158 protein-coding genes, 3 tRNA genes, 2 pseudogenes and 1 other annotated feature (1 of these 164 running past the window's edge) are annotated in these 168,612 nt (G+C 40.0%); of the genes and pseudogenes, 29 read left to right on the top strand and 134 right to left on the bottom strand.

Annotated elements, in window-relative coordinates:
- Nucleotides 1-221: 221 nt before the first annotated feature.
- The 7 genes from DWZ33_RS12235 to DWZ33_RS12205 all read right to left on the bottom strand — a co-directional run bounded on the left by DWZ33_RS12235 (nucleotide 222) and on the right by DWZ33_RS12205 (nucleotide 8,707).
- Nucleotides 222-1,157, bottom strand: a complete 936-nt coding sequence (locus DWZ33_RS12235) for a nucleotidyltransferase family protein (RefSeq protein ID WP_244925876.1) — start codon at nucleotides 1,155-1,157, stop codon at nucleotides 222-224.
- Between the two features lie 154 nt (nucleotides 1,158-1,311).
- Nucleotides 1,312-1,455, bottom strand: a complete 144-nt coding sequence (locus DWZ33_RS12230) for a hypothetical protein (RefSeq protein WP_118455006.1) — start codon at nucleotides 1,453-1,455, stop codon at nucleotides 1,312-1,314.
- A 119-nt stretch (nucleotides 1,456-1,574) separates the two neighbouring features.
- The gene (locus DWZ33_RS12225) at nucleotides 1,575-2,249 is read right to left on the bottom strand and encodes a manganese catalase family protein (RefSeq protein ID WP_118455005.1); all 675 of its coding nucleotides are present in this window, start codon (nucleotides 2,247-2,249) and stop codon (nucleotides 1,575-1,577) included.
- Between the two features lie 92 nt (nucleotides 2,250-2,341).
- Nucleotides 2,342-4,894: an ATP-dependent Clp protease ATP-binding subunit gene (locus DWZ33_RS12220; RefSeq protein ID WP_118455004.1), complete on the bottom strand. Its 2,553-nt coding sequence runs from the start codon at nucleotides 4,892-4,894 to the stop codon at nucleotides 2,342-2,344.
- 192 nt (nucleotides 4,895-5,086) lie between these two features.
- Nucleotides 5,087-5,659 carry a nitroreductase family protein gene (locus tag DWZ33_RS12215; protein WP_118455003.1) on the bottom strand — a complete coding sequence of 191 codons (573 nt, stop codon included), beginning with the start codon at nucleotides 5,657-5,659 and terminating at the stop codon, nucleotides 5,087-5,089.
- Nucleotides 5,660-5,781: 122 nt separating this feature from the next.
- Nucleotides 5,782-7,239, bottom strand: a complete 1,458-nt coding sequence (locus tag DWZ33_RS12210) for a hypothetical protein (RefSeq protein WP_118455002.1) — start codon at nucleotides 7,237-7,239, stop codon at nucleotides 5,782-5,784.
- A gap of 202 nt (nucleotides 7,240-7,441) precedes the next feature.
- Entirely contained in the window at nucleotides 7,442-8,707 is a 1,266-nt protein-coding gene (locus DWZ33_RS12205) for a cation:proton antiporter (RefSeq protein ID WP_022938263.1), read from the bottom strand.
- Between the two features lie 106 nt (nucleotides 8,708-8,813).
- On the opposite strand from DWZ33_RS12205, the gene DWZ33_RS12200 reads away from it, so the two are divergent.
- Nucleotides 8,814-9,704 carry a LysR family transcriptional regulator gene (locus DWZ33_RS12200; protein WP_022938264.1) on the top strand — a complete coding sequence of 297 codons (891 nt, stop codon included), beginning with the start codon at nucleotides 8,814-8,816 and terminating at the stop codon, nucleotides 9,702-9,704.
- Between the two features lie 17 nt (nucleotides 9,705-9,721).
- Here the strand turns inward: DWZ33_RS12200 and DWZ33_RS12195 are convergent, their stop codons facing one another.
- From DWZ33_RS12195 to DWZ33_RS12135, 13 genes are all read right to left on the bottom strand, one after another.
- Nucleotides 9,722-10,174 carry a DUF1307 domain-containing protein gene (locus DWZ33_RS12195; protein ID WP_022938265.1) on the bottom strand — a complete coding sequence of 151 codons (453 nt, stop codon included), beginning with the start codon at nucleotides 10,172-10,174 and terminating at the stop codon, nucleotides 9,722-9,724.
- Nucleotides 10,175-10,193: 19 nt separating this feature from the next.
- A complete protein-coding gene (locus DWZ33_RS12190; RefSeq protein ID WP_118455001.1) occupies nucleotides 10,194-11,153 on the bottom strand; it encodes a glycosyltransferase family 2 protein in 960 nt (319 codons plus the stop codon).
- Nucleotides 11,143-12,486 (bottom strand): O-antigen ligase family protein, encoded by a 1,344-nt coding sequence (locus DWZ33_RS12185; protein ID WP_118455000.1) that lies wholly within the window; start codon nucleotides 12,484-12,486, stop codon nucleotides 11,143-11,145. The genes DWZ33_RS12190 and DWZ33_RS12185 overlap by 11 nt, the downstream gene beginning before the upstream one ends.
- Nucleotides 12,487-12,572: 86 nt before the next feature.
- Nucleotides 12,573-15,278: a hypothetical protein gene (locus DWZ33_RS12180; protein ID WP_118454999.1), complete on the bottom strand. Its 2,706-nt coding sequence runs from the start codon at nucleotides 15,276-15,278 to the stop codon at nucleotides 12,573-12,575.
- 202 nt (nucleotides 15,279-15,480) lie between these two features.
- Nucleotides 15,481-16,653, bottom strand: coding sequence for a sugar transferase (locus DWZ33_RS12175; RefSeq protein WP_118454998.1), 1,173 nt, complete (start codon nucleotides 16,651-16,653; stop codon nucleotides 15,481-15,483).
- On the bottom strand, nucleotides 16,650-18,053 hold the full coding sequence (locus DWZ33_RS12170; RefSeq protein ID WP_118454997.1) for a hypothetical protein: 1,404 nt from the start codon (nucleotides 18,051-18,053) through the stop codon (nucleotides 16,650-16,652). The genes DWZ33_RS12175 and DWZ33_RS12170 overlap by 4 nt, the downstream gene beginning before the upstream one ends.
- Nucleotide 18,054: 1 nt before the next feature.
- Complete coding sequence (locus tag DWZ33_RS12165; RefSeq protein WP_118454996.1) at nucleotides 18,055-18,585, bottom strand: hypothetical protein; 531 nt, start codon at nucleotides 18,583-18,585, stop codon at nucleotides 18,055-18,057.
- Nucleotides 18,536-20,227, bottom strand: a complete 1,692-nt coding sequence (locus DWZ33_RS12160) for a hypothetical protein (protein WP_118454995.1) — start codon at nucleotides 20,225-20,227, stop codon at nucleotides 18,536-18,538. Before DWZ33_RS12160 ends, DWZ33_RS12165 begins: the two co-directional genes overlap by 50 nt.
- 5 nt (nucleotides 20,228-20,232) lie before the next feature.
- Complete coding sequence (locus DWZ33_RS12155) at nucleotides 20,233-20,832, bottom strand: DivIVA domain-containing protein (RefSeq protein WP_022938275.1); 600 nt, start codon at nucleotides 20,830-20,832, stop codon at nucleotides 20,233-20,235.
- 489 nt (nucleotides 20,833-21,321) lie between these two features.
- Nucleotides 21,322-21,861, bottom strand: a complete 540-nt coding sequence (locus tag DWZ33_RS12150) for a DUF1307 domain-containing protein (RefSeq protein WP_118454994.1) — start codon at nucleotides 21,859-21,861, stop codon at nucleotides 21,322-21,324.
- Nucleotides 21,862-22,010: 149 nt separating this feature from the next.
- Entirely contained in the window at nucleotides 22,011-22,655 is a 645-nt protein-coding gene (locus DWZ33_RS18305; RefSeq protein WP_118454993.1) for a carboxymuconolactone decarboxylase family protein, read from the bottom strand.
- Between the two features lie 8 nt (nucleotides 22,656-22,663).
- On the bottom strand, nucleotides 22,664-23,671 hold the full coding sequence (locus DWZ33_RS12140) for an aldo/keto reductase (protein ID WP_118454992.1): 1,008 nt from the start codon (nucleotides 23,669-23,671) through the stop codon (nucleotides 22,664-22,666).
- 45 nt (nucleotides 23,672-23,716) lie between these two features.
- Complete coding sequence (locus tag DWZ33_RS12135; protein ID WP_118454991.1) at nucleotides 23,717-25,576, bottom strand: beta-glucoside-specific PTS transporter subunit IIABC; 1,860 nt, start codon at nucleotides 25,574-25,576, stop codon at nucleotides 23,717-23,719.
- A 272-nt stretch (nucleotides 25,577-25,848) separates the two neighbouring features.
- On the opposite strand from DWZ33_RS12135, the gene DWZ33_RS12130 reads away from it, so the two are divergent.
- The 3 genes from DWZ33_RS12130 to DWZ33_RS12120 all read left to right on the top strand — a co-directional run bounded on the left by DWZ33_RS12130 (nucleotide 25,849) and on the right by DWZ33_RS12120 (nucleotide 30,357).
- Nucleotides 25,849-27,339: a glycoside hydrolase family 1 protein gene (locus DWZ33_RS12130; protein ID WP_118454990.1), complete on the top strand. Its 1,491-nt coding sequence runs from the start codon at nucleotides 25,849-25,851 to the stop codon at nucleotides 27,337-27,339.
- A gap of 56 nt (nucleotides 27,340-27,395) precedes the next feature.
- Complete coding sequence (locus tag DWZ33_RS12125; protein ID WP_118454989.1) at nucleotides 27,396-28,796, top strand: glycoside hydrolase family 1 protein; 1,401 nt, start codon at nucleotides 27,396-27,398, stop codon at nucleotides 28,794-28,796.
- Nucleotides 28,797-29,010: 214 nt separating this feature from the next.
- Nucleotides 29,011-30,357: an MATE family efflux transporter gene (locus tag DWZ33_RS12120; protein ID WP_118454988.1), complete on the top strand. Its 1,347-nt coding sequence runs from the start codon at nucleotides 29,011-29,013 to the stop codon at nucleotides 30,355-30,357.
- A gap of 26 nt (nucleotides 30,358-30,383) precedes the next feature.
- Here the strand turns inward: DWZ33_RS12120 and DWZ33_RS12115 are convergent, their stop codons facing one another.
- From DWZ33_RS12115 to mnmM, 8 genes and pseudogenes are all read right to left on the bottom strand, one after another.
- Entirely contained in the window at nucleotides 30,384-31,103 is a 720-nt protein-coding gene (locus DWZ33_RS12115) for a MurR/RpiR family transcriptional regulator (RefSeq protein ID WP_220452432.1), read from the bottom strand.
- Nucleotides 31,104-31,541: 438 nt separating this feature from the next.
- On the bottom strand, nucleotides 31,542-31,997 hold the full coding sequence (locus DWZ33_RS12110; protein ID WP_118454987.1) for a DUF1307 domain-containing protein: 456 nt from the start codon (nucleotides 31,995-31,997) through the stop codon (nucleotides 31,542-31,544).
- Nucleotides 31,998-32,116: 119 nt separating this feature from the next.
- Nucleotides 32,117-33,055, bottom strand: a complete 939-nt coding sequence (locus DWZ33_RS12105) for an ABC transporter ATP-binding protein (protein ID WP_022938284.1) — start codon at nucleotides 33,053-33,055, stop codon at nucleotides 32,117-32,119.
- A gap of 1 nt (nucleotide 33,056) precedes the next feature.
- Nucleotides 33,057-34,127 carry an ABC transporter ATP-binding protein gene (locus DWZ33_RS12100; protein ID WP_022938285.1) on the bottom strand — a complete coding sequence of 357 codons (1,071 nt, stop codon included), beginning with the start codon at nucleotides 34,125-34,127 and terminating at the stop codon, nucleotides 33,057-33,059.
- A 10-nt stretch (nucleotides 34,128-34,137) separates the two neighbouring features.
- A complete protein-coding gene (locus DWZ33_RS12095) occupies nucleotides 34,138-35,148 on the bottom strand; it encodes an ABC transporter permease (protein WP_118454986.1) in 1,011 nt (336 codons plus the stop codon).
- A complete protein-coding gene (locus DWZ33_RS12090) occupies nucleotides 35,141-36,082 on the bottom strand; it encodes an ABC transporter permease (RefSeq protein WP_022938287.1) in 942 nt (313 codons plus the stop codon). Before DWZ33_RS12090 ends, DWZ33_RS12095 begins: the two co-directional genes overlap by 8 nt.
- Nucleotides 36,083-36,155: 73 nt before the next feature.
- Nucleotides 36,156-37,793, bottom strand: a complete 1,638-nt coding sequence (locus tag DWZ33_RS12085) for a peptide ABC transporter substrate-binding protein (RefSeq protein WP_022938288.1) — start codon at nucleotides 37,791-37,793, stop codon at nucleotides 36,156-36,158.
- Nucleotides 37,794-38,149: 356 nt separating this feature from the next.
- Nucleotides 38,150-38,692: pseudogene (gene mnmM / locus DWZ33_RS12080) on the bottom strand (tRNA 5-(aminomethyl)-2-thiouridylate-methyltransferase MnmM); the annotation flags it as partial.
- Nucleotides 38,693-38,755: 63 nt separating this feature from the next.
- On the opposite strand from mnmM, the gene DWZ33_RS12075 reads away from it, so the two are divergent.
- From DWZ33_RS12075 to DWZ33_RS12065, 3 genes are all read left to right on the top strand, one after another.
- The gene (locus DWZ33_RS12075) at nucleotides 38,756-39,961 is read left to right on the top strand and encodes a CCA tRNA nucleotidyltransferase (protein ID WP_118454984.1); all 1,206 of its coding nucleotides are present in this window, start codon (nucleotides 38,756-38,758) and stop codon (nucleotides 39,959-39,961) included.
- Nucleotides 39,962-40,052: 91 nt separating this feature from the next.
- Complete coding sequence (locus tag DWZ33_RS12070) at nucleotides 40,053-40,712, top strand: DUF2178 domain-containing protein (RefSeq protein ID WP_244925875.1); 660 nt, start codon at nucleotides 40,053-40,055, stop codon at nucleotides 40,710-40,712.
- Between the two features lie 2 nt (nucleotides 40,713-40,714).
- The gene (locus DWZ33_RS12065; protein WP_118454983.1) at nucleotides 40,715-40,915 is read left to right on the top strand and encodes a helix-turn-helix transcriptional regulator; all 201 of its coding nucleotides are present in this window, start codon (nucleotides 40,715-40,717) and stop codon (nucleotides 40,913-40,915) included.
- 50 nt (nucleotides 40,916-40,965) lie between these two features.
- Here the strand turns inward: DWZ33_RS12065 and DWZ33_RS12060 are convergent, their stop codons facing one another.
- The 6 genes from DWZ33_RS12060 to DWZ33_RS12035 form a co-directional block, all read right to left on the bottom strand.
- Nucleotides 40,966-42,111 (bottom strand): iron-containing alcohol dehydrogenase, encoded by a 1,146-nt coding sequence (locus DWZ33_RS12060; protein ID WP_182425689.1) that lies wholly within the window; start codon nucleotides 42,109-42,111, stop codon nucleotides 40,966-40,968.
- On the bottom strand, nucleotides 42,098-42,823 hold the full coding sequence (locus DWZ33_RS12055; protein WP_118454981.1) for a ribulose-phosphate 3-epimerase: 726 nt from the start codon (nucleotides 42,821-42,823) through the stop codon (nucleotides 42,098-42,100). The genes DWZ33_RS12060 and DWZ33_RS12055 overlap by 14 nt, the downstream gene beginning before the upstream one ends.
- A gap of 17 nt (nucleotides 42,824-42,840) precedes the next feature.
- Nucleotides 42,841-43,338: a hypothetical protein gene (locus DWZ33_RS12050; protein ID WP_118454980.1), complete on the bottom strand. Its 498-nt coding sequence runs from the start codon at nucleotides 43,336-43,338 to the stop codon at nucleotides 42,841-42,843.
- A gap of 1 nt (nucleotide 43,339) precedes the next feature.
- On the bottom strand, nucleotides 43,340-44,989 hold the full coding sequence (locus tag DWZ33_RS12045; RefSeq protein ID WP_118454979.1) for a PTS transporter subunit EIIC: 1,650 nt from the start codon (nucleotides 44,987-44,989) through the stop codon (nucleotides 43,340-43,342).
- A 138-nt stretch (nucleotides 44,990-45,127) separates the two neighbouring features.
- Nucleotides 45,128-46,642 (bottom strand): BglG family transcription antiterminator, encoded by a 1,515-nt coding sequence (locus DWZ33_RS12040; RefSeq protein WP_118454978.1) that lies wholly within the window; start codon nucleotides 46,640-46,642, stop codon nucleotides 45,128-45,130.
- A gap of 146 nt (nucleotides 46,643-46,788) precedes the next feature.
- Nucleotides 46,789-47,256 carry an LURP-one-related/scramblase family protein gene (locus DWZ33_RS12035; RefSeq protein ID WP_022938293.1) on the bottom strand — a complete coding sequence of 156 codons (468 nt, stop codon included), beginning with the start codon at nucleotides 47,254-47,256 and terminating at the stop codon, nucleotides 46,789-46,791.
- A gap of 165 nt (nucleotides 47,257-47,421) precedes the next feature.
- Between DWZ33_RS12035 and gltX the strand changes: the two genes are divergently transcribed.
- Complete coding sequence (gltX, locus tag DWZ33_RS12030) at nucleotides 47,422-48,882, top strand: glutamate--tRNA ligase (protein WP_118454977.1); 1,461 nt, start codon at nucleotides 47,422-47,424, stop codon at nucleotides 48,880-48,882.
- 52 nt (nucleotides 48,883-48,934) lie between these two features.
- Here the strand turns inward: gltX and DWZ33_RS12025 are convergent, their stop codons facing one another.
- From DWZ33_RS12025 to DWZ33_RS12015, 3 genes are all read right to left on the bottom strand, one after another.
- Nucleotides 48,935-49,747: a pentapeptide repeat-containing protein gene (locus DWZ33_RS12025; RefSeq protein WP_118454976.1), complete on the bottom strand. Its 813-nt coding sequence runs from the start codon at nucleotides 49,745-49,747 to the stop codon at nucleotides 48,935-48,937.
- 4 nt (nucleotides 49,748-49,751) lie between these two features.
- Nucleotides 49,752-50,051, bottom strand: a complete 300-nt coding sequence (locus DWZ33_RS12020) for a hypothetical protein (protein ID WP_118454975.1) — start codon at nucleotides 50,049-50,051, stop codon at nucleotides 49,752-49,754.
- Nucleotides 50,052-50,141: 90 nt separating this feature from the next.
- Nucleotides 50,142-51,722 (bottom strand): hypothetical protein, encoded by a 1,581-nt coding sequence (locus DWZ33_RS12015; RefSeq protein WP_118454974.1) that lies wholly within the window; start codon nucleotides 51,720-51,722, stop codon nucleotides 50,142-50,144.
- Between the two features lie 148 nt (nucleotides 51,723-51,870).
- Here DWZ33_RS12015 and DWZ33_RS12010 point away from each other — a divergent pair, with 148 nt between their 5' ends.
- The gene (locus DWZ33_RS12010) at nucleotides 51,871-52,371 is read left to right on the top strand and encodes a DUF1836 domain-containing protein (RefSeq protein WP_022938298.1); all 501 of its coding nucleotides are present in this window, start codon (nucleotides 51,871-51,873) and stop codon (nucleotides 52,369-52,371) included.
- A 78-nt stretch (nucleotides 52,372-52,449) separates the two neighbouring features.
- On the opposite strand, the gene DWZ33_RS12005 is transcribed toward DWZ33_RS12010, so the two are convergent.
- The 29 genes and pseudogenes from DWZ33_RS12005 to DWZ33_RS18300 form a co-directional block, all read right to left on the bottom strand.
- Nucleotides 52,450-53,517 carry a PTS fructose transporter subunit IIC gene (locus DWZ33_RS12005; protein ID WP_022938299.1) on the bottom strand — a complete coding sequence of 356 codons (1,068 nt, stop codon included), beginning with the start codon at nucleotides 53,515-53,517 and terminating at the stop codon, nucleotides 52,450-52,452.
- Between the two features lie 12 nt (nucleotides 53,518-53,529).
- Complete coding sequence (locus DWZ33_RS12000; RefSeq protein WP_022938300.1) at nucleotides 53,530-53,844, bottom strand: PTS fructose transporter subunit IIB; 315 nt, start codon at nucleotides 53,842-53,844, stop codon at nucleotides 53,530-53,532.
- Nucleotides 53,845-54,306: a PTS sugar transporter subunit IIA gene (locus tag DWZ33_RS11995; RefSeq protein WP_022938301.1), complete on the bottom strand. Its 462-nt coding sequence runs from the start codon at nucleotides 54,304-54,306 to the stop codon at nucleotides 53,845-53,847.
- A complete protein-coding gene (locus DWZ33_RS11990) occupies nucleotides 54,299-56,011 on the bottom strand; it encodes a BglG family transcription antiterminator (RefSeq protein WP_118454973.1) in 1,713 nt (570 codons plus the stop codon). The genes DWZ33_RS11995 and DWZ33_RS11990 overlap by 8 nt, the downstream gene beginning before the upstream one ends.
- The gene (locus DWZ33_RS11985; RefSeq protein WP_182425687.1) at nucleotides 55,960-56,241 is read right to left on the bottom strand and encodes an HTH domain-containing protein; all 282 of its coding nucleotides are present in this window, start codon (nucleotides 56,239-56,241) and stop codon (nucleotides 55,960-55,962) included. The genes DWZ33_RS11990 and DWZ33_RS11985 overlap by 52 nt, the downstream gene beginning before the upstream one ends.
- A complete protein-coding gene (locus tag DWZ33_RS11980) occupies nucleotides 56,216-56,848 on the bottom strand; it encodes a bifunctional 4-hydroxy-2-oxoglutarate aldolase/2-dehydro-3-deoxy-phosphogluconate aldolase (RefSeq protein ID WP_026880938.1) in 633 nt (210 codons plus the stop codon). Before DWZ33_RS11980 ends, DWZ33_RS11985 begins: the two co-directional genes overlap by 26 nt.
- Before the next feature lie 51 nt (nucleotides 56,849-56,899).
- Entirely contained in the window at nucleotides 56,900-57,955 is a 1,056-nt protein-coding gene (locus DWZ33_RS11975) for a mannitol dehydrogenase family protein (protein WP_118454971.1), read from the bottom strand.
- Nucleotides 57,952-58,827: a sugar phosphate isomerase/epimerase family protein gene (locus DWZ33_RS11970; protein ID WP_118454970.1), complete on the bottom strand. Its 876-nt coding sequence runs from the start codon at nucleotides 58,825-58,827 to the stop codon at nucleotides 57,952-57,954. The genes DWZ33_RS11975 and DWZ33_RS11970 overlap by 4 nt, the downstream gene beginning before the upstream one ends.
- A 223-nt stretch (nucleotides 58,828-59,050) precedes the next feature.
- Nucleotides 59,051-60,037, bottom strand: coding sequence for a glycosyltransferase family 2 protein (locus tag DWZ33_RS11965; RefSeq protein WP_182425685.1), 987 nt, complete (start codon nucleotides 60,035-60,037; stop codon nucleotides 59,051-59,053).
- Nucleotides 60,038-60,297: 260 nt separating this feature from the next.
- Nucleotides 60,298-60,373, bottom strand: a tRNA-Glu gene (locus DWZ33_RS11960).
- A gap of 82 nt (nucleotides 60,374-60,455) precedes the next feature.
- Nucleotides 60,456-62,099, bottom strand: coding sequence for an ABC transporter permease (locus DWZ33_RS11955; RefSeq protein ID WP_022938307.1), 1,644 nt, complete (start codon nucleotides 62,097-62,099; stop codon nucleotides 60,456-60,458).
- Nucleotide 62,100: 1 nt separating this feature from the next.
- The gene (locus tag DWZ33_RS11950) at nucleotides 62,101-63,177 is read right to left on the bottom strand and encodes an ABC transporter ATP-binding protein (protein ID WP_022938308.1); all 1,077 of its coding nucleotides are present in this window, start codon (nucleotides 63,175-63,177) and stop codon (nucleotides 62,101-62,103) included.
- A gap of 15 nt (nucleotides 63,178-63,192) precedes the next feature.
- Complete coding sequence (locus DWZ33_RS11945; RefSeq protein WP_118454968.1) at nucleotides 63,193-64,248, bottom strand: ABC transporter substrate-binding protein; 1,056 nt, start codon at nucleotides 64,246-64,248, stop codon at nucleotides 63,193-63,195.
- 103 nt (nucleotides 64,249-64,351) lie between these two features.
- Complete coding sequence (locus DWZ33_RS11940) at nucleotides 64,352-65,128, bottom strand: response regulator transcription factor (protein WP_182425683.1); 777 nt, start codon at nucleotides 65,126-65,128, stop codon at nucleotides 64,352-64,354.
- Nucleotides 65,121-66,800 carry a sensor histidine kinase gene (locus tag DWZ33_RS11935; protein ID WP_118454966.1) on the bottom strand — a complete coding sequence of 560 codons (1,680 nt, stop codon included), beginning with the start codon at nucleotides 66,798-66,800 and terminating at the stop codon, nucleotides 65,121-65,123. The genes DWZ33_RS11940 and DWZ33_RS11935 overlap by 8 nt, the downstream gene beginning before the upstream one ends.
- Nucleotides 66,801-66,883: 83 nt before the next feature.
- The gene (locus DWZ33_RS11930) at nucleotides 66,884-67,420 is read right to left on the bottom strand and encodes a hypothetical protein (RefSeq protein ID WP_118454965.1); all 537 of its coding nucleotides are present in this window, start codon (nucleotides 67,418-67,420) and stop codon (nucleotides 66,884-66,886) included.
- Nucleotides 67,421-67,517: 97 nt separating this feature from the next.
- Nucleotides 67,518-67,991 (bottom strand): hypothetical protein, encoded by a 474-nt coding sequence (locus DWZ33_RS11925; RefSeq protein WP_147352889.1) that lies wholly within the window; start codon nucleotides 67,989-67,991, stop codon nucleotides 67,518-67,520.
- Entirely contained in the window at nucleotides 67,931-68,152 is a 222-nt protein-coding gene (locus tag DWZ33_RS11920; protein WP_118454963.1) for a hypothetical protein, read from the bottom strand. The genes DWZ33_RS11925 and DWZ33_RS11920 overlap by 61 nt, the downstream gene beginning before the upstream one ends.
- Before the next feature lie 57 nt (nucleotides 68,153-68,209).
- Entirely contained in the window at nucleotides 68,210-68,929 is a 720-nt protein-coding gene (locus tag DWZ33_RS11915) for a GntR family transcriptional regulator (RefSeq protein WP_022938317.1), read from the bottom strand.
- Nucleotides 68,930-69,080: 151 nt separating this feature from the next.
- Entirely contained in the window at nucleotides 69,081-69,500 is a 420-nt protein-coding gene (locus DWZ33_RS11910; RefSeq protein ID WP_118454962.1) for a PTS sugar transporter subunit IIA, read from the bottom strand.
- A complete protein-coding gene (locus tag DWZ33_RS11905; RefSeq protein ID WP_022938319.1) occupies nucleotides 69,497-70,315 on the bottom strand; it encodes a BtpA/SgcQ family protein in 819 nt (272 codons plus the stop codon). Before DWZ33_RS11905 ends, DWZ33_RS11910 begins: the two co-directional genes overlap by 4 nt.
- Nucleotides 70,309-71,238 (bottom strand): IF-2B domain-containing protein, encoded by a 930-nt coding sequence (locus tag DWZ33_RS11900; protein WP_118454961.1) that lies wholly within the window; start codon nucleotides 71,236-71,238, stop codon nucleotides 70,309-70,311. Before DWZ33_RS11900 ends, DWZ33_RS11905 begins: the two co-directional genes overlap by 7 nt.
- A 45-nt stretch (nucleotides 71,239-71,283) precedes the next feature.
- Entirely contained in the window at nucleotides 71,284-72,021 is a 738-nt protein-coding gene (locus DWZ33_RS11895) for an amidohydrolase family protein (RefSeq protein ID WP_022938321.1), read from the bottom strand.
- Between the two features lie 21 nt (nucleotides 72,022-72,042).
- Nucleotides 72,043-73,638 (bottom strand): PTS system mannose/fructose/sorbose family transporter subunit IID, encoded by a 1,596-nt coding sequence (locus DWZ33_RS11890; RefSeq protein WP_022938322.1) that lies wholly within the window; start codon nucleotides 73,636-73,638, stop codon nucleotides 72,043-72,045.
- A 28-nt stretch (nucleotides 73,639-73,666) separates the two neighbouring features.
- Nucleotides 73,667-74,161 (bottom strand): PTS sugar transporter subunit IIB, encoded by a 495-nt coding sequence (locus DWZ33_RS11885; RefSeq protein ID WP_118454960.1) that lies wholly within the window; start codon nucleotides 74,159-74,161, stop codon nucleotides 73,667-73,669.
- Nucleotides 74,151-74,903, bottom strand: a complete 753-nt coding sequence (locus DWZ33_RS11880; protein ID WP_022938324.1) for an amidohydrolase family protein — start codon at nucleotides 74,901-74,903, stop codon at nucleotides 74,151-74,153. The genes DWZ33_RS11885 and DWZ33_RS11880 overlap by 11 nt, the downstream gene beginning before the upstream one ends.
- A gap of 297 nt (nucleotides 74,904-75,200) precedes the next feature.
- Complete coding sequence (locus DWZ33_RS11875; protein WP_118454959.1) at nucleotides 75,201-76,061, bottom strand: YitT family protein; 861 nt, start codon at nucleotides 76,059-76,061, stop codon at nucleotides 75,201-75,203.
- A 105-nt stretch (nucleotides 76,062-76,166) separates the two neighbouring features.
- A complete protein-coding gene (locus DWZ33_RS11870) occupies nucleotides 76,167-76,853 on the bottom strand; it encodes a type 2 periplasmic-binding domain-containing protein (RefSeq protein ID WP_244925878.1) in 687 nt (228 codons plus the stop codon).
- A gap of 39 nt (nucleotides 76,854-76,892) precedes the next feature.
- Nucleotides 76,893-77,066: pseudogene (locus tag DWZ33_RS18300) on the bottom strand (LysR family transcriptional regulator); the annotation flags it as partial.
- Nucleotides 77,067-77,189: 123 nt separating this feature from the next.
- Here DWZ33_RS18300 and DWZ33_RS11865 point away from each other — a divergent pair.
- Nucleotides 77,190-78,347, top strand: a complete 1,158-nt coding sequence (locus DWZ33_RS11865) for a M20 metallopeptidase family protein (protein WP_118454957.1) — start codon at nucleotides 77,190-77,192, stop codon at nucleotides 78,345-78,347.
- A 153-nt stretch (nucleotides 78,348-78,500) separates the two neighbouring features.
- Here DWZ33_RS11865 and dnaJ read toward each other — a convergent pair whose 3' ends face one another.
- The 12 genes from dnaJ to DWZ33_RS18285 all read right to left on the bottom strand — a co-directional run bounded on the left by dnaJ (nucleotide 78,501) and on the right by DWZ33_RS18285 (nucleotide 93,698).
- A complete protein-coding gene (gene dnaJ, locus DWZ33_RS11860) occupies nucleotides 78,501-79,607 on the bottom strand; it encodes a molecular chaperone DnaJ (RefSeq protein ID WP_022938330.1) in 1,107 nt (368 codons plus the stop codon).
- A 78-nt stretch (nucleotides 79,608-79,685) separates the two neighbouring features.
- Complete coding sequence (gene dnaK / locus DWZ33_RS11855; RefSeq protein WP_022938331.1) at nucleotides 79,686-81,494, bottom strand: molecular chaperone DnaK; 1,809 nt, start codon at nucleotides 81,492-81,494, stop codon at nucleotides 79,686-79,688.
- A 14-nt stretch (nucleotides 81,495-81,508) separates the two neighbouring features.
- The gene (gene grpE / locus DWZ33_RS11850) at nucleotides 81,509-82,141 is read right to left on the bottom strand and encodes a nucleotide exchange factor GrpE (RefSeq protein WP_022938332.1); all 633 of its coding nucleotides are present in this window, start codon (nucleotides 82,139-82,141) and stop codon (nucleotides 81,509-81,511) included.
- A 10-nt stretch (nucleotides 82,142-82,151) separates the two neighbouring features.
- Nucleotides 82,152-83,171 carry a heat-inducible transcriptional repressor HrcA gene (hrcA, locus tag DWZ33_RS11845; protein ID WP_022938333.1) on the bottom strand — a complete coding sequence of 340 codons (1,020 nt, stop codon included), beginning with the start codon at nucleotides 83,169-83,171 and terminating at the stop codon, nucleotides 82,152-82,154.
- 153 nt (nucleotides 83,172-83,324) lie between these two features.
- Complete coding sequence (locus DWZ33_RS18430) at nucleotides 83,325-84,143, bottom strand: prepilin-type N-terminal cleavage/methylation domain-containing protein (protein ID WP_182425681.1); 819 nt, start codon at nucleotides 84,141-84,143, stop codon at nucleotides 83,325-83,327.
- Nucleotides 84,144-84,248: 105 nt separating this feature from the next.
- Nucleotides 84,249-85,628 (bottom strand): M24 family metallopeptidase, encoded by a 1,380-nt coding sequence (locus tag DWZ33_RS11835; protein ID WP_118454956.1) that lies wholly within the window; start codon nucleotides 85,626-85,628, stop codon nucleotides 84,249-84,251.
- A 20-nt stretch (nucleotides 85,629-85,648) separates the two neighbouring features.
- Nucleotides 85,649-86,914, bottom strand: a complete 1,266-nt coding sequence (locus DWZ33_RS11830; RefSeq protein ID WP_118454955.1) for a hypothetical protein — start codon at nucleotides 86,912-86,914, stop codon at nucleotides 85,649-85,651.
- Nucleotides 86,915-86,932: 18 nt separating this feature from the next.
- The gene (locus DWZ33_RS11825) at nucleotides 86,933-88,786 is read right to left on the bottom strand and encodes a glucose PTS transporter subunit IIA (protein WP_022938337.1); all 1,854 of its coding nucleotides are present in this window, start codon (nucleotides 88,784-88,786) and stop codon (nucleotides 86,933-86,935) included.
- 11 nt (nucleotides 88,787-88,797) lie between these two features.
- The gene (locus DWZ33_RS11820) at nucleotides 88,798-90,234 is read right to left on the bottom strand and encodes a glycoside hydrolase family 1 protein (RefSeq protein ID WP_118454954.1); all 1,437 of its coding nucleotides are present in this window, start codon (nucleotides 90,232-90,234) and stop codon (nucleotides 88,798-88,800) included.
- A 174-nt stretch (nucleotides 90,235-90,408) separates the two neighbouring features.
- Nucleotides 90,409-91,851, bottom strand: coding sequence for a M81 family metallopeptidase (locus DWZ33_RS11815; RefSeq protein WP_118454953.1), 1,443 nt, complete (start codon nucleotides 91,849-91,851; stop codon nucleotides 90,409-90,411).
- Nucleotides 91,852-91,961: 110 nt separating this feature from the next.
- Nucleotides 91,962-92,762, bottom strand: coding sequence for a MurR/RpiR family transcriptional regulator (locus DWZ33_RS11810; protein ID WP_022938340.1), 801 nt, complete (start codon nucleotides 92,760-92,762; stop codon nucleotides 91,962-91,964).
- Nucleotides 92,763-92,831: 69 nt separating this feature from the next.
- Complete coding sequence (locus tag DWZ33_RS18285; RefSeq protein WP_118454952.1) at nucleotides 92,832-93,698, bottom strand: prepilin-type N-terminal cleavage/methylation domain-containing protein; 867 nt, start codon at nucleotides 93,696-93,698, stop codon at nucleotides 92,832-92,834.
- A 247-nt stretch (nucleotides 93,699-93,945) separates the two neighbouring features.
- Between DWZ33_RS18285 and pgeF the strand changes: the two genes are divergently transcribed.
- Together pgeF and DWZ33_RS11795 are read left to right on the top strand one after the other, a co-directional pair.
- Nucleotides 93,946-94,722: a peptidoglycan editing factor PgeF gene (gene pgeF / locus DWZ33_RS11800; RefSeq protein WP_118454951.1), complete on the top strand. Its 777-nt coding sequence runs from the start codon at nucleotides 93,946-93,948 to the stop codon at nucleotides 94,720-94,722.
- Nucleotides 94,723-95,220 carry a flavin reductase family protein gene (locus DWZ33_RS11795; protein ID WP_118454950.1) on the top strand — a complete coding sequence of 166 codons (498 nt, stop codon included), beginning with the start codon at nucleotides 94,723-94,725 and terminating at the stop codon, nucleotides 95,218-95,220.
- Between the two features lie 98 nt (nucleotides 95,221-95,318).
- Here the strand turns inward: DWZ33_RS11795 and DWZ33_RS11790 are convergent, their stop codons facing one another.
- Nucleotides 95,319-96,158, bottom strand: a complete 840-nt coding sequence (locus DWZ33_RS11790) for a membrane lipoprotein lipid attachment site-containing protein (RefSeq protein WP_220452431.1) — start codon at nucleotides 96,156-96,158, stop codon at nucleotides 95,319-95,321.
- Between the two features lie 187 nt (nucleotides 96,159-96,345).
- On the bottom strand, nucleotides 96,346-97,056 hold the full coding sequence (gene deoD, locus DWZ33_RS11785) for a purine-nucleoside phosphorylase (protein WP_118454948.1): 711 nt from the start codon (nucleotides 97,054-97,056) through the stop codon (nucleotides 96,346-96,348).
- Between the two features lie 121 nt (nucleotides 97,057-97,177).
- On the opposite strand from deoD, the gene pepF reads away from it, so the two are divergent.
- Both pepF and DWZ33_RS11775 read left to right on the top strand, forming a co-directional pair.
- Entirely contained in the window at nucleotides 97,178-98,944 is a 1,767-nt protein-coding gene (gene pepF, locus DWZ33_RS11780) for an oligoendopeptidase F (protein WP_118454947.1), read from the top strand.
- Nucleotides 98,941-99,378, top strand: a complete 438-nt coding sequence (locus tag DWZ33_RS11775; RefSeq protein WP_118454946.1) for an HD domain-containing protein — start codon at nucleotides 98,941-98,943, stop codon at nucleotides 99,376-99,378. Before pepF ends, DWZ33_RS11775 begins: the two co-directional genes overlap by 4 nt.
- Nucleotides 99,379-99,645: 267 nt before the next feature.
- Here the strand turns inward: DWZ33_RS11775 and DWZ33_RS11770 are convergent, their stop codons facing one another.
- The 8 genes from DWZ33_RS11770 to DWZ33_RS11735 all read right to left on the bottom strand — a co-directional run bounded on the left by DWZ33_RS11770 (nucleotide 99,646) and on the right by DWZ33_RS11735 (nucleotide 107,169).
- Nucleotides 99,646-100,407 (bottom strand): EFR1 family ferrodoxin, encoded by a 762-nt coding sequence (locus DWZ33_RS11770; RefSeq protein ID WP_338067200.1) that lies wholly within the window; start codon nucleotides 100,405-100,407, stop codon nucleotides 99,646-99,648.
- A complete protein-coding gene (locus DWZ33_RS11765) occupies nucleotides 100,404-100,775 on the bottom strand; it encodes an ArsR/SmtB family transcription factor (RefSeq protein WP_022938348.1) in 372 nt (123 codons plus the stop codon). Before DWZ33_RS11765 ends, DWZ33_RS11770 begins: the two co-directional genes overlap by 4 nt.
- Nucleotides 100,776-100,785: 10 nt before the next feature.
- Nucleotides 100,786-101,553 (bottom strand): nitroreductase family protein, encoded by a 768-nt coding sequence (locus DWZ33_RS11760; protein WP_118454944.1) that lies wholly within the window; start codon nucleotides 101,551-101,553, stop codon nucleotides 100,786-100,788.
- A gap of 136 nt (nucleotides 101,554-101,689) precedes the next feature.
- Entirely contained in the window at nucleotides 101,690-102,832 is a 1,143-nt protein-coding gene (locus tag DWZ33_RS11755) for an ATP-binding protein (RefSeq protein ID WP_118454943.1), read from the bottom strand.
- Between the two features lie 45 nt (nucleotides 102,833-102,877).
- A complete protein-coding gene (locus DWZ33_RS11750; RefSeq protein ID WP_118454942.1) occupies nucleotides 102,878-104,413 on the bottom strand; it encodes a UDP-N-acetylmuramoyl-tripeptide--D-alanyl-D-alanine ligase in 1,536 nt (511 codons plus the stop codon).
- On the bottom strand, nucleotides 104,410-105,111 hold the full coding sequence (locus DWZ33_RS11745) for an alpha/beta fold hydrolase (RefSeq protein ID WP_118454941.1): 702 nt from the start codon (nucleotides 105,109-105,111) through the stop codon (nucleotides 104,410-104,412). The genes DWZ33_RS11750 and DWZ33_RS11745 overlap by 4 nt, the downstream gene beginning before the upstream one ends.
- Nucleotides 105,112-105,163: 52 nt before the next feature.
- Nucleotides 105,164-106,510, bottom strand: a complete 1,347-nt coding sequence (locus DWZ33_RS11740; RefSeq protein WP_118454940.1) for a HAMP domain-containing sensor histidine kinase — start codon at nucleotides 106,508-106,510, stop codon at nucleotides 105,164-105,166.
- Nucleotides 106,510-107,169 carry a response regulator transcription factor gene (locus DWZ33_RS11735; RefSeq protein ID WP_022938354.1) on the bottom strand — a complete coding sequence of 220 codons (660 nt, stop codon included), beginning with the start codon at nucleotides 107,167-107,169 and terminating at the stop codon, nucleotides 106,510-106,512. The genes DWZ33_RS11740 and DWZ33_RS11735 overlap by 1 nt, the downstream gene beginning before the upstream one ends.
- A gap of 201 nt (nucleotides 107,170-107,370) precedes the next feature.
- Here DWZ33_RS11735 and DWZ33_RS11730 point away from each other — a divergent pair, with 201 nt between their 5' ends.
- Nucleotides 107,371-107,691 carry a type II toxin-antitoxin system Phd/YefM family antitoxin gene (locus DWZ33_RS11730; RefSeq protein WP_220452430.1) on the top strand — a complete coding sequence of 107 codons (321 nt, stop codon included), beginning with the start codon at nucleotides 107,371-107,373 and terminating at the stop codon, nucleotides 107,689-107,691.
- Nucleotides 107,688-108,017 (top strand): type II toxin-antitoxin system RelE family toxin, encoded by a 330-nt coding sequence (locus DWZ33_RS11725; protein ID WP_118454938.1) that lies wholly within the window; start codon nucleotides 107,688-107,690, stop codon nucleotides 108,015-108,017. The genes DWZ33_RS11730 and DWZ33_RS11725 overlap by 4 nt, the downstream gene beginning before the upstream one ends.
- Nucleotides 108,018-108,336: 319 nt before the next feature.
- On the opposite strand, the gene glmM is transcribed toward DWZ33_RS11725, so the two are convergent.
- From glmM to DWZ33_RS11690, 6 genes are all read right to left on the bottom strand, one after another.
- The gene (gene glmM / locus DWZ33_RS11720; RefSeq protein WP_118454937.1) at nucleotides 108,337-109,674 is read right to left on the bottom strand and encodes a phosphoglucosamine mutase; all 1,338 of its coding nucleotides are present in this window, start codon (nucleotides 109,672-109,674) and stop codon (nucleotides 108,337-108,339) included.
- 23 nt (nucleotides 109,675-109,697) lie between these two features.
- A complete protein-coding gene (locus DWZ33_RS11715; protein ID WP_022938358.1) occupies nucleotides 109,698-111,080 on the bottom strand; it encodes a CdaR family protein in 1,383 nt (460 codons plus the stop codon).
- A gap of 2 nt (nucleotides 111,081-111,082) precedes the next feature.
- Entirely contained in the window at nucleotides 111,083-112,135 is a 1,053-nt protein-coding gene (cdaA, locus tag DWZ33_RS11710; protein WP_118454936.1) for a diadenylate cyclase CdaA, read from the bottom strand.
- Nucleotides 112,136-112,193: 58 nt separating this feature from the next.
- Nucleotides 112,194-112,955 carry an HAD-IIB family hydrolase gene (locus DWZ33_RS11705; protein ID WP_182425679.1) on the bottom strand — a complete coding sequence of 254 codons (762 nt, stop codon included), beginning with the start codon at nucleotides 112,953-112,955 and terminating at the stop codon, nucleotides 112,194-112,196.
- A 105-nt stretch (nucleotides 112,956-113,060) separates the two neighbouring features.
- Nucleotides 113,061-113,354 carry a hypothetical protein gene (locus DWZ33_RS11700; RefSeq protein WP_022938361.1) on the bottom strand — a complete coding sequence of 98 codons (294 nt, stop codon included), beginning with the start codon at nucleotides 113,352-113,354 and terminating at the stop codon, nucleotides 113,061-113,063.
- 841 nt (nucleotides 113,355-114,195) lie between these two features.
- Nucleotides 114,196-116,760 carry an N-acetylmuramoyl-L-alanine amidase family protein gene (locus tag DWZ33_RS11690; RefSeq protein WP_118454934.1) on the bottom strand — a complete coding sequence of 855 codons (2,565 nt, stop codon included), beginning with the start codon at nucleotides 116,758-116,760 and terminating at the stop codon, nucleotides 114,196-114,198.
- A 381-nt stretch (nucleotides 116,761-117,141) separates the two neighbouring features.
- Between DWZ33_RS11690 and DWZ33_RS11685 the strand changes: the two genes are divergently transcribed.
- Nucleotides 117,142-117,651, top strand: coding sequence for a helix-turn-helix domain-containing protein (locus DWZ33_RS11685; RefSeq protein ID WP_118454933.1), 510 nt, complete (start codon nucleotides 117,142-117,144; stop codon nucleotides 117,649-117,651).
- A gap of 60 nt (nucleotides 117,652-117,711) precedes the next feature.
- Here DWZ33_RS11685 and DWZ33_RS11680 read toward each other — a convergent pair whose 3' ends face one another.
- The 8 genes from DWZ33_RS11680 to DWZ33_RS11645 form a co-directional block, all read right to left on the bottom strand.
- Nucleotides 117,712-118,824 carry an anti-sigma factor domain-containing protein gene (locus tag DWZ33_RS11680; RefSeq protein WP_118454932.1) on the bottom strand — a complete coding sequence of 371 codons (1,113 nt, stop codon included), beginning with the start codon at nucleotides 118,822-118,824 and terminating at the stop codon, nucleotides 117,712-117,714.
- 14 nt (nucleotides 118,825-118,838) lie between these two features.
- Nucleotides 118,839-119,543, bottom strand: coding sequence for a hypothetical protein (locus DWZ33_RS11675; RefSeq protein WP_022938366.1), 705 nt, complete (start codon nucleotides 119,541-119,543; stop codon nucleotides 118,839-118,841).
- A gap of 53 nt (nucleotides 119,544-119,596) precedes the next feature.
- Nucleotides 119,597-120,115, bottom strand: coding sequence for a nucleoside-triphosphatase (locus DWZ33_RS11670; protein WP_182425677.1), 519 nt, complete (start codon nucleotides 120,113-120,115; stop codon nucleotides 119,597-119,599).
- Nucleotides 120,108-120,995, bottom strand: a complete 888-nt coding sequence (gene mobB / locus DWZ33_RS11665; protein ID WP_118454930.1) for a molybdopterin-guanine dinucleotide biosynthesis protein B — start codon at nucleotides 120,993-120,995, stop codon at nucleotides 120,108-120,110. The genes DWZ33_RS11670 and mobB overlap by 8 nt, the downstream gene beginning before the upstream one ends.
- Nucleotides 120,992-121,309: a hypothetical protein gene (locus tag DWZ33_RS11660; protein ID WP_118454929.1), complete on the bottom strand. Its 318-nt coding sequence runs from the start codon at nucleotides 121,307-121,309 to the stop codon at nucleotides 120,992-120,994. The genes mobB and DWZ33_RS11660 overlap by 4 nt, the downstream gene beginning before the upstream one ends.
- Complete coding sequence (locus DWZ33_RS11655) at nucleotides 121,302-122,054, bottom strand: alkaline phosphatase family protein (protein ID WP_182425675.1); 753 nt, start codon at nucleotides 122,052-122,054, stop codon at nucleotides 121,302-121,304. The genes DWZ33_RS11660 and DWZ33_RS11655 overlap by 8 nt, the downstream gene beginning before the upstream one ends.
- A gap of 87 nt (nucleotides 122,055-122,141) precedes the next feature.
- Nucleotides 122,142-123,209 (bottom strand): iron-containing alcohol dehydrogenase family protein, encoded by a 1,068-nt coding sequence (locus tag DWZ33_RS11650; RefSeq protein ID WP_118454927.1) that lies wholly within the window; start codon nucleotides 123,207-123,209, stop codon nucleotides 122,142-122,144.
- A gap of 17 nt (nucleotides 123,210-123,226) precedes the next feature.
- Nucleotides 123,227-124,231 (bottom strand): bile acid:sodium symporter family protein, encoded by a 1,005-nt coding sequence (locus DWZ33_RS11645; protein WP_118454926.1) that lies wholly within the window; start codon nucleotides 124,229-124,231, stop codon nucleotides 123,227-123,229.
- Nucleotides 124,232-124,270: 39 nt separating this feature from the next.
- Nucleotides 124,271-124,523, bottom strand: a binding site (T-box leader).
- A gap of 152 nt (nucleotides 124,524-124,675) precedes the next feature.
- On the opposite strand from DWZ33_RS11645, the gene DWZ33_RS11640 reads away from it, so the two are divergent.
- Nucleotides 124,676-124,750: transfer RNA gene (locus DWZ33_RS11640), tRNA-Thr, on the top strand.
- Nucleotides 124,751-124,823: 73 nt separating this feature from the next.
- On the opposite strand, the gene DWZ33_RS11635 is transcribed toward DWZ33_RS11640, so the two are convergent.
- The 12 genes from DWZ33_RS11635 to DWZ33_RS11580 form a co-directional block, all read right to left on the bottom strand.
- Nucleotides 124,824-126,854: a serine hydrolase domain-containing protein gene (locus DWZ33_RS11635; protein WP_022938373.1), complete on the bottom strand. Its 2,031-nt coding sequence runs from the start codon at nucleotides 126,852-126,854 to the stop codon at nucleotides 124,824-124,826.
- A gap of 171 nt (nucleotides 126,855-127,025) precedes the next feature.
- The gene (locus DWZ33_RS11630; protein ID WP_118454925.1) at nucleotides 127,026-127,742 is read right to left on the bottom strand and encodes a glucosamine-6-phosphate deaminase; all 717 of its coding nucleotides are present in this window, start codon (nucleotides 127,740-127,742) and stop codon (nucleotides 127,026-127,028) included.
- A complete protein-coding gene (locus tag DWZ33_RS11625) occupies nucleotides 127,739-129,205 on the bottom strand; it encodes a glycoside hydrolase family 1 protein (RefSeq protein ID WP_118454924.1) in 1,467 nt (488 codons plus the stop codon). Before DWZ33_RS11625 ends, DWZ33_RS11630 begins: the two co-directional genes overlap by 4 nt.
- A gap of 19 nt (nucleotides 129,206-129,224) precedes the next feature.
- A complete protein-coding gene (locus DWZ33_RS11620; protein ID WP_118454923.1) occupies nucleotides 129,225-130,610 on the bottom strand; it encodes a PTS transporter subunit EIIC in 1,386 nt (461 codons plus the stop codon).
- 147 nt (nucleotides 130,611-130,757) lie between these two features.
- On the bottom strand, nucleotides 130,758-131,594 hold the full coding sequence (locus DWZ33_RS11615) for a PRD domain-containing protein (RefSeq protein ID WP_118454922.1): 837 nt from the start codon (nucleotides 131,592-131,594) through the stop codon (nucleotides 130,758-130,760).
- Nucleotides 131,595-131,616: 22 nt separating this feature from the next.
- The gene (locus DWZ33_RS11610; RefSeq protein ID WP_118454921.1) at nucleotides 131,617-132,102 is read right to left on the bottom strand and encodes a PTS sugar transporter subunit IIA; all 486 of its coding nucleotides are present in this window, start codon (nucleotides 132,100-132,102) and stop codon (nucleotides 131,617-131,619) included.
- Nucleotides 132,103-132,318: 216 nt separating this feature from the next.
- Complete coding sequence (locus DWZ33_RS11605) at nucleotides 132,319-132,936, bottom strand: TetR/AcrR family transcriptional regulator (protein ID WP_022938379.1); 618 nt, start codon at nucleotides 132,934-132,936, stop codon at nucleotides 132,319-132,321.
- 11 nt (nucleotides 132,937-132,947) lie between these two features.
- A complete protein-coding gene (locus DWZ33_RS11600; protein WP_022938380.1) occupies nucleotides 132,948-134,210 on the bottom strand; it encodes an ABC transporter permease in 1,263 nt (420 codons plus the stop codon).
- Nucleotides 134,201-134,914: an ABC transporter ATP-binding protein gene (locus DWZ33_RS11595; RefSeq protein WP_022938381.1), complete on the bottom strand. Its 714-nt coding sequence runs from the start codon at nucleotides 134,912-134,914 to the stop codon at nucleotides 134,201-134,203. The genes DWZ33_RS11600 and DWZ33_RS11595 overlap by 10 nt, the downstream gene beginning before the upstream one ends.
- Nucleotides 134,915-134,917: 3 nt before the next feature.
- Nucleotides 134,918-136,552, bottom strand: coding sequence for an efflux RND transporter periplasmic adaptor subunit (locus DWZ33_RS11590; RefSeq protein WP_182425673.1), 1,635 nt, complete (start codon nucleotides 136,550-136,552; stop codon nucleotides 134,918-134,920).
- A 272-nt stretch (nucleotides 136,553-136,824) separates the two neighbouring features.
- Nucleotides 136,825-137,061 carry a hypothetical protein gene (locus tag DWZ33_RS11585; RefSeq protein WP_220452429.1) on the bottom strand — a complete coding sequence of 79 codons (237 nt, stop codon included), beginning with the start codon at nucleotides 137,059-137,061 and terminating at the stop codon, nucleotides 136,825-136,827.
- 1 nt (nucleotide 137,062) lies between these two features.
- Nucleotides 137,063-137,764 carry a galactosamine-6-phosphate isomerase gene (locus DWZ33_RS11580; protein WP_022938384.1) on the bottom strand — a complete coding sequence of 234 codons (702 nt, stop codon included), beginning with the start codon at nucleotides 137,762-137,764 and terminating at the stop codon, nucleotides 137,063-137,065.
- 143 nt (nucleotides 137,765-137,907) lie between these two features.
- Here DWZ33_RS11580 and DWZ33_RS11575 point away from each other — a divergent pair, with 143 nt between their 5' ends.
- A complete protein-coding gene (locus tag DWZ33_RS11575; RefSeq protein WP_118454919.1) occupies nucleotides 137,908-139,995 on the top strand; it encodes a GGDEF domain-containing protein in 2,088 nt (695 codons plus the stop codon).
- Between the two features lie 466 nt (nucleotides 139,996-140,461).
- On the opposite strand, the gene DWZ33_RS11570 is transcribed toward DWZ33_RS11575, so the two are convergent.
- The 3 genes from DWZ33_RS11570 to DWZ33_RS11560 form a co-directional block, all read right to left on the bottom strand.
- Entirely contained in the window at nucleotides 140,462-144,994 is a 4,533-nt protein-coding gene (locus DWZ33_RS11570) for a hypothetical protein (RefSeq protein WP_118454918.1), read from the bottom strand.
- 149 nt (nucleotides 144,995-145,143) lie between these two features.
- Nucleotides 145,144-145,713 carry a Maf family protein gene (locus DWZ33_RS11565; protein ID WP_022938387.1) on the bottom strand — a complete coding sequence of 190 codons (570 nt, stop codon included), beginning with the start codon at nucleotides 145,711-145,713 and terminating at the stop codon, nucleotides 145,144-145,146.
- 62 nt (nucleotides 145,714-145,775) lie between these two features.
- Nucleotides 145,776-146,495: a TIGR01906 family membrane protein gene (locus DWZ33_RS11560; protein ID WP_118454917.1), complete on the bottom strand. Its 720-nt coding sequence runs from the start codon at nucleotides 146,493-146,495 to the stop codon at nucleotides 145,776-145,778.
- 232 nt (nucleotides 146,496-146,727) lie between these two features.
- Here DWZ33_RS11560 and DWZ33_RS11555 point away from each other — a divergent pair.
- Nucleotides 146,728-146,803, top strand: a tRNA-Lys gene (locus DWZ33_RS11555).
- A 92-nt stretch (nucleotides 146,804-146,895) separates the two neighbouring features.
- Here the strand turns inward: DWZ33_RS11555 and DWZ33_RS11550 are convergent.
- The 3 genes from DWZ33_RS11550 to DWZ33_RS11540 form a co-directional block, all read right to left on the bottom strand.
- Nucleotides 146,896-148,047: a DUF349 domain-containing protein gene (locus tag DWZ33_RS11550; RefSeq protein WP_022938389.1), complete on the bottom strand. Its 1,152-nt coding sequence runs from the start codon at nucleotides 148,045-148,047 to the stop codon at nucleotides 146,896-146,898.
- A gap of 234 nt (nucleotides 148,048-148,281) precedes the next feature.
- A complete protein-coding gene (locus DWZ33_RS11545) occupies nucleotides 148,282-148,998 on the bottom strand; it encodes a rhodanese-like domain-containing protein (RefSeq protein WP_118454916.1) in 717 nt (238 codons plus the stop codon).
- A gap of 22 nt (nucleotides 148,999-149,020) precedes the next feature.
- Nucleotides 149,021-149,770: a hypothetical protein gene (locus DWZ33_RS11540; protein WP_118454915.1), complete on the bottom strand. Its 750-nt coding sequence runs from the start codon at nucleotides 149,768-149,770 to the stop codon at nucleotides 149,021-149,023.
- 157 nt (nucleotides 149,771-149,927) lie between these two features.
- Between DWZ33_RS11540 and DWZ33_RS11535 the strand changes: the two genes are divergently transcribed.
- On the top strand, nucleotides 149,928-151,082 hold the full coding sequence (locus DWZ33_RS11535; protein WP_182425671.1) for an FAD:protein FMN transferase: 1,155 nt from the start codon (nucleotides 149,928-149,930) through the stop codon (nucleotides 151,080-151,082).
- Between the two features lies 1 nt (nucleotide 151,083).
- The gene (locus DWZ33_RS11530) at nucleotides 151,084-151,779 is read left to right on the top strand and encodes a hypothetical protein (protein ID WP_118454913.1); all 696 of its coding nucleotides are present in this window, start codon (nucleotides 151,084-151,086) and stop codon (nucleotides 151,777-151,779) included.
- 92 nt (nucleotides 151,780-151,871) lie between these two features.
- On the opposite strand, the gene DWZ33_RS11525 is transcribed toward DWZ33_RS11530, so the two are convergent.
- The 3 genes from DWZ33_RS11525 to DWZ33_RS11515 all read right to left on the bottom strand — a co-directional run bounded on the left by DWZ33_RS11525 (nucleotide 151,872) and on the right by DWZ33_RS11515 (nucleotide 154,474).
- Nucleotides 151,872-152,060, bottom strand: a complete 189-nt coding sequence (locus DWZ33_RS11525) for a hypothetical protein (protein WP_022938394.1) — start codon at nucleotides 152,058-152,060, stop codon at nucleotides 151,872-151,874.
- A 70-nt stretch (nucleotides 152,061-152,130) separates the two neighbouring features.
- A complete protein-coding gene (locus DWZ33_RS11520) occupies nucleotides 152,131-153,255 on the bottom strand; it encodes an Mbeg1-like protein (RefSeq protein ID WP_118454912.1) in 1,125 nt (374 codons plus the stop codon).
- Nucleotides 153,242-154,474 (bottom strand): hypothetical protein, encoded by a 1,233-nt coding sequence (locus tag DWZ33_RS11515; protein WP_118454911.1) that lies wholly within the window; start codon nucleotides 154,472-154,474, stop codon nucleotides 153,242-153,244. Before DWZ33_RS11515 ends, DWZ33_RS11520 begins: the two co-directional genes overlap by 14 nt.
- 68 nt (nucleotides 154,475-154,542) lie before the next feature.
- Between DWZ33_RS11515 and DWZ33_RS11510 the strand changes: the two genes are divergently transcribed.
- The 4 genes from DWZ33_RS11510 to DWZ33_RS11495 all read left to right on the top strand — a co-directional run bounded on the left by DWZ33_RS11510 (nucleotide 154,543) and on the right by DWZ33_RS11495 (nucleotide 156,728).
- The gene (locus DWZ33_RS11510; RefSeq protein WP_118454910.1) at nucleotides 154,543-155,430 is read left to right on the top strand and encodes a hypothetical protein; all 888 of its coding nucleotides are present in this window, start codon (nucleotides 154,543-154,545) and stop codon (nucleotides 155,428-155,430) included.
- Nucleotides 155,431-155,487: 57 nt separating this feature from the next.
- Nucleotides 155,488-155,958 carry a divergent PAP2 family protein gene (locus tag DWZ33_RS11505; RefSeq protein ID WP_022938398.1) on the top strand — a complete coding sequence of 157 codons (471 nt, stop codon included), beginning with the start codon at nucleotides 155,488-155,490 and terminating at the stop codon, nucleotides 155,956-155,958.
- A 14-nt stretch (nucleotides 155,959-155,972) separates the two neighbouring features.
- Nucleotides 155,973-156,212, top strand: coding sequence for a NifU family protein (locus DWZ33_RS11500; protein WP_022938399.1), 240 nt, complete (start codon nucleotides 155,973-155,975; stop codon nucleotides 156,210-156,212).
- A 114-nt stretch (nucleotides 156,213-156,326) separates the two neighbouring features.
- Complete coding sequence (locus DWZ33_RS11495; protein WP_118454909.1) at nucleotides 156,327-156,728, top strand: DUF3592 domain-containing protein; 402 nt, start codon at nucleotides 156,327-156,329, stop codon at nucleotides 156,726-156,728.
- A 62-nt stretch (nucleotides 156,729-156,790) separates the two neighbouring features.
- Here DWZ33_RS11495 and yunB read toward each other — a convergent pair whose 3' ends face one another.
- The 8 genes from yunB to sufC form a co-directional block, all read right to left on the bottom strand.
- Entirely contained in the window at nucleotides 156,791-157,465 is a 675-nt protein-coding gene (gene yunB, locus DWZ33_RS11490) for a sporulation protein YunB (RefSeq protein WP_118454908.1), read from the bottom strand.
- Nucleotides 157,428-157,730 (bottom strand): DUF1805 domain-containing protein, encoded by a 303-nt coding sequence (locus DWZ33_RS11485; RefSeq protein WP_022938402.1) that lies wholly within the window; start codon nucleotides 157,728-157,730, stop codon nucleotides 157,428-157,430. The genes yunB and DWZ33_RS11485 overlap by 38 nt, the downstream gene beginning before the upstream one ends.
- Nucleotides 157,731-157,798: 68 nt before the next feature.
- Nucleotides 157,799-158,344 (bottom strand): 5-formyltetrahydrofolate cyclo-ligase, encoded by a 546-nt coding sequence (locus DWZ33_RS11480; RefSeq protein ID WP_118454907.1) that lies wholly within the window; start codon nucleotides 158,342-158,344, stop codon nucleotides 157,799-157,801.
- The gene (gene sufB, locus DWZ33_RS11475) at nucleotides 158,337-159,737 is read right to left on the bottom strand and encodes a Fe-S cluster assembly protein SufB (protein ID WP_022938404.1); all 1,401 of its coding nucleotides are present in this window, start codon (nucleotides 159,735-159,737) and stop codon (nucleotides 158,337-158,339) included. Before sufB ends, DWZ33_RS11480 begins: the two co-directional genes overlap by 8 nt.
- Complete coding sequence (gene sufU, locus DWZ33_RS11470; protein WP_118454906.1) at nucleotides 159,737-160,180, bottom strand: Fe-S cluster assembly sulfur transfer protein SufU; 444 nt, start codon at nucleotides 160,178-160,180, stop codon at nucleotides 159,737-159,739. Before sufU ends, sufB begins: the two co-directional genes overlap by 1 nt.
- Before the next feature lie 14 nt (nucleotides 160,181-160,194).
- Complete coding sequence (locus DWZ33_RS11465) at nucleotides 160,195-161,427, bottom strand: aminotransferase class V-fold PLP-dependent enzyme (protein WP_022938406.1); 1,233 nt, start codon at nucleotides 161,425-161,427, stop codon at nucleotides 160,195-160,197.
- Nucleotides 161,415-162,212: a SufB/SufD family protein gene (locus DWZ33_RS11460; protein WP_022938407.1), complete on the bottom strand. Its 798-nt coding sequence runs from the start codon at nucleotides 162,210-162,212 to the stop codon at nucleotides 161,415-161,417. Before DWZ33_RS11460 ends, DWZ33_RS11465 begins: the two co-directional genes overlap by 13 nt.
- Before the next feature lies 1 nt (nucleotide 162,213).
- On the bottom strand, nucleotides 162,214-163,044 hold the full coding sequence (gene sufC, locus DWZ33_RS11455; RefSeq protein ID WP_022938408.1) for a Fe-S cluster assembly ATPase SufC: 831 nt from the start codon (nucleotides 163,042-163,044) through the stop codon (nucleotides 162,214-162,216).
- A 299-nt stretch (nucleotides 163,045-163,343) separates the two neighbouring features.
- Between sufC and DWZ33_RS11450 the strand changes: the two genes are divergently transcribed.
- The 3 genes from DWZ33_RS11450 (at nucleotide 163,344) to DWZ33_RS11440 (ending at nucleotide 166,712) form a co-directional block, all read left to right on the top strand.
- The gene (locus DWZ33_RS11450) at nucleotides 163,344-164,339 is read left to right on the top strand and encodes a peptidylprolyl isomerase (protein ID WP_022938409.1); all 996 of its coding nucleotides are present in this window, start codon (nucleotides 163,344-163,346) and stop codon (nucleotides 164,337-164,339) included.
- Nucleotides 164,340-164,349: 10 nt separating this feature from the next.
- Nucleotides 164,350-165,225, top strand: a complete 876-nt coding sequence (locus tag DWZ33_RS11445) for a peptidylprolyl isomerase (RefSeq protein WP_022938410.1) — start codon at nucleotides 164,350-164,352, stop codon at nucleotides 165,223-165,225.
- 119 nt (nucleotides 165,226-165,344) lie between these two features.
- On the top strand, nucleotides 165,345-166,712 hold the full coding sequence (locus tag DWZ33_RS11440; protein ID WP_118454905.1) for a sodium-dependent transporter: 1,368 nt from the start codon (nucleotides 165,345-165,347) through the stop codon (nucleotides 166,710-166,712).
- A 21-nt stretch (nucleotides 166,713-166,733) separates the two neighbouring features.
- On the opposite strand, the gene DWZ33_RS11435 is transcribed toward DWZ33_RS11440, so the two are convergent.
- From DWZ33_RS11435 to DWZ33_RS11425, 3 genes are all read right to left on the bottom strand, one after another.
- Complete coding sequence (locus DWZ33_RS11435; RefSeq protein WP_118454904.1) at nucleotides 166,734-167,537, bottom strand: TraX family protein; 804 nt, start codon at nucleotides 167,535-167,537, stop codon at nucleotides 166,734-166,736.
- A 79-nt stretch (nucleotides 167,538-167,616) separates the two neighbouring features.
- The gene (locus DWZ33_RS11430) at nucleotides 167,617-168,117 is read right to left on the bottom strand and encodes a hypothetical protein (protein ID WP_118454903.1); all 501 of its coding nucleotides are present in this window, start codon (nucleotides 168,115-168,117) and stop codon (nucleotides 167,617-167,619) included.
- A gap of 19 nt (nucleotides 168,118-168,136) precedes the next feature.
- Nucleotides 168,137-168,612, bottom strand: the 3' portion of a protein-coding gene (locus DWZ33_RS11425) for a chromate transporter (RefSeq protein ID WP_118454902.1). Its footprint extends 82 nt past the window's final position; 476 of the gene's 558 nt are visible here — the last part of the coding sequence; its start codon lies off the right edge, out of view; its stop codon occupies nucleotides 168,137-168,139.

The raw sequence follows: 168,612 nt of genomic DNA, 5'->3' as shown, positions 1-168,612 counted from the left end.
AGATTCGATTGATACAAAGGAAACTAGGTGATGCTTAGGTTGAATTTAATGATTAAATAGATTGTTTTTTGTTACTCATAGTATACCATATTCACAAGATGATTTCATCTGTTTTTTGTAATTTTTTAGATACCTTTTCATGATGAGATATTAAACCTTTGATGCTTGAAAATGCAATTTCCTATAATACAAAAAAACTACCGCATTTGCGATAGTTTAGATTATTTCCAAAGCGGCTGTGGGTAGCGGCCCTGATCAATCAGTGATCGGATACCGGCTTTAACCCCTTCCTTGTCTTCCTGATAAGTAACGCCATACCATTTGTCGCGGCTTGACATCATGACTACATCAGCGGCTTCTTCTCGAAGCAGTTCACCAACGACATTAGGAATATACATCTCACTCTTCAAAGGATTGGCAGGTACAGCATCAGCCATGAAGGCATCAAAACGATGCTCGATTTCCTCAATGATATCTGGTGTAAAGGCCCACATATTCATTGATACAAGCGTATCCTCCGGCAGTGTATGCCATTCATTATCCAGATAGTATTCAATCTTATCATTGCGTTTTTCAATTCTGGTACGCTCAACAACATTCACCAGCTTGCCGTCCTTAACCACACATTGACCACGGGCAACACTGCCGTTTTCAGTAATCGTATTGCGCAGCAGATAGCCAACCATGCCATAATGATGGCTTTTAGCTTCATTATTTAAGAATGCATATAGATCTTTAAAACAGGACTGCCCATAATAATCATCCGCATTAATAACCGCAAAAGGGCCGTCTAATACCTCTTTGCAGCACCAAAGCGCATGGGCGGTTCCCCACGGTTTCACGCGGCCGGCAGGAACCTCATAATCTTTTGGTAAATGATGAAGATCCTGGAATACATATTCCACTTCAACATGAGCTGCCAGCTTATTGCCGATTGCTTCTTTGAAGTCAGCTTCAATTTCTTTTTTAATGATAAAAACAACTCGGTCAAAGCCTGCCTGAATTGCATCATAAACGGATAATTCTAAAATAATTTCACCATTAGGACCAATGGGATCAATTTGTTTCAGCCCGCCGTACCGGCTGCCCATACCAGCTGCTAATACAACTAACGTAGTTTTACTCATCCTATCAATTGCATGAGAGTTCGATCTCATACAGCTCCTTTCTAAATCTCTGTCTTTAGTTTATCGTGAACCGTACAGAATGTAAAGGCTAAAAATCGAATGTGAAGATTAAGAAATGTTTATTTCCTTATAGTATATGAAGACAGCCGGCGGATCTTTCATACCTAGTATAAAGTTTTTATAATTAAGCCTTAAAAAGCGGACTGATATAAAACCCCTCTGCATTGATTAAGCAGCCATCGATCCATTGATTCTTGACCATTTTGCCGTCACTGCCAAGATAGTACCAGCGGCCATTGCTTGATGCCAGCCAGCAGCTGACACGCATCTTACCCTCTTCGTCAAGATAATACCGATCCCTCAGGTAAATTTTCCAGTCACAGCATATCAAAAGGAAGCATTACTTTCATTTATACAATGAATTTAACACTTCCTTATTTCATTTATTTATCTTTTCTTCTTGCGATCAATCTTAACTGCTTCTGGATCTGGGTCATCAAAGTAACGGCCCGGTTTAGACAAATCAAAATATAAACGGCTGTCCTCACTCATACCGAAATTCTTATTGCTGCCATCATCAGTGATCTTATTTAACGCTTCACAGAATAGTGCGTTATGCGCTTCTTCACGTTCCAATAAGAACATAATTGTTTCCTTGACATATTTATCATCAATCTGACGATATAAGTATTCATACACGACCTTAGCACGCTGTTCACTGGCAATATCGGCCAATAAATCGGCGGCCAAATCACCCGTAACAGTTACATAATCAGCTGTCCATGGATTACCGCTTGAGTTGACCAAAGCAGGATTCAGACCATAGGTAACCATCGTTTCAATTTCTCCGACACCTACCTTTTTATAATCTACATCACCGCCGTTAAGCAGATTAATCGTTTCCGCTACCATTTCCATATGACTTAATTCTTCGGTACCAATATCCAAAAATAAATCTTTAAATACCGGATCATTGGCACGGAAGCTTTGAGATAAATACTGCATTGCCGCTTTCAGTTCACCATTACAGCCGCCTAACTGCTCCTGCATCAATACCGCATACTGTGGATTAGGTTTTTCTACTCTTACTTTATGTAATAACTTCTTCTCATGTTTAAACATAATTGTTCCTCACTTTCTATCAGTAGTATGGAGCAATTCATTAAAATCATGAAAAAAAGCAGATAAATATAGCTATTTATCCGCTCATATATTTAATGCTTGGCAGTAATCGTATAAGCGCCGTCCACACAGTCAATGACGCATGTTTCATCCTTATCAACTGCACCCTCGACAATCTTTCTGGCAATTAAAGTTTCAATATTTCTTTGAATATACCGCTTCATCGGACGAGCGCCATAAACTGGGTCAACACCCTGCGTTGCGATTTCCTTGTAAACGGCATCGGTAACCTCAAGATGAATATCCTTGGCAGCCAAACGCTGGGCAAGCTGATTCATGAACTTATGGGCAATCTTACTCATCATGTCATCATTTAACGCATTGAATACGACAATCTCATCGATACGATTAATAAATTCAGGTTTGAAGTAACGCTTTACTTCTTCCATGTATTTCTCATTTCGATGCTCCGCATCAAACGCGAATTGTGAACCAAGATTGCTTGTCATAATCAATAAAGTATTCTTGAAATCAACAGTTACACCTTTGGAATCCGTGATTCGTCCATCATCAAGAATCTGCAGCAGTACATTAAAGACATCCGGATGTGCCTTTTCAACCTCATCAAACAAAATGATTGAGTATGGATTGCGGCGAACTGCTTCCGTCAGCTGACCGCCTTCATCATAACCGACATATCCCGGAGGCGCGCCAATCAGACGGGCGACGCTGTGTTTCTCCATATATTCACTCATATCGATACGCACGATATGAGATTCACTGTCAAATAATTGTTCAGCTAAGGCTTTTGCTACCTCTGTCTTACCAACACCGGTAGGACCTAGGAACAAGAAACTGCCGATCGGCCGATTCTCATCCTGAATTTGTGCTTTTGAACGAATGATTGCATCACTGACTAATTCCAGTGCCTCATCCTGACCAACTACCCGCTGACGCAACGCATCTTCAAGATGCAGAAGCTTTGTCCGCTCACTCTCAACCAGTTTGCTGACTTCAACGCCGCTCCAACGTGATACGACCTTCGCAATCATTTCTTCATTTACGGTTTCCTGAATCAAGGCATCATTCTTAATTGCATCGCTGGCTTCCTGAATCTTCTTTTCCAAGGCTGGAATTGTTGAGTATTGAAGCTTTGCCGCTTCTTCATAACGAGCTTCATTCTGAGCCCGTTCAAGATCAAGCTTTGCTCGCTCTAATTCAACCTTATCCTGTTTGCTGGCTTCAAGATCACGTTTTTCATCCATCCATTTTGTATATAAAACATCTTTTTGCTGTTTCAATTCCTTTAATTCATTTTGAATTTCAACAAGACGTTCCTGAGCTTTTTTATCATTTTCCTGCTTTAATGCCGTCTCCTCAATTTCCAGCTGCATGATTTTACGCATTAATTCATCCAGCTCCTGCGGCATTGAATCCATTTCAACTCTTAACATTGCGCACGCTTCATCAACCAAGTCAATGGCCTTATCCGGCAGGAAGCGATCGGTGATATAACGATTGCTTAATACAGCGCTGGCTATGATTGCTTCATCAAGAATCTTAACACCGTGATAGCTTTCAAAACGATCCTTTAAACCTCGCAGAATAGAGATGGTATCTTCTACACTTGGTTCAGCAACCGTAACCTTTTGGAAACGGCGCTCCAAGGCAGCATCTTTTTCAATATATTTACGGTACTCATTAAAAGTAGTCGCACCGATACATCTTAATTCACCGCGGGCCAGCATTGGCTTCAGTAAGTTTGCGGCATCCATTGAGCCCTCCGTCTTACCGGCACCCACCAAGTTGTGAATCTCATCGATAAATAAGATAATACCGCCTTCAGCATTCTTAACTTCCTCAAGGACAGCTTTCAGACGCTCTTCAAATTCACCTCTATATTTAGCCCCGGCAATCAAGGCACCCATATCCAATTCAATCAGTTTCTTATCCTTTAATGATAAAGGTACATCACCCTTCATAATACGCCAGGCAATACCTTCGACAATGGCCGTTTTACCAACGCCAGGTTCACCAATCAAAACCGGGTTATTCTTTGTTTTGCGTGATAAAATCTGAATCACACGGCGGATTTCTTCATCACGGCCAATTACCGGATCAATCTTTCCATCCTGCACATCCTTAACGAGATCACGTCCGTATTTAGCCAATGCTTCAATGTTGTTTTCACTTGTTTGTGTATCCATTTTCTTCCCCCCTCTGCGTGTAATTTCTTCATTCTCCAACTGTGAAAGATTAATTCTAAGCTCTTTCACCAGCTGTTTGGATATCGTTGATCGATTTCTTAATAAGGCAAAGAAGAAGCTGGCTGTACTCATATAGCTTTCCTGATGAGCCTCACTCCATTTCTCCGCTTCCATAATACTCTCATTGACCGTACTGCTGATGCGCGGTTCAGAACTGTCACTGACCGCCGCTACCCGCAGCATTTCATTGTCAATTATATTTAATGCCTGCTGCTTATTGATATTGACACGTTTAAACAAACCATCAAGCACATCATTCTCAAAAATCGCTTTTAAACATTCGACAGTATCTATCATCGGATGTTTATAGGATTTTGCGATATTGATGGCATTCATGAGTATTGTTTGTAAACTTTCTGAACATTGATTGAAATCCATAATATCGTCCTCCTTTTTAGCACTCTATCTAATCGATTGCTAATAGTAGTATAACACATATTTTAGCACTGTCAACATTTAAGTGCTAAAAAGTTTAACTTTTTTAATTTCACTTTGGCAAAAAGTACAAATTACGCGTTATTCAAAACATATAAAAAGGAAACCCTTTTAAAGATTTCCTGCTCACAAAATTTATCTGCGAATCAACACCCTTTGATTAATATCTTCCTTAGGCTTAGCCATTGCTTCAGTACCAATGCCGCCAAATGGCATCTGCGCGATCAGCTTATATTGCTTAGGCAAAGCAAACAGTTCATGAACCTGCTCATCGATGATTGGATTGTAATGCTGCAAAGAGGCGCCAATACCTAATTCACGCAGACCGCTCCAAAGGCTGAGCTGCAGCATTCCGCTGGCTTGATTCGCCCAAACTGGGAAATTATCAGCATATAAAGGAAATTGCTGCTGCATTGTCTCAATGACCTGCTGATCGTAAAAATACAGGATCGTACCGGCACCAGCTTTGAAGCTGTCAATCTTTTCCCTGCTGATTTTACCATTAAATGCTTCATATATCATATCCCATAATTGATCATGCTGTTCATTGAGCGCCACAACAATAATGGAGCTTTTCATGTTATATGCATCGGGTACCAATTCAGTGATTTCTTTAATCTGTTCAATGATTGTTTCTTCACTGACAGGCAGTATTTTATTTATATGATAATAGCTTCGGCGCTGTTTTAATGATTCTGTGATATTCATAAGATCCTCCTTTTGGCATGAGCCTTCATGTATCTTCATTATGTTCCCTATATTTATAAACAACAAGGCAAATGCTCATTAAAGAGAAAAAATCAGCGGCTAGGATGCGCTGATTCATTGATTTAATTTGCCTGCGTCGTTTTCAGTTCACAACCGCCCCATTCCACGACTGTAAAGCCATGACGGATAAATGGTTCGACTGCCATTTCTTCTACATCAATTGGCTCATTCAATGCTTGATAAACCATGAATATCCGTAAAACACTATCAGGCTCTGGATCAATAGTCAAACGGGCATGATCAGTGTAGTCTGCCTGCTGAAAAGTAATCAAGTTATACGCGTTGTCAGCAAGCTGCGGCAGCCAGTATACGATAAATTCATTATACTCCTTGGGCAGCAGTCCCATTTGACTTAATACGTTCTGCAGAAACTCTGCACTGTCCTCACCCTTAACCACAAAGCCCTTTGACATATCATATTCATTATGATCAAACCCTTCCCAGAACAGATAAGAATATTCATGATCATCTACAAGAAGCGTACCGTCGGGATTGGCAATCCCCTGCCAGCCATCCTTATAAGCCGGGTATGTCGTGGTTAACTGGCCGTCATAATCAATGGATACCTTAAAGTTAACCGGCACCTGCGGGTAGAGATAAATAACCGGCTTCATAGCGGCTCCCCTGTTATCACTGCTGCGGCATTCCAGCCACATTGCCGTGATTTCCACCATGCCGTCATTGTCCTCAATTAAATGCCGCTGATCGTATTCGACAACAACCTCATCACCAAGCATATAATCTTCATTACGCGCCTCACTAATCAATTCATCACTTGGCAAATTGACCTTAAACATAGTCTTCATGGCAAAGCCTGAAACATTATTGCGCAGGGTGCCGATAAAATAATTATCACTGATTTCTGTAATTCGGATATGTGCCGTTTGATAAGGGGTTGCTTGAACATCGATTGGAGCAGCTGTGGTAGTTACGATTTCATCCATCGCATTATAAACATCAATCATCAGGTAATAATGGGCTGATACCAGTTCGGGATAATCCTCTGCCATGATCTCTCCGTCCAACTGTCCATTGAAAGCAACTCGCTCATTTTGATCGTCAACGGCATTAATACGTTTGCCGCCGCTAGCCACTAAATAAGGCTTACCAGCATACAAATCGGCTGCCTTTTGTTGTGATGAAAGTGTGTAATTCAACCCAATCTGCCCCTCAAAATAAAGTGTATCATCAACTGTCTTCAGCTGTAACGGTTGTTTTCCCTTGTTTTCAATCACATCATCCTTACGCAGCGTGTAATATCTCGCGTTCTTTGCCAAAGGGGCATTGCTGGTTATTGTCAGCCAATCATTGATTTCATACTGTGAGCCATCTTCAACCGTAACCTGAAGCAAGTGGCCGCCATTCATCACCAGCTGCAATTTATTCTGGTTTACTTGGGCGATAACCCCGCTGATTTCTGTTTGTTCCTGATTGATGATTTCCTCTTGAACCGGCTCATTCAAGGCAGGTTTGCAGCCAGCAATAATTAATGATAATAGAAGCAATGCTGATTTTCTCATAGGACACCTCCGTTCATGGTCTTCATTTTCCTATCCTCATCATAGCATACAATAACGATTATTTATAGAGACAGAATTATAAATAAGCAGATGTCCTATGCTGCATAAAATGAAATCCTTGATGTTCCGGTAAAAAAAGCACGCCCTTTTCTTAGTGAATTGGGTGTGCTTATTAAGGGCTTTTCACAGCTCCTTTTATTGATTAAGATTTATGCGGTACACTTTTTGGCAATACAATATTCTTATGCATATCCGCTTCTTTCTCACTGCCTGGTATCGAATGTGACAGGTGAAGTGAAAGCTTAGCACAGGCAGGTCCAACCATTTCATAGAGAACACTGCTTGACAGAATAATGGTTGTCAGTAAGGTTCCATATTGAGGCGGCAGCAGACGCTGTCCTAATGCAGCAAGCCCAATTGAGACACCAGCCTGCGGTATCAGAGCCAAGCCCAGATAGTTGGTAATGCTTGGTTCCGCTTGAGTAAGCTTGCCGCCAAGGTAGGAGCCGATATACTTACCAACAATTCTGATAAAGAAATACGCTACGCCAATAATTCCCGCATCTTTTAATGAACTCAGATTCAGGCGCATGCCGCTGCAGACAAAGAATAATGTCAGAATCGGCGGTGTGAAGTTATTCAGCTGATCAAAAAGCCGTTGATTCTTAGAGAAGTTTATATAGCTTGCCCCCAGACACATACAGCATAACAGCGGTGATACATTAATAGCCGTACAGATACCGCTTAAAGTCAAAATAACAATAACCGACAGAATTAATGTAGAATCTTCACTGCGCTCCTCAGTTATGATTCGTTTCAATACATACCCGCCGACGATGCCTAAACCGACAGCCGCCAGATTCAGCAGCACCGGCTCAATAACCACCGATGCTGAGAAGACACCCGTATCCATCGCTTGTACCACAGCCATGCACGCACTGAAGGTTAATAGTGCGACAGCATCATCAAGTGCCGTTACCTGTAAGATCATATTCACAAAGTTTCCTTTTGCCTTATATTGACGGATTGTCATAATGGTAGATGCCGGTGCGGTTGCACATCCGATAGCACCCAATAATAAAGAAAAAGGAAGTGAAAGATGAAAAATAAAATACATTACCAAGGTAACAATAATTGCCGCCCCAAGTGCTTCCATAATTGTGATAATCACCATTTGCCGGCCATTGGAACGCAAAATCTTAAGATTAAAGAAACGCCCTGCCTGAAATGCAATAAAGGCCAACGCAATATCCGTTATCACATCAAAGCGTGCTACGGTTTCTGATGAAATCAGCTGCAGAACCGATGGGCCAATCAGAATACCAGCCAGCAGATACCCAGTCACATAAGGAAGATGGAGCTTCTTACTCAATCGGCTCATCAGATATCCGGCAGACAGCAGCAAGGCCACCTCAAGAATCAGATTTGATTGAATCGCAGCATTCGCAGCCAATAGAAATTGATTCATTTTATCCCTCCTTACACAATTGATTATATGTCCCAAAAGTGATAAAATCTAATTATAATATTTATTAGGCTTATCAAAAATATTTATATTGAAAGAAGGCGCATCTATGATTGATCCTAAAGTAATGACACTGCTGGCATTAGCTGAAAATTGCAGCTATACCAAAACCGCTAAAAAAATGGCACTCACTCAGCCAGCGGTAACCCATCAAATTAAGCTGCTGGAAGAAGACTATAAAATAAAATTATTCCGCCGCGATAAGAAAAAACTGGTCCTTACGCCGGAAGGTGAGGTTCTGGTTAAATATGCCCGGCGAATGAGCGCGCTGAACGACAACTGCCGGCAGGCAATTGAAGATACCCGGATGTCAGTACACAGCCTAAATATCGGTATGACACCGACTGCTGAAGAAACCATCGTACCTCATGTTGTTGCCCGCTACTGTAATATGCACAATGATATTCACTTCAATGTAACTACAGATGCTATAAATAATATTTATGATAAGTTAAAAAATTATGAATTAGATTTAGCTATTGTGGAGGGAAATCTTTTCAATCCTAAATTTACCTCGGTACTTTTAGATACCGATTACCTGTGCGTAGCTGTTTCAAAGGAGCATCCAATCGCAAAAAGTAAACGAAAAAGCATCTCTTTACAGGAATTAAAGAAAGAAAATTTTATTTTGCGTTCACGCAGTGCAGGTACCCGGCAGCTTTTTGAGAACCAGTTAGTCTCTCACTATGAGCATATTAAAAATTTTAATATCATATTGGAGCTGGACAATGTCACGACGATTAAAGAACTCGTTGCCTCTAATTTTGGTATTACGATTATTGCTCACAGCGCTTGTACCCGTGAAATAGCTAAAGGAACATTGGTAACACTGCAGATTGAAAACATGAATCTGACCCGTGAAATCAATATGGTATATCATAAGGATTTCAAACATCTGGATATGCTTGATGATCTTAAAAATCTCTATGAATCAAAATAAAAGAGCGCGAGCTCTTTTTATTCATTTTCTGTGCATTCAAGACCCATTTCACGATTCATGGCTAAAGTTTCCTTGATGCCGATTTGGGTTGTTGTTTCATCAGCATTGCGGACAATGCCGATAGCAGACAGTTCTTCAATCGATGCCGCTGTAAAATCAATATATAATGTCTCAATAAAGAATTGATCATCAATCTCATAGCTATATTCTATTCCCTTAACAGTGCGATAAATAGCTGCCGCTACTTCTGCCGTAGCCGTTAATTCATCAGCGCTTACCGCACTCATATCCAACTGGACAACATTCACATTCTTCTGCGTTTTCACATAATTATCATCATGTTCAAAAATAGTTGTGACCGCCGCGCCGCCGGCATTCATCGTACAGACGCTTTCCTGAAGCTCATTGACCGACGCTGACTGACAGCCGCAAAGCAGTAAAATCATTAACCCTATACTAATTTTCTTCATCGCGTATCTCCTCTGATGCTTATACTTTTTTGCTTAATAAATATCGATTTAATAATCGGCAGGCACGCTCATAACCAAGCAACGCAACCAACCGCCGGCAGCATTTTGCCTTTTTATCTGACGCATAATTTAATATATCTTTTGCGCTGGCAGTCTGTTTTTGACCTTCATCACTCAGATAAGGAACAAACTCCAACAATGAGGCATATTGAAAAGCAAGAAATGCATCCACAGCTTTTTCACTCCCTACTTCATGATCATGAATACAGCGCAGCACTACTGTCTTAAAATCATCAGCGATGCGTTCATAGCGTTGAGTAATTGTATTGCTGTGCTGACGGTAGCAATGCAAAACATGCGGGCATAATGCGATTTGGGGATTTAAACGCATCAGCTTCACATTCCACTCAATATCCTCACAATAAGTATTCGCTTCAAACCATAATTCACCATCAATCAATAAACTTCTTTTCAACACCCGGTTCCATGCACAGCCAAGTGGATAATTGTATCGAATCATTTCATTAAACAGCTGATTTTGAGGGGTGTCAGCATTAAGCAGACGCTTTAATACATGCGGTGTCCGATTGAACCAATGGCTGATATCCTTCTTTGATTCAAAGAAAATCACATCCTTTTGATCCTTCAAATACTTGTTCAGACAGCTGAATACCTGCTCATCCGCCAGCCAGTCATCACTGTCTAAAAATAAGATATACGATCCTCTTGATGCTTTTAAGCCATTGTTGCGCGCCACTGACAAGCCTTGATTCTTTTGATGAAGCACATGTACAAATGGAGAATCTGATGCATATTGATCACAGAGCAGTGAGCTGCCATCCGTTGATCCGTCATCCACAAGTATAACCTCATAATCAAAACAAGCTTGCTGATGCAGTACACTTTGCATACATGCCGGCAGATACTGCTTGGTATTATAAACCGGAATGATAATACTCAGTAAAGGTTCAGTCCGCATAGTTTCTCATTTTTGACTCATTCAATTGCTGTCCCGTGCCCAAACCAAGCAGTATCCATAAAAGATGCGCACTCAGCATATAGCTGATTCCGAAGAAAGCCTGAACTAAATAGCCGCAAACGGCAAAAAGACAAGCGGCGCTAACCCAGGTTGCCTGTTTGCTAATAAAGCGCTGAAGAATGTTTTTCAAACAAGTGCCATAGATACTCAAAAGACACAGCAGCATCGGCAGACCCATGGTTAAAAGAACTTCAAGATATTCGTTGTGCGCCTTATCATAATACTGAGCATTATTTAATGGATAAACAGAATGATAAAGCAATCCAAATGTATCAGGGCCGCTGCCTAACAGCCATGTTTGTGGAATAAAATTTAATGCGTTCTTCCACACCAGATAGCGGCCTGAGCCAGATTTTTCACTGATTGTCTCGCCCAAAAGCGGCCCCAAACCATCCTGAAGCTGCTGTATAAAACGCTGCATCAACGGGTGATTTGTCACAAGCATAATAAGCAGTACAAGAAGTATGGCAGCCGTTCCTAAAATCGTCAGCTGACCTGAATCCATGCACCAATGGGGACGCCGCTTCCATTCCTTAAGCATGACTGTTATCATCAGTAAAAAAACAACACATAATCCCAAAAGGCCGCCCATTGCTTTCGTCATTAAAACAATAGTTATGGAAAACATAAGACTGCCTAAGAAAAACAATTCTTGCCGCCAGTTTTGAGCCATTATAAAGCCAGCCGCGCCGATACCGCTCAGCATTACCATATTAGCTGCCAGAAAATTGGCATTGCCGCATAAACCGGGCACCAATTTTACCTCACGGTACAGCTCACTGTAATATGTCAGTCTTGGCATGATTTCAAAATATTGAATGATTGTATAGATACCGTTGATTAAACCAGCTCCCAGCATCGCATACAACACCCAGCGGCGATGCTTTTCCTCACAAAGACTTAAACTGCTAAGCAATAGTGTAAAGTAACAGCACCATGTTGTGAACCCTTCATAACGGCTTGGTTTACCTTGAAAAGAAAAGCTTTGATTCAATGAATTCAGTGCTGACAGAAAGATCAAACTAATCCCAATCAGCAAAAGTATCAATAATAGCTTTTGCTTAAACCGCATAACCCCCTGGGTCAGTTTAATCAATGTAATAAAAAGCAAGGCAGCGCTGAATAAATCAAGTACAACTGGAAAATATTCACCGCGCATTAAGATCTGCCGGAATATAACGCTGATGGGCATCATAAAGATTAATGCAATCAGCAAATAAGTGCCGCCCAGCTCACAAAATCGATAGATAAGGTTTCGGTCTTTTTCTTTCACAATAGCCTCCTGCTTTCATCAAAACGCCTGAAAACTTCAGACGCTTTGATGAAAAGGCAAATTTTCTTGCCTTTTCAATTAATTGCTTATTCTATAATCATTACAGTATCTGCAGCGCCGTGGTATGTATTTCCGTTATAGATTACACTGCCATTGCTGCCAGCATTAAGCTGTAATGTTCCACTGCCGGTAAATGTACCTTCAATGGTTAATACAGCACCGTTATTCAGCTGTAATACATTTGCATCATTCAGCACATCAGCCGTCACAGTTTCTGAACTGTTGATTGGATAGACTTCTGACAAGTCGGCAGCTTTCAGATAGTCAGCAACTGAGCCAAGATAAACAAGCTTCACATTATCTCCCTGTAAACCTGTTGTGCTGAGATCAGCGATTGCATTGCCTGTGCTGTCTTTCCATACTAAACCATTAGCTTTTAATGTTTCAGCACCGCTGATCAGCATCTTCGTGCTGTCCAAAACAGTACCTGCACTGCCTATAACTCTGAATTCAGGATGCAGCGTTAATTTACCTAATGTATTTTCATTGCTGACAGTTATTGTATTGCCATTTGCATTCAATTCACCAAATAAGGTCATGGTCATATTATCAGCGACAGTTATTGTTTTATTAGCTATCAATTTCACATCGCCAACCTCAACATCACTATCAACCGCATATGTTGTACTAGTATCATCATTCAAATATGCTGTCAGCTTAGTACTGTCAGTGCTGGCAGTCTGTGAAGTTACAGTTACAGTGATTGAACCAATCTGAGCATTGCTTAAATTGCCATTTGGTGCGCCGCCCATAACCAGATAGAAATTCTGGCTGTCACTGCCGCCGCCGGCACTTGATAAGGCCAGATAAGTGCCTGCCGCGTAAGATGCTTTGCCAGCGTAATCTTTTTCATTACTTCCGGTCTTATCAGCACCCGCTTCCTTATAGAATGCACCTGAATAATTCTTATCCAGCTGTAAATTCAGCTTTGCATTTACCGATGCATTTGATTTATTAATAACATTAATCAGATTGTTTGTATTATCATTACCATTCCAGCCTAATTCATTGCCTTGTGATGGGACTGTTTCACCTTTTTCAGCATCATAGCTGCCGCGGTCATAAACAAACTCCATATCACCCCAGTTGAGCTCAACCTTATAGCTGATATCACCGGCAGTTGTCAAATAGATAGGAATCTCAATGCTGTTGGTAGCCGCACCATCTGAGAAACGTTTCCAAGCCGAAGCGACTACGCCGCCTACTGATGAAGTAAAGGTTTCTGTTTTGGCAACAACTGGTTCTGCTGGAGTAGAGAATAATTTAGCCTTTGAGCCTGGCTCTGCTGTATAATTCACACTCATTGTCTCTAAAGGATTGGCGAGTCCGCTCAGATCCTTACCCCGCAGTGAACCGGCAGCTCCTGTATAGCTTTCATCCGCACCTACTTGGATGTTATAAGTTGTTGAATCAACAGTGATCGAATTATATCCAGAACCTGAAATAGCGCTGACTAGAGATAATTCATAGTTAGTTAATAAGCCTTTTAATGAACCGGAATATCCGTGAGTATCATTCAGCAAATCTAATTTAAATAACTGCTGAGCATTCTTATATGCTTCTAATCCATCATAAACAGGATAGCTTGATGTATCGACATCGGCATAATACAAGTTATAGGCTCCCCTTACACTTGAATTTTTTATTGATGATGTAGTCAGACCATCTAATTTGCTTTGATTCGGAATTGGCTCACCTGTAATCCCAGCTATCCCGCTGATTAATGCATATCGGCGCATAACGCCATCATTAAGTTTGACAGACGGAGTGCTCTGAAGTCCAGCGTATCGGTGACCGCTATCCGATGCCAATAACAAATCAACATTGATATTCATTGCTGCATTACTAATGGTTCCGCGATTGATTGCGGTCAGACCATAATAGAAAGGCATACTTGATAAAATTGTCACATTTCCATCTGCACTGACATTTGAAACAGTGCCATGATTTTCCATTATCAAGCCAAAACCCGTCGCACTGCCTCTGTAGTAGTCGGTTAAGTAAGACTCCATTGGTATTAAATTTGTGCTTACGAATTTATCAATAATCTGTACATTAATATCCCTGAATGTAACATTCTTAAATTCACCATCATTATTCAACATAAAATAATTCTCACCTAAGAAATATCCGCCCACATTCTTAGATGCGTTATAGCCACTTAAGTTTGAAATACCCCAGTCATCAGTACCATCTTTATCACCGCTATATGTACGCTGAATAGTTAAGTTGCTGATTATTTTATCATTACCATTAAAATTTCCTTTAAAGTCTACAATATTACTGCCTGTCGAAGGGGCATAAAAATAATCAGAAGTTTGAGGACTTGAACCGGGAAAAGTTGCTGTATATGTCGCTTGAGTAGTACCACTATATATAGCTATACCACCTATACCAACCCACTGCTTGCCAGCTAAATCAATATCGTTCATTAATTTGATTGTCGCATCTCCAACTTCAGCAGTACCATAATTTACACCATCCACAGTTACTCCACCGGTCATTAAATATGACACGAAGCCTAATCCGGTAGCTGTCATAACCTGAATTTCAGATACCACATGACTACTGCTGTCTTCTACAAATCGGTAATCTTTTCCCTTTTCCGCTGACTTACCCGCCTCAAACCAAGTTTCAGCCGTTGCGGCTGCCTGTACCTGTGTTGGGAAAACAGCTAATATCATTGCTAATGCAATAAAAAACGCGCCAAGTTTTTCTATTAACTTTTTCATTTAATTCTCCTTTCAATCTCGCTTTTTTCTAATTCCATACTGTAATGCTTAATTTTTATCGTTTCGCCCCCTCCTTTGCTTTTCCGTCAAAAAGCCTGAAATTCAGACTTTTAAACAGAAAAGCAAAAATTTACTCACTGCGATGCTTCTCAAAAATTACCATAACGGTTTTCATTAAGATCAACAGATCCAGCATCAGCGTCTATTTCTGGATATAATACAAATCAAAAGCAAGCTTACTTTCAATATCACTGCTGTACCTTCCCATTACCTGCGCATAGCCTGTCAGTCCCGCTTTCACACTTGTACGATATGAAAATTCTGGTAATCGCTTGATAATCTCATCGGCTAATTCCGGACGTTCTGGACGCGGCCCAACTAAACTCATCTCACCTTTTAACACATTCATCAGCTGCGGCAATTCATCGATTCTTAGTCTCCGCAAAATTCTGCCCACCTTGGTGACACGCTGATCCTCAGCATCACTTATTCGCGCGATGCCGTCGGCCTCTGCATTAACCCTCATACTGCGCAGTTTAATTACCTCAAAGCAGTGATTTCCCTGCCCATAGCGGCGCTGACGGTAAAAGATCGGCCCGCCGTCCTCAAGATGGATGCACAATGCCGCGATTCCCATCAATGGCGAAGTAATAATCAGAAGCAGCATGGAGATAACAATATCCATCACACGTTTAGAGAGCAAAACCTTCCTTTTTTGCTGATGACTCATTAATAAATCACTGACAACTACCGTATCGCCGCTCAGCAGCACATCTTTGATTTCACAGCGTTCATACCATTCCCTGCCTAGTTCAAAACAAAGCTGATTTAATCGATAACGTTCTGCCGTACTGATTTTTTCAACAAGCAGTCCATCTACAGCTTTCAGCCTTTCCGCGTCAACTGCTTCTGATGACAGTTTATCTACAATCTTAAAACGATCTGCACGTGCTCTAAACTCATAAAGCGCTAACCCAGACTCACCAACATGAATCAATGTTTTACAGCCATGCCGATTTTGATAATAATGATCCACCGCTTTGCTCCAGACCAGTGCCCATATCAGCTGCGCACCGATTAAAAGCAGCAGCGGCAGCAGATTCATAAAACGATAGGCAATCAATGATATTTCTAAATAAAGCACCGGCGCACTGATTAAGCTGCTTAAGCTATGTATAAATAAGATTTCATCACGGCTTTTCTCCGCTATCTGATAACCGCCATTGATTATCTTAAAGACTTCAAGTTCAAGCAGTGCCAGCATGATGATTACCACATTACCCCAAAAGTAATAATAAATGGTTTCACCATAACCAAATTCCCAAAATATCGTGATAAAGATCAGCTGTGCCAATAAGTCAATCCAACCGCTCATCGAATCTCAATGCCTACCGGCAGCTGGCTGTTCAGCAATGCCTTTTCCTGACTTTCACTGTCATAAAACACTAATTCAATAATTCCCTTATAAGTACCCGGCGGCAAATCGGTGCCGTCCTGTAAAGCATTCAGCGTCAATGTCTCAAGTCTTGAACCAGCCGGTACCCGTCCGGAAACAGCTAAATCCTGACGGTATGTTTCAGGATCATATTCCCCTAATACTTCAAGGCGTTTTTGATCAAGAAAGGTTCGATGATTGACACCTAGCTTATCAATCAGCTCCTGATCACTGATTGTCAGCTTCACAACAATATCTTGGGTAGAATTACCGGGATTGTAGAAAGCCAGCTCGCCGATCCCGTCGGTAAAGACAATCAGCCGATTAAATTCAAATGCCGCTGTATTACCATTCTGGGGCTTAAGGCCATCATGAATTGCCTGTACATTTCCATCAACCGGAACCGATGGATAAGGGATACCCAGCTTCAGCAGCAACAGCAGCAGCGGGATAAGAAACAGCAGCAAAAACCATGGCCTTTTATGTTCATGAATCAATCCCACCGCATAATTTTTAATCAGAATCCCATCACGGTTCTTCCCAACCAGTCCGCCGGCGTACTTTTTAGCTTCAATGCGGATGGCACTGCCGCAGCAGCTGATGATGCCGCCTTCCATCATCCCAGCGATGCCGCCGCTGTATTCGGCCCCCTGTATCATACCGTCAACAGTGAGATTAACGATCTTCGCATCCTTAAGACAGCCAAATAAACCGCCGTATTTTCGTTTCCCTTTGATTTTAAAATTGGTAATGCTGTGATTGCTGCCATCAAATATACCCTTGAAAGGAAGCGCGTCATCTTCCCCAATCGGTATGAGTTTCTTGCCTTGAAAATCAAGATCAGCGGTAAGCCGGCAGGCCGCATATTGATATTGGCGGTTGCCCCGATTCACCCCATCCGCAAAGGCTGTAAAACCTTCAATGCTGTCAATTTCAATCCATTCATCAGCATCGCCGCTTTCAATGTGAAATGCATCTTCCTTGAATCGACGCGGCACTTCATCACGGTTCCATGTCCGCTCATAGTCCCAGGGCAGGTTTTGAATTGATTCAGAATCTAAAGCCAGCTCACTGTCCGCAAATTCCTTTTTCTTTTTTTTACGGTCATCAATATAGAAGATATGTTCCATGATGCCTTCATTTTTAGCTGCAAAGCCGGCCATGATTTTTCCCCGCTTTGAATCTGTTTGACACCAGCTGTTATAAATCTCACCATAGTTACAGCCAATAAAACCGCCGCTGCTTTGTCCGCCGCTAAGCTTCACCATGGCATAGCAATCTTTAATATAACTGTTGCTGAGACCAGCCAGACCACCCATAAGACATATCTTTTTCTTCATCTTATTCCTCCAATGCATCAATCCAAGATGTTTTCACACGCAGCACGCCGGCAGAATAATGGGTGCCCTGTTCATAAGCCAAAACCTCGACGCGAAACTGTTTTTCAAGTGCTTTGACCTTAATTCCAGCCAGCATCTCTCCCGGTGAAAGCAAGCCGCTTTTAGCTTTTATTTGACCCTCTGGATCAAGAATCACTAACTGAATATCAACCTTACTTTCTGGCTGATTCATTAAATAAATCATCAATTCATCCTGTTCATATACCGGGGAAATACAAAAGCCTGTCACATAGTCTTCATTTACTTCATAGATTTGATAATGCATGCGCTCATCAAGCATGGATGGATCAATCAATGCCTGTGCTTTGGACTCATGGCGCGGCAGCAGGAAGCCATCCCATCGATATACCGCCAGCAGCATCATGAGCAGAAGCAGCAAGCAGCTTACCGCAATCTGAAAGCGGCGCTTTTTATACTGCGCATTACTGCGGCTGCTCGTCAGCTGTTTCATTTGTGTCATTGGCTTTGACATCCGCTTCTTCCTTTCGATAAATCAGCTTGACAGCCGGTGTGCCAGCCGTGGTTTCTTCACCCTGCAAATCAATAAACCGATAAGCATTCAAGTCCTGATGACTGCCTGCCATCAGTGAACTATCTTCATCACATTCCGCCAAAACATCACCATCCAACGCATCAACCGCCTGAAACTGATCAAAGCATAACGTACCGCCGCCGCTGACACGATAAATATTTCCATTCATTTCATGCTCGCCGCTTAAAATCAAAGTCTCTCCTTTTTCAATCGTAAGATCAAATGCTTCAGCTGGTTCGTTTAAATTCTGCGGCTCATTTTCCATCGATGTCACAGTTAAGCTTAAAGAACCGATTTGTTTCTGTTGCTTATACTGATCAAGATCCGGACTTCCTGAAAGTACAACATAGAGGTCAAGCTGAGTCGGAAGATTGCTGATGGCCGCGATCAGTTCTTCCTCATATGCCGCTAATTCACACATATCATAATCATATTCATCACTGCCATCACTTTTACTGCCGGCAGTTTTATAAACATCACCCTTAATATTTCCATCATCAAGCTGCAGCTCATGGGTGATCATAACCGGAAATAATGAATAATTATTAACCCGGATATGATTGTTTAAATTATCGTTGCCCTGCCATGACATACGATCACCATCATAGCTGTAACTCAAATCGCCCCATTCTATCTGCACCTGATATTTGTCTGATTCCGCATAAAGGAAGGGACTGGCCGGCAGATAATAATACAGAATTTGCTGATTTAAAAATTCAGCGTGCTGGTCAATATTGGCAAATTCAATCCACGCTGTCTGCGGCAGCTTATTCCCCTCCCGTGTTATTAAGGTCAGCACATCGCCCGTATTCGTCATGAATCGTGAATTCTGTGCATTCATTTCAGCATCACCAATCAAATCAATCATTGTATAAGCCTGCTCATCCGCACTTTGAGAATAAATCTGAATACCGGCTTCTGATCCGGCAAAAAAGGCATAAGAGCTGACTGCAAGAAAGGGTGCAGACATTGAAGAGGCAGCTTTAACGCTTAACATGCCCGCATGTTCACTCTCACTGATTAGCTGAAACGATGAACAGTGCAGCGGTGTAAAGTTACTATTCTCATCAATGACGATTGTCAGCTGATGGCCATTAAGATCGATACTTAAAAATTCAGTGTCAGCATTTGGCAGATCAGCGGCATTTACTAAGACATCACTCAGCAGTGTCAAGCGAATGTCTTTTTCCTGTATCAGACATTCCCGAAAGCCTAAAGCGTCCTCGACCTCACACACCCCGTTTGTATCGGGCAATGATGGTTCTGCATTGGTATCTGAAGGCTCAGCAGGCAGCGGATCTTTTTCAATAATATCTGATGAACTGTCACTGTCACTTGCGGTATCATCTGGCAGAATATCTCCTGCTGTTGATTCATTCAAATCTTCACCTTGACCCGACTCTTGATAATCGCTGTCCTCATCGGCTGATTCATGATCAGCACTCTCCCCCTCATCTTCAAGAACCTCATTGCCTGTATCCTTCCATTCTTCAATTTCTAAGAAAGAATGCATTGGCACTGAAGAAAGCAGGCAGAAGATAAGTAATACAAGCTTCCCCTTTCCAATAATGGCAGCAAACATGCTGATTAACTCCTGCGCTGTGCATTGATGCTTTTAATTAAATCGTCAACATTCGTCTCTGACTGCTTTGAAACAGGGATTTCATTACAGACGGTTTGCATTGGTAGATCCTCTGCATCAATGATTGTTTCCTGTATCGGGGTTTGTTCCTTAATGGCGGCTTCTTTCTTGATTGTCTGCGGATATAGCTGTTTCACTTTTTCAACAGCGGCATTGATACTGCTTTCTAAAGGAATCTCCCGCAGTATTTTGGTTGAATAAAGCATATACATTTCTTGTGAATTCTCTATGGTTTTACGCATCTTTTCAGCCGTATGCAAAAGATCGATAAAATTAGTACGCATTTCCTGAATTAAGTCTGCCTTTACCTGTTCCGCTTCAGCCCGTATCATTTTGCTGTCAGCCTCTGCCTTAGCAAGAATCTCAGCCGCCCGCTGCTCTGCTTCATGGATAATCTGATCACTGCGGTTTTGTGCATTCAGCATTAAACGGCTGATTGCCAGATGTTCATTTTGATATTGGGTGTCCAGCTCATTGAGATATTGATCTACCTCAGTTTTTGAATAACCATTGAATACTGTTTTAAATTTCACTGTTTTATCCATTGTTCACCCCTCTGCAATCTAAAAAGATTGATTTTTCTATAAAAAAGCAGGAATGATGAAACTTGGGAAAAACATCATTCCTGTATCGGCGGAAGCTATATTTTCCTGCTTCCATAATTGTAAACATCCCAGTTTTTCATATATTGTCTTAAAAGGTATACTTTATAAGACAGATAAAAACAGGCTTAATAAATGACTGAATAAACAAAATTCGGTCATAAAATGAATAAAATCGTAATAAATTATTTACAAATAATGTAAAAAAGATTACAATTACAGTGTCTCATAAAGTATACTTTTTGACACGGTTAATCTTATCGTGATTTTTATCATACAAGAAACGATCGTTCATAAGCAATTTACAACAAATCGGGTTGGCCGTCACAAGCCTTAAAAGCAACACAAAAAAGGAAGCATTAATTCAGATTGCAAAGGATTGCAATGAATTAAGACTTCCTTTTCTTAATTTATTTATTATGCTAGTTTTAGTTATTCAGCGTCTTTACATTCAATACCGTTTTGGTTGTTTAATTCAAGTGTTTCTTTGATTCCGATATAATCTGCTTCACCTGCTTCTACAATACCCGCAGATTGTAAATCAGTAATTGATGCAGCTGTGAAATCAATCGTTGTTGTTTCTACAAATGTATCATCATCTTTGAATTCATAGCTATACGTTACACCTTCAATAGCGCTGTATGTTTCATTGGCATTCGCTGCCGCTTCTTCGATTTGTTCCTTATTCAATCCTGCTTTTGATAATACAATCGTATTTGTATTTACTTGTCTCAGAACCTTGACACCATCATGCTCAAAAGTTGTCTCTACGCTGACACCCTCTTGATTTAAAGCGCAGACGGTCTTTTTAACCGCCTCTTGTTCAGGCTTTGTATCCGGCGTTGTTGACGGCTCATTGGTTGGCTGTTCAGGTTCATTGACCGGTTCTTCTGGTTTATTTGTCGGCGTTGGAGCTGACGTACATCCCACAAGACATAATGCTGTCAAACAGCTTAATAATAGTTTTTTCATTTTCTTCTCCTCTTATTTTGTTAATTATTTATCATTATATCATAGATCTTATTGATACCGAGAATAATAATTGCACTTGATTCATTTGTATTCTGAATATATACTAAAAAACTAATTTCCTAATTGGATATTAGAAAATTAGTTCTAATTTATTTTAGAGTGATTTCATTTATGCAAGAAATTGCATTTAACGTTTTGGGAAATCCAATATATGGAAGACAAACTGTAATAGCATCTATAAGATCGTCACGCGTATTACCCACATTTAAATTACCTTTAACATGTGACTTTAATTGGTTTTCACATCCCCCTAAAGAACTTAAAATGCAAAATGTTAATAATTCTCTTTCTTTTAAATTGAGTCCTTCCCGAGTATAAAAATCTCCAAAACAATATGAACATAAATAATGTTGAATATGTTTTAAATCTTCAAGTGCATTATCTATATTTTTATTTGTTGCTTCAAAACCAAAAATTTCACATCTTTTTTCTTTTCCTTCTTTGAAACGTTGTTCAATTGACTTTTTTGTACATTCATCTTCAAAATCAAATAGTTTCATCGCCTTTCTTACTTTTATACTACCAATATAGGGCGTACATTGCAGTAATGCTTCCTTGACTCTTTTTCTATCTCCTATAATTAGTGACTTAGTTAATTCTAGAATTTCATCTTCTGCTTCTAATACACAGAAACACACTGTACGAATAATTACTTTCATATCTTCAGACAATTTTCCATGTAAATTAACTTCTTGATCAACAAAATTATTTATTATATTATTAAATTCTTCCATAAATACACCTATTTTTTTAAAAAACCTTTCTGTCTTGCAGCATATCTCTCTCCTACATTAGGATACTTGTCAAGAATTGCATTAATATCTTTTAAATGTCTTTCACTCAAATGTATATCTATAGATTTAACATTTTCTTCTAAGTAAATCCTTCTTTTTGTCCCCGGAATTGGAATAATATTATCCTGTTGAGCCAAAACCCATGCAATAGCCAATTGTGAAACTGTTGCATTAAAGTTTTCCTTTGCATATAAATCTAATTCATTAGCTAAATTTTCATTATTGATACGATGCTCTCCATTATATCTTGGAATATTATATCGAAAATCCGTAGGTTGTAGGTGTTGCATATGCTTTTTATTTGTGATTAATCCTCTACCAAGTGGAGCAAATGGCACAAAGACAGCATTGATTTCTTTTGTTCTTTGCAAAATTCCATTTTTTTCTACTGTTCTCTCCACTAATGAGTATTCACTTTGTACTGCAGAAATAGGATGAATTTTATGCGCACGATTTAAATCATCTAAGGTACATTCGCTTATACCAAGATATTTGACTTTCCCTTGCTCTACAAATTTAGCCATAGCCTCGATTGAGTCTTCAACGGGGACATTAGGATCTACTCGATGTAAATACAATAAGTCAATACATTCTACACCTAGTCTATCAAGACAAGCACTCACTGCCTTCTTTATATGTTCTGGCCTACCATCAAGATAATTTCCCTGACGAGCAACACCATCATCTGTATCATTGCCAGAACGAAAACCCACTTTCGTTGCAATAAATACTCGATTACGATTTTCTGTTAATACTTTTGAAATTAATTTTTCATTATCACCATTACCATATATATCAGATGTATCCCAAAAATCAATTCCTAATTCTAAAGATCTTTGTAAAGTTTTAATGCTTTCTTCATCATTTCTTTCTCCATATGAAGCACTCATCCCCATACAGCCAAGTCCTATAGCAGATACCATGATTCCAGTATTAGCGAATTCCCTTTTTTCCATCATTTCACCTCTTTCATCTGCATAAATTCATTAAAGTAAAACATCTTATGCCTCTACAAAAAGTAATGGATCATTTAACGAAACTGATTTGCTGTTGATTACTTTAACTAGATGGTAGTCATTACTATTGGTAATAACAATAGGAATTTGTGTACAAAAGTTTTCTTTTTTCAATTGTTCTAAATCAAATGTAATTAATATTTGGCCCGCTTTTACTTCATCCCCCTGTTTTACATGTGCTTCAAAATATTTTCCGTTTAATTCTACCGTGTTTAAGCCAACATGAATTAACACTTCAACACCTTCTTCTGAAATAATGCCAATAGCATGCTTGGTTGGAAATAATGAAACTACTTTCCCATCAAATGGTGCTACTACGGTTCCTTCCAGCGGTTCTATAGCAATTCCTTTTCCTAATGCTCCTGATGAAAACGCTTCATCTTTCACTTCATTCAATGGAATAATGTTTCCAACAGCCGGCGTTACAATTTGTTTATTAACTCTTGAATCATTCACTGTTACGTCAATGGGTGAATGACTTTTTTTTTCATATTTTTTTGCAAGAACAAACGTACAGATAGCAGCCACCACAATTGTAATAATCAATGCAATAAGAATGTTGTAGAAATTGCCCATACTATCTCCACCAATATACATAACAACTGCTGGAAGCCCGCTTGATCCAGTTGCAAATCGGTGAGTATGTGTTAAACCAGCATATAATCCACCACAAGCACTACCTATTAACCCTGCAATCAAAGGATATTTTTTAGGAACATTAATACCATATAATGCCGGTTCAGTAACTCCCATTAAACCTGTTACCCCAGCAGAAGTCCCAATCTGACGTACACTATTATCTTTTGATAATATTCCAGCGACTAAAGCAGCTGTTCCTTGCGCAACATTCGCACAAACAACTGCCGGTCCAAAAATCGCATCATATCCCATTTGTGCCATTTGCATTGTACCTAAAGGAGCTAATCCATGATGTAATCCAAAAATAACCAATAATGGATATACACCGGCCAGCAGCATCGCCTCTAACCAGCCAACATTTTCACTTAACCATGTGAAAATGAATGTAAAGACAGTCCCGACATAATCACCTAATGGACCAATAATGGATAAGGCTAATATACTCATGACTAAGAACAAAATCATTGGTGCAAAGACTAAGCGAATAGAATTAGGAATAATTTTATTTAGAAATTTTTCAACAGGTGCCTGAACCAAAATCACCAATACGATTGGAATACATGATCCTGTATATTTCACTAAATATAGCGGGATAAGTCCAAAGATAGTGACTGCTTCTTTAGCTGCAACTAATCCTGACCAAGTAGCATGGCACATGACACCAGCTGTAACGACTGCTAAAATAGGATTGCATTTTAATTTCTGTGCTGTTGTGTAAGCTAATAACATTGGCATAAATGCAAATGTCGCGTCACCAATCATATTGATAATGATATATGTTTGAGAAGCCTTATCTACTAAATTGAAAGCAATCAATAAGGCAAGTAAGGCTTTGATCATTCCAGCGCCTGCTAATGCCGGCACAATTGGTGAGAAGATACCAGAAATGAAATCAGCCACAATATCTAACACTTTTCTTTTATTAACAGTTGTTACAGTGTTTACTGTATCATTGTTATCAATATATTTAATAACTTCTTCATATACTTCTGCCACATGCATACCAATGACAATTTGGAACATGCCGCCATTTAATAAAACCTTTGATACACCTTCAAGTTTTTCAATCGCTTCTTTATTTGCTTTTGAATCATTTACTAATCTAAAACGAAGTCTTGTTTGACAGTGATGTAATGAATCAATATTTTCATTACCACCAACAAGTTTAACAATTTCTTGAGCTAATGCGTTATATTTCTTACTCATTCAATTTTCCTCCTGAATTAATTTAATAATCTGTTCTTTACGGCCAATAAAGATATCGAATCAACTTCCCCTGATTGGTTTGCTTGATTACGAACACAGATTATCATTTTAATTTTTGCCTTTCAAGCGGTTTCCATGTTTTTTTCAAAGATAAAACAGTGTTTCACAAAAACGCTTTCATTTACTGTTTTTCATGAAATATCACGAAATGCACAAATTAAAATCTTTATTATACTGTTTTTGTAAGCTAATATCCTAAGGAGGAAATAATAATGGAAAGCAAATTCCCAAAAGAATTTTTATGGGGTGGTGCTACTGCCGCCAATCAAATTGAAGGTGCCTGGAATATTGATGGCAAAGGACTATCCACTGCTGATGTTCATAAGTTTAAAGACATTACTGATAAATCACAGTTGAATAAAGTACATGAAAATTGTGATGTAACAGATGAGCAAATTCAGGAAGCATTAAATACCGATGATACAGAGTATTACCCAAAAAGACATGGCATTGATTATTACCATAAATATAAAGATGATATTGCAATGTTTGCCGAAATGGGTTTTAAAATTTATCGATTCTCTATTGCTTGGAGCCGTATCTATCCTAATGGTGATGACAAGCAGCCAAACGAAAAAGGATTACAATTTTATGAAGATGTTATTCATGAATGCATAAAGCATAATATTGAACCATTAATCACATTATCACACTATGAACCTCCTTTGACATTCTGTACAAAATATAATGGATGGTATAGTCGTGAATCGATTGAATTTTTTAGCACATATGTAAAAACTTTAATTGATCGTTTTAAAGGGAAAGTAAAATACTGGGTTACATTTAATGAAATTGATAGTATTATTCGTCATCCTTTCATGACCGGCGGATTAATTGAATCTCGATTCAAACCAGAAGACTTTGAAGAAGTGATGTATCAAGCTATGCATCATCAATTCGTTGCTAGTGCAAAAGCTATCGAGATTATTCACCAAGAAGATCCTAAAGCAAAAGTAGGTTGTATGATTACTAAATTAACTTATTATCCATTCTCATGCAAACCATGTGATGTTTTAGAAACTCAGAAACGAATGAGAAAAGTATATTGTTTCTCAGACACTCAGGTTTTTGGTGAATATCCAAAATATTTATTAAAAGCATACGAAAACAAGGGTTTCCATATCAAAATGACTGATGAAGATCTAGCTATCATGAAAAAAAACCCTGTTGATTTTGTATCCTTCTCTTACTACCAAACTTCATGTGTCGCTGCCAATCCTAACGGTTTAGAAACAACTGCCGGCAACACAACAATTGGTATTAAAAATCCTCATTTGAAGACTAGTGAATGGGGATGGCAAATTGATCCAACCGGTTTAAGAATTGCTTTAGTGGATTTATATGATCGATACCGCAAACCATTATTCATTGCTGAAAATGGGTTAGGTGCTATTGATACAGTTGAAGCTGATGGGAGTATTCAAGATGATTACCGTATTGAATATATGAAGCAGCACTTAAAAGCCGTCGGTCAAGCAATTCATGAAGATGGTGTTGAAGTAATGGGTTATACAGTTTGGGGACCTATTGATTTACTTTCAAATTCATTATCACAAATTTCTAAGCGCTACGGCATGATTTACGTAGATTTAGATGACCATGGTCATGGCACTTATACTCGTAAAAAGAAGAAATCATTTGATTGGTATAAAAAAGTGATTGAAACTAATGGCGCTTCTTTATTTGATGAAGAAGAGCGATAGTTTCACTGTGACAAAAATTCTGAAGAGTTCATTTATTGAAAGTGAAGGTATCAAATATGTTCTATAAAAACTGTAAACCATTTCCGAACAATTTTCTATGGGGAGCCTCTACGTCTGCTTATCAAGTAGAAGGTGCCTATGATGAAGATGGAAAAGGATTTTCTATTCAAGATCTTCATCATCCTAAAGACATCGCAGATTTTAAAGTAGCCAGCGATCATTATCATCACATGAAAGAAGATGTTAAGCTAATGGCTGAATTAGGTCTGAGAGCATATCGGTTTTCTATTTCTTGGGTTCGTATTCTGCCTAAAGGTGAAGGGGAGGTTAATGAAAAAGGAATTGCATTTTACAATGAATTAATTGATGAATTAATTGCTCATGGCATTGAGCCTATTGTAACAATGTATCATTTTGATTTGCCGCTGGCTTTACATGAAAAAGGGGGATGGAATAATCGGGATACCATTAAAGCTTTTGAAGTTTACGCAGAGATTCTGTTTAAAGCCTATGGTGACCGTGTAAAATATTGGCTAACTATCAATGAGCAGAACGTCATGATTAATCATCCTAATGCGATGAATCCAGGTAAAAACCCTTCAAAAAAGGAGCTATATCAACAGTGTCATAACATGTTTGTTGCATCCGCAAAAGCCATTAAGCTATGTCATCAACTTGTACCTAATGGTAAAATTGGTCCTGCACCTAATATCACTGCAATCTATCCTGAAAAATGCAATCCTGCCGATGTAATTGCTTCCGATAACTGGGAAAGTCTTCGTTGCTGGTTATATTTAGATATGGCTGTATATGGTCGATATCATTCATTGGTTTGGTCATATTTAGAAGAAAAAGGATATACTCCTAAAATTGAAGAAGGAGAAATGGAAATTTTAGCTGAAGCAAAACCGGACTTCTTAGGAGTTAATTATTATGCAACGGCAACTGTAGCTGCTGCTAAAAATGATGGTAACGACTGTCAGCCGCGTAATGGTGATCAACAAGTGATGATAGGTGAAGAAGGCGTATATCGTGCCGCTCAAAATGATTATTTAGAAATTACTGAATTTGGCTGGATGATAGATTCTATCGGCCTAAGAGTTACATTACGCAGAATTTACGATCGTTACCATCTGCCCATTCTTATAACAGAGAACGGATTAGGAGCTAAGGATGAATTGACCAGTAATGGTGCCATTCATGATGAATATCGTATTGATTATTTAACGCGACATTTCCATCAAGCACAATTAGCAATCACAGATGGTGTCGATTTAATTGGCTACTGTCCTTGGTCATTTATTGATTTAGTTAGCACTCATCAAGGTTATAGAAAACGATACGGCTTTGTGTATGTTGAGCGGGATGAAAAAGACTTAAAACGACTAAAACGTATAAAAAAAGATTCATTTTACTGGTATCAAAACATTATTAAGCAAAATGGTATAGAAGAATAGTGAAATCAAAAGAACTGGCAAGTGAATACATAGTATTTTCCAGTTCTTTTCTACTATCTTTGATTTAATTTCAGTAAAGTGAAATCGTATGCTTGAAAAGCATATTGAGTGATACGCAATAAGCATTTTACATGATGTAATATATTTTATATAATTGCAAGCAAATCCAAGCAACGATGGAATAATGATAATAAAATAGAAAAGGAATGATAATATGGAACATACTTTAAATAGAAGATTTACAAACAGACAATTAAGTATCATGATTATACCATTATTTCTTGAACAGCTACTCGTTATGTTAGTTGGTTTAGCAGATACTTTTGTCATAAGTTTTGTTGGCGAAGCTGCTGTTTCAGGCGTATCTTTGGTAAATTCATTTAATACCATCTTTATTTTTTTGTTCACCGCTCTTGCCTCAGGCGGGGCAATAGTCGTAAGTCAATACATAGGAAAAAAATGGTTAAATGAAGCCAATGAAGCTATTAGCCAATTATTAATGATATCCATTGTTTTCTCTTTAGCAATATCTATTCTCATTTTACCTTTTGGTAAGCCATTGTTGAATTTGATTTTTGGAAGTGTTGAACCTGATGTAATGCAAGCATGTATCACCTACCTAAAAATATCTGTTTATTCATATCCGGCTTTAGCTATATATAATGCTGGAGCCTCTTTATATCGTAGTATTGGAAAAACCAACACAACTATGATTATTTCAATCATTTCAAATATCATCAACGTTATTGGGAACTTAATTGGTGTCTTTATCTTAAATGCTGGAGTAGCCGGTGTCGCTTATCCTTCACTAATTGCCCGTGTATTTTCTGCACTTGTTATTACCATTTTATGCTTTAAAGAACATGATGGAGTCCGTTACATCATGAAATATATTTGCAAATGGAACCAAACCATGTTAAATAGAATGCTGCGAATTGCAATTCCCAATGGGATTGAAAGTGGAATCTTCCAATTTGTGAAAGTAGCCCTAAGCAGTGTCGTGGCATTGTTTGGCACTTATCAAATTGCTGCTAATGGGATTGCTCAAAGCATTTGGAGTGTCGCCTCATTAGTCAGTGTTACAATGGGACCTATATTCATTACCGTCATTGGTCAATGCATGGGACTAAGGGATATTGAGCAGGCAAAATATTATTTCAAGAAATTAACATGGATTGCCATCACTTTCTCATTTGCATGGAATGCGCTTATCTTTATCACTACACCTTTTATTGTCAATGTATTCTCAGTAAGTAAAGAAGCCAAACATTTAATTATTTGGCTTGTTCTCATTCATAATTTATTTAATGCCTTCGCATTTCCATTGGCTGATCCTTTTGGTAAAGGATTGCGTGCAGCTGGTGATGTTAAATATACAACCGTTGTTTCACTTATCACAACGATTGGTGTAAGATTAGTTTTTTCCATTTTATTTAGTATTGTTTTTCAGTGGGGTGTTATCGGCATTGCCTGTGCAATGTGTTTCGACTGGAGTGTACGTGCCCTTTTGTTTTATAAACGTTACCAATCAGAAAAATGGCAATATTTCAATGTCATTTAAATCAATTATAAACTTTCAAAATTCCTTTATTTATTCTCTTGCTCATCATAATACTGAATTTCTTCTTTCATTTCATTTATAGATGCTCTTCTATTTTTTTCCAGTGCAATAGAATTATTAATTTTGTGATTATAATTTTGCATGTAATTTTGAGAAAAACAATATGCAAATAAAATATTCAAAATAAAATTAATAGATTCTTCTGTAGCAAACCCAGATATTTTAGTGAATAATCGTTCATGAGTTGATATCGTTAAAACACAGCGGATATTTTCACGAATATAATTATTGCCGCCGCTGGTGATTCCTACCAATTTTACATTGTTTTCTTTTAATGCTTTGATGTATCTCATAGGTTCACGATTCTCATTATTTCCAGAATAAGAAATTAAAACAGCACAGTCTTTTTCAGTCAAAGAGTTCGCAATCATCCCTGATTCACCCATATTCGCAATATAGACTAAATGTCCTATGGATTCCATTTTACGCTTAAACAATTCCCCTAAAATATTATTAGGACTTATACCAAAAACAACTATATGCCTAGAAGAAAGCAACATATGACCCGCCTCTTCAACTGTAGCACTTTCCATTAATTCTGCTGTATCTTTTAGACTTTCAATTTGCAAATGACATATTTTATGAATTATTTCATCTGCATTATCTACTTGTAAAAAGGGCATGTTAGGGTCTATTTCAGAAAAATGGGTTTCTTGATAATGGCATTCACTTAAAAAATCTTTCATTAATTCAGTCCAACCGGTGAAACCTAGATTCTGAGAAAATCTTACAAGGGTAGGCTTAGAGGTGAATGTTAAATCAGCAATTTGTTGCATGGAGTAGTTTTTAACATGGCTGCGTTCATTAATAGAAATTCTGCAATATTTTTTCGAGCATCTGTATATTGTATAGATAACTCTTCAATTTTTTGAAATATATACATTCAAACACCTACTTTCACATCTTCGTAGTGTATATTATAACATGGAAATACTATTCCCTATATTATAAAAAAGCGAATTTGAAAAGCTTTTACGCCTTCTTCAAATTCGCTTTTTCTCATTTTTAGGGATGAATTTTTCATTTTTCGTTAGTAATTTTTCTGATTTTTTTGAATGTCACCCTAAACTATCTGAATACCTTTTGCTTATCCTAACTTGCAAGATTTATTTCTCACGTTTTGTTTATTCAGCGTCTTTACATTCAATACCGTTTTGGTTGTTTAATTCAAGTGTTTCTTTGATTCCAATATAATCTGCTTCACCAGCTTCTACAATACCCGCTGATTGTAAATCAGCAATTGATGCAGCTGTGAAATCAATTGTTGTTGTTTCTACAAATGTATCATCATCTTTGAATTCATAGGTATAAGTCATGCCTTCAATAGCGCCGTATGCTTCATTAGCAGTCTTCGCTGCGGCTTCAATCATTTCCTTTGTCATGCCTGATTCTGAAATCGTAATTGTATTGGTATTGGTTTGCTTCATTACTTTAGTACCGTCATGTTCAAAAACAGTATTTACAATAACACCAGAATCTTCCAACGTACATACGGTTTTCTTTAATTCCTCTTCCTTTGGTGTAGATGAACATCCCACTAAGCATAATGCCGCTAAGCAGCTCAATAATAGTTTCTTCATTTCTTTCTCCTTTTAGATCTCATTCTGTGATTCCTCATTATTATACCATATTCTTATTCACGTGTTTTCCGAATTTTGCCAACCATTTGACGTTTTGCGCAAGAAAAGCAGAAATCATATCAGATTTCCGCCTTTTTACTCCATGCTTCAAGCTCTTCATCAGTAGCAAGCACATAATGCTCACCACCCAGATAATGCTGAGTCCCTAAGTTATAATCAATGCCGCTGGTCGCATAGTCATAAGCCAATGCGATTCTTTTCTTCTCAACATGCGGATTTGCATGCGGAATTGCCGACAGCAGACTCTTGGTATATGGGTGAATCGGATTGTTGAAGATTTCTTCCGTCGTCCCAGTTTCCACTAAATGTCCCAGATGCAGTACACCGATACGGTCAGAGATATATTTAACCATTGATAAATCATGGGCAATAAACAAATAAGCTGTATTTGTCTGCTTCTGAATTTCTTTCATTAGATTGACAACCTGTGCCTGAATGGATACATCCAGCGCGGAAATTGCTTCATCAGCAATAATCAGTTCAGGATCCATAATCAACGCACGGGCAATACCGATACGCTGACGCTGACCGCCGGAGAATTGATGCGGATAACGCATCGCATGCTCATGCGATAAGCCTACAAGTTCAAGAATCTTATAAACCTTTTCTTCACGTTCTTTTTCATCCTTGCAGAGATGATGGATATCCAGCCCTTCCGCAATAATATCAATAACCTTCTTGCGCGGATTCAGACAGGCCATCGGATCTTGGAAAATCATCTGCATCTTCGTGCGCAGATGCTTCACCTGATGCTGGCTCAGTTTGCCTGAAATATCAACGCCTTCAAAGGTAATCGTACCGGATGTAGGTTCGTATAGGCGGATAATTGAACGGCCGGTGGTTGACTTACCCGAACCGGATTCACCTACTAAACCATAGGTTTCGCCCGGATAGATCACAAATGAAATGCCGTCTACCGCTTTAACCGAATATTTCTTATTTACCTTAAAATGTTGTTTCAAGTCTTTAACTTCAAGTAAAGGAGTTCTTTCTTCCATCTTATTCATCCTCCTTCAGCATGTTATCGATACGATGACGCAAAGTCAGCGGCATCTCAACCTTAGGTGCATCTTCATGAAGCAGCCATGAAGATACACGATGCTTGCCGCCGACGTTGAACATTGGCGGTTCAAGCCTAAAGTCGATATTTAGAGCGTATTCATTACGAACCGCAAAGGCATCGCCTTCTACCTTGTTGAGCAAGTTAGGAGGGGTTCCCGGTATTGTATACAGAACTTCCTCATTGGTATTGACATCCGGCATTGAAGACAGCAGACCCCACGTATACGGATGACGAGGATCATAGAAAATCTCATCAACACTGCCCTTTTCAATGATTTTTCCTGCATACATAACTGCAACATAGTCAGCGACCTTCGCAACTACGCCTAAATCATGAGTAATATAAATAACCGATATATTCTTCTTCGCTTGGATTTCCTTGATCAATTCAAGAATTTTTGCCTGAATCGTCACATCCAGCGCCGTTGTTGGTTCATCACAAATCAAGATATCAGGATCACATGCCAAAGCGATGGCAATTACCACACGCTGCCGCATACCGCCGGACAGCTGGTGCGGATAATTCTTCATCCGCTTCTCAGGATCAGTAATCCCTACTTCTTCAAGCAGTTCTACGGCTTTTTTGTAAGCCTCTGCCTTGGAAACCTTATAATGATACATCATGCCTTCCATGATTTGTTTGCCGATCGTCATTGTTGGATTTAATGATGTCATCGGATCCTGGAAAACCATGGCAATATGCTTCCCGCAGATTTTATGCTGCATCTCCCTATTCGACAGCTTTAAAAGATCCTGTGAAACCTTTTCGCCATTTTCATCAGTATAATTAAAAATAATACTGCCGTCATTCACAAAGCCATTACCGCTGAGAATGCCCATGATTGCTTTTACCGTTACTGATTTACCAGAGCCGGATTCACCTACGATGGCAATTGTTTCGCCACGGAATAAGTCAAGACGGACACCGCGGATCGCATTAACGATACCATTGCTGGTTTTAAATGATATTGCCAGATCACGGATTGATAATACTCTTTCTTTTTCCATCTTCACTCACCTACATTTCCTTCATGGTCGGATCGAGCGCCTCTTTCAGACCATCTGCCAGCAAGTTGAAGCTAAGCATCAATACTGCCAATACAACTGCGGGAATCAAGGTCATAAACGGCGCAACCGTAAATGACTTAAAGCCATCAGAAATTAAAACACCCAGCGATACATTCGGAGCCGGAATACCCAGACCGATAAATGACAATGTTGTTTCCATAAAGATAGCATTAGGAATCGAGAACATTGACATGATAATCAATTGACCAATGATATTCGGCAGAATATCCTTAAAGATAATTCTGAGATTGCCGGCGCCCAAAGTTTTTGAAGCCAGAACATATTCCTGCTCCTTCAGTTTCAGCATCTGCGCACGCGCGACACGGCTCATGCCGATCCAGCCAGTCAGAATCAATACAAATAAAATCGGCACAATACCAGGTTTTAAAACAATCAGCATTAAGGTTGCGATAACTAGGGTAGGAATTGAATTGATAATTTCAACGATACGCTGCATTACCATATCCACCTTACCGCCAAAATAACCTGAAATTAAACCATAAGTCATACCGATGATCATATCAACAGCAACTGCCGCTGCCGCAATGATCAATGATACACGGGTACCGCTCCAAGTTCTCAGCCATAAATCACGGCCAAGCTCATCAGTACCAAATAAATAGTAAATACCTTCAACACCTTTTTTGGCATAGACATCGACACCTCTTGACATACCGTTAAAGATTCCTAAACGCTCAAGGCCAGGTATCTTTGGCGGCAGACTTTGATGAGCGACGTTAACACCGTTAATCGTATATTCTGAAAGCATCGGTGCCAGTACAGCCAGTAAAATGATAATCACTATACAAACCAGACCGACCAATGCGCCTTTATTTTCCTTTAAACGTGCAGCCACGTCTTTCCAGAAAGATTGATTTTCATAAACTTTATCGATGTAAAGATCCTTGCGGTGTGCCAGCTGAAAATCATCTTTAAGGAATACTGTATCTTGATTACTCATTGGTACCTCCTTTTACTAAGCGAATCCGCGGATCAATTACACCATATAATAAATCGACAGCAAACATTACAACTACATACAGCAAGCTGTAAATAAATGCGCATGCCATAACTACATTATAATCATTAGCCTGAATTCCCATTGTCAGCAGCTGACCGATACCTGGAATTGAAAACATTTTTTCAATAACCAATGAGCCGGTCATAACGCCTACAATCAGAGGTGCCATAACGGTGATTACCGGAATCAGCGTATTGCGCAGCGCATGACGGAAAATCAGAATCGGACGAGACAGCCCCTTTGATTGCGCAAGCAGCATATATTCACTGCCTAAGACATCAACCATTTCACTGCGGGTAAAGCGGGCAATCTGCGCGATTGAGAACAATGAGAGCGCGATGGTCGGCATAATACTGGAAACAAAAGGTTTCTGCAGCATAAAGATCGACGGCAGCCAATTCAAGGTCTTCGAGAACAATAAGATAAATAACATGGCAAACAGAAAGTTAGGTATTGAAACGCCTAATACCGCAAAGACAGATGTCAAGGTGTCAATCCAAGTATTTTTCTTTAAGGCTGATACAATACCAAGCACGATGCCTACTGGAACGCCGACAATAATTGCCTGCAAACCAAGACGGATCGATACCCATAAACGAGCATCCAGCATCTGAGAAATCGGCATATTCTTCTGAATCGAATAGCTGACACCCAAATCGCCCCGAAGCATCATCACCACATAATCTACAAAACGCACCAGGAATGGCCGATTCAAACCGTATTTAGTTTCAATGATCAAACGCTGGGCATCAGTCAGCTTTTCATCATTGAATGGTGTACCAGGCATGAATTCAAGCATCAAATACAAGACAAACAAAATAACCAAAAGGGTGACAGCCGATATAGCGACACGTTTTAGTACATATTTTGTCATTTTACCCCTCCTTTTCGTATGATTAAAAATAAAACAGCACAGTGCGAGAGCACTGTACTGTTAGAACTGCTTTCTACTCTCTTGTAAGATTCTTATAAATTGTAGGAACGCCTACTGAGTGGAATTCAAATCCGGATACGCCTGATTTGATCATAACGGCAGAACCAGTCTGATAAACCGGCAGGATGACTGCTTCATCCATAACGATCTTCTCAGCTTGTTTCAATGCTTCCCAGCGAGCGTCTAAATCAGAAGTAAGCTCACCCTTAGTCGCATTTTCAATCAACGCGTCATATTCAGCATTTGACCAATGGCCATAGTTGTAAGAAGCACCAGTAATCCACATATCAAGATAAGTCATTGGGTCAGCATAGTCAGGACCCCAGCGAGTTAAACCAATTTCGTAAGTGCCGTTTTGCATAGCCTGCAGACGTGCTTTCTTAGGCTGCTGCTTCAGATTCAAAGTAACACCCGGCAGCGTCGTTTCGATTTCAGACTTAACAAATTCAGCTACTTTCTTACTTGATTCAGTATCTTCAAATAACAATTCATATTCAAACGTATCTTTGCCTAATTCTTTCTTAGCGGCTTCAAAATATTCAAGAGCTTTAGCCTTATCAACATTCAGATAAGTATCCGTTGTATCACGGAAATCTTTGCCGTCCGGACCGACTGCCAATTTTACAGGAATTGCGAAATTAGCTGCAATCGAACCATCTTTTAACACATTTTCAGCAATCTGTTCTTTGTCATAAGCATAAGCAAAGGCAAGACGCAGGTTCTGATTTTCTAAACCGGCAACATCTTCATTTGGAGACATATACCATAAGTAACCACCTAATGTAATCGTATATTCAGGAGAATCTTTATACTGTTCAACCATTTCACCAGTCAGCTTAACATAATCAACTGTACCCTGTTCAAAGGCTACCATTGCAGATTGTGCGTCTTTGATGACCTGGAAGTTTAAATTATCAATTTTAACATTAGCAGCATCGTAATAGGTTTCATTTTTAACCATTTCATAATTAGCGCCCTGATTCCAAGCAGTCATCTTGAATGGGCCGTTAGCTAATAATGCATCTGGAGTCAATGCGTATTGATCACCAAATTGATTATAGAAATCTTCACGAATCGGATAGAATGATGGGAAAGCCATCAATTGATTAAAGAAAGGAACCGGATATTCAAGTTCAACCTTTAATGTTTTGTCATCAACAGCGCTGACACCTAATTCAGTCGTTGCCATTTCGCCATTAGTAACAGCAGAAGCGTTTTTAATACCCGCAACACCGATCATATAAGCATACTCAGAAGCGGTTGCCGGATCAGCTAAACGACGCCATGCAAATACGAAGTCATTCGCTGTAACTGGATTTCCGTCAGACCAGTTCGCATCGCGCAGAGTGAACGTATAAGTCAATCCGTCTTCACTTACCTGTTCATCAGAAGCGATAGCTAAAACCGCGTTGCCGTCAGCATCTAATGTATAGAGACCTTCAATTGTTGCAGCAATTGCTTCAAATGAAGTACCATCAGTCGCAAGGCATGTATCCATTGAGGAAAGTTCTACATCATTGGCAACCGTTACTGTCTTGGCACCGTCTGCAGTTCCTCCATTTCCACCGTTATCTCCATTACCGCCGCCACCGCAACCGGCAACCAGCGCTAACGTAAGAAATCCGGTAAGAAGCATTTTAAGCTTTTTCATAGTATTTCCTCCCTAACTTGTCCAAGCATGCAAGATACTTGATTGATGTTAGTATAAACCCTCTTTTCACACATTGTCAAGAAAAATTTCATTTTATTTTCATATGAAATGAAATATTTTACAATATCATTTCATATTTAACATCATTGTAAGAAAGCTTGATTTCATAAGCTATTTGCACATTAGTTAAATTTTGTTAGTTTTATATAGCATACATGTGTATCTATATTACGGACATACCGATATAATTTCATGCTATGAATGACTTGCTGAAAGTGTAGTTTTTGGAATTTTATGTGAATGATGAAAAGTCTAGCTTTCATACAGAAAAATAAAAAGTCCGCATTTCACGGACATTAATGCTTATCGATCAGCAGCAGATACGGTGCCTGACATCGGTTCGTTAATTGTATTCTGGTCACATCATAAATCTTAGCAGGTAATTTTTCACAATAGCTTTCAATTTCCGCACTTTCCGCAAGACCATGCGCAAAGCCTGGATATAATACAAGGATGATCCGGCCGCCGGTCAGAAGTCTTGGCAGCATCTGATCAAGGGCGCTGATGACCTCAAGCGCCTGTGTCGTTATGGCTTTATCACCATGTGGAAGATAGCCAAGATTAAAGATTCCGGCCTTAAACTGATCAACCGTATCCGCCGCTTTCGCATGTGAGGCAAGAATCAATTCTGCGCTTAGATTTCTTTCAGAGAGCGCCTGCTTGGTCAGCTTGATTGCTTCCATTTGAATATCAAAGCCAAATACATGCTGACAATGAACGGCTAGAAAGCATGTGTCAAATCCCTGCCCGCATGTAAAATCAACGGCTGTATCTGTTTCATTTAATACTTCACTCAAAAAGTCATGCGCTAAATCAACGATTTTCTTCATAGAGACACCCTCATTTCTTCGATAAGTATATCATAAAATGTTATAATAGAAACATTGAAAGGAGTGTTTCAGATGATTGAATTTACACTTGAGCCAGCATTATTAGAAATCTATGAGCAGCTGATACAACACGGCTATGAAGCTTATTTTGTCGGTGGCTGTGTTCGTGATGCATTAATGAAGCAGGTTCCTCATGATTATGATATAACCACCTCAGCACTCCCGAAGCAAGCTATGAGCTGCTTTGACAATCGCTTTAAAATCATTCCAACCGGACTGAAGCATGGCACTATTACCGTTCATTATCAACACCATGCGGTTGAGATTACAACCTTCCGCGCACAGGAAGTCTATGCAAATCATCGTTCGCCTGCCTCTTTAAATTTCACCCGCTCACTCAGCGAAGATTTAAAACGCCGTGATTTCACAATCAATGCCATGGCTTATGCGCCTGAAACTGGTTTAATTGATGAGCATCATGGCTTTGAAGATTTAAAAGCAGGCTTGATTCGCTGTGTCGGTGATCCAATCACACGCTTTCAAGAAGACGCGCTGCGCATTCTTCGCTGTGTACGTTTTGCCCATCGTTTTAATTTTGCTATTGAAGATAAGACACATCAGGCATTGATTGCCCAGCGTTCAGATCTGCATTATATATCTATTGAGCGGATTACGAGTGAATTTTTCAGTATGCTTACAGACGGCAATCCCGACTTATTAAAAATGCTCATCAGTCTTCAGCTGCTTGAAGAACTGCTGCCGGAAATGAATGGCTTAAACGATGATGAATTAAATTTGATCAATACACAGCTAAACACTCTGCCAAATTCATTGCCGCTTAAGCTTGCCGCATTGCTGTCACCTATCAATGAAGCTGAAGCTATATTAATGCGATGGAAGGTCAGCCGTCAATTAAGAGATTATGTACTTATGCTGCTTGATGCATTGCATACACCAATAGATAGTCCATACGCATTTAGAAAATGCCTCTATGATCATCATAATAATATAGCATGGATGAACGATCTGCTGATCCTGCGGCAAGCCTTCTTTCATGAAGATCACAAAGCCGCATTAACGCATCTGCGCCAGCTGAATCAAAATGACTTGATTGACCGTCAAAAACTGGCGGTTGATGGCAATGATTGTCAGCAGCTTGGTTTACAGGGTAAAGCGATCCGTGAATGCCTTGATCAATTAATCGACGCTGTTTTAAGCGAGGAAGTAAAAAACAATCGTGAAGATCTGATTAAATATATCGAAATAAGAAAAAAGTGATTTATTTGTATCTTTTACTTGTCAAGAGTGCCGATAAGTGATATATTTGTCTTATAAAGTGATAAATAGTTCACAGAAGGAGTCATTGTCAGTGAATAAATCTAAAATTAAAGGCTTAACCATAGCTGGTATTCTAATTGTTGTTTTAATGCTTTTGTCGGTTGGTTATGATTTGTTTTATAATGCTGGCCGCATCGTTTATCCAATGGATGCTTCAGCTTATGTTTTTCAGCTCAGCGATCTGCCGCTTTTAGCCTCGATCCTGCTGCTTCTCATTTATATCTGTGTGGTTATCATTATTCTGCTTAAAGCGAGCCTTAACCGCCAGAAAGCTTTACCGGCGCAAAATAAAACGCGAAAAATCAGTCCTAAGTTAGGTTATCTTGGTTTCCTTGGCTTTTTAGGTTTTGCCGGCATTTGGACTTATCAGATTGATGCTTCGATATTTCCTTTCTGCTTTTTTGTTTTCTTTGGCTTTTTCAGCTTTTTCCTGGAAGGTAAAATGTCGGACACATTGATTGATGAACGTTTTCAGCAAAACGCTCAAGCCGCCCAGCTAAAGGCATTAAAAATTGGTTTCACGATCATATTCCTTGCGGTTATCATCGTCTCTCAGGGACGCTTCATTCATAATCTTGACATGATTGCCATCATTCTGACCATCACGCTTTCTTTAGATATCGCCCTTACTTTATTTTTATGTGAGTATTTTCTGTACCGTCTGGATCATGACGAGCAATTATCGGAGTAAGTATGTCTGAATTTATTTGTAACTTAAAAAAATATCGGGTGCTGAAGGATCTGACTCAGGAACAGCTGGCAGAATTAGTAGGCGTGCGCCGCGAAACAATCATGCGGCTTGAAAAGGCGCAGTATAACCCCTCTCTAAAACTGGCGGTGGATATATCAAGAATTGTGGAAGCGCCCATTGAGGAAATCTTCATTTTCGAATAAGCATTCCATATTTACAAAAAGCATCTGAGATTTTCAGATGCTTTTTGTTGTTAAATGCATTCATTTTTCAGAATAGCCAAACATTCAGCCTGCTTATCTTGAGCAATAAATCCATCAAGTACCCTTAATTCCTGATCTGTTGGTTTAAAGGAGGAGATACGCAGATCAAGATCAATAGATTTCATGAATTCATGCAGTATCCGCATGCCTTCTGCAAGATCATCATTTTCACAAAAGCGATGATCGATACGGTGAAGCAATTTAAAAAGAAAGTCATGATATCGCTGATCTGTATAATACAGTTTCACAAAAGCAGGGAATGATATTGCAAGTGATTGACCATGATTTACGGTTGGTATCGCACTGGTTATCATCTCGCCAAAATGATGCGGTAAACCACCGCCGGCATTTGCTAAACATATTCCAGCCATCGTATCAGCTACCGCTAAATTAATCCTGCCCTCAATTGTTGGATGATGCCTCATAGCAGGCAAAGTATCAATGATCATACCCAAAGCATTCTCCGCTAGTGGCATTGCAACTGGCGAAAGACTATTTTTCATCGCAGATTCGCTGAGATGGCAAAAGGCGTCAAATGCAGTGCTGGCAGTCAATGAATAAGGGAGACTTTGCATTAATTCTGGATCGACAATCGCTTCATCAGGGAAAAATTCTCGTCTGTGAATGCCATGTTTTAAATTATTAGCTGCTGAAACCACTGCGCACTGCGTAACCTGCGAACCCGTTCCCGAGGTTGTGGGAACAGCAATCAGCGGTAAGGCATCAGGATTCTTTGAAGAAAAAACAAATGGGCTTTGCTTTATCATCAATTCGTTCCAATCTGCAATACCTGCCTTAGCACAATAAGCGATAATCTTAGCAGTATCAATAGCTGAACCGCCGCCTAGAGCAATGATTGCTTCAACGTTATTCTCGTGTGCCAGTTTGATTGCTTCATCAATCATTGGCATAACAGGGTTAGGGGTTACTTTTTGAAAGTTTACCAAATCATAACCAGCTTGGGTCATTAACTGTTTGACACGGTCAAACATTGGCTTTAAAGCCATGTTTTCATAAGGAGTCACAAGCAAAAATTTTCTGCCATAAAAAGAAGCAATTTCAGGCAATTCATTTAGCTGACCGCAGCCAAAATGTATTCGCGTTGGCTGGTAATGGTAAAAATTATTCAATACCATATTTTTCAGCTGCCTTATCAATTGCCTGTCTAATTTTTTGAACACCTTGCGTAATTCCTTCGGGTTCCTCATAAAGTGCTCTTGAGAAAATGAGTACATCAGGATTACAGGCAACTATTTCCTCAAGATTATAAGCCTTCATTCCGCCATCAACAGCTAATTCACAGGCAGGATTCTTTTCATCGATCAGCTTTCTTGCCCTGCAAATCAAATCTGTAACACTGCGCCGCCACGGCCACGAATAAGTTTCATTAGGCAGCGGTTTACCAGCCCCATGAGTCACAATATGTAAACGATCAATGTCATAAATTGATTCTTCAAGAAAACATAGCGGTGTATAACATCCGATTGTTAAACCAATCTTCATCTGTTTCTCATGGCACCAGTTAATAATATACGCTAATGGTGCGCCGATAAAATTCTCAGCTGGCAGCACTAACATTGAACAGCCTGCGGCTGCAATTTTATCAATAAAGATTTTATCGCAGTCTCTCGTATATAAATGACATTCAATTGGTTTATCAGTGACTGAACGTACTGCCCGAATAATCTGATGACCACCCATCAGCTGCAGATTACGCAAATCATACATATCCGCAGCATCCGAATGGCAATAGTCGGCGCCGGCATCCAATGCTTCTTTCATATTAGCGCAAACATTACCATAATCAAAGAAACCAGCCATACCAGCGGCAATTTTAATATGTTTCATATGTAACACTCCTTTCATCAACAATTCACATTATAAATTGAAAGATACAAAATACTTTCCAACAGCAGACACATCACTAATCCTGCCAATAACCCCAGCTTATCACGCTTTGCTAACCGCCGCTTCCAACTATCCGCCAAATGTATACTGCGCCAGTTAAAATATCTGAATATTGCCCATAGTGAGGCTGCTGCCGCTGGATAATTTAACAACAGCAAATTAATGACTGTCAGTATCATCAGATGCCAAAAACAGCTTTCAACATTTTGTTCATCCTTTAACGCCTTAACAACCAGATAGAAATAAGCCGCAATCACCAGCATCAGCATCGCAATCATAAAAAGAATATTCATCATTGGTTCAACACTTATCATTTCAAGAAAATTCACAGACCTCTGCAGCGCTATGAAATACAAACAGATAATATCCATTACGCCAATCATCAAGCTGAAATATTTAGCCATGTCAAGCATGACAAAGCGATCGGTTTTCAATAGTCTTTTAGCGTATTTCATCTTAAGAATTATTCATATTCAGTTTTTCTTTCACAGCTGCCGCCAAATTGGCGACTTTTGGTCCATAAATAATCTGATAAGCATTACCATTCTGCATTGTACCAATTGCTTCAAGCTGATCAACCCAATACTCTGGTTCCTTGACTGAAGCGGTATCCTTGACCGTGACCCTCAGCCGTGAAAAGCAATTTTCCAGTGTCTGAATGTTAGTTTCACCGCCAAATGCTTCAATAATTGCTGTAGCCAACGCTGAAACATCTTCTGTCTTGGTTTCCTTCGTATCTGCCTTCTTCAAACCAATACTTTCCTGATACTCTCGTTTGCTGTTCAAACGAATTTCCTTATTCGTCTCACGGCCAGGTGTTTTAAGATCAAATTTAACAATTGCCCATTTAAAGATAAAGTAATAAAGCGCAAAGAATAATGGAATCATCCAAATTAACGCCATAGCATGCATCTTCTGTGGCTGCAGCAGATTTGGAATCATAAACACTAGTGCAAAGCCCTGCAGGGCTACACCGCACGCTTCAGCTAATACCATTCCTAAGCCGCTAAGCGGCACATGAACAAGATAGAACAGCGCTGGGCTAGCCAGTAAAATCGTAAATTCAATAGGTTCAGTTATTCCTACAAAAGCAGCAGTGAATACAGCTGGTACTAATATTGCTGCAACTTTTTTTCGATTTTCTGGTTTAGCAGCTTGATACATAGCAAGAGCTGCGCCAGGAAAAGCCCCAAAGTTTTGTGGAAGCCGACCATTCGTCAAATTTCTGACTAAACATGAAGTAGCTGTCGGCGATCCTATTAGCGCATTCTCAATATTACGAATACCTGCATATTCAATACCATCCACAATCATTGTTCCGCCAAGATCTGTGTAAAGCAGTGGATTAGCAATCAGATGATGAATACCAAAAGGTAAAAGCGCTCGATTCAGCACTCCATATATAAAAGTACCAAACAAACCCGAATTACTGATATAAACGGATAAAGCTGTTAGTGCCCGATCCGCCATTGGCCATAAATAATAGCTGAGCGTACCGAAAACCACTGCGAATAATGGAATCAGCAATATTACAAACTTTGGTCCCTGAAAAAACTCAAACAGGTTTGGAAGCTTGATATCGCCCCATTTATTCATCGCCATACCTGCCGTTAAGCCACAAATAATAGAACTAAAAATACTCATATCATATGTATAAACACCTAATACACTCTTAAATAGCTTTGTATAAATAATTGCATCAGCTTCAAGATAGCCTAGATCATTAACTAAATGCTCAACATTTACTGTTTGAGCTGTAAAACCAGCCAATTCAGCGTTTTTACTAATTACTAGATTAAACGCCATAAACATAAACACACCGGCCAATGCAGCATAACCTTTATTTTTCTTAGCAATGCCAACTGATAAGCCAACCAAAAACCATAAAGGTAAATTAGACATAATCATCTGAGCAATTGACATAAAGAAATAGGCAATGCTGTAAGCCATTGTTCCCTTAGTAAATATGTAATTAACAAACGGACTCGCAAACCCCATTAAAATACCGCACACAACTAATATAATAATTGGCACCATAAGAGCACCGGCAAAATATTGGAAAATTCCTGTGATTTTGGTGAGGGTGTTGTTCTTTGTCTTTTCCATTCTGTTTCCCTTCCTTTTCAGTAAGTATGCGCATACCTTACACTTTCATTATAGGAGTGCTGACAACAAGAAAACAAGAAGGACTGCGTATCATCCAATTACTGAAAGTAACGGTAATTTTTTACGAAGTCCTTTCTTTTATTGATTTATTTTCACAAAATAGCGATGGATAATTTGACTGATATAGTTCAAATTCTCATAAGTAAAAGAGGGCGGCAGCAGCAGATATTCATCTGATGATAATTCACAAAGCGGCAGCGTTGACACAATCACATCACAGTCAAACTGTTTATAATCGTTGACCTTAAGTGGATTATATTGGAAGACACAGCTGACAACACCATCAGGAATATATTTATCAATCATATATAGCATATATTTCTGTTCAGCACTTCCACAATTGCAGACAAAAGCAATAGTAACTTTCGTTTTAACCTTTTCCGCATAGCCTGCTAGAAGCATAGTTAAACTGCAATGAAACTTTAAAACATATTTAAGCGGATAAACTGTCTGAATCATTTCATAGATTTCTTGCGCATAAAGAAAATAACGCGGAAAGTTTGCTTTTGTACGCGCACAAAAATCACTGGCAGTTGGTACAGCTTTTCTAACCTGATAAATGATTTCATTTTTTAATGCAGATTCAATATCTATTAATAAAGCATTCATTTCATCAGGATTTAATGGTATTCGTTTTGCTATGAATGTATTAATTTGCTGATGAAGTTCTAAACTGATCTGAATTTTTGCTTTTTGATCAGCAAGAATCTGCTTGTCATTATAAGTTTCACTGGCAAAAACAATACTGAATAAATAAAAAGCCTCTGCATCAGGCAAGTTAATCTTAAACAGTTTCATAACAATCTGCGCAAGTTCTCGCACATAGGTGGTTAATCCTGCTTTTTCTATCAAAGCAACATAACCATTAGGAAAACTGACTGTGTGCTTATTTAACAAACGCTGAATTGAAATATGCATCATTATAACAATTTGTTCAAGATCATATTTTAGAAATTCAAATCCATATAATTTCTGAATTTCCAGAATAAATTCATTATAAAGACTCTTATTATACACCTTTAGATATGTAGCAAGACAATCTTTCAAATGCAGAGGATCCGCATACTCCACTGACTGATTCTTAATAAATCGGTTAGTTTCATTATACCATTGAGCAATCGCAAGACGATGTCTTTTTTCACCGCAAATGATTTTTAGGCCACTGCTGCGAGTGCGTTCCAAACAGATATTGAGCGGCTGCAGCCAAGTCTCAACAGCTTCTAATGTTTTATATATTGTAGGCCGTGAAAGATGTAATTTGAACTCAAGGTATTTGACACGACAATTTTCTTCATTAAGCAGACAATGCAGAATATAATAAATGCGTTCTTGTTCAAAAAGAATTGGCTGATCATTTTTAATTTGAGCAGCAACAGCTGCCTTTAAACTAACCTCATCCTCAATGAGATAGCCAATTCCCTTTTTGACTCTGAGATGCAGCTGATTCTTAGCAGCAGCTTCCCGTACTTTCGGCATTGTGTTACTGATGGTTTTAACAGAAACATTACATTGCTTTGCTAGTTGAGCCCCTGTTAAGACAGTTTCACTTTGCAGAAGAATTTTAAACACCTGCAAATATAAATACTCAGACATATGAAAACCTCCTTCAATAATTCAGGGGTTTACTATTTCATATCATATCACTAATTGTTTCCTTTTGCATTTCCAGCTTATGGAAACTAATAGAGCATCAAGGCAATGAAAATTAATAAAGCTCCGAAATTCAACATTCAGAGCTTTTATTTGCCACAGTTAGCGGCATCGATGGCAAGTACCAGCAGTAAGCCATTAACTTCATCTTCTTCACGCATAATATCAAGCACATAGGTATCGCCCCATGCCAGCACCTTCTTATTAATATGCAGTATTGCCTCTTCACCATCATAAATATCATAATTCCAACCCAAATAATCACCTTCCACCTTCCATCCCATATATTCAACTTCATAATTATTTGAAAAAAAGGTAAAGTTCTTATAAATGGTTCCGATCACTTCGCCATTTATCTCTATCTCAAATTCCGGTAAAAAGGAAAGCACCTTTTGGTGAATCACACCCAATTCATTTCCTTCTTGATCATAGACATGAAGCTGATGCCCCCATGCGAAAATTTCCGCTTTTACATAATATTTAGGATTTTCATATTCATCATAAACATCATAGGTATCTGACCATGTAAATACCCTTTGTTTAATCAATAACCGCATTTTTATCACCTCTGATTACTTGATATTATAGCATTTAACCTAAGAAAATCAGCTAAGCTTACAAATGCGTCATATAAATATGAAAAGAATCATGGTTTTATCATAAAAAGGTTTGAAACATAATCAAAAGCAAAGTATAATAAGAACCGTGAAAGAGGGGTTAGGATGACAAAAGTAAGAACTCGTTTTGCGCCAAGTCCTACCGGTTATATGCATATCGGTAATTTGCGAACTGCTCTTTATGAATATTTAGTCGCAAAAAAAGAAGATGACGGCGTTTTTATTTTAAGAATTGAAGATACGGACCAAGGCCGTTTGGTTGAAGGTGCCACAGATATTATTTATGAAACATTAAAGCAATGCGGATTAAGTCATGATGAAGGACCGGATATCGGCGGAGAGTATGGACCTTATGTACAATCTGAACGGATGCGCTCAGGTATTTATAAGGAATATGCGATGAAGCTGGTTGAATTGGGCGGCGCACATGTCTGCTTCTGTAAAGAGGAAGATATTGAGGCTCAGCGTCAGGAAGTGATGGCTGCCGGTTTATCTTTTAAATATGATGATCCATGTAAACATTTAAGCAAGGAAGAAATTGATGCGCGTATCGCGGCTGGTGAAGCTTATGTAATTCGCCAAAACATTGATCCAGTGGGCACAACTTCATTTGAAGATGAGGTTTATGGTACCATTACGGTTGATAACGCAACCCTTGATGAAAGTATTTTGCTGAAATCAGATGGTTTCCCTACCTATAACTTTGCCAACATCATTGATGATCATATGATGGATATAACGCATGTAGTCCGCGGTAATGAATATCTTTCAAGCACACCGAAATATAACCTGATTTATCAGGCTTTCGATTGGAAGATTCCAACCTACATTCACTGTCCGCCAGTGATGAAAGATGAACAGCACAAGCTGTCAAAACGCAATGGCGATGCTTCATTCCAGGATCTTGTTGCGAAAGGTTATCTGCCGGAAGCGATTATCAATTACATCGCGCTGTTAGGCTGGGCACCAGAAAGTGAACAAGAGATTTACAGCCTAGAGGAATTAAAGAAAGCCTTCAACGTAAAACGCATCAATACCTCAGGAGCTATCTTTGATATTGAGAAGCTGACTTGGATGAATGGCATGTATCTGCGTAAGATGGAACTGGAAGAATTCTATGAACTAGTTCTGCCATATATTAATCAAGCGGTTAAAACTGAAAGCTATGATAAGAAAGAAATTGCGAAGATTCTTCAAACCCGTGTTTCAGTATTAAATGAAATACCGGAAATGATTGATTTCTTCGACAATTATCCTGTTTACAGCAATGAGTTGTATATCAACAAGAAAATGAAGACGAATGAGGAAATTTCACTGAATTCATTGATTGCCGCCAGAAAAGAGCTGGCAGGCTTAACTGAATGGTGTGAAACCTCAATTCATGATACATTGATGAATTTAGTACAGACCCTAGGAATCAAGAATGGTCAGCTGCTGTTCCCAGTACGTATTGCTGTATCAGGCAAACAAATGACACCGGGCGGTGCGATTGAAATTGCGGAAATTATCGGCAAGGAAGAAACTCTGCGCCGCATTGACGCATCCATTGCTCAATTACAAAAATAAAAGAAATCCTGCAAATCAGTTCAGCTGAAAATGCAGGATTTTTATTTTAAAATTAAACAGTCTCATTCAGCCATGCTGCAGGCATACTTAAATTAGCCGGCAGTTTTGTCTGCGCATTCCCTCTTGCCGCATTGATTTGCCCCTGAGTCAGAAAACAGCTATGACTAAGATCTGTACCTCTGATGTCAGTATCACGCAGATCAGCGCCTAAAAAATTCGTCATTGTTAACCTGCAGCCTCTTAAATCCGCCGCCATCAGCAGACACATGCTGTAATCATGACCGCTCAGATCAGCCTTTTTGAAATTTCTTCCCGGCGCGTCATGGCCTATAATATGCTTGCCGCAGGCTTGACAGCTGATCGAACCACACGCTTGCTTTAACCGCTGATTCACTCGATGCCGCAGTCTCTCAACATCACACGCCGCCAATTGAACCGCTGATTCATTTAATTCTTCCACAATCTCATTGATATATCCATCAATTTCTTTCATCAGCTTCAAATCCTTTAAAAGATCATTCGCCGCACTCAGATACCAGAGCATTTGATGCAGCTGCACAGCCTTGATAAAGACATCAAACATTAATGCTTTATCAGCTTGCCGCCAATCAGCACCTTTAAACACATGCTGAGTCACCCATTGTCCGGCACCAAAACAGTCATAAGCCATACAGCCTTTCATTTTTCGTGAACTCAATTCATCATGAATCTCACATTTAAAATCAGCACATAAGTGCTGACATGGCACCCCTGCCGCTTTATTCTGCGGGAAACCCTCGCTTTTCGCAAAATACAGGGCTGTACAGCAAAGCCCGCAGCATTTCGCACAGTCAATTTTAAATCGATCGCAACCATTATATTCCATATCTCTATTCCTTTTCTATCAACTGATATATAAACTTGTCAATCCATTCTCTAGGCGTGATAAAATAGATTGTCAGATTAAACAGGATTAAAATCAAAGGGTAGTAAGCGGGCCAGACAGTACGAAAATAGCTCAAGCATTTTATCAAAACTGAACTAATCAAAAGAATCAGCAGCAGCAAAGCAATCAAATTTATCTTTCGATAATGATACTGATATTGCTTATGACATGCCTCGCAGTCAGCCTGCTTGATGATTCGATTTACTTTTAATTGCTGATGACAATTGGGACAGCGCATCCGCATTTCCCCTTTCCACCTATGAATATTGTAACGTATAACAGATATAAATTGCAACGCAAGAAAAAACCAGGCATTAAAACCTGGTAAATTTCTTTATTGCGGCTTATGGAAAACAATCGCCCGGTCATAGACAATTTCATTATAGTCAGGGCCTACACCCGTAGCTTCTTCAATATAAGCACGGAAGGCAATCAGCATATCAGCACCGTCATCCAAGCCATAATATTTGCCATCCTCATTGCCTGTACTCTTTGGCACAATGGCACTGTATGGCTCATTGCCGTAGCGATCCAGCTTATAAACATAATAATTATCCGCGTCATGGCTGCCATTATTCAAATAAGCATCCGCTGAACCAATAAATTGATCATCATAAACACTGGTAACCCCATTCAGTTTCTCAACACCATACAATACCGCATTGGAATAAATTGCTTTATTTGTCTTAGTATGATTTACACCATAAATCACAACAAAATCCTCATCGCTGTTGAAGGTAAAATAATCGGTGCTTAAATAAGAAGTATCACGATTATCACCCTTGCCATTTAAAGTATTAAAAATTGAAGTAATGCCGTCAGGTACTGAAATATGCGGCATCAGCTCCGTATATGTGTACCCTTGAGCCGTATACTTATCAAGAATAGACTGACGGATCTGATCAAGATCTTTTGAAGCATAACCCAGCTGAGCTGCTTCATGTTCACCGGTTCCTCTTGATACAACCTTTAATGCCGGGATTTCCTCAACAGCATCCTTTACCTTAGGGGTAATACGATAAAGCGTTGATGTCTGTGCTAAGTTAGCCATATATTGCTTATTGGCTTCACTATCGGCAGGCTGTGATACACGACCTAAGATACCAAATGTATCAGCTCCCTTTTCAAGTCCGAGATTTAACGTTTGTGATGGAATTTCCAGTACATTGATGATCTCAGAAGGAATTCCGCTTTCAATCAGCAATGATTTCATTTCTTCATTCGTATTCTTGTCACCGCCCATAACGATTACAGCTTTGGAACCAAAAGCATCTGTTTTTTGATCAAGCAGCGCTGTTGAAGCGATATTGCGGTTATTCAGTTGATCACCGAGACTGCCGAAAATCACATTGTAATTGCCTGATTCTTCACTGCCTTTTACGGTTAAAGCATATTTATCATAGCTCAGATCCATTGTTGGGTCATTCGCGGTAAGCATCAAGTATGCACCGATTGAGAAGTATTTACATTCCTGCGGTAATTCAAGCATTAAGACGATAGCCTCATCCTCACGCAGCTTATAAGACCAGCCGACCGGCGCAAAATATGGATTAGCCGGGGCATTTTCAATTGCCGGATCATCAAATTTACCTGCTTCCTCATCCGCCCAGTTAAGCGCCGCGATCCCCTTGGCAGCATTCTGTTCCGGTGCCGGCGGCAGGAAGGCTACCTGATAGCTTGATCCCTGATTATTACCGAAGCAGGAAGTCAGCTGTCCCTTACTGGCAAGCTCAAGCGTGTCCACTTCTTTATACGTTCCTTCCTGAACATAGTAATTTTCTTCAAGACGAGCAGCAAAGCTATCCAGATTTACCGCTTTATCATTCAGCTTGTCTGAGGATATCCCAGTAATGTTAGAACATCCAGCCATAAGCAGCATCGCGCTCAGCGCTGCCGCGGTCATTTTCTTTTTCATAAAACGCTCCTTTCAATGTTCGACATATCTTTATCGAATGTCGAACATTAGATTATCACATTAAAGACATTTTGTAAACCCTGATTGTTGACGGAATCATAGTTGCATGCTACAATTTCCAAAACAGACATTAAAAGAGGTGAGTCCAATGAATCGTGAAGAAGCCATACAAGAAGCCCGTAATTTCCATTGCCCGCGCTACCATGAGCTGCCGGATATCGGTCTTTATCTGGAACAGGTCATCAACGTTGTGACTTCCGCGCTCACACCGATCAGCCTGCAGGGGAATGAGATTATCACCGGTGCGATGATCAGCAATTATATAAAAAATAATGCTCTGCCTTCACCCGTTAAAAAGAAATATTATCGCCAGCATCTTTGTTATATGATTGTTTTAGGTATTTTAAAACAAGTCTTTACGGTTCAGCAGATTGGCCAGTTCTTTCAAATCCAGCAAGAAACATATGATCTGCAGACAGCCTATGATTATTTCTGTACTGAGTTTGAAAATGCGTTAAGAGAAGCCTTTGATTTTACCGGTGAACCGCTGCCTTCACTGGAAACAAAACGCACGCAGCAAACGATTCTTGTCCGCGCGATGGTATTGGCTGCCGCTAACCGCGTCTATGTAGAAAAGGTTTATCTTTAATCATTTATAAAATTAAACACTGCACGCAGTGTTCTTTTATTATCCGAAACAAAAGCCAGCTTACGCTGACTTATTGTTTTAATTATTTGGTACTGCTTTTTCTTCTTTTTGTTCAATTGGTTTGCGCAGTAAGCCCATCATAACGGCTGCGACAATCGTTCCCACCACGATAGCTACAACAAAGCCGACTTTGCCATCGACCATCGGCAAGGTAATAAAGCTGCCATGCGGAACCGGTGAGGATACGCCAGTCAATGACGCGATGACCGCCGCGACAATACAGCCGGTGATCGTTGACGGCAGGATATGCTTCAAATCAGCAATTACAAATGGAATTGCTCCCTCGGTAATGCCCATGAAGCCCATGATACCCGCGGTCTTAGCCGCATTGCGGTCTGCCTGAGTCCATTTATTCTTAAACAATACTGTTGATAAGAAGATTGCCATTGGCGGAATACCCGGACATACACGATAAATACCGTTTGGCCCCATAACACCTTCCGCAATCAACGCAATAGTAAACATCGTCACTGTCTTAGTAATTGGACCACCCATATCAATCTCACAGATCGCACCGATAATGATTGCGAATAAAAGCTGATTGGTGCCGTTCATATTGGTCAGGAAATCCATCAAGATATTGATTAATTCACCCATTGGGTTAGCAATACAATATATATAGAAGATACCTAAAACAAATGTTGAAACAACCGGTACAATTAAAATCGGCATAATTGATTTAATCGCGTTGGGAACCTTCCAGCTCTTCATCCAGCGAACAAAATAACCCGCTAATATACCTAAAATCAAAGCACCCAGAAAACCTGTCTTAGCCCCTGTATCACCAATCGTATTATTGGCGATATACCCTAAAATAAAGCCTGGCACCAACCCTGGACGGCCGGCAATTGAATAAGCGATATAAGCGGCTAATACTGGAATCATCATAAATAAACCAGCCGCGCCAATAATTTTTAAGTTAGCCATAAATGAATTGGCAACGACAATACCGGTAGAGGTCGCATCACCGCCCAGCAATGAGAATGAGAACAGGATACCGCCGGCAACTACTAATGGCATCATGTATGATGTTCCTGTCAACAACGCTTTTTGAATATTTTTTAATTCTTTCTTTAACCCTTCCATAATGTTCTCCTTTTATTTTAGTCCATAATGCTCTAATGCTTTATCTAAAATCCGTTCAGGATATGAAATAGCTTCATCAACATTGCCATAATAAACGTTCTTCCCCTCGAAACGTTCTTCCTCCTCAATTTGAATGCTGACTGCTAAAATAATCATATCCGCACGGTCAATGTCCTCTTCACTTAGTTCATTTTCAATACCGATACTTCCCTGTGTTTCAATGTGATACTCATACCCGCGTCTTCTGCACTCAGCCTCTAATGACTCCTGTGCCATATAAGTATGAGCAATGCCTGTCGGACAAGCCGTAATACCAACTACAAACATTTAATTCAGCTCCTTTGCGATATCTTCGTTTATTTTTTCTAAATATTGAAATGCTTCATCATTATTTTTACAAGCCAACAGCTTTTCTCTGAATTCCTGCTTCATCAGATTTTTACTGATTTGAGAAATCAGCTTCAAATGAATCACATTTTTTCTGCTCTCCGGTACGCCGATCATAAACAGCAGATCAACTTCCTTTTGTTCATTTCCCCATAATATCGTATGTTTGGGTTTCATAAAGCCGACAAAAGCTTCGCGTACTGTGTCGCTCATACCATGCGGAATAGCTACGCCAAAACCGACAGCGGTAGAAAACTCTTCTTCACGATGATAGATGGCTTTTAAAAAGCTCTCTTCATCCTCTATAACCTGAAGCTGAACCGCCTGATGGACAAGCTTTTCAATCGCTTCACTCTGGCTGTCAACTTCTTCATCTACAAATACAAGTTCTTTTCTAATCATAATATTCCCCTATTCCTAACAGTACCTGAATCGTACGTTGATCAATATTCTGTCTGAATGCCTCTGCCAGCTCACGGCTTTTAATAAGGCAGTATAAGTCATCTAAGATTTTTTTACTGATTGTCAGATCATTTTCTGCGATATTGAAGAAAATAACGAGCTTGACGGTGTGATTTTTCCATTTTTTTGCTGTTTTAAGCAAATAGAAACTGATAATTGTTTTATTAACCAGCTTAATATCACCATGCGGCAGCGCAATCTGATAAATATTATCCGTAGAACCTACGGTTTCCCGGCTCAGCATGGATTGGGCATACCCTTCCTTTACATAACCGGCCTGCTTCAGCAATTCCGCCATGTTCATGATAATTTCTTCCTTGCTTTCAGCTTCACCTTCAATAATAAAATCAGGATGCAGATAGCGCTTTAAGGTGGATAATTTTAATTCACTGCGCTCATTTTTCGGCGGCTGAAGAATCTGCTGCTGATAGAAAGACATGATATTGCGCAGATCCTCATCCGTGATGACCGGTGATACGCGGACGACCGGTTTATGAATATCTTCTACATCAACAGTTGATACGATAAAATCAATGCTGTCTAAATTGCAGCGCAGCGCTTTAGAGGTAGAAGCTGTTTCAATCGCGTTAAAGGCCGGCAGTACCATGCGCAAACGGTTTAAAATCAGTTCTGAGGTTGCGATGCCCTGCGGACAGATCAGCAAGATGCGTTTAGTACGCTGCTGAAGATCGATAAAATTTTGGAAATGAATCACCAGAAAACCAACCTCATCCTCACTGATGTGAATATGCAAGGCATCGGCTTCACTTTCCAGTACGACCCAAGTAAGATTAAACAGCATCTCAAATTCTCTTTTAATTTGTTTCAGCAATTCATTTTTCAGCTTTAACCCTTTACGCAGACGAAAGGTCATCGCGTTGAGATGCAGCAGCAGATTATTCCGATATTCCTCATTATCTGAGAATTGAACATAGATCAGCATTTCCATTTTTTGCAGGATCTTTTCAAAAATTACCCGATCAGCTTCCATGATTTTCTCAAAATTATGAATCTGAATGCGGTCTGCAACCAGATATTCCACAAGAAATTGAGCATCGCCTTCACTGAATTCAACATTCAGCTGCTCGGTCAGCGTTGAGAGAAACTGCTTAGCGAGAATTTGATTCGGTAAAAAGCGAATGCGGTCATAGTCAAGCAGATTGTCTTCATCCTGAATATGCCGGCCGGCGGATGCAAAGCTGGCTAATACGATTAACACTGAGGAGATATTGGTCATATAATGTTCAGCGAGATTGATTTTCACATCCTGAATATAATCCGTCACTAAGGCAATTACCGCCTGAATGATTTGCATATCATAAAGCGCGCTGAGATGAGCCAGCTTTTCATGAAAGTCATTGCCGATCAGAAAGCCTTCATTTAATTGAATCAAGGCTTCACAGACACTGCGTTCATTGACCTCACCGCTGAGCGTGATTTCCTTGTGGCTGATATTAAACCGAAGCCCGCTTGGATTTTCCAGCAGCTGATTCATGGCAAGGATATCTTTGCGGATCGAGCTTTCAGATATGAAGAATTCATCACCAAAGGCATCCAGTGATACCTTGTTTTGCTTCAGCAGAATGCGGTAAACTAATTCCATCCGCCGGCTTTCAATGGAGAACAGATCCGTTTCTTCATCCATTTCTTCATTGATGGCTTTCCCCTTGAATACCTCAACCCCTGACCAGGGCTGCGCAGCAATGTATAACCGCGCTGATTGAGTTCAGGTTCAAGTAAATCAAGATAGGAATAAACCGTTCGCTTTGAAACATTCAGCTGACGGGCATATTGTTCCACCGTGCTTTTTTGCTGCTGACGCAGTAAAATATTCAGCAATTCCTTTTGTTTAGCTGACAGCATGGGTTTCTCCATCAAGCGCCGCTTCAAACCTGCGCAATGATGCAAGCAGTTTTTCATGATCACAGTTTATAATATCCTGTTTCTTAAAAATACCGCCTGCCGAGCCAACGTAATGATAGCCACTGTTTAATACTTCCTGTACATTTTCCGCATTAACACCGCCAACCGCTAATAATGGCAGATCACCTAATGGTTCCATCACCTTTTTCGCATAAGTCCAACTCAGCTCATTGGCGGGGAAAACCTTGACAAGATCGGCACCAAGCTGAAGCTGGGTATAAATTTCATGAGGTGTAAAGGCGGCGGGAATAGCGATTACATCATGAGCGTGGCATGTATCGATCATTGCTTTCGTATAGCCAACCGGGGATAGAACAAATTCTGCACCCGCGGCAATAGCTGCTTTTACTTCATCATGGGTAACGACTGTACCGGCACCGATATGCAGGCAATGCCCATATTCCTTGGTAATTCTGCTTATGATTTCCAACGCGTTTTCAGTATTTAAGGTTATTTCTACATTCTTTACTTTTGAACTCTGACATAAGGTATCACAGACTGCCTTTACCTGTTCATACGTATAACCTCTTAATATTGATATGACACATCCTTCCATCATCGACCCCTCCTTTCTGATTTCATTGTATCCTTGATCTCTGATTTTGAAAATTTATGCATTTGCAGGAGGCTGCTGCAAAATGAATGATTCATAATAAGCTTTAATTTTTACACATTCCTCATCGGTATAGCTAAACTGATTTAATAATGCGATGCCCTGATGCGTTTCCTCATAGAAATCATAGACACAGGCAGCGGCGATCGTTTCAAGCAGCACATCCCGTCCGCCATCATGCAATAATTGCAGCGGTTTGTATAAACGCTCATCACTTCCCAGCTTGCGGCTGACATTGCGCGCGTTGCGTGAAATGGGATCTTTTAAATAAGGATCAGAAAATTTAATCAGCGCGTTCTTCGCAAATTGCTGCTGTTCCGCTAAAGACAGCTGAAAATAATCGGCCAGCCGCTGATTCATTTCCGGCAGCAGCATCATCAGCTTTTCATGAATTTGCGCGTCATCAGCCGCCTCAGCGAGCCACTCATAATGTTTCAGATAGCCTAGATAACAAATAACCGCTGACAGACAATTATATGTGTACAGCTTGCGTTTCATTAATGAAGTAAAATCATCAATCCGCGTTATCCCCTTTAAAGGCAAGATCAAGCCGCTGTTTTGAATCGGCAGATAATCCAGATCCTGCGAAATCATATCCAGGCCCTCCGCATTTTCTGTTGTGGTAAATACGCCGGCATTCAAAAGCACACAATTATTTGCCGCTGCCTGATCCAAATGAACCAGCAGCTTTTCGCCCGCATTAACGGCATTTTCAAAGAACAGAATGATTAATGGAAATTCACGTTCTTTGATCCACTCATTAAGCTGTACAGCGATGTCGGCATAGTTGGAACAGTCGATAGAAATACATAAAATATCAGCAGCAATGAGTGCTTCATGCGCCTTTTCACTGCCAAAAACACAGCATTCCTCATAGTTAATTGTCAGTGTCGGCCGATCATTGAAAAAATGAATCTGATAACTGTTTTGTTTGTTGAGGGATTGAATCAAGGCTTCATCCTTATCACAAAAGCATAGGTTAACATCATGCAGAAAACGCGGAATAAACCCGCGCCCGCACTTGCCGGCACCAAGAATCATAACCCGCTTCATTGCAGCACCTGCATCAAGAAAGCATAGCTTTCAGCCTCAAGCTGCCACGCGTGGTCACGTTCCTTTTCACGGATTTCCACAGCAACGCTGATTTCACCCGTGAGATAGCGATCCATCAGTTTTTTAATCGCACGGGCACTCTTAAGCGTTAAAAAGCCCTCTTCACAAAAATTCAAATGATGATCACCATAAAGCGGTGATTGTTTATCGAGGATGGCATTCGCAAAGTGTACCCGGACGATATAGGGTGCCAACGCGGCAAAGGATGCTTCAAAATCATCTTCATTTAAAGCCATGTGGGCACTGTCCCAGCATAAACAAACCTGTTTATCCTCTATGGCTGATGCCGGCAGACGATGCATAAAGCTTAAGACTGTCTCAGTGGTGCCAAGAACATTGCATTTATGGGCAAACTGATCTAAGGGCTCAATAATCAGTTTGAATGGATAGGCCTTCATATTGATTTCATCAAGCAGTTCACTCACTGATTTCACAAAAGCGTCAATGCCTTCATTAAGCGTCGTCTCAATGCCGCCGCTGGCAATCCCCAGCCATGTGCATCGGCCAAGTGCCGCAAGCTGCATCATTTCCTTTACTTTTTCCACTGCTGAAAGCCGGTTTGACTCATTGACTGAAGACAAATTCAGACCAGCCCGCGACAGCTCTCCGGTAATCCAAAACGTCAGCTGTTCAGTTTTAAACACTTCATCACAGACAGCTCGCACTGATGCTTCCTTCATGATACGTGTTTCAATACTCGCATACCGTTTCAGTTCCCCTAAACGCTGATAAAGCTGACACAGATCCTGCTCATTATGAGTCAGCGGATCAAGTATATTAGATACTAATATTGATGGTTGATAAATAGGCATAAGGTTAAACCTCCTTCATAGTTTCATTTTATCAAAGCTGATGCATATAAGCCGATATTCTCTTTCAACAGCCTGTTGAAAAAAAGCTGTCTTAAATTTAGGCATACTCATTCTATCAACTGAGTGATTCATTATCAAATCATCAAGCAGACAAGTTACTGGTAATTCCAACCAAAAAAGGGAGGCCTTTTGCCCCCCGATAGTGTTATTCAAATAAATCAGATCATTGATAATTTCGAACCAGCCGATACATACGGCGCAGCAGCCATTCGATGGTATACAGCTGATGTTCAAGCAGCCAGCCCTGTAAGCGGACAAAAACTGAAGTATATGCTAAAAGCGGTTTTAATGCCGTTAGATCTTCATTCAGCTTATCCTTCATCCAATCCTTTTTCATTAACCGATAATAAAAGCCTTTGGCATCCAGTATATTCAAATTCATAGCTAAAATACTGCGATAGATTTCAGCAATATCCCTTTCCTTTAAGTGATAGAAAGGAAGCAGTGCATAAACCTCCTGACGCATCTGCTCAACATAAAGAAGACTATTGCTGCTTAAGGTTCTGGAAAGACTGCTGCCGCCCCAACAATAATGATAATAAGGCTGATTAATTACAAGTATCTGATCAACTGCCAGCAAATAATTCATATTAAACACCAGATCTTCACCGCAATGCAGCTCCTCTTTGAAACGCAGCTGTCTGTCCATGATGATTTGATGTTCATAAAGTTTGTTGCAAGGTGAATTTAACAGACTTTTACGGCTGAATACCGCTAATTCCGTTTTATCACATAGACTTACCGCCTGTTTTTCATCATAGACATGCACATAAGCTTTATTCTCGGTTTCTAAAACATAACCGCACATAACTAAAACCGTAGCCTTGACCTGTGCCATGAGAGCAGCTGTCATTTCCGCATCAATACAATCATCGGAATCAACAAAAAGCAAATAACGTCCGTTGGCCTCTTCAATGCCTTTATTCCGGGCAGCCGATACTCCCTGATGTTCAATTTGGAATAATTGAATGCGCTGATCCTTTTCCATATAGGTTTCACATACCGCTAAGGTCTGATCCGTGCTGCCATCATCAACAATAAGAATTTCCAAATCATGAAATGTCTGAGCGAGAATTGAATCCAGACAGCGGCCAATTTTATCTTCACGATTATAAACCGGTATGATAATACTTATAAGTCCGTGATCCATCTGCATTCCTCCTTTACCATTTCAGCAGCTAACAAACAACGACATTATATCAAAGAATTACGATTAAATGCAAAAATACGCCAATTAAGCTATTTTTATTTTGACATTGTTATAATGATAATTTGAATACAGACTCTAAAATGTACTCATTGAAGGACTAGAAACAAGCATTATAGCTTTCTTTTATTTTAAGGCATAAATTGGACATTGATAGCACTAAGCATAAAAAAAACGCCTATTTCTAGACGTTAATTAGCATATGGTGACTCGTACGGGGTTCGAACCCGTAAATGCTGCCTTGAGAGGGCAGTGTGTTAACCATTTCACCAACGAGCCGTACATATATTTTACTCCTATTCAGCATCAAATTCAAGAAAAAAAGCTCAACAATTCATAAAAATTGCTGAGCTTTACAATTCTATAATTGAACGCTCTTACCGCCTGAGAACTTATTGAATACCAATAAGGAAATAACTGTCAGTACCGTTAATACGGTTGACAAGGCGGCTGCCACACCATATTGACCGCGGATAACCGACGTATAGATAGATACTGTCAGTGTCTGCGTCTTTACAGAATATAGGATAATGGCTGTCGACAATTCAGAAATCATCGTTACCCATGAGAGAATCGCACCAGAGATAATACCGGCAGACATCATCGGCATCGTGATCTTGAAGAAAGTTTTTGCTTTATTGCTGCCTAAGCTTAATGCAGCTTCCTCAATACTCATTGGAATCTGCTGCAATATCGCAACGGAGGATCGAATCGTATAAGGCAGACGCCTGATAACAAGCGCGATAACCATGATCAGCATACCACCGGTAATCGGCCGTTTAAAGGCTGTAATCAACGCGATACCGATAACTGTTCCCGGCACGATATATGGCACCATGGAAATCGTATCAACAATACCGGTCAGCCAATTGCGGCGGCGTACTGCGATATATGCAATCAATACTGCCAGCAATACGATAATGATCAAAGCGACGATCGGTATAAATAATGTATTCCATACAGATCTGCCTAACGATGATGAGAAGATCTGCTTATACTGATCCAGTGAATAGCCTGGCTGTCTGACCATGCCCTTATAATTCATAAATGAAGTATAAATGACATAGACCTGCGGCATAACCGCAAAACCAACTACAAAATATGAGTAGAAATGCAGCCAGAAGCTCTTAAAACCATGAACTTCCTTTTCTTCAATCGGATGCAGTGAATTCATTGAGAATGACTTACGGTTAGAAAGCCAGCGCTGACCGAGGAAGAAAATGGTAGTAATTAAAATTGCGATAATCGACAAAGCACTTGCGAATGCTGAGTCACCGCCTACCTCAGAAATAAACTCATTGAACAGCAATACCGGGAATGTCAGCCAGCCCTCACCAATCAGCATCGGTGTACCGAAATCAGCGAAAGCCCTCATAAATACAAGCAATGAGGATGCCAGCAGAGTGGGCATAATCAATGGAATAATAATCTTGAAGAAGCGTCTGAAGCCTGTACAGCCCATATTCTCACTGGCCTCGATCAAGGAATTATCAACATTGGATAACGCGCCTTGAACATAGAGGAATACCAACGGATACAGCTGTAAGGTAAATACGAGCAGAATACCGCCGAAACCATAGATATCAGGTAATATAATACCTAAAGGTTTCAGAAGATTTGTGATAACGCCGCTGCGTCCCATCAGCAAAATCCATGAATAAGCACCGATAAATGGCGCTGACATAGAAGCGATAATGATCAGCATCTGCATTACTTTTTTACCTTTAATCTTATATTGAGTAAAAATATAAGCTAAAGGCGTACCAACGGCAATCGAAGTGAACGTTGCCGCAAAGGAAACCACGAAACTATTTTTTAAAGCATTGGTATAATAAGGTCTTGAAAAGAACTTGGCAAAGTGCTCCATCGTTAAGCCAGCAGCCCCAATAACCGCATCCTTAAACATATTCAGCAATGGATAAAGCAGGAAGATTGCATACAGGATCAAAATACCTAAGGTAATTCCGCCCCATAAGTCTAATTTAAACTTGTTGTTATTCTTCATATCATTCACTCAACAAGAGATTTCTTTCGCCATCCGCTGTGAATACGTTGATTTTTTCCTTATTTACACCTAAATACATTTCACTGCCTGGTTCATAATCATCTTCCATCGTACTTTCACGAACGATCTGTGCTTCGTCGCCCGTTTCCAGCTTGATAAAATATTGAGTATTTAAACCAAGATAAACAGAATCATTAACCACAGCTTTAAAGCCGCTGCCCTGTGCCTCATGTGAAAGCACAAACTCTTCCGGACGAATTGATACTTGAACACTTTGATCCGGCAGATCCTTTAAGCGATCCAGTTCAATCGTAAAGCCATTGCTGAAATGAATCACACCTGATTTCAATTCTGCCTTAATCAGATTCGTACGGCCGATAAAGGTTGCTACGAAAACATTAGCCGGACGATGATAGATATTCTTAGGCGTACCTACATGCTGAATAACACCATCTTTCATTACGGCGATGCGATCAGAGATAGCCATGGCTTCCTCCTGATCATGAGTTACATATACTGTTGTAATACCTACTTCACGCTGAATATTACGGATAACCACACGCATTTCCAAACGCAGCTTAGCGTCAAGATTACTTAATGGTTCATCCATCAGCAATACATCAGGTTTAATAACCAATGCACGGGCCAAAGCGACACGCTGCTGCTGACCGCCAGACAGACGTTCCGGCATACGATCCTGATATTCCATGATCTGCATGGCATTTAAGAACTTATCGGTTTCTGTCTTTAAAGTATCCTTGTCAGCTTTACGGTTCTTCAAACCAAACTCAACATTCTGACGAACGGTTAAATGCGGGAAGATCGCGTAATTTTGGAAAACCATACCAATATTACGCTTGCTTGGATCCATATCATTGATCAGCTTATCATTAAAATAAAAGCTACCGCCCTCAATTGAGTTGAATCCAGCAATCATTCTTAATAACGTTGTTTTACCACACCCTGATGGACCCAGTAAAGTAAATAGTTCACCATCCTTTATATCTAAAGATAAATCTTTAATAATGGTATTATCACCGTACTTTTTGACGGCATCCTTTATTCTAATTTCACTCATACTAAACCCTCTTCTTTACTTAGCTACTGAAGTATAAATATCTTTATATTTTTCAACAATTTCATCCTTATGAGAATTTACATATTCACGGTCTTCTTCAATACGCACGATTTCATCCATCGGTGTCATGAAATCAGCAACTTCAACTTCTTTCAATACCGGACGATTTGTCAATGTTGTACCATAAATATCCTGAACTTCTTTGCTAGTGATGAAGTCAACGAATAATTGAGCATTTTCCATATTCTTAGCATTCTTGATGATACCTGTTGTAGCTGGCAGATAAACTGAACCTTCTACCGGATAAACAATTTTAACAGGCGCACCGTCACGAACTAATGTAGCAGCTGGATCTTCATAAGTTAAAGCAACAACCATTTCACCATCTGCGACTGATTTATAAACTGCACTTGAACCTGATGAAATCTTACCATCAATGTTTGTGAATAATTCTTTTACATAATTCCAAGCGCCTTCATCTTCATAGCCGCCCATTGCTAATAACATATTGGTTAATTGCGCAAATGCTGAAGAAGAGCTGGCTGGATCTGCTGTAGCGATCTTACCTTTTAATTCAGGATTTAATAAATCAGCATAGCCTTCAATCTTGATGTCACCGATTAATTCAGTATTTACTAATAAGCATGAACCATCAAGCACATAGCTTGTTGTATAACCGGTTTCATTGGCATAGTCAGGAATGATTAAGCCTTCATTTTTAGACGTATAGTTTTCAAACAAATCAGCGTTTTGGATATATTGTGAATGCGCGCCGCCGAACAGAATATCCGCATATGGATCATCTTTTTCTGATTGCAGACGTTTAATCAATTCACCTGTACCTGCCTGAATCAATTCAACTTTGATATTGTATTTCTCTTCAAATAATGGAATCGTTGCATTAATCAGACCTTCTGAGTTTGGTGAGTAAACAACTAATTTACCGCCCGTTTCACTCGGTGTATCCTTATTTCCATCATCCTTTGGTGTATCTGTACCACCATTTGAAGAACATGCACCTAACGTAAGTGCCATTAACATACTTGTAAGCAATATAGTCAATTTTTTCATATTTGCCTACCTCCTTATATTCTTATTATATTAATTGTGATAACGCTTTCATATCCTAAAAAAAGACAAAAAAGGGTATTATTCACAACTAATACCCCATTTTTTACTTAAGTGCCTTCATAAATTCCTTGGGTGAACAGCCGATATATTTCTTAAATACAATTGTGAAATATTTATAATCTTTAAAGCCGCAGTCAGTCGCAATATCATAGACATAACGGCTTTCATCCTGCATCGCATCAATCGCCTTCTGAATCCGCACCTTATTGAGATAATCATTAAAGGTTGTTCCGCAGCCATCCTTAAAACGCTTATTCAATAATGTCTCAGAATAGCTGAATACCTCACTGAGTTCTTTCATCGTAATCTTATTCATATAGTTTTCCTGAATGTATTCTACCATCCGGTTAACCAGATCATCACTGCTGTCCAGCTGTACCTTTACATCAAGCACCTGAATTGAACGAATGGCTTCCTTGCTTTCAACCTGATGCTGATAATGCTTACGCATCTTCAGCTGTTCAATCGCATGCTGAATCGCTTTATCCATCTCATCCTGTTCAACAGGCTTGAGCAGATACTCGCTGACACCGTAACGAATTGCCTTCTGCGCATAATTGAAATCATTATACCCGGTCAGAATGATCACGCTGTAATCAAATTCCTCATAAGTTGCTTCAATCATTGCCAAGCCGCTGATAATCGGCATATTGATGTCAGTAATAACAATGTCCGGCTTCAATTCCTTGATTTTCTCAATGCCGTCTTCACCATTATCCGCTTCACCGGCAACAACACAGCCATTCTTTTCCCAATCGGTACTGAAAATAATCCCCTTGCGGATCAAATATTCATCTTCACATATTAATACCTTATACATTGTGATCATCTCCCCTGATTTGTATTCTAAGACTCACTCGGGTATACTTGCCGACCTCACTTTCTACAATTAAGGTGCTCTTTTCACCATAAGACAGATAGAGACGGCGGGCAATATTAAATAAGCCATAATGAGTGGTTTCATTCTTATCTGAACGCAGACGCTGATTTAAAGCCTGTACTTCCGCTGGACTCATACCGGCGCCGTTATCCTCAACAATCAGCAGCATGCCGTCCTCATCAACACTGCCATGAATCGTAATCAGCAGCTTTTTCGCATGCGCAAAACCATATTTAATACTGTTTTCAAGTATTGGCTGAAGCAAAAGCTTAGGTACAACCACCTCGCCGCATGAATCATCTACATTGATTTCATACTCAAAACGATCATTGAAACGATATTTCTGAATCTTCAAAAACATATATGTGTATTTTAAATCTTCACTGAAATAAACCTGATCTAAATCATTATTTATACTATAACGCAAAAGCGCTGTCATCTGAATGATTAAATCTGATGCGATGCGCTGATCCATCAGAATCGAATAACGGATCGTATCCAATGTATTATAGAGGAAATGCGGATTGAACTGAGCCTCAAGCTGTTTAATTTCTGACTGACGGCGGATATCCGCTAATTCACTGTTTTTCACATGCAAAGCATTAATCTCATCCACCATGGAATTAATATTCTCAGCTATCAGAATAAACTCATCCTCGCCTTCCAGCTTTACATGATGATGGACATCACTTTTAATCTTATCAATCTCACTGATCAGCTGATTGATTGCCACCGTATTTGACTTAGCAATCTGATTGGCAAACCGTTTCGCAATCAGAAACAATGTAATTCCCAAAAGCAGGATAATCAATATACCGATCCAAAGCTGTTCAAGCTGATTTTCCAAGCCGCTGAACGTAAAAATCGTAATATCATAAGCCTTTAGATAACGATGATTAACGATATATTCACGGCCGTTATTCGTATAATGAGTCAGCGAAGAATCAAGCTTAAAGCGATTGTAATTTTGAATGAAGCTCTTTTGTGAGCAGGCGATGATATTGCCGAAGCGATCTGTAATCACCCCGTCCACCTGTTCGCGGGTAATCGCGTAATTCCAGTCAGCGCCATCCATCAGAATAAAGAGATAACCGCTGATTTCAGTATTTTCCATGATTGGATAACACATGAGAAAACGCGAATAGGTTTCACCGCGGCTGTATACCGCTGATACGATTTCTTCAGGCAAAGCCTTATCAATGACAATCCCGAGAAAACTCATAAAATGCTTATTAAAGGCATCGGCAGGCATGGTAGAAAGCACTGGCTGGCGGTCTGAATTCAGTAAAATCAAATCCGCCTTAATTTCAAATTCAGAAGTCATCTGATAGAAATTATAAACAATATCCTGTTCCTTCTTAGTACCGTCAAGCACAGCCTGATAATCAAGTGTATTATTTGCAGAATAAAGATACTTGGCATAATCATGATAAGTCTTTGTGAACAAACTGCTTAAGGATTCGCTGAAAAGATCAGCTTTGCGCTGATTGAGTGAATAGGAATAAATGAAAAGTGAACCGGCAAAGGCCACAATTGCGATTAAAATCAGCAAAATAATTGATTTAAAAATATTATGCTGTAATTTAGCTCTAAAGCTTGTCTGTTTCTTCATATTCTTATTATACCTTTTTTATAAGCTATGTAAAATATACTTAAACATAAAATAAGACTGACAGCTGTCAGCCCTGTTCATTATTAACTTTCTAATTGAAATTGTTCAACCAGCTTTCTTGACCGATTGAAAGCAATTAAATATAAAACCGCAAATACTAAAGATACGATGATACAGATCAGTGACAGGATTGGAATAAAGAGTACAAGATAAGTCAATATTGTAAACATTGCCCGTACCTTCCACATATACATTAACCGTTCAGCTGCTAAATCTGTTTGGCGGTTTGTTTCCATTTCCTTAATACCATAGGTAATCATGTAAGTGCTGTAAAGATTGCCAGCCACGATAAGGCCATTGATTATCATCACTAATATCACACTGTTTGTATCGCCAAAGCCTAAAAAATCAGCGATATAAAACAGCAGTGAAATGATAGTCATGACGATTAAAGCCGGCTTTGCTTTCACAAAGCATTCACTTTCGCCGCGCAGTTCAGCAATCCCGGACAGCATCAGCAGATAGCCGACAAAATCAGGAATCAGTCCCAATTTGGAACTGCCAAAAGTTAAAGTAAAATTAAAAAATACAAACAGCATGCCCCAGAATATTTTTTTCATGTTCATCAACCTCGCATAATAATTATAAATTAATTATTAAATACCCACAAGAGATATTAAAGTTCATATTTTATCTATAAGCATTACAATTTGTGAACTATGGAGCGGCTTCTAAGTCGATTCCCAACTGGATGCCGTACATCAGAAACTCCCCATTCACATATATCTCCTGATAGAAGATTTCCGCATCCACGTAATAATACCCTACTATTTCTCTAGGCGTAGCGCTATTGGTGGAATAGACGATGACCACATGACCGGCCTTTGGGTGAGTGAATTTATATTTTATTCTTTCAAAAGCATAGACCGTTCCATCGTCCAATTTTCTGGCACCGTGTACATGTTCACTTGGCAAATCCACAAGCTGCGCTTCCATTTCTTCTCTGGTTAGTATTTCAAAGCTGGCCAGAAACTGTTCGTGTGCATATTTTCTTACGCCGATAACGAGCAGTATCATGATCAGCAAAACTGCCAATATTGCACATAGCCGCCGGATTTTCTTTTTCATGGCTATTTCCGATAGAAGAAAGCTTCTAAATGCGAAATAATCCCACAGCCAATCACAAACCATAAATCGCTTGGCTCAAAAAACGTAAAAATTAATATCAGTACAATGCCATCCACAACTGCCAGCAAAATTAAGTTTGCTTTTTTTGAAAGTTTCAGCATACAGCTTATAAATAATACAATAATATAAATGTCTTTAAGAAAACTATAAAAATATCGATTCATGGTATCCCCCTTATTCTATTTTTCAGTTATTTCCTGAACCCCCATCTCACATCATGACTACCGATGCAGCCGCACTACATACTTATAGCCGTTTGCCTTGTAGTAATTCTTTGAGTATTCAATCGGTATATTCATATTATTATAAGTAATTCGTTCACGGTAAAAAATCGGCTCGTCTTTATCCAAAAACATATCCTTGCGGATAGCGGGTGTTGACATGATTGCCTCAATCGTTTCTGAAGCCGATCCTAATTTTACCCCGCAGCTTTCATAAAAATCATAAAGAGAAGTTGTCGCGCCGAATTTTTCAGTATCAATCACAAAACCCAAGCGCTGAGTGATATATGTTTCAAAGATACCGGATATGCGGCCATTCAATAATTTTAATCGCTTTAAATAATAAACATCTTCATTTGGTTCTATCTGCAGAAAACCAGCTACGGAAACCGAAGCCTGCTGCACCTCACATTTTAAAATAATACTTGACGGTACATCGCCGCCGCGTTTCGCATCTTCAGAGAAACCGGTCAGCTCATACAAGTCAGAGTATTTTTTCTTGGGCAGAACCACGGCACCCTTCCCCTTGATTTTCTTGATATAACCATCATGTTCCATATCCGTCAGCGCCCGGCGTACCGTAATGCGGCTGACTTTATAAATATCCTGTAATTCTGATTCTGAAGGCAAATAACTTCCAACTCCATAGGTGGAGTCCTCAATTTTTTTAATTAATTCTTCATAAATTACCATATATAATGGTATCGTTTTATTTTCCATGATATTCCCTTCACCTCTCTATTATTTTAAAGGATACGTTCCCTTAATTCAACCAATCATTCGCCTTTCATGCCGATATTTTAGCTATTTAAGCGAGTTTTTCGATGAAGTGATCATAATTCATAAAGAAAAACGGGTAATTAAATACCCGTTATGCTTCTTCTGCCATTGCCTTGGCGTCAATCACCTGCATGCTTTCCTTTACACTGTCCAGCGCGTTGCTGAGGAACGCTTTAATATCGTCGCCATCAAAATATTCACGGCTGGTCAATATTTCCAGCAATAACGGCAGATTGGCACCGGTAAGCACATAACCGCCATGCTCCGCTGTATATTTTAATGATGCGTTAAAAGGCGTTGCCGCAAACATATCAACGAGGATGCAGAAAGGCATCTTCTGATCAATATAACGCTGAGCGGCAGCAGCAATTTTCTCACTTAATTCATCAACATCATCGCCATTCATGAAGCAGAAACTGTCAAAACAGCTTTGTTCACCGGCAATCATCTCTACCGCATTTCGCAGTCCCTTCGCAAAATCAGAATGCGTACATAAAATTACTCCAATCATAAGTTATCCTCTCTGTGTTCTTCACGCCATTGCTGGGCTTTTTTACAGCCATCAAGAAATTGTTTAGCCCTTGCTGGATCAATTGGATTGCGCATATCGCCATTTTTAATCCAGGTTGCAACCGAAACACCATCATAATATTTCAGCAATTCAAATACATTTTCTCCGGTCGCGCCGCCGCCTAAGAAGATCGGCACATCCGGCAGGGTCTTGCGTGTTTCTTTGATTAACGAAAGACTTTCCTCACTGTCTTTGCCGCTCATGAATAGGCCGTCCGCAAAGGCACTCTTAATTGTTGTTTTCGCAGCTTTTGGTTTTGGATCAGGACAGAGATAATTGGCATTAACCTCCTGAACATCTGCATAAACCGGTATCGATGATCCGATGCGCTTCTTAAAGGTTAAAATATCCGCGCATTGACCAAACATAAAGCCGCTTAAATCTATACTTACACCCGTATACAAATGCTCGACACGGACAAAATCAGCCTTCGTGGCTTCCGCAACCGCCAATGAAGCGATGCCGTCCCAATTAATCAGAATGCCTAAAACCTTATCCGGGAATTGCTCTTTCAGCTTGTTACCTAAAACGCTCATAAAAGCGATGGTTTCGGTGCGGGCATGCTGGGCGATCGGGCCGTCGTGCATGTTTTGAAGGATAAAACCATCAAAGCCTAATTCCGCAATCATACTGGCTTCCGCTAAAACTGTATCGATGATGCTGTCAAAGGACTGTCCATCATTCAAATAACTGCCCGGCATTGCCGGCGGCTGAATCATCACCAGAGCCAGCGGGAACTTTTTCTTATCTAACATGGCATCTCCTCCTTACAAATCATGGAAAACAGGTCACTGGTTTTCAGTATTCCCTTTTCGCATACATATGCTGTAATACATTCAGGGCGTACACCGACAAGTTCTATTGACTCAAAGGCAACCCGTTCTTTTAATTCTTCAGGCCACCGCTCCGCAAGTTCATTTTTCAGATCCTTGGTCAGCACTTCTTTATAAATGCCGTAGCGAGCACGGATATCCCCCTTGATCAGCGGTGTCAGCACATAATAAGGCACGTGTCTGAGCATACATAATTCAGCTAAAATATCAGAACCAATCGTATTAAATGCCGTACCGTCAGGATAGAAGGTTTCTGCGCCGATAAAGACAGCATCTACCTTATCCAATACTGACAGCATGGAAGCATCAGGAATAAAATGTACCGTATGACCAGCCTCAACGATTCCCTTAACAAAAGGATAACCGCCATTAATCACCCTGCTTTCAGGGATATAAACAACCAGTTTCTGATCCGCCTGACAGACAGCTTTTTCTACTGTACTTGAGTAATCAAAAATCATAATGCATGACATCTTTGCCATTAAGCGCTGGGTATACGTAAGCAACTTCTTCAAATCTTCTTCAGCCTCATTAAAATAGGCATCCCTGGCTGCTTTTACCCGCATTTCATAGGCAGTGCTGCCCGCTTCAATCTTCGCTTCAATCTTCGCCAGCGCCAAAACGATCGCGTAGCTGGACTTGCCGCGGGTTTCCTTAAAGAAATCACCGACGATTCTGATTTTTTCACTGGCTATGGCTTCATCATTCTCAGCAGCGATATCCACATACATCGCGGATATCATTTTAATGTGATTGCTGGCACCTAATGAGCGGCCCTCTACAATATCATCAAAAGCCTTTAAACAGCTTTTGGGAAGCAGTTCTCTAACCTCATTCTTCTCCATATATTTCTCCTTGATTCATGATTAGAATAGGAGAGCGCCGCTCCCCTATTTCAGTTTTAATAATTGCGCAGCATTTTGATAAAAGATTTTATCCATCGCAGCCGCAGACAGATTCAGCGAATTGAATTTCATAATTGATAAATTAGTAAAATTACTTGGATAATTTGATCCATAGAGGAATTTATCAACCGGTAATTCTTTAAACATCTTATGCAATGCCGGTACCTCCGTTTCATACGAAGTCTCAAGCATCAGATTTTCTGTGCCTGCTTCTTTGCATAAATCAACGGTTCCATACGTATAATCAGTGCCGCCCATATGCAGAATCACAAATTGTACCTTTGGATAACGATGGGTGTAATAAACCCATTGCTCTGGCATTGTGTAGAAACCCTGTCCGCAAAACAGCTTAACGATCAGTCCCTTTGCTTCACAGATTTCTAAGATTGGTTCAATGTTATAGGCAAATTTCTCTGGCCGATAACCATGTTCCAGCGAATTAAATTCAATCATTTTAATTTCATCAGCAGCCGCGATTCGTCTGACTTCCTCAACGGCATCATCAAGCTTAGGATTAATCACTGCGCAGCCAATCAATTTATCTGGATATTGGCGAACTAGCTCAATGATTTTGTCATTGGCCGCAGACATACTCGCGCCATAAAACGTAGACACAACTCTTTGATCAATCTTATTTTCTTCCATATCCTGAAGCAATCCAGTCACATCGTATTCTTTGGTGATCGGATCACGGTCAAGATGGGCATGAAAATCCAGCACCATATACCTACCTCCAATTTCTTATTATAAAATACCAACGAATACACCAACGATACCAAGCATGATTGTAAGTACCATCAGCAGGATAATGTTAACCTTTTTCTTATCGATCAGCCAATACATCAACAATGTATAAAGCAGCGGAATCAGATTCGGCATTAAGCCATCTAATACTTCCTGAAGAGCGATAACCGTATCACCCTGTGTATAGGAGATATTTAAAGTTACATAAACTAACGCAGAAATAAAGCCGCCGCAGACCGTAAATGCCGCGATACCTGCATATTTAGTCAGACGATCAAGCATACCGCCTTCCTGAAGATTTGCCACTAATGCTAAACCGCCTTCATAGCCTTTAAAAATACCGAAATAACGAACACCCATACCAACGATCGTCATTACCGCAAAGAACAGGATCGGGCCGATTGGGCTGATATAATTGCTGGCCGCTACCATTGAACAGGCAAGACCCGCCATAATCGGACGCAGTGTACCATGAATCAATGAATCACCGACACCGGCTAAAGGTCCCATCAATGCTACTTTAATTGCATTAATTGAATCAACATCGATATCGCCGACTTTAGCGTTGCGTTCTTCCATCGCACAGGAGATACCGATACAGAAGGATGCCATACGGCCTTCAGTTAAAAACAGTTCACAGTGACGCTGATAAGCCTTCGCGCGTTCTTCTTTATCATCATAAACCTTATCAAGAACCGGAATCATACCCTGTAAGAAGCCATCTGCTTCCTGACGGGTTGTACAGTTACCGCTCTCAATGGCCAATGCATATTTGAATGTACGCCACAAATCTTTCTTTTCGACAACACAATAGGATCGATCACCGTTTTCAGCTTCATAATCGCTAGCTTCAAATTCTTCATCCTGACTCTTTTTCTTATCCGCATAGAAATTCAAGCCTACACAGATAATCGCAATCAATGCGATACCAATCATATTGATGCCTAAATAAGAAGCAAACAGGAAACCAACTAAGAAATAAGGCCAAGAGCTTTTATCTTTAACTGAACCAAGCAGCAAGGCAACACCGACTGCACCCAGCAAACCGCCGCCGGCCGCGATACCATCAATCAGCCATGGCGGAATGATATCAATGAATGCCTGAACATAGCTGGCACCGAAATAGACACCAACAAAGGTTGGTACACCAAAGCAAATATATTCAATCACTGATGGAATAATCGAAGTCCATAAAATTACTTTCTTTGGATTAGCTTCAGCCGCGGCCTTATCGACCTGACGCTGAGTAATCTCATAAATTGTAGAATTTCTTGTCTGACGGAAAATCTGACCGACAAATGAAATTGGCAGTGCCGTTGCGATACCGACTTCAACACTTCCTGTCGCACATGCTAATGCAGTTGCCAAGCCGGCGCTGATTGTTTCATCAGGCGGAATAGCGGTACCTACGAAGATAACAGCTAAGAACATTAATTCTACCGCGCAGCCAACTTGTAAGCCCATGGTCAGATCACCGAATACTAAGCCTACTAATGGCCCGATTACGATCGGACGATATAGGAATGTATGCAGGAATGCTTTATCTAAGAAACCAAGCCAAACGATAATAGACGTTAATAATGCTTCTATAAACATGGTATTTCCTCCCTCGTCTAAATTTCAATTATCCTAATTTTTTATTAATCAATTCAATAGGGTCTTTCGCCTTCTCCTCAGGAATTGCCTTGACTTCCAACTTTATCCCCTTGCTGTCAAGACTGCGGATAGCTTCAACATCACCCGGTTCGACATAAATATAATCAAGCAGCTTTGTTCTGCCGACTTCTGATTTTGAATTTGAGATATTGCCGATAATAATGCGGTCAATCTTTAATCCCATTTCTACTAAAGCATTGGCTTCTTTAGGATTTCTGACCAGCATTAATACATTCGTATTACTCTGATCCTCATTGACCCGCTTCACGGCATCCTTCTTGCTTAATATTTCAAGCTTGATGCCTGATGGTACAGCGAATTTCAGAATCATCTGCTGAGTTTTATCACCAGCAGCCTTATCATCAACAACCATAATCATTTTAGCTGCCGCGTCTTTGATCCATTTGGTAACAATCTGACCATGAATCAGACGATCATCAATTCTGAAGACATTAATGTTCATTTTTACTTCCTCCCTTTATGGTCCATAACTGCTCCGCGTTTTTATAGAATACATCCTCAAGCTCAGCTTCCGTAAAGCCCATCTGATAAATTTTCTGAATTTCACATTCCACTGATTTATACGGCCAGTCTGTACCGAATACGATGCGTTTAGAACCAACACAATCCTTAACCTTTTTAAGCACATCCGCCTCATACACTACAGATGTTTCAAGATAAATATTAGGAATATCACGAACTGCTTCAATGACGCTGTACGCAAACTCGCGGCAGCCCATATGTGTGAATACAAACCTTAGATTGGGATGCTTTTTCGCATAGCGAATCCAGGCAAAGGGGGTACTTAAAGGGCTGGTACCGACATGGGTCTGAACATGAACGCCATATTGTTCGATGCGTGTGAGGACTTCCTCTAACTGCGGTGTATTATCTGCGTAATAGCCATTCTTCCAGGAATGAAATTTAACTGCCTTATATTTTCTTTCACCGAGGCATAAATCAATTTCCTGCAGCGCGTCCGGCGCTTTTGGATTAATGAAAGCATAGGGATAAATCCGATCGGGATATTGAAGATGAGCCTCATAAACTAAATCGTTTTGAATCCGGTTCACCGTGCCGGATAAACTGCTGATGCCAATCTTAGCAATTCCATAATGATCCATATCCTTGATCAGATCATCAGCGGAATTAAGATCCCCTGAACTTGTTTTTCCCATATGTCCGTGAATATCATACATGATCATGGTTATAACACCTCCTGTCTCTTGTTATAACTATATACTAACTTGTTATATCTAGTTTGTCAAGATATACTATCAAATTCATCGATCATTTTATATATTCATTGTAAAAACCTCCTGAATCACTACTATATATGGATAAATTAAGCGATTTATAACCCTTCAGCTATAAAATTCACGCATCTGATACTGAAATATGATTAAAAAAAAGACCACCCAACATAACAGCTGCCTTGATATGCCGCTGAATGTCAGGTGAATCGCCCATCTTATTATGACATGTTATATTTTCATCCCTGTTCAGAATCGTTTTTCATAATTACCGACAATTTCATTTCCCTCACTTAAGATGATAAAAGCGTTGGGATCTAATGCTAAAACACACTGCTTCAGCATGGGAACCTCATACTTAGAAAGGATGGTAATAAATACATCCGTCTCTTCATTCGTATATACACCCATACCCTGCCAGCTTGTAACACCGCGGCCCAGCTCAGTCAGTACCTTTTGCTTGACTTCTTGATGCTTGGTGATCACCATTGCCTTTACAATGATATTTTGGGTATGAATCTTATCCATCGCCAGCGCGAATACTACCGCATAGATAATGGAATAGATCGCGTTTGAAAAGGAAAAAGCAAAGGCGCAATAGGTGTAAACAAGAGCATTGATGACGATTGAAAGCCTGCCGACCGTAAAGGTTTTTGAACGCATCGCGAAAAAGACACCGAGAATATCCGCACCCGCTCCGCTGCCGCCGGCTTTCAGACATAAGCCTGTCCCATAACCGCCAATCAATCCGGCAATGATCATGCTGGTCAGCGGATCTTTGAGAATCGCTGTTTCAGGAATCGGCACAATGGAAAAAGTAATTGTCTGAACGATGATTGAAAGCAGCGTCAATACAAAGAACTTTTTAGAAATACTTTTATACGCGATTAAAAATAAAGGTATATTCAACAGAAAATTAATGATACCGGCAATATCAAAATTAAATTCAAGATGAAAGATTTCAATCAGCAGTGTTCTGATAATCTGCGCGATACCGATGATTCCGCCATTATATACATGCATTGGAACCACAAATATATTAACTGCCATTCCAAATAAAAAAGAACCAGCGATTACATATAAAAAATTAGACGTCCATTTACTCTGCATACCTTAACCTCCCGCAATGAGCTGCAACCTTGATATATTATAACATATATCACAAACATATTATATCATGTTGATAGAAGAATAAGAATATACAAATAAAACACATCAAAATTTATCAGAATCAGTAGTCTTGACTCGGACTGTATTTTTTAAAAACTCGATTAATTCAATTTCCTGCGCAGTAAAGGCAGTGCCAGACTGAAAAATAACACATATGTTCATTTTAAACTCATCATCAATTAACGGAATATAACAGAATTCCGGATTTTTCGAATCCGGTGTAAGGGTTAAAAGTGAAAAACACTTATTATTTTTCAGCGCCAAGAATAATTCATCTCTATTCTGTACTTTCAAAGAAATATTAAAATCATAGATTTGCCTAAGCTTAGATGCTTCCGGCAATGCTGTATAATAAGTTAAAGGATATGCAAGCATTTCACTGATTGAAATACGCCTTTTGCCAGCAAGAGGGTGCTTCCTGCCAACGATAACATATGTCTGTACAGATTCAAAAAGTTTGAAATACCGCAGCTTATATTGCTTTATTTTTTCTGCGAAGCTGATTAAATCTAATTGGTTGATTGGCAAGATTCCAATATGAACTCCCTGACTTATGACATCATTAATTATTTCAGCGGGTTCTGTTCGACGCAGCATGTTTGAAAACAGATATCCCTGTTCCTGAAATTTAAGAAATGCTTCAAGAATATATGATAAATAAATGAATGAAACAGAAATCGACTGTATACCGCACTTAGAAGATAAATCTTCTATTTTTTTATATTCAGTCATGATATTTCTTGCCGATTCAATAAACTTTTCGCCATTTTCAGTTAATTTAATGCCTTTAGGTGTCCTTAAAAAAATCACAAAGCCTAATTCTCGTTCACACCTTTTCACAATATTATTTAATGATGGCTGTGAAATGAACAGTTTTTGCGAAGCGCGATTAATTGAGCCGCATTGAGAAATAGTGATAAGTTGTTTTAAATGGTGAATCTCCATAAGTTGATTTCCTTTCAGTTATAATGTATATGTTATAACAGATATAAAATTATACTTCAAGACAAAAACACAAAAAAAGGATAAAGTAGAACTGACATTAAAGCCAAGAAAGAGAGTGAAATAATGTATTCTTCAATTTATACAGAAAGTAAAGAAATGTATGATGAACTAATAGAATGGCGCAGAGAATTGCATAAAACGCCTGAATTAGGACTTGAGCTTCCGCAAACTGTCTCTTTTGTGAAAAACAAGTTAACTGAACTTGGTATACCGTTTGAAACAAAAGTGAATGGTAATTGCATTGTCGGATATCTAGGTTCAGGTGAGAGATGTCTGCTGCTTAGAGCTGATATGGACGGTTTACCAATGTTTGAGGAAAGCCAACTATCCTATGCATCGCAAAATGGCAATATGCACGCTTGTGGTCATGATATCCATACAACTGCACTGTTAGGAGCCGCTAAGCTATTGAAAAAGCATGAGCAGGATTTAAAAGGTAAAATAAAACTATTGTTTCAGCCGGGCGAAGAAACATTTGAAGGCGCCAGAGCCGTAATCAAGGAAGGTATATTAGAAAATCCTAAAGTAGATGCGTCTTTCGCGGCTCATGTTGCTTCTACCCTTCCTGTCAAAACCATCGCTTACGGCACGCTGACAGCCACTTCTGTCTTTGGTTTTAAGATTACGATAACTGGTAAAGGCACACATGGCGCTATGCCGCAGAATGGTATAGACCCGATTAACGTTGGGGTTACTATTTATCAGGCATTACAAGAGCTCATTGCGAGAGAATGTGCCCCCAGTAAAGAAGTATCATTGACCATAGGACAATTCAATTCTGGAACAATGAATAATGTCATACCAGAAACAGCTGTCTTACAAGGAACATTGCGCACCTTTGACAGTGAAACTAAGCAATATTTAATCACACGAATCAAGGAAATTGTAAAGAATATCTCTAAAGCCTTTCGTGCAGAAAGTAAAATAGAAGTGTTGACGGATATACCTGTACTTTGTTGTGATGAAAAAAGAAATGAAGAAATTGTGAAAGCGTTGAATTTAATGAATGCGGAATTAAAAATTATATCCGGCTTACACACAACTGGATCTGATGATTTTGCTGTATATGCAAATGAAGTACCGGCTTCTTATTTTATGATTGGTGCCAAAGAGAATTCGAATACTATTTACGCGCATCATAATCCAAAAGTATGTTTCAATGAACAGGTTTTACCAATTGCCGCAGCTGTCTATGCATGTGCTGCATTGGATTGGAAATAGTTAATGAAAGAATCATAAATGATATCAGTTAAGTACAGAGGTTAGTCCTTTTATATGACCGTTTTAAAATAATATCCTATTTCTATCACACTGAATTAATTGTATTCTTTAAATAAACCAAAATAAAAACCTCAGCAATGCCGAGGTTTTTGTCTATTTCTTAAATGCTTTCTTAAACTTATCAAATGGTGATTCACTTGTCTTGCTGTTCTTTAGCTTTTCATAGTATTCTTTTTCTTCACGAGACAGCTTCGTTGGAATCTCCACTTTTACTTCTACATACTGATCGCCCTGACCGCCGCGGGGAGCTTTAACACCCTTACCGCGCAGACGGAATTGAGTACCATGCTGAGTACCGGCTGGAATCGTCAATTCAACATCACCATAAACGGTTGGCACATCAACAGTGCAGCCTAATGTCGCATCAACAGCGCTGATTGGCACCGAGATACGAATATCATTGCCGTCACGAACAAAATTAGGATGACGGTTTACATTGATTTCAATGTATAAGTCACCATTTGGACCACCGTTAGTACCCCGTTCGCCTTTATTGGCTACACGGATCTGCTGACCGGACTGAATCCCTGCCGGAATCTTGATTTCCAGCTTAACACGCTTATGCTCATAGCCGCGGCCATGGCATTTCGGACATTTATTCTTGATTTGCTTGCCTGTACCGTTACATTCCGGACAGATTGAGTTCGTCATGAAAACACCAAATGGGGTTCTCGACTGCTGCTGAATCTGACCTGTACCGTTACATCTTGAACATGACTGAATATCATCTTTGCTGCGCGCACCGCTGCCTAAACACTCACTGCACTGTTCATCCACTTCCAGCGTAATTTCTTCACTCTTGCCAAATACCGCGTCCATAAAATCAATCCGCATCTGCATGAAGCGGTCATTGCCTTTGCGCGGCCCTGTTGACTGACGGCGTGAAGATGTCCCACCGCCAAAGAAAGACCCAAAAATATCACTGAAATCATCAAAACCAGCGCCTGAGAAACCGCCGGCACCGCCGCCGAAGGCGCCGTCCATGCCCGCATGACCAAACTGATCATAATTTGCTTTCTTTTGAGGATCGCTTAATACCTCATAGGCTTCATTAATTTCCTTAAACTTTTCCTCGGCGCCTGCTTCTTTATTCACATCAGGATGATACTTCTTCGCCAGGGAACGGTATGCTTTTTTTATTTCAGCCTCACTTGCACCCTTACTGAGTCCAAGCACCTCATAATAATCTCTTTTTTCCATAGAATCACCCTTGACCTTTATTCACTCGTTAAACACGAAATTCTAGCAATGGCTAGAATTCGTGTTTCTATAAACTGTTTAGTTCTTTTCTTTAAAATCAGCATCTACAACGTTATCATCGTTGTTATTTGCAGAACCAGCGTCAGCACCCTGCTGTGCCTGCTGCTGATACATTGCTTCACTGGCAGCCTGTGCAGCTTTTTCAAGTGCATCCAGCTTAGATTTTACAGACTCCATATCGTTTTCGTCAAGAGCTTTTTGCAGTTCATCACGAAGTTTCATTGTTTCTTCCTTCTGCTTAGCGTCAATCTTATCACCGGCTTCAGCGATTGAAGTATCAATTTGGTTGATGAAAGCTTCTGCCTTATTCTTTAATTCAGCTTCTTCTTTACGCTTTTCATCTTCAGCCTTATGTTCTTCAGCCTCTTTAACCATACGTTCGATTTCTTCATCACTTAAACCTGAAGAGTTAGAAATCGTAATAGACTGTTTCTTGTTAGTACCTTTATCCAATGCAGATACGTGTACGATACCGTTAACGTCAATATCGAAAGTAACTTCAATCTGAGGAATACCGCGGCGTGCCGGTGCGATACCGTCTAACTTAAACATACCTAATGTCTTGTTATCATTAGCCATTGGTCTTTCACCCTGCAATACATGAATATCTACTGCCGGCTGATTATCCGCAGCGGTCGAGAAGATCTGTGATTTACTTGTAGGGATTGTTGTATTTCTAGGAATCAATACGGTCATTACATTACCCATCGTTTCGATACCTAATGATAATGGTGTAACATCCAGCAATAATACGTCTTTAACATCACCGCTGATAACTCCGCCCTGGATAGCAGCACCCATTGCTACGGCTTCATCTGGGTTTACTGATTTATTTGGTTCTTTACCTAATTCATTCTTAACCGCTTCCTGTACAGCTGGAATACGTGTAGAACCACCAACTAATAATACCTGATGAATATCATTCTTTGTCAAACCGGCATCTCTTAACGCATTGCGTACTGGGATGATTGTACGTTCAACTAATGATTTAGTCATTTCATCAAATTTAGCTCTTGTTAATGTTGCTTCAAAGTGCAGCGGACCATTAGCACCCGCTGAGATAAACGGTAATGAAATCTGTGTTGTTACTGTACCGCTTAAATCTTTCTTCGCTTTTTCAGCAGCTTCTTTTAAACGCTGCATAGCCATTTTATCTGAACGCAGATCAATGCCATTTTCTTTCTTGAAAGAATCTACCATCCAATCAACAACAACGTTATCAAAATCATCGCCGCCCAGATGTGTATCACCTGAAGTTGATAATACTTCAAATGTACCGTCAGCTAATTCAAGGATAGATACATCGAATGTACCGCCGCCTAAGTCATAAACTAAAACCTTTTGTTCTTTATCTGTTTTATCAATACCATAAGCTAATGCAGCAGCAGTCGGTTCATTGATAATACGTTCAACTTCAAGACCGGCAATCTTACCAGCATCTTTAGTTGCCTGACGCTGAGCATCATTGAAATATGCAGGAACCGTAATAACCGCTTTAGTAACTGTTTCACCAAGATATCCTTCTGCATAAGATTTCAAATATTGAAGAACCATTGCAGAAATTTCCTGCGGTGTATATTCCTTACCTTCCAGAGTTACTTTTTCATTCGTACCCATTAAACGTTTGATTGAAGAAACCGTATCCTTATTAGTTACTACCTGACGTTTAGCAGCATCACCAACGATACGCTCACCGTTCTTATAAGCAACTACTGACGGTGTAGTTCTGTTTCCTTCTGGGTTTGTGATAACTTTGCAGTCGCCGCCGTCCATAACAGCAACGCATGAATTTGTTGTACCTAAGTCAATACCGATAATTTTACTCATAATGTGTGTCCTCCTTATTCGCTTACCTTTACAAGCGCTGGTCTTAAAATACGATCTTTAATCATATAGCCTTTTTGTAATACTTCCAATACCATACCGCTTTCCACGCCTTCCCGGCTTTCCTGCATCAGTGCCTGGTGGAAGTTTGGATCAAACGGCTTATCACTCGCTTCGATTTCAGTGATACCTTCTTTTTTCAGAAGCTCGATCAACTGGTTGTAGATCATTTCAAAACCCTTGACATAAGTCTTGATATCTTCTGAGTCACTCTTGACGATCAATGCTCGTTCAAGATTGTCAATGACAGGCAGAATCTCTTTACCAAAGCTCTGCATTTTATATTTATTAGCAGTATCAAATTCCTGCTGAAGCCGGCGCTTCGCATTTTCAGTATCTGCGTACGCCTTGTAATAAGCATTCTTGGCTACGTCTAATTCCTTGCGTAAATCTTCATTTTCCGCTTTCAGCCGTTCAATTTCTTTTTTCTTGCCATGTCCGTGACCCTTGCCTTCATGTTCACATTCACATTCACAAGATTCAGCTTTCTCATGGCATTCACATTCACAGGCTTCGGCTTCAACGTTTGGCTTAGTTTCCTCAGCCGCCGCTTCGCATGTCTGCTTTTCTTCTGTTTTTTTCTCGTCCATTTTATTCTCCTTATTCGTTGTTGAACATCTTTTCAATCTGCTGGCTCATGTATTCCATCAGCGCAACAACCTGATTATAAGGCATACGCGTAGGTCCCACTACCATCAGCTGGCCTTCCTCATCCTTATTGATCTTAAACTTGCTGGATATGACAGAAACATCGTCAATATTCATTAATTCACGATTATCTGTACCGATCCTGATTGCCATCTCTTCATTGCCATAACCAATCTGACGCCACAGACTGCTGTTTTCCAGCATTGACATCAGCTGCTTCAGCTTTTCAATATCGGCAAATTCCGGCTGATACAGCATATTTTTCTGTCCTGACAGATAAACCTGATCACTGGCAAACCGTACAAAGGCATTGACAAAGGCTTCAAACAATATTTCATGCCGCTTAACCTTGCCTGCCAGCAACGGCTCAATCTCTTTCATTTTTTCAACAACTTCATTTAATGCGATACCGCACAAATTCTCATTCAATATATTGCAGCAGGTGGTAATATCACTCATTGAAATATTATCTTCAAATTGGAAGGTTTTATTTTCTGTATGACCATGATTGGTAATAAATATTGCCACTGCACTGCGTTCATTGATTGGAATCAGCGAGATATGCTGCAAGGTCTGATACCTTGATTCAGGTCCCAGAACCACACTTGTCAGATTTGTCATCTGTGAGAGAATATCACAGCTTTGCCGAACTACCTCATCGATGCTCATGTTGCGGGCATCAAAGACGGTCTGCAAGGCATTGACAACTTTCTGATCAAGCTGCTTTTCCATCAGATTATCAACATAATACCGATAACCTTTAGAAGAAGGTATGCGGCCGCTAGATGTATGTGTTTTTTCAAGCAAGCCCATTTCTTCAAGCGCTGCCATTTCATTGCGCAGCGTCGCTGATGAGCAGTTGAAATCAAGCAGTGTGAGTAATGTTTTACTGCCGACCGGTTCAGCGGTACGAATAAATTCATCAACGATGGTTTTAAATACTTTCGTCTGTCTGAATGTTAGCTGATCCATATTCACCGCTCCTTTCTAGCACTCAACCCTTCTTACTGCTAACAGTATATACCGAATCTTTAGCACTGTCAACAATAAAGTGCTAAAATCAAATAAAAATGAATGTGAAATTATGTGTCTAACATAAAAACGAACAGATTACGCGTCTGTTCGTTATGGCATGATAATTTCTCCGGAAATCACAGGGTTAGCTTCTACCCAGTGCAGCTTTTCCATTTCTTCTTTAACAGTATCATAGGATTTATTAGCGATTAAGATTGTCTGATTTTTTGTAGACGGCTGATACCACTTGCCGCTGTCACGGTCATAAATCAGCGAAGCAAACCAATTTTCACCTGTCGACGCATAGACATACTTTTGGCCGCTTGGTGTTGTTGTCTCTGATTTATATGTATCCATATAAGGCTGTACATAATAAACAGTATCACTTCCATCAAGGATAAGTGTCGGCCATTTCCCGCCATTGGCTTTTTTTAAGATAGCCCGTACCTGATCATTGCTGTTTAACTGCCAATCATTAATATTCTTATCACTTCCGTAAGGGTTAAATTGTTTGTATTTATCTGGGTTATCCATCAAATCTTTCATTTGGTCAAAAATCTGAACTGGAATTGTCGAAGTTGTTTTAGAATGAATCGTACATTTTGTCCGATAGGCAGTTTTCCCTGCATCAGTTGTGTATGATTCAATTAAGTAGCTGCCGCCGTCAGGACATTTAGGCACAGTTGAGAAATATTCTTCATTCGTATTATTTAATACCTCATTCAGTAAATCATAATTTTCATCACTGCCAAGTCTGATAAGCTTAGTCTGATAAGCACGGTTGATTGAGGTCAGATTACTATCACAAACGGCTTTCTTCGCATCTTGGGCATAACCGATAAAAGACGGTACTAAAAAAAGTGCCAAAATACCAAGAATGGCAATGACAACGATTAATTCTATTAATGTAAATCCATCTTTCTTACGCATATCTGTGCTCCATACTGTTTACGAATAATGTTATTATAGCATAAGCAAAAAAGAAAAACAGCCGTGAAACTTGTTCTTCGCAAAAGAAAACTCCCGGAAGGGAGTCTACTCTTTTACAAACGCTAGTTTTTTATTCAGCATGAGCGGACGGTAATAAGCAACTGTATCATTCATCGGCAGCACTTCTGGATGCAGATGAATACCCAGCACTTCACTAATATATGCACGGCGCTTCATGAAAGTTTCATATAGGGCCGGATATTCTTGTTTTAGCTGGTTACGCAGCGCAGCATCCGCTAAAGCGATTCCGCTCTCACAGCTGGCACCGCCCAATCCTTCAACACTTGGAATGATATCAATCTGAAGCAGCATTCCACTTTTTAAAGAAGCCGCTGAGCCTTCAAAAATCGGTGATGACAGCCATTCCTCATCCGCACATAAATGCCCCGGATTCAAATGCCAATGATATTTATGCTTAGGCAACACCTGCTCAATCTTTTGATACATTGCATCCCCGCTCATTCCAAGCTGGATGTTTTCAAGCCATGCAGCAACCGCATAATAATAAGGTTTTGCAATTCCATCTAAATAGGGAACTGTCAATTGTGTTTCATCATACAGTGCATAACCGCTGCGGCTGCTTAAACCACCCTTATAACCCACTGTCAAAGAAATCTTGTCACCTAGTTTAACCTGATTATCAGTGGGATAGAGATTAGCCTTAACGAAACGTTCTCCGGCAGCAGCGATCGTAACAACACTGTTGCGCTGGCCATAACGATTCAGGCACTGCCCAAGCTCCATTTCTGAAACACCTGCCGCCAGCATATTCATAGCCGCCAGCATGCCATCACTCGCTAAAGCAGATCCAAATTCATAATGGGCAAGCTCATTAGCATTATTAATCGTTCGAATTCCTTCTGCGCCAATAAACAAATCACATCGATTCATCAGATTCTTTCTGCCTACTAAAGTTTCAAGTGCCTGAACAATATAATAAGGGAGATCAAAAAGCTGTGTATTATCATTAAACTGACTCGTGAACATTTTCCAGCCAACAACACCAAGCTGCATTCCCTTTTGAATGCCTGCTTCCTTAAAACAATCAATCAGTGATCGTTCACCCTGCATTGGCTGATTAGGCAAAGAAAAGTACGGTACATGAACAGCCTTTGCTTTGATTCGGGAAATACCCGCCTTATTCAAATTTTCATTGCCAAGCAGCAAATACGCTGTGCCATTTTTATGCACGACAAGCAGCGCTTCCTCAAAACGAGGAAGAAAACCAGTTAAATATTCAAAATTAGATCCATGTTCAAGATCACCATAAATAAGCATCACATCTAGTTTTTCTGATTGCATTTTAGCAAGCAGCTTAGCTTTTCTTTCCTGCATTGTTTCATCACTCAGCATCACTGGTTTTTCAGCTTTAGATATAATAGGTTCAGGTATTTCCTTTAGTTTTACTGCATCAAATAGATTCATAACCGCACCTCTTTTTCTTTTTATTTATATTCACGAAGAATCATATCCACCATCTCATCAGCTGCACCATAAGGAAAATATGTATTATATGATTCAAAAACAATTCCATATTCATCCTTATTAACTGCATAATAGTGAAAACCATTACTATATGCACACAGATAAGTAGGCTTTTCATCCGCATTGCGAAGTCTCGCACCTAATACAGTATCAATTTCACAAGGAACACAGACTATCCTGAAAGCTTTAAAATCATAGATATAGCTTAATGTCTCATAATGGATATGATCCTTTTTGAGTTTATCTTTAACATCATAAAGATAGCATGTATCTATCCGATGGTAACGATCACTCTCTGGACTCAGCGTTTCCAATTCAGCTTCCAGTTTCTGCTTTTGATTAAGCAGATACGCATTCTTTTGCGGCTCATAATCAATATGATAAACAATTTCTTTCACATCAACTTCATCGACCTCAACCATTCGCTGAGCACATGGCTTCATCAATTGATCAGCAATACCCTCACCATAACGGATACATTCCTGCCAGTCCACACCTTTTTTTAGTAAACGCGGTGAACTGTCACCTGCTTCACCATTGAAAATCATAACCGGATAGCCGTCATTTCCTTGTAAGCATCTGCGCATAACACCAAAGAAATCTGCACTGATCAGCATATTCTGGGCACCAAGAATTGTAGGATGGCAAGCCAAGTTCAGAATTTTGACAATAGGCTTATTACCCGCACTGATTCGAATTTCATCACAATAGCGATAATACTCATCATTTTGCCGATTCCGATTATTATAATAACCAGTGACTGTATGCTGGTCTAAACAAACGCTCACATCCTCTAGCTTGCTTATTGCCTGACGCAAAGCCAATATCATTTTATTCCGAATCAATTCCCAATACTCAAGATCTGGTTTCAAATCATAAGCCATACCATGAGAAACAACAGGTGAATTGTGCGTGTGTGAACATGCAATGGAAATCTGTTCCCGACGCAAATGAAATTCACAAGACAAAGCCTCACGGCAGAAGTCAGCAAATTCTCTTTCAACAATACAAATATCAAGCTGTATGAAAACCAACATTGTTTTAGCTTCAATACACAGCACATCCATTAACAGATCATCACGCTGTCCATAGGCCGTTCTCAAGCCTTCACCGCTTGCAGCCTTCTGTTCCTCACTTTGATTGAAACAGAATCTAGCTTCATTATATCCTTCCATTTTACAAGGATAAAACGGATTAATTATTTCTCTTGCGTAACCTGCCCTCATCCTGTCACCTGCTTTCTATTAGGCATTAATTGTATACATTAAATCCTTGGCTTCTACTTTACCTGCGGCCTGTGTTGCAATCTGACTGTCATTATGTGTTGCAACCACGATGATTGTAGGATCATAGCCTTTTTCTTTCAGCAAGCTTAAATCAAAACTGCCGATTCGCTCACCGCGTTTAACTTGCTGACCAGCCTTAATCTCAAGATTAAAGCCTTCTCCATTAAGATCAACTGTCTCCAAACCGATATGAACTAAGATTTCTTTACCATCATCAGTTGTAAAGCCCAATGCATGCTGAGTAGGGAAAATCATTGCCACCACGCCGTCAACCGGTGCATATAAGTCTCCATCAGAAGGTATGATTGCCATTCCCTTGCCAATTACACCGCTGGCAAATGTCTTATCATTTACTTCACTTAATTCGATCATTGTACCCTTAGCCGGTGCGCAAATATCAGCCGGTGATGCTTCAACCTTAATCACTAGTTTTTTCTCAGCCGCCAGTGCTTTTTCACTCTTAGCAGCTGTTTCATCAATAGGACGTATATATGTTAACACAAAGGCAATGACAAATGCTACCGCATAACTTAATGCTACCGCTGGCATCGTATCCTCAAAAATAGATAAGGTAATTACCGAAGGTGTAGATACTGTATAACCATGTCCTCCTAATAAGGCACTGATAACGCCGCCAATACCGCTGGCAATAGAAACAGCCATAAACGGCCACTTAAAACGTACAAGCACACCGTAAAGGCCTGGTTCAGTGATACCAAGTAAAGCACTGATTCCTGAAGATAAAGCAACCTGACGATTACTCTTGTTCTTTAATCTGAAGAAAGCACCGAAAGCTGCACCAGATACAGCTAAAGCACTAATACCATAGATGGCAATCAGCGGATCATAACCATATACTTCAATATTAGAAAGAATAATTGAAGTCAAGCTTAGATGCATACCAGTGAAAACGATAAATTGACGGGTAAAGCCAACAACAAAGCCAGCAACCACCGGTGAAAAAGCAAACAGCCAATTAACTGCCATCGCAACATATGAACTTAAATAATAACCAATTGGGCCGGTAATTCCCAAGCTGACAATACCCATGATAATAAAGATACAAACTGGTGCAAATAGCATTCGCATAGTATCCGGAATCACTTTATTCACCCATTTGTAAACATATTTCAAAACCCATACGGATAAAATGATTGGAATCACCGAACCTGAGTATTTAACATAAGTAATCGGCAGGCCAAGCACTGAAATAGATGAACCCGCATTATTGATTACCGTTGGATACATCAACATACCAGCAACAGCCATTGCCATCATCTGATCAGTACCGAATTTTTTAGCTGCTGAACTTGCTAACAAAAATGGCAGGAAATAAAAGGGTACATCAGAGAGAATAGTCAACAGTGTATGAAAGCCTGTTTCTGGAGTTAAGATACTCAGCATGACAAATAAACTGATCAACCCCTTTAATAAACCACCGCCGAGAATACAAGGCAGGCATGGTGATAAACAACCCGCTAAAAAATCTAAAATCATCGCAAATGAGAATTTCTTTTTCTCACCATAATCATCAGGAACTTCACCTTGAGCTTCTATTTTATAACGGCTGATTAATTCATTATACAGGCGGCCAACCTTTTGACCAATAATTACCTGCAGCTGTCCCGCTTTCCACTGTGCTCCTAATACCCCTTCAATCTTTTCAATCGCTTCCACATCCGCTGCTGTTTCCTTTTTTAAAGTAAAGCGCAAACGTGTTGAACAATGCATAACTGTATTAATATTATCCACACCGCCAACAAGCTGAATAATATCATCAATCATTTTTATTTCTTTTTCGCTGCTTTTCATCGCCGTTCTCCTTATTTTCCCAAATCCTGACCGTTTGATTTAATCAGTTTGCTGTACCAATAAAAGGAATCCTTTTTTATACGCCGCAAATCTAATACTTCTTGATCAGTTGTATTGACATAAACTAAACCATAACGCTTTGCCATACCATTGCCTGTACTTAACAAATCAGTAAAAGACCATGGATTATATCCCCAAACCTCACAGCCATCCTCAATGGCCATACCAATCTGTTCAATCTGATCACGCATGAAATCAATACGATATTCATCATGAACATGACCATCTTCACTTAATACATCATGTGCACCAATACCATTTTCTGTAATCATCATCGGCAGACGATAATGATCCCACATATAACGCAGCATATAACGCATCGCTATCGGATCAATTTCCCAATCCCAATCCGTCACTTCTACATAAGGATTGGCGCATAATTGATATTCGCCAGGAAACTTAGGATACACAAACTGTCCTTTAATTCCTTCCTTATTCAGCTGAAGTTCAAGATAACTTTCATCAGGCGGACAATCCATTGCCGTATTGCTTCGATAGCAGTTCAATGCAAAGAAATCAATTTTAGCCTCCTGAATCAGTTCCATGTCTCCTGGCCGAATATCTGGATCAACATCATGAAGCTGCCAATACTTTTTCACAAAATTGCTGTACTCACGATGAACATATAAATCATTCCAGATTTTCTCAGTCAATTCCTCAGCATTCATAGCTGCAATCTGATCAGCAGGCTTACAGCTTTTTGGATAAATTGGCACATAACCGGGAACCGGTCCGATTTTCCCATCTGCGACCATCTCATGACAGGCAATAACAGCCTTAGCATGACACAGATTCATAATATGATTAATCTGCCACTTTTCTTTTTCCCAGTCTGTACATCCTTTATCAATACCTAACCATTTGCCATAAACTATCTGCATATTCTGTTCATTAATTGACAGCCAATATTTAACACGATCACCAAATGCTTCAAAACATACTCGAACATAATGATCAAAGGCATCAATTATGCGGCGATCTCGCCAACCGCCTAATTCTTCATCAACCCAAACTGGCATATCATAATGATACAGAGTTATGATCGGCGTAATATGATGACGAATTAATTCATTAATCAAGTCATTATAGAATTGAATGCCTTTTTCATTTACAACACCATCACTGGCAGGTATAATTCTTGACCATGAGATTGAAAAACGATATGAACTAAATCCGCATTCAGCCATCAATGCTACATCCTCTTTATAATGATGATAATGATCGGCTGTAATTGAATTATCTGTATATGGTTTTTTCTTCTTGCTGTTCAAATCAATAATTGCCGGTGTTCTGCCATCCTCAGCAACACCACCCTCAACCTGCCAGGCTGCCGATGAAGCTCCCCATAAGAACGTATCCGGAAACTTTGGCTTTTCTTTATAATACATAGCGAATCTCCTTTATCGATATTTTCGTATATTAAATTAAATACAATGATTCAGACATTCTAGCTAACTGAATAATTCATGAGCGCGCATCAGCATTTCTCTGCCTGATCCTTGTTATCCATAGTCTAGCATTATTTTTTCTTAAAAGGGTGCCAGCTTTTGCTCCCTCTTATTCTAAATTGCATCAATTGGATACATAGGTCTTAAAATTTTCTGATACTTAATTTTCTCTGTACGCTGATTGGTAGCCCCATCGGTCAAAGACATAACAAAATATTTAGCTGCCTGCTTCAGTTCAGGATATAAATAACCCTGTTTTACAACAATAACATCATAATCCATATTAATACCAGCATAATCATATTGAGCTTTTTCCGCAAACGATACCGCTTTTTGCGCAATCACGATATCAATAGGACGATCCTTCAGACGAACGGTAACACAGCTGCCAATCGCTGTCTGATCACCATAATGATGATGCAGTTCACCTTTAGCAAGGATTGTAGCATTTAGCGAAACCTTAGCTGATAATGCATCTTCATCAATACCTAAGTCAAAGCTCACGGTACTGCCTAGCGCATAATCTGCAAGCTGGTTTGCACAGCCTTCATCACTGATGCAAGCAAAGAGAATGCGTTTCTCTGCATAATCTTCCAGAGCCAGGAATTGACGAAGAATGAACGTATTACAGCCTGGTCCGCCAGCCGTACAATTATCACCTGAATCTGTAATAAAGCATGGTTTTCCCTTTGCCGCCATCACTTCTCTCACTGCATCCTCTGGCTCCAATGCCGTACCTGTAAAATGAAACTCATGCCTTTTAGAAAAAGCAAAAGCTGCAATTTCATCTGCCTTTGTATTCGCATAAGCGGTATCCTTTTCACTATTAGGCACAACAATTACACTGGCTCCGCATTTATCACTGTCGTGACGTACATAGCCGATATGATATGAGCAGCACATAATTCGCTCATCCTTTTCAATTTCATCAAGCATCTTATTAATTGAAACCATTGGTTCATCGGTGGAAACTGTCCGTTCACCACCCAAAAGCACAGGTACTTTGCGATAAACTGGATGAATATTGCGGCGGTGATTTAACAAGTCAATTAACAAAGAAGCAACTAAACGATGACATTCCCTGCGATCTGTATGCGGTGAATGTCTAAAAGTTCGTATAATCGTACAATTATCAGCCTGCTCCTGTGACAGATTGCCATGTGGGTCCATAACCATGGCAATTGGCATATATGGGCCAACAATTTTTCTGATTTCACGGATTATATAATGCTCGCCGCTGCCGCCTGACAGTTCCTGCACATGACTGGCACCATGCAGAAAAAAGAACATTCCATCCAGTTCATGCTGGTGTTCTTTTACAGCCTTAATAAATTGATTAGCAATATAGTCAAATGCTTCCTTAGCAACAATGCCACCGGCTCTGCCATCTGCATAAATAGCAGGTATTACTTCAATACCCTCTGCCGCAAATAAATCATCGACATATAATGCCTTAGCTACCTCATCACCTGTTTTCAGCATAAAACTAGTTAACTCACAATATTCCTTTACTCTAGCATTGGATTCCGCAACGAATCCGCCTATTAATACTTTCATGGTACAACTCTCCTTTTTCATACCTTTATGTTAATGGAACAGATAAAAAAATGGGGTTCAATTTCTGCACCATGAAAAAAGCATCTGCAGCCAGCAGATACTCTTAAGTATTATTTTGTATTCTTTATGATCGTACCGTAACGGCGCACATAGGTACTATATAAATTATCAAACACATATTCCATACCATACTTACTATAGACTGATTTCACATTCGAATAATCATTGGCACTTAAGTGGTATACCTTATCATAAGGTACTTCAAGCTCACTGATCCTAGCCGTTGTCATCAATGCCTTATACGCCTTGAGCTGAGTAATTACAGGCATCACCGCTCTGGCAAAATTACCGGTAGCTGATACCGTCATAACATAATCATTCTCACCTAATGAAAGCAGAAAATCTATATCCATATTAGTATCAGTCATAACTCGAACAAGCTTACCGCTTAAAATCAGAGGTCTTTGAAATTCCATCAAAAACAAAATACTCGAATAAGAAGAAAGGAATACAACATTCTCACTGTCATGAATCCGTTCTACAATACGATCCACCTCTGATGTATCCATACGTTGATTCAGTTCATTTACCATCTTAGCTAACTCGCCTGCCAGCCACTCCCGATAATTATCTCGATCTGTAAGCTTCATAAAATAATTATACTGATAATCAAATTCTCTGAATTCATCCTTAAGATCCTTAAAATTATCATAACCGATTTGCTGACAAAAACGGCGTACACTGCTTCTTGATACATAACAGTCAGCCGCTACCTCATGGATATTCAGCTTGCTTAATTCGGTATAATGCTCAAGAAAATACTTGGCAAGCACATAATCCGGATCGTCTGTCTTATTCTGATTAACTATTGAAAACAATGAATAAACTAAATCTAAGCGATTAATCTGCATGTGTATCACCTGCAGTTATCATAGCATAAGTAAGAAGCTATACACAATACAGCATTTTCACAATTGTCCTTATGGCATAACTATCTGACCAGTAATAACCATATCCTGTGGATTTGATACTTCACTCCAACCATACTCTTGCATCTTTTCTTTTACCTGATCAAATGACTTATCTGAAACACTGAATGATTTTTTACCCGTCCACCACTTACCAGTGTTTGAATCATAAATATAATTAGTATTCCAGTTACCATTACCATTCGGGGAAGCATAAATAATGATATCCCCGCTTGAATTACTGCGATGTGAATCGATATAAGGCTGAACATATAAAGTTTGGCCATTCACTTGTAAAGTCGGCCATGAGCCACCATTTATATATTGTAAATAATTTCGTAATTCATCATTGTTATTCAGGACATAGCTTTGAAACATTCCTATATTTTTTGCCGTACCACCAGTTTTCTCTACACTCTCCTTATATAACTCATAATACTTTTTAAACTCATCAGAAGTGACATCCATATCTCTCACATTTTGATTAAAATGTATCATCTGATTCAGAATCTGAGTCGGTATTTTGCCTAATACATTTGAATGCTCTGAGCATACCACCTGAAAGACAGATTGTCCGGCTTCCTCACCTGTATTAATGATATAATAAATACCACCAGATGGGCACTTAGGCGCGGTGCTGAAATCATCAAATTCATTATTCATAACTTTATCAAGAAAATCACGTTCTTCATCTTTCTCCTGCTTTGCCATCTGAAAATGATAGGCCCGCTGAATTGATGTCATATTACTTTCACAGACAGACTGTTTCGCATCTTTCGCATATCCCATAAAGGAAGGTACAAGAAGAAGTGCCAAAATACCAAGAATGGCGATAACTACAATCAATTCTATAAGTGTAAATCCTTTCCTGTTTTTCATATTTGCCTCCCCAAAAGCATACCTATTTATTATATATGTTTAATATATTATACTACAAAATAATTTATTAGCGAATGGCAATTTAACGCAAGAATCTTGATTTACAAGAATTAATCGATTTCAGCTTCTGTAACTCAGATCATCAAAGATGAAAAAAGTGTCATTGATTTGAAAAAACAGTCAAAATGCATTATACTAACTTAAAGATCATATACTCTAAATGATCGCAAATGAAAGAAGGGAATCTATGAAAAAATATATCTTATGGAAAAATGATGGCATGCTTGCTGCCGGTACAACGTTAAGAGTTGCTGAACAGCCCGAGAATTTTAATATGGCTCTCCATGTAGGAGGCGATAAAGAAAATATATTAAAAAACCGCAATAAATTCTGTGAAGATTTCAACATCAGTTTGAATCAGTGTGTATTTGCTCAGCAAACACATTCTGATCATCTAATCAAAGTTACCAACGCTGACAACGGTAAAGGCAGTGATGACGCTGCGAGCGCAATTCCTGATTGTGACGCGCTTTATACGAAAGAAAAAGGAATTATGCTTGGTGTCTTCCATGCTGACTGCGTACCAGTGCTGATTTACGATCCAATTCAGGAGCTGGTTTGCGCCATTCATGCTGGCTGGCAAGGTACCGTTAAAGAAATCACTGGCAAAGCGATTAATTACCTAAAAGAGAATGAAGGTGTTGATCCATCTCAATTACTGGTTTATATCGGACCGGCAATCTGTCAGGATAATTTTGAAGTTGGTGAAGAGGTTGTAGAATTAATCAATAATATGAGCTTTGATACTTCAGCCTTTGTTTATCAAAATACAGAGACTAAAAAAGCTTATGTTGATAATAAAGGCCTGAACCGTGAACAGTGTATTCTTGCCGGTGTACCTTATACGAATATCTCGGTTGATAAAAACTGTACTTATTCGAATCAGGAAAACTTCTTCTCCTATCGTCGGGATAAGAACTGCGGACGGCATATGAGCTTTATCATGATGAAAGAAGGAAAATAAATGAAAGAAATCAAACCTGTTGAGATTAAGGAAAATCTGATTGATTTAATTAAAAATCAGTGGATGCTGGTTACTGCCGGTAATACGGAAGCCTGCAACACTATGACTGCCAGCTGGGGTTTTGCCGGATATATCTGGAATCGCCCGGTTGCTGTTACTGTTGTGCGTCCGCAGCGCTATACGTATCAGTTTATGGAAAAAGAAGATACCTTCTCACTCTGCTTTTTTGATGAGGAATACAGAGATGCACTGAAGCTTTGCGGCAGTAAATCAGGACGCGACATTGATAAAATCCAAGCAAGCGGACTGAGTGTCAATTATACTGAGGCAGCGCCTTACTTTGAAGAAGCCAAGCTTGTGCTGATTTGCCGTAAGATTGCCGTTTCAGATATTGATCCTTCCCAGTTTATTGATGCTGACATTGATAAGAATTATCCAAACAAGGATTATCATCGCAGCTATACTGGGGAAATTCTAAAGGTTTTAGAAAAAGCTTAAATTTAATTAATTTAATAAAAGGAAGTTTTAAGTCATTGAATCAATCAGTGAAATTAAAGCTTCCTTTTTATTCTTCTGCTTCTATTGAAAAAGCAGCTCTAGTGACTGCTGATGATTATCGGTATAAAAAACGATCCTAGTATACCATCACTTGTATATCCTTGATTCATCGTATTATAAACTAGTTGATTATTGTCATTAACATATAAAAAAGCATTTTCTGGTAAAGGGTATAATTTATTTAATAGATAACAGAATTTTGCCACTGGATAACCATCGTATAGTTCTCCTTCACATTCCCGATATTCACTCTTCAACAATTCAGATTGTATCGTTTCTTCCAAAGTATCCAAATTAATATCAAAATCATTGAGCAAATCCTGATTACTGATAACTTCTCCTGTTTTTAAACGTACCGTATAGTGTTCATAGCTGATGTTCATTCGATCCGTTAATTCGGATATTGTTATCGTTATAGTTGCATAATCATCAGAAATATAAATATGAGTAAATGTTTTTGTATACTCTTGAATTATCTTATCTTCTGCAGTGAATGAATATTCCACTCTGTATTTAATGTGTTTATATCTCTGCCTTTGCAATTCTTCAATTCTATTGTTAAGTTCCCTTACATCTTCGGTATCAATATTAAACACAGGTATCTGAATTTGCATGTGATCTTGATTATCCACACAAAAATAAGACGGATAATCCCATTCGCTTTTAAAATCTATTTGTAAATCTTCTTTGATATATGCCCAATCCTTAGTTTCATCGATTTTCTTAATAGCTGCCGATACTTCCGGCTTCCCCTGCTCCTCATGTATATCAGACTGTACGATGTCTGGCGATTCTACTGGCTTATCTGCTTCCGGCAATGATTTAACACAGCCTGCCAGCATTATCAAAAGCAAAAAAACCATCAGTATTCTTTTCATCATACCCACCGCCCTCTCTAATATAAATATACGCATTTAATTCGAATATTTATAGGTTCATGTAGTTTTCATTCTACACTATCATACTGATATCATTTCAGCTGTTCTATTTAATGATCATAAACATCATCCATAAAAATAAAAAAAGACAAAGCCTTATTCGATTTTGTCTTTCTCATCTAAACGTTTAGTCAGCCATTTCCAACGCAATCTTCATCATATTAGTAAATGAAGTTTCACGTTCTTCAGCGGTTGTTACCTGGTGCGTAATTAATGAATCAGAAATAGTCAGCAGACAAGCGGCATTCTTGCCTAAAACCTTCGCATTGTGGAACAGCGCGAAGCTTTCCATTTCTACACAAACACAGCCATGTTCATTGTAGAACTCTGCCGGACCCGCAACATTATCTTCATGATAGAAAACATCGCTTGAATGAATTCTGGCTTTGATTACTGGAATATTTAATTCTTCTGCTGCTTTTTCAAGACGCGCGTTCAGATCTTCACTTGGATATGCAATATCTGAATCATAACCGTTCTGTGCCTTCGCAAAATTTGATTCACTCCAGCTGCTTTCAACCAAAATTGTATCAAACAGATTCAGCTTATCAGTATAAGCACCTGCTGATCCAATACGGATAATATTTTCTACGCCGTAGAATTTATACAGCTCATAGCTGTAAATACCGATTGAAGGCATACCCATACCGCTGCCCATAACGGAAATCTTTCTGCCCTTATAAGTACCGGTATAACCAAACATGTTGCGCACGGTATTAAACTGCACAGCGTCCTCTAAAAATGTTTCCGCGATATATTTTGCACGGAGCGGATCTCCTGGCATTAACACGGTTTTCGCAATACTTCCTACTTCTGCTCTATTATGTGGTGTTGACATAACAAATCCTCCTTCTATGCTATTTATTATAACATACAGCCGCTCCTTCTTTGCAATAATTTTTATTAAAGCTTGCCTATCGAACACTTAAAAGCTACAATGAATAGGACGAGGTGAAACTATGAAAAGAGAAGAGGTACTTTCACAGTACAAATGGGACCTTTCATCACTTTTTCCTAATCAGGATGCCTTTGATGAAAATATCCGTCGATGCGAGGATTTACTGACAGCCTTAAAACAGATGGAAGGGTCAATCTGTAAGGACTGTGAAAGCTTTATCGCTTATATGGAAACCAGTGAAGCATTCGGCTCCTGTTTGGACAATGCATATGTCTATGCGAAAATGTGCTGTGATGTGGAACCTGAAAAGGCTTTGAATCAGCAGAATCTTGCGAAAGCCGAGCTATTGATAAATACTCAGCAAAGTGAGCTGGCTTTTGTTGATCTGGAACTGATCCGACATAAAGAGATTGTAGACGAATATCTGAAGCAGCCGGCCTGCAAGGATTTCCGTTATCCGATTTCCTGTGTGTGGAAAACGATTCCGCATCGATTGGATGAAGCCGGTGAGAAAATGCTTGCCGATATGCAGGACATCTGTGACAATGCCCAGCGTACCTATCAGTCATGGCGGGTAACGTTTAAGGATGTCATGGTTGACGGCAAACCGCAGTTTCTTAATGGCGCGACACTGCGCGAATTTCTGCGTAACCCTGACGCACAGGTACGAAAAGATGCCTATACCAATTATTTCAGTGAATATAAGCGTTTAAGCGCACCGATGTCGAATCTATTGATTGGCCATGCCAAGGGGCAGGTCTTTAACGCACATACCAGACATTTTAATTCCGCGTTAGAAGCCAGTCTGTTTGAGGATGATGCTGAGAAGAAGCTGTTTGATAAGGTATGCATGATGGCGAATGAAAAGTATATCAGCGGCTTCCATGCCTATAATGCCTTAAAAAAAGAATTGCTGGAACTTGATGAGCTGCACTATTATGACTTAAATGTACCGCTGGTTAAGAATGCTCAGATTCACTATACCATTGAGGAATGCTTTGCTATATTGGATGAAGCATTAAAACCATTGGGCGATGATTATCTGAGCAAACTGCATCAGGCCAGAGACAATCAATGGATTGATTTCATGACTCATGAGGGAAAACGGCCGGGCGCTTATTCATGGGGAACGTATACATCAAACGCCTATGTGATGATGAATTTTACCGGCGGTTATGATTCCCTCAGTACGCTGGCTCATGAGCTAGGTCATTCAATGCACTCTACCTATTCCAATGAAAATAACCGCAGTATGCTGGCTGGATATCGGATCTTTGTCGCTGAGGTTGCGTCCACCGTGAATGAGATTCTGCTGAACCGTTATCTGTTAAGCACCAGTGATAATGATGAATATAAAGCTTATATTCTATACAATCTTTTGGAACAGCTGGTCGGTACCTTATACCGTCAGCCGATGTTTGCTCAGTTTGAGGCGCAGCTGCATGAGAAGATTGAAAAAGGTGAAGCTGTTTCAAATCAGACATGTATGGATCTGTTCCTCAGACTCAGCAAGGAAAACTATGGCCCTGAGGTGCTTCTTGATGAAACGATTCATGGTGCCGGCTGTTACTATGTACCGCATTTCTATTACAATTTCTATGTTTATAAATATACGCTTGGTATGTCGGTGGCATTGTCATTCGCACAAAAGATATTATCCGGCAATACATCTGACTATCTGTCCTTCTTAAAGATGGGCGGCAGTGAGAGTCCAATTGATGAACTGATTCATTCTGGCGTTGACCCTAATAATGATGAGGTATACAATGATGCATTTACCTTCTTTGCACAGACATTGGAGGAATTTAAGGAGCTGATGAAAAAATGAATCGTTATGAAGAAATAAAGAAAATCGCTGACCGTTACTATAACGGAATCGAAAATGATGAAAATAGAGCGCTCTGTTTTGAACACAGTCAGGCAGTTGCCGATTGTGCAAAAGAGATTGCTGAAAAAGAGAATTATAATCCGGAATTAGTTCAGATTGCCGGTTATCTGCATGATTGTGCTCAATATCTTGAACATGGTCATCATCATGCTTTCCGCTCAAGTGTCATGGCAAGAGATATGCTGGTATCTTCAGCTTTATTCTCAACGGAAGAGATTCATCGCATCATGAATTCAATTGCCCGCCATTCTGATAAAGACCGTGTTGACGGCATCTGTGATGAAATCTTAAAGAATGCCGATTTGTTGGCCAGAAAGCGATGCGGTGATGAGCTGAGTGACGCGGCGATGGAGAGAATTAAAAATTATTTATAAGAATAAGGAATGGATTTCCTTCATTAATTAATTTAGAAAATTATGTTATCATTATCGAGGACAAAATATTTTAAATGAATCAGATCGTATCAGGTTTAAAGATATTATTTTAATTATTGATGATAATAAGACATGTATAAAAAATGACCATGCTTGAGAGTATTGAAACTCTGACATGGTCATTTTCTGTATGCTCCTGCTTTAAATTTTCTTTCTGACTTTACTTGTTTCTGTGAATACCTCATTTGCATGGGTGTCTTATTCTAATTATCCATTAATTTTTTTTGGGCATGTATAACGGTTTAAGCCTTCAGTATGCTTGCCATATTCAATAGCTTCAACTGGACAGCGGCAGATACAGGCCATACAGTGTGTGCAGTCCTTCCCCCATTGCGGTTTGCCATTTACAAGCCGAATATTATTCAGCGGGCAAACATTTACACATTGACCGCAGCTCACACAATCAGCCTTTGCATAAAACTTATCCGCCTTCACCATCAAAGAGTAAAATAATGGATTTATTACCTGACTGCACACTTTACCCTTAAAGCTGATTGGCTGTGCCGGGATGCTGCTGCCATTTTTAATCCACTCCACAATCCTAGCCAGCAACGCGTCAGCCGCTTCAATAATTTTCAATGCTTCCTGTTGATTCGGCGCTGAATAAAGCGCAATATAATTCTCCGGCATAATAACCTCTGCGCAGCCTTGAAATTGATAACCCTGATCAGCGCATAAACGTTTCAGATTCGCTTCAGCATTGCCAATCGCGCCGCCGCAGGTCAGCACAAAATATACTTTTTTACTGCCATTTAATTTAGTTTTGTGCAAGTATTCCTCAACAACGCGCGGAATCCGCCAGGCATAGGTCGGTGCCACGATAACCCATGGTTTTTGAGAGGTCAGCTCACGCGTATCCTGAGAACGTATTTTGGCAAAAAGATTCAAGCACTCATCATCTGTCTTGGCTGCGATTTTCTGAGCCGCATACTCGCTGTTGCCAGTTCCTGAGAAATATAAAATCATCATTCATCATCCTTTCCTTGATTATCACTAATATGCAGAACACCCTCAACAATCAGCTTCATCAGCTCTGAAAGGCTCTGCCACTGAGTTTCATTTGCCTTAATGTAATAAAAATTCATCGTTCCCTCCTTCCGCATATTAACAATGCCGGCCTCTTTTAATATCTGCAGATGATGTGAAACCGAGGGACGTGTTAAATGTGTCTTTTTCGCAATCTCACCGACACGGATACCATTCAAATCACTTTCCAATAGGACAAGCAGAATCAGCTGTCTTGTTTCATCACCGATTGCAGTCAATGCTTTCCGATTGTTTTTAAACCCTTCTGTAATCATCATCAGCCGCGCCGCACAATCCATTTTTTCTGCCATTATAGCCCTCCTAGTAAATGTTTACTTTAAGCGATTCACGCCGTGGTGAACGCAGATATTTAACCTTTGGATAACCCAACACTAAAGTTACTACTGCTTGGCTGTGTTTTAAACCCAGCCTTTTTCTTATCTTATGGGACATTTTTAAAACCATCGTGAAATAACCGCTGAATAAAACACCCAACCCATTTGCTTCCGCCACAAATTCCATATTCTGTGCTGCGAGGTGCGCGTTGATCGCATCATCAGCAGTGATAAGGATAACCTTTGGTGCCTTGAAAAAGAAAAAGTCATCACCGATTTCATTCTGTCTTGCCAGAGCGTTAAAGCAATTAATCAGCGGTTTTATTCTGCGCAGCAGCCGGACAGCGATCGCTTCTATTTCTTGCTTTTTCTGATCTAATACAATAAATGAAACATCCTGCGCATTCTTGCTGGTATGTGTCAGTCTGCCCGCTTCAAGAATCTGATCCATGACAGGCTCAGGAATATCTTGATCTTTAAACTGACGAATCGTTCTCCGGAAACGGATAGCTGCCAATACTTGATCAGGATTCAAGCGCTTTGACGCAGTTTGATTGATAGGTTCATGCTCATAGCCGCTGATTGTGATGGCCGCCTTTGGACAGACTGCCTCACAGTGTCCGCAGAAGATGCACTCAGCCGCGATGATCTGCGCTTTGCCGTCTGCTAGTTTTATATTGTGTGCCGGACAGTCATTGATACAAAGTGAACAGCCGACACAGTTTTGATTAATCGTTATCTTATGCTGATTCATCTTAAACCTTCTTTCGTTAACTTATATTAACCATTATATCATTTACTCCTGATTCTGCAGCATTCGTAAAGCAAGTCATTACCATCAAATAAACAAAAGAAAAGCCTATCTTTATCAAATAGGCTTGCTTTGCATTTTATTTCTTGATGCCGTCAAAGGCTGAATTTTTAAGCAGTGATGATTCAATAGTTGAAACGATTTTCTTGGCATTGCGCTCTTTGCGAAAAGCCAGATTGATACAGCGGTCAAGCAGCTCCTGACGGCTCATATCCTTAAACAGATAGGCAGCTAATGAACCGGGAATCGTGTTGATTTCATTAAGATACAAAGCTTTGGTTTCATTATCATACAGGAAATCAATGCGCACTACACCGCTGCATTCACAGACCTTAAAAGCATTTCTGGCTGCTTCTTTGATTGCCTCACAGATATCTTCCTCAATACCAGCCGGCAGCCGGCGGCTGATGGATTCCATACCCTTGCTTGAACTGCCGCCATATTTATCCACATAGCTTAAGATCGTATCACTTTTGAATACTTCCTCAATCAATGACAGCTTTATATCATCATGATCGCCAAGCAGTCCAATATTAAATTCCCTGAAATCTGTAAACCGATGTTCAACAACCAGCTTGCTGTCAAAGGCAAAACATTCCAATGCGGTTGGCAGGAGCTGATCCTTATCATCACAGCAGAGAATGCCAATTGAACTGCCGCCGCTGACGGGTTTTATGATCCATGGACCACCGATTTGTTCAGCTTTTTCTATGAGTGTTTCAGGATGCAGAATACATTCACTGCGGGTAATCTCAAAGCCATCAACTAACGGTACCTGTACACTGTTTAAAACTCTTCGCATCATCGCTTTATCCTGAACGATGGCACAGGACAGAACACTGGATTCACAATATGGAACGCCTAATGTTTCTAAGAAGCCTTGAAACTTGCCATCTTCACCGCTTGCGCCATGCATGATAGGGAATACGACATCAAGGCGCTGTTTCACCCTGAATAAACGCCGGTATTTAAGAAATACCTCCTGTCCCTCCCGCACCCAGTCAACAACCTCAAGCAGCTTAGGAATATCCTCCAGCTTTTGATATGTGGCAGCTTCCATTGCTTTTCTGCCGGTGTAAAACTGCTGATCCTTTCCATAATAGATCGGTATAATCTCATATTTATTATGATCAAATGATTTCATGGCCTGCAAAGCGGAAATCACCGATACCTCATGCTCCACAGACTTTCCGCCGTATACGACACCAACCTGTATTTTCATCTTGCGCCTCCTCACACACTAGATTATGCAAAACACCCAGATTGGTTAATGAAGAAATGCATCAGGGATATCATTTTCAATTAAAATGGTATCATTTTCATGCATCATTGCCTTCACAACCTCAAGGGCACGGCGCATACTGTCCACATGCAGAATCTTTTCTTCTTCAATCCCAACGCTGATACAGCCTCTTTCCATATCCGGGGCATTGCGTCCAATCAGCACAATTAGGTCAATCCCCTTCATCTGTGTGCCGAACTGTTCACAGTAGAACGCCGTCTGTGCCCCCAGATCAATGAAACCCGGCGTAATGAGAATATGTCTGCCCGGCATCATCGCAAGCACCTCAAGGGCTTCCTTGGCACTGTCAGGATTAGAATTATATGCATTATCAATTAAGCGGCCGCAGCCAAAGCTTTTCAGCTCTAAACGATGAGGAATCGGCGGCATTGTTTTAAGTGCCAGTTTCATTAATTCAAGATCAACACCAAGCTCATCGGCCATTGCCAGCGCCCCAACACAGTTTAAAATATTATGCATTCCTAACAGCTTAGTTTCAAAAGCTGTCCGCTTGTTCTCATGAAGCAGTTCAAAACGGCTGCCCGACGCGTCACAAAAAATATTTACTCCCTGATAATCTGCCGGCTGCTTTACCCCATAGCTTATTCTCTTAATTGGATTGTTGATCTGCGCGTTACGCAAATATTCATTATCAGTATTGATGAACACCGCCTTTTTCGCATGCTCAGCCAGCTGCAGCTTTTCATGAAGGATATTCTCCAATGACTTAAAGGTCGCCAGATGCTGCAAACCAACCGCGGTCACAATCCCATAATCAGGCTGTACAAAACAGCACAGATCCTCAATCTCATGCACATGATCCGCTCCCATTTCACAGAGAAAAACCTCATCGGGCAGCGTCAGCTTTTCCCGAATTGTACGGGTGATGCCCATTTCATTATTATAAGAAAGCGGTGTCGCACAGCATGCGTATTTCATAGACAGCAGCTGATTTAAAATATTTTTCACACTGGTTTTCCCATAACTGCCGGTAATGCCAATTTTGATACAGCTGCAGCCCGCCAGCTTCTCACTTGCCGCCTGCCGATACTGACGCCGAATCCTTTTCTCTAACGGTACCGACAGCAAGGCAGTCACAATAAAAAACAGTGAATGAAGACCAAACAAAGGAATCATCAGCACATAGATCGTGATCTTACTCAGCTGAGTACAAAGCAAGACAAACAATGCGATCAATACCGCATATAAAGTAATCAGCCGTTTGATCCGCTGGGTATAAACTAAGGTTAACGGCTGTTTTTCTTCATTTTTACTAAACAGATATACATAGACACAAAGAAACAGCACAATTAATCCATCCGCTTCACTGACACTCATGATACTGAATATAAAAAACAGAAATAGAAATCCGTTCTGCAGCAAGTCATGCCAAAGCTTCTCCCGCTTTAACGTATCGATATATCGGCCAAAATTATACCGATTCTGCTGATAACTCTGGGCATCCCGCAAAAAATAACTGAAAGACAGATCAATCAGCAAGGCGGCAATCAGCAGCCTCATGAAAGGCACCACCCTTCAAGAAAAGCACTCACAATCGCACAGAAACGGCCGCTTTGATGGTAATATGCAAAATGATCCTCCTGTTCCAAAACAATCAAACACGCTTCAGGCATTAAAGCTTCCATCTTCTTTCCCATCCATAATGGTGTCTGATCATCACACTCACCCCAAATCAGCAAAACCGGTACCTTAATCTTTTCAAGAACCGGTGTCAGATCCTCATTGACAACCTGTACCAGCACCTTGCGCTGAAACGCGTCCGCATGCTGATAATCATAGCTTCCTTTAGACTTAGGCAGCGGCAGCCAGCGGCTCAGCTTATGACAAGTCTGACGCCAGCGCTTCTGCCATGTCAGCGGCGGTTTAATACCGGCAGCTCCCGTTAAAATCATCGCGCTGACTGAATATTTCAACGCATAGCGGATCGCCAGACGGGCACCAAAAGAATGCGCGATCAGAATTGGATCTGTTAATTCATGATCAAGAACAAACTGATGAAATGTTTCTACATAATCATCGAAGGTATCATAATTTTCAATAGCTTCACTCTCACCAAAGCCAAAAAGATCCAGTGAGGCTACTCGATAATGCTCTTTAAGCTTCTGCTGAAGCGGATTCATCATGGTACAATTCTGACCCCAGCCATGCAGCAGAATAACATTTCTTCCAGATCCAGCGATCTGATAATGGATATTCATAAAAAAACCCCTCCTGATTCAGTCTATGAATCAGTGAGAGGTATTAAAACTATCAGGCTTTAAATTTATTGATTCTAAAAATTACACCTTTGGTCATATTTTCACCAGAAACATTATAACCATTCGCTGTCGTTACCTTATAAACGATGGATAAACCAATACCAAACTGGCCGCCCTGCCCCTTTTCAAAAGGTTTAAATAAAGAAGCGATACGGCTCTCTGACATACAAGGGCCATCATTGGAAACACTCAGCTCATCTTCATTCAGTTTAATTTTTACCTGCGTCTGCGCGTAACGCAAAGAATTCTCCAATAGATTCTCCACCGTAATACGCCATGGCTCCTTGGAACCATTAAAATAAACCTCTTTCAGATCAGCCTTGATTTCAATATCCGGTTTTACTGCCTTCATAGCCAGCAGAACCTCCTCAATAACTTCCTTCATATTGGTACGCTTTTCACCGGTATTCTGTGACACAAGATATTCAACACGATTCAGATAAAGCAAGGAATGCACCTTACGCTCTAAACGATTCGCATTATCAATAATAACATCGACACTCTTTTCAAGCGTATCATATGGATAAATACCATCCTTAATTGATTCACCATAAGATTTAATCGTAGCTATCGGCGTCTTAAGATCATGAGAAATATTATGAATCATTTCCTCCTTGGTCTTCTCCTGACGCTTCAGCTCCTGACGCATGCTGACTAACGCATCCGCCAGTTCACCAATTTCATCATTACGATTTACCTTCAGCTCAGCATCCTCACCCAGTTTAATCTTTTCAATGTAATTACGAATCTGATTCAATGGATGAATCAAATAACCCATCCAAATCATCAGCACAATAAAGAACACGCCAACCGCGATTACCGTAATATTGATTACACTGCTTAACAGCGTATCCCGATACATTGTTCGGTATTCCTTGGTAACTAAGGATACCACCGCAAAATTAGGACTGGCAATATTAATCGCATAATAACCACCGTCATAAGTATAATGGCCGACCTCAACACCGTCCTCCATCTGCTTCAGCAGCTGCTTGCCGATGGTCAGCGTCAGCGAGCGGTTGTTGTTTAACGTTTCCGAGGCAGAAGAATAATTGCCTTTATCGGTATAAAAGATATGAATCATCATCGTATCTTTCTGCGTGTCTTCTAATTGAAGGGTGATGATCTTATCCTCATCAACCCCCATCTTATATAAATTGACGATAATCGATTGATTACGGTCAATGATATTAAACATCTGATCACGGATAAAATCATCAACATTTCCGGTCAGAAAGATAAAGAAAAAGGAAGAGAAAAAAGCGATGAAAAAGAATATCAGAACAAACAGCTGCTGGGATAATGATAAATTCTTGACCCACGCATTCAGCTTTTTCATTATCCTAAACGATAGCCATAGCCATAAATCGTATGAATATTCAGCTTAGGCAGCTTCTTTCTAAGTCTACGCAGCGTATCATCAACAACACGGTCTGAGCCAAAATAATTATCCTCCCAAACCAGTTCCAAAATTTTCTCTCGGGAGAATGCTGTCCCTTTGTTGCGGATAAACATCATCAGCAAATCAAATTCTTTTGTTGTCAGATCGATTTCTTCATTATTATCAAATACCTTGCGCTGTTCCTCATCCAGTTCATAGCTGTCAATCTGAATACGCGTATTCTCACTCTTATACGTCCGCTTAATAATGTTATTTACCCGCAGCACAAGCTCCTTAGGTGAAAATGGTTTCGTGATGTAATCATCACTGCCCTTTTCTAAACCAATGATGCGGTCAAACTCTTTATCGCGTGCGGACATGAAAATAACCGGAACATCACGGCCCTGCAGGCGAATCTCTTCAATCAGATCAAAACCGGATTTATCATCCAGCATAATATCCAGAATCCACAGATGAACATCATCATCCACCGTATGAATGCTGGCCTGTTCATAAGTATAATAGGAACGCACTTCATAGCCTTCTTTTTCAAGATAGCGTTTTACCAGTTCATTTAAGTCTTTTTCATCTTCAACTACACAGATTACTTTTTTCATAAATACCACCTCTTCTACCACTTATTGTATCAAAATTTGAGAAAATTAAAAGGACTTGTTTAAAGTCCCTTCGATTTAACAAAATTTACGATTTTATTCACACATTTGGATAGTCAGCATTCAAACAGCAGTATTTATATCAGCATATTTATTGATTTTTATGCTGTCATTGCGTATAATATAAGTAATGAGGTGATGATTATGAATATTCGAAGTGCAATTGAAAACACAATTTCTATTTCTCAGTTTAACCGTGGACTGGCTGGGAAAATCTTTGATGAAGTAAAACGCCATGGCGCTAAGGTTGTTATGAAAAACAACTCTCCCGAATGTGTCCTTATTTCACCTGAAGAATATATCCATCTTCTGGATGAAGTAAGTGATGCAAGGCTCTTAACCGTTGCTACACAGCGTATGTCCACATTCAATCCCTCCACCGTTATCTCCCAGGAACAGGTAGATCAGGAATTTGGATTCAGCCCTTCTGACTTTGAAGAAACGGATGACATTGAATTTGAATGAGCTGGAATGTCAAATACCTTCCTGAAGCCCTTGAAGACCTCCGCAAACTGGATGGCAGCCAGAAAATTCTGATTCGAAAAGCAATTCAGAAAGTCTGCAAAAATCCTTTGCCAGAAAACGAAGGCGGCTATGGAAAACCCTTGGGAAACAAAAATAAAACTAATCTTTCCGGCTTCCTAAAAATCAAACTCCGAGGTGCTGGTCTGCGTATGGTCTACCAGCTCATCCGGCATAACGATGATCTGTTGATTGTTGTAATTGGCGCGCGGGAAGATGATGAAGTCTATGAAGTCGCACAAAATCGCATAACGAAACATGATTTGTAAAAGAAACGGCAAAACACCTGCCGTTTCTTTTCTTTGTTTAAGCTAATATTTTCTGTCGAATGCTATCATCCCTATCTCCTTCACTCACATACTTCTCTATTTATCACCCCAGGTGTTAATCCATTTATTATAGCTAAGCAATTAAGGTATAGGGTAGACATTGCCAACAGCCAATATAGACATATTGAAGACTCAACCTAAAATGGCTGCAAAATGAATGTAATAATTTACGAACAAGAAAAGTACGATTTTAAACAAACCGTACTTTATTCGTATCAATTAATAATATATGATAACAAAAATATTCCTATAAATTGTATTATAAGGTATTGTTAGAACTTCTTATCGTGTCTACGATTTGATAGACGTACTCATCACACAATTCATGAGTCTTGGCTTCAACCATGACACGGACTAACGGTTCAGTACCGCTTGGCCGAACCAAAATCCGTCCTTCATCGCCAAGCTTTGCTTCCACAGCCGCAATTTCCGCAAGAATTTTGGGATCATGCAGCGCCTTTTCCTTATCCTTTACCGGCACATTAACTAAAAGCTGCGGATAAATAAACAGCTCTTCACCTAAAGTCTTTAAGCTTTGCCCGGTTTCCTTCATGATTTTCAGCAGCTGCAAGGCGGTAAATAAACCATCTCCAGTTGTTTCATATTCATTAAAGATGATATGGCCGCTTTGTTCACCGCCAATCGTATAACCATTAGCTTCCATACTTTCATAAACATATTTATCACCAACGGCCGTTTGAACGCTGTGAATGCCGCACTTCTCAAAAGCTTTATATAAACCGAGATTCGCCATGACTGTCGTCACCACAACATCGTCCTTCAACAGTCCTTTAGCCTTTAATGCCTTACCAACAATATAAAGCGTATAATCACCATTAATCAGATTGCCATCTTCATCAACGGCAATCAAGCGATCCGCATCACCGTCAAAAGCAAAGCCAGCATCATAATGTCCCTTGCGCATCAGTTCCTGAAGTTCCTCAGGATGCGTTGATCCGCAATGTGTATTAATATTAACGCCGTTAGGTTCACTGTGAATCACTTCAAGCTTCGCGCCTAACTCACGCAGTGTTTCCACCGCTGTTGCTACCGCGCTGCCATTTGCCAGATCCAATGCGATATTCATGCCTGATAAATCGCAGGCCGTTTCCCTTAACCAGGAAATATACAGCTGCAGCGCGTCATGATAATCAATGATACGGCCGATTGCTTCATTAATCGCATAAGGCAGTTCATCTTCACCCGTAAAGGTTGCCTCAATGGCTTCCTCAACAGCCGGGTCCATTTTTTTACCAGCCGGTGAAAACAGCTTAATGCCATTATCATAATAAGGGTTATGAGAAGCTGAAACCATGATACCGCAGCTGAAATGCTCCTTCTGAATCAGATAAGATACGCTGGGTGTCGGGCATACACCCAACAGATACACATCAGCGCCGCTCGCCGCAGCTCCAGCTGCTAAGCCCGATTCAAACATTGAACTGGACAAGCGGGTATCTTTGCCAATCAGTATGCGCGCATGACCGCTTTGCCCATAATAGGCACCCAGATAACGGCCAATCTTAATTGCCTTATCCAGTGTCAGCGTATCATTAGCGCGTCCGCGTATGCCATCTGTACCAAAATATTTTCCCATAGTAGCTCCTGTCTTTTTAATTTTTATTTTGTGACATTGATCTTGATCGTCTGCTTATCTAAGGTATAAGTTGCCAGCTTATTACCGCCGCTGACATGCAGAGGCAATTCAATCGTACCGGTCTGCGTTACATCCGCTAAATCGATATAAACTGAAATCGCGCTGCCATCCTCAGTATCAAGAACTTCCTGAGCACCGCTGACGGTCACATTCACTGTCTGCGGTTCATTTTCATCAAGTGTCAATTTGTAATTCTGAGTATTATTCTTCCATTGAATTGGAATATCCTCAATCACTTTCTCAACCTTATCCGCTAATTCAATAGTAATGCTGACAACCGAAACGCTCTTCTTACGCACACCGCTTGGCAGATTAATTGGCATTGAAAGAACCTGCGGTGATGAAGTAAAGCTGCTTACCGGTACTTGAATATCAATACCGTTGATCTGATCAAGCACCTCCTGCGGTCCATAAATCGTTACAGCCTGATGATCCAAGCTATACCGTGAGATTGCCTTGTTATTTGGAACTTCACCAATCGGCACAATGCTGATCGGCACATCCTTTTCAGGACGGGTAACCTTAACCGTAGTTTTGATCTTATCCGGAACAATATCAACATCCATACGATTTCCCTGCTGATCATAAGCTACTAACGGTGCCTCAACAGTGAAATCACCAGTTACATTCGATACATCAATTAAAGCTTTTACGATTGATATAGAGCGAATCGTCGCGTCACTGGCACGTACCAGTACAGAATCCTTTTCAAATTCAGGCTCAGAGAGAGCATACACTGAATCCATATCCTTCGTATTAATAAAATCATAACCAATTTGGAATTCCTGAGACTGCTTCTTGCTGATTGTAATTACCGCGCTTGATGGATTTACCACAGCGGTAATACGGCTGGAAATATTCGCAACCTTTAAATCAACCTGATGCGTCCCTTCACCTAAACCATTCAAATCAGCCACAACCTTTTGCGTTGCCTGACTGTCTGCCATTTGAATATCTGACAGATCACCCATCAGATAAACCGTTACTGATTCAGGCAAACCGGTTACCTCATAAACCGCTGAATTGACCTCGGCGGTTACCGGCTGATCCGTATAGGTGTTCGTATAAGCCGGCTGTCTGCTGATTGACAAAGAATCCGTGGAATTGGTAGCCACATAGAGGATGATTGCCAAAATCAAAGCAACCTCCTTGGCATAACGCTGATTAAACAAAATCTTATCAAACCAAGCGCTTACCCAACGGAAAGCCTTTGCGAAAGTATTTTCGATACTTGCATAGGAACGGGCAATTTTCTGACTTTGCTGAGCAATCGTTTTAGCCAGCTCAACTTTATTTTCATTAATCTTCTTTTCTTCCTGCTCTTTTTTCTTCTTAGGTCTAGCCATGACTACTCACCTCCTTCAGTTTCTGAATCTGATTGATCATATACGATCTCTTCAGCAACTTCCTGAGTTTCTTCTAATTCTTCAGCCGCTTCCACTGGCTTTTCAGCCTCTTCAGCCTTGACTTCTTCCTCAGCCTTACGCTTACCAAACTTCTTCACTGATTTCTTCATCAAATGTGCTGTAATTTTTGGGCCTTTATGCTCTTCAGCCTCAACACCGTCACTGAATTCAATTTCATCATCATAATCCTTTTTGATTTGATTATCCTTCTGAATCCCATTTTCTGTATGACAGATTACCATCATCAGATATTCACGCAATGAATCAACACTCATCACATGCAGCTTGCCGCCCTCCGCAATCGAAATCGTACCGGTTTCCTCTGAAACCACGATTGAAATAGAATCAGTAATTTCACTGATACCAATTGCCGCGCGGTGACGGGCACCGTATGAAGATGGAAAATCGAAGGTTGTAGGCGGAAAATAAGCACTGGCACAGGCAATCTTATCGCCCTGAATGATAACCGCGCCATCGTGCAGCGGTGTACCCGGAACAAAGATCGAACATAATAATTCACTGGTCACGATGGAATTCATCTTCGTACCTGTTTTGATATAATCAGATAATGAATGACTTTGTTCCAGCGAAATTAAAGCACCTGTCTGAGTAGCACTCAATTCACCGGCTGCCTTCACTAACTCATCAACCAGATTTTCACGTTCATTAACCGTTAAGGTTGAAATACGAGAAAAAACATTCGTCTTTCCCAGCTTTTCAAGCACATTGCGGATCTCTGGCTGGAACAGTATAATCAAAGCCAGCGGCCCCCATGCAATAAACATCGCTGCCAAACTTTCAATGGTCGGCAGTTTGAAAACCTTGGCAAAAGCCTGTACGATAATAACAAAAATAATGCCCTTAAAAATCTGAATCGTTCTTGAATTATTACGAACGATCTTCAGTCCATAGTATATGACAACCCATACGCACATGATATCAATAATGGCACGTATTATCTGAGTAATATTCGTTGTGGTGATATAGTTGAACATGACAAAACTCCTTTCACTTTTTTAATTATAGCATAAATTTATTGTATCTGACTATTTTTTAAAGCTCATCATCAACAACATCAGCAACTTCATCAATCACCTTAAAAGCCATTGACTGAAGTTCCTGCGGTGAGTCATGAAAGGTATAGCCTTTATAAGCCTGCAGCATGGAACAGTCATTAAACTGATCACCGACACAGATAACAGATACCGGCTCTAGCTTGCTATCAATAAGCATTTTATTTATACCCTCAGCTTTGGAAATCCCCTTGGGCACAATATCCACACAATACAGATTCGGAAATGCTTCCACATATGCATTAAAGCGCTCATTGATGGCTTTCGCATACTCATGATTGATTTCATTATTTTCAACGGAGATTACAATCTGCGCGATTTGTCCCTCCGCTATTAAATCAGCTTCACTGCGCATCACATCCTGATTGCCATATTTCAGATCCTCAGCTGATGCTTTTAATACAGTGCGGCTGCGGCTGATGCCATTATTGAGGACATAGGATATACAATTCAGAGAACGAATGTAGTCAATAATTTCAAGGGCCGCGTTGAAATCAATCGTTGTAACTGATAGTACATTCCCATTGCCATCCGCTTGAACACCGCCGTTATTGGTAATCAGAAAATCAATAGCCAGCTCATTTTTAATGATTTCTTTTTGGATACTCTCTAATGAGCGGCCGGTAACGATACCAAACAGATTTCCCTGCTTGCGCCAGTTTATTAATGCTTCCTTATTTCTTTGTGAAACGGTATCACCTCTGCGTAATGTACCGTCATAATCTGCTGCCAGTAATTTCATTCTTAACTCCTTTGTTAGTTTATGAACCATCTATAAAATCATACACATGAACATTATATCGGCTCCATTAAAAATTGCAACCAAAATAAAAGCCACGGCTGTGGCTTAGTTAACTTCTGAATATTTTCTGCGTTCTGGGCTTAAGTTATCTACATAATAACGAAGTGTTAAAGCTGAACCACACATGTTCTTTGTCTTAGGAGCAGCCAGAATAATATCCCCTTCTAAGAGAGCTTCAAGCATTGCCTTGCAGCATGTAGTCATATTTTTAACACCTGGTTCCAATTCTTCCATTAAATCTTTGGCATTGCATTCTATATACAGCCATTGTTTGTTATGAGCTTCTTCTTTTTTAGCCTGTAGTTTTTCAATATAATCAGCAATCGTGAATTTATCCATGATTTCTCCTCCAATCCATAAATAAATAGGATATACATATTGTAGCATATTTTCATTTCTTTACAATAAATGAAACTGCTTTCATTGAATAAATCGCTAATTTTTTCACTTTTTATGCTTCAATTAAGCGATATAGCCTATGTTTTGTCGAATTTTGGCTGAAATCATCGGCTTTTTATAAACTTTTTTGAAATCCAAATTTTGCCAAAAAAAAGAAATGAAGCTGATCATTTCTTTTTAATCTTGGAGGATAAAACCATTTTTCTCTTCTCCTTAATCTCTCGGCCTTCCCAAACCTTAAGACAGTTACCATTTTTCTCTCTCTTTTTAGATATAACGTGATTCCAGTAAGCTCCTCCATAAGACTTTTCTCAACCACTACTATAGAATACGATGTGCCTAATTCTTTTTCGGGGGCAGATGCAAATTTTTTTTATTTTTTTATATAAGTTTTTTGAATTGGGAAGGTTGGTCTAATTTTTCAAGCTAAAAGCAAGGCAGTAATGAACCTTGCTTATTATATTTATATACTGATTGGCTTATTGACTATGCTTTATTTGATAACATTTTATTACCTACCCGTGTATTGAATTAATGTCTCAAAGTATATATTTTATGATACAAAATTCTTATTTCGCATATTAATTTCAGCATCAAGTGTAGCTATATCTACATAAAATAATTAACTATCAATAAATAAAAGACGATAATTTAAATCTATCGCCTTTTATTTCCTATTCACTAATGGCAGTCAGCTATATAATTTGCTGCTAGTCGTCTAGTACCTCATTAATAAAATTTTCTATGTCTATCTATTCATATGAATTTCTATGTACACAAATCAATCAAACAATGCATCTTTTGTAGCTTCTTCATTTCTATAATCAACATCAGGTAACTGATTATTGTTTATATTAATAAACTCTACATCATCTTTATTATATGTCAGCCCTTCAACTTCAGTTGGAGCAGGCCATGACCGATTATATAAGATGCCAACATTTACTCTTGTGATTTTAGAACGACTGATCTCTAATTCACCTTGATATAATAAAGTTGCTGAAGAAAAACCATCATCAGTAATTTTCGTAGTATGAAATTCACTATTTGTTATTACTGTTTTGCCATATTCATTATTGAAATTGCCGCAAGTGCTATATTTACCGTTAACTATAACATTTTTTAAAACATTTGAATTAGCACTAGAATATATGCCATAAGCATTCATAACAGACGCTACTTCTACATTTATAATTGCATTTTCAACTACTAATTCATTACCCAAGGTGTGTATTACTCCTGCGGTAGCTTTTTCATTGCTGCTGTATGTTCCTCCATCAATTTCGATTATCGTTCCAAAGCCTCCATATACAGCCCATCCGCCAGTATTGCTAGAATTTATTGTAAAATCGTCATTTACGTATATCTTTAATGTACTTCCATTTTGAAACCTATTATCAGCATATAAACATCCTTCTATATGCCCAGATCCAATTACTTTCATTGTTTTGGTAGGTGCAATTTTCAATGAACCTTTACCTTCATTTATTTTTATAGTTTTACCATTCATATCAAGCGTTACATCATCTGTGAATGTTGCGTTATCAAACAATGTTATATCATCAGTTAAAATGACCGTATCTCCCTGAATATAATCATTCAGCATTTTTTGAAATGAATCTTCTGTATCAACTTCATACTTAATATTATTCAAATAATATTCAACTTGACCAGTAACATTTTTATTATGAAGATCATTTGAGGCATCTGAGATCACTTCTATCTGATCTGTACCTTTAGCCAATATAGTTGGAAGATTGTTCTGACCATTAGGCTCTCTAAATTCAGATGTATTTACGATATTAGCTTTGGTAACATCAAGACTGCTCTTGCCGCTTTCGCCAGTTAGTCTTGCCAGCTCAATTCCGCTTGCTGTATTCCCTGATACATCAACTTTACCTTCCATCTGAACACTTGAACCATTAACTAATAAAGAAGTATCAGCGCCAGTCAATTTAATATTTTTCAAAATAACTTGGGCACTAAGATTATTGAAAGCAATAACATACGAATTTTCCTCATTTTGAGATAGATAAGTAATCGCGTTGCCTTGACCGTCAATGGTAAATGACTTAACATCCTCTGGAATCATATCTTGATTAATGTTAATCTGTCTACCAGTGGTGAAATTTTTTCCAATTAATATTTCTCCGCCATCTGTTAATTCTTTTAAAGCAGCGATTAATTCAGCCTCATTCTTAACTCCCTTTTCAACAACTGGCGGCACATACCCTCCGCCGCCTGATGAACCACCAGTAGAAGGTTTATTTACTTCCGGTGCTTTTTCAACTTCATCAGCCTTATCTACATCTTTAATAATTGTATCTTTTCCAGCTTCTACACCATCAGCATTGACTTCTACCTTATTGACAGTACCGTTGCCATCTATCTTCACTGCCGCGTCTGCCGTTAATGTGCCTATGGTACTTCCTTTGGCTACTTCCACTTTAGTATCCTTTGCTGTCTCGGTAACGACTACATTCTTCACATCGGCATTTACCTTGATTTGAGTATCAGTTATTACTTCAAGGTTTTCAACCGGTGCCTGAATGTTTATACTTGCATAGGTGCGTGTCATTACTTCCTGTGTTGGTACTTCAATCTTAATTTCATCTTTGGTTGTTGATTGAACTTCAATTGTTTCTACTTCACCATTGAAATTCTTATCCGGTGTTACCAATGCTGTCTCTTCCAATACAATAGCCTTAACTTTCGTTTCACCGCTTAAAACAACTTCTGTATTTCTAGTCTGATTGCTGATAGTATCAACTGTCGAATCCTTTAGAACGACTTTTCCAGCTGTTTCATTATCACCTAATACAACTAGCTTCCCTTTGATGATTACTTTGCTTAGCTCAATTTCTTTTGCGGCAGTCACATCCACATACAGATTCCCTTCAATAACTTCACCAGTAATAGCATTGGGGTCTGTCACAACTATCGAGTTGGATTCAGCTAACGGAATAGCTTTTCCATCGCTAGTTAATTCATAACCATCTTTAACATAGTCCTTTGCCATAACGCCCGTACCTTTAAGATAATAAAGAGAGCCATTATCTTCTACCCATGCATCCACCTGCATGACACCGGATTCACCCATGAAATACCAATGCTCATGAGATGCTATCCAGCCAGTCCGCATAATTCCATTTTCATCAAACACATACCAACAATCACCATCTTCAAGCCAGCCAGTTGCTAATGAATTATCATTTTTAACATAAGACCATAAGCCATCATTATTAACCCATTGTGACTCAACTGCCTTAATTGGCAATGTCACTGAACAAAGCATTGCAGCTACAACTAAAGCAGTCACTGCTGACTTTGTTTTATTTGATTTCATTCCATTACCTCCCCAGGTTTTTTTTGAATATGTCTTAAAAAGTATACCTTATAATACACTCACACCATTGTAAAAAACAACCTTGAAATTACATAAAACGGACATTACACCTTTACGAATGCAATAAAAATGCCTATAATGGAAGAGAAATACAGTGTCTCAAAAGGTATACCTTTTAAGACGCTTTCCCTGTTAACGGTTTAGAAACGCTTCTAAACCGTTTTTTAACAGAATAAACAGCATAAAAAAACAAAACAATCAAGAATTCTATGCAGCATTGAAACAGCAATGTATTTGCTTTATTGTTAACACACATTGCTTGTGGCAACGGCAAGTTTTGCCTACAATAGAAGTAACAACAAAAGAAAGGTGGTACCCTTGATGTTAAATGAAAACATTAAAACAATCAGAAAATCAAAAGGACTTTCACAGCAAGAGCTTGCAATCAAACTCAATGTTGTCCGTCAAACCATTTCTAAATGGGAGCAAGGGTTGTCAGTTCCCGATTCGGATATGCTGATTAATATATCAGAAGCACTTGAAACACCGGTTCACATATTGCTTGGAGAAACTGTGATAGAACCGGAAGCTGATGACATAAAAGCTATTTCTGAAAAGCTTACGATCATTAACTGCCAGCTTGCGCAAAGGAAAGAAACAAACCGGAAGATATTTCATTGGTTATTTATCCTGCTTTGCGCTGGCATTATTCTCGTTTTTGCCCTTTTGATAAAAATGGACAGTCCATATTTACTTTGGAACTATAACGATCCTGAAACTGCCATATTAGGAGCTGCATTCCATGCATTTGAATGGCTATTTGTCAGATTAGCTCCTTTAATCCTCATAGGCGGAATCATCGGCGCACTTTCAACCAGAAAGAAGGCATAAAACTTTTTTACACAAAAAAAGACAGATATTGAACATTTATTTCAGCATCTGTCTTTTATATTATTTTTTTACTGCATCAGTATCTGATCCTGTCGCGCTGTCCGTGAGTGTCGACTCAGCCTTCAGCTTACTGTTGTCAGCCGGGCTTGCATCATTAACGCTCGCATCTGATTTGGTTGTATCACTCTTAGACGCGTCACTTGGTGTTGCATCACTCGCTGAAGCATCTGATGATGTGGCATCCGATGGTGTCGCATCAAGATCTTTATTAATCTCATCCCAGGCATTTGTTGCCTCGTCTTTTTTCTGATTCTGGTAATCGTTTAGCTGATCATTAAAATTAACATCGTCTGAAGTTGCCGGCGGTGTTGAACGGCGATACATCATGACAGTCATAATCGTCGAATCCTTCTCCTCCAGCAATTCCTCTTCACTCTTCACAGGTGCCGGCACTTCCTTGGCCTCGATCACTTTATTCAGATCCTTAACCGCCATATTCGCAGCCGCCTCCTGAGTCAGCGACGGATCAGCTTTCACCGCCTGCTTAATCAGTCTCAGCTTACCGGCCGATACACCTTTGCTCTGCGCTTCCAACCGCAGCATTTCATTTGTCTCTTCCCCAAGCACGACACCTAAAATGTGATTCTCTACAAAAAACTCATTAACCTTTAGATATAATCTTTCCTGCAGATTCAATGCCTTCAGCTCATTGTCATTCACAACGGTAATCATGACGGCATTATCATCCTTATTCTTATCAATATATCCCATCTTTGTTACTTCATCAATAAAATTCTTCGTGGCCTCTTCAATCTTCTGACCTTTGTAATCAAGCCCCGCCAGTACCAGCTCACCATCCTTATTCGTCGCTGATACAGAAATCACTTCATCATACATATTGACAGTAAACTCAACGCCCGGATTCACATCCACAGCGACATATGAAACCGGAGTACGCTGGTTCGCTAAGAAATTAAATCCAAAAACACTGCCAAACATGATAAACAGCATACATAACGTAGCTGCAATCTTTAACTTTGAATCATCACCATACTGTATTTCATTGCCGACTTCCATGGATGGAGTGGCATTAATTTCATCGAATTGACCTTTTGTACTCATCACGATCGCCTTTTGATCATGAATTTCCATAATAATCCCTTTTTTGATCATTTTTCCACTCCTTTCTATTTTTTAAACGGCAAATATTCTTTTAATGTCTCTAAATCCGAATCCGCAAGAATGATCCCCGCTATTATATATTTACGATAGCTCTCGATCTTTTTTCGTGGTATTAAAAAATTTTTTTCAATTTCTTTTAAAGGCAGTGAATGATCATTCATTATTTTTTCTACTAATTCAGGACGTTCTAAAATCTTCTGAATCGCATTATTTACATAATGCCGAGTAATTAAATGCTTAGGTGAGCTTTTAACTAAATCCTGAAAGGTAATACTAAAAGCCTGAAGCTTTTCATTCAGTTCATTGATTTCCGCGATGCGGATTGACTGTTCATAGCTGTCAGCATAACGCTGAATCGCGTCTTCCTTTAATTCGTCGATTTCATCTTCCTCTTCATTATATAAACCAAACGACTTCTTATTTTCGCGGTAAAGCGATGATTTAAAATAATCAAGCAGTCTGGCTTTAATTACCATTTTCGCATACAGTAAAAAATTCCCTTTACCATTAAAACGGTCAATTGCCTCATTAAACGCCATTAAAGCGATAGAAAGTTCTTCGTCAACGCCATAAGTGACATAGCGATGTGCACATTCGGAAGTAAATGAAGCAATAAATGGCTTGTATTGAGAAATAAAGTCATTGCGCATAGTTTCATTCTGTTTGATTTCTTCAATGTCAAAGTTCACTTCAACGGCGGCATTTTGCAAACGAATCAACTCCTAACATATTTACATTACACTTTTTTATTTTTTTTGTAAAGTCAGCCTCTGTACCACTGGCTGATCTTATCCACAGCCATGTCACGATCCGCTTCACTGATTTCAATGATTTCGCAATCATCACGCTCATTCAGCAGAGCTGACATTTTGCTTTCTTTTTTCTGTAAGACACCTAATACTCGATGATTGCTGTCTAACAGCTGTTTAATCGCAGCCTGAAAGTCAGGCGCGTTATCTTCCAGCTTACCTAATTCATCGATAATCACCAGCTCTGCGTCGGCGGCAACCGCGGCTTGTATTATTTTAACGCCAATTGTATCAAAAATACCCTCAACGCAGATATTGCGGCGTACACCGGCACGAACGCTGATAATCACATCATTTTCTTCTTCATCCAAAGCCTCAAAGCTATGCAGCGCATAGCCGCGGATTCGTTCATTGATTATTACCGGCTGGGTCTGATAGCCGCTGAAATCTGGCTGCGCGATGCTTAGAAATTTTTTGATTGCACTGGACTTACCAACTTTTTTCTCCCCAGTCAAGAATAAATGTTTACTCATACTCATCCCCGGCATTCAGTTTGATTGAATGCACATTTTCCTTTACAAAAGAAGCCAGCAGCTGCTTGAGTTCAGCTTCTTGGCTATGACTCAGCTCAACCTTTTCACCATTTATTGCAAGCTGCATCGGCAGATTGACTGCCGCCAGTGCGCGTTTCTTCAGCTCTGTTTCTTTAGCCAGCTTATGACAGCCGCACTGACAGGGGCCGGTAGAAGCTGTAACGGCTCCCTGTACAAGTTTGACCTGTGCCGCTTGCTCACAAAGCTGGCAAACTGCCGCCTGACTCAGCGTACACAATTCCCGTTTTGCTTCCCCCTGAATAATGGCACTGCCTAAAGCAACACAATCAGCTCCGCACGCACTGCAGACCTTTGCATCGACATTGGGCAGCCGGTCATAAACTTTTTCTTCAATCAAATCGACCAATTCTGTCAGCTGACTTAACGCGCTGAAAGCGGGCAGATTGCATACTTTATCATATTGATCAGCTAAGCGGCCGCTGATGGCGAAGGTAAAGTCATTCATCCGCTCTTCAACCTCTTTCGGCTGATGCGCGCAGACAATTCTTGGCACAGGTGCTTCATAGTCACCTTCCAAAATTACATAATCGCTATGATTCAGATTCAGCAACTTATTATTATCAACCGCTTCCGGAATGATCAATGCCGTCTCCGTCTTACCCTTTGCAATTACTGAGCTTGCGCCGGCAGCTTTATGACGGGCAGTATTACTTTTTGGATCATCAATGGAGAAGGTCGGACAAAAAATAATTTTAATCGTTGATACTGTTTTGCCGCGGCGTTTTAATTCACGGATAATCTGTTCAATGGTTGTTGTTTTCCCGCTGGCGCGTATGCCAACGATACTAAATACTTTCATCGTCCCTTCCTCCTTACTTCAATTGATACAAGATGCTTCAGCCAGCGGCTGCTTACAGGATCTTGTGATGGAATGATCTGATAATCATTTGCTGATTCACAAATTAAAATATGATTGGGCAGCAAGACCTCTTTGCCGCTTAGAAGCAGCTGCATGCCATCCGCGCCCACACATAAGACTTGATCCTCTTCATGCAGATCACCAATATATTTGTATAATTCACAGCCGTAAACTTCAATTTGACGTTCCGCCTTCCCCTGCGCGCGTTTTAAAAGACTGTATAGTTTTTTTTCAGGAAGTTTAAACTCACTCATCCTCATTCACCCTTATACCTATTGGTACAAGCATATCTTCCTCGCAGAAGCTGCCATGCTCGCCCTTATCCTCACTAGCATGCTGACCATGATCGCTAATCAGCCAAATCATACCCTTTACATCACTCAACAGCTGTGAAAGCTGGCCATCAAGCCAGATCAGCTTATCAATAGCCTGTCTGCTCTGTGGGGAATAGTGATGACAGACATCGTCATAACCATGGATATGTACAAAAATAAAATCATAATCAAGATTTTCCCGCATGCATGATAAGACTGCCTGATCACTGTCATTTTCATCTCTTGGATTCAGGAGTGCTGACTGCTGGGTATAAAGAATTGTTCTTTCACCCTCAATATAGACACAGCGCCCCGGATATTCATCAAAGATGGTGGAGAGCTTCAAGCTGCGGTCGGCATGGCTTTTAATTTGATGTACAGAAGCATCGGCACCGCTTAGCATGCTCGCTAATGCCGTATTGGTAATCGGCGGCCAGCTGCTTAAAGCACAGGCTGTATTAAATGTAGAGAAATAAGAACATTGCGGCAGTGATGCTTTAAGCTGATGCCAGCCCAGACCATCAATATATAATACCAGCTGTTTCTTTTCAGAATATGACAGCCACATACTTTTCAATTCATCTAATCGCAGCAGCTTTTGGTCAATTTCACCAATTATCTCTTTTTCCTTGATCTGATCACTGATCTCACCGTCATGATAAATGATCCACCCTGACTTTTCCATGCCATCACCCTTTGCTGACATATTATAACACAGACCAGCACGCAATCAAATAAAAAAGCCGATCTGTATAATCCAGATCAGCACTGATTATGCGGTAAAGTCCTCTAGCTTTTCAATTGCCTGACGAAGATTTTCTTCCGTGACTTTAATTGCCGATACATTCACATCCGGCACCTGTGAAGCTCTTTTTAATACGCCGTCAAGATCTGCCATCGTGCAGTCAAGATCAGCAAGCCGCGTCGGCAGTTTAACACTTTGATAGAATGGCAGCAGCTTTTGCAGCTCATCAAGCTTATCATCCAGCATCAATTGAACTAATAATCCATAAGAAACAATTTCACCATGCAGATGCTTTTCTTCAACCTTTTTCAAGGTCGTAAAGCCATAGCACATCGCATGAGCTACCACACTGTTATAATCATTAATTACATAATTAGAAACAAGGCCGGTTGTTACGATGATGGCCAGTACCGTTTCCTCTAAGGCCTTAGAATTTCGATTTGCCTGACAGTCAGCAAGCGCCGCCGCACCATAACGGACTAATGGATCACCGCATAATACAGATAACGTTACTCCCACATTATTCGCATGATTCAATTCACGGCCGCGGGAGCTGAATTCCGGTTCATAGCCCTTAGCTAACGTATCCCCGATGCCTGCCCAAAGATATACATCCGGTGCTTCAGCAATCACTTGTGTATTAATGAATGTATGATGCGCGGGCCGATCACGGTGATAGAGGTTTTTAAATACCCCGTTAGGTTCATACATCGCACAGACAGAAGTTACCGCCGCACACGTTCCCGCGATGGTTGGGAAATTAAACAGCTTTTTATTCATTTGATCACTTAAGACCTTGCATGTGTCCAATGCCTTGCCGCCGCCAAAAGCAAAAATCATATCCGCCGCCTGAACCGCCGCGTTCTGTTTCAGCATTTCCACATTTTCATAAGCGGCTTCACCGCCATACCATAAAGTATCCAAGATCTCTATCGTACTGTCCTTTAAAGCTTCTTTCAACAGATGGCAGGCTTTAGCCAATGCCCGATGACCGCCGATACAGACTGCCTTATTGCCATAATCCTTGCAGATTTCTGCCGCTTCTTGATAAACATCCGTACCGACACTATAACTTGGTAAAAATACATTTGACATAATAGTTCCTCACTTTCTTAAGCCTTTGCCGCTTCGGCTTCTAATTCAGGCATCGCCTTTCTTGATTCCTGCTTCTCAAGCGGCATAGATGCGTATACATTAGCCAATACGGAGCCGGAAATCTGATGAGCTACGGTGGCTACCGCTGCCGGCAGCGCACATAACGGATTGGCAAACTGTCCGGCCAAACCTACTGCAAGGCCTGAATTCTGTAAACCTACCTCAATCGAGATGGCTCTTTTCTTAGCCGTCTCTAAGCCAAGCAGCCGGGCAAACAGCCAGCCGACGCCAAAGCCCAGCCAGTTATGCAGACAAACCGCCGCAATTACCATTAAACCAGAAGTCATCAAGCGCTGAGCATTCGGAGCCACACACATACCGACAATTGTCACAATGCTTAAGACGCTGACCATAACCAAGACTTTATCAAACTGCTTAACGGCATCCCCGGCTAATCGATGCACTAATACACCCGCCGCAATCGGTACTAATACGACCTGAACAATACTCAGCAGCATTGTCAGCATATTTACCTCAACCCATTGGCCTGCTAAAACATAAGTAAGCAAAGGGGTAAGCAGCGGCGCAAGCAAGGTCGATACCATTGTCATGCCAACCGATAACGGCACATCTCCCTTGGCTAAGTAGGTCATTACATTACTTGCCGTACCGCCGGGACAAGTTCCCAAAAGCACTAAGCCAACCGCTAACCCGCTGTCAAGATTTAATCCCTTGGCCAGCAGGAAGGCTCCCAGCGGCATAATCGTAAATTGAGCCAGACAGCCAACCAGCACATCCTTTGGCCTTGAAAAAACAATTTTGAAATCATTCAGCTCTAATGTCATGCCCATTCCAAACATAATTACCCCTAATAAAACATTAGTCAGTGACTGCCCCGCTACCTTGATTTGAGCGACAGCCGTGAAGAAGGAAGGCTGAATCAGTGAAAAAGCCGCAACAGCCAATACGATCCATGCCATGTACTTCCCTAAAAAATCACTTAAACGGTTTACGAATTTCATTTACATTTCCTCCTGTAATAACAAAAAAAGGCTTTATCTCTAAGAGACAAAACCTTTGGTTCTGCGGTACCACTCCAATTACTGTCAAAGACAGTCACTCTTCTGACATCTCCGGAAAAATCCTTTTAATGCAGAACACCGTAACGAGTGTTAATCGTTCTAACTTACTTGAACCCTTTCAGCAGACTGTTCATGGGTGATTTTCCTAAACCTGACGCTCTCTGTTTTTCACCGGTCAACAGCTCTCTGTGCAGCGTCCTTGCTTAGTACTCTTCCCAATCATCACATTTGTTATGGTCTCTATTATACAGGAATGAAAACGATTGTCAACAACTTTATTGAATATTTTCAGAAAACATTTTATATTGTTTTCTTATATTTTCATAAACTTTACATGAATATCTCTTGCAGTTTAGCCAATATTCACTATAATAATATTTAGCTGCCGTCTTAGCTCAGGGGTAGAGCAACTCCATGGTAAGGAGTAGGTCGGAGGTTCAATTCCTCTAGACGGCACCATTTAATTATATCATCAGCCAGAACGGCTGATTTTTTTTTGCTTATTATTTAAAAAAAACGGGGATATCCCCGTTTAATCTTTGATTTCTACTTTGAAACGCGCACCGGCATCACCCATAAACAAGATGTAACAGCCTGCTCCTAATGGGAAAGATTCCGGCTTGCTGTTCACTGAATTAAGCACAGCCATGCCTGTACTGTCATAAACTACATAGCCTGCATTCTCAGGTACTGTAATAGAAATGTTTTTGCCTTCATATTCAGGTCCGGCATAGTAATATTGATTATAACCCTTATCATTGATACGAACGCTGAAGCTGTCACGGTGAACTTCCTTGATCGCATCTTCACTGACAAACAGGTTATCATTTAACTTCATATATTCAATACCATCCTCTTTATAGAAAGAGATGATACCGACATCACGGCTGCCGCTCATTGGAATTTCAATTTCAGGAACCGCTGTATTCGCATCGATTACCCGATAACAAGATAAGTAATTGCCCTTTAATGCAACACTGGTTACCGGCAGAACGGTTGCGACTACCTGTGATGTATATTTATTTAGGATGCTCAGATAGCCTTTATCTTCACGAGCCGCCCATGCCTTTGCGACAGAGTCGCTCAATTCGGACAATTCAACTTTCTGAGCAAAATAGGAATGCTCATGAACACGTCCGATGCCCGGCAATTCAGAAGCGCCGTTGACATTCAGATAGGTATTTCCGTTTTGTTCCATGAAATACATAGCCAAATTACCAGTAGGATCCACAAACTGTCCGTCACCGACATAAATCATTGTAGCTGCCTGCTCGTTGCCTTCAAGATAAGCATTTTTATAAGTAAGCAAGCCATCATCACTTAAATCAACCCGATAAATACCGCCGAAGTTAGCGTAATAACCTTCATATTTCTTCAAATCGCCATCCAGTGCTTTCTGAACCGGCTGACTTGGCACCGGCAATGTTTCCGCGCCTTTAATGATGCCTTTTTCATATAGACGATCCATTAACAGCTGAGTCGCTAATATCTGATCATACAAGCTGCTGCCGCCGGAAGAAGTCACCGCCGCTGCCATATTGTATTCAGGCAGAACGATCAATGAGCTGTGCATTAAAAGTGTATCGCCGCCTTTAACACCCGCCTGGATGCCATAGCTGGCAAATGGATCAAGATTTACTGAATCCCAGCCCAGACCAAAATTAATAATATTCGGCTCATCCGCCAGCCACTGACCGCGCAGATATTCTTTCTGGAAGGTAGCCTTCTTGCTTTCCGCTGACAGCAATGAATTATTCTTCATATAAATCTGCGCAAATTTACAAAGCTCTTCAGCTGTAGAATAAATACCGCCGGTACCGATGATATTCGCGTTATCAACACCGTTGGCCAGCATTGGCGTATTTGGATAGTAAGTCTTCGCTACTAAAGAACGGTCAAAATCATCTAACGGTGTCTTAGTATGCGTTAAGCCTAAAGGCTCCGTAATATTTTTGCGGATATACTCAGTAAATGATTCACCGCTGACCTTTTCAATGACGATCTCCGCCAAGGTAAAGGAATCATTGCTGTAAACCGAATAAGCACCCGGATCAGCCTTTAATTCCTGTTCGCGCAGATCCTTTAAAAAGCTGTCATGCGCCTGGGTATCATTATCATTAAACAAAAAGCCATTCAGATATGTGCTGCCCATCAAACCTGATGAATGATTCAGCAGCATTCTGACCGTAATTTTGCGGTAACGGCTGTCCTTCATTCTAAATTCAGGCACATAATCTTTGACAGGTTTATCCAGATCAATCTTGCCTTCATCCACTAATTTCATAATTGAAGCGGTCACAAACATTTTGCTTGTTGAGCCAATCGTATACATGTTATCCTTTGTCAATAATCGATTCTCGGATTTACTGTATACACCTGATGTACCGCTGGTGATGATTTCACCATTATCTATCAGCGCATACTGTAAACTCGTTACACCGTAATTTTGAATCAGCGTATCGGCCATTGTCTGAACGCTGTCTGAAGCAGCCTGCACATTCATACTGAACAATGAACTGAACGCTAAAACTCCGGCTAATAAAAAAGAGAGCGTTTTTTTCATATTTCCCTAATTCCTTTCTTTGTGACTATCATAGCACTATCCTCATTTTCTCACAATCTTTATGTCCAATTTGTCACATTTACAGAGTGATAATGTCTTCTAAACATAGAAAAGGTTTGACCTACGCTTGTAAATCAAACCTTATAACTGCTGATCAATGCATTCTTGTTTTTATAATGTCAGTTCGGATGCCGCCTCCGCGTCTAAGATTAAGATAAAATTAGGATGCAGCTGAAAGATTGAAGAGGGGCATTCAGCTGTAATTTCACCCCATAAAGCACGTTTTACGATTTCTGTTTTTGCCTTGCCGTTCACAATCATGACAATCTGTTTGCTGCGCATGATCGTCCGCGGGCCCATCGTCACATATGCATCAGGCATTTTATTTTCATCGTCCCCCGATAGGAATTTAATGCGATTATATAGGGTTGGATTCAAATCACAGGCAACCGCATGCGTATCATCATCAAAAGTACATGTATGCGGCAGATTACCGCAGAAATGGCCGTCTTTGCCAAGCCCTAAAACAACATAATCGAGATAGCCGACAGCTGCCAAGGCTGCTTCACATTCCATATAATTCTTTTCATTCAGAATATGAATCTGCTTTTCATCAATATTGGCAGGTGTAAAGAATAAAGAACGCAGTGCCTGCATCGTTAACCCCTCATGCTCGCCCACCTGAGGAATTTCATCAAAGTTGTAATACTGAACATGGCTGAAAGCCGGATTATCACAAACCAAAGGAACCAGATATTCATACATCTCTTTGGGTGTTGAACCGCCGGTGATTGCGATGTGGGCATCTGGCTGCATCATTGCCTGAATCGTATAAGCGCAGGCAGCCTTGCCTACTTCTGCTTTATCCCTGCATCGTATTACTTTCATAACGACGTCTCATTTTCCTGGGCAATAAAATTCTTAAACCAAGTAAAGCTGTCTTTCTTATAACGTTTAAATGTACCCTTGCCTTCATCATCAGCATCTACATAGATAACGCCGTAACGCTTGCTCATCTCCACAGATCCGCATGATACTAAATCAATAATTCCCCACATCGTATAACCAAAAACATCCACGCCGTCTTCAATAGCCTCTTTAATCGCCGCTGTGTGAGTGCGTAAATATTCGATTCGATAAGGATCATGCACACTGCCGTCAGCTTCTAAGACATCTACCGCGCCCAGACCATTTTCCGCTATAAACAATGGTTTCTGATAACGGTCATAGAGCTGATTTAAAGTGATCCGCAGACCAATTGGGTCCATCTGCCAGCCCCACTCACTGGATTTAAGATATGGATTCTTATTGGCAATAACCAAATTGCCGCCTGTCTTTTCCCAGTTTTCATCAGCCGTTGATACTTGCGTAAAATAATATGAGAAAGCTACAAAATCAACCGGATATTCAGCAAGCAGTTCTACATCGCCTTCTGCCATCTGCAGCTTTACATTCTTCGCTTTAAAATAACGATTCATATAAGCCGGATATTTACCTCTGGCCATAACATCGGTATAGAACCAGTTAGTATATTGTTCATCATGCAGCTGTTCCAGATTATCTTCTGGTTTGCAGGTTGCCGGATAATGACAGAAACGGGCAATCATGCAGCCAATCTTAGAATTTGGCATCATTTCATGAGCCAGCTTAACCGTTAACGCATTCGCAACAAATTGATGATGCAGCGCCTGGAAAACATCGTTATCAAGATTCTCATGTTCTTCTTCAATCAGTGCCACCCCATTATAAGGATTGAACCGGCCGGCATTAATCTCATTAAACGGCAGCCAGTAATCAACATCGTCCTTGAAATTCTCAAATAATGTTTTCGCGTACTTCAAATAGAAATCGATCATCTTTCGATTACTCCACGCGCCATATTCCTTTACCAAATGCACCGGTACCGCATAATGCAGCATCGTCACAAAGACCTTGATGCCATACTTATGGCATTCATCAAAGATATTCTTATAATACTGCAGTCCCTCTTTGTTAGGTTCATCCTCATCACCTAATGGAAATATACGCGCCCAGCTGATAGACAAACGATAGACATTCATTCCCATTTCCGCAAACAATGCGATATCTTCCTTATAATGGTGATATTCGTCACTGCCAAAGCGGAACGGATACGCGTTTACATCCTTACTTGCACAGCCCTGATTGAATTTCTCCGTTGTCATTTTTTTATATTTCCAGTCATTCTTCTGTTCTCTTGTCAGATGAAAATTACCCGGCCGGCAGTCTTGAGTATCTAACCCCTTGCCGCCTTCATTATATCCGCCCTCTACCTGTGAAGCAGCTGTCGCGCCGCCCCATAAAAAACTTTTTGGAAATCCTTTTTCACTCATTGTAAATTCTCCTTTCTAATTAAAATAGATTCTTTTTTTCAGCTTCAATCGCCCGTTCATCTTTTTTAATATCTTCATCAAAGCCTAAAACATAAGTCAATACTGCTGTTAATACAAAGCCGATCGCACTGCCAGCAAGAACGATTGGAATCGTGCCTGTATATACCGGTAATGAAATTAACGCCGGCATCGCAAAGCTTAATGCCTTTGCACCCATCGCCGCTACAAACGCGCCGGAAACACCGCCGCCGATGCATAAAGCAGCCAACGGACGTTTAAAGCGGAAAGCTACACCATATAAAGCTGGTTCAGTAATACCAATTGCTGCGGAAATAAAGGATGAGAAATTAGCTGCCTTGTTTGATTCCTTCTTTGCCTTTAAGAAAGCGCCGAAGCACATACCCGCTGCTGATACAGTCGCGACACAATGCACGGGACCCAGCATGTCATAACCCAATGTTTCAATGTTGTTAATCATGATTGGTGACATCGTCATATGCGTACCGGTAAATACCATCAGCGGACGGGTGAAGCCATCAACGAAGCCGCCGACCATTGGTGCGATATCAAACAGCCATTTAAAGAAATTACCAATATTATAACCCAGCGGGCCAAACAGCATTAAGCTCAGCGGCGTCATGACTAATAAAACAACAACCGGAACTAACACAACTCTTAAAAAGCTTGGCGATACTTTAGAAATCCAGCGGTGAACATAACTCATCACCCATACAGACAGCATAATAGGAATTACGCTTGATGAATATTTTACTAAATAAAAGCTGATGCCAAACGTGCTTACCTGCGTACCGGCATTATTAATAATCGTAGGATACATATAAATACCCGCTAATATTAATGCCATAATCTCATTCGTTTTAAAACGCTTCGCACTCGTATAAGCTAACAGGAACGGCAGGAAGTAGAAAGTCGCATCACTCGCCGCATTCAGCATCAAATACAGACCGGTTGATGTATCCAGCAAGCTGTATGTAGTCAGTAAGGTTAAAATACCCTTAAGGATACCAGCACCGGCAAAAGCGGTAACAACGGGTGCAAAACAGCCGCTGACCACTTCAAAAATCGCACCGGGACGGAATTTCTTTTTCCCTTGATTGTCAGCATCCAGGTTTTCATTTAACGCTTCCATCTTTTCAATTCCTGCCAAACTACATAATTCCGCATAAACATCAGGAACGGTTTGACCGATAATAATCTGGAACTGTCCGTTTTGCGCCATCGTTCCTAATACACCTTCCGTATTTTCAATTTGCTGCTTCTGAATCAGACTTTCATCCTTTAAAGTAAAACGAAGTCTTGTCATACAATGAACTAAGCTTGTGATGTTGGCTTTACCGCCAATCCCCTGCAGAATTTCCTCTGCCATTTTTTTACTGTTTTTCATGGTTTCATCCTTTCTTACCATCTATGCAATCGGACTATGGACGTCACACAGTCCTGTTTTTGCCAAAATAAAACCCCAGCAGAGCAGAGCGCAGATTCTGCCTATTCAGGCTAATCATACGCTTTACGGATCTGCTGAGGTAATGCCCTATTGGTTACAATCCTCACGTGCACACAATCGATTGATGTGCAGCATTAAATATAAAACTTCTTCATCGCTGGGATGCCAGCTTAAGGTATCTTCAAAATATTTCTGAATATCCAGCGCACAGGCATAACTCATCGGATATTCCTCTTTCATACTCTGAAACAGGCGGCTGTTCTCACTGGTTATGCTTGAATTGCTTTCCTTCCTTTTAAATAAATACTGCATATGCGATACAAAGCGGGAGTAATTAAAACTGTCACGCCGGATCGGCATATCGTAACATGCTTCAATGATTTTTGTCACCTTATCGATGACCTTATCACTGTCATAGTCTAAAACGGTATTCACTGGCTGTTCCTCCGCATTTATTAAATGCAGGGCAATGCTGTATGCCTCTGTTTCAGCCAGATAAACATGAAGCCGCCGGTGAATTTCTTTAAGTGCAAATTTCCCGACTGCTACCTCTTTTTCATAGAGATGGGATAATTCATAATAAAGCGGCAGCTTAATTTCAATTCCCTTGCGAATTCTCTCAATCGCAAAATTAATATGATCAGCCAAGGTGAATACCACATTCGGATTCAAATTGCTTTCAATGCAATTACGGGCATAATCAATAATAACTGCGCAAACCTCAAAGATTGATTCATCAATTTCCTGAACAAGTCCGAAATAATTGGGGTCAACACCATAATAAGTTCGGGTAATCAGTGATAAATCAAGTAATTCATATGGCATAGCCGGAAATCCGATACCTTTGCCAAATGCGATCAGCTCATGTTCATTGTTATCCAAACATACGGCAACATTGTTATTGATTTTTTTAATAACCTTCATGAGTCTGACTCCTTTCACAGCACTATTTCTGACAGGTGATAACTGCTGTTTCGCCTATCCTTACTTTATCGTTAATATGCTGAGTTGTCAACGTAAAATCATTACCATTTGTAATAATCATCGGGGTTGTCAGATCGACGTTTTCAGCTTCTAAATACGGCCGGTCAAGCTGGATAACAGGTGTGCCTTTTTTCACCCGCTGATTCTGTGTTACCAAAGCTTTCAGACCTTTGCCATTCAAATTCACGGTATCTAAACCAATATGTACCAGAATTTCAGCGCCGTTCTCCGCCTTCAGACCAAACGCGTGATTGGTATTCGCAATCATGATGATTTCACCGTCACATGGCGCGCAGACCACATCCTCATTGAATCTAAATGCGACACCGTCGCCCATCATCCTTGATGAGAATACTTGATCTGCCACATCATCCAGGCTGATACATTCACCATTTACCGGTGCATAGCATTGGTTATCAATCACTTTTTTCTTAAACAGATTAAACATTTATTCACCTCCTGATAAACAATAAAAAACTCTTCAATGCAGACACATAAAACAAACAGATTCCTGTTTGTCCTAAGGTAATGCCTCGAAGAGTAACAATCCTTTTTACATCATCTATAATAGTATGCGCTTTCAAAAATGTCAACCCTAAATTTAATTTTTTGTAATTTCTCTGAAGTGAAAAGTTAACTATCACATCATCCTAAAGAAAAACCGCTATCGCGGCTTTTCACATCCTGTTTTGATCATCATCAGCGTTCGATTCAAATCATTACGTATCCGCTCCCGATCCTTTGGCTGGAGAATCAGCTTGATAACGGAAGACTTAGTAAGATTAAAGAGCAGTGACTGCAGCAGCAGTACATCTTCATCTTCTGTGTAAACTAAAGTATCACGATTGAAATGTTCCTTAAAGAAGATCGGGTCAAAATCAGGAACGTTCATATCACAAGGCACTTGTTTCAACTCTTCATTATTAGCCCGCATACTGGTAAATAAATTACGGAAAAATTGATAATGATCATCCTGCAGGCATTCCACCGACAGACAGTCATATAAATCCGCAAACATTGTGAAGATATCACCATTGCTGTTTTCTAAAGATGTCAATGCGCATTCATGCAGAGATACTAAGAAATCCTGAAGAATAAAAACTAGTAAATCACTCTTATCCTTAAAATACTGGTAAAAGCTGCCCCTTGATATACCCGCGTCCTTTACGATTTGATTAATTGAAACCTCATTGTATGATACTCTTGTAAATTCCTTAATTGCTGAGCGAAGCAATTTGTCCTTCTTATCCTCAGGCAGATTATAAAACGTTGATGTTGGCAAACCATTTCCCCCTATTCGTAACGCAATGCTTCAATTGGATTAAGCTTAGCGGCTTTATTGGCTGGATAATATCCAAAGAAAACACCAATTGCCATTGAGAAGCTTACAGCGATTAGGATAATGCTTACCGAAGGCCGAGCCGGGAAGCCTAACGCGCTGGCACCAACACTGCCCAATACTACACCTAATATAACACCCAAAAAGCCGCCGACCAGACAGGTAATCACGGATTCAGTAATAAATTGAATGCGGATTGCGCTGTTAGGTGCCCCTAAGGCTTTACGGGTACCAATTTCTCTTGTACGTTCAGTAACTGATACAAGCATGATGTTCATTACGCCAATACCGCCGACCAACAATGAAATACCGGCAATGATTGCAATTGCAATGGACATTGTGGACATCATAGAATCAATCTGACCGAGCATACTTTCCATACTGAATGTTTGAATTGTTATATACGGATTCTTATCATAATATCGATTAAAGAATTCTTGTGTTTCGATCTGGAAAGCCGTTGAATCTACATTCGCTTTAGGTGTAGCTGTAATCTGATAGAAACCATTAGAATTATTAATACGCTGCGCGGTAGAAACCGGTATATAAGCATCGGTGCTCATGTCTTTTTCCGATGCCATAGAATACATCATCGCATTCTGTTTATATTCGTAGACACCGACAATCGTATAAGTATTAATTTCATTACTGCGGTGAATCTGAACCTCTTTACCGATTGGATCAACACCTGGCGCAAACATATTATTCACAAACTTATTTGATACAACGATTAAATTCTTCATTGAATTAATATCACGCTGATTCAAGAAGCGGCCTTTAATCATTTCAATAGAATTCGCTTCTGCATAGTCAGCGCTGACACCGCTCAAGCTGACATTGGCATAAAGCCGGCCATCCTGCGCTTTACCGCTGCCTAATGATTCAGTCATTGAAACACCTAGTAAATCATTGTCAAAACGTTCTTTATAAGCATTAATCATCTCATAGCTGATAACATCACTGTCAGTTATTTCATAGTTATTGGGCGCTACTGTATTTCCTGATTCATCGTAACGATAAGATAAGCCGATCATCAGATTTTTAGCTCCCAAATCAGCCATTGAAGAAGTCATCGCCGAACGCATTGAATCGCCGACCGTAACAATAGCAATAACTGAAGATATACCGATAATAATACCCAGCATTGTCAGCAGGGCACGCATTTTATTTGCTTTTAAGCCACTGAATGCCAGTGTAATACTTTCCATTAAATCCATACGTCACCCTCTTTTCTCTGATCGCTGACAATAAGACCATCGCGAATCGTTAAGATCCGTTCCGTCTCGGCTGCCAGCTCAGGATTATGGGTTATCAGAACAATGGTTTTGCCTTGTTCCTTATGCAGCTGATGAAATAAATTCATAACTAAATGCCCGGTATACGTATCCAGAGCACCTGTCGGCTCATCGGCTAAGATAATAGCAGGATCGTTTGCCATAGAACGGGCAATCGCAACACGCTGCTTCTGACCGCCTGATAACTCATTAGGCATATGCCCCATGCGGTCTTCCATTTCAACAAGCTTCAGCAGATCCTTCGCTTTCTGGGTTCTTTCCCTGTGCGGTACGCCGGCGTACATCATCGGCATTTCAACATTTTTCAAAGCGCTGGTTCTTGGAATCAGATTAAAGGTTTGGAAAACGAAACCAATTTTCTGATTTCTGAAATGCGAAAGCTTGTTATCATCAACATCATCCATAGAAACTCCATCAAGTATATATTGTCCGCTTGTCTGACGATCCAGTGCACCAATGATATTCATCAAGGTACTTTTACCTGACCCGGAAGGTCCGACAATTGATACAAACTCCCCTTCGTGGACGGTAAGCGAAATTCCATGGAGCACTTCAAGTTCATTTTCCGTCCCCTGATAGAAGGTTTTGACGATATCCTTCATCTCAAATATTACTTTTTTCTCCATGGTTTACCCCAGCAGAACGGTTGCCCCTTCACTTACTCCCTGCGGTGAAGTGATGACAATATCTCCTTCTTGTAATTCGTCACTGATAACTTCAAGCAGGAAGTCAGTTTCCATGCCAATCGTAACGATTACTTTTTTAGCTGTGTATTTATTACCATCCTGTTGTGCAACATAGATATAAGATGTACCGTCTACATCTGTAATTACTGCATCATAAGGAACTGCCAAAGCACCTTTTTTCTCTTCAACAATGATATTTACTTTAGCATTCATACCGATACGCAAATCTGTTTTAGTATCAGTAACATCGATTTCACTTTCAAATTCAACGGATGAAGAACCAGATTTAGTTGAACCATCGGCAGCCTTTTTAGCAGCTGGCGCAATGAAGCTGACTTTACCATTGTATTTTTCATTCGGAATTGCATCGGCAGAAATAATTGCTTTCATACCATTTTGAACACTCATTAAATCATATTCCTTGATGGCGGTGTTGATTTTTAACGCATCAGCATTTTCAATAACAAACAGTACACCGCTTGCCTTATCGCCTACTTCTACATTTACAGCTGTCACAGTGCCAGAGATTGGCGCAGTGATTTCAGCTTCGTTTAATTGTTTCTTTAACTTCTGCAGTTCGATCTGTCTTGATGGATCACTGGCTGATAACTGTGTCTTTGTCAGTGAATCCTCATAAGTTTTTAACTGCTGCTGGGCGTTGCGTTTCGCAATCGTCAGATTCTTTTCAGCATTGTCATAAGCTGTCTGTGCCTTGTCAACTGCGTCAAGGTAAGATTCCAGCTGCTTATCTGCGGCTTTGACAGCATCGGCTAAGGCGTCCTTGGCCTCTTTATAAGCGTCATAGGCAGAATCACTTGAACCTTTTAAAGAAGAAGCAGCTGAGATTTGTGATTGCAGCGCGCTTACTTGCATTTCAAGAGCTTTGGTGGGGGCATCATTCGCCTCAGCAGTAGCTAATGCCGCTAGAGCCTCAGATAATTCTCTCTTCAAACTATCTAAATCATAAGAATCAGAAGTATCCGATGCATCACGATACGCTTTTCTCGCATTATCCACAGCCTTCTGAGCCTTTTTGATTGTCTCATTTTCGCCCTGATCCATATCCTCTAATGCTTCATTATAGGCTTTCTTCGCATCATTCAGCGTTGTCAGCGCGTTGTCCACATTTGTCTGCGCATTATTAATTGAGCTGTTCATGTTATTCTCAAGATCAGCCTTAAAATCTTCATATTCCTGTTGGGTTGAATTTAAAGTCAGACCTGTTGTCTGATCATTAATATTCAATGAAGCCTCAGCCTTCTGCACATCAAGCAAAAGATCTTCAACATCAACGGTTCCCAATACCTGACCCGCTTCAACCTTATCACCGGCTTTGACATTAATTGTCTGCATTTCATAAGCAGCTAATGAAGAAGTAACCTTCATTGAATCAGCACTCTCTACAAGTCCCGTAACCTCTACAGTCTTAGAAAGATCCTGCTTAGCCAGTACCGTTGTCTGTACCATCAGATCGCTATTGCCTGATCCTTTAAAGGGATTAAAAAAGAAAGCAACAACCACTACTGCCACAACAGCAATTACTATCAATTTCTTATGTTTTTTCCATATTTCTTTCATTTCAGATTCTCCTTGGCGTCGTATATGACACCCTGTCATACATTATAGATAGCTTCTGTGATTAAGTCAATGTGAAAAGCTCATTATAACAAAACTGTTAGAAAATATTAGGTTAATTTAATGTTTTCTTAAGAAAATATTTAGAAATGCAGAACATTCAAATTGACTGCCAAGCTATCATATGCCAGCATATGAAATAATATTAAAAAGTCAGCGCTTCTTTCAAGAAAAGATAACTCTGACTTTATCATCATAACCTATTAATCTATAAATTAAGGATTCATCCGTGTCCTATGACGCAGATAAAAATAGACACCGCCTTCAATCAGCAGCAAAATTATTACAAATATCGCTGAGACGAGAATACTCGTATACCATGGACTTGAATTTAGTTCATAAAGCATTGGATGACTCTGATAATCATACCAGACAAACAATACCCTGCCGATATAGACCCCAATTGTAGATCCCATAAGGATTTTCATAAAATTCAGCAGCTTATTAGTCATGCTATTTCATCTCTTTATTGATCAGACACGCGACATCATTATGCAGCCATAAAAATGATGCCGGCAGTGCTGTCGATACTTTCTTACTCATCAGCCTTTGAAGGATTTCAGCCTTGCCGCTGCCGCTGATCAGCATTAATATCTTCTTTGCATTTAATAATTCACTTAGACCAAGCGTAATTCCCTGCTCCACCTTTTTGCCCTTCAGCATACCATGATGCTTAGACAGTTCATCAAGCTGAATCACATGGGCATCAGGAATTAATTCATCAGCTGGTTCATTTAAACCAAGATGCCCATTCTTGCCAAGACCTAAAATACAGCAGTCAATCGGATGCATATCAATTAAATCATGAATCCGTTTTGCCTCACATTCAGTATCAGCCGCTTCATTATTAAATGAAATCAACTGTTCTTCTTTAATATTTAAAGGTTCAAGCACATAATGCCGAATAAACCATTCACAGGTAGAATCATCCTTAGCGTTTAAGCCGCACCATTCATCAAGCTTGGTAAACGTCAAATGACTGACATCAAGCTGATTCACATGAATCATTTCAACTAATAATTCATACATTCTGCGCGGTGATTCACCTGTAGCCAGGCAGATATTTGCATAAGGGTTATTGCTGATTTCATTAAAGAGAATTTCGGCTCCTCGTCTGCTCATTGCTTCATAATTATCTAATTGTTCAATCTTCATAAACTGCCTCTCTTTCTTCATTCATTATACTACATGCGTTAGAGAAATCAACAGAACACGCCCTTATCTAAAACATCCTTTCCTAGAATAAAAGACTATTTTCTGAACATGACATATGTTATTATTAAATAAAGAGGGATATCATGACAGCAAATTATAAGAGTAAAAAATGTGAAGAGTTAGTCAACAAAATTAAAGAATGCAGAGCGAATAATAATATCGAGGGAATGAGTGTTCATGCTAATGAATTAAAAATGTTAGCTGAAGATATACAGGATACTTATTCTATGACTGCTGCATTATTTTATATGTCAATGGTTCACTTCATTAAAGGAGAACATGACAAAACACTGAGTTTAAATATGGAAATTTTAAGTCTTTGTGATTTAAATGATGTTCCTGAATATCATGTGCAGACTTTAAATATGATGGGAATCGTATATGCCAGTATCTCTGATTTTATCGCGGCAATCAGTTATCTGCTTAAAGCCTATTATTTTTCTTTGGAACATGAAGAATTACAGTACAGCTATTTTCCATTAAATAATATAGGGGCTTTATTTCAGAATCTTGATATCCCCGATATGGCATTAAAATACTTCCTAAGCAGTCATGAATATAAACAGAAACTGCAGATCGCTATTACCGGCAATGATGCAATTCCGGTTATTAATATTATAGCCGCATATATTAAGCTCAACGATTTTGATGAAGCTAAAAAATGGCTTCAGCTCTATGATAAGGATTATCGGCAATTTGAAAGTTCAGCAGCATCAATTGAAGTTGCTATTCAGCGCATCCACCTCTATAAGCATGATATGGACTTAAAGAGCCTGACACCGCTGCTTGATGAATTGGTTAATCTTTCAGAAGGGATTGTAAACCGCAACCGTTATTTTAAGCTGCTTTTAGAAGCATTAGAAGACTGTATTGAGCTTGAGCTTAAAGACTATGCGACTCGCTTGTTAGAAGAATTAGAATTAATGAACGAAGAAGTACATGATATCCTGCTGCGTCAGCATCTCTCTGGTTTAAAGGTTAAAATGACACTCAAAGATTATCCGGATGATGACAGTTATGAAACGCTCTTTCAATATTATCAAAAGAATGAAAATTATCGGGAGCTTGAAAAAAGCAATACTCGGCAAAGCCTGATTATAAAAATTGAACAAGAGGAAATGATGAATGAACATCGTTTGATTCTTTTAAATAATGCCCGGCTTTTAAAAAATAATGAATTAGATCCATTTACCGGCATTTTTAATAAAGCAGCTTTTAAGCAGCATGTTTCAGAAGCGGTTTGTGATCGTTCTAAAGATGAATATGCGGCATTATTAATGATTGATATCGATGATTTTAAAAATGTTAATGATACTTTTGGACATTATGCGGGAGATCAGGTAATTCTTGATGTTGTTGGCTTATTGACTAAAGGCAACCAAAGTAATGTCATCGCCGGGCGTGTAGGCGGTGATGAATTTGCGGTTTTCTTCCCTTCATTCTATTCTTTAGATTATCTCTATGAAAAGGTTGAGAATTATTTAAAAGCAGCCAGAAAAATCATTGCTAATGATACTGCCGGAATCATTACGATCAGTATCGGCATTTATTTAACAAAGCAATCTGAAATCTATGATGAAATGTTTAAGAAAGCAGACAATGCTCTTTATATGGCAAAGCGTAAAGGTAAAAATCAATATGCTGTTTATGCCAAACCAAGTGATGAAGATACGCATTATGCCAGTGAAGCACCTTTGTATTCTAAATCTGCTGAGCAATTCCTGCCGGCAATTTATAAAATATTGAATGTAGACCGTTATGCAGAGAATGATTTATTTGCGGTTTTGCGATTGTGCCTGAAAGCATTGGAATCGAAGCAGGCGGCGATTCAAATTTTTGATCAAAATTTGACTCATGATCGATGTCTTTTCATTGATATGAACAATCAGCCTGAGCAATCAGTTACTATAATTGAAAACAATCTCAAGGTATTGAACAATTATCAGAATAGGCAATGTGTTGTCAATGACAGTCAGAATGAAGCAATTGAAACAACGGAAACAGCATATAGAGCATGGATGCAGTCATTGATTGTATTTGATCAGCAGCCTTTAGGCATTGTGACATTTTATGATGAACAGCTTCATGCATGGAATGAAAGAGAATTAACGATTTTAACGATTATTGCCGATGTATTGGCACCTTATATTTATTATGGTTCACATGAATAGAGAATAAAAGCATAATTAAACAAAAAGGGAAGTGATAAAAACTTGGGCGAAAATATCACTTCCCAGCGGCGGAGATGTTATCATTAACGACAGCATCTCCATATTCTGATTTAGAATCCAAATGTTACTTAATATACTGATCCGTCTTCTGTTTATGAAGAAATTATCAGTATTTTTTTATCACTCCAACATAATCAATTTGTGAAGTGTATCATTAAGTATACTTTTTGTCACACTTTGATTTATACAAAAAAGGGTTCAAAACAGCATAAAAAGGTCTGATTTTCTTTACAAAACAGACAAAAACACCTATAATTATAAAGAATCCAGGTGTCTTATAAAGTATACATTACAAGACACTTACAGATATGTGACTGAATATTCGGCAAACATTAATTATAAAAGTCTGAAAAGTAAGACAATCTTTAATCCGTGATGTCTTTACAATTTCAGACTTTTTTAGTTTTTAATTATAGAGCGGACTCCAATAAATGCCGTCTTCATTAATCCAACAGTCATCAACCCATTGATTTCTAACCATTCTGCCTTCGCTGTCAAGATAATACCAGCGTCCCTCAGAAGTAGGATGCCAGCGATTCGTGACATAAGTATAATTTTCAAATAAATACCAATCATTCCAATGTGCCTGCCAATATTGATAACGGGCTGTGTAATCCTCTTTAAAATAATACCAGATGCCATTAACTTCCAGCCATGACTGTACTAAACGACCATCTTCTCTTGCAGCATATACCTTATATTTATCGCCATAATCGGAAATTAACTGATCAAATGGTCGAGTATTCACCAAATTATTGAATTCATCAAGAATTACCCATTCTTGTTTTGCGACTGTTTTATCATCTTTGATGAAATAGACAGCTTCAGCAATCTCAGGAATAATTGATAGTTGTTCAGGCTTCACAGCGGCAACCAACTTTTCATCTTTATCCAAGAGGATAAACCCACTTTCAACTTGCTTGCCATTGTTATAATAATAAGTTTTATTCTTTTCCTCTACGAATCCATCTGCTTTGCTTGAAGGTGCAGAACTGCCGCCCCCACCACCGCCGGATGGTAAATCGCTGCTGGTTTTCTCTTTAATTTTAAAGGTGATGGTTAGCGTATCTTCCCCAGTTACATCATTCCACACACTGCCATCATATTTCTGTTTCTGGAAGACTACGTTCAAAGTATTGCTGCCAATAGACAATGTGGAAGTATCAATTTCACCAGTATAAGGTCCTGCCTCATTAAAGCTATTTTCAGTTAATACCTGCCACTTTACAGGCAGCCAGCGCACAGCATTAGTTTGCGGTGAAGTAACATTCATACCATCACCAATTGCAGTAAAACTAATCTTATCACCTTTAGTATATTCGCTATCATTAACAATCCCTGTGACTGAATTATGAGGTGCAACAATTTCACTCTTCACATATTTCCATTTATGAGGTGCGCTAGCTTCATCATTCCTTAACTCATATTCATCACTATCATAAGTGAATGATTCAGTACCGCCGCCAGTAACTGTGATATATGTTTGATCTACAACAGGTGTACCATCAATTTCAACCGTTGTTGTACCAGATGCAGTACCGCCAATTGTGAACGTTTTTCCATCTTCAAGACGAAGTGTGCCACCGCCGATATAGTTTCCTAAAATACTATCATTTTGTGCCGTGCTAGAATTTGTTAAATCTAATTTACTACCTGGCTGAATCGTTAACTCTTCCACGTCGAAAAACAGATTATATTGATTGTTTGATCCGTCACTCCCCTTCTCTGATAGTTTCAAAACTGCGTTATCTGTGACGATAACTTCATTAACATTTAAAATATACTCGCTGTTTAATATTGTCTCAGTTGTGCCATCACCAATAAACAATTTGATATCATTATTGACTACACTTGTCGCATACGCCCCAGAGCCTGTAAAAGTAATAGGTGAATTTTGGATACCTGTAACATGAAATTCCATGTTATCTAAGCTACTGTAATAATAACCGCCAGCATATAATTGCTGCTTGACAGTATTCCCCTCTTTTAACTCAATAATTGATGTTCCGTTGATTATTGCATTATTTCCGTCAGCGCCCATACTTCCCCCATATGCAGAAGATAATACTGTATTAGTGAATATCATTTTCATATTACCAGTAATATCTGCATTTGTGCCAGCTTTTGCATCAGCATTACGGCCACCGCCATATATGGCACCATTGATAGTTGAATTATTATATTTTGTTGTGACATTGCCAGTAATGTTTGCAGTTCCACCAGTTGCGGCATAACCTCCGCCATATATAGAATATGACATTGGATTATCTAGATTTTGCATTGTAAATTCAATATTACCGGTTATATCTGCATTCGTTGTCTGCTTTCCACAACCGCCAATAATTAATGTCTCTTGGGGAATTGTACCATCAAACGTTAATGATAAATTGCCATATATATTAACTGTTCCACCACCAAATTGAGCATAACCGCCATTATATAACCATATGCCAGAACTGGATGTACGCATTGTATTTGTTCCGTTCCCTTTAAAAGTAGTCTTAACTGACACAGGATTATCTTTTGTTCCAATATCTGCTGAGCTGGCTGAATTATACAAATAACCAGCCCCATAATAGGTAGCACACGAAAAATCACCATTAATTGTATAATCAAGGCCACCTGCTACATTTGCTGTTGTATTAGGATTTTTAGCATAACCAGCAGCTGCATAATTTGCTCCTACACTGACACCACCAGTAAATGAAGTAGTTATCTTTCCACCCACACTAGCAGAGGAATTCGCGCCCTCAGTAAATCCGCCACCATAATATGACTGCTTAAATTCAATATTTTTTCCAAATGTAGATGTAATATTACCTTCAACATTACTTAGAGCCTTAGCATTTAATGATGAAGTCACTCTTACTACTTTACCAGCTCCGACATAATCCTTATTAAAAATGCAGTTATCTTTAATTGTGATATTGATTGAACCATCAACACTCGCGTCTCCGGCTCTGACAACTATACCACCCCCTACCATTCCTTCATTAAACTCAATATCATCAGCAATATTAATACTTATATCACCAAGCACTTTAGCAATTGCAGGACACATATCAAAAGTATCCCCATAACTATTATTAGTTGCATTTCCACTAGCTAAACCGCCACCAACTATACTAGCTCCTCTGTCAGTATCATATGTAGAGATTGTACTACCAGCCTTAATTTCTATTTTGCTTCCGCCTACGTTAGCTTGGCTAATTCTTAAGTCAAGAGTTTGATTGGCAAGGTCATAATTTCCATCTGCCTTTCCTCCACCATAAATTGCAGGTGTATTTTCATAACCTTCAAACTGATTATCAATAGGAACAATTGTAATATTCGTTGTTTTTTTCACATCGGCTGTACCTCCAAATGCGGCATGACCACCAGCTGCTAAAAACGATGAACTTAAAGCAGGGCCCCTGCCACATTGAACATATGTACTACCCAACACATTCGCATTAGCCCCTCTGCCATCTGCATTACCACCAGCATACAAATAATAAATCGTTCGTTCATTCAACTGACTTTCTCCTGCTGCTGAATCCTTGTCCACCTTAATTTTTATATCACCAGAAACTATTGCATTCGTAATAATGTTCCAATCACCAGTACTGTCATTATAATTACTGTTCCCAGATGCTAAACCGCCACCAATGATATGTAGCCCAGCACCCATATATTTACCATTGCCACTTTGCGCATCTTCACCAAAGTTTAAAGTTATATCTCCGCCAACATTTGCATTGAGTGTCATTGTCTTGCGCGTTTCTGCTTTTGCCGCACCTCCACCGACAATTGCATCGTTGAGACAATACACATCGCCATTTATATCCAATTCAATATTTCCGCTTACATTCGCACTATATGTTCCTGATTGTTCACTCGTTGCATAACCGCCGCCGTAAAGCACATTATGAACATGCCCATCTTTGAGTAATTGAATCTCTATATTTCCAGTCACATCTGCATTAATAGTTGATAACGATTGATTTTTATCAGGTTCGGCATGCCCACCACCAATTAAAGACCAGCCTACATAACCTCCCACAATCAGCTTAATATCACCAGTAACCTTATGATTATATCCGCCGCCATAAATTGAGCCAGATGATTCCAACCTGCCATAAAATTCTATTTCAGGTGAACCGATAATATCTTCCTCATAACCGCCGCCGTATATATCACTATTATATATTCCATCATTAGATATTTTAATATCCTTTCCAACATACAGTTTCTTTCCGTTCACATATATATTCAATAAAGCACCATTACCTGAAATGGATAATGTTCTGGGTGTTCCATCTGTATCAGAATCTATCGTTAATGAAGTAATTCGATCAGGTATTTCAAAAGCACCTGTACTTGCGTTACGAGATTCAGTGACATCGCTATTCAGCTTCACAATCACATCACCGCTCAATAAAGAGTCATTAAACAGTTCAATAAAATTAGCGTAATCAGCATTAACCCCTGATCCCACCGTTTTTTCAGTAACATTATTATCATAGACTATTAATTCATTGTTCTGCATTTGATTTTCAACATTTACCACAATGTAAGGAAGTGCATCCTGCCCTTGAAGCAATTCATCAGACAGCTGATAAAGTGTCTTATCCCATTTTGGCACATAAACAATCTGATCATAAGTTTCTGTTTTTATATCCCAGTTTACCATTAATTTTTCCGGTTCTGAACTGTTTTCAATCCATACATCTAAACTTTCAGGAAGCATCAGATTCTCTTTCTCTTCAGCATTTACCATAAAATTCATATACGGCTTATTTTCATTAGGTTCATAACCAACAAACTCAGTAATCCGTTGAATGTCTTCTATGACATTCTCTTCCTTTTTTGAATCTTCTGCACTTACCGTTGGGCATTCGGAAAGAACAAGAAGCACACTCAAAAAAGAGGAACAAAAAATTCTTCCAATCCTTTTCATCTTTTATGATTCTCCTTGTGTTTTCTATTCTGATAGTCAGAATAATGCCCAGTTTATGTAAACATTATAGCATATTAATTCAATGATAGACAAATTTAAAATATTCATAAAAAAATACGGAACTGATCACATCGTCAGCATCCGCATTTTTAATAATCCAATTCTAAATATTTCTTTAAACGTTTATACAGACTAGCCATCGGCAGTCCTACTACGTTATAAAAATCACCATTGATTTTCTTTACAAACGTCAATCCCTTACCCTGTATCGCATAAGCGCCAGCCTTATCGTGAGGTTCCTTAGACTTGGCATAGCGTTTGATTTCCTCGTCTTCAAGATCATAGAATGTAACATCCGTTACTTCATGAAAGCATTCCTTGACATCCTTGGCCACTAAAGCCACCCCGGTAATTACTTGATGCGTTTTACCAGACAGCTTTCTCAGCATCCGTTCAGCATCTTCATTATCCTTAGGTTTACCAAAAACTTCCCCATCACAAACAACGATCGTATCCGCTCCGATAATGAATTCTTCAGGATATCTATGAAAAACGGCATCCGCTTTTTCAAAAGCCAGCTTTTCAACCGCCTTCTCTATACTAAGTTCAGGATCCAAGGTTTCTTTTAATAAACAGCTAGCAGTTGTAAATGGAATTTCACTAAGAACCATCAGTTCTCTTCTTCTTGGTGATTCACTTGCTAATAAAACTCTTCTCATATATCCTCGCTCCTTCATTAGAAAATTTTAACACTACTTTATCAACATTGCAATGAAGCTGATTATATTTTTTTGTCAACATCTTCCTTTGCTTTTTTCCGCAGGAAGATAAAACCAATAAGTAAAAGAAAATAAACAACCAGAAAGGTTAAAGTGATGCGGAAAACCATGCCGGCAAAGAATGTTTCAGGAAACATATTGATCATAATTGAATTAGCCGGATTTAGCTGCCATAAATCATTCGTAAAGAATAATTCGTGGAAACCGATCCAAAAGCCTGTAAAATCCATCAGCGCATACCCGGCCAGCATTCCGACAACAATCAACAGACAAATTGAAATTTGAATAAAACTGCCTGCCAGCTGGCGCTTCAGCATATTTATACCATTTTCATCCTTACGGCTGCGGTAAATCAGATAAGCAAAAGCTAATACACCTATCATTGTTGCCAAATTCCTGGCGGTTAATACATTCTGATAAAGATTTTTCACATCCACCATATGCAGCGTTTCACGCTCAGTAAATATTTCACGCTGCATGCCAAATACTTCACCGCTCACTAAGATATCGTCTCTCTGATCATGCAGATAATCCAGCAGTGTTTCGGTTGCCGCGAATAAGTCTTCATCACTCATTCCCAAACTATCCGCTGTATTCAGCTTTATGTACTGTTCACGATAGTAGTTTTTATTAAATGCGTGGAAATCGATACTGGTTACTAATAATACAAAGATCAAAGCCAGCGAGAAAATCCCGGCGGCTGTCTTACCACTTTTTTTCATATACTGCCTCCTGCTGTGAGATCAATCTTTTTATGATTAATCATCATGCCTATTATTATACAATGAAATGCCATGCTTCAATGTCGAAATTTATTTCTTTTTTGATTATTTTCTTATCATATGGTGAGGAATGTTTAAATTTATGACAAAAGGCTGACACATTTTGTCTGTTTTTATCATTAGTTGTTGACAACAGCGTGTACTATATCCTATAATAACTAGGCACATCAATGACTCGTTAGCTCAGATGGTAGAGCATTTGACTTTTAATCAAAGGGTCTGGAGTTCGAATCTCCAACGAGTCACCATTATAAATTATAAACAGCCCAGCACTGTTTTTTTATTATATTAAAAAGCACACCTTCAGCTTATGAATCGGGTGTACTTTTCAGCTTTTAATCTATTTAGCCAACGATTTTTCAATATCGGCGATTTCAGCTTCTAACTGCTGAATAAATTCTTCCTTGTCGGCAATATCTTCATTCATCTCATCAATGGCTCTTTGACCCAGCAGACCAACCATTTCCTCCTGCATTCGTTTCAGCTGCCATTTCTGCTTCTGCAGCAGATCCTGCTTACGATTGCGGGCATCCTGCATCCGCTGACGCCATTCCTGATGCTTCTGCTCATTCAGCTGTTTCAAGCCGTTGAAGTAATCATCCATTACTGAGCGGAATTCATCCCAGATCTGATCTTCCCGCTCCTTACCGCATGAACCAATTGCTTTCCATTCATTGCTTAAGCCCTTCATTTGTTCAGTCAGCTCTTTAGTATATGTCTTCTCAGCGGCAATGGCTGCTGCCTTTTCAACCAGCGCCTTTTTATCAAGATACTTTTGATCCTGCTCCTTATGCAGCTGATCATAATAAACACTGCGGCGATCATAGAATTTCTGACGCTGCTCATTAAATGCATCCCATAAACGATCTTCATGTTCACGGCCGGCACTGCCTGCGGCTTTCCATTGATCCATTAAGCTCTTAAACTTCTCGCTGGTCTGCTGCCATTGAGTTGAATCAGCAATTTCCTTAGCCTGTTCAATCAGTGACTGTTTAGCCTGCAGCGCATTGGCAAAGTTTGACTGAAGATTTTCCCAATAGGCATGTTTGCGGTCAAAGAAAGTCTGACGAGCCGCATTAAATGCTTCCCACAAAGCGTCATCTTCTTTGCCGGCTGTGCCAATCGCCTTCCATTGACGCATCAAATCAGCCATAGCATCAGTCGCCTGATTCCACTCATTAGACACAGAAACCTTTTTAGCCTGTTCAATCAATGCTTTTTTTAGCTCCTGATTGTTCTGGAACCCTTCACGGCGCTTGCTGTAAAGCTTATCAACAACACCATCAAATTTCTCAACTAACTGATCTTCATAAACTGAATCCCAATATGAAATTTGTTTCCATTTTCTTCTTAGATCAGCAATCGCACGGGCAATCACATCCCATTCAGCATCGCCGTCAATCTGTTCAGCTTCTGCAATCAAAGCCTCTCTTTGCTGAATATCCTCATCATAATCACTTACTTCATACATTTCATCATTATTGTTATTCATCGTATTCCTCCAATAGTTCTTTAGAATCATCCAGTCCTATTAATCATTGTAACGCAAGTCATAGAAAATTTCATTCATTAAATGAAAAAAAACACTTTTTAAAACAATTCTGCCTTCTGTACGCTCCCCTGAATCTTCATTAACTTTTATATAAGAGAAGCGACAAAGGTCACAATCGAAGACCTCTGCCGCTCTTTTAACATCATATTTGCTTTTAAGCTAAGAATTCTATGCCTATTTACGAGTTAAACCTTCAAATGCATAAGTAGCAGTTACTGCTAATTCAGCATTATCTGTTGTATAAGGACGGAATTCAGAACCTTCAAATTGTCCCATACCGCCTACATTGTAGATTTTGCTCATATCATAACCTTTAGCTGCCAGCAGGTTCATCAATTGTGTAACACGGCCGCCGCTTTGGCACATTAAGAAGACTGTCTTATCAGTTGGGATCATTGCATGCAGCAGATCATCTGATTCTTCATAAACATCGATTGGTTCAGTTACTGAGCCGCCGTATAATTGTGGCAATGTAGCATCAGTATTTGCATCAGCATTGAAGATAACTGCGAAATAAGGAATTACTTCAAAGTTCTTTAAATGCTTTTTAGCATAGTCGTTATAATCACGAAGATCGATATAGACAACATCATCTCTGCCTAAATAATCAATCAGGTTATCAACGTTGATTGAAGAACAAGCAGCTGCATATGAATCAGCAGTACAAGCTACTTCTGCTTCATCCTTACTTGGCTTATACATCTTTGTAGTATCACGAGGATCAGGCAGAGCTGTCGGTGCCGGTGCATCTGTAGCCATTACATAACCGTTTTCTAATGGATTTTTAACCCATCCTTCAGCTTCTAATTCAGCATCTGTTTTTTGTGCAGGTGCTGTTGAACATCCCATTAATAATAAAGCAGATAATGCTAATACACTAAATTTTTTCATAATCGTTTAGATCTCCCTCTATTTAGTTAAAATATTCGTCAGTTGCATGATATTGGAATAATGCATTCAGCATACGGATAATGTTGTTTGTTGAAACAGAAGAACCTGTGAATGTATCTAATGTCAGACCTTCACGTCCTTCACCGGCTGAATAATCAGCTGGATCAATATCATCCTGTACGCTTAATGTGCTGATATAATCATAAGTCTTGCCCTTGAAGAAAGGAATATATTCTTCCTTAAAGGTTTCATAAGTTACACCGGCAGGTGTTGGATTGCTGTCACCCCAGAAGCCGCCCAGATAATGTCCGGCAGAATCCTGATCAAATGACAGGAAGCGTACTTCAGAATCCTTAATATCCTTGCTGTCAGGCAGTGTCAGTTCTACATAGGCAGTCTGCCAGTAGTTTACATCGGCAGAACGGCATGTGCATGACAGATATGTGATCTGATACTTAATATAGTTACGAGCCACATATTTGAAGTTTACAAATGCGTAGAAATTTGTTTCATTACGCGGACCGTCAACATGGTTAATAGGTACTACCGCTACCACATTGCCGACTGATCCTTCACCTAAATCGGCGCTTTCATTCAAAAATTTGTTTACTTCTTCAAGTGTCATGTTTTCAAATGAACAGGTTCCGCCCTCAGTCACCGGATCATTTGTGCCAGTATTACCGTCATTGGCCGGCGGTGTTGTACTTGTACAGCCTGTAACTGTACCGGCAAGAAGAAGTAAAGCGATCAAACTTTTTGCTAACTTTTTCATATTTCCTCCTTTATGATATTTTTATTATAGCTGATTCGCAAATTGAACTCAAGCGGTTACAGAATTTTCGTGAAATTGTTAACTTTTACATTTTGCTTCCTTTTTTTACTTAAATTTTCATATTTCCTAACATGCTTTCATGTTGTACAATTATATCATGAAAAAAATAATACTTATACTGTGTCTTTTACTCGCCGGCTGCGGCAGAGAAAAAAGCCCGGTTCAGCCAGAGCCAGTCAGTGCTTCTGTATCGGTGCTTTATGATCAGGAAAAAACAATGCTGCTGCCGATGAATACAAGCGTACTCTTAACGATGTATGATCCACAGCAGCTTGATCAAGCAATGCCTGACTTTGAAGCCTTAATTCACCAGCTGCATCAATTGTTTGATCCTGACCATGGCTTTACATCAATTAATAACCTTTATGTTATTAATCAGCATTACGGCAGTGAGGATAAGCTGCTGCTTGACCCGCTGCTCTTTGATGCCCTTAAGGATGCCATCGCGCTCTCTGTATTAAGCGAAGGCAGCTTTAACCCAACCATCGGCGCCCTTTCTGATTTATATCAGAATAAATATTCATCGCTGCCAATTCACGCTGAAGATCCAGCTGATGAAGATATTAATGCCGCCCTTGCCTGTGTTGTGCCTTATGATCAATTAGATGCGATTATTCAGCTTGATGAAACCGATCATAGCGTGATATTTAATACATATTCACCCTGCGAACAAAAGGTTAAGCTCAACCTAGGCGCTTTCGCGAAAGGCATCGCCGCGCAGAAAGCCTATGAAGCCTTAAAGCATTTGAATGTTCCTTTCATGGCCGCCTGCTCAGAAAGCTCACAGTTTCTCTATGCACCAATAGAGATAAACAAAACATGGACATGGGGAATCCGTGAACCAAATGCCAAGACCTTGCTGGCTGCCTATGAACAATCTGATATTGCTGCCTTGTCTACCTCTGGCGATGATCAGCAGTATTATTATTGTGAGAAGCATCAGATCAACCATCACCATATTCTTGATCCAACACTGGGCAGATCAAGAAATATGATTCGCTCAGTATCTGTATTCAGTGATAATCGGGCTGACATCCTTGATGCCCTGACAACGATTCTATTTAATATTGAGGATGCGAAACAGCGCATAACACTAATTAACCAAATAGAAACCATTTATGAAATTAAGATCGGCTATACCGTTGTGACCGGCAGTCAGGAAGACGGTTATCAGCTGACGATGAATCAGACAGCCAAAGATGCCCTGGCTTATCAAGGCGATGCTGTTAATGCAATTATAGTGGAGGACTAATATGAAAAAATTACTTTGTATCTTAAGCTTATCCCTGCTTTGCGGCTGCAGTACGCCCCCGCAGCCAACAAATTCCCCTGATGCCGGCAATTCACAGCTTGCGGAGACTGGCAATGCGGAAATCACCCAGCTGCCAAAGAAAGCAAAGCCGGAGAGTACGCTGATCAGCGATTCTGAATTAAACGCATTAAACATTGACGATTATCTTTTTATTAAAGATGTGATGTATGTTGATCTGCGTGATCCTCAGCAGCTGCTGAGTGAGGGTACGATTGCCGGTTTCACAAATATTCCGTTTTATGGTTTAATCGTCGATCTGACAGACAATGAAAATGTCTTATTTACGATGACTAAGCCCCGTGATGAAAATGGCAAAGTGCTTGCTCAGCTTGGTGATGTAAACAGCTTTGTCGCTAATTATAAAGAATCCGAATCAAATCTGAATTATCTTTTCCCTAAAGATAAACAGATCGTCTTCATGTCAACAGCAGGTGTCGAAGCTACCTATATGATGAATCTTTTGATTCAGCTTGGTTATGATCCTGCCAATCTATACAATGCCGGCTGCTTCTCTAACGGCATCGGTGATCAAGTCGCCTACCGCAATATCGAACAGGCGCGCTATTACACACCGGGACATGAAGCCTATACGGTCAGTGTCAGCTATGACTGGGGAGAATTAACCCCGATTGATTAAATGATATTTAGAAATAACTAAAAAGGGATTGCCTGTTATACTGCCATTTCGCGTATATCAAACGATCCCTTTTTATGTTTAAATGCTGACACTTAATTCATCGATTTGTGTTTTAAACATTCTTTTGCAATATAAGTCTTAACTGCTTCAAGATTTTCTTGATTCAGTTCACGTAAACTCAGAATGAATTCGATTTCTCGATCTGTCAGATCTAATTCTTTATTGTGCTCACGCACTAATTCCATTAATATTTCCTGATTTTTATTCTTTTGATCTGCCATACTCAGTCCTCCCAATTATTGGCTGAGTATATTATATCACAAATATTTGATTATTTTAATAAATATCTCATTATTTGATATTTATTTTTTCAATCAGTTCACCAACCGCTGTTTTCACATCAAAAATCTTCATTGAGAGATTCATCGCTTTGGTATGTAGCTCTTTCTTAAAACGGTCGATCAGCTCATCAAATTCGATAACCTTGAAGCGCTCATAGGATAGGTCATTGAAAATCTGAGTATATTTATCGATGCGCCGTATAAAGAGCGGGTAAATCTGCGGCATCGTATGATTTGTGCGCAGATAGCTCAGACAATCATTAATAAATGCCGCGCGTTTTTCCTTTGACTGCTTCATAAATACATTGTTGATGGCAGCCTCCATCAATTTCGGCATCCGGCTTTTTTGTTTCGCGGAAACAAAACCATGCTGATTTAGCTTATAAGCATAGACTTGATGAGCATGACAAAGCTGCTGAAGATTGCGGTCATCATAGCATGAAGCGATGATTTCCGGTTCCTTCAGATGCATAAAAAAGGCGGATACGACATCATTTTCATTTTCGATCAGATGCAGCTTAGCCAGATAATCCAAATCATCTGCCCGTTGTTTATACGCTGCCAACATATCCGGATTGATTCCCGGCGCGTTAAATGCATATACGCCTTCAATTTGATCAAGCTGCTGCTTTGAACAGAGCAGTGACAGGCTTAAGGCTAGATTGCCGCCCTTGGAGTGACCGAGCAAATAAATACGTTTGCCATGAAAATCCTCCATCTGGAAACGTTTTAATGCCAATAGCTGCTGAGCTGTGACTGAAAGAAAGATATCCAGATTATCCTCCCAATCCTCCCAGCCGCAGCGCTGATATTCCTCATCAAGCATTTCACTGCCGCGGAAGCAGAGGTACACATGATCGTCATCCTCAATTTTCTGCATCACTAAACCGCTTTGCTTGTTGTCATTAAAAACATCAGTAATCATCAGTGACTGATAGCGTTCAAAAGCAAATTGCTGAAGAAATTCAAGCGTCTTCAATGTATACAGATCGGTTCGCTGCTGATCCATATATTTAGGACTGACTAATAATTCATGCGCAAAGTCCGTCACTGACAAGGGTTCCTTAAAGTCCAGTACATCAAAATAACTCAATGAAGAAAGTATCAGAGCGTCTATATCATTAAATTCGAACATCGTACTCCTCCCTTTCTGTTTCTTTGTTGTACAGTATCATATGCAGATGTTCCATTGTGCGTTCACAGGTACTTAAATCCGCAAGCTCAATCGTAATCATCAAGGTTTCCTTTTCACAGATCAGCTGGGCCTGAATCAAAATGGTATGCTGTTCATCATTTAATTGAACACGCATGCCGCGGCAGCGGATTGTCTCATCTTCCCATTCAAACACATCATCGGCATCACTGCGGCTGACAAAGCCTTCCGCGAATTCCTTTAGCTTATGATCAGCGGTATAGCCTGTAATTCTCATTGTTGAAAGCCATTCCTGATTTTGATCACAGCGAGTTAAGATCATCGTATTATGATCAAAGCTGCACGTACAGCGGCCATCCTCAAGAATCAGCCAGCTGCCATAAGGGTAAAGCACTTCCTCTAAACGATAGCCTACCTCATCAAGTCCCATATCCAACGCCGTTTTGATTTTCTCAGGGCGGTTAAGCAGGCCGCAGAGGTGACGGTACTGCTTCATCGGCAGCGGCAGCTTTTGATCCAACGCGTGGGCCTTTTCAATAGCCTCTAAGATATGCTCAGCAACCGATGCCTTGGCTTCACTGCTAATCTCAAAGGTACAGTCATTCCACATACTGTTTAACGCGGAGTTGCGGTAAAAGAACGCATTTTTCTCTAAATCATTCCAGATAAAGAAAGCCTTGGCAGCATCATCCAATGTCTGGTGGGTAAATTCACGGACATTGAGATAGCCCATCGGTGTTATGACGCAGCCGCTTTTGGCTAACGGCAGATAACTCTTATTATCCCACGCATAGGTTGCTTCCTCTTGTTCATCCATCTGCTTCATATTCGTCAGTAAAAGATGCAGATAGCTATAAAAATAATGATCACGCAGACGTTCAAAATCATGATCCTCAAGGTATTCACATTCATCATCAATCAACAGGGCCGTGGCACAGCTATTGACTAATTGATCAAAGAATTCACAGACATAAGCGTGATATCCGGCACCGGCCACACTTGTTGTTGTTTTTAATACGACATAATCCATACGGTATTCAATCTCAATGATTCCCTCAGGACAGACGATGATTTCACCATGCTCCTGATCCTGTTCCAAAAAGAGATGTTCACGCTCACACAAGGTCTTGATGCTTTCCATCACCCTTAATTTATCTTCAGGACTTCTTAAAATCCCTTCACAGCTTACAGTAATTGCCATTTTATCAGCTCCTTTAAACTTCTCTACTATTTTATATTAACAATGAATAAAATACTAGTGGTGATCCCATGAACAAATTTTTTCACATATTCCTGCTGCTGATCTGCACCTTAATTCTGGCTAACGGGGCGGCGATTATTGATGCCAGCGCGCTGGCTGTCACCCTCTGGTTTGAAAAGCTGCTGCCCAGTATGTTTGTCGGCATGGTTTTTGTGCGCTTTATCGTAGCAATCGGTATACTGCCTTGGCTGATGAAACCGATAAGCGTTGGCACCCGCTGGCTTTTAGGACTTGACGGCGGTGCTTTTTCTTTAGTCTTAGTATCTGTATTGCTGGGCTTTCCTGCCTCATCAATGATGATTGATGAAGCCGTCGGCAAGGGTGAACTGACCATTGATCAGGGCCAGCGGCTGATTAATTGCTGCTGCTGTGCCTCATGTTCCTTCATCATTGTTACCGTCGGCACCCTTCTCTACCAATCTTCAGCTATCGGCGTAAGGCTATGGCTGATTCAGATTCTAACCATCCTAACCCTGTTATTTTTCACCCGTAAAACGCCCTGTGAATTCATGGCATCAAATGTTCAGCCTAAATGCTTCAGCTGTTTTGCGCAGGCCGTTTCCGCTTCCATCAATACGATGCTGATCATCGCCGGTTATCTGATGATTACCCTCTCGCTTTGTGCGATTCTTTCACCCTTTTTGCCATCCTTACTCTCCCAGCTGCTTTCCATCATCGCTGAATTTTCCAGCGGCTGTGTAAGGCTTGCGCAAAGCGGCATCCCACCCTTTCAAAAGCTGCTGTTCACCAACATGCTGTTAAGCTTTGGCGGTCTATGCGTCCATCTTCAGATTCTTGGCAGCTGTGAACATTCTAAACTAAGTATTTATCGTTTTATAAGGATGCGTCTGCTGCAAAGTCTGCTGGCTGTTTTTTTCAGCTTATTCCTTCTCTAAAAGATTAAATTAGCATTCGCTTCAGCTAATTTGTGGTATAATAATACCACTGAGGTGATGAATCTGCTTAAAACGATGTTCCCATTCTGGGCTGCAATCCTAGCTAATGTATTAGCCCAAATATTGAAACCTTTTTTTCATTATTTACGAACTCGGGATTTTAATCCCCATTATACGATTGCCTGCGGCGGCTTCCCAAGCAGTCACACATCAACGGTAACCGCCTTAGTCTGTGCCGTTGGAATTGTTGAGGGCATTCATTCCACCTTGTTTGCTGTCACCATGATTTTCGCCCTGATTGTTATTTATGATGCAGTCAATGTCCGATATTATGCCGGTAAAAATATTCAGCTGACAAAGCAGCTGATTGCGGATCTTGAAGAAACCTTTAAACTGAAGCTTGATGATCCGATCTATTTTGAAAAAATGAAACAGGTGCTGGGCCATCGTTATGTCGAAGCACTTGGCGGTCTGCTTTTAGGGATCGCGGTTGCCCTTGTTATGGCAATGCTGAATGGCTTTTTGTAGGAGATGAGAGAAGCATGAAAACTAAAGAAGAAGAAATCATTGACGTTTTAGAAAAAATCCGTCCGTATATCCAGCGTGACGGCGGCGACCTCGAATTTGTAGAGTTTAAAGAGGGTATTGTTTATGTAAGAATGCTGGGTGCCTGCAGTGACTGTCTCGCTTTGGATGACACGATCAAGATGGGTGTAGAAGCCTTGCTGCTTGAAGAAGTAAGCGGTGTAACAGAAGTAAGAATTGTAGAAAATCAGCTTTAACAGCGCAATGCGCTGTTTTTATTTGCAATAAAACGACGCTGCAAGTCAAAAAACATGCTGTTTCAAATTAACGGGTATGCTAAAATATCCTTATAAAAATGAAAGGGGCTATTTATGGATACAGTATTTTCAATACTCGCGGTTTTATTAGGAATATTTTGTTTATATACAGGAATCAAGGGGCTTATAAAATTGGCTAATGCCAAGAATTATATCAGCTGTGAGGCAACCGTCATTGACATTGATGTAACAACCAGTGTCAGTAAGGGACGCCGATATACGCATTATTCACCCATTGTTGCTTATCAAGTTCAAAACGAACATTATGAAGAAAAATATGATCAAAGCAGCTCAACCTGCAAATATCAGGTGGGTGATACAATTGATATCGCCTATAATCCTGCCAAACCTGCTGATTTCATAATCGATGGTGACCGCTCAATTATCTGGAATTCGTTATTAATGTTAGCTATGGGCTGTTTGATGTTCTTTGTGGTAATCAAAATCTGGATGTAGTATGATGAACCTTTTAGTAAGGTTCTTTTTTGTACATAAAAAACAGTCATGAAGACTGTTCATTATTGTGTGAGCGCTGGCAGAAACTGCGGCACATTGCCGTTGATCAGCTGGATAATTACCGGTATTTCTTCCTGCATGATAATTTCATCCTGACTGATGCCGGCAAAAACGTCGGCCTTCACATTCACGCGGATCATGATCTTAAGCAGTGTATTATTGATGCCATAAGCTTCATTGGTGATTTCATAAACACCGTTTACCCGATTGATTACCTTAACCCGAATCTTTATTTTGGGTCCCATATCTGACAGTCCGACCATTTCGGTAAAATAACCCAGCGGTACCTCATCGACGACGCCATTATCAAAATAAACCTGATTGGTGATTGGATCAACTTCCCCCTTTTGTGCCAGCAGCAGGCTTTCATTGATACTCTCTACCGCCTTATAAAGCAGCTGATTCAGCTTCATGCTGTCATAATTGACGCTGATGATCTCTCCCTCCTCATTGGTTTTAACTCGGATCAAATCATCAGGATTAAAATCAAGCACCGAGATGCAGTTATGAATCAGTTTATTTAAAGAGGATTGAACCTCCTGCTTCGCCACCGCGATCATCACCGGTTCCAACAAACGGTTGCATTCGTAAAACGTATAAGACAGCAGCAATATCGCAGCAAGTGAAACCGCTAAAAGCTTATATTTCCATTTGATGCATTTTTTTGATTGCTTCACGGCCGCTCATCCCTGTCTTGATGCCCAGACTCTCCGCTTTTTTATTCACTGACAGCACACAGCTGTCCAAAAGGTGATTAAAGCTTCTGTCTTCCTTCATGATGCAGACACAGGCCCGGCTGCCCTCCAAATAGCTGCGGCTGAAGATCTGACCGCATAAAAAACCATGTGTATTGCTGATAATATAGACCGGATTGGCCGGCAGATCGATTTCAATGCCAATCACATGAAGATCATCGATCTGATAACGTTTGAGATTAACCATACATCCCCTCCTGGTTCAGTCTATGAGATAGAGTAAAAAAAAGAACCGATAAACGGTTCTAAATGCAATTATTTCACACGCTGATAAATATGCTGCTCTGTAATAATCATGTCTGCATCAATGTCATGAGCTTCATTGGTAAACTCAGCTTTTTGACATTCATAGGCCAAGCCCAATTTCCTACAGCTGCACTGTTTCAGATATTTATCATAATACCCCTTGCCCTGACCGATCCGCTGACAGGCTTCATTAAAACCGACAAGCGGCATCACCATGCAGGCCATCGCGCTAGGCTGACATGGCTGATTGTCAGTGGGTTCAAGCAAGCCATAAGATCCTCGCTTTAAATCATTTAAACAACTGATCGGATAGAAGTCCATCGTATCACCATGAACACGCGGACAGTAAACTGCCTTACCCTCACTTAAACACCAAGTAATCAAATCTATTGTTGCGACCTCATTGCCAACTCCGACATAAATTCCCAGTGCGTTCACCTCTGCCAGCAGCGGTTTCGTTTTCTCAACAATCCATGCGGAGGCGGATGAAACAAAAGCTGAAGACAGCGAATTCCGCATTGTCTTCAGCTTTTTTCTTGCTTCCTGTTTATCCAACGGAATTACTCATATCCAGCTTCAGCAGCTGATTTAATTCGACCGCATATTCCATCGGCAGTTCACGGGTAAATGGTTCTAAGAAGCCCATGACGATCATTTCAGTCGCCTGTGACTCAGTTAAACCGCGGCTCATCAAATAAAACAGCTGATCTTCACTGATCTTTGACACGGTCGCTTCATGTTCGATCTGTGAAGTCGCATTCTTACTCACATTGGTTGGCACTGTATCACTGGTTGACAGCTTATCAAGAATCAAGGTATCACATTCAACCTTGCTCTTAGCATTCAGCGCTTTCTCACCATGGCTTACAATACCGCGGTAATTCACCTTACCGCCGTTTCTTGATACTGATTTAGAAATAATATTGCTTGAAGTATTCGGCGCCAGATGAATCATTTTCGCGCCGGCATCCTGCAGCTGATTCGCACCGGCTACCGCAATCGACACCGTCATGCCGCGGGCCCCTTCCTCAGCTAATACGCAGGCTGGGTATTTCATATTCAGGCAGGAACCGATATTCCCGTCAATCCATTCCATTGACGCATTTTCATAACAGATTGCCCGCTTAGTTACCAAATTGATAATATTATCCGACCAGTTTTGAACCGTCGAATAACGGCATCGCGCATTTTTATGTACGAAGATTTCAACAACCGCTGCATGCAGGGAATCCTTAGAATAATTCGGTGCCGTACAGCCCTCTACATAATGCACATCCGCTCCTTCATCAACAATGATCAGCGTTCGTTCAAACTGTCCCATCCGCTCAGAATTGATACGGAAATAAGACTGAAGCGGTTTTTCAAGCTTTACGCCCTTAGGAACATAGATAAAGCTGCCGCCGGACCATACACAGCTGTTTAAGGCTGCGAATTTATTATCCGCATAGCTGATCAGCTTGCCGAAATATTTCTTTAATAATTCAGGCTGTTCACGCAAAGCGGTATCCGTGTCATAAAACAGAACGCCTTTTTCTTCAACTTCGGCCAGCATGTTATGATAAACGACCTCAGATTCATACTGCGTGGATACACCTGCCAAAAACTTCTGTTCAGCCTCTGGGATACCGAGACGATCAAAGGTATTTTTAATCGTTTCCGGTACTTCATCCCAAGAGCTTTCTTGTTTTTCACTAGCTTTAATGTAATAAGTATAATCATCAAAATCAATCCCGCTAAGATCTGGTCCCCATGACGGCAGCGGCATTTTCACAAACTGATCATACGCCTTTAAACGATAATCAAGCATCCATTCAGGTTCATTCTTTTTCCTTGAAATGGCTTCAACTACCTCACGAGAAAGTCCCTTACCAGTATTGTAGACACTTACATCCTCATCATGAAAGCCATACTTGTAATCCTCAACCTGAGGAATATTTTCTTCACTCATCACTTAGCCTCGCTTTCATGGATCATTTCTTCAATCGCCTTCCAGCCGATCGTCGCGCATTTAATGCGGTTCGCCTGTTTGCCGACTGTATGCAAAGCCACTGCTTCCTGAAGCAGCTCTTCATCATACTCCTTTTGATCAATCATATTGTGATAATTTTCAATAATCACCTTTGCTTCTTCAATTGTCTTGCCGCTTAAAAGCTCACTCATCATTGATGTAGAAGCTGTGGCAATCGTACACGCGACACCGTCAAAACGGATATCTTCAATGATTCCGTTATTGATTTTAGATTCCACAACAATGTCATCGATGCATGAATCAGAAGCCATGTGGCGCTTCATATAAGCCGGATCATTACTCAGCTTATGATTGCGCGGATATTCATAATGGTCCATCAGAATCTGTCTGAGCACCATTGGATCATTCATATAGTCAGACATAAACACCCTTCTTTCTAAAAGAAAACATTCAGGCAGTTTTCAATGGTCGCACTCCTGCACACTTCAATAAAACGATCCACTTCTTCAATCGTATTATAGAAATAAAAGCTGGCACGGATCGTAGCACCGGTACCTAAACGATGCAGCAAGAGCTTGGCACAATGCTGGCCTGCCCGTACAGCAATACCCTGTGTATTAAAATAAGTAGCGGAATCCTGAGCAAAGATATCCTTGACATTAAAGGTAATAATACCGCCGTCCGCATGCTTATTATAGAGAATAATATTATCCAGCTTACTTAATTTATCAATCGCATATTCATGAAGCATCTTCTCATAGGCATGAATTTCTTCCATGCCGATCGCGCTCAGATAATCAATGGCTGCATTTAAACCAAGCACCGCTTCAATTGCCGGGGTTCCTGATTCAAATTTATACGGCGCATCCTTTAATAAAATATTACCGCATAAATCAAAACGGGCATTGTTGCCGCCGCCCAGCATAAATGGATCGGTCATCTGAAGCAGATCAAATTTACCATACAGCACACCGATACCGGTTGGACCGCACATCTTATGACCTGAGAAGGCGAGGAAATCACAATCGATTTCTCTGACATCTACCGGCATATGCGGAATACTTTGCGCGGCATCCATAATGACGATAGCGCCATGCTCATGAGCAATCTTACAAATTTCCTTCATCGGCACTTCAAAACCGAGCACATTGGTAACCTGGGCAATCGCCACTACCTTGACACCCTCATGCATCGCCTTCTTGAAGTTTTCAACCGTTAAGCGGCCCTCTTCATCTAACTCGATATATTCAATCACGGATTTTGTCTCTTCAGCACACTTCATCCATGGCAGAATATTACTGGCATGTTCAGCTTCACAGCTTAAAATCACATCGCCTTCCTTCATGTACTTGCGCCCCCAGCCATAAGCGACAAGGTTCAGCGAAGCACTGGCGCCGGAAGTAAATACGATTTCACGCGCATCGGCATTAATGAATTTCGCAACAGCTTTACGGCAGTTTTCATATTCCGTATCAACCTGATAGCTCAGTTCATAATCACCGCGGTGACAGTTTACACTCAAATCGGTATAATAATGCGTTACTGCATCAATGACACACTGCGGCTTAAAGGTTGTAGCGGCATTATCGATATATATCAGATCATGTCCCTGCATCTTCTTGCCGTTAAGCATTGGAAAATCTTTTCTTATCGCTTCTACATTAAGCATTCTAATCCCGCCTTTGCATTAATTTTTTCTGTTAATTCATCATGAATGCGCTCAATATCAAGCCCATCGGCAATCGGCAGCAGATAACCAATCATAATCAGTCCCATCGCCTGTGTGCGGGTAAGCCCGCGGGTCTGCAGATAATACAGCTGATTTTCATCAGGCTGACCAATCGTATTCGCATGCGATGCCTGAACATCATTCTCATCAATCAAAAGCTGCGGAGTGACAGAGGATACCTGATGATCTGACAAGGTAAGCACGCGGCTGGTCTGATGGCTTTCACTGCCATAGGCGCCTTTTTCAATCTTGCCGACAGCTACCATATGATAATCACCATGCTCCCTGACAACAGCATAATTTTCAATCATGCCGCTAGTATGGGGGGCCTGATGAACACAATTAAAGTCAAAATTTTTCTTTGTGCTGGTCATTACCGCGCTTTTCAGCAGCGCGCTGGCACCTTCGCCAATCAGCTTCACATTCAATGCCACATCAGCAGCACCATCACTCATTTCACCCTCGATAAACTCAAATCGGGCATCACGCTCAACATTGGCGCGCACTTGAAGATCAAAGCTCTCACATTCATTCCATATCAAAAGCTTCAGCTGACCGCCTTCAAGCACATCAATGACTAAATCAGCGCTTGATAAACCTTCAGCCTTCAGATAAAGTGAGGCCTCGGCATGCTTCTCAACCACCAGATGAATCGCTTCATCACCCATCACCATCAGGTCAAGATGCTCACTGCCGACGCGCAGCGGTTCTTTATCCATACTCATACTATGCACCCTTTTTAACTTGTGCTGCACAAGCACCTAATGAAATTTTACCAGTCTTTACTGTTTCACTCTCTTCGCTGACTTTAACACCATATTCTTTTTCGATCCAATCATAACCCTCGGTATCGATTTTCTCTACTAATTCAGGTCCGCCGCTGACCACAATGCGGCCATCAACCAAAACATGAGCATGCGTTGGCTTCAGCAGATTATAGAAACGGGCATAATGGGATACGACCATCATTCCCATCCCTGATTCCGCGCGCACATCATTAATCGCATCAGCAACGATCTTCAGCGCATCGACATCAAGACCGCTGTCAATCTCATCAAGCATCGCAAAGCTTGGCTTCAGCATCTTCATCTGTACGATTTCATTGCGCTTCTTTTCACCGCCGGAAAAGCCTTCATTTAAGAAACGGTGAGCAAGATCCGGTTTCATCTGCAGATCCTTGATCGTACCCTCCATTTCACGGATAAAGCTAAACAGCGGAATCGGTTTTTCACGGCGCGCATTCATTGCGGCGCGCAGGAAATCAGAATTTGTAACACCGGCAACCTCCTGCGGGTACTGCATTCCTAAAAACAATCCTGCCCGGCTGCGTTCATCAACACTCATGCTTAAGACATCCTGTCCTTCAAAAGTGATGCTGCCGCCTGTCACTGTAAATTTAGGATTGCCCATCACCGCTGCCAGCAATGTGGACTTACCATTACCATTAGGACCCATCAGCGCGTGAATCTCATTTTTATCTATATTTAGGCTTAAGCCTTTTAAAATTTCCTTGCCGTCGATTTCAACGGTTAAATCTTTAATTTCTAGTTGTGACATAACATTCTTCCTTTCTGTATTATGTTACCATTTTTTAAGCATGCAAACAATTTTAACGATTATTTTTTTACTGTTTATCCTTATATATTATAACGCGCCCCCTGAATCACAAACCATGTACTATTATAACGGACTCATTGCGTTATTTCTATCACAAACTGATAAATTATTCAACTTTCGTGTTTATTAATTGAAGAATAAGTGAAGAATTATGGTAAATTATCTGAACAGACCTGATTAAATTGCTTTTTAAACGCATTTATTCTATAATAAAGCAGATAGTCAATTAGGAGGTTATTATGATTGATAAATTAAAGGAAAACTGGTTTGTTGTCCTTGTCGCTGTGTTATTGTTCACTGCCTGCGGGTATTTCGTCTATGACATGAACAAGGATAAACTGCCAGGGAAAAAGGCCGACGGTAAAGACGTTGTTGCCGAACTGGCCGGCACAAATATTTTCGCCGATGATTTATATGACGATTTATACGGAGCCGTTGATTCTGAATCCTCATTGGGTACTTCAATGCTCTACATGTATTTTGAAAGAGCGGTTGCTGATGAAGCGGTGCCAATGACATCTGAACTTAAATCACAGATTTCAGCTCAGGTATCCGGAGTAAGACAGAATTATCAAGCTTATTACGGCGATCAGTGGGAAACATACCTGCTGCAGGGCTTACAGGCTTCAGGCTATACAAGTATTGATGATCTTGAAGCATACTTCACTCATTACTTAAAGCTTCAGACATTAAAGCATGAAAATTACGATGCTAACCTTGATTCATTATTCTCTAAGATTCATGAAGAAAAGAAATCAAGAACGGTATCACATATCTTAGTTAAGATGACTGATCCGGATAATCCAACTGAAGAAGAACAGAAAAAGATGGATGATATCGATGCGGCTTTAGCGTCCGGTACGGATTTCGCGGAAGTTGCAAAGCAATACTCTGATGACTCTACGGCTTCTGCCGGCGGTGCGTTGGGTTATGTTGACAGTGATACTTCATTTGTTACAGCCTTTAAGGAAGCTGCCTTAAGCCAAGAAAAAGGTACAGTCGGCGACTGGGTTCAGACGGAATATGGAAGACATAAAATTTTAGTAACAGAAACTGATAAAGCTGCTTTAGAAGCTGATGAATCAATTCGTGAATCACTCTATACAGCCATTGATTCTTATTACCCGGAAATGGGTGCGAAGATCGTTTGGGATAAAGCACAGGAATTGAATGTTACTTTCTCTGATCCAAAAATTGAAGAAGCTTTAAAAGCTTATATGAACATTACGGAATAGGAGGCCAGACATGAAAAAATTACTATGCGTATGTGCGGCTGCCCTGCTGTTTACAGTCAGCGGATGCAGTGACGCGACAACAAGTGTGACTGATGGTTCAACGGCTTTAATTACTGTTGGCAATACTAAAATCACTAAAGAAAATGTATATACAGGCCTGAAAACACAGGGAGCTGTTAATTCAATCATCAATATGGTGACACAGATCATCTGCGATAATGAAATTCCTTTAACCGATGAAATCAAAGCTGAAGCTCAGTCAACCATGGACAGCTTCAAAGGCTATGTCGGTGAAGAAAACTGGGATGCCTTCATTAAGGGCAACGGTTATGCTTCAGAAGAAGATTACTTTAATCAGCGTGTGGTATTAGCTGCCCGCGCAGGTCATATCACTGAGAAATATCTTGAAGAAGATTGGTCAAATGTGATTTCTGTTTATAAGCCAAGACAAGTACAAATCTTTACTACTGATGATGAAGAAGTAGCAAATAAAGCATTAGAAGCCATCAAGGGCGGCAAAGAAGTTGCTGAGGTGGTGGAAGAAATGGGCGGTATTACCGAGAATTACAACGGTTCTACACAGACGCTTTCATCAGAAAGCGGCCTGCCTACCAATGTATGGGGCAATATCACTAAGGTTACGGAAAACAACACCGTACTTGATGAGGTTCAGTACAGTCTTGATCTGACTACTTATTATGTAGTTAAGGTAATCGCGACAAATCCTGAAGATTTCAAGGAAACAGCGATTAAGGGACTGGCTTCAAGTACGACACTTCAAAATGAGGGCTTTGCTTATTATCTTAAGAAGTATAATTTCAATATTTATGATATTGATATCTACAACGCATTTAAAACTCAAGCTCCTCAGTATTTAGTACAATAAGCTCATGCAGATAAGGCAACTTATCTGCTTTTTATATGCCTGAATAATAAAGTTTCATCAAGGCTTGACTTTCCTATGGCTTCCCGCTAAACTAATAACAGTTTGAAGGGGGTTCCACAATGAAAAAAAGAGAAAAATTCTCTTCACGTTTTGGTTTTATTTTAATCAGTGCCGGCTGTGCAATCGGCCTTGGCAATGTATGGCGTTTTCCTTATATAACCGGTAAATACGGCGGTGCGGCCTTTGTGCTGCTTTATCTGTTTTTCCTGTTGATTCTCGGTCTGCCGATCATGGTTATGGAATTCGCGGTTGGCCGCGCTTCACAGAAAAGTGTGGCGGGCAGCTTTGAGGTCTTAGAACCCAAGGGCAGCAAATGGCATCTGTATAAATATTTTGCGCTCAGCGGCAATTATCTGCTGATGATGTTTTATACAACGATTGCCGGCTGGATGCTGATTTACTTTTTTAAAACATTAACCGGTGGTTTTGCGGGTCTGAATATTGAACAGGTAGCCGCCGTCTATGATGCCACTACTTCTGATCCATGGCTCAGTGCGGCAGCCATGCTGTTTGTGGTTGCCTTAGGAATGTTTATCGTATCCCGCGGTCTGCGAAACGGCGTTGAAAAGGTCAGCAAGTTCATGATGAGCGCCTTGCTGCTGATTATGGTGCTGCTGGCAATTCGTTCATTAACCCTGCCAAATGCGATGGCCGGTTTAGCTTTCTATCTGAAGCCGGATTTTGGCAAGCTGTTTGAATACAATCTGTCAGAGGTGATCTTCGCGGCCATGGGTCAGGCTTTTTTCACATTAAGTCTGGGTATCGGCGCATTGGCTATCTTTGGCAGCTACATAGATAAAGAACGCTCATTGCTTGGTGAAAGCATCAGCATTACCTTGCTGGATACCTTCGTCGCCTTAGTTTCCGGACTGATCATCTTCCCTGCCTGCTTCGCTTTCGGTGTGAATCCAGACAGCGGTTTTGGTTTGATCTTTGTCACCCTGCCGAATATTTTTAATAATATGCCGCTGGGACAATTATGGGGCGGATTGTTTTTTATCTTCCTATTCTTTGCCGCTTTGACTACAATCATTGCTGTCTTTGAAAACATTGTCTCTTGTTTTACTGATTTATTTAATTGGTCACGCAAAAAATCCGTGCTGATCAATATGATTGGCATCATGATTTTATCGATGCCATGTCTTTTAGGATTCAGTGTTTGGAGCCACATTCAGCCGCTTTTCGGAGGCAGTATTATGGGGCTTGAAGATTTCCTGATTTCAAATAACCTGCTGCCGCTGGGCTCCTTGTTATACCTGATGTTTTGTGTCAGCCGCTATGGCTGGGGCTGGCAGAATTTCCTCGCGGAAGCCAATACCGGCAAAGGTTTGAAATTCCCTGCTGTTTTTCATTTCTATTTGAAATGGATTCTGCCGCTGATTGTTTTATTTATATTCATTCAGGGCTATCTCCCATATTTTAAATAAACCAGATTTTTCTGGTTTTTTTTATCTCAGCAAGCCAAACATGCCAAGCACTAACAGATGCAGCGGATAAAAGGCATACATGCCTAACTGCATGGTTTTGGATATGCTGCCTTTTTGACCATTATAAAAGCAAATAGGTATCAAAAGGCCAAGGTAATTGCCAAAGATGTTCAGTATCACAGTCGGGACCATCCGCGCGTCAGTTTCAGTAAACAGCAGCATAAATAAGCGATATCTTGACAAAATGACAATGGGTATAAAGAGCAGCGCCTGCAGCCACCGTTTTTGATCCTTGAGGAAATAAAACGCAAAGAGGATCAGAATATAACCGTATTTTCCTTCCATATGCAGGCTGGTCGCCAGCAGACAGGCAGTAATAATGCTTATTATAGCCAACAGATATTGACGGCGCTGAAGCAGTGTATCTGTAAGCCATATCGCGATTAAGCCCAGGCTTAAAGTAAAAAGGATGTTTAAATCTATTTCAGAGATTAAAGCAGCAGCACCATAGGTATGCATTTCAGCCATATTAAATAAAATATAGGGCACTTGGGCCAATAAGGCGGTAATCGCAACCCGTTGTATATAACGCTTTTTATCATGCGTATGAAAGAAACCGTCAACGATACAAAATAAGAAGATCGGCGCGGCCAGCCGGCCAATATAATTCAATAATCTAAATAGCTGATCTATCAGCGCTTCCTGTCCCATTTCATAGAGCCAGTCCCATAAGGGTGCCAGTAATAACTGAATCGGTAAAATACGATCTAAATGATCATAAAACATACATAGACATGCGATAATTTTTAATTGTTTCTTATTCATAGAATCCCTCCGCGCAATAAAAATACCATTGAAATCTTTCAATGGTACCTTTAATTCTCTTACGATTCTCTGACATTATTTAAACCATGATTGCCTCATTTTCAATCATTAAAGTGTGGGTAAAGAGATAGAAAGCACATAACAGCAATAAATCATTCAGTGCTTCACATTCCATCTGGATGTTGCCATAGGCATCCATTTTTTTAATACAGCCGATTTGATGCTGCTGATCATTGATCTGCCAGCTTGTATCGCTGTTCAGATGCAGACTGTAATGCCGATTCTGCCGCTGATCCTCAACGTTTAGATCATGAAAGCTGCGCTCGTAAAGCTTCACCTCTGAATTACCGTTGGCTTCACCCTTTACGATATGCTCCTTACTGCCCTGCTCATCGACAGTAAGCAACAAAGCGGAATTGCTGCCGGCTCGTTCAAAGGAGCTGATATACGTTTTCTGCTGCTCGATAAGCAGGATATTCTGGTTAGGATTCATCACATGGGAGCTGATCTGGCAGACTTCCTTGCCGGTTTCATCATAAACATGTTTCCCCAAGAATGAATTTTTGATTATAAGCTTCATTTCCTGATCCCCTTTCCTGTTATAAAAACATATAAGCCAGACAGCCGATAAGACCCGCTCCGCTCATGACCCATACCGGATCGGCCTTAAATTTATGCAGGATGAGCAGTGAGGCGGCAAACAGCACTACTGAGATCCAGTCGGTCGATGCGAATGAAATTGGATTGCTGTTCCAGAATGCTAAAACGATAATCGATAAGCCCGCGGATGCGATCATTGCCACAACAGCTGGCCGCAAGCCGGTCAATACACCCTGCATCACGCTTAAATTACGGTATTTATAATAGATATAAGCCAAGGTAAGAACGATGATGATCGAGGGGGTCACACAGCCGATGGTCGCAATAATCGCTCCCGGCAGACCTGCAATGCGTGTTCCTACGAAGGTAGCGCTGTTGATGGCAATCGGCCCTGGCGTCATCTGTGAGATCGTCACAACATCACCGAATTCAATCATTGATAACCAGCCGTTAAGTTCCACAACCTGATGCTGGA

The sequence above is a fragment of the Dielma fastidiosa genome (assembly GCF_003475485.1).
Lineage (GTDB): Bacteria > Bacillota_I > Bacilli_A > Erysipelotrichales > Erysipelotrichaceae > Dielma > Dielma fastidiosa.
Note: the sequence above shows the minus strand (reverse complement) of the source record. Positions and strands in the feature narration are given on the sequence as shown.

Excerpts from the sequence above, each read along its gene's own strand:
- DWZ33_RS12235 (WP_244925876.1), bottom strand. The coding sequence starts at position 1,157 with ATGAGATCGAACTCTCATGCAATTGATAGGATGAGTAAAACTACGTTA.
- DWZ33_RS12230 (WP_118455006.1), bottom strand. The coding sequence starts at position 1,455 with ATGCGTGTCAGCTGCTGGCTGGCATCAAGCAATGGCCGCTGGTACTAT.
- DWZ33_RS12225 (WP_118455005.1), bottom strand. The coding sequence starts at position 2,249 with ATGTTTAAACATGAGAAGAAGTTATTACATAAAGTAAGAGTAGAAAAA.
- DWZ33_RS12220 (WP_118455004.1), bottom strand. The coding sequence starts at position 4,894 with ATGGATTTCAATCAATGTTCAGAAAGTTTACAAACAATACTCATGAAT.
- DWZ33_RS12215 (WP_118455003.1), bottom strand. The coding sequence starts at position 5,659 with ATGAATATCACAGAATCATTAAAACAGCGCCGAAGCTATTATCATATA.
- DWZ33_RS12210 (WP_118455002.1), bottom strand. The coding sequence starts at position 7,239 with ATGAGAAAATCAGCATTGCTTCTATTATCATTAATTATTGCTGGCTGC.
- DWZ33_RS12205 (WP_022938263.1), bottom strand. The coding sequence starts at position 8,707 with ATGAATCAATTTCTATTGGCTGCGAATGCTGCGATTCAATCAAATCTG.
- DWZ33_RS12200 (WP_022938264.1), top strand. The coding sequence starts at position 8,814 with ATGATTGATCCTAAAGTAATGACACTGCTGGCATTAGCTGAAAATTGC.
- DWZ33_RS12195 (WP_022938265.1), bottom strand. The coding sequence starts at position 10,174 with ATGAAGAAAATTAGTATAGGGTTAATGATTTTACTGCTTTGCGGCTGT.
- DWZ33_RS12190 (WP_118455001.1), bottom strand. The coding sequence starts at position 11,153 with ATGCGGACTGAACCTTTACTGAGTATTATCATTCCGGTTTATAATACC.
- DWZ33_RS12180 (WP_118454999.1), bottom strand. The coding sequence starts at position 15,278 with ATGAAAAAGTTAATAGAAAAACTTGGCGCGTTTTTTATTGCATTAGCA.
- DWZ33_RS12175 (WP_118454998.1), bottom strand. The coding sequence starts at position 16,653 with ATGAGCGGTTGGATTGACTTATTGGCACAGCTGATCTTTATCACGATA.
- DWZ33_RS12170 (WP_118454997.1), bottom strand. The coding sequence starts at position 18,053 with ATGAAGAAAAAGATATGTCTTATGGGTGGTCTGGCTGGTCTCAGCAAC.
- DWZ33_RS12165 (WP_118454996.1), bottom strand. The coding sequence starts at position 18,585 with ATGTCAAAGCCAATGACACAAATGAAACAGCTGACGAGCAGCCGCAGT.
- DWZ33_RS12160 (WP_118454995.1), bottom strand. The coding sequence starts at position 20,227 with ATGTTTGCTGCCATTATTGGAAAGGGGAAGCTTGTATTACTTATCTTC.
- DWZ33_RS12155 (WP_022938275.1), bottom strand. The coding sequence starts at position 20,832 with ATGGATAAAACAGTGAAATTTAAAACAGTATTCAATGGTTATTCAAAA.
- DWZ33_RS12150 (WP_118454994.1), bottom strand. The coding sequence starts at position 21,861 with ATGAAAAAACTATTATTAAGCTGTTTGACAGCATTATGTCTTGTGGGA.
- DWZ33_RS18305 (WP_118454993.1), bottom strand. The coding sequence starts at position 22,655 with ATGGAAGAATTTAATAATATAATAAATAATTTTGTTGATCAAGAAGTT.
- DWZ33_RS12140 (WP_118454992.1), bottom strand. The coding sequence starts at position 23,671 with ATGGAAAAAAGGGAATTCGCTAATACTGGAATCATGGTATCTGCTATA.
- DWZ33_RS12135 (WP_118454991.1), bottom strand. The coding sequence starts at position 25,576 with ATGAGTAAGAAATATAACGCATTAGCTCAAGAAATTGTTAAACTTGTT.
- DWZ33_RS12130 (WP_118454990.1), top strand. The coding sequence starts at position 25,849 with ATGGAAAGCAAATTCCCAAAAGAATTTTTATGGGGTGGTGCTACTGCC.
- DWZ33_RS12125 (WP_118454989.1), top strand. The coding sequence starts at position 27,396 with ATGTTCTATAAAAACTGTAAACCATTTCCGAACAATTTTCTATGGGGA.
- DWZ33_RS12120 (WP_118454988.1), top strand. The coding sequence starts at position 29,011 with ATGGAACATACTTTAAATAGAAGATTTACAAACAGACAATTAAGTATC.
- DWZ33_RS12115 (WP_220452432.1), bottom strand. The coding sequence starts at position 31,103 with ATGAAAGATTTTTTAAGTGAATGCCATTATCAAGAAACCCATTTTTCT.
- DWZ33_RS12110 (WP_118454987.1), bottom strand. The coding sequence starts at position 31,997 with ATGAAGAAACTATTATTGAGCTGCTTAGCGGCATTATGCTTAGTGGGA.
- DWZ33_RS12105 (WP_022938284.1), bottom strand. The coding sequence starts at position 33,055 with ATGGAAGAAAGAACTCCTTTACTTGAAGTTAAAGACTTGAAACAACAT.
- DWZ33_RS12100 (WP_022938285.1), bottom strand. The coding sequence starts at position 34,127 with ATGGAAAAAGAAAGAGTATTATCAATCCGTGATCTGGCAATATCATTT.
- DWZ33_RS12095 (WP_118454986.1), bottom strand. The coding sequence starts at position 35,148 with ATGAGTAATCAAGATACAGTATTCCTTAAAGATGATTTTCAGCTGGCA.
- DWZ33_RS12090 (WP_022938287.1), bottom strand. The coding sequence starts at position 36,082 with ATGACAAAATATGTACTAAAACGTGTCGCTATATCGGCTGTCACCCTT.
- DWZ33_RS12085 (WP_022938288.1), bottom strand. The coding sequence starts at position 37,793 with ATGAAAAAGCTTAAAATGCTTCTTACCGGATTTCTTACGTTAGCGCTG.
- DWZ33_RS12075 (WP_118454984.1), top strand. The coding sequence starts at position 38,756 with ATGATTGAATTTACACTTGAGCCAGCATTATTAGAAATCTATGAGCAG.
- DWZ33_RS12065 (WP_118454983.1), top strand. The coding sequence starts at position 40,715 with ATGTCTGAATTTATTTGTAACTTAAAAAAATATCGGGTGCTGAAGGAT.
- DWZ33_RS12060 (WP_182425689.1), bottom strand. The coding sequence starts at position 42,111 with ATGGTATTGAATAATTTTTACCATTACCAGCCAACGCGAATACATTTT.
- DWZ33_RS12055 (WP_118454981.1), bottom strand. The coding sequence starts at position 42,823 with ATGAAACATATTAAAATTGCCGCTGGTATGGCTGGTTTCTTTGATTAT.
- DWZ33_RS12050 (WP_118454980.1), bottom strand. The coding sequence starts at position 43,338 with ATGAAATACGCTAAAAGACTATTGAAAACCGATCGCTTTGTCATGCTT.
- DWZ33_RS12045 (WP_118454979.1), bottom strand. The coding sequence starts at position 44,989 with ATGGAAAAGACAAAGAACAACACCCTCACCAAAATCACAGGAATTTTC.
- DWZ33_RS12040 (WP_118454978.1), bottom strand. The coding sequence starts at position 46,642 with ATGTCTGAGTATTTATATTTGCAGGTGTTTAAAATTCTTCTGCAAAGT.
- DWZ33_RS12035 (WP_022938293.1), bottom strand. The coding sequence starts at position 47,256 with ATGCGGTTATTGATTAAACAAAGGGTATTTACATGGTCAGATACCTAT.
- gltX (WP_118454977.1), top strand. The coding sequence starts at position 47,422 with ATGACAAAAGTAAGAACTCGTTTTGCGCCAAGTCCTACCGGTTATATG.
- DWZ33_RS12025 (WP_118454976.1), bottom strand. The coding sequence starts at position 49,747 with ATGGAATATAATGGTTGCGATCGATTTAAAATTGACTGTGCGAAATGC.
- DWZ33_RS12020 (WP_118454975.1), bottom strand. The coding sequence starts at position 50,051 with ATGCGGATGCGCTGTCCCAATTGTCATCAGCAATTAAAAGTAAATCGA.
- DWZ33_RS12015 (WP_118454974.1), bottom strand. The coding sequence starts at position 51,722 with ATGAAAAAGAAAATGACCGCGGCAGCGCTGAGCGCGATGCTGCTTATG.
- DWZ33_RS12010 (WP_022938298.1), top strand. The coding sequence starts at position 51,871 with ATGAATCGTGAAGAAGCCATACAAGAAGCCCGTAATTTCCATTGCCCG.
- DWZ33_RS12005 (WP_022938299.1), bottom strand. The coding sequence starts at position 53,517 with ATGGAAGGGTTAAAGAAAGAATTAAAAAATATTCAAAAAGCGTTGTTG.
- DWZ33_RS12000 (WP_022938300.1), bottom strand. The coding sequence starts at position 53,844 with ATGTTTGTAGTTGGTATTACGGCTTGTCCGACAGGCATTGCTCATACT.
- DWZ33_RS11995 (WP_022938301.1), bottom strand. The coding sequence starts at position 54,306 with ATGATTAGAAAAGAACTTGTATTTGTAGATGAAGAAGTTGACAGCCAG.
- DWZ33_RS11990 (WP_118454973.1), bottom strand. The coding sequence starts at position 56,011 with ATGGATGAAGAAACGGATCTGTTCTCCATTGAAAGCCGGCGGATGGAA.
- DWZ33_RS11985 (WP_182425687.1), bottom strand. The coding sequence starts at position 56,241 with ATGGAGAAACCCATGCTGTCAGCTAAACAAAAGGAATTGCTGAATATT.
- DWZ33_RS11980 (WP_026880938.1), bottom strand. The coding sequence starts at position 56,848 with ATGATGGAAGGATGTGTCATATCAATATTAAGAGGTTATACGTATGAA.
- DWZ33_RS11975 (WP_118454971.1), bottom strand. The coding sequence starts at position 57,955 with ATGAAGCGGGTTATGATTCTTGGTGCCGGCAAGTGCGGGCGCGGGTTT.
- DWZ33_RS11970 (WP_118454970.1), bottom strand. The coding sequence starts at position 58,827 with ATGCCTATTTATCAACCATCAATATTAGTATCTAATATACTTGATCCG.
- DWZ33_RS11965 (WP_182425685.1), bottom strand. The coding sequence starts at position 60,037 with ATGGATCACGGACTTATAAGTATTATCATACCGGTTTATAATCGTGAA.
- DWZ33_RS11955 (WP_022938307.1), bottom strand. The coding sequence starts at position 62,099 with ATGAAGAATAACAACAAGTTTAAATTAGACTTATGGGGCGGAATTACC.
- DWZ33_RS11950 (WP_022938308.1), bottom strand. The coding sequence starts at position 63,177 with ATGAGTGAAATTAGAATAAAGGATGCCGTCAAAAAGTACGGTGATAAT.
- DWZ33_RS11945 (WP_118454968.1), bottom strand. The coding sequence starts at position 64,248 with ATGAAAAAATTGACTATATTGCTTACAAGTATGTTAATGGCACTTACG.
- DWZ33_RS11940 (WP_182425683.1), bottom strand. The coding sequence starts at position 65,128 with ATGTATAAGGTATTAATATGTGAAGATGAATATTTGATCCGCAAGGGG.
- DWZ33_RS11935 (WP_118454966.1), bottom strand. The coding sequence starts at position 66,800 with ATGAAGAAACAGACAAGCTTTAGAGCTAAATTACAGCATAATATTTTT.
- DWZ33_RS11930 (WP_118454965.1), bottom strand. The coding sequence starts at position 67,420 with ATGAAAAAAATATTCTGGGGCATGCTGTTTGTATTTTTTAATTTTACT.
- DWZ33_RS11925 (WP_147352889.1), bottom strand. The coding sequence starts at position 67,991 with ATGGTTTGTGATTGGCTGTGGGATTATTTCGCATTTAGAAGCTTTCTT.
- DWZ33_RS11920 (WP_118454963.1), bottom strand. The coding sequence starts at position 68,152 with ATGAATCGATATTTTTATAGTTTTCTTAAAGACATTTATATTATTGTA.
- DWZ33_RS11915 (WP_022938317.1), bottom strand. The coding sequence starts at position 68,929 with ATGGAAAATAAAACGATACCATTATATATGGTAATTTATGAAGAATTA.
- DWZ33_RS11910 (WP_118454962.1), bottom strand. The coding sequence starts at position 69,500 with ATGATTGGAGTAATTTTATGTACGCATTCTGATTTTGCGAAGGGACTG.
- DWZ33_RS11905 (WP_022938319.1), bottom strand. The coding sequence starts at position 70,315 with ATGTTAGATAAGAAAAAGTTCCCGCTGGCTCTGGTGATGATTCAGCCG.
- DWZ33_RS11900 (WP_118454961.1), bottom strand. The coding sequence starts at position 71,238 with ATGGAGAAGAATGAGGTTAGAGAACTGCTTCCCAAAAGCTGTTTAAAG.
- DWZ33_RS11895 (WP_022938321.1), bottom strand. The coding sequence starts at position 72,021 with ATGGTGCTGGATTTTCATGCCCATCTTGACCGTGATCCGATCACCAAA.
- DWZ33_RS11890 (WP_022938322.1), bottom strand. The coding sequence starts at position 73,638 with ATGTTTATAGAAGCATTATTAACGTCTATTATCGTTTGGCTTGGTTTC.
- DWZ33_RS11885 (WP_118454960.1), bottom strand. The coding sequence starts at position 74,161 with ATGAACATTAATGTCTTCAGAATTGATGATCGTCTGATTCATGGTCAG.
- DWZ33_RS11880 (WP_022938324.1), bottom strand. The coding sequence starts at position 74,903 with ATGATCATGTATGATATTCACGGACATATGGGAAAAACAAGTTCAGGG.
- DWZ33_RS11875 (WP_118454959.1), bottom strand. The coding sequence starts at position 76,061 with ATGCAGAGTAAATGGACGTCTAATTTTTTATATGTAATCGCTGGTTCT.
- DWZ33_RS11870 (WP_244925878.1), bottom strand. The coding sequence starts at position 76,853 with ATGACTGAATATAAAAAAATAGAAGATTTATCTTCTAAGTGCGGTATA.
- DWZ33_RS11865 (WP_118454957.1), top strand. The coding sequence starts at position 77,190 with ATGTATTCTTCAATTTATACAGAAAGTAAAGAAATGTATGATGAACTA.
- dnaJ (WP_022938330.1), bottom strand. The coding sequence starts at position 79,607 with ATGGAAAAAAGAGATTATTATGAGGTGCTTGGACTCAGTAAGGGTGCA.
- dnaK (WP_022938331.1), bottom strand. The coding sequence starts at position 81,494 with ATGAGTAAAATTATCGGTATTGACTTAGGTACAACAAATTCATGCGTT.
- grpE (WP_022938332.1), bottom strand. The coding sequence starts at position 82,141 with ATGGACGAGAAAAAAACAGAAGAAAAGCAGACATGCGAAGCGGCGGCT.
- hrcA (WP_022938333.1), bottom strand. The coding sequence starts at position 83,171 with ATGGATCAGCTAACATTCAGACAGACGAAAGTATTTAAAACCATCGTT.
- DWZ33_RS18430 (WP_182425681.1), bottom strand. The coding sequence starts at position 84,143 with ATGCGTAAGAAAGATGGATTTACATTAATAGAATTAATCGTTGTCATT.
- DWZ33_RS11835 (WP_118454956.1), bottom strand. The coding sequence starts at position 85,628 with ATGAATCTATTTGATGCAGTAAAACTAAAGGAAATACCTGAACCTATT.
- DWZ33_RS11830 (WP_118454955.1), bottom strand. The coding sequence starts at position 86,914 with ATGAGGGCAGGTTACGCAAGAGAAATAATTAATCCGTTTTATCCTTGT.
- DWZ33_RS11825 (WP_022938337.1), bottom strand. The coding sequence starts at position 88,786 with ATGAAAAGCAGCGAAAAAGAAATAAAAATGATTGATGATATTATTCAG.
- DWZ33_RS11820 (WP_118454954.1), bottom strand. The coding sequence starts at position 90,234 with ATGTATTATAAAGAAAAGCCAAAGTTTCCGGATACGTTCTTATGGGGA.
- DWZ33_RS11815 (WP_118454953.1), bottom strand. The coding sequence starts at position 91,851 with ATGAAAGTATTAATAGGCGGATTCGTTGCGGAATCCAATGCTAGAGTA.
- DWZ33_RS11810 (WP_022938340.1), bottom strand. The coding sequence starts at position 92,762 with ATGCAGATTAATCGCTTAGATTTAGTTTATTCATTGTTTTCAATAGTT.
- DWZ33_RS18285 (WP_118454952.1), bottom strand. The coding sequence starts at position 93,698 with ATGAAAAACAGGAAAGGATTTACACTTATAGAATTGATTGTAGTTATC.
- pgeF (WP_118454951.1), top strand. The coding sequence starts at position 93,946 with ATGAAAAAATATATCTTATGGAAAAATGATGGCATGCTTGCTGCCGGT.
- DWZ33_RS11795 (WP_118454950.1), top strand. The coding sequence starts at position 94,723 with ATGAAAGAAATCAAACCTGTTGAGATTAAGGAAAATCTGATTGATTTA.
- DWZ33_RS11790 (WP_220452431.1), bottom strand. The coding sequence starts at position 96,158 with ATGAAAAGAATACTGATGGTTTTTTTGCTTTTGATAATGCTGGCAGGC.
- deoD (WP_118454948.1), bottom strand. The coding sequence starts at position 97,056 with ATGTCAACACCACATAATAGAGCAGAAGTAGGAAGTATTGCGAAAACC.
- pepF (WP_118454947.1), top strand. The coding sequence starts at position 97,178 with ATGAAAAGAGAAGAGGTACTTTCACAGTACAAATGGGACCTTTCATCA.
- DWZ33_RS11775 (WP_118454946.1), top strand. The coding sequence starts at position 98,941 with ATGAATCGTTATGAAGAAATAAAGAAAATCGCTGACCGTTACTATAAC.
- DWZ33_RS11770 (WP_338067200.1), bottom strand. The coding sequence starts at position 100,407 with ATGATGATTTTATATTTCTCAGGAACTGGCAACAGCGAGTATGCGGCT.
- DWZ33_RS11765 (WP_022938348.1), bottom strand. The coding sequence starts at position 100,775 with ATGGCAGAAAAAATGGATTGTGCGGCGCGGCTGATGATGATTACAGAA.
- DWZ33_RS11760 (WP_118454944.1), bottom strand. The coding sequence starts at position 101,553 with ATGAATCAGCATAAGATAACGATTAATCAAAACTGTGTCGGCTGTTCA.
- DWZ33_RS11755 (WP_118454943.1), bottom strand. The coding sequence starts at position 102,832 with ATGAAAATACAGGTTGGTGTCGTATACGGCGGAAAGTCTGTGGAGCAT.
- DWZ33_RS11750 (WP_118454942.1), bottom strand. The coding sequence starts at position 104,413 with ATGAGGCTGCTGATTGCCGCCTTGCTGATTGATCTGTCTTTCAGTTAT.
- DWZ33_RS11745 (WP_118454941.1), bottom strand. The coding sequence starts at position 105,111 with ATGAATATCCATTATCAGATCGCTGGATCTGGAAGAAATGTTATTCTG.
- DWZ33_RS11740 (WP_118454940.1), bottom strand. The coding sequence starts at position 106,510 with ATGAAAAAGCTGAATGCGTGGGTCAAGAATTTATCATTATCCCAGCAG.
- DWZ33_RS11735 (WP_022938354.1), bottom strand. The coding sequence starts at position 107,169 with ATGAAAAAAGTAATCTGTGTAGTTGAAGATGAAAAAGACTTAAATGAA.
- DWZ33_RS11730 (WP_220452430.1), top strand. The coding sequence starts at position 107,371 with ATGAATATTCGAAGTGCAATTGAAAACACAATTTCTATTTCTCAGTTT.
- DWZ33_RS11725 (WP_118454938.1), top strand. The coding sequence starts at position 107,688 with ATGAGCTGGAATGTCAAATACCTTCCTGAAGCCCTTGAAGACCTCCGC.
- glmM (WP_118454937.1), bottom strand. The coding sequence starts at position 109,674 with ATGGGAAAATATTTTGGTACAGATGGCATACGCGGACGCGCTAATGAT.
- DWZ33_RS11715 (WP_022938358.1), bottom strand. The coding sequence starts at position 111,080 with ATGGCTAGACCTAAGAAGAAAAAAGAGCAGGAAGAAAAGAAGATTAAT.
- cdaA (WP_118454936.1), bottom strand. The coding sequence starts at position 112,135 with ATGTTCAACTATATCACCACAACGAATATTACTCAGATAATACGTGCC.
- DWZ33_RS11705 (WP_182425679.1), bottom strand. The coding sequence starts at position 112,955 with ATGAAATTACTGGCAGCAGATTATGACGGTACATTACGCAGAGGTGAT.
- DWZ33_RS11700 (WP_022938361.1), bottom strand. The coding sequence starts at position 113,354 with ATGGATAAATTCACGATTGCTGATTATATTGAAAAACTACAGGCTAAA.
- DWZ33_RS11690 (WP_118454934.1), bottom strand. The coding sequence starts at position 116,760 with ATGAAATCAAATAAAACAAAGTCAGCAGTGACTGCTTTAGTTGTAGCT.
- DWZ33_RS11685 (WP_118454933.1), top strand. The coding sequence starts at position 117,142 with ATGTTAAATGAAAACATTAAAACAATCAGAAAATCAAAAGGACTTTCA.
- DWZ33_RS11680 (WP_118454932.1), bottom strand. The coding sequence starts at position 118,824 with ATGATCAAAAAAGGGATTATTATGGAAATTCATGATCAAAAGGCGATC.
- DWZ33_RS11670 (WP_182425677.1), bottom strand. The coding sequence starts at position 120,115 with ATGAGTAAACATTTATTCTTGACTGGGGAGAAAAAAGTTGGTAAGTCC.
- mobB (WP_118454930.1), bottom strand. The coding sequence starts at position 120,995 with ATGAAAGTATTTAGTATCGTTGGCATACGCGCCAGCGGGAAAACAACA.
- DWZ33_RS11660 (WP_118454929.1), bottom strand. The coding sequence starts at position 121,309 with ATGAGTGAGTTTAAACTTCCTGAAAAAAAACTATACAGTCTTTTAAAA.
- DWZ33_RS11655 (WP_182425675.1), bottom strand. The coding sequence starts at position 122,054 with ATGGAAAAGTCAGGGTGGATCATTTATCATGACGGTGAGATCAGTGAT.
- DWZ33_RS11650 (WP_118454927.1), bottom strand. The coding sequence starts at position 123,209 with ATGTCAAATGTATTTTTACCAAGTTATAGTGTCGGTACGGATGTTTAT.
- DWZ33_RS11645 (WP_118454926.1), bottom strand. The coding sequence starts at position 124,231 with ATGAAATTCGTAAACCGTTTAAGTGATTTTTTAGGGAAGTACATGGCA.
- DWZ33_RS11635 (WP_022938373.1), bottom strand. The coding sequence starts at position 126,854 with ATGAAAAAAACGCTCTCTTTTTTATTAGCCGGAGTTTTAGCGTTCAGT.
- DWZ33_RS11630 (WP_118454925.1), bottom strand. The coding sequence starts at position 127,742 with ATGAAAGTAATACGATGCAGGGATAAAGCAGAAGTAGGCAAGGCTGCC.
- DWZ33_RS11625 (WP_118454924.1), bottom strand. The coding sequence starts at position 129,205 with ATGAGTGAAAAAGGATTTCCAAAAAGTTTTTTATGGGGCGGCGCGACA.
- DWZ33_RS11620 (WP_118454923.1), bottom strand. The coding sequence starts at position 130,610 with ATGAAAAACAGTAAAAAAATGGCAGAGGAAATTCTGCAGGGGATTGGC.
- DWZ33_RS11615 (WP_118454922.1), bottom strand. The coding sequence starts at position 131,594 with ATGAAGGTTATTAAAAAAATCAATAACAATGTTGCCGTATGTTTGGAT.
- DWZ33_RS11610 (WP_118454921.1), bottom strand. The coding sequence starts at position 132,102 with ATGTTTAATCTGTTTAAGAAAAAAGTGATTGATAACCAATGCTATGCA.
- DWZ33_RS11600 (WP_022938380.1), bottom strand. The coding sequence starts at position 134,210 with ATGGATTTAATGGAAAGTATTACACTGGCATTCAGTGGCTTAAAAGCA.
- DWZ33_RS11595 (WP_022938381.1), bottom strand. The coding sequence starts at position 134,914 with ATGGAGAAAAAAGTAATATTTGAGATGAAGGATATCGTCAAAACCTTC.
- DWZ33_RS11590 (WP_182425673.1), bottom strand. The coding sequence starts at position 136,552 with ATGAAAGAAATATGGAAAAAACATAAGAAATTGATAGTAATTGCTGTT.
- DWZ33_RS11585 (WP_220452429.1), bottom strand. The coding sequence starts at position 137,061 with ATGACTAATAAGCTGCTGAATTTTATGAAAATCCTTATGGGATCTACA.
- DWZ33_RS11580 (WP_022938384.1), bottom strand. The coding sequence starts at position 137,764 with ATGAAGATTGAACAATTAGATAATTATGAAGCAATGAGCAGACGAGGA.
- DWZ33_RS11575 (WP_118454919.1), top strand. The coding sequence starts at position 137,908 with ATGACAGCAAATTATAAGAGTAAAAAATGTGAAGAGTTAGTCAACAAA.
- DWZ33_RS11570 (WP_118454918.1), bottom strand. The coding sequence starts at position 144,994 with ATGAAAAGGATTGGAAGAATTTTTTGTTCCTCTTTTTTGAGTGTGCTT.
- DWZ33_RS11565 (WP_022938387.1), bottom strand. The coding sequence starts at position 145,713 with ATGAGAAGAGTTTTATTAGCAAGTGAATCACCAAGAAGAAGAGAACTG.
- DWZ33_RS11560 (WP_118454917.1), bottom strand. The coding sequence starts at position 146,495 with ATGAAAAAAAGTGGTAAGACAGCCGCCGGGATTTTCTCGCTGGCTTTG.
- DWZ33_RS11550 (WP_022938389.1), bottom strand. The coding sequence starts at position 148,047 with ATGAATAACAATAATGATGAAATGTATGAAGTAAGTGATTATGATGAG.
- DWZ33_RS11545 (WP_118454916.1), bottom strand. The coding sequence starts at position 148,998 with ATGAAAAAATTTAGTGTATTAGCATTATCTGCTTTATTATTAATGGGA.
- DWZ33_RS11540 (WP_118454915.1), bottom strand. The coding sequence starts at position 149,770 with ATGAAAAAGTTAGCAAAAAGTTTGATCGCTTTACTTCTTCTTGCCGGT.
- DWZ33_RS11535 (WP_182425671.1), top strand. The coding sequence starts at position 149,928 with ATGAAAAAAATAATACTTATACTGTGTCTTTTACTCGCCGGCTGCGGC.
- DWZ33_RS11530 (WP_118454913.1), top strand. The coding sequence starts at position 151,084 with ATGAAAAAATTACTTTGTATCTTAAGCTTATCCCTGCTTTGCGGCTGC.
- DWZ33_RS11525 (WP_022938394.1), bottom strand. The coding sequence starts at position 152,060 with ATGGCAGATCAAAAGAATAAAAATCAGGAAATATTAATGGAATTAGTG.
- DWZ33_RS11520 (WP_118454912.1), bottom strand. The coding sequence starts at position 153,255 with ATGTTCGAATTTAATGATATAGACGCTCTGATACTTTCTTCATTGAGT.
- DWZ33_RS11515 (WP_118454911.1), bottom strand. The coding sequence starts at position 154,474 with ATGGCAATTACTGTAAGCTGTGAAGGGATTTTAAGAAGTCCTGAAGAT.
- DWZ33_RS11510 (WP_118454910.1), top strand. The coding sequence starts at position 154,543 with ATGAACAAATTTTTTCACATATTCCTGCTGCTGATCTGCACCTTAATT.
- DWZ33_RS11505 (WP_022938398.1), top strand. The coding sequence starts at position 155,488 with ATGAATCTGCTTAAAACGATGTTCCCATTCTGGGCTGCAATCCTAGCT.
- DWZ33_RS11500 (WP_022938399.1), top strand. The coding sequence starts at position 155,973 with ATGAAAACTAAAGAAGAAGAAATCATTGACGTTTTAGAAAAAATCCGT.
- DWZ33_RS11495 (WP_118454909.1), top strand. The coding sequence starts at position 156,327 with ATGGATACAGTATTTTCAATACTCGCGGTTTTATTAGGAATATTTTGT.
- DWZ33_RS11485 (WP_022938402.1), bottom strand. The coding sequence starts at position 157,730 with ATGGTTAATCTCAAACGTTATCAGATCGATGATCTTCATGTGATTGGC.
- sufB (WP_022938404.1), bottom strand. The coding sequence starts at position 159,737 with ATGAGTGAAGAAAATATTCCTCAGGTTGAGGATTACAAGTATGGCTTT.
- sufU (WP_118454906.1), bottom strand. The coding sequence starts at position 160,180 with ATGTCTGACTATATGAATGATCCAATGGTGCTCAGACAGATTCTGATG.
- DWZ33_RS11465 (WP_022938406.1), bottom strand. The coding sequence starts at position 161,427 with ATGCTTAATGTAGAAGCGATAAGAAAAGATTTTCCAATGCTTAACGGC.
- DWZ33_RS11460 (WP_022938407.1), bottom strand. The coding sequence starts at position 162,212 with ATGAGTATGGATAAAGAACCGCTGCGCGTCGGCAGTGAGCATCTTGAC.
- sufC (WP_022938408.1), bottom strand. The coding sequence starts at position 163,044 with ATGTCACAACTAGAAATTAAAGATTTAACCGTTGAAATCGACGGCAAG.
- DWZ33_RS11450 (WP_022938409.1), top strand. The coding sequence starts at position 163,344 with ATGATTGATAAATTAAAGGAAAACTGGTTTGTTGTCCTTGTCGCTGTG.
- DWZ33_RS11445 (WP_022938410.1), top strand. The coding sequence starts at position 164,350 with ATGAAAAAATTACTATGCGTATGTGCGGCTGCCCTGCTGTTTACAGTC.
- DWZ33_RS11440 (WP_118454905.1), top strand. The coding sequence starts at position 165,345 with ATGAAAAAAAGAGAAAAATTCTCTTCACGTTTTGGTTTTATTTTAATC.
- DWZ33_RS11435 (WP_118454904.1), bottom strand. The coding sequence starts at position 167,537 with ATGAATAAGAAACAATTAAAAATTATCGCATGTCTATGTATGTTTTAT.
- DWZ33_RS11430 (WP_118454903.1), bottom strand. The coding sequence starts at position 168,117 with ATGAAGCTTATAATCAAAAATTCATTCTTGGGGAAACATGTTTATGAT.